This is a genomic window from Paenibacillus sp. FSL R5-0766, assembly GCF_037971845.1.
Taxonomy (GTDB): Bacteria; Bacillota; Bacilli; order Paenibacillales; family Paenibacillaceae; genus Paenibacillus.
The window spans coordinates 4,440,348-4,671,033 of the sequence record NZ_CP150227.1 but is presented as its reverse complement, the minus strand read 5'-3'; the positions used below and the strand labels follow the sequence as shown (position 1 = coordinate 4,671,033).

208 protein-coding genes, 1 pseudogene and 1 riboswitch (2 of these 210 only partly in view) are annotated in these 230,686 nt (G+C 46.0%); of the genes and pseudogenes, 178 read left to right on the top strand and 31 right to left on the bottom strand.

Annotated elements, in window-relative coordinates:
* The 8 genes from MKY66_RS20190 to MKY66_RS20155 all read left to right on the top strand — a co-directional run.
* Positions 1-508: the final stretch of a M20 family metallopeptidase gene (locus tag MKY66_RS20190; protein ID WP_076211400.1), read on the top strand. 662 nt of this gene lie to the left of the window's left edge; the window shows 508 of its 1,170 coding nt (coding positions 663-1,170); the start codon falls outside the window, past its left edge; it ends in the stop codon at positions 506-508.
* A 193-nt stretch (positions 509-701) separates the two neighbouring features.
* Positions 702-2,396: a DNA repair helicase XPB gene (locus MKY66_RS20185; RefSeq protein WP_083657082.1), complete on the top strand. Its 1,695-nt coding sequence runs from the start codon at positions 702-704 to the stop codon at positions 2,394-2,396.
* Between the two features lie 35 nt (positions 2,397-2,431).
* Positions 2,432-4,150: a helicase-associated domain-containing protein gene (locus MKY66_RS20180; RefSeq protein ID WP_076211399.1), complete on the top strand. Its 1,719-nt coding sequence runs from the start codon at positions 2,432-2,434 to the stop codon at positions 4,148-4,150.
* A 152-nt stretch (positions 4,151-4,302) separates the two neighbouring features.
* Positions 4,303-4,740: a YlbF family regulator gene (locus MKY66_RS20175; RefSeq protein WP_036614642.1), complete on the top strand. Its 438-nt coding sequence runs from the start codon at positions 4,303-4,305 to the stop codon at positions 4,738-4,740.
* 30 nt (positions 4,741-4,770) lie between these two features.
* Positions 4,771-5,034, top strand: a complete 264-nt coding sequence (locus MKY66_RS20170) for a YlbG family protein (protein WP_026080981.1) — start codon at positions 4,771-4,773, stop codon at positions 5,032-5,034.
* A 165-nt stretch (positions 5,035-5,199) separates the two neighbouring features.
* Positions 5,200-5,637 (top strand): hypothetical protein, encoded by a 438-nt coding sequence (locus MKY66_RS20165; protein WP_017687436.1) that lies wholly within the window; start codon positions 5,200-5,202, stop codon positions 5,635-5,637.
* A gap of 132 nt (positions 5,638-5,769) precedes the next feature.
* A complete protein-coding gene (locus MKY66_RS20160) occupies positions 5,770-6,693 on the top strand; it encodes a selenium metabolism-associated LysR family transcriptional regulator (RefSeq protein WP_076211396.1) in 924 nt (307 codons plus the stop codon).
* Positions 6,694-6,753: 60 nt separating this feature from the next.
* Complete coding sequence (locus MKY66_RS20155; RefSeq protein ID WP_076211395.1) at positions 6,754-7,623, top strand: PHP domain-containing protein; 870 nt, start codon at positions 6,754-6,756, stop codon at positions 7,621-7,623.
* Between the two features lie 143 nt (positions 7,624-7,766).
* On the opposite strand, the gene MKY66_RS20150 is transcribed toward MKY66_RS20155, so the two are convergent.
* Together MKY66_RS20150 and MKY66_RS20145 are read right to left on the bottom strand one after the other, a co-directional pair.
* Positions 7,767-8,213 carry a GNAT family N-acetyltransferase gene (locus tag MKY66_RS20150; protein ID WP_076211393.1) on the bottom strand — a complete coding sequence of 149 codons (447 nt, stop codon included), beginning with the start codon at positions 8,211-8,213 and terminating at the stop codon, positions 7,767-7,769.
* Between the two features lie 206 nt (positions 8,214-8,419).
* Positions 8,420-10,192, bottom strand: a complete 1,773-nt coding sequence (locus tag MKY66_RS20145) for an NFACT RNA binding domain-containing protein (protein WP_076211391.1) — start codon at positions 10,190-10,192, stop codon at positions 8,420-8,422.
* A 355-nt stretch (positions 10,193-10,547) separates the two neighbouring features.
* Here MKY66_RS20145 and MKY66_RS20140 point away from each other — a divergent pair, with 355 nt between their 5' ends.
* The 19 genes from MKY66_RS20140 to spoVM all read left to right on the top strand — a co-directional run bounded on the left by MKY66_RS20140 (position 10,548) and on the right by spoVM (position 32,105).
* Complete coding sequence (locus MKY66_RS20140) at positions 10,548-13,406, top strand: calcium-translocating P-type ATPase, SERCA-type (RefSeq protein ID WP_076211390.1); 2,859 nt, start codon at positions 10,548-10,550, stop codon at positions 13,404-13,406.
* A 183-nt stretch (positions 13,407-13,589) separates the two neighbouring features.
* Entirely contained in the window at positions 13,590-14,423 is an 834-nt protein-coding gene (gene dapF / locus MKY66_RS20135) for a diaminopimelate epimerase (RefSeq protein ID WP_036614947.1), read from the top strand.
* A 214-nt stretch (positions 14,424-14,637) separates the two neighbouring features.
* Positions 14,638-16,527 carry a bifunctional homocysteine S-methyltransferase/methylenetetrahydrofolate reductase gene (locus MKY66_RS20130; RefSeq protein WP_076211388.1) on the top strand — a complete coding sequence of 630 codons (1,890 nt, stop codon included), beginning with the start codon at positions 14,638-14,640 and terminating at the stop codon, positions 16,525-16,527.
* 19 nt (positions 16,528-16,546) lie between these two features.
* Entirely contained in the window at positions 16,547-17,446 is a 900-nt protein-coding gene (locus MKY66_RS20125; RefSeq protein WP_076211386.1) for a YicC/YloC family endoribonuclease, read from the top strand.
* Between the two features lie 51 nt (positions 17,447-17,497).
* On the top strand, positions 17,498-17,758 hold the full coding sequence (locus MKY66_RS20120; protein WP_006209218.1) for a DUF370 domain-containing protein: 261 nt from the start codon (positions 17,498-17,500) through the stop codon (positions 17,756-17,758).
* 13 nt (positions 17,759-17,771) lie between these two features.
* Positions 17,772-18,344 carry a guanylate kinase gene (gene gmk, locus MKY66_RS20115; protein ID WP_017687445.1) on the top strand — a complete coding sequence of 191 codons (573 nt, stop codon included), beginning with the start codon at positions 17,772-17,774 and terminating at the stop codon, positions 18,342-18,344.
* Positions 18,345-18,501: 157 nt separating this feature from the next.
* On the top strand, positions 18,502-18,714 hold the full coding sequence (gene rpoZ, locus MKY66_RS20110; RefSeq protein ID WP_036614619.1) for a DNA-directed RNA polymerase subunit omega: 213 nt from the start codon (positions 18,502-18,504) through the stop codon (positions 18,712-18,714).
* Positions 18,715-18,852: 138 nt separating this feature from the next.
* Positions 18,853-20,088 carry a bifunctional phosphopantothenoylcysteine decarboxylase/phosphopantothenate--cysteine ligase CoaBC gene (gene coaBC, locus MKY66_RS20105; protein ID WP_076211384.1) on the top strand — a complete coding sequence of 412 codons (1,236 nt, stop codon included), beginning with the start codon at positions 18,853-18,855 and terminating at the stop codon, positions 20,086-20,088.
* 3 nt (positions 20,089-20,091) lie between these two features.
* Positions 20,092-22,641, top strand: a complete 2,550-nt coding sequence (priA, locus tag MKY66_RS20100; protein WP_076211382.1) for a primosomal protein N' — start codon at positions 20,092-20,094, stop codon at positions 22,639-22,641.
* A 115-nt stretch (positions 22,642-22,756) separates the two neighbouring features.
* A complete protein-coding gene (gene def, locus MKY66_RS20095) occupies positions 22,757-23,245 on the top strand; it encodes a peptide deformylase (RefSeq protein ID WP_017687449.1) in 489 nt (162 codons plus the stop codon).
* A 12-nt stretch (positions 23,246-23,257) separates the two neighbouring features.
* Complete coding sequence (fmt, locus tag MKY66_RS20090; protein ID WP_076211380.1) at positions 23,258-24,211, top strand: methionyl-tRNA formyltransferase; 954 nt, start codon at positions 23,258-23,260, stop codon at positions 24,209-24,211.
* Complete coding sequence (gene rsmB, locus MKY66_RS20085; RefSeq protein ID WP_076211378.1) at positions 24,208-25,686, top strand: 16S rRNA (cytosine(967)-C(5))-methyltransferase RsmB; 1,479 nt, start codon at positions 24,208-24,210, stop codon at positions 25,684-25,686. Before fmt ends, rsmB begins: the two co-directional genes overlap by 4 nt.
* Positions 25,687-25,939: 253 nt before the next feature.
* Complete coding sequence (rlmN, locus tag MKY66_RS20080; RefSeq protein ID WP_017687452.1) at positions 25,940-26,980, top strand: 23S rRNA (adenine(2503)-C(2))-methyltransferase RlmN; 1,041 nt, start codon at positions 25,940-25,942, stop codon at positions 26,978-26,980.
* A 7-nt stretch (positions 26,981-26,987) separates the two neighbouring features.
* On the top strand, positions 26,988-27,764 hold the full coding sequence (locus tag MKY66_RS20075) for a Stp1/IreP family PP2C-type Ser/Thr phosphatase (RefSeq protein WP_076211376.1): 777 nt from the start codon (positions 26,988-26,990) through the stop codon (positions 27,762-27,764).
* Positions 27,761-29,971 (top strand): Stk1 family PASTA domain-containing Ser/Thr kinase, encoded by a 2,211-nt coding sequence (gene pknB / locus MKY66_RS20070; RefSeq protein WP_076211374.1) that lies wholly within the window; start codon positions 27,761-27,763, stop codon positions 29,969-29,971. Before MKY66_RS20075 ends, pknB begins: the two co-directional genes overlap by 4 nt.
* A gap of 61 nt (positions 29,972-30,032) precedes the next feature.
* Complete coding sequence (gene rsgA, locus MKY66_RS20065) at positions 30,033-30,941, top strand: ribosome small subunit-dependent GTPase A (protein WP_017687455.1); 909 nt, start codon at positions 30,033-30,035, stop codon at positions 30,939-30,941.
* A 1-nt stretch (position 30,942) separates the two neighbouring features.
* On the top strand, positions 30,943-31,602 hold the full coding sequence (rpe, locus tag MKY66_RS20060) for a ribulose-phosphate 3-epimerase (protein ID WP_017687456.1): 660 nt from the start codon (positions 30,943-30,945) through the stop codon (positions 31,600-31,602).
* Positions 31,603-31,605: 3 nt separating this feature from the next.
* A complete protein-coding gene (locus tag MKY66_RS20055) occupies positions 31,606-31,857 on the top strand; it encodes a hypothetical protein (protein WP_076211372.1) in 252 nt (83 codons plus the stop codon).
* Between the two features lie 167 nt (positions 31,858-32,024).
* Complete coding sequence (gene spoVM / locus MKY66_RS20050) at positions 32,025-32,105, top strand: stage V sporulation protein SpoVM (protein WP_019424875.1); 81 nt, start codon at positions 32,025-32,027, stop codon at positions 32,103-32,105.
* Between the two features lie 194 nt (positions 32,106-32,299).
* On the opposite strand, the gene rpmB is transcribed toward spoVM, so the two are convergent.
* A complete protein-coding gene (gene rpmB, locus MKY66_RS20045) occupies positions 32,300-32,488 on the bottom strand; it encodes a 50S ribosomal protein L28 (protein WP_017687459.1) in 189 nt (62 codons plus the stop codon).
* A 401-nt stretch (positions 32,489-32,889) separates the two neighbouring features.
* Here rpmB and MKY66_RS20040 point away from each other — a divergent pair, with 401 nt between their 5' ends.
* From MKY66_RS20040 to glsA, 10 genes are all read left to right on the top strand, one after another.
* Complete coding sequence (locus MKY66_RS20040; RefSeq protein ID WP_155985128.1) at positions 32,890-33,063, top strand: hypothetical protein; 174 nt, start codon at positions 32,890-32,892, stop codon at positions 33,061-33,063.
* A 62-nt stretch (positions 33,064-33,125) separates the two neighbouring features.
* Positions 33,126-34,937: a DAK2 domain-containing protein gene (locus tag MKY66_RS20035; protein ID WP_076211369.1), complete on the top strand. Its 1,812-nt coding sequence runs from the start codon at positions 33,126-33,128 to the stop codon at positions 34,935-34,937.
* 28 nt (positions 34,938-34,965) lie between these two features.
* Positions 34,966-35,829, top strand: a complete 864-nt coding sequence (locus tag MKY66_RS20030) for a DegV family protein (protein WP_076211367.1) — start codon at positions 34,966-34,968, stop codon at positions 35,827-35,829.
* Between the two features lie 10 nt (positions 35,830-35,839).
* A complete protein-coding gene (gene recG, locus MKY66_RS20025) occupies positions 35,840-37,885 on the top strand; it encodes an ATP-dependent DNA helicase RecG (protein ID WP_076211366.1) in 2,046 nt (681 codons plus the stop codon).
* 115 nt (positions 37,886-38,000) lie between these two features.
* On the top strand, positions 38,001-38,288 hold the full coding sequence (locus MKY66_RS20020) for a stage VI sporulation protein F (protein ID WP_036614589.1): 288 nt from the start codon (positions 38,001-38,003) through the stop codon (positions 38,286-38,288).
* 940 nt (positions 38,289-39,228) lie between these two features.
* Entirely contained in the window at positions 39,229-40,881 is a 1,653-nt protein-coding gene (locus MKY66_RS20015; RefSeq protein WP_036614944.1) for a sensor histidine kinase, read from the top strand.
* Between the two features lie 10 nt (positions 40,882-40,891).
* Positions 40,892-41,692 carry a LytTR family DNA-binding domain-containing protein gene (locus MKY66_RS20010; RefSeq protein WP_076211362.1) on the top strand — a complete coding sequence of 267 codons (801 nt, stop codon included), beginning with the start codon at positions 40,892-40,894 and terminating at the stop codon, positions 41,690-41,692.
* A 180-nt stretch (positions 41,693-41,872) separates the two neighbouring features.
* Entirely contained in the window at positions 41,873-43,108 is a 1,236-nt protein-coding gene (locus MKY66_RS20005) for an OFA family MFS transporter (RefSeq protein WP_036675050.1), read from the top strand.
* A gap of 258 nt (positions 43,109-43,366) precedes the next feature.
* The gene (locus MKY66_RS20000) at positions 43,367-43,849 is read left to right on the top strand and encodes a GNAT family N-acetyltransferase (RefSeq protein ID WP_076211361.1); all 483 of its coding nucleotides are present in this window, start codon (positions 43,367-43,369) and stop codon (positions 43,847-43,849) included.
* A gap of 60 nt (positions 43,850-43,909) precedes the next feature.
* Positions 43,910-44,851, top strand: coding sequence for a glutaminase A (gene glsA / locus MKY66_RS19995; RefSeq protein WP_076211359.1), 942 nt, complete (start codon positions 43,910-43,912; stop codon positions 44,849-44,851).
* A 215-nt stretch (positions 44,852-45,066) separates the two neighbouring features.
* On the opposite strand, the gene MKY66_RS19990 is transcribed toward glsA, so the two are convergent.
* Positions 45,067-45,408, bottom strand: coding sequence for a YolD-like family protein (locus MKY66_RS19990; RefSeq protein WP_076211356.1), 342 nt, complete (start codon positions 45,406-45,408; stop codon positions 45,067-45,069).
* Entirely contained in the window at positions 45,405-46,649 is a 1,245-nt protein-coding gene (locus tag MKY66_RS19985; RefSeq protein WP_076211355.1) for a DNA polymerase IV, read from the bottom strand. The genes MKY66_RS19990 and MKY66_RS19985 overlap by 4 nt, the downstream gene beginning before the upstream one ends.
* An 856-nt stretch (positions 46,650-47,505) precedes the next feature.
* Here MKY66_RS19985 and MKY66_RS19980 point away from each other — a divergent pair.
* The 6 genes from MKY66_RS19980 to MKY66_RS19955 all read left to right on the top strand — a co-directional run bounded on the left by MKY66_RS19980 (position 47,506) and on the right by MKY66_RS19955 (position 55,881).
* A complete protein-coding gene (locus tag MKY66_RS19980; RefSeq protein WP_076211353.1) occupies positions 47,506-49,731 on the top strand; it encodes a hypothetical protein in 2,226 nt (741 codons plus the stop codon).
* Between the two features lie 26 nt (positions 49,732-49,757).
* Positions 49,758-50,966, top strand: a complete 1,209-nt coding sequence (locus MKY66_RS19975) for a HEAT repeat domain-containing protein (protein WP_076211351.1) — start codon at positions 49,758-49,760, stop codon at positions 50,964-50,966.
* Between the two features lie 22 nt (positions 50,967-50,988).
* Positions 50,989-52,389 carry a glycosyltransferase gene (locus tag MKY66_RS19970; RefSeq protein ID WP_179088526.1) on the top strand — a complete coding sequence of 467 codons (1,401 nt, stop codon included), beginning with the start codon at positions 50,989-50,991 and terminating at the stop codon, positions 52,387-52,389.
* Between the two features lie 237 nt (positions 52,390-52,626).
* Positions 52,627-53,430: a response regulator gene (locus MKY66_RS19965; protein WP_076211349.1), complete on the top strand. Its 804-nt coding sequence runs from the start codon at positions 52,627-52,629 to the stop codon at positions 53,428-53,430.
* A 154-nt stretch (positions 53,431-53,584) separates the two neighbouring features.
* Complete coding sequence (locus MKY66_RS19960) at positions 53,585-54,952, top strand: nucleotide sugar dehydrogenase (RefSeq protein ID WP_076211347.1); 1,368 nt, start codon at positions 53,585-53,587, stop codon at positions 54,950-54,952.
* An 8-nt stretch (positions 54,953-54,960) separates the two neighbouring features.
* Positions 54,961-55,881 carry a hypothetical protein gene (locus MKY66_RS19955; RefSeq protein ID WP_076211344.1) on the top strand — a complete coding sequence of 307 codons (921 nt, stop codon included), beginning with the start codon at positions 54,961-54,963 and terminating at the stop codon, positions 55,879-55,881.
* A gap of 451 nt (positions 55,882-56,332) precedes the next feature.
* Here the strand turns inward: MKY66_RS19955 and MKY66_RS19950 are convergent, their stop codons facing one another.
* The gene (locus MKY66_RS19950; protein ID WP_339805702.1) at positions 56,333-57,193 is read right to left on the bottom strand and encodes an AraC family transcriptional regulator; all 861 of its coding nucleotides are present in this window, start codon (positions 57,191-57,193) and stop codon (positions 56,333-56,335) included.
* A gap of 522 nt (positions 57,194-57,715) precedes the next feature.
* Here MKY66_RS19950 and MKY66_RS19945 point away from each other — a divergent pair.
* From MKY66_RS19945 to MKY66_RS19845, 21 genes are all read left to right on the top strand, one after another.
* On the top strand, positions 57,716-58,897 hold the full coding sequence (locus MKY66_RS19945; RefSeq protein ID WP_076211708.1) for an LLM class flavin-dependent oxidoreductase: 1,182 nt from the start codon (positions 57,716-57,718) through the stop codon (positions 58,895-58,897).
* Positions 58,898-59,111: 214 nt separating this feature from the next.
* Positions 59,112-60,386 carry a sugar ABC transporter substrate-binding protein gene (locus MKY66_RS19940; protein ID WP_076211342.1) on the top strand — a complete coding sequence of 425 codons (1,275 nt, stop codon included), beginning with the start codon at positions 59,112-59,114 and terminating at the stop codon, positions 60,384-60,386.
* A gap of 3 nt (positions 60,387-60,389) precedes the next feature.
* Positions 60,390-61,262 carry a sugar ABC transporter permease gene (locus MKY66_RS19935; protein ID WP_017687487.1) on the top strand — a complete coding sequence of 291 codons (873 nt, stop codon included), beginning with the start codon at positions 60,390-60,392 and terminating at the stop codon, positions 61,260-61,262.
* Between the two features lie 49 nt (positions 61,263-61,311).
* Positions 61,312-62,127 carry a carbohydrate ABC transporter permease gene (locus tag MKY66_RS19930; RefSeq protein ID WP_017687488.1) on the top strand — a complete coding sequence of 272 codons (816 nt, stop codon included), beginning with the start codon at positions 61,312-61,314 and terminating at the stop codon, positions 62,125-62,127.
* A gap of 113 nt (positions 62,128-62,240) precedes the next feature.
* The gene (locus tag MKY66_RS19925) at positions 62,241-63,458 is read left to right on the top strand and encodes an MFS transporter (protein WP_074095747.1); all 1,218 of its coding nucleotides are present in this window, start codon (positions 62,241-62,243) and stop codon (positions 63,456-63,458) included.
* A 278-nt stretch (positions 63,459-63,736) separates the two neighbouring features.
* Complete coding sequence (locus MKY66_RS19920) at positions 63,737-64,624, top strand: cell wall hydrolase (RefSeq protein ID WP_256704241.1); 888 nt, start codon at positions 63,737-63,739, stop codon at positions 64,622-64,624.
* 609 nt (positions 64,625-65,233) lie between these two features.
* Positions 65,234-65,578, top strand: coding sequence for a hypothetical protein (locus tag MKY66_RS19915; RefSeq protein ID WP_339807181.1), 345 nt, complete (start codon positions 65,234-65,236; stop codon positions 65,576-65,578).
* A 63-nt stretch (positions 65,579-65,641) separates the two neighbouring features.
* Positions 65,642-65,977 carry a hypothetical protein gene (locus MKY66_RS19910; protein WP_256704239.1) on the top strand — a complete coding sequence of 112 codons (336 nt, stop codon included), beginning with the start codon at positions 65,642-65,644 and terminating at the stop codon, positions 65,975-65,977.
* 9 nt (positions 65,978-65,986) lie between these two features.
* Positions 65,987-66,292, top strand: coding sequence for a hypothetical protein (locus MKY66_RS19905; protein ID WP_256704238.1), 306 nt, complete (start codon positions 65,987-65,989; stop codon positions 66,290-66,292).
* A gap of 54 nt (positions 66,293-66,346) precedes the next feature.
* Positions 66,347-67,564 (top strand): S-layer homology domain-containing protein, encoded by a 1,218-nt coding sequence (locus MKY66_RS19900; RefSeq protein WP_076211340.1) that lies wholly within the window; start codon positions 66,347-66,349, stop codon positions 67,562-67,564.
* A complete protein-coding gene (locus tag MKY66_RS19895) occupies positions 67,561-70,935 on the top strand; it encodes a DUF5704 domain-containing protein (protein WP_339805694.1) in 3,375 nt (1,124 codons plus the stop codon). The genes MKY66_RS19900 and MKY66_RS19895 overlap by 4 nt, the downstream gene beginning before the upstream one ends.
* A 92-nt stretch (positions 70,936-71,027) precedes the next feature.
* A complete protein-coding gene (locus MKY66_RS19890) occupies positions 71,028-72,194 on the top strand; it encodes a WXG100 family type VII secretion target (protein WP_256704395.1) in 1,167 nt (388 codons plus the stop codon).
* A 22-nt stretch (positions 72,195-72,216) separates the two neighbouring features.
* Positions 72,217-72,624 (top strand): Imm7 family immunity protein, encoded by a 408-nt coding sequence (locus tag MKY66_RS19885; RefSeq protein ID WP_076216989.1) that lies wholly within the window; start codon positions 72,217-72,219, stop codon positions 72,622-72,624.
* Positions 72,625-73,438: 814 nt separating this feature from the next.
* Positions 73,439-74,161, top strand: coding sequence for a restriction endonuclease (locus MKY66_RS19880; protein WP_076216988.1), 723 nt, complete (start codon positions 73,439-73,441; stop codon positions 74,159-74,161).
* 540 nt (positions 74,162-74,701) lie between these two features.
* A complete protein-coding gene (locus MKY66_RS19875; protein ID WP_165789856.1) occupies positions 74,702-74,860 on the top strand; it encodes a hypothetical protein in 159 nt (52 codons plus the stop codon).
* Positions 74,838-75,716: a prohibitin family protein gene (locus MKY66_RS19870; protein WP_083657417.1), complete on the top strand. Its 879-nt coding sequence runs from the start codon at positions 74,838-74,840 to the stop codon at positions 75,714-75,716. The genes MKY66_RS19875 and MKY66_RS19870 overlap by 23 nt, the downstream gene beginning before the upstream one ends.
* Positions 75,717-75,931: 215 nt before the next feature.
* Positions 75,932-76,684, top strand: coding sequence for a peroxide stress protein YaaA (gene yaaA, locus MKY66_RS19865; RefSeq protein WP_076216986.1), 753 nt, complete (start codon positions 75,932-75,934; stop codon positions 76,682-76,684).
* A 362-nt stretch (positions 76,685-77,046) separates the two neighbouring features.
* A complete protein-coding gene (locus MKY66_RS19860; RefSeq protein ID WP_076216985.1) occupies positions 77,047-80,343 on the top strand; it encodes a hypothetical protein in 3,297 nt (1,098 codons plus the stop codon).
* Between the two features lie 31 nt (positions 80,344-80,374).
* A complete protein-coding gene (locus tag MKY66_RS19855; protein ID WP_076216984.1) occupies positions 80,375-85,048 on the top strand; it encodes an RHS repeat-associated core domain-containing protein in 4,674 nt (1,557 codons plus the stop codon).
* A gap of 11 nt (positions 85,049-85,059) precedes the next feature.
* A complete protein-coding gene (locus tag MKY66_RS19850; protein ID WP_076216983.1) occupies positions 85,060-85,290 on the top strand; it encodes a hypothetical protein in 231 nt (76 codons plus the stop codon).
* An 832-nt stretch (positions 85,291-86,122) separates the two neighbouring features.
* On the top strand, positions 86,123-86,305 hold the full coding sequence (locus MKY66_RS19845) for a DUF4279 domain-containing protein (RefSeq protein WP_339805684.1): 183 nt from the start codon (positions 86,123-86,125) through the stop codon (positions 86,303-86,305).
* 200 nt (positions 86,306-86,505) lie between these two features.
* Here MKY66_RS19845 and MKY66_RS19840 read toward each other — a convergent pair whose 3' ends face one another.
* Positions 86,506-86,805 carry a hypothetical protein gene (locus MKY66_RS19840; RefSeq protein ID WP_076216981.1) on the bottom strand — a complete coding sequence of 100 codons (300 nt, stop codon included), beginning with the start codon at positions 86,803-86,805 and terminating at the stop codon, positions 86,506-86,508.
* Between the two features lie 205 nt (positions 86,806-87,010).
* Positions 87,011-87,574, bottom strand: coding sequence for a DUF4879 domain-containing protein (locus tag MKY66_RS19835; RefSeq protein ID WP_076216980.1), 564 nt, complete (start codon positions 87,572-87,574; stop codon positions 87,011-87,013).
* A gap of 647 nt (positions 87,575-88,221) precedes the next feature.
* Here MKY66_RS19835 and MKY66_RS19830 point away from each other — a divergent pair.
* From MKY66_RS19830 to MKY66_RS19815, 4 genes are all read left to right on the top strand, one after another.
* Positions 88,222-89,430 (top strand): WXG100 family type VII secretion target, encoded by a 1,209-nt coding sequence (locus MKY66_RS19830; RefSeq protein WP_076216979.1) that lies wholly within the window; start codon positions 88,222-88,224, stop codon positions 89,428-89,430.
* Between the two features lie 4 nt (positions 89,431-89,434).
* Positions 89,435-89,764 (top strand): hypothetical protein, encoded by a 330-nt coding sequence (locus MKY66_RS19825; RefSeq protein ID WP_076216978.1) that lies wholly within the window; start codon positions 89,435-89,437, stop codon positions 89,762-89,764.
* Positions 89,765-90,345: 581 nt separating this feature from the next.
* Entirely contained in the window at positions 90,346-93,231 is a 2,886-nt protein-coding gene (locus tag MKY66_RS19820) for a TrlF family AAA-like ATPase (RefSeq protein WP_076216977.1), read from the top strand.
* 123 nt (positions 93,232-93,354) lie between these two features.
* On the top strand, positions 93,355-94,215 hold the full coding sequence (locus MKY66_RS19815; protein WP_076216976.1) for a hypothetical protein: 861 nt from the start codon (positions 93,355-93,357) through the stop codon (positions 94,213-94,215).
* A 200-nt stretch (positions 94,216-94,415) separates the two neighbouring features.
* On the opposite strand, the gene MKY66_RS19810 is transcribed toward MKY66_RS19815, so the two are convergent.
* On the bottom strand, positions 94,416-94,634 hold the full coding sequence (locus MKY66_RS19810) for a helix-turn-helix transcriptional regulator (protein WP_076216975.1): 219 nt from the start codon (positions 94,632-94,634) through the stop codon (positions 94,416-94,418).
* Between the two features lie 113 nt (positions 94,635-94,747).
* Between MKY66_RS19810 and MKY66_RS19805 the strand changes: the two genes are divergently transcribed.
* The gene (locus MKY66_RS19805; RefSeq protein WP_076216974.1) at positions 94,748-95,017 is read left to right on the top strand and encodes a DUF6809 family protein; all 270 of its coding nucleotides are present in this window, start codon (positions 94,748-94,750) and stop codon (positions 95,015-95,017) included.
* Between the two features lie 136 nt (positions 95,018-95,153).
* On the opposite strand, the gene MKY66_RS19800 is transcribed toward MKY66_RS19805, so the two are convergent.
* Both MKY66_RS19800 and MKY66_RS19795 read right to left on the bottom strand, forming a co-directional pair.
* Positions 95,154-96,530, bottom strand: a complete 1,377-nt coding sequence (locus tag MKY66_RS19800) for a right-handed parallel beta-helix repeat-containing protein (RefSeq protein WP_076216973.1) — start codon at positions 96,528-96,530, stop codon at positions 95,154-95,156.
* 655 nt (positions 96,531-97,185) lie between these two features.
* A pseudogene (locus MKY66_RS19795) lies at positions 97,186-98,676 on the bottom strand (catalase); the annotation flags it as partial.
* Positions 98,677-98,885: 209 nt separating this feature from the next.
* Between MKY66_RS19795 and MKY66_RS19790 the strand changes: the two are divergent.
* Positions 98,886-100,850 carry an ATP-dependent DNA helicase gene (locus tag MKY66_RS19790; protein WP_256704394.1) on the top strand — a complete coding sequence of 655 codons (1,965 nt, stop codon included), beginning with the start codon at positions 98,886-98,888 and terminating at the stop codon, positions 100,848-100,850.
* Positions 100,851-101,339: 489 nt separating this feature from the next.
* Here the strand turns inward: MKY66_RS19790 and cysK are convergent, their stop codons facing one another.
* The 4 genes from cysK to MKY66_RS19770 all read right to left on the bottom strand — a co-directional run bounded on the left by cysK (position 101,340) and on the right by MKY66_RS19770 (position 104,577).
* A complete protein-coding gene (gene cysK, locus MKY66_RS19785; RefSeq protein WP_076216970.1) occupies positions 101,340-102,296 on the bottom strand; it encodes a cysteine synthase A in 957 nt (318 codons plus the stop codon).
* A 162-nt stretch (positions 102,297-102,458) separates the two neighbouring features.
* Positions 102,459-102,842, bottom strand: coding sequence for a hypothetical protein (locus tag MKY66_RS19780; RefSeq protein WP_076216969.1), 384 nt, complete (start codon positions 102,840-102,842; stop codon positions 102,459-102,461).
* Between the two features lie 467 nt (positions 102,843-103,309).
* Positions 103,310-103,543, bottom strand: a complete 234-nt coding sequence (locus MKY66_RS19775) for a hypothetical protein (protein WP_017687536.1) — start codon at positions 103,541-103,543, stop codon at positions 103,310-103,312.
* Positions 103,540-104,577 (bottom strand): nucleotide-binding protein, encoded by a 1,038-nt coding sequence (locus MKY66_RS19770; protein ID WP_051447360.1) that lies wholly within the window; start codon positions 104,575-104,577, stop codon positions 103,540-103,542. The genes MKY66_RS19775 and MKY66_RS19770 overlap by 4 nt, the downstream gene beginning before the upstream one ends.
* A 949-nt stretch (positions 104,578-105,526) precedes the next feature.
* Between MKY66_RS19770 and MKY66_RS19765 the strand changes: the two genes are divergently transcribed.
* The gene (locus MKY66_RS19765) at positions 105,527-106,261 is read left to right on the top strand and encodes a YitT family protein (RefSeq protein WP_036614465.1); all 735 of its coding nucleotides are present in this window, start codon (positions 105,527-105,529) and stop codon (positions 106,259-106,261) included.
* A gap of 124 nt (positions 106,262-106,385) precedes the next feature.
* Here MKY66_RS19765 and MKY66_RS19760 read toward each other — a convergent pair whose 3' ends face one another.
* Positions 106,386-106,856: a DUF2188 domain-containing protein gene (locus MKY66_RS19760; protein ID WP_076216968.1), complete on the bottom strand. Its 471-nt coding sequence runs from the start codon at positions 106,854-106,856 to the stop codon at positions 106,386-106,388.
* 391 nt (positions 106,857-107,247) lie between these two features.
* Between MKY66_RS19760 and MKY66_RS19755 the strand changes: the two genes are divergently transcribed.
* From MKY66_RS19755 to MKY66_RS19745, 3 genes are all read left to right on the top strand, one after another.
* Complete coding sequence (locus tag MKY66_RS19755) at positions 107,248-108,048, top strand: lipid II flippase Amj family protein (protein WP_076216967.1); 801 nt, start codon at positions 107,248-107,250, stop codon at positions 108,046-108,048.
* Between the two features lie 136 nt (positions 108,049-108,184).
* Positions 108,185-108,793: a TetR/AcrR family transcriptional regulator gene (locus MKY66_RS19750; protein ID WP_076216966.1), complete on the top strand. Its 609-nt coding sequence runs from the start codon at positions 108,185-108,187 to the stop codon at positions 108,791-108,793.
* 81 nt (positions 108,794-108,874) lie between these two features.
* Complete coding sequence (locus MKY66_RS19745) at positions 108,875-110,110, top strand: MFS transporter (protein WP_076216965.1); 1,236 nt, start codon at positions 108,875-108,877, stop codon at positions 110,108-110,110.
* A gap of 103 nt (positions 110,111-110,213) precedes the next feature.
* Here the strand turns inward: MKY66_RS19745 and msrA are convergent, their stop codons facing one another.
* Together msrA and MKY66_RS19735 are read right to left on the bottom strand one after the other, a co-directional pair.
* Entirely contained in the window at positions 110,214-111,176 is a 963-nt protein-coding gene (gene msrA / locus MKY66_RS19740; RefSeq protein ID WP_036614455.1) for a peptide-methionine (S)-S-oxide reductase MsrA, read from the bottom strand.
* A 180-nt stretch (positions 111,177-111,356) separates the two neighbouring features.
* Entirely contained in the window at positions 111,357-111,968 is a 612-nt protein-coding gene (locus tag MKY66_RS19735) for a VTT domain-containing protein (RefSeq protein ID WP_074095721.1), read from the bottom strand.
* Between the two features lie 199 nt (positions 111,969-112,167).
* On the opposite strand from MKY66_RS19735, the gene MKY66_RS19730 reads away from it, so the two are divergent.
* Together MKY66_RS19730 and MKY66_RS19725 are read left to right on the top strand one after the other, a co-directional pair.
* Entirely contained in the window at positions 112,168-113,106 is a 939-nt protein-coding gene (locus tag MKY66_RS19730) for a Gfo/Idh/MocA family oxidoreductase (protein ID WP_076216964.1), read from the top strand.
* 32 nt (positions 113,107-113,138) lie between these two features.
* On the top strand, positions 113,139-113,453 hold the full coding sequence (locus MKY66_RS19725; protein ID WP_036674958.1) for a hypothetical protein: 315 nt from the start codon (positions 113,139-113,141) through the stop codon (positions 113,451-113,453).
* A gap of 25 nt (positions 113,454-113,478) precedes the next feature.
* Here the strand turns inward: MKY66_RS19725 and MKY66_RS19720 are convergent, their stop codons facing one another.
* Positions 113,479-114,297 (bottom strand): AraC family transcriptional regulator, encoded by an 819-nt coding sequence (locus tag MKY66_RS19720; protein ID WP_017687546.1) that lies wholly within the window; start codon positions 114,295-114,297, stop codon positions 113,479-113,481.
* Between the two features lie 190 nt (positions 114,298-114,487).
* On the opposite strand from MKY66_RS19720, the gene MKY66_RS19715 reads away from it, so the two are divergent.
* From MKY66_RS19715 to MKY66_RS19690, 6 genes are all read left to right on the top strand, one after another.
* Positions 114,488-115,600, top strand: coding sequence for a Gfo/Idh/MocA family oxidoreductase (locus MKY66_RS19715; protein ID WP_076216963.1), 1,113 nt, complete (start codon positions 114,488-114,490; stop codon positions 115,598-115,600).
* 201 nt (positions 115,601-115,801) lie between these two features.
* Positions 115,802-116,770: a sugar phosphate isomerase/epimerase gene (locus tag MKY66_RS19710; RefSeq protein ID WP_036674961.1), complete on the top strand. Its 969-nt coding sequence runs from the start codon at positions 115,802-115,804 to the stop codon at positions 116,768-116,770.
* A 24-nt stretch (positions 116,771-116,794) separates the two neighbouring features.
* Positions 116,795-117,523, top strand: a complete 729-nt coding sequence (locus tag MKY66_RS19705; RefSeq protein ID WP_076216962.1) for a ThuA domain-containing protein — start codon at positions 116,795-116,797, stop codon at positions 117,521-117,523.
* Between the two features lie 522 nt (positions 117,524-118,045).
* Positions 118,046-118,342 carry a helix-turn-helix domain-containing protein gene (locus tag MKY66_RS19700; protein WP_074096966.1) on the top strand — a complete coding sequence of 99 codons (297 nt, stop codon included), beginning with the start codon at positions 118,046-118,048 and terminating at the stop codon, positions 118,340-118,342.
* 194 nt (positions 118,343-118,536) lie between these two features.
* Positions 118,537-119,268 (top strand): hypothetical protein, encoded by a 732-nt coding sequence (locus MKY66_RS19695; protein ID WP_076216961.1) that lies wholly within the window; start codon positions 118,537-118,539, stop codon positions 119,266-119,268.
* Between the two features lie 197 nt (positions 119,269-119,465).
* Entirely contained in the window at positions 119,466-120,179 is a 714-nt protein-coding gene (locus MKY66_RS19690) for a hypothetical protein (RefSeq protein WP_017687552.1), read from the top strand.
* Between the two features lie 87 nt (positions 120,180-120,266).
* Here MKY66_RS19690 and MKY66_RS19685 read toward each other — a convergent pair whose 3' ends face one another.
* Positions 120,267-120,983, bottom strand: coding sequence for a Crp/Fnr family transcriptional regulator (locus tag MKY66_RS19685; RefSeq protein ID WP_036614443.1), 717 nt, complete (start codon positions 120,981-120,983; stop codon positions 120,267-120,269).
* 430 nt (positions 120,984-121,413) lie between these two features.
* Between MKY66_RS19685 and adhE the strand changes: the two genes are divergently transcribed.
* The 17 genes from adhE to MKY66_RS19600 all read left to right on the top strand — a co-directional run bounded on the left by adhE (position 121,414) and on the right by MKY66_RS19600 (position 146,741).
* On the top strand, positions 121,414-124,026 hold the full coding sequence (gene adhE / locus MKY66_RS19680) for a bifunctional acetaldehyde-CoA/alcohol dehydrogenase (protein ID WP_076216960.1): 2,613 nt from the start codon (positions 121,414-121,416) through the stop codon (positions 124,024-124,026).
* Between the two features lie 1,092 nt (positions 124,027-125,118).
* Positions 125,119-127,377 (top strand): formate C-acetyltransferase, encoded by a 2,259-nt coding sequence (gene pflB / locus MKY66_RS19675; RefSeq protein WP_076215703.1) that lies wholly within the window; start codon positions 125,119-125,121, stop codon positions 127,375-127,377.
* A gap of 89 nt (positions 127,378-127,466) precedes the next feature.
* On the top strand, positions 127,467-128,219 hold the full coding sequence (gene pflA, locus MKY66_RS19670; RefSeq protein ID WP_076215706.1) for a pyruvate formate-lyase-activating protein: 753 nt from the start codon (positions 127,467-127,469) through the stop codon (positions 128,217-128,219).
* A gap of 188 nt (positions 128,220-128,407) precedes the next feature.
* Complete coding sequence (locus tag MKY66_RS19665; protein WP_076215708.1) at positions 128,408-129,775, top strand: extracellular solute-binding protein; 1,368 nt, start codon at positions 128,408-128,410, stop codon at positions 129,773-129,775.
* Between the two features lie 51 nt (positions 129,776-129,826).
* Positions 129,827-130,711 carry a sugar ABC transporter permease gene (locus MKY66_RS19660; protein WP_076215711.1) on the top strand — a complete coding sequence of 295 codons (885 nt, stop codon included), beginning with the start codon at positions 129,827-129,829 and terminating at the stop codon, positions 130,709-130,711.
* The gene (locus MKY66_RS19655) at positions 130,711-131,541 is read left to right on the top strand and encodes a carbohydrate ABC transporter permease (RefSeq protein WP_036614430.1); all 831 of its coding nucleotides are present in this window, start codon (positions 130,711-130,713) and stop codon (positions 131,539-131,541) included. The genes MKY66_RS19660 and MKY66_RS19655 overlap by 1 nt, the downstream gene beginning before the upstream one ends.
* Positions 131,542-131,573: 32 nt before the next feature.
* Entirely contained in the window at positions 131,574-133,409 is a 1,836-nt protein-coding gene (locus MKY66_RS19650; protein WP_076215713.1) for a sensor histidine kinase, read from the top strand.
* Complete coding sequence (locus MKY66_RS19645; protein WP_076215716.1) at positions 133,406-135,028, top strand: response regulator; 1,623 nt, start codon at positions 133,406-133,408, stop codon at positions 135,026-135,028. The genes MKY66_RS19650 and MKY66_RS19645 overlap by 4 nt, the downstream gene beginning before the upstream one ends.
* Before the next feature lie 28 nt (positions 135,029-135,056).
* The gene (gene nagZ, locus MKY66_RS19640; RefSeq protein WP_076215718.1) at positions 135,057-136,703 is read left to right on the top strand and encodes a beta-N-acetylhexosaminidase; all 1,647 of its coding nucleotides are present in this window, start codon (positions 135,057-135,059) and stop codon (positions 136,701-136,703) included.
* Between the two features lie 275 nt (positions 136,704-136,978).
* Entirely contained in the window at positions 136,979-139,231 is a 2,253-nt protein-coding gene (locus tag MKY66_RS19635; RefSeq protein WP_076215720.1) for a stalk domain-containing protein, read from the top strand.
* Positions 139,232-139,569: 338 nt separating this feature from the next.
* Entirely contained in the window at positions 139,570-140,034 is a 465-nt protein-coding gene (locus MKY66_RS19630) for a Fur family transcriptional regulator (protein WP_076215723.1), read from the top strand.
* A 2-nt stretch (positions 140,035-140,036) separates the two neighbouring features.
* Positions 140,037-140,288 carry a membrane protein insertion efficiency factor YidD gene (yidD, locus tag MKY66_RS19625; RefSeq protein WP_076215726.1) on the top strand — a complete coding sequence of 84 codons (252 nt, stop codon included), beginning with the start codon at positions 140,037-140,039 and terminating at the stop codon, positions 140,286-140,288.
* A 601-nt stretch (positions 140,289-140,889) separates the two neighbouring features.
* Positions 140,890-142,950 (top strand): methionine--tRNA ligase, encoded by a 2,061-nt coding sequence (gene metG, locus MKY66_RS19620; protein ID WP_076215728.1) that lies wholly within the window; start codon positions 140,890-140,892, stop codon positions 142,948-142,950.
* 312 nt (positions 142,951-143,262) lie between these two features.
* Positions 143,263-144,264, top strand: a complete 1,002-nt coding sequence (locus MKY66_RS19615; RefSeq protein WP_076215893.1) for a zinc ABC transporter substrate-binding protein — start codon at positions 143,263-143,265, stop codon at positions 144,262-144,264.
* A 99-nt stretch (positions 144,265-144,363) separates the two neighbouring features.
* A complete protein-coding gene (locus MKY66_RS19610) occupies positions 144,364-145,122 on the top strand; it encodes a metal ABC transporter ATP-binding protein (protein ID WP_036614907.1) in 759 nt (252 codons plus the stop codon).
* Between the two features lie 52 nt (positions 145,123-145,174).
* Positions 145,175-145,978 carry a metal ABC transporter permease gene (locus MKY66_RS19605; RefSeq protein WP_017687569.1) on the top strand — a complete coding sequence of 268 codons (804 nt, stop codon included), beginning with the start codon at positions 145,175-145,177 and terminating at the stop codon, positions 145,976-145,978.
* A 49-nt stretch (positions 145,979-146,027) separates the two neighbouring features.
* Positions 146,028-146,741: a cytochrome c biogenesis protein CcdA gene (locus MKY66_RS19600; RefSeq protein WP_017687570.1), complete on the top strand. Its 714-nt coding sequence runs from the start codon at positions 146,028-146,030 to the stop codon at positions 146,739-146,741.
* Between the two features lie 147 nt (positions 146,742-146,888).
* Here MKY66_RS19600 and splB read toward each other — a convergent pair whose 3' ends face one another.
* Positions 146,889-147,959, bottom strand: coding sequence for a spore photoproduct lyase (splB, locus tag MKY66_RS19595; RefSeq protein ID WP_076215731.1), 1,071 nt, complete (start codon positions 147,957-147,959; stop codon positions 146,889-146,891).
* 192 nt (positions 147,960-148,151) lie between these two features.
* On the opposite strand from splB, the gene mntR reads away from it, so the two are divergent.
* The 3 genes from mntR (at position 148,152) to MKY66_RS19580 (ending at position 151,493) form a co-directional block, all read left to right on the top strand.
* Positions 148,152-148,580 (top strand): transcriptional regulator MntR, encoded by a 429-nt coding sequence (gene mntR, locus MKY66_RS19590; protein ID WP_036614415.1) that lies wholly within the window; start codon positions 148,152-148,154, stop codon positions 148,578-148,580.
* Positions 148,581-148,789: 209 nt separating this feature from the next.
* Entirely contained in the window at positions 148,790-150,400 is a 1,611-nt protein-coding gene (locus MKY66_RS19585; protein ID WP_076215747.1) for a family 10 glycosylhydrolase, read from the top strand.
* A 91-nt stretch (positions 150,401-150,491) separates the two neighbouring features.
* Complete coding sequence (locus MKY66_RS19580; protein WP_076215750.1) at positions 150,492-151,493, top strand: patatin-like phospholipase family protein; 1,002 nt, start codon at positions 150,492-150,494, stop codon at positions 151,491-151,493.
* A 61-nt stretch (positions 151,494-151,554) separates the two neighbouring features.
* Here the strand turns inward: MKY66_RS19580 and MKY66_RS19575 are convergent, their stop codons facing one another.
* Both MKY66_RS19575 and MKY66_RS19570 read right to left on the bottom strand, forming a co-directional pair.
* Positions 151,555-151,887: a hypothetical protein gene (locus MKY66_RS19575; protein WP_036614407.1), complete on the bottom strand. Its 333-nt coding sequence runs from the start codon at positions 151,885-151,887 to the stop codon at positions 151,555-151,557.
* Between the two features lie 5 nt (positions 151,888-151,892).
* Positions 151,893-152,885 carry a DUF1385 domain-containing protein gene (locus tag MKY66_RS19570; RefSeq protein WP_062835280.1) on the bottom strand — a complete coding sequence of 331 codons (993 nt, stop codon included), beginning with the start codon at positions 152,883-152,885 and terminating at the stop codon, positions 151,893-151,895.
* A 213-nt stretch (positions 152,886-153,098) separates the two neighbouring features.
* Between MKY66_RS19570 and MKY66_RS19565 the strand changes: the two genes are divergently transcribed.
* The 5 genes from MKY66_RS19565 (at position 153,099) to MKY66_RS19545 (ending at position 157,625) form a co-directional block, all read left to right on the top strand.
* On the top strand, positions 153,099-153,677 hold the full coding sequence (locus tag MKY66_RS19565) for a YqhR family membrane protein (RefSeq protein WP_076215766.1): 579 nt from the start codon (positions 153,099-153,101) through the stop codon (positions 153,675-153,677).
* A 76-nt stretch (positions 153,678-153,753) separates the two neighbouring features.
* Entirely contained in the window at positions 153,754-154,197 is a 444-nt protein-coding gene (gene aroQ / locus MKY66_RS19560) for a type II 3-dehydroquinate dehydratase (RefSeq protein ID WP_062835278.1), read from the top strand.
* A gap of 39 nt (positions 154,198-154,236) precedes the next feature.
* Entirely contained in the window at positions 154,237-155,310 is a 1,074-nt protein-coding gene (locus MKY66_RS19555; RefSeq protein WP_076215769.1) for a Xaa-Pro peptidase family protein, read from the top strand.
* A gap of 313 nt (positions 155,311-155,623) precedes the next feature.
* Positions 155,624-156,181, top strand: coding sequence for an elongation factor P (gene efp, locus MKY66_RS19550; protein WP_017687580.1), 558 nt, complete (start codon positions 155,624-155,626; stop codon positions 156,179-156,181).
* Positions 156,182-156,371: 190 nt separating this feature from the next.
* Positions 156,372-157,625, top strand: coding sequence for an aspartate kinase (locus MKY66_RS19545; protein ID WP_076215772.1), 1,254 nt, complete (start codon positions 156,372-156,374; stop codon positions 157,623-157,625).
* Positions 157,626-157,710: 85 nt separating this feature from the next.
* Here MKY66_RS19545 and MKY66_RS19540 read toward each other — a convergent pair whose 3' ends face one another.
* Positions 157,711-158,460 carry a 2-phosphosulfolactate phosphatase gene (locus MKY66_RS19540; protein ID WP_076215774.1) on the bottom strand — a complete coding sequence of 250 codons (750 nt, stop codon included), beginning with the start codon at positions 158,458-158,460 and terminating at the stop codon, positions 157,711-157,713.
* A gap of 263 nt (positions 158,461-158,723) precedes the next feature.
* Between MKY66_RS19540 and spoIIIAA the strand changes: the two genes are divergently transcribed.
* The 26 genes from spoIIIAA to MKY66_RS19410 all read left to right on the top strand — a co-directional run bounded on the left by spoIIIAA (position 158,724) and on the right by MKY66_RS19410 (position 182,211).
* Positions 158,724-159,728, top strand: a complete 1,005-nt coding sequence (gene spoIIIAA / locus MKY66_RS19535; protein WP_036674989.1) for a stage III sporulation protein AA — start codon at positions 158,724-158,726, stop codon at positions 159,726-159,728.
* On the top strand, positions 159,721-160,239 hold the full coding sequence (gene spoIIIAB / locus MKY66_RS19530) for a stage III sporulation protein SpoIIIAB (RefSeq protein ID WP_036614389.1): 519 nt from the start codon (positions 159,721-159,723) through the stop codon (positions 160,237-160,239). The genes spoIIIAA and spoIIIAB overlap by 8 nt, the downstream gene beginning before the upstream one ends.
* A gap of 29 nt (positions 160,240-160,268) precedes the next feature.
* Positions 160,269-160,472 (top strand): stage III sporulation protein AC, encoded by a 204-nt coding sequence (gene spoIIIAC / locus MKY66_RS19525; protein WP_017687585.1) that lies wholly within the window; start codon positions 160,269-160,271, stop codon positions 160,470-160,472.
* A 32-nt stretch (positions 160,473-160,504) separates the two neighbouring features.
* Positions 160,505-160,894 (top strand): stage III sporulation protein AD, encoded by a 390-nt coding sequence (gene spoIIIAD / locus MKY66_RS19520; RefSeq protein WP_017687586.1) that lies wholly within the window; start codon positions 160,505-160,507, stop codon positions 160,892-160,894.
* A 20-nt stretch (positions 160,895-160,914) separates the two neighbouring features.
* Positions 160,915-162,105: a stage III sporulation protein AE gene (gene spoIIIAE, locus MKY66_RS19515; RefSeq protein ID WP_076215777.1), complete on the top strand. Its 1,191-nt coding sequence runs from the start codon at positions 160,915-160,917 to the stop codon at positions 162,103-162,105.
* 31 nt (positions 162,106-162,136) lie between these two features.
* The gene (spoIIIAF, locus tag MKY66_RS19510; RefSeq protein ID WP_076215779.1) at positions 162,137-162,967 is read left to right on the top strand and encodes a stage III sporulation protein AF; all 831 of its coding nucleotides are present in this window, start codon (positions 162,137-162,139) and stop codon (positions 162,965-162,967) included.
* Between the two features lie 15 nt (positions 162,968-162,982).
* Positions 162,983-163,621, top strand: a complete 639-nt coding sequence (spoIIIAG, locus tag MKY66_RS19505; protein ID WP_036614381.1) for a stage III sporulation protein AG — start codon at positions 162,983-162,985, stop codon at positions 163,619-163,621.
* A 66-nt stretch (positions 163,622-163,687) separates the two neighbouring features.
* The gene (locus MKY66_RS19500; RefSeq protein ID WP_076215782.1) at positions 163,688-164,518 is read left to right on the top strand and encodes a SpoIIIAH-like family protein; all 831 of its coding nucleotides are present in this window, start codon (positions 163,688-163,690) and stop codon (positions 164,516-164,518) included.
* Positions 164,519-164,657: 139 nt separating this feature from the next.
* A complete protein-coding gene (gene accB, locus MKY66_RS19495) occupies positions 164,658-165,122 on the top strand; it encodes an acetyl-CoA carboxylase biotin carboxyl carrier protein (RefSeq protein ID WP_036614903.1) in 465 nt (154 codons plus the stop codon).
* Between the two features lie 55 nt (positions 165,123-165,177).
* Positions 165,178-166,521 (top strand): acetyl-CoA carboxylase biotin carboxylase subunit, encoded by a 1,344-nt coding sequence (accC, locus tag MKY66_RS19490; RefSeq protein WP_036614375.1) that lies wholly within the window; start codon positions 165,178-165,180, stop codon positions 166,519-166,521.
* A 217-nt stretch (positions 166,522-166,738) separates the two neighbouring features.
* A complete protein-coding gene (locus tag MKY66_RS19485; RefSeq protein WP_017687593.1) occupies positions 166,739-167,149 on the top strand; it encodes an Asp23/Gls24 family envelope stress response protein in 411 nt (136 codons plus the stop codon).
* 146 nt (positions 167,150-167,295) lie between these two features.
* Positions 167,296-167,835 (top strand): alkaline shock response membrane anchor protein AmaP, encoded by a 540-nt coding sequence (gene amaP / locus MKY66_RS19480; protein ID WP_017687594.1) that lies wholly within the window; start codon positions 167,296-167,298, stop codon positions 167,833-167,835.
* Between the two features lie 14 nt (positions 167,836-167,849).
* Complete coding sequence (locus tag MKY66_RS19475; RefSeq protein WP_076215784.1) at positions 167,850-168,083, top strand: DUF2273 domain-containing protein; 234 nt, start codon at positions 167,850-167,852, stop codon at positions 168,081-168,083.
* 222 nt (positions 168,084-168,305) lie between these two features.
* Positions 168,306-168,758, top strand: coding sequence for a transcription antitermination factor NusB (gene nusB / locus MKY66_RS19470; protein WP_076215787.1), 453 nt, complete (start codon positions 168,306-168,308; stop codon positions 168,756-168,758).
* Between the two features lie 117 nt (positions 168,759-168,875).
* Positions 168,876-169,733 (top strand): bifunctional methylenetetrahydrofolate dehydrogenase/methenyltetrahydrofolate cyclohydrolase FolD, encoded by an 858-nt coding sequence (gene folD, locus MKY66_RS19465; protein ID WP_076215789.1) that lies wholly within the window; start codon positions 168,876-168,878, stop codon positions 169,731-169,733.
* Positions 169,734-169,743: 10 nt separating this feature from the next.
* Positions 169,744-171,108, top strand: a complete 1,365-nt coding sequence (gene xseA / locus MKY66_RS19460; protein WP_076215792.1) for an exodeoxyribonuclease VII large subunit — start codon at positions 169,744-169,746, stop codon at positions 171,106-171,108.
* Positions 171,098-171,355, top strand: a complete 258-nt coding sequence (xseB, locus tag MKY66_RS19455) for an exodeoxyribonuclease VII small subunit (RefSeq protein ID WP_017687599.1) — start codon at positions 171,098-171,100, stop codon at positions 171,353-171,355. The genes xseA and xseB overlap by 11 nt, the downstream gene beginning before the upstream one ends.
* Complete coding sequence (locus tag MKY66_RS19450) at positions 171,330-172,253, top strand: polyprenyl synthetase family protein (RefSeq protein ID WP_083657343.1); 924 nt, start codon at positions 171,330-171,332, stop codon at positions 172,251-172,253. Before xseB ends, MKY66_RS19450 begins: the two co-directional genes overlap by 26 nt.
* Before the next feature lie 283 nt (positions 172,254-172,536).
* Positions 172,537-174,444 carry a 1-deoxy-D-xylulose-5-phosphate synthase gene (gene dxs, locus MKY66_RS19445; RefSeq protein ID WP_076215797.1) on the top strand — a complete coding sequence of 636 codons (1,908 nt, stop codon included), beginning with the start codon at positions 172,537-172,539 and terminating at the stop codon, positions 174,442-174,444.
* A gap of 22 nt (positions 174,445-174,466) precedes the next feature.
* On the top strand, positions 174,467-175,312 hold the full coding sequence (locus tag MKY66_RS19440; RefSeq protein ID WP_076215800.1) for a TlyA family RNA methyltransferase: 846 nt from the start codon (positions 174,467-174,469) through the stop codon (positions 175,310-175,312).
* Between the two features lie 84 nt (positions 175,313-175,396).
* Entirely contained in the window at positions 175,397-175,882 is a 486-nt protein-coding gene (locus MKY66_RS19435) for a hypothetical protein (RefSeq protein ID WP_076215803.1), read from the top strand.
* Between the two features lie 84 nt (positions 175,883-175,966).
* Positions 175,967-176,416: a transcriptional regulator ArgR gene (gene argR, locus MKY66_RS19430; RefSeq protein ID WP_017687604.1), complete on the top strand. Its 450-nt coding sequence runs from the start codon at positions 175,967-175,969 to the stop codon at positions 176,414-176,416.
* Between the two features lie 240 nt (positions 176,417-176,656).
* Positions 176,657-178,375 carry a DNA repair protein RecN gene (gene recN, locus MKY66_RS19425; RefSeq protein ID WP_076215806.1) on the top strand — a complete coding sequence of 573 codons (1,719 nt, stop codon included), beginning with the start codon at positions 176,657-176,659 and terminating at the stop codon, positions 178,373-178,375.
* A gap of 120 nt (positions 178,376-178,495) precedes the next feature.
* Positions 178,496-179,824, top strand: coding sequence for a SpoIVB peptidase (gene spoIVB, locus MKY66_RS19420; RefSeq protein ID WP_076215808.1), 1,329 nt, complete (start codon positions 178,496-178,498; stop codon positions 179,822-179,824).
* 187 nt (positions 179,825-180,011) lie between these two features.
* Positions 180,012-180,830, top strand: coding sequence for a sporulation transcription factor Spo0A (spo0A, locus tag MKY66_RS19415; protein WP_237175719.1), 819 nt, complete (start codon positions 180,012-180,014; stop codon positions 180,828-180,830).
* 424 nt (positions 180,831-181,254) lie between these two features.
* Positions 181,255-182,211, top strand: a complete 957-nt coding sequence (locus MKY66_RS19410; RefSeq protein WP_076215811.1) for a GGDEF domain-containing protein — start codon at positions 181,255-181,257, stop codon at positions 182,209-182,211.
* A gap of 184 nt (positions 182,212-182,395) precedes the next feature.
* On the opposite strand, the gene MKY66_RS19405 is transcribed toward MKY66_RS19410, so the two are convergent.
* Positions 182,396-183,208: a FlxA-like family protein gene (locus MKY66_RS19405; RefSeq protein WP_076215814.1), complete on the bottom strand. Its 813-nt coding sequence runs from the start codon at positions 183,206-183,208 to the stop codon at positions 182,396-182,398.
* Positions 183,209-183,335: 127 nt separating this feature from the next.
* On the opposite strand from MKY66_RS19405, the gene MKY66_RS19400 reads away from it, so the two are divergent.
* The 5 genes from MKY66_RS19400 to MKY66_RS19380 all read left to right on the top strand — a co-directional run bounded on the left by MKY66_RS19400 (position 183,336) and on the right by MKY66_RS19380 (position 188,989).
* Positions 183,336-183,593 carry a hypothetical protein gene (locus MKY66_RS19400; protein WP_076215817.1) on the top strand — a complete coding sequence of 86 codons (258 nt, stop codon included), beginning with the start codon at positions 183,336-183,338 and terminating at the stop codon, positions 183,591-183,593.
* Positions 183,594-183,765: 172 nt separating this feature from the next.
* Complete coding sequence (locus MKY66_RS19395; protein ID WP_076215820.1) at positions 183,766-185,739, top strand: AraC family transcriptional regulator; 1,974 nt, start codon at positions 183,766-183,768, stop codon at positions 185,737-185,739.
* 159 nt (positions 185,740-185,898) lie between these two features.
* A complete protein-coding gene (locus tag MKY66_RS19390) occupies positions 185,899-186,936 on the top strand; it encodes an NAD(P)/FAD-dependent oxidoreductase (protein WP_017687612.1) in 1,038 nt (345 codons plus the stop codon).
* A gap of 394 nt (positions 186,937-187,330) precedes the next feature.
* Positions 187,331-187,981, top strand: a complete 651-nt coding sequence (locus MKY66_RS19385) for a hypothetical protein (RefSeq protein ID WP_036672336.1) — start codon at positions 187,331-187,333, stop codon at positions 187,979-187,981.
* Positions 187,982-188,512: 531 nt separating this feature from the next.
* On the top strand, positions 188,513-188,989 hold the full coding sequence (locus MKY66_RS19380) for a hypothetical protein (protein ID WP_017687614.1): 477 nt from the start codon (positions 188,513-188,515) through the stop codon (positions 188,987-188,989).
* A gap of 117 nt (positions 188,990-189,106) precedes the next feature.
* On the opposite strand, the gene MKY66_RS19375 is transcribed toward MKY66_RS19380, so the two are convergent.
* Positions 189,107-189,706, bottom strand: coding sequence for a thymidine kinase (locus MKY66_RS19375; protein WP_062835251.1), 600 nt, complete (start codon positions 189,704-189,706; stop codon positions 189,107-189,109).
* A gap of 176 nt (positions 189,707-189,882) precedes the next feature.
* Between MKY66_RS19375 and MKY66_RS19370 the strand changes: the two genes are divergently transcribed.
* On the top strand, positions 189,883-190,095 hold the full coding sequence (locus MKY66_RS19370) for a hypothetical protein (protein WP_076215823.1): 213 nt from the start codon (positions 189,883-189,885) through the stop codon (positions 190,093-190,095).
* A gap of 8 nt (positions 190,096-190,103) precedes the next feature.
* On the opposite strand, the gene MKY66_RS19365 is transcribed toward MKY66_RS19370, so the two are convergent.
* The gene (locus MKY66_RS19365; RefSeq protein ID WP_036607883.1) at positions 190,104-190,451 is read right to left on the bottom strand and encodes a potassium channel family protein; all 348 of its coding nucleotides are present in this window, start codon (positions 190,449-190,451) and stop codon (positions 190,104-190,106) included.
* Positions 190,452-190,514: 63 nt separating this feature from the next.
* Positions 190,515-190,826, bottom strand: a complete 312-nt coding sequence (locus tag MKY66_RS19360) for a DUF2627 domain-containing protein (RefSeq protein WP_036607881.1) — start codon at positions 190,824-190,826, stop codon at positions 190,515-190,517.
* Positions 190,827-191,055: 229 nt separating this feature from the next.
* On the opposite strand from MKY66_RS19360, the gene lpdA reads away from it, so the two are divergent.
* The 5 genes from lpdA (at position 191,056) to lipB (ending at position 196,949) form a co-directional block, all read left to right on the top strand.
* Entirely contained in the window at positions 191,056-192,480 is a 1,425-nt protein-coding gene (gene lpdA, locus MKY66_RS19355) for a dihydrolipoyl dehydrogenase (RefSeq protein ID WP_076215825.1), read from the top strand.
* Between the two features lie 139 nt (positions 192,481-192,619).
* The gene (locus tag MKY66_RS19350; RefSeq protein WP_036607878.1) at positions 192,620-193,648 is read left to right on the top strand and encodes a thiamine pyrophosphate-dependent dehydrogenase E1 component subunit alpha; all 1,029 of its coding nucleotides are present in this window, start codon (positions 192,620-192,622) and stop codon (positions 193,646-193,648) included.
* 2 nt (positions 193,649-193,650) lie between these two features.
* Positions 193,651-194,637 carry an alpha-ketoacid dehydrogenase subunit beta gene (locus MKY66_RS19345; RefSeq protein ID WP_017687621.1) on the top strand — a complete coding sequence of 329 codons (987 nt, stop codon included), beginning with the start codon at positions 193,651-193,653 and terminating at the stop codon, positions 194,635-194,637.
* A 47-nt stretch (positions 194,638-194,684) separates the two neighbouring features.
* A complete protein-coding gene (locus MKY66_RS19340) occupies positions 194,685-196,130 on the top strand; it encodes a dihydrolipoamide acetyltransferase family protein (protein ID WP_076215828.1) in 1,446 nt (481 codons plus the stop codon).
* A gap of 111 nt (positions 196,131-196,241) precedes the next feature.
* Positions 196,242-196,949, top strand: a complete 708-nt coding sequence (gene lipB, locus MKY66_RS19335; protein ID WP_036607873.1) for a lipoyl(octanoyl) transferase LipB — start codon at positions 196,242-196,244, stop codon at positions 196,947-196,949.
* A 26-nt stretch (positions 196,950-196,975) separates the two neighbouring features.
* On the opposite strand, the gene prli42 is transcribed toward lipB, so the two are convergent.
* Entirely contained in the window at positions 196,976-197,077 is a 102-nt protein-coding gene (gene prli42 / locus MKY66_RS19330) for a stressosome-associated protein Prli42 (RefSeq protein WP_017687624.1), read from the bottom strand.
* A 306-nt stretch (positions 197,078-197,383) separates the two neighbouring features.
* Between prli42 and MKY66_RS19325 the strand changes: the two genes are divergently transcribed.
* Positions 197,384-198,517 (top strand): M20/M25/M40 family metallo-hydrolase, encoded by a 1,134-nt coding sequence (locus tag MKY66_RS19325; protein WP_047843589.1) that lies wholly within the window; start codon positions 197,384-197,386, stop codon positions 198,515-198,517.
* A 161-nt stretch (positions 198,518-198,678) separates the two neighbouring features.
* Here the strand turns inward: MKY66_RS19325 and mciZ are convergent, their stop codons facing one another.
* Entirely contained in the window at positions 198,679-198,813 is a 135-nt protein-coding gene (gene mciZ / locus MKY66_RS19320) for a Z-ring formation inhibitor MciZ (RefSeq protein ID WP_091028853.1), read from the bottom strand.
* A gap of 347 nt (positions 198,814-199,160) precedes the next feature.
* Here mciZ and MKY66_RS19315 point away from each other — a divergent pair, with 347 nt between their 5' ends.
* The 11 genes from MKY66_RS19315 to sigF all read left to right on the top strand — a co-directional run bounded on the left by MKY66_RS19315 (position 199,161) and on the right by sigF (position 208,003).
* Entirely contained in the window at positions 199,161-199,754 is a 594-nt protein-coding gene (locus tag MKY66_RS19315; RefSeq protein ID WP_076215831.1) for an NUDIX hydrolase, read from the top strand.
* A 2-nt stretch (positions 199,755-199,756) separates the two neighbouring features.
* Positions 199,757-200,977, top strand: coding sequence for an endonuclease Q family protein (locus tag MKY66_RS19310; RefSeq protein ID WP_076215833.1), 1,221 nt, complete (start codon positions 199,757-199,759; stop codon positions 200,975-200,977).
* 353 nt (positions 200,978-201,330) lie between these two features.
* Entirely contained in the window at positions 201,331-201,960 is a 630-nt protein-coding gene (gene spoIIM / locus MKY66_RS19305; RefSeq protein ID WP_017687629.1) for a stage II sporulation protein M, read from the top strand.
* A gap of 107 nt (positions 201,961-202,067) precedes the next feature.
* Positions 202,068-202,535, top strand: coding sequence for a Fur family transcriptional regulator (locus MKY66_RS19300; protein ID WP_036607866.1), 468 nt, complete (start codon positions 202,068-202,070; stop codon positions 202,533-202,535).
* Positions 202,536-202,693: 158 nt separating this feature from the next.
* Positions 202,694-202,936 (top strand): DUF4227 family protein, encoded by a 243-nt coding sequence (locus MKY66_RS19295; protein WP_076215836.1) that lies wholly within the window; start codon positions 202,694-202,696, stop codon positions 202,934-202,936.
* A 75-nt stretch (positions 202,937-203,011) separates the two neighbouring features.
* Positions 203,012-203,902, top strand: coding sequence for a tyrosine recombinase (locus MKY66_RS19290; RefSeq protein ID WP_076215839.1), 891 nt, complete (start codon positions 203,012-203,014; stop codon positions 203,900-203,902).
* Positions 203,903-204,031: 129 nt separating this feature from the next.
* Positions 204,032-204,856, top strand: a complete 825-nt coding sequence (locus MKY66_RS19285) for a purine-nucleoside phosphorylase (protein WP_036607861.1) — start codon at positions 204,032-204,034, stop codon at positions 204,854-204,856.
* A gap of 250 nt (positions 204,857-205,106) precedes the next feature.
* The gene (locus MKY66_RS19280; protein WP_076215841.1) at positions 205,107-206,282 is read left to right on the top strand and encodes a D-alanyl-D-alanine carboxypeptidase family protein; all 1,176 of its coding nucleotides are present in this window, start codon (positions 205,107-205,109) and stop codon (positions 206,280-206,282) included.
* Positions 206,283-206,427: 145 nt separating this feature from the next.
* Entirely contained in the window at positions 206,428-206,781 is a 354-nt protein-coding gene (gene spoIIAA, locus MKY66_RS19275) for an anti-sigma F factor antagonist (RefSeq protein WP_017687636.1), read from the top strand.
* Positions 206,778-207,233 (top strand): anti-sigma F factor, encoded by a 456-nt coding sequence (gene spoIIAB, locus MKY66_RS19270; protein WP_036672324.1) that lies wholly within the window; start codon positions 206,778-206,780, stop codon positions 207,231-207,233. Before spoIIAA ends, spoIIAB begins: the two co-directional genes overlap by 4 nt.
* 14 nt (positions 207,234-207,247) lie before the next feature.
* Complete coding sequence (sigF, locus tag MKY66_RS19265) at positions 207,248-208,003, top strand: RNA polymerase sporulation sigma factor SigF (protein ID WP_036607856.1); 756 nt, start codon at positions 207,248-207,250, stop codon at positions 208,001-208,003.
* Between the two features lie 88 nt (positions 208,004-208,091).
* On the opposite strand, the gene MKY66_RS19260 is transcribed toward sigF, so the two are convergent.
* Entirely contained in the window at positions 208,092-209,021 is a 930-nt protein-coding gene (locus MKY66_RS19260) for an EamA family transporter (protein WP_076215844.1), read from the bottom strand.
* A gap of 108 nt (positions 209,022-209,129) precedes the next feature.
* Between MKY66_RS19260 and MKY66_RS19255 the strand changes: the two genes are divergently transcribed.
* From MKY66_RS19255 to MKY66_RS19150, 22 genes are all read left to right on the top strand, one after another.
* Complete coding sequence (locus MKY66_RS19255) at positions 209,130-210,038, top strand: AraC family transcriptional regulator (RefSeq protein ID WP_076215846.1); 909 nt, start codon at positions 209,130-209,132, stop codon at positions 210,036-210,038.
* Positions 210,039-210,602: 564 nt separating this feature from the next.
* Positions 210,603-211,259 (top strand): stage V sporulation protein AA, encoded by a 657-nt coding sequence (locus MKY66_RS19250; protein ID WP_076215849.1) that lies wholly within the window; start codon positions 210,603-210,605, stop codon positions 211,257-211,259.
* Positions 211,240-211,668, top strand: a complete 429-nt coding sequence (locus MKY66_RS19245; RefSeq protein ID WP_076215852.1) for a stage V sporulation protein AB — start codon at positions 211,240-211,242, stop codon at positions 211,666-211,668. Before MKY66_RS19250 ends, MKY66_RS19245 begins: the two co-directional genes overlap by 20 nt.
* A gap of 24 nt (positions 211,669-211,692) precedes the next feature.
* Positions 211,693-213,360 (top strand): spore germination protein, encoded by a 1,668-nt coding sequence (locus MKY66_RS19240; RefSeq protein ID WP_076215854.1) that lies wholly within the window; start codon positions 211,693-211,695, stop codon positions 213,358-213,360.
* Between the two features lie 103 nt (positions 213,361-213,463).
* A complete protein-coding gene (lysA, locus tag MKY66_RS19235; protein WP_076215857.1) occupies positions 213,464-214,795 on the top strand; it encodes a diaminopimelate decarboxylase in 1,332 nt (443 codons plus the stop codon).
* Between the two features lie 207 nt (positions 214,796-215,002).
* Positions 215,003-215,434 (top strand): peptidylprolyl isomerase, encoded by a 432-nt coding sequence (locus MKY66_RS19230; RefSeq protein ID WP_017687646.1) that lies wholly within the window; start codon positions 215,003-215,005, stop codon positions 215,432-215,434.
* A 111-nt stretch (positions 215,435-215,545) separates the two neighbouring features.
* Positions 215,546-216,853, top strand: coding sequence for a hypothetical protein (locus tag MKY66_RS19225; protein WP_256704327.1), 1,308 nt, complete (start codon positions 215,546-215,548; stop codon positions 216,851-216,853).
* Between the two features lie 169 nt (positions 216,854-217,022).
* Positions 217,023-217,191: riboswitch (FMN riboswitch) on the top strand.
* 323 nt (positions 217,192-217,514) lie between these two features.
* Positions 217,515-218,618 (top strand): bifunctional diaminohydroxyphosphoribosylaminopyrimidine deaminase/5-amino-6-(5-phosphoribosylamino)uracil reductase RibD, encoded by a 1,104-nt coding sequence (gene ribD / locus MKY66_RS19220; protein WP_036607842.1) that lies wholly within the window; start codon positions 217,515-217,517, stop codon positions 218,616-218,618.
* Between the two features lie 61 nt (positions 218,619-218,679).
* The gene (gene ribE / locus MKY66_RS19215) at positions 218,680-219,348 is read left to right on the top strand and encodes a riboflavin synthase (protein WP_076215862.1); all 669 of its coding nucleotides are present in this window, start codon (positions 218,680-218,682) and stop codon (positions 219,346-219,348) included.
* Between the two features lie 32 nt (positions 219,349-219,380).
* Positions 219,381-220,613: a bifunctional 3,4-dihydroxy-2-butanone-4-phosphate synthase/GTP cyclohydrolase II gene (locus MKY66_RS19210; protein ID WP_076215865.1), complete on the top strand. Its 1,233-nt coding sequence runs from the start codon at positions 219,381-219,383 to the stop codon at positions 220,611-220,613.
* A 102-nt stretch (positions 220,614-220,715) separates the two neighbouring features.
* On the top strand, positions 220,716-221,183 hold the full coding sequence (ribE, locus tag MKY66_RS19205; RefSeq protein WP_076215868.1) for a 6,7-dimethyl-8-ribityllumazine synthase: 468 nt from the start codon (positions 220,716-220,718) through the stop codon (positions 221,181-221,183).
* A gap of 104 nt (positions 221,184-221,287) precedes the next feature.
* Positions 221,288-222,088 carry a segregation/condensation protein A gene (locus MKY66_RS19200; RefSeq protein ID WP_036672308.1) on the top strand — a complete coding sequence of 267 codons (801 nt, stop codon included), beginning with the start codon at positions 221,288-221,290 and terminating at the stop codon, positions 222,086-222,088.
* Complete coding sequence (scpB, locus tag MKY66_RS19195; RefSeq protein WP_076215870.1) at positions 222,057-222,713, top strand: SMC-Scp complex subunit ScpB; 657 nt, start codon at positions 222,057-222,059, stop codon at positions 222,711-222,713. Before MKY66_RS19200 ends, scpB begins: the two co-directional genes overlap by 32 nt.
* Before the next feature lie 379 nt (positions 222,714-223,092).
* Positions 223,093-223,824, top strand: coding sequence for a DUF2953 domain-containing protein (locus MKY66_RS19190; RefSeq protein ID WP_076215873.1), 732 nt, complete (start codon positions 223,093-223,095; stop codon positions 223,822-223,824).
* 147 nt (positions 223,825-223,971) lie between these two features.
* The gene (gene ytfJ / locus MKY66_RS19185; protein ID WP_076215875.1) at positions 223,972-224,454 is read left to right on the top strand and encodes a GerW family sporulation protein; all 483 of its coding nucleotides are present in this window, start codon (positions 223,972-223,974) and stop codon (positions 224,452-224,454) included.
* Positions 224,455-224,585: 131 nt separating this feature from the next.
* Positions 224,586-225,773: a D-alanyl-D-alanine carboxypeptidase family protein gene (locus MKY66_RS19180; RefSeq protein ID WP_076215878.1), complete on the top strand. Its 1,188-nt coding sequence runs from the start codon at positions 224,586-224,588 to the stop codon at positions 225,771-225,773.
* A 31-nt stretch (positions 225,774-225,804) separates the two neighbouring features.
* Positions 225,805-226,431, top strand: a complete 627-nt coding sequence (locus MKY66_RS19175; protein WP_036607746.1) for a nucleoside recognition domain-containing protein — start codon at positions 225,805-225,807, stop codon at positions 226,429-226,431.
* 6 nt (positions 226,432-226,437) lie between these two features.
* Positions 226,438-226,971 carry a spore maturation protein gene (locus MKY66_RS19170; RefSeq protein ID WP_076215881.1) on the top strand — a complete coding sequence of 178 codons (534 nt, stop codon included), beginning with the start codon at positions 226,438-226,440 and terminating at the stop codon, positions 226,969-226,971.
* A gap of 63 nt (positions 226,972-227,034) precedes the next feature.
* The gene (locus MKY66_RS19165) at positions 227,035-227,853 is read left to right on the top strand and encodes a serine protease (protein ID WP_076215883.1); all 819 of its coding nucleotides are present in this window, start codon (positions 227,035-227,037) and stop codon (positions 227,851-227,853) included.
* Positions 227,854-228,050: 197 nt separating this feature from the next.
* Positions 228,051-228,800, top strand: a complete 750-nt coding sequence (locus MKY66_RS19160) for a pseudouridine synthase (protein ID WP_036607741.1) — start codon at positions 228,051-228,053, stop codon at positions 228,798-228,800.
* A 134-nt stretch (positions 228,801-228,934) separates the two neighbouring features.
* A complete protein-coding gene (locus MKY66_RS19155) occupies positions 228,935-229,462 on the top strand; it encodes a redoxin family protein (protein ID WP_076215886.1) in 528 nt (175 codons plus the stop codon).
* A gap of 14 nt (positions 229,463-229,476) precedes the next feature.
* Positions 229,477-230,686, top strand: the 5' portion of a protein-coding gene (locus tag MKY66_RS19150; protein ID WP_076215888.1) for a cytochrome c biogenesis protein ResB. The gene runs 464 nt beyond the window's last position; 1,210 of the gene's 1,674 nt are visible here — the first part of the coding sequence; its start codon is at positions 229,477-229,479; the stop codon falls past the right edge of the window.

Below are 230,686 nucleotides of genomic sequence, written 5' to 3'. Positions count from 1 at the left end.
CAGTCGTTCGGTTGATCCATTGCAACCCGCGGTGCTGACCATTGGTACAATGCAGGCGGGCTCGGCTCAGAATGTAATTGCAGAGCAATGCAAAATGAGCGGTACGGTAAGAACGTTTGATGAAGAGACCCGAAATGGAATGAAAGAGCGCGTGCTTACCATGGTAGCCCAGACAGGGGCAGCATATGGAGCAGAGACGCAAGTGAAATATATTATGGGATATCCGCCTGTGGTGAACAATGAACAGGAGACAGCACGTTTCTTCAGAGAAGCTACAGAATTATTTGGGGCAGAACGAGTGCAAGCATCCCCAATGCTGATGCCAGCGGAAGATTTTGCGTATTATCTGCAGAAGGTTCCAGGGTGCTTTATGTTTGTTGGAGCAGGTAACCCGGATAAAAATGCGATCTATCCACATCATCATCCGATGTTTGATTTTGATGAAGACGCGATGCAGACGGCCGTGAGATTATTTATCGCCATGGCTAAAGGTTACACAGCCGAATGACTTTAGATTCAGTTGGGCATCCTGTTCATACGAAGGTATGGGCAGGATGTTTTTTTGTGGATTTTTATAGAGATTGGACAAAAAGTCCACTTTTCGGTACTGAAAACCAGACTTTTTGAACTTGCACTTAATGTGGTTCATTTTCGGAAGCTACCGGAACTGGACTTTTTTTGTGATAGGAGGAAGGCTCCAAATGGAAGGAACAGAACATATGGTAAGGACAGATGCTTGTATCGTTCAGCGAGATTTTACAGTTTTGCTGGAAGTTGGCCACCCCGGATTCGAAAGAGCAAGAGAGCAGCTTGGGATGTATTCAGAACTGGTTAAGACACCGGCAGCGTTTCATACCTACCGAATCACTCCGCTATCGCTCTGGAATGCGGCTGCGCTGGGATGGAATGCCGATCAGGTCATCGCAAGTCTGGAGCTGATATCTCGCTGGAACGTGCCTGCTGCACTCATACAGGATGTTCGGAGAATCATGGATCAGTATGGCAAATTAAAGCTGCATTCCGAAGCAGATCACACCAGAATGCGTCTTTACAGTGAGGATGAGCGGTTGCTGGATGAATTAAGTGGATTGAAAACGATAGCTGCCTTTCGCATGGAACGCAAGGACGCTCATGAACTTCTGCTCCCAGGAGAACAGCGCGGGTTATTAAAAAGGGAATTAACAAGGTTAGGTTACCCCGTACTTGATTACGTGGGGTATCGGGAGGGAACCAAGCTTTCATTTGATTGGCGGTCTAATGATCCAGGGGACCACTCTGAGCGATTTGCGCTGCGTTCTTACCAGAGAGAGGCTGTGGATGCATTCGAAGGCAGTGAGGGCATGGGAGGAAGTGGTCTACTCGTACTTCCTTGCGGGGCAGGCAAAACGGTCATTGGCATGGCCGTGCTGGAGCGGCTTCAATGTGAATGCCTTATTTTGACGTCCAATACAACGTCTGTGCGACAGTGGATTCAGGAAATTCAAGACAAAACCACGATTACCAGCGAACAGATTGGTGAGTATTCAGGTCAGAAAAAACAGGTGAAACCTGTGACTGTAGCTACATATCAGATTCTTACACACCGGAAATCAAAGGATGCTGATTTTACCCACATCAAACTGCTCAGTGAGCGGCAATGGGGGCTGATCATATATGATGAAGTACATTTGCTGCCAGCACCAGTATTTCGTGCAACTGCGGATATTCAAGCTACGCGAAGACTGGGATTAACGGCTACATTGGTTCGAGAGGATGGCTGTGAACAGGATGTTTTCTCGCTGATTGGTCCGAAGCTCTATGATATGCCGTGGAAACAACTGGAGCAGCAAGGGTGGATTGCTGATGTGCAATGCCAGGAGATACGTATCCCATTTTCCCCGGAACTAAGATCGAATTATCTGCAAGCCGAGGTTAAACATCAATTTCGATTGGCTGCCGAGAATCCGGCGAAGGTAAGTGTAGTCAAGCGTTTGCTGGAACGTCATCGGGATTTGCCTGCGCTAGTGATTGGACAATATCTGGATCAACTTGAGTTGATTGCCCGGGAAATTGAAGCACCTTTGATCTCGGGAACCATGTCACAGCAAGAGCGAATCAAGTGGTTTGCTGCATTTCGACGTGGAGAGATTAAAACGATTGTGGTATCCAAGGTAGCTAATTTTGCTGTGGATTTGCCTGATGCTGCTGTTGCGCTCGAGATATCCGGGAGTTTCGGGTCAAGGCAGGAAGAGGCACAGCGTTTGGGGAGAATTCTGAGACCGAAAGCTGGAGAAAACAAAGCCTATTTCTATGCGCTGGTATCAGAGGATAGTAAGGAACAGGAGTTTGCATTAAACCGTCAGATGTTCTTGGTGGAGCAGGGATATGAATATGCCATCGTTCATGAGAACGAATAGTCCATTTATACTCGCGCAAACAGGAGGGATTGGATATGTCTTTATTTGAACCAATAGATGAGCCGGTGGAACTGAACCTTGATTCATGGTCAAAGCTGTCTTTGGTGGAACAAAAAGTGCTTGGTGCAATTTTTCACAAACATGCCGGTCAGCCTTTTTCCTCCCTCCTGCCGCGAGAACAGTGGGCCATCGAAGGACTAAGTGTCGCAGAAGCCAATTCTTCATTCGCCAGCCTTAGGCAGCAAAAATGGATTGAATCTGTATATAAGAGTTGGGGGGAGCGATTATTCTATATTCCTGCTTCGCTGATGGAGACATTGACGATTGCTTACGCACAAAGAGTGGGCATAACCGTTGAACAGATGGCACAGCATGCTCAAGTACTACAGGAGGGAAAGCCGGATATTGCTGCAGAGCTGCTTCATCTGATCGCGTGGATCGAAAGAGAAGGACTTCCTTTGACAGGGAAGGGCACTATACATAAGAAAAGTGTTCAAAAATTAAGTGTGATCACGGTATTATCTTCGACAGACTTTGAAGGTCTGGGTATCCGATATGAACATTCGGATTTGTATCCGACCCACGTAGCGATCCTTCTCGATCTACTGCTCAGTCTGAATCTGGCTCAGAAGTCAGATGGACGAATTCAGATTGTAGATCATCGATTACAAACATGGTTGAAGCTCTCGTGGAGACAGATGCATCGGGAAATATATCAAGCGTGTATGGAAAGATACGGAGAAGCTGAACCCGCGTTGCAGCATTTCCGTTATCAATTGGCATTGTTTGCTTCAGAAAAAAACATATGGTGCCATATAGAGAATTCGGAATTGAAACCACGGGTTAGGGGCTGGCTCTGCGCACTAGCTGGCTGGGGTTATGGTGACATCGGAGAAGATCAGTCGGGAGCGCTGGCATTCCGTTGGCTGATCGAACCGCATAGCCTGTTATATCGAGAACAAGAGATGGTAAGTGAGGCGGAGCCGTGTGGATTTTACATGCAGCCTGATTTCGAAGTGTTGGTAGCGCCGGAAGCAGGGCCTGATGTAATCTGGATGCTGGAGCAATACGCAGAACGGGTGACGCGTGATCGAATGTCCATCTACCGTTTGACAAGAGAACGATTCATTTCGGCCATAGCCAGAGGGTATGCATTACATGAAGTGATAGAGTTTCTGGATCAATATGCGCTGACAGGCATACCAGATAATGTACGTATTGCGTTAGCAGATTGGGGCAAGGAGACGGATGTTGCACCATTGACTGTAGATAGAAGTATGGAGGTAATGGAGGAAAGTACAGGCTCCGCAGATGATCCGAAGTTATTAGAAAAAGATATGTTGAGCGGTGTATATTCTTCTTTCTACACACCCGATAATCAAGGTCTGGTTGATGTCCCTGCATCTCTGCATGGGTTGGAGCGTGATCATTCTGTCATTGAGAAGAAGTTCTCTCTGTTGGGATTTGAGGAGATACCGGAGACCTGGTACAAGGAGTGGCGTCGATATCATAGTTCAACCGCCCGACAGATTGCTGCCAAAGCCATTGAATGGCAGACCAAGCTGGGGATACAACAGGAAAATCGTACGCAATACCTCATTCCACATCAGGTAGAGGGTCATGAACAATGGACTTTAAGCGGTTGGTGCATGCTGGATTCAAGTGAAAATACATCAGAGACGGAATGGCGTACATTCTCCCCGTCAGAGTGGGATACAATGCGTCTTATCCTGCCAGATGATGTCATAACCTGACTATTTCACGTGAATATCAAGTTGAAAGGCGAATTTTCGAGTTCCCCCTATTTCTAATTGCAGGAAAAACTCTTCTTAACTATTCATGGATATGCTATGATGAGGTAGTCTACGTTAAGTAGAACTTTATATATAGATAGGATGAATATTTCATGAGCGTAGCGGAAATGAACACGGTCGATATGGCCCAAGTGTTAACGGGCGCATATGAACTGGGCGACATGATTAACCAATCTGCCGAAGTATCGGATTATTTATATTGGAAGCAGCAAGTCGAGACTACCCCTGAGATTCAGATGGGGATTCGGAAGCTGAATGCCAAGAAGGAATTGTTTGAAGAAACACAGCGTTTCGGTCATTTTCACCCGGATTATCATGCAGCAAAAGACCAGGTGAAGGCTCTGGAACAGGAGTTGGAAAATTTCGAGGCGGTAATCCGCTTCAAACAGGCAGAGAAGTCCCTGGATGATATGTTATTCCAGATGTCAGAGACCATTGCATTTGCAGTGTCAACGACCATTAAGGTACCGAGCAATGACCCGAATCCGAAGGGCGGCTGCGGTAGTGGCGGCAAGTGTGGTTGCAGTTAAGTAATCATTATAGAAGGGCGGGGAACGATGATGTTTGCGGAAAGGACAGGATTCATTATTTGGGTCAGTGATTTGAAAGCTGCCCGTAATCTCGAAAAATATGGCACCGTGCATTATATCTCCCGCCGTATGCATTATGTAGTCATGTATGTTAATGCAGAACGGGCAGATGATACGATGAAAAATGTGAAGCGACTTTCCTATGTGCGCAAGATCGAACGCTCGTATCGTAATGAGATCAAAACCGAGTATGCCAGCAAAACGATGGACAAAACGAGCTTTTACGGAATATAGAAGAGAAACTGGAGGGACCCTTTGGGGTCGCTCTTTTCTTGAATTATACACAAATTGGCTATTGTGAAAAAAAGTTAAACTTACGCCTTGAGGTTGCGGGACTAATGTTGTAATATATTTGGTAATAAATAGATAGAAAGTCCTATCTGGTGGAGAGTGATTCCCATGCGTGATAAGGTGATGCAACGTTGGAGCACCTACGAGCCGTTTTTCGTGGCTCTTGGAGACAAGAAAGTGGCCGACATCGTCATTACCCATCATGCCAAGATGCGGTATGCAGACCGTATTGAGCCTGCACGTAGTGATGATGACCATATTGCGGCGTGGTTATGGGAGTGTCTGAAGCAGGACCGTATAACACCATACTACCGTAATGAACAGGACGTCTACCTGATTGATGAGGATCTGGTGGTGGTCGCCGAATTTTCCGAACTTGAAGGAGAATATGATATTGCGGGCAACCCGCTGCACAAAATGATTGTAGTTACGTTTCTGGGACGTATGTCGGAGACCATTGAATTAAGGGACCTGAAGTCATATTACTCATGGTTAAGACATTCAAGAAGAATGACGTTGGTCAAAAATAGCCGTAAGCATAAGTAAGCCTGAGTAGATTCAATATGTTGAAATCATAGATTCAAGGATTATCGCATGCAGACAAGCTGCATGCTTTTTTTGTTGCCAAGCGGGAAATCGGCTACAATGTAGAGAGTGTAATCGAAGAGGGGCGAAGATATGAATTTTCACCAATTGCATATTTTTTATACGGTAGCAGAGAAGGGGAGTTTCTCGGCTGCTGCACAAGCATTACATATGACTCAACCGGCAGTAACGATGCAGATTCAATCATTGGAGGACTATTTTGGGACCAAGTTACTGCATCGTTCCACCAAAAAAATAGAATTATCCGAGGCTGGCCGGACGTTATTACCTCATGCGAAACGGAGTGTAGAGCTGGTCAGACAGACGGACGAAGCGATGTCGGCGTTTACCCAGATGTTACAGGGCAGACTCCAGCTGGGAGCCAGCTTAACGATCGGGGAATATGTGCTTCCACGCATGCTCGGACCATTTGCACTTCAATATCCGGATATTTCAATTGTCATGAAAGTGATGAATACAACGCAAATTATGGATGATATATTGAAGCACCAGCTTAATTTTGGTCTGATTGAAGCGCCAGTGCACCACCCGGACATGATTGTGGAGCCTGTCATGCAGGACGAGCTGAAACTGATTGTACCTGCCGGGCATGATTTGGCTAAGCGTAGCAAAGTGAACATTGAGGATGTAATGAATTATCCTTTTGTGTTGCGTGAGAAGGGCTCGGGTACTCGTCAGGTGATGGAAGACCAATTGCAAAAGAAAAAGATTGATCCACAGGATATGAATGTTGTGATGGAACTTGGCAGTACAGGAGCGGTAAAATCGGCCGTAGAGGCAGGGGTAGGCATTACGATGTTATCTCCTTCTTCGGTGCAGCATGAACTGGCTCTGGGACTTGTTCATATTGTGGATATCCGCGGACTCGAATTCAAAAGGCAGTTCTATGCCATCCATCTAAAATCGTCCTTGTTGCCCCTTTCAGCAGTCGCTTTTCTGAATTATCTGCGTCAGCAGGAGCAGCCTGAGTCGGTACATAAGACGGGGAAGGCATGATAGTTGGAAACTTCAATGATAGATAAGATTAATCAATTTTACACAAAGGAGCTGTTGTTCATGGATCAGCGCCAAGGACGCTGTGATCTTCATACGCATAGTCAGGCTTCAGATGGAATGCAGCCACCTGCTGATAATGTGAAGCTTGCCAAACAAAAAGGGCTATCTGCGGTTGCCCTAACAGACCATGATACAGTAGCCGGTGTAGCGGAAGCACAGCAAGCGGGGAAAGAGTACGATATTGATGTTGTTGCCGGAGTGGAGATTAGCACTCGGGCTGGTGGGAAAGATATTCATGTGCTCGGGTATTATGTGAATACAGAGGATGAGCAATTCCTGCAACGGTTGCGGGGATTACGAGAAGCGCGAGATGAGCGCAATCATCTGATTATCGCCAAGCTCCAAGAACTCGGGCTTGATATAAGCTGGCAGGAGGTACTGGATGAGCTGGGACGACCGTTAGAGCCGGATGAGAGTATTGGCAGACCTCATATGGCCGATGTGCTGGTGAAAAAAGGCTACGCTGTTGACATGCGGGATGCATTCGATCAGTATCTTGCTGAAGGCAAGCCAGGCTTCGTATCTGTACCCCGCGTTGCACCAGAGGATGCGTGCGAGTGGATCAGAGCCGCAGGTGGAGCCGCTGTGATTGCCCATCCGGGTCTTTATAATAATGATGAATTGGTGCGACGTATCATCGAAGACTCTCGTCCAGATGGCATTGAGGTGTTTCATTCGGACCATGGCCCGGAAGAGGAACGCAGGTATGGTGAGCTGGCCAAGGAATACGAACTCATTGAAACAGGTGGATCTGATTATCATGGCAAACGGCAAGGTGTTGTTTTCCACGGGGATCTTGGTAGCAAGACCGTAACGGTTGATGTGTTGGAAAGGCTGAAGGCAGCTGCTTCACAGCAAAGGGGAGAGTAAGCGAGACGTTGCAACGCTCTATCTGACTATAATAAATTCTGTATTACTGGCTACATTTTAAGATCGAAGGAGTAAAGGACATGCAAGCATGATAGGGCTGAACCTTCATGTTTGCATGTCCCTTTTTTTGTTCTGAAAATAGTCTATGTAATGGAATAATTTACCCAAGCGCCACGTGTAGCCCCGAGACGTTCGAATAATTGCTGTGCTCGCTCATTGGTCACTGCTGTGATCCAAGACATATATGCACATCCATGGTCACGCGTATATTGTTGACAGTGTGCAAATAATTTAGCTTCTGCTTCGCCCTCTCTGAATATTTCCGTAACAAATAGGTCATTCATGATGGCGACACGCTCTGCTTTCATCGTGCTGTATGTAAAGAACAGGGTGGAAAATCCGATAAGCTTCCCGTCCTCTTCTGCCACAAATTGAGCACCGATCTGCTGATTAAGCAGGTTGTTGATCAGAAGCTGGATGGATTGATCACCAGGCCAGGGGTTGTTGTAGAATCCCACCACATAGTCATGCATTAATGCCATCAGTGGTTTCAAATCATCAGGTTGCGTTTCTCTGATAAGTATGGTCATGGTACACTTCCTTAAAAGTAATTTATATTTCTTAGGGTTGAATTATTATACACATAAATGAATTAATATTCAATAAAAGCGAAAAATAGGTTGAGCTTCAACTATCATTCAAACAAGTAATGCAACCATAAAAATCCCCTGAACCGTTAATGGTCAGGGGATTTTTCTATTGTTACTGTTACATCGCACCTTATGAGCTAAGCATACTATCCATTTTTAATCGTGGATGGCAGACTTTTGATCAATTCATCATTTGGCGTGACAAACAAGGTCTTCTGATGATCATAGATCACAAAACCAGGCTTCGCACCACTTGGTTTGCGTACATGACGGATAAATGTGTAATCCACAGGCACACTGCTGGATTCCTTGGCTTGGCTGAAATAGGCAGCAAGCTGTGCTGCTTCTTCCAATGTAGCTTCACCAAAGTCCGTACTGCGAATAACGACATGTGAACCTGGAATGTCTTTGGTATGCAGCCAGGTGTCGTTGGAAGAAGCGAGACGGTTGGTCACGTACTCATTTTGCAGGTTGTTTTTGCCCACAAGAATATCAATCCCCTCGGAGGAGGTGAACTGGTGTACGGTTGGACGGTCACTTTTCTTCTTCTTTTTACCCTTTTTATTCCGGTCACGAAGGTATCCTTGCTGTACAAGCTCATCCCGTATTTCCTCAATATCGTTCATCGATGCAATGGAGAGCTGCTGTAACAGGTTATCGAGGTAGTCAATCTCGTCTTTGGTTTTGCCAAGCTGCTCATGAATGACAGCCAGACTGTTCTTGTATTTGTTATACCGCTTGAAATAACGTTGTGCGTTGTCAGATGGTGTAAGCAGTGGATCAAGCTGAATGGTAATGTTGGCTTGGTCTTCATCGTAGAAGTTCACAAGCTCCACGCTCTTGTCCCCTTTGTGAACCTGATGCAGGGAGGCAAACAGCAACTCGCCCCATAGTCTGAACTTGTCCGCATCGTCTGCTTCCAGCAGGTCCTTGTTCAGGTTGTCCAGCTTTTTGATGTTTTTGCTTCGCTCATTCTGCAGAAAACGGAGCAGATCACTTACTCTCTGTTTTACCGTGTCCCGTTCAGCCTTGTCTCCGTAATAATCTTCCATGCACTTGCTCATCGTGTCATAGATTTTCTCCAGATCCTGAATGCTCTGAAGATGAACGGCCGAGAAAATCATTTTGCCTTTGGCGTTTGTTCCGGTTACAGGCGTGTAGATATGATCTCTGACAGGCCCCATCACGGCTTCAAAAGCGTTCCAGATTTCACCAGCCTCAACTAGGCTCTCACCCTCCACCACAGCCTGAGTGCTCACGGTGCCTTCAGCAGCAATCCCACGGGCGGCAATCTCTCCCGCAATTAACGGGCTAAGACCGCTAAAGGAGTTCACAAGCCAGCGTGATGCATCTTCTTCAGCGGCATGATAGCTGTCCTCGAATGCTGTACGACTCACTTCGAGCGGATTACTTTTATGTTGCTCGGGTGGGGCAGTATACGCGAATCCAGGCATGATTACCCGGTAGCTACTGATGGAAGGAGTCACATGATGAATGCCATCCAGAATCGTTCCTGTAACAGGATCAAGCAAAATAATATTACTGTGACGCCCCATCAATTCAATGATGATCCGTTTAACCGAAACATCCCCCAGTTCGTCGCGCTGGCGCACATTGATGTGGATAATACGCTCCATGCCAATCTGATGGATCTCCTCAATGATTGCACCTTCACAGTGCTTGCGGAGCAACATGCAGAACATGGGTGCTTCCGTAGGGTTAAGGAATGTTTTTTCCGTATAATGCACACGGGGATAGGTTGGGCTTGCCGAAACAAGCAATTTACTATTTCCGCGCTGAGCACGCAGGGTGAGAACTACGTCATGGCCATTCGGCTGATGGATTTTGCTGATACGTCCACCAATGCAGCCTTGCAGTTCATGAACAATGGCCCGTGTTACAATGCCGTCCAATGCCATTTTTTCCACTTCCTCTCTCTATCGAGCATCTGCATTTATCATGCCAAATGCTTCATCTATATAACTGAAACGTGCAACCAGGTATGTAAAAAAAACAAGGACTGGCTACAGATTCTTCGTTGCTTGCCTGTTGAACGCTGGAATTGGTACTGCGCAGAACATCGCAGACTTTTATTTTAGCCTATTCTGTCCATCAGGGAAAGGATTCACCTTCCGGGTGCTAATCACAGACCTGTCCGAATACATATAGAGCAGGTAGTTTGTCCGGCATAGTGTACAGCCTGTCGACCAGCGCGCCGGTGAGTCATGAGCTTATTTTGCAGATGAAATACAGACTGGGAGGGAAACTTGAAGCATGGAACATACCAAGTGGCATCAACTTAGTGATGAAGAGCTTCGTAACACTCTTGGCGTCAGCCCGCAGGAAGGATTGACGGATGAAGCTGTAGCAGAGAAGAGGAAAGTGGTCGGTTCGAATGAGCTGAGCGAGGGGAAACGCATATCTCCAATTACATTGCTCTTGAATCAGTTCAAGGATTTTATGGTGCTGGTGTTGATGGGAGCAACGTTGGTATCCGGATTACTGGGTGAGTATCTGGATGCGGTAACGATTGTGGCTATTATCGTACTGAATGCAATTCTGGGGTTTGTACAGGAATTCCGGGCTGAACGATCTCTTCGTGCATTAAAACAGTTGTCTGCACCTCTTGCCAAAGTGCTTCGTTCAGGCCAGGAAGTACACCTTGCCGCCAAACAACTTGTCCCCGGGGATATTATTATGGTGGAGAGTGGGGACCGCATACCCGCTGATGTGCGCTGGCTGCAAACGAACAGTCTGGATGTCGAGGAGTCGGCACTTACCGGGGAATCGGTTCCTGTAAGCAAACATTGCCTTCCGATTGCGGACGAGGACGTTCCGCTGGGTGATCAGAAGAATATTGGTTTTATGGGTACCATGGTTACTCGTGGCACAGCCAAAGGTGTGGTTATCCGTACGGGGATGGAGACCGAGATGGGCAAAATCGCCGATCTGATCCAAAATACGGAGGAGCAAGAAACACCTTTACAGCACAGGCTGGAGCAATTGGGCAAAATTCTGATTTTTGTCGCATTGGGATTAACCATTATGGTTGTCGTCGCAGGGATATTGCACGGACAACCAGCCGTTGGCATGTTTCTGGCTGGGGTCAGCCTCGCGGTGGCTGCCATACCAGAGGGTCTGCCGGCCATTGTAACCATTGCACTCGCACTAGGCGTACAGCGTATGATCAAACGTAAAGCCATTGTACGCAAACTGCCTTCCGTCGAAACTCTTGGCTGTGCATCTGTAATCTGTTCGGATAAGACTGGTACGCTCACCCAGAACAAGATGACGGTAACGGATGTGTGGCTGGAGGGACGTAACATCAAGGTTACCGGGGATGGTTACGCACCTGAAGGGCAGATGCTGGAGAACGGTCGTATGGTGGAACTGAAGAGTGACCAGTCCCTGCGCAGAATGCTTCAGATTAGTGCGCTTTGCAACAATGCGAGTATTGTGGAAAGTGTTGCAAGCGAGGTGGGGAGCAAGAAAAAGGGTAAGGATACCAAAAAAGACGGCAAGAAAAACACGAAAAAAGGTGACCTCAAAGAAGAAACCGTTCAACGAGATAATGTATTCTGGGAGCTGAAAGGTGATCCGACGGAAGGGGCACTCGTCACACTGGCCTCCAAAATGGGGCTTACTCCATCCGGACTCAAAGAGTTGTATGCCCGCCAGCAGGAATTCCCGTTTGATTCGGAGCGAAAACGCATGTCGGTCCTCGTTCATCATCAGGGAGGCCGAATGATCTACACCAAAGGTGCACCGGATGTGTTGATCGGACACTGCAGTTATATTTTGTGGGAAGGCAAGGTCGTACCTTTCACTGGAACGCTGCGACAGAAAGTGATGGCAGCTAACGAGAGCATGGCCGGAGCGGCACTGCGTGTCCTCGGAATGGCCTATCGTGAAGTGCGGCCGGAAGAAAAAGTGGCTGACGAACACGCCGCCGAGAGTCAGCTTGTCTTCGTAGGACTTGCAGGTATGATAGATCCACCGCGTCGTGAAGTGCGAGATGCAATTGCAACATGCCGCAAAGCAGGCATTCGTACCGTCATGATCACAGGTGATCATGGAACAACGGCAGAAGCCATTGCGCATCAGTTGGGGATTCTTCCACGCGGAGGCGCATCGTTAAGTGGTCAGCAACTGGCAGGCATGACAGACGAGCAACTGGATAAACAGGTAGAGGGCATATATGTGTTCTCAAGAGTGTCTCCTGAACACAAGCTTCGTATCGTGAAATCGTTACAACGCAAAGGGCATGTCGTCGCGATGACGGGTGATGGAGTCAATGATGCTCCAGCCATTAAAGCGGCTGACATCGGGATTGCGATGGGCATCACAGGCACAGATGTGACGAAGGAAGCTTCGGCGCTCATTCTGAGTGATGATAACTTCTCAACGATCGTGGCTGCGATTGAAGAAGGCCGTAATATTTATGAGAACATTCGCAAGTTTATCCGTTATTTGCTGGCATCAAACGTGGGCGAAATATTGACAATGTTCTTTGCAATGATGATGGGCTTGCCGCTACCACTCGTACCTATCCAGATTCTGTGGGTTAACCTGGTGACGGATGGTTTGCCTGCAATGGCGCTCGGGGTAGACCAGCCGGAGAAAGATTTGATGGAACACAAACCCCGTGGAGCCAAGGAAAACATTTTTGCCCGCAGACTGGGTTGGAAAATCGTCAGCCGGGGTGTGTTGATTGGATTGTGCACACTCGGAGCGTTCTGGCTTACCTTACAGGCTGCACCGGAGAATCCGGGTCAACTCATCAAGGCACAGTCTGTAGCTTTTGCTACACTCGTTTTGGCGCAACTTATCCATGTTTTTGATTGCCGTAGTTCACGGTCCATCTTCCACCGGAATCCTTTACAGAACAAATATCTGGTTCTTGCGGTTATTTCATCGGTTGTACTGATGCTGGTTGTCATGTACGTTGAACCATTGCAGCCGATCTTCAAAACCGTACCTCTGGGATTGCGTGAATGGGCGCTCTGTATCGTTGCTGCAGGCATTCCAACGTTCCTTATGGGCGCAGGCAGCGTGTGGGGTGGTCGTCGTAACCGCCGCCGTATGGGTGGTTCTGGCCGCTTCGTACCGAAAAGTACAAAGTTTTCAGCATAAAATCAATACCTTTTACTGACCCATTTCGTTATGCTATCCTCAAAATGATTCAAAGCGGAAGCTTTGGCATTTTTGCAGGATAGCTTTTTTGTGTAAATGTTGAATATGAATTTCTATGGTAATCCTGTAGAAGAGCAAGAATATAGCTTTGGCAGCAGACTGCCAAAAGGAGTGGGCAAGATTATGGAATTTACGAAAATGCATGGACTTGGTAACGATTTTATCGTTGTATTTGGTGAAAAGGAGCTTCCGGCAGATGCGGCAGAACTGGCTGTGAAATGGTGCAACCGTTTCTTTGGCATCGGTGCGGATGGTCTGGTTTATATACTGCCTTCGGAGAAAGCGGACTTTCAGATGCGTATCATGAATTCGGACGGTTCGGAAGCAGAGCAGTGCGGTAATGCCATTCGCTGTGTATCCAAATACGTATACGATCATGGTCACGTGAACCAGGAGCAGATCACCATTGAAACGATTGGTGCAGGGGTACAACCTGTGAGTCTCAACATTCGTGATGGTAAAGTGGAAACGGTACGTGTCGACATGGGTGAGCCGATCTTGAATGGTCTTCAAGTGCCTACAACGGTGGATGCCAACCCGGTGGTTGATCACTACATTGAAGCGAATGGACATGCGTTCAAATTCACTGCCGTATCCATGGGTAACCCACATGCGGTTATCTATGTAGATGACGCTGTGAATTTTGACCTCACGACTTGGGGACCCCTTCTTGAAGTGCATCCGATGTTTCCAAAAAAAATCAATGTGGAATTCGCCACAGTTCGTGACCGTGGATATGTGGACATGCGTGTATGGGAACGCGGAGCGGGTCCAACACTTGCTTGTGGAACCGGAGCTTGTGCGACACTGGTATCCTCTGTCCTGAACGGACATACAGATCGTACAGCTGTCATCAGCCTCAAGGGTGGGGATCTCCACATTGAGTGGAATGAAGCTGACAATCATGTGTACATGACTGGACCTGCTGAAGTTGTTTTTAAAGGAATCACTTCATAAAAAGTGAAAGGTTTAACCAAAGGGGCCTGTGGGCCTCTTTTTTTGTCAAAAAGGATAGGTCGTGTCTCCTGTACAGAGACATATTGGGGGCTGTATGGCAAGAAAGTCCATATGAGCTGGATACTCATTAAAAACCTGTGTTTTTCTTCGTTTTTTAGCGTTTTTTGTGTTACATTAGTATGTAAATGATCACAGCTAGGCGGGGGGAAATGGGATGAAGGCGGATTTGCGCAAAGTTATGCAGGAACGGGTTCTCGTTGGAGATGGGGCCATGGGAACATTTCTGTACCAAATGGGGTTCCCGGTGGGGATTTCATATGAAGAATTAAACTTGATTTCACCTGAAGTAGTGGCGGATGTACATCGCCGTTATCGGGATGCAGGTACAGAAATATTTGAAACAAATACGTATTCTGCCAATTACGACAAGTTGTCCAAGTTCGGTCTGGAGTCCAAGGTGGAGGACGTGAACCGTGCCGGCGTACGCATTGCCAAAGAGGTAGCTGGGGATACCGGTTATGTGCTTGGTGCAGTTGGTTCCATTCGAGGTGGCAAGCGGACAAACGTGTCAACGAGTGAACTGAAACGCTTTTATCAACAACAGATCTTTGCACTGCTTGATGAAGGCGTGGATGGCATTTTGCTTGAAACCTTCTATGATATCGAGGAAATGGATATTGCCCTTTTGCAAGCGCGCAAGCTGAGTGATCTGCCCGTGATTGGACAGTTCGCGGTAGAGGATGTAGGGCATACACTGGACGGATATACAATGCCTGAAGCCTTCCGGATCATGCGGGAGCAGGGGGCGGACGTCATTGGTTTTAACTGTCGCTCAGGTCCAAACGGAATTATGCGTGCCATGGAAACCGTCTCGGGACGAATTGGTATTCCAATGTCCGTCTACCCGAACGCGGGTGCCGCAGATTATGTGGATGGTCAGTTCCGTTATGGTGCGACTCCGGAGTACTTTGGTCAGACGGCAGTGCAATTTGCCGAACTGGGTGCTCGTATTATCGGCGGTTGCTGTGGTACGACACCTGATCATATTACCGCTATGAAGGAGGCGCTTGCTGACTATGTGCCTTCGCCCATTCTGGAGCCTGATCCGTCAGAGTCCAAACCGCGTATTGTGTTGCATGAACATGTGGATGAGCGTTCCGGACGTGGCGGACAGCCTACGATTGTTGATCTGGTCAAGCATCGTCACACCGTTATCGTTGAACTTGACCCGCCGCGTGACTTGGACATTGCCAAGTTCATGAAAGGTGCCGAGACATTAAAAGCAGCAGGAGCTGATGCCCTGACACTGGCGGATAATTCACTCGCGGTTACACGCATGAGCAACATGGCGCTGGGTCACCTCGTTCAGGATCGCACGGGCCTTCGTCCACTGGTGCATATTGCCTGCCGTGACCGGAATCTGATTGGAACGCAGTCCCACATGATGGGGTTTGATGCTCTGGGCATTAATCATGTATTGGCTGTAACAGGAGATCCTGCAAGATTTGGTGATCTGCCGGGTTCAAGCTCGGTATACGATCTGACTTCTTTTGAAATCATACGCATGATCAAACAGTTGAACGATGGAGTGGCTTTCTCAGGTAAACCGCTGAAGCAAAAAGCGGGTTTTGTCATCGGAGCAGCATTTAATCCCAATGTGAAATATTTGGAGAAAGCTGTACAACGTCTGGAGAAGAAAATTGCCTCTGGCGCTGATTACATCATGACACAACCGATCTATGATCCTGAGTTGATTGTAGCAATGCACGAAGCGACCAAACATCTGGATGTGCCCATTTTTGTAGGTGTAATGCCGCTAGCGAGTGGACGGAATGCAGAGTATCTGCACAACGAGGTTCCCGGAATTCAGCTTTCAGATGAAGTGCGTTCCCGCATGGCAGGTCTGGAAGGCGAAGAAGGCCGTGCAATGGGGGTAAAAATTGCCAAAGAACTGCTGGATGTAGCAACAGCACATTTCAAAGGCATCTATCTCATGACACCGTTTATGTTCTACGGGATGACGGCCGAACTGACTCAATACGTATGGGAGAAGTCGGAGCATCAATGTCCTACTTGTTTCAACCCTAATAATCAATTACAATAGTAAAACGGATGTGATGCCGATGTCATTCAGTATGACCGGATACGGTCAATCCGCCTTTCATTTTGGCGGCTATAAGGTACAATTAGAGATCAAATCTGTTAATCATCGTTATTGCGAAGTGATGATGCGTCTGCCAAGAGAGTGGACGTATTATGAAGACGGTTTGAGGAAAATCGTACAGAGTCGTTTGAAACGTGGGCGGATTGATGTTTATGTAATGAAAGAAAAAGAGGAAGACCAGGCTCTTCCCGCTGTTCTGAATGAACAGACGGTCAGGGCCTATCTGCAGGCTGCAGAGCAACTGGAGACCCAATATGGAATGCAGGGCAAACCAAGTATTGTGGATATGCTTGGTCTGCCGGACGTCATGGTTCATTCGGATGGGACAAGTTCCATTCCCGAAGAGCAGAAGGACGAATGGGAGCGAGTTCTGCAGGAAGGATTGAAAGAGGCTCTGTCCAGCCTTGAACAGATGCGCGCTCGCGAGGGTCTTCATCTGGCCAGTGATCTGGAACGGCGGATTACCCGTCTGGAGTCACTGCATACCGAGATGCTTGATCTTGCACCGACTGTGGTAAGTGATTACCGCAACAAGCTAAGACAGAGGCTTACGGAAATGCAGGAAGAAGGCTCTTTCCCTTTTGATGAGCATAAATTGGGTATGGAAATTGCAATGTTTGCCGATCGTTCTAACATAGAAGAGGAGCTTACGCGTCTACAGAGTCACTTTGGACAGAGCAGGGAACTGCTGAAGAGTGATGAACCCGTAGGTCGTAAGTTGGACTTTCTAATTCAAGAGATGAATCGGGAAGTCAATACGATTGGATCAAAAGCCAACCATTTGGCTCTGGTGAATCGTGTTGTCGAGATGAAGGCAGAGCTGGAGAAGATTCGCGAGCAAGCGGCGAATATCGAATGAACAGCCATATTTCGGCAAAAGAGTCGCATGTATAGGGGGAAGAACCTGATTATGGCAATCAAACTCATTAACATTGGATTCGGTAACATCGTATCGGCGAACCGGATTATATCCATCGTGAGTCCGGAATCGGCGCCGATCAAGAGAATTATACAAGAGGCAAGAGATCGTCACATGCTGATTGATGCAACGTACGGAAGACGTACTCGTGCCGTAATTATTACGGATAGCGATCATGTCATTTTGTCTGCAGTTCAGCCTGAGACGGTCGCCCATCGTCTTTCTTCGAAAGATGATGATAACGACGAATAAAATGGAGTGTAATATGTCTAAGGGATTACTGGTAGTGTTGTCCGGCCCATCTGGGGTCGGGAAGGGTACTGTATGCAGCGCTTTGCGCAAACGGGTGCCGGAATTGATCTATTCCGTATCGGCAACAACCCGTCAGCCTCGTCTGGGTGAAGAACATGGTGTGAACTATTTCTTCAGAAGTCATGAAGAGTTCCAGAACATGATTGCTGAAGATCAATTGTTGGAACATGCGGAGTATGTTGGTAATTATTACGGAACACCGCGTGATTTTGTAGAGAAAACGATTAACGAAGGCCGCGACATCATTCTGGAGATTGAGGTTCAAGGCGCGTTAAAAGTGAAAGAGAAATTCCCGGAAGGGATCTTTGTTTTCCTGCTTCCTCCTTCATTGGACGAGCTGAAAGATCGCATTCAGGGCCGTGGTACCGAAAGCCAAGCGACCATTGATCACCGGATGTCCGTGGCGGTTGATGAGATCAGTCTGCTGGAGCAGTATGATTACGCTGTTGTTAATGATGAAATTGATTTGGCGTGCAAGAGAATAGAAAGCATCATAATCGCCGAACATTGTAAGATCAATAAATAATCCCTTTTGCCGCTGCAGAATGCGATATAAGTGGGGCAGTTGTCATATCATATACTGAAGCACTCCTTCTCGGAATGCCCGGGTGTGAAGACATGCCACATCAGTTCTGTCAGGCGGCAACTTGCGATTATACTAATGCGAAGAGGTGTTTGTTAATATGCTGTATCCTTCTATTGATGAAATGATGAACAAAGTCGACAGCAAGTATTCCCTTGTTGTTGCTGCTTCCCGCCGGGCTAGACAGCTACGTGAAGGTGAAAAAACGGATTTAAGAGGTGCGAGATCCCATAAACAAGTTGGCGTTGCACTGGAAGAAATCTATGGAGACCTGCTCGTTGTCATCAAAGGACAGGACGAAGAAGAAGAGTAAGCCGCCTGCGGCTGCTCTTCAACTGCATACGGCGCAAGCCGGATTAATTGACAACCGCGAGGTTGTTATTTTTTTACGAATAAGCATATTTTAACGGAATCTTCTTTAGACGTCGTATAAATATCGGGGGAAATAAACATGTTGAACGGTAAAAAAATCGTGCTTGGTGTGACTGGCGGCATAGCGGCTTATAAAGCGGCAACATTATGCAGCAGACTGGTGCAAAAGGGAGCGGATGTACATGTGATTATGACAGCTTCCGCTACACAGTTTATTACCGAATTAACGCTGCAAACGTTGACCCGAAACACCGTATATACCGATACATTTGATGAGCGTGAACCGGCAGTCGTATCTCATATTCATCTGGCCGATCTGGCTGATCTTGTTCTGGTTGCTCCGGCAACAGCCAATGTAATTGCCAAGATGGCGCATGGCATGGCAGATGATATGCTCTCAACAACTCTTCTTGCCACGACAGCCCCTGTCATGATTGCTCCAGCGATGAATGTACATATGTATGATCATCCAGCTGTAAAGCATAATATGAACCTGCTTGTTGAACGGGGCGCCATGATGATTGAACCGGGTGAAGGTCTGCTTGCGTGTGGATATGTGGGCAAGGGACGTCTGGAAGAACCGGAGAGCATTGTGGATGTGGTGGAACGTTTCTTTGAACAGCGCGAATCTGCAGATATTAGTCGGCAGGGACAAGCTTCGTTGTTACAAGGCAAGAAGGTTGTTGTTACGGCTGGCGGTACGATTGAGCGCATTGACCCAGTACGATATATTACGAACGATTCATCTGGCAAAATGGGATTTGCCATAGCCGCAGCTGCGCGTGATCTGGGGGCTGATGTGAAATTGGTTATGGGCAATACCCAAGCCAAGCCACCGGAGAACGTTGAGTTGATTCCTGTACAGTCTGCACAGGATATGTATGAAGCGGTAACACGCGAGTGGGACGATGCTGATATCGTGGTTAAGGCGGCGGCAGTTGCCGATTATCGTCCAAAGGAAGTTTATACCGAGAAGATCAAGAAGAAAGGCGACACGCTGTCGCTCGAACTTATTAAAAATATAGATATTCTTGAAACACTGGGCAAACAGAAAACCCATCAGTTTTTGATTGGTTTTGCTGCGGAGACTCAGTCAGTTGAGATGTATGCACGTGAGAAATTGGAACGGAAAAACTGTGATCTGATCGTAGCCAATGATGTAACCCGCACGGGTGCAGGATTTGGAACAGACACCAACGCGGTACATATCTATGACCGGGAAGGTTTGGTGGAGGAGCTTCCAGTGTTGGCCAAGGACGATGTGGCTCAGCGGTTGCTCCGGATTGCGGCGGAGCGCATTGCCGGGAGGAATTAGGATATGGAGATTGCCAAGGTCATAGTCGATGTTCCCGTGAAGGAAACAGACCGGCCGTTTGATTACCTGGTACCTGAATCGATGAGGGAATGGATCGAGATTGGCAGCCGGGTGGGTGTACCTTTTGGTCATCGGACGGTGCAGGGATTCGTGATTGATCTTGTGCCGCGTACCGGAGAGGAATCATTCAAGCTTAAGCAGATTCAGGAGTTGCTGGACATTGTTCCCCCGTTGTCAAAGGATTTGGTTGAGTTGGCCGAATGGATGAGTGGACGTTACGCCAGTAACCGGATTTTGTCATTGCAGGTCATGGTGCCGACGGCATTGAAAGGGAAAGCAGAGCGATACATCTCGCTGGGAGATGCACTTGATGGACAGATGGCGGGTGCACAACCGGATGATGAGGTGTTATTTGTTTGGGGAGAAGAGTCTACGACCGAGAAAGTACAGCAGGATATCATCCGTTTTGTCAAAAGTCGGGGTCAGGTACCGCTGCAACAACTGAGTAGAAAATATCCCAATCATGCTGCACTAATTAAGAAATTATTGCTTGGTGGCGTGCTGCTGGAAAGTCAGGCCATCAAGGACAAGTTAAATAAAAAAACGATGAAATCCGTTGATCTGGCTGTAGATATTGCTGCTGCTCAGGAAGCACTTGCTTCATTCCCGGCGAAAGCACAGCGGCAGAAGGAGATTCTGGCTTTTTTGCTGGAAATGAAAGAACTGCTACCCATGCCGATGAAAGAAGTGTTATCTACACTACAGGTATCGGCCGCGACGATTAAAGGGCTTGAGGAAAAGGGATTAATCGCAACCGAGGACGTTGAGGTCTTTCGTGACCCTTATCAGGGCAGGACGTTCAAAGCGACTGAACCGCTGGTTCTGACCGATGAGCAAAAACTTGTCTACGACAATATCAATGGCCGATTGCAGGAACAACGCCACGGGGTGTTTTTGCTACATGGTGTTACGGGAAGTGGCAAGACGGAAGTCTATCTTCAAACCATTCAACAGTGCATCGAACAGGATCGGCAGGCTATCGTACTGGTGCCCGAGATTGCACTCACACCACAGATGGTAGAACGTTTTAAAGGGCGATTTGGGGACCAAGTTGCTGTTATGCACAGTCGTCTGTCTGGCGGTGAACGTTATGATGAATGGCGCAAGATTCGTGAGGGTCAGGTAAAGGTTGCAATTGGGGCACGTTCAGCTGTATTTGCTCCATTCAGTCGGCTTGGGTTGATCATTATGGATGAAGAACACGAGACTTCCTACAAACAGGAGGAAACTCCGAAATATCATGCTCGTGATGTAGCGGTAAAAAGAGCACAGCAGCACCAGGCGGTGGTTGTTCTGGGTTCAGCGACACCTTCGCTGGAAAGTTATTATGCAGCACGCTCGCAAAGTAATGATGATTTTGCACCACTCTTGCTGGAGATGCCAACGCGGGCACTGGGTAACAAGCTGCCTGAAGTGCGGATCGTTGATATGCGTGAAGAGTTGAAGGATGGCAACCGCTCCATGTTCAGCAGGGCTTTGCACAAAGGGTTGGAGGAGCGCTTGGAACGTGGTGAACAGACGGTGCTTCTGCTGAATCGCCGTGGATATTCGACCTTTGTTATGTGCCGAAGTTGTGGATATGTGGCAGGTTGTCCCGAATGTGATATTTCATTAACGTATCATCAGCGCTCGAATAATCTCCGTTGTCATTACTGCGGATATGCGGAAGCGGCTCCTGAAGTGTGTCCGGATTGTGGAAGTGAGCATATTCGATACTTTGGTACAGGTACACAACGGGTCGAGGAAGAACTTGCAAAGCTCTTTCCAGGTATTCGGGTTATACGGATGGATGTGGATACAACAACGGAAAAAGGGGCTCACGAGAAGCTGCTGAAACAGTTTCGTGAGAAAAAGGCGGATGTATTGCTGGGCACCCAGATGGTTGCGAAGGGACTTGATTTCCCGGATGTGACCCTGGTTGGCGTGATAACAGCGGACTCAGCGTTGAATTTACCTGATTTCCGTGCTGCGGAAAAAACGTTTCAGTTATTAACACAGGTAGCTGGCCGAGCGGGTCGGCACCAATTGCCTGGTGAGGTGTTTGTTCAGTCCTATACGCCGGAACACTACTCCATTGGCCATGCGAGTCAGCATGACTATGTGTCTTTTGTACGTGAGGAATTGCTGCACCGTCGCAATTTGCAATATCCGCCTTACTGTCGCCTGATTCTGGTGACCTTTTCGCATGAGCAACTTCCGGTACTGATTCGTCTTGCCGAGAACTACACGCGAATACTGAAAGAGAAGGCTAATGCGGCCGGATGGCTCGGCAGTCTGGATCGATTCAGCAATGATGCCTTTGATGTGCTGGGGCCGGTAGCGTCTCCGATTCCTCGGATCAAGAATAGATACAGATTCCAATGTATGATAAAATGGCGGGGGGATGTAGACGCCATAGGACTTGCTCTGGCTACGGCCCGGCGCATGGACGATGATGTTCAGGCGCAAAAATTGCTCATTAGTCTGGATGTAGACCCGCAAATGTTAATGTAAGCATTTTGCAGCAATGCGGATGTAAACAAGCGGTATAAACATAGATTAAATTGAATACCCCAAAATACAGATATCGTCCTGAAATTATGATGAGGATTAGGAAGGTGCTTACAACATGTCTATTCGCATTATCGTGCAAGAACCAGATGAGGTGCTCCACAAGAGAGCCAAAGAAGTAACCAAAATTACACCAAATGTACAAAAATTGCTGGATGATATGGCTGATACCATGTACGATGCAGAAGGTGTAGGTCTTGCTGCGCCACAGGTTGGTATTCTGAAACGTCTGATTGTTATCGACGCAGGTGATGAGCAAGGGCTGATCAAGATGATTAACCCGGAGATCATTGCAAGTGAGGGAGAACAATTTGGACCGGAAGGTTGTCTGAGTATCCCTGGAATTAATGGTGACGTTCGCCGTTTCGAGACCGTTACGGTTAAAGGTCTGGATCGTGAAGGCAAAGAGCTGATTATTACGGGTAGTGGCTTGCTGTCCCGTGCATTCCAGCATGAGATTGATCATCTGGATGGCGTACTCTTTACGGATGTCGCCGAGAAAGTGTACGAAATTGCAGCCGATCAAACGGGACCGCGTCGTAATTAAGGAGTGATCGATTTGAATATTGTTTTTATGGGAACACCTGAATTTGCAGTTCCTTCTCTCGATATGCTGATGGCAGAGGGATACAATGTGGTGGGTGTGGTGACTCAGCCTGATAAACCACAGGGACGCAAAAAAGTACTTACGCCAACACCGGTTAAAGCCGCGGCAGAACGCCACGGTCTGCCGGTGTTTCAACCTGTTAAATTGCGTGATCCGGAAGCCGTAGCCCGCTTGGCTGAATGGAAGCCGGATCTGATCGTGACCGCGGCCTTTGGACAGATTCTGCCCAAAGCTGTGCTGGATATGCCAGTTCGCGGTTGTGTGAACGTGCACGGCTCTCTTTTGCCGAAATATCGCGGAGGAGCCCCGATCCAACGTTCCATTATTAATGGGGAATCCGTGACAGGAGTCACATTGATGTATATGGCTGAAGGCCTGGATACCGGAGATATGATCTCTCGTGTGGAACTGCCAATTACGGATGAAGATACATCAGGATCGATGTTTGATAAATTAAGTGAGGCTGGTTCCAAACTGCTTCAGGCAGAAATGCCACGATTGATTGCAGGCGAGACAACGGCGGTCCCTCAAGATGATGCCGAGGCTTCGTATGCTCGCAATCTGACTCGGGATGACGAGAAAATGGACTGGAGTCGTACTTCACGCGAACTGTTCAATCAGATTCGTGGTCTTGTGCCGTTCTCCGGTGCATTTACGATGTGGGATGATCAGGTCTTCAAAGTCTGGGCTGCGGCTAACCCCAATCAGGTGGACCTGGAAACTTCTTCGGATGCTGGACAAGCAGAACCGGGAACGGTGCTGCAATTGAACAAGGCAGGGATTGAAGTCCGCACAGGCAATGGGTCTCTCTGGTTGACTGAAGTGCAGCCAGCAGGCAAAAAAGTGATGCAGGCCGCTGACTTTGCTCGCGGTGGTACACTGAAACCTGGAACGGTGCTGCGATGAGCGGTAACATACCAGGTCGTTCGTCAGGAAAAGGCCAGAAACCTACTGGAAATTCATCCGGGCGTGAAGGAAACCGTCGTCCGAATTCGGGTAAATCGGGTGGTGCATCTCGCTCCCAGAAACCCAAAACATCTGCTCGTGCATTGGCAGTCAAGGTTCTGAGTGCTGTTGAGCAAGATGGAGCATACAGTAATCTGGAGTTGAACCGCCGTCTGAAAGAGGCGGATTTAAGCCCCGCAGATGCTGGACTAGCTACCGAATTGGTGTATGGAACAATCGCCAGATTGAATACACTTGATTATTTTCTGGAACGTTACGTCGCCAAAGGAGTATCCAAACTGCAACCATGGGTTCGTAGCCTGCTGCGAATCAGCGTATATCAGATGATATATCTGGATCGTATTCCGGAGCATGCCGTGGTGAGCGAAGCGGTTAATCTGGCGAAGAAACTGGGCCATCAGGGAATCTCGGGCATGGTGAATGGTGTACTTCGCAATATGATCCGTAATCGGGATGAACTTCGTATTCCAGAACATCTGCCTGTTGCCGAACGTATTTCACTGGAGCATTCCCACCCGTTATGGATGGTTGAACGCTGGATTGCCCAGTACGGCGAGGAGACGGCAGAAGTGATATGTCGTGCGAATAATGAGCCGCCAGCGGTGAGTGTCCGGGTCAACACCACAATGACCACACGGGAGAAACTGATGCATGAGATGACCAGCACAGGTGCAGTCGTTGAAGCTTCTCGCCTGAGTTCCGATGGTATTCTTGTACGTAGTGGCGGAAATATGGCTCTAACGTCCTGGTATCGGGACGGGTTGTTCTCTGTACAGGACGAAAGTTCCATGCTTGTCGCTGAAGCAGTTGCACCAGAAGTAGACCAACTTGTATTAGATTGCTGCGCAGCTCCAGGTGGTAAAACAGCTCACATGGCGGAGAAAATGCAGGATCGCGGTCGTATTGTCGCGAATGATGTACATCCTCACAAGCGCCAGCTGATCCTGGATCAGGCGGAGCGTCTCGGTCTGAGTTGCATCGATGCTGTAACTGGAGATGCGCTAGATCTGAACGAGCGGTATCCGGAAGCGTCGTTTGACCGCATTTTGCTGGATGCACCATGTTCAGGTCTGGGTGTTATTCGCCGCAAACCAGACGTGAAATGGACCAAAACCGTAAAAGATATCGAAGATATCGCAGGCTTGCAACGTGAATTGCTTGATCAGGTTGCGCCGTTGTTAAAACCAGGTGGTATTCTGGTGTATAGCACGTGTACCATTGAGCCTGCTGAGAATGAGGATATGGTTGCAGACTTCTTGAGTCGACATCCGGAATATAGTCCAGCAGGAGCATCTGTCTGGTCCGAATCGGAGACAGCAAACTTGAAGGTTGTGAACGGTGGCATTCAGATTTTGCCACAATACGCTCACAGCGACGGATTTTTCATCGCACGGTTGACAAAAACAGCGGAATAACAGTTTAATAGAGCACGGAAGCATGACCGCCGAGGGGAACTTCGGCGGATTTCTTTGTGATGGGACTTCGATATAATTGTCAGAGAAAAGTGATGACAGGGTGCGATGGTGGCATTGAGGTGTTATAATGCATGAAGTACAGATATCAAGGGTATACATGGATGTAACGTGGTCTTTGTGATAGAATAGGACGAATGGAACGAAAAGAAGGAAGCCAACGAAAAGAAAAGAAGGAATAGGTGTTGACAACAAAATGAAACCTTTTATATATGATTATTCTCTGGAACAACTGCAGCAATGGGCTGTGGAGAATGGGGAGCCGGCGTTTCGCGGTGGCCAAATCTTTGACTGGATTTATGTAAAACGCGTGAATGATTTCAGTGAAATGACCAATCTGTCCAAGCCATTGCGTGAAAAGCTGACAGAGCAATTTGAATTCGTAACGCTTAAGGAAATTACCAAGTTTGAATCCAAAGATGGAACTGTTAAATTCCTCTTTGGTCTTCATGATGATCATGCCATTGAGACAGTAATCATGAAGCATAACTACGGGAACAGCATCTGTGTAACCACACAGGTTGGTTGTCGTATTGGTTGTACGTTCTGTGCATCCACATTGGGTGGTCTCAAGCGTAACCTTACGGCTGGGGAGATTGTTGCACAGGTTGTGCAGGCTCAGAAAATTCTGGATGAACGCAACGAGCGTGTCAGCAGCATCGTGATCATGGGTTCGGGTGAACCTTTCGAAAACTATGAAGCTACGATGACTTTCCTGCGCATTATGATTCATGAAAAAGGGCTGAACATCGGTCAGCGTCACATCACGGTATCCACGAGCGGAATCGTTCCGAACATCTACAAGTTTGCAGATGAAGATACACAGATTAACCTCGCCATTTCGATCCATGCACCTAATGATGCACTGCGTTCGAAATTGATGCCGGTTAACCGTCGTTTTCCTTTTGAAGACGTGATGGAGTCCCTTCGTTATTATCTGGCCAAAACAGGTCGGAGAATTACGTTCGAGTATGCACTTATTGGTGGGGTAAACGACCAGCCAGAGCATGCAGCAGAACTGGCAAGTGTGCTTAAGAACATGTTGTGTCACGTGAATCTGATTCCGGTTAACCATGTACCTGAACGCAAATACGTAAGAACATCGAGAAGCGACATTTTCAATTTTCAGAAGATTCTCTCGGAACAGGGTGTTAATGTAACCATTCGTCGTGAACAGGGACATGATATTGCTGCCGCTTGCGGTCAGCTTCGTGCAAAGCATATGGAGTTGAGGTGAGAACGTTTTGATCAAAACAGTTCATGTGAGCCATATCGGACGAGTGCGTTCGGTGAATGAAGATTCAGCCTGGATTCGTAATCTCGATACAGGATATATTCTGGGTATTGTTGCCGATGGCATGGGTGGACATCTTGCAGGGGATACGGCAAGCCGCTTGGCAGTAGAGACGTTGGTGAAAGATCTGGGAACACTGGAACCAGGTCTGTCACATGCGTCTCTGTCTGCGGCTCTCAGCGATGCTATTTTGCATGCCAACGAAGTTATCTTCCGCACGGCATCAACAGATGACAAGTATCACAACATGGGAACAACGGTGGTTGCGGCATTATTGAACGATGCGGAAGGTGTTATTGGACACATCGGTGATAGCAGAGCCTACAAAATTGCGAACAAAGCTGTGATCCAGCTAACCGAGGACCATACACTGGTGAATGAATTGTTCAAAAATGGTCAGATTAGCAAAGAAGATGTGTCCCATCATCCGCGTCGCAACGTACTGACTCGTGCACTTGGAACAGATGCCGAGGTGAAGGTAGATCTGGATACCGTCAAGCTGGAGGAAGGCGAAGTCCTTCTCCTGTGCAGTGATGGTCTCAGTAACCTGGTCAGCAATGAGCAGATTATTCAGGTTGCCGGCAATCTGGAACTGGCATTGGAAGATCGTGCAGACCGACTGCTTCAGTTGGCTTTACTTGCTGGGGGAGACGACAACATCACGGTTGCTTTGTTCGAGTTGCAGAGGGAAGGTTCCGTGGATACGGAAACGGGGTGTGAGTCATGATTGGGCACCAGCTAGGCGGACGCTATGAAGTGATTGAGCGTGTCGGTGGTGGCGGCATGGCTCTTGTGTACAAAGCCCAGGATCTTCTGTTGAACCGGAATGTAGCGATCAAAGTTCTTAGACAACAGTTTGTGCATGACGAAGAGTTTATTCGCCGTTTCCGCAGGGAAGCACAGTCGGCAGCATCGCTGTCTCATCCGAATGTAGTCAGCATTTATGACGTGGGGCAGGAAGATGACGTTCATTATATTGTAATGGAGTATGTGGAAGGCAAAAACCTGAATGAAATTATTAAAGAACGCGCCCCTCTGCAGGTGGACGAATCGGTGCGAATCGCTTCCCAGATTGCAGATGCTCTTGATCATGCACATCATAATCAAATCATTCATCGGGATATCAAACCCCACAATATATTAATTGGCCGGAATGGCCGTGTGAAAGTAACGGATTTCGGGATTGCCCGTGCGGTTACATCTACAACGATTACGCAGACCGGTTCCGTAGTTGGTTCTGTACATTACTTCTCACCAGAGCATGCCAAAGGCATCGTTACTGGTGAAAAATCGGACTTATATTCTCTTGGGATCGTACTTTACCAAATGCTTACCGGGCAACTTCCGTTTCTGGGTGAAAGTCCAATCAGTGTGGCATTGAAGCATTTGCAGGAAGAGTTCGATGAACCACGCAAATTCAATCCATTGATTCCGCAAAGTGTGGAAAATGTCATCTTAAAATCCATGCGTAAAAATCCGCAGGAACGTTATCAGTCGGCCAAAGAAATGCAGACCGATCTGGAAACTTGCCTGATGCCGGAGAGACGTAATGAAACGAAGATTGATTTTCCGGATGAGGATGATATAGACCAGACTCGCGTAATGCCAGCGATCAAGCCTGAACCGCGTGGAGTTACATCGACGGGTGCGGTGCCAGTGATGGAGTCTGACGAAGAAACTGGCAAGGGTAAGGCCAAATCCAAGAGCTGGAAGAAGCCAGCACTACTCATCTCATTAACCGTTCTTATTCTAATCGCCATGGTGGGAGTTGTATGGTATGTCAAGGGTATGCTGGTTGTACCTGAAGTAACCGTGCCTAACGTGATCACCCAGACAGAAGAAAAAGCTCGGGAAATGCTTGAGGAGAAAGGACTCGTCGTCAGTGATGAGGTCATCCGTCTGTACCAGGAAGGTGTCGAACCCGGTATCGTCTATGAACAGAGCAGAAAAGAAGGCGATGTTGTCAAAGAAGGTTCCGAGGTCCAGATCAGTGTTGGGGCAGAAAAAGAACTGGTGAAAATGATTGATGTCAAACAAGACCCTTATGATGAGGCTGTCAAGAAGTTGACTGCGCTTGGCATTAAGGAAGATCAGATTCAGCGGAAAGATGACTTCTCCAATGATGTGGCTTCAGGTTCTGTTATTTCCCAGACGCCGGGTGTGAATGAGGAATTCGATCCTGTGACAGTTCAGATTGAGTTAACCGTAAGTAAAGGCACTGAAACGGTCAAAATGCCTGATCTGAAAAATCTTACCCGCAGTGAAGCTGAAGAAAAGCTTAAATCTGCTGGACTGGAACTTGCTCAGGTGCAGGAAGAACCAAGCTATACGATAGAAAAGGGCAAAGTGACGCAGCAATGGCCTGTGGAAGCGGGCACAGAGGTGAGTCCTGGCGATAAGATTACGATCTTTATCAGCACAGGGTATCCACCTGAAGCGCTGCAATATCCTTTTGATATCAATGTATCACCCAAAGAAGAGGGCAAAAACAGTAAAATCCGTATCACATATGAAGATGCACGTGGCAAAAATCAGGAATGGGGAACTCGCACTGTTAATTCAACCCAAATGTTGACCATTCCACTTGTACTCGCTCCAAATGAAAATGGGGCTGTGTCCGTCTATCGTGATGGACAGTTCCTGGATACGTATCTTGTCTCCTACAGTGAAGCCAAAAACGGAACAGTAAACGTACCTTCCATTGACCCGGAACAAAGCACTGAGACGCCGCCAGAAAATGAGCCTGATCCAGGTGAAGGTAGCGTTGATGAGGGAAGTGTTGATTCCAATCAGGAAGGTGAACCTGAGTCCACACCGGCAGACGGTGAGGGTGAGAGCGTAGATGAGGACACTTCTGCCATGAATAATGGTAAGGGGCACGGCAAGGAAAAAGAGAAGAAAAAGGAAGTCATTAACGCATCAAGCCGTCCATAAGGGCGGCTTATGCTGGCGTCTGGAGTAAATGTACCACCATCTAAAGGAGGGCGACGGAGCTATGCCAGAAGGTATCATCGTTAAAGCGCTAAGCGGTTACTATTATGTCATGCCAGTGGAAGACAACGGGGTTCCTTCGGTTGAAGGTTCCGCCGTTCAATGTCGAGCCAGAGGTATCTTCAGAAAACGGGGAACGTCACCGCTTGTAGGTGACCGCGTCAGCTACATGTTGACAGAGAACGGAGAAGGAACGGTAGATGAAATCCGGAAGCGTGAGACAGAGCTCATCCGTCCTCCTGTAGCCAATGTAAGTTTGGCTGTTCTTGTGTTCTCTGTGAAGGAACCGGATATGAACCTGAACCTGTTGGACAAGTTCCTTGTTCACATCGAGCAGGCGGGGCTGGATGCACTCATTGTGTTGACCAAACTGGATTTGGCTGATCCAGCCAAAGACACTGTTGCTGAAGTGAAAGCATTGTATGAACAGGTGGGTTATGAAGTGATCTCCACAAGTTCACGTACCGGTGAAGGCAGTGAATTGCTCAGAGACCGTCTGGCTGGTAAGATCAGCGTATTCTCTGGACAATCCGGTGTAGGCAAGTCGTCCATGTTAAACGCATTGATGCCGGGCCTGACGCTGGAGACAAATGCGATCAGCATGCGTCTGGGACGAGGGAAACACACCACCAGGCACGTGGAGCTTATTCCGTTGGATAATGGTGGATTTGTTGCGGATACACCAGGATTCAGCCAACTGGACTTTCTGGAGATCGGTGTGGAGGAACTCTCCACTTGTTTCCGGGAATTCGCCCAGTTTGCAGATCAGTGCAAATTCCGAGGTTGTACCCATACACATGAACCAGGCTGTCGTGTGCTTGCGGCCAAGGAGGAAGGTCTGATCTCCGAAAGCCGATATCAGCACTATGTCCTGTTCCTGACCGAAATGAAAGATAAGAAGCGGAGGTATTAACATGATTAAAATTGCCCCATCGATATTATCAGCTGATTTTGCCCGCCTTGGTGCGGAAGTTGCAGAAGCCCAAGCTGCAGGAGGAGACTGGATTCATGTTGACGTTATGGACGGTCATTTCGTCCCTAATATTACACTTGGACCTGCTATTGTGAAGGCAATTGCTCCACATACAAGCTTGCCGCTCGATGTGCATTTGATGATTGAGAATCCGGAGCGTTATGTTGAGGAATTTGCCAAAGCGGGTGCTGCGGTAATCACTGTTCATGCTGAGGCTTGTGTGCATTTGCACCGCGTTATTCATCTCATTAAGGAGCAAGGAGTGAAGGCAGGAGTTGCCCTTAATCCTGGAACGCCAGCGTCTGCCATTCTCGAAGTTCTGGATGATGTGGACATGGTTCTTGTTATGACGGTCAATCCTGGCTTTGGCGGACAGGCATTTATCTCGGGTACCATGAACAAAATCAAGCAGATTCGTACCTGGTTGAACGAAAAGGGACGCCATGATGTACATATCGAAGTAGATGGCGGGATAGCAGCCGATACAGCTCCACTTGTAGTGGAAGCTGGAGCAGATGTGCTCGTTGCCGGGAGTGCCGTATTTGGACGCGAGGATCGCGCTGCAGCGATTACTGAAATTCGCCGTAGCTACGGAGGCTGATCTATGACCCTCAAGGAGACACTGTGGACGATGGCTGCGAGTCTCGTGACGGGACTTGTGCTTGCTTTGTTTGCGGTTATTCAATCCCCGTTTAATGCTATTACGTCATTAATCGGGGTAGGCGTTGTTATTATGTATTTCCGCAAATTTGATCGTACCGGACATCGGGTTACTTTTGTCATATTCAGCATACTGTATTATGTACTGAGTGTTTTCATGATCGCTGTCTATCAATATATTCCTTCCCAAACGTAAATGAACTGATCTTCGGGCTTGTCATTGTGGAATAGGGATCGAAGGTTCCGCATAAATATGGTTACATGAGCAGGTTTCTCATGTAGCCTTTTTTGTCGTGTTTGAGGTAAAGAAGGCCTGAAGCATAGGATACGGCGGACGCATGAGCATGATGGGGAGGGTGAATTATGAAATTTTACACATTCAAACTGCCGAAGTTTTTGGGAGGGTTTGTAAAGGCGATACTTAATACGTTTCAAAAGAACTGATCCGATTGATAAGGTAACAGGGAATACCGCCGCTTTGGCTCAGGCTTATCTGGAATTCGTACCTGCGAAGCGCCATGCGGCGGCCATTCACATGTTAATGAGCGTATTCAAGAATCCCTTTTTTGAATACCAAAAAAGCACCTGCAAGGAACAAGGTGCTTTTTGCTTACCCGATTTATAGTAGCTTTGCGTGATTATACGCGAGTCACTTTACCGGCTTTCAGTGCACGGGTGCTTACGTATACACGTTTTGGTTTGCCGTCAACGAGAATGCGGACCTTCTGAACGTTTACGCCCCAAGTACGACGGTTACGGTTGTTAGCGTGGGATACGTGGTTACCGGTGCCCGGTTTCTTACCTGTCACATAACATTTGCGAGACATAGATTACACCTCCTATCCTAAAATAACCAGTTGCCTTCAGAAACGAAAAGTCATTCCATAAGGGCTAAATTGTTCTTCCTGATCATAAAGATCAGGTTTCAGTAGCTAATGGCGTTGTTTAAGCCGGCATAAACCGGATCATTTCCATTACTTAACCTGCATAAAACAATACTTGAATATAATATCATAATTAAAAAAGCTTCGTCAACTGATCCAAAAACTTTATTTATTTCTCTTGTCTAATATAGTACAATGTTGAGTAGTCCATAATACAGTGGTGAACAGGCTGTTGCCGCGAGGAAGTCGGAGAATAAACCGTACTTAGAGGTCGGTGGTCTGCTTTTTGGCAACGCTGTGAGCTGCGGCATTCCATCATTGGCACCAGTCTCCATGCGGCATTCATGCCGGCTCTTGATACCGGTGCATATCCGTATGCCCCGAAGTTAGGGGTGCAGAGAGTGCAGGATATTGGTAGCCCGGCCGCCCAGACCGTTAATCCGGCTGACATGTTGTATTGTATGCCTGTGCCGGACAAGGTATGGACGAAGAATAACGCAGTCCGCGTTAGCGCATGAACAGACCAGACACATCTTGGTGCAAGGTGTTCGTGTATCAAGCTAGGAAGGGGAATTCTCACTTGAGTATACGTTCTTTAAATGGAACAGATTTCACCGCAATGGTACTTGCCGGAGCGGAACAACTTGGACAGCATGCAGAGCACGTCAATTCCCTGAATGTTTTCCCTGTGCCGGATGGTGACACGGGAACGAACATGAATTTGACAATGAGTGCAGGAGTCGCAGAGATTAAAAGAAAAAGTTCTGCCTCCATCGGCGAAGCTGCCGGTATTCTATCGAAAGGCCTGCTTATGGGCGCACGGGGGAATTCAGGAGTTATTCTGTCGCAATTGTTCCGTGGTTTTAGTCGTTCAGCTGCTCCCTATGAGGAACTGAATACGCTCCAATTTGCAGCAGCCCTGCAGAACGGTGTTGACGCAGCTTACAAAGCAGTCGTAAAGCCCGTTGAAGGGACCATTCTTACCGTAGCCAAGGAAGCGGCGAAACATGCCAACTACTACGCAAGACGGACGAATGATATTACTGAATTAATGAATGAAGTTTTGTTAAAAGCAAAAGAAGCACTGGCAATGACTCCGGAATTACTGCCTGTACTGAAACAGGTTGGTGTTGTGGATTCAGGTGGTCAGGGGCTTGTATATATCTACGAGGGCTTTATGGAAGTATTGCTGCAAAGTGACGGAGGGAGTCGTACTTCACTGAACAAAGAAGTAACCCCATCCGTGGCAGCATCTGCTTTGAAACCGGCTGCACCGACAGAAGTGGATATCAAGAAGCCTGCACAGCAGCAGGTGATTGCACCGGAGATGCCATTGTCCGCTCAGGCGAGATTGGAAACGGAAGATATTGAATTCCTGTATGACATGGAATTCTTCATTAATCGTGAGCTTGGAGAGAACGCAGGAGTGGCATTTGATGACGAAGCCTTCCGGAAAGCGTTGTCAGTTAATGGGGATTCGATCATTATCATTGCCGATGATGAAGTCATCAAAGTTCATGTCCATTCCAAGACACCGGGCGATGTATTAAACCTGGCGCTACAATATGGTGAGATTACACAGATTCATATTCTCAATATGCGTGAACAGCACCGGGATCTGCTGACAGCAGGCATGGACAGTGCTCCATCACCTGAATTGTTTGCAGAGATTCCACCTGAGGCAGCACGCAGTATGGAAGAGGCTGTGCTTCCTGCAGATGAGATGGCACCGTACGGTTTTATTGCGGTATCCTCCGGTGACGGTATTGCAGAGATTTTCCAAAGTCTTGGCGTCGATGTTGTTCTGTCCGGTGGACAGACGATGAATCCAAGTACTGAGGATTTTGTGAAAGCCGTTCGTTCCATTGCTGCGGAGCGGGTATTTATACTCCCGAACAATTCTAACATTGTACTGGCTGCAGAGCAGGCACGTGAACTGCTTGAAGATGAGCGCCGAATTACGGTTATTCCAAGCAAGACCATTCCACAGGGAATGGCTGCTGCTTTTGCTTTCCAGGAAGATGAGTCTGCGGAAACAAACCGTGACCAAATGCTTGAGGCCATTAGCCGGGTGCAATCCGGTCAAGTGACTCATGCGGTTCGTGATACGCAATATGATGAATTGGATATCAAGGCGGGGCACTATATCGGTATTCATAACTCCAAAATTGTAGCGACGGATGAAACCATGCTTCAAGCATGTGAAGGTCTGCTCAAACAGATGATGGAGAGTGGAGATGAAGTGGTGACGATCCTTGAAGGGGACGAAGCTGACCCTGAGGTTACTGCTGCCCTCGCTGCATGGCTTGAAGTACAGTATCCTGATGCTGAGGTAGAGGTACATCTTGGAGGACAGCCTGTATATTATTATTTGTTCTCCGTAGAGTCCTAATAACACTCTAGCGAAGAGGAGGAGAGTCATGAGCCACAAGGTTGCGATAGTAACAGACAGTACGGCAGATATTCCCGAAGAACTCATTCGCCAATACGGGATTCATATTGTTCCGCTGCGTGTACTGTTCGGGGAAGAAACATATGCAGATGGTATTGATCTGACTTCTGAACAGTTCTACGAAAAGTTGAAGAAGGTATCTGTGTTGCCTACAACTTCACAACCATCTCCAACTGACTTCATGAATGTGTACCAAGCATTGCTTGATGAGAACCCGGAACGCCCGATTGTATCGATCCACCTGTCATCCGGCATGAGTGGTACCTACCAATCGGCCATGCTTGGCAAGTCTTTGCTGGAGCGTGAGGGTGACATCACCGTGCTGGATTCGAAGTCAGCATCGTATGGATACGGTCTAATGGTAGTACAGGCTGCTGAACTTGCCGAACAGGGCAAGTCAGCAGTCGAAATCACTACTGCCATTGAAGGGATGCAACAATCTCGCAAATTGTTCTTTCTCGTGGATACCCTTGAGTATCTGCAAAAAGGCGGTCGGATTGGCAAAGCTTCAGCCATCTTGGGAACGTTGCTTAACATTAAGCCGATCCTGTCTATTGATGAAGAAGGCGTTATCTACGCAGTTGAGAAAGTCAGAGGTCATAAAAAAGCAATGGCACGCATTATTGAGCTGTTCCAGAAGGATCTTGCAGGCAAACGGGTTAACCTGGCGGTAGGTCATACCGCTGACCCGGGATCAGCGATCGCTTGTGCAGAGCAGCTGCGGGGTCATTTTACACTGAATGAAGTGATCTATACCAATATTGGAGCCGTAATAGGCAGTCATGTTGGACCTGGTGTCATTGCGATCTTTATGTGGCCTGTTCCGGAATGAGGGATTAGACATGAAATTGGAAGAAATATCAGTTAAGCAAATTAACGGCGTGAGTGCTCTCAAAGAGGGAGAGCTTCACGCCTTTGGCATCTCTACTGTTAAAGACTTGCTTGAGTACTATCCGTTCCGTTACGAGGATTATCGTCTGCGTTCCCTTAGTGAAGTGAAGGATGGGGACAAGATTACGGTCCAGGGACAGGTGATGGGTATTCCTGTATTACAACGATACGGTAAAAAGTCCCGTCTGACCTGTAAGATCATGACGGAAGAGTGGATGATTACAGCCACCTGGTTCAATCGCCATTTCCTCAAAGAGCAGCTTACGCCCAATCGGGAGATTGTGATTACGGGAAAATGGGAACAAAAACGTATGCAGATGACGGTCACTGACTCGGAGTTCCCCGATAAAGGCGATGGGCGTTCAGGTACATTGCAACCTGTATACTCGGTAACCGGCAAACTGACGCAACAATGGATGCGGAAAACGATCAATCAGGGATTAATCCAATTCGGAGATATGATTCCCGAGATTCTGCCTCAGTCCTTGTTGAAGAAATACAGCTTGATGCCTCGTAAACAGGCGATTGCTGGAATCCATCGTCCACAGGACAACCGGGAAGGTCAACAGGCCAGACAGCGGATGGTGTATGAAGAGCTGTTTCTGTTCCAGTTGAAAATGCAGGCGTATCGCGCGCTCAACCGGAATCGCATGGATGGTGTAGTGCATACCACGGACAATACGACGATTCGTGAGTTTGTTCGCAGTTTACCTTTTGAATTAACAGATGCTCAGAAAAAGGTGGAGCTTGAAATTCTGCATGATATGCGTTCGCCCTATGCAATGAATCGGTTATTGCAGGGTGATGTGGGATCGGGTAAAACGGTTATTGCGGCAATTGCGCTATACACGACTGTTCGATCTGGGTTCCAAGGGGCTCTGATGGTGCCTACAGAGATTCTGGCGGAGCAGCATATGCGGTCACTGCAAAAGCTGTTTGAACCGTTTGGGGTAACCGTAGGGCTGTTAACGGGCAGTGTAAATGGGCGTAAACGTAAAGATCTGATTGCCTCGTTGCAAATGGGCATGATTGATATCGTGGTGGGTACACACGCCCTGATTCAGGAAGATGTTTTCTTCCGTGATCTGGGTCTTGTGGTGACGGACGAGCAGCATCGCTTCGGTGTGAATCAGCGCAGCGTTTTACGACGCAAAGGATATAATCCAGATGTGTTGACGATGACGGCTACGCCAATTCCACGGACACTTGCGATTACGGCTTTTGGGGATATTGAGGTATCCACGATCTCAGAGCGTCCGAAAGGACGGATTCCAATCTCTACGTATTGGGTCAAACACGATATGATGGAGCGGGTGCTCGGGTTTATCTCCAGAGAAGTGGATCAGGGCCGTCAGGCCTATCTGATCTGTCCACTCATTGAAGAGTCGGAGAAGCTGGATGTGCAGAATGCCATAGATCTGCATGTGCAGATGCAGCAGAACTTTCCGAAATATCGTGTAGGTCTGTTGCATGGCCGGATGACGGCTGCGGAGAAAGAAGAGATGATGCGTGACTTCTACAGCAATGATATTCAGCTGCTCGTCTCGACTACCGTTGTGGAGGTTGGGGTCGATGTGCCGAATGCAACGTTAATGGTCATTATGGATGCGGATCGTTTCGGTCTATCCCAGCTGCATCAGCTTCGTGGTCGTGTTGGTCGTGGGGCCCATGCGTCCTATTGTGTACTCATTGCTGATCCCAAGACCGAGGTTGGACAAGAACGTATGAAGGTCATGACGGAAACGGAGGATGGATTCGAGGTATCCCGGCGTGACCTGGATCTCCGGGGTCCGGGTGATTTCTTTGGTACCAAACAGAGCGGATTACCCGAGTTCCGTCTCGCCGATATGGTTGCCGATTTTGCTGTGCTCGAACAGGCCAGAGATGACGTGACCCACTTAATTGAGGATGCGACCTTCTGGACCTCTATGGACTATGCACCTCTGCGTGATTTCCTACAGCAACAGCAAGTATTCAAGGGTGATCTGATTGACTAGAGCTTGCCATAATAACGGGTTTTTCGTATTACCTTTGTAAAAAAAGACAAGTGTACAAGCCCTCCCGACATATGAATAAGAAGTGAGTTCATTCTTATGGGAGGTGCTATACGTTTTGGGTTATCAACAATATGGAATTAGTCCGCAGCTGGTGGAGCGGATCAAATTAAAGATGAAAAATCCCGCTGTCAAAGAGCGTATCAAAAAGTTGATTGATGGCGTAACCAAGTCTGATTTGCAAGATAAGGCCAAGGTCAGAAGGTTGGTCAAGTCTTCCGCTGTCATTATGAATGAGAATTTCTCTCCGGCGCAGGAGGAGCAGTTTGTTGCTTTTGTGCTCGCGCAGAAGATTGATCCGAACAATACGTTTCATTTGATTAAGCTGTGGGGGATGTTTAGGTAGGGATTCGATGTCATGTTGGGTGAGGTAAAGAGCGTGGTTTACATGGGGCACTACGATGACAGAATAACCTTCCGATCGCTGTTATCCCCGGATTTTTTTGATTCCCTTTTCTAAAGGGTAAAATCCGGGGCTAAAGGCGCACGCTTCGCTTCTTTAGGTTATTTCTGTCCTCTCCGTTGTTGTGTAAACGAAAGTACTTTAGAAAGACCAAATTACATCCAAGTTGGTGTGGTAATGAAAAGAGGGGTGTTCCATTAAGTCATGCAGATGACATGATGGAACACCCCCTTTTTTTGTAGTGAAGAGCAGCAGGGATGAAGATCGTTTTAGTGGGGCTTTAAATGGTGTTTATGTATTTTCATCCGCTGCACTTTTACTTTTATCTTGGAAAGAGCTGATGAATATTAAGGTTATGATTAGAACTACAATTATAGTGCTGTTATAAGGATCTTCTTTTAGGATATAGTCCTGTACAATTAAAGTCAGGATCGAAATAAATAAAATAATTTGCAGGACAAGTCTTGTTGAGCGATGAGGGTTATTGGATCGTCTGGAGACAGCATATAGGGTAAGCCATATTAGGCTAAAAAGCAGAAGTAAACCCAGGAGTAGAATGGCAAGCATGCACGAACACCTTTCTGTGATTAATTTCATTAATAATTGGAATAACATGACAACTGATTATAACATAGGTTTTTCTGGAATCGCAGATTTTCATAGAAGTTAAGGGATGAACTATTGTGTGCTTGGTGCAGTCTTGTTGATGCATTTTCACAAGATGGACTTTGCTTTCCTCTGGGGGGAGCGGTAAACTGTTGCATACGAGTATAAGAGCCTTATGGTTTAATGTCCTGGATGTTCTTTCAAAAAGGCGTGGCTGTGTCGGTATGCATGTTATTTTCAGATAGATGTGGAGGAAGTAAGATTGGAGATGTTTACGATGCTGCTGGGTTTATTTGAACGGGCGGCGCTGTTGATTATATTTTTATTCTTTCTGTCGAGGGTGCCAAGGTTTAGGCAAATTCTGCAAAAGGGGAAATTAAGGTGGCAGGAGTCTATTGCGGTTACCTTGTTATTCTGTGCTTTTGCCATTTTCGGGACATATACGGGCATTAATGTTGAAGGTTCACTGGTGAATGTACGGATCATCGCCGTGTTATCGGGTGGTATTTTGTTCGGAGCGCCTGTGGGTATTATTACGGGGATTGTCTCCGGGGTGCATCGGTATTTGATTGATATGGATGGAGTCACAGCTATACCGTGTCTAATTACAAGTATCCTGGCAGGTCTGGTCTCTGGATATATACATAAGTACACGCCCAAGCCCAAGCGATGGATCATCGGTATTGGTGCTGGAATGATCTGTGAAGCGCTGACGATGTTATTAATCCTGTTATTTTCCTATCCCGATCCACTGGGTGCCGACATTGTTTCGAAGATTGCGCTGCCTATGATTCTGGGTGAAGTCAACATTGGGCTGATTGTGCTCTTGGTGCAGAGTGTTGAAGGGGAAAAGGAAATGATTGCAGCTCGTCAGGCGAAGCTGGCGCTTGAGATTGCAAATAAAACATTGCCGTATTTCCGTTCGATTGATGAGGATTCTCTGCGCAAAATCTGCCGGATTATCCAGGAGGATATTCAGGCCGATGCGGTTGCAATTACGGATACCCGGAATGTACTGGCTTATGTAGGATTTGGCGAGGAACGATATCATATCGGTAATGAAATTATAAGTGAGATGACCAAGAAAACGATATCCAGCGGTGAGATTACGATTAGTAATGATGTGATTGATGAAAAAACACCCGATATCCACTCGCTGTTAATCATTCCGCTCAAAGAACGAGGAGACATTACAGGTGCGCTCAAAATTTATTATCGCAAAGCGTATAAAATTACGTATCCTTTGCAAACGATGGCTGTAGGTCTGTCGCAGATCATTTCCACTCAGATGGAGGTATCACGGGTAGAAGAGATCAAGGCTGCTGCGAACAAAGCAGAGCTCCGTGCCTTACAGACGACCATTCATCCTCATTTTCTATTTAATGCGCTAAATGCGATTGCATCGTCCATCCGAACCAAACCAGATCGTGCGCGGGAGCTGATTGTGAACCTATCCGGGTATATGCGCTACAATCTGGAGCTGTCGGATGAGTTAATTGATATTCATAAGGAACTGGAGCAGGTCCGTAATTATGTAGAGATTGAGAAAGCTCGCTTTGGTAGTCGGCTTAACGTGATTTATGACATTGATGAGGTCGCGGTGCATATTCCGAGTCTTGTTATCCAGCCGCTCGTCGAAAATGCAATTATTCATGGCATTCTCAAGGTGAAAGGACCCGGGACTGTTCGAATTCGGGTACAGGATTATCCGGAGTTTGTACGAATCAGTGTCAGTGATACAGGAGCAGGCATCAGTGCAGATATTATTGAACGTGTCTACCATGACCGTATGCCTGGTAACCAGATCGGGCTATATAATGTGCATCGCCGGGTCAAACTTATTTACGGACAAGGTGTAACCATTACTAGGCTGGAACAAGGAACCGATATTTTATTTGATGTGCCCAAAGGAGATGTCGTAACAAGGTGATGATGGATCAATGAGAGCTCTTATTGTGGAAGACGAGATTCTGGCAAGTGAGGAATTGAATTATTTAATCCAGGAACATAGTCAGATTGAAGTGGTGGATCGCCTTGAAGATGGGCTGGATGTACTGAAGTTTTTGCAGGAACAAGAAGTAGATGTTATTTTTCTCGATATCAATATTCCCTCGCTGGACGGTATGATGCTGGCCCATCATATTGGAAAGTTTGCAACGAAACCCTACATTGTATTTACGACGGCGTATAAGGAACATGCAGCGGAAGCCTTTGAGTTGGAGGCGTTTGATTATATTCTGAAGCCGTATGACGAGAAACGAATTGCTGCAATGCTCCATAAGCTGGAGATGGCTTTCAAGCGTGATCATACGCCGGTGGAGCAACATGTTGAGGATGGACCAGCTCCTATGGTGGACGGATCTGCTGCACAGGGAGATCTGTTACGAGAACGAGATACGAATTCCCATACGGACAGAAGAATTAATCTGCTGCGGAATGATAATATTATTGTTACGGATACGGCAGACATCTACTATGCGGAAGCACAAGAGAAAGTGACAAAGGTATATACCAAAAATGGTGAGTTCACCATGCCAGTGAGTATATCGGATTTCCACAGCCGACTGCCACAGGACACCTTCTTTCGCTGCCACCGTTCGTACGTCGTAAATCTGTCGCAAATCCGTGAAATTGTACCTTGGTTCAACAATACTTATCTGCTCCGTCTACGCGATTTGGAAGCTGAAGTGCCCGTGAGTCGTGGGAAGGTCAAAGAATTCAGGCAACTCATGCGCATCTAGAAGCATTTCATTCCGCATCTGATGCAACTCATGCTCAAAACGGTGTGATGAATCCCCTTTCATGTATGATTAGCTTGTGAACGCATTCATGTATATGACATCGGCAAAGGGGAGATCACGATGAAAGCAACAATTTCATCCGTTTCATCAACACCTGAATCAACATCTGCACCTACCAAAATGAATCGCTGGCTTATTGTTTTGGGGACCATCATTGTACAAATGGGTCTTGGAACCATCTATACTTGGAGTTTATTTAATCAACCGTTGTCTGATCGTTTCGGATGGGACGTCAGCTCGGTCGCGATAACTTTTTCAATTACCAGTTTTGCTTTGGCATTTGCCACATTGTTTGCAGGCCGGTTGCAGGAACGTTGGGGTCTTCAGCGCCTGATCCGTGTAGCCGGGGTTGTGCTTGGGCTGGGTCTTATTCTGAGTTCTCAAGTCACCTCGTTAACACTGCTGTACATTTTGGCTGGATTTGTCGTTGGTTTTGCAGATGGTACGGCGTACATTACGTCGCTGTCTAATCTGATCAAATGGTTCCCGGAGCGTAAAGGTCTGATCTCGGGGATCTCGGTCGGAGCCTTTGGTACTGGTAGTTTATTGTTTAAATATGTGAACACGGCATTGATTGGTGCCGTTGGTCCTGCTCAGGCATTTATGTACTGGGGTATTATCGTTCTGGTTCTGGTCGTTGCGGGATCATTCCTGATCCGTGAAGCGGTTGTTCGTGAACAGGCTCCGGCAAGCAAGGAAGGATCCAAACAAGTCGTGGCACGTCATGATTACACGGTGAAAGAGATGCTGCGTACAAAAGAAGCGTACATGCTGTTTGTTATTTTCTTCACGGCGTGTATGAGCGGTTTGTATCTGATCGGTATTGTCAAAGATATCGGTGTACAGCTTGCAGGTCTTGATGTAGCTACCGCTGCGAATGCAGTGGCCATGGTTGCAATCTTTAACACGGCAGGACGTATTATTCTTGGTGCGCTGTCGGATAAAGTAGGACGAATGAAGGTCATCGCTGGTGCGCTGCTGGTTACTGCCGTAGCTGTCATGACACTCAGTCTGGTTCCACTGACCTTCGGGATTTTCTTCGCCTGTGTGGCGGCCGTTGCATTCTGCTTCGGTGGTAACATTACGGTATTCCCGGCGATTGTGGCCGATTACTTCGGACTGAAAAATCAGAGCAAAAACTATGGTGTGATCTATCAGGGATTTGGATTTGGTGCCTTGGCAGGATCATTCATCAGCGCCCTGCTGGGCGGATTCCATCTAACATTCATCGTGATTGCTGTACTCTGTGCTGTCTCGCTGTTGCTCGCACTGATCATCACCCCTCCAGGTGAAGGTCGTCGTGCACGTCAACGTGAAAAACAGATGAATCTTAACCCTTCATCACGGGCAAGCTAACAACATGCACGGGAAGTACGGAACAGAGAATATTTCTTCATCTTAAAAAGCAAATTAAAACAAAGTAAGCAAAGCGGTCTCCAGTTGAGGCCGCTTTTTGGTATCTACAGTTGTCAGATTGCTGACTTGTTGGCCTATCGGATCATCTGGCTGCCTGCAAGCGTGGTGCCTTGTGTGCATTCCATCCTTCGCATCTGTTATACTCTAGGTGAATTCAACAAGACCAAGATAAGTTATGTACCCCAGAGGAGGCATATCATGAAGTTCATTAAATACACACAACCTGATTTTGATGATTATTATGCGTTGGTTTCCAATATGGAAGTAATGAAACAGATTACAGAACGTGCAATACCGGAGCAAGAGGCGAGAACGCAATTCGAGTCCATGCTGGAGTTTAATGAGCGTTCCACTTGCGGACATTACCGGGTATTCAGTGAAGATGGGGCCGGTGTAGCGTATGCCAAATTGATTCCGGATCAGGAGGACCCGACCAAGGCTGAGATAGGTTACATGATCTTGCCTGAACATTGGGGCAAAGGTCAAGGCACATCCATAGCGTCACGGTTGATTATTCAGGCACAAGCCGCAGGGATGGGATCACTCTATGCAGTTATCGATCCGGGTAACGCTGCTTCCCGCCGGATCTTGACCAGACAGAACTTTGTATCTACCTGGACAGGCGATTACGATGGTCTTCCCGGCGAAATTTTGGAGTTGAATCTTCAAATGAAGCGGTAAAGGAACTGTTCTGAGGGTAATCAGATGCTTTCTTATATAGAGATGTGGAGGAGATGACATATGAGCAATTCAACCATGGAACGTCTGAATGCATTGCTGCCGGAGTGGCTGGAGACCAGTCGTCTGCACACCGGGCAGGGTAAGGTGGCTTCTTATATCCCAGAGCTTGTGAAAGCCTCTCAGGATGAGCTTGGTATACATATCATGGACGCCGAAGGGAACTATGTGTCGGCAGGGGATTGCGGTGTCCCATTTACGATGCAAAGTATCTCCAAAGTATTTACCCTTATTCTGGCCTTAATGGACCATGGTGAAGAAGCAGTCTTCTTTAATGTAGGAAAAGAACCCACAGGCGACGATTACGATTCGATGATCAAGCTTGAACTAGTTGAACCCGGAATCCCGTTCAATCCATTAATCAATGCGGGTGCGATTACGGTGTCCTCGCTTGTTGGAGGAGACTGTAAGGAGGAGAAGTCACGGCGCATTCTGGAGTTTTTCCGCAAACTGGCACACAATGATCAGCTGGGCTATAACGAAGAGGTGTTTCAGTCCGAATCGGAGAGTGGTCATATGAATCGTTCACTTGGCTACTTTTTGAAGCACAACGGGGTCATTAAGGATGACGTTGAAGACGTGCTTGCCGTGTATTTCCGTCATTGCTCCATTGAAGTGACGTGTGCAGATTTGTCTCGAATGTCACTCGTTCTGGCCTACAATGGAACAGATCCAATTACGGGAGAAGAACTCATCCCTCGTCGCTATGTTCAGATTGCCAAAACCTTCATGACCACCTGTGGTATGTATAATGCATCAGGCGAATTTGCCATCGAGGTTGGATTGCCCGCCAAAAGTGGAGTATCCGGTGGAATTCTGACCCTTGTACCGGGACAATTCGGCATAGGTCTTGTTGGCCCGGCTCTGAATCGCAAAGGCAACAGTATTGCCGGCGTGCATCTGCTCGAGCGTCTGTCCAAGGAATTCGACTGGAGTTTTTTCTAAAAGTTTTTCAGAAAAAAGAAGCTTTACCCTTATATGTAGCCGATGAATCACGTATCTGATATTTTGCTTCTTTAGAACGAAGTGAATGGTCTGGATATGTCTCGTCGGCTGCTTTTGGTATTCACCTGGAAGTGTAGGAAGACAGTCCTGCATGACAACGGCTATGCTGCATCTATCATGGAATATCCACAACATCGGGGTGGGTATATCTCCCTTCAGTCATCGGCTAGGGCCACATCTGTAATGAGGTTCATCTGAATATCCCGGGACCCATCTTCCATCAGTAGTCTGAGGGTCCGGGCAGGGCGGTCCAACCGAAGCACCTGCCCCGTGTAACGGATATCGTCATGTTCGTGAAACAACGTAATAGTGACCTTATCTCCAAGCATCATCGAGTTGCTAAGCAAACGGGACATTTCTTCCGCGGCCTGGGCATCCAGGGATGGGCGGGTACGAGGAGCAAGTTGTTCCTGATGAAGAATGTAGGCTTCCCGGTGCTCGGGAAGCATCATGCGTGAGGATTCGAAGATACCGTTTTGCTGCAATTTTTTACTCATTTATAATGACCTCCAATTTTATGAGAACGTTCATGGGCTTGGGCGGACGAGCAGAGGGAGGATGCCCGCATGATGGCGGTTTCTCCGTACCTGCGCTTGATATCATCCGTGGCACGTTCCAATTCTCTTTTACGTTCGCGGTCATCAAACCAGGACAGCTGTACTTCGGAATCGGGTACAAGTCCGGTCAGTGACACGCTGATACGGCGGATGGGTAATCCGTCCCAATGGCGCAGGAACAGAGCTGCGGCCGCATCATATACTTCATCCGTAATGTTGGTGGGTTCATTCACCTTCATCTGGCGGGAGAAACCGGTTGGCCGATCATAATCCTGTCCGCGACATCCAACCGAGACCACATGGCCCATGAGCGATTTGTCCCGGGAACGTCGGCTGACGAGTTCCGCCAGTTCAAGCAGTACCACTTTGATATCTTCCCAGGAGTCATAGTCCCGGGGTAGCGTCATCTGATGTCCGATCCCCTGCTGCTGATGAGCATATGTCCCGGGTTTGACCGGAGAATCGTCGATACCACGGGCAATACGCCACAGTACCTCGCCATTCACCCCCCAACGTTCTCTTAGTCGGGACAGTGGGGTCTGGGCCAGATCACCGATCGTATGGACGCCCATCTTGTAGAGATGCTGCGCCATGCGGGAACCAACCATGAACATGTCTCGCACAGGCTTCTTCCAGATGGTTGAAGGCAGATCTTTGCGAGGCAGCGTGCAGATGCCCCCGGGAACTTTCTTGGCGTACAGGTCACAGGCCATCTTGCTAACGACCTTGGTATCACTGATACCGATTCGAATATACACACCCGTCTCATCCATCACTCTCGATTGAATGCTGCGGGCAATCGTCTCAGGACTGCCGAACAGATCCAGGCTTCCGGTGACATCGAGAAACTGTTCGTCAATACTATAGGGTTCCACCAGATCGGTGTAAGACTGAAGGATACGCGTAATATGAAGGGACACCCGAATGTACTCGGCCATCCGGGGGCGAACAACAACAACATCCGGACATTTGGCGAGCGCTTCGCCCAGTCGTTCTGCTGTCGTAATTCCATAGGACTTGGCGAGTGGACAGGCCGCAAGAATAATACCCGAACGGCGCGCCGGATCTCCCGCAACAACGAGAGGGAGGTCCTTGTATTCGGGATGTGCAGACTTCTCCACACTGGCATAGAATGACTGGCAGTCTGCCAGCATGATGACACGTCTGTCTTGGCGGGGCATAAGACTTCTCTCCTTATCCGTGATGCTAAGCTCTTCTGTTAAGCATCCATTATCTTCATTTGAACATCGATAATTAACAGTTTATTTACAGTATGGAACAAGTGTTCTTGTTTTATAAGCATATCTGACAATCCAAAATGCGGCAACCGGAATTATTTTGCAAATTGGACACAATTATGGATTAGCTATATTAGAGGCAGAAATTAGGAAATAAGATGTGCTTTTTTACATTTAATGTGAGAGATCTGTGACCTCTGGGTGATGACCGGGCGTTCATTTAGGTTTTTGTAAAAGGGTTATAAATGGGCACAGTCCTATAGAGGGGGACTGACGTCCTTTTTTGGTTTTCTGCATTTTTCAGAAAACCTTGATGTGACGCGGAATATCGCTGATGCGTTATCGGACTATAGTATCAATTTTGTAATCTTTATGGTTAATACTGTAAAAAGGTCCGCAACTTTAACATATGACTCGCGTTTAATGGGGTATGTGTTCAAACGGAAAACGATGCCTGTAACCGCGTTGCACATAACAATAAAGGTTCCAGAAGTGCAAGATCAGCAGGCATCTAATCCATGCAATTCGAGCAAATATTAGTGTTTGGGAATCAGAGGTATCCCAGAGGCTTCCGAGTGGTAGTTGATGGACCTTTTTATGAATCATGGGCAGAATGTTCCATTTCATGTTTGCTTCCATCAGCCTAGTTACAAATGCAGAGTCTTAGCGCTATAGTGAGAACTACACCGCTGACATCTCTACCAAGCGGACATCCGAAGCAGAATGATTCCTATGCTTCATGTTGGACCATTCGGTGTTGAAGCAGGATGCATAATAGAGAGGTGAGCAATCTAAAGACATGAGCAGACAAAGACGAAGACGCTGGTTATTAACGGTGTTGACAGGAGCAGTGGTGGTGACTGGCGGGATATTTGCCGGGTGGCACTATATGCAACCCAAGCTCGTTACGTACACAGCGGAGAACGGCACGGAGATGAAATTCAAGACCGATGGAGACCGGTTCATGGAATACGGGCCGGATGGAACGTGGAGGGAGATGTTCGTCAAAGGTGTCAACCTGGGCGCAACTTCACCGGGGCATTACCCGGGAGAATTCCCGCTGACCAAAGAGGATTACTTGCGGTGGTTCCAGCAGATCGAGGATCTGGGAGCCAATGTAATTCGGGTATACACGGTTCACGAACCGATTTTCTACTCCGCATTGGTCGAATATAACCGCGGCCGGGAGCAACCGTTATATTTTATACAGGGCATATGGTCACCTGAAGAAGAGCTGATTGAGAAACAGGATGCCTATGCGACCCATATTGAGCAGACGTTCAAGCAGGAGATTGAAAAGGCCGTATCTGCTGTCTATGGCGATGCGGACATTCCTGCCAAGCAGGGAGAGTCCAGCGGCAAATACAAAACGAATGCAGGAAAATACCTGATGGCTTGGCATGTGGGGACGGAATGGGACCCGGCGATGGTAGACAATACAAACGCAAAACATGCGGACGTGCCGCAGTACAAGGGAGTTCATTTCTCGGCGAGTCCAGAAGCGTCACCGTTCGAGAACTGGCTCGCAGAGCTGCTGGATCATACGGCGGTCCTGGAGAAGAAGTATGGATGGGAACATCCGATGACCTTCACCAACTGGGTAACCACCGATGTGCTGGATCATCCCGGCGAGCCGCTGTATGAAGAGGATCTCGTCAGTGTGGATGCCCGACATATTCAGCCGGAGGCGTGGCAGGGAGGTTATTTTGCAGCCTACCATGTGTACCCGTATTACCCGGATCTGTTCCATATTGATAAAACACTCCAAACCATTAAGGATGAGAACGGTGAGTACAACACGTACAGAAGTTATCTGCGCAAGCTGAAAGCCGAGTTTTCCGATATGCCTGTAATGATTACAGAGTATGGCGTACCCTCTTCTCTTGGTATTTCCCATCTGGGTATGGGAGGCCGGAATCAGGGTGGACATAACGAAGTAGAGCAGGGAGATATTGACGCGTCACTGACGCAGGATATCTATGATGAAGGATACTCGGGAGCAATTGTGTTCATGTGGCAGGATGAATGGTTCAAAAAAACATGGAACACGATGCCACTGGAAATCCCGGCTGATCGCCGTGCATATTGGCTGAACGTGCTGACAAACGAGAAAATGTTTGGTCTGCTTGCCATGGACCCTGGTAAACAGGAACAGTTGACCATCGACGGATCACTGGATGACTGGGATGATCTGAAGGATGAAGAGGTCACGACCTGGCAGGGCCAAGTGGACGGCATTCAGGAAATGAAGATGACCCATGATGAAGCCTATCTGTATATTGGGCTGACCTTGGATCAACCGTTTGACCCGGCTAAGACAGTGCTGCGAATTGGGACCGATACACTTGCCGGAGGCAGTCAGCCTGACAAGTTACTCCCGGGCCGAACACTCAGTGATGGTCTTGAGACGGTGATTACACTGGGGCAGGATGAAGAATCACAGGTGGAGATTGCCAAGGATTATGACTTTAATCAGCGTCTATATGGCAAGGAAGGATACGACATGCTGCCAGATCAGCAGTCAGACTCCGCAGATCCGTTCCACCCATGGAATCTGGCAGTCAGCCTGAGAATGACACCGCCAGATACCCGATCTGCCCATCCATTCATGAATGAAAAGGTCGGAACATTGAAACGGGGAACGACGGCTCCCGGTCAGCCCGATACGGATTCATTAACGGCATGGCAGTATAACGGCAATCAGGTGGAGATGCGAATTCCCTGGATGCTGCTCGGGTTCGGTGATCCGAGTTCGCTGCAAGCGATCGATTATGGACCGCTCAAGAATGGACGTGAATTCTCCACAGTTGCTGTGGAAGGCGTTACCCTCATTCCGTGGTTAACGGACCGCGCCACGAAGAAAGTATCTTGGCCTGGGGGTGAACAGACGACCCTGGACCTGAAGACATTGCCGGTATATAGCTGGCAGCCTTGGGAGCAGGTGCAGTATAGTGAACGCCTGAAGCTAAGCTACGAAAAAATGAAGAAGAGTTATGAAAAAATTCCTAGTTTTCAGATCGAATAAATGAGTATAAAGGAGGACCTTTTCACATGTTTCCAAGTTTGGCTTTGGCCTATCTGTTTTTGTACATCTGTATCGCACTTGTTGTTGTAGGCGTCATCGTATTGTTTGCCATGAAAATGTCCCACAATGGCAAACGACGCAAGACGGCGTTTTATGAAGTGAAGCAGCGTGATTACTTCACCTATCTGCAAACAGCCTTGACCGAGAATAGTCCGCTCAAATTGCCACCAGGCAAACTGGCTCCGCTGGAACGCAGAGTCATTCAGGACAGGCTGATTGAATGGATCGACCAGTTCAAGGGTGAGTATCGCGACAAATTAATCGCACTGTGCCGTGAAGCAGGATTCGTAGAGCATGATCTGAAGGAACTGGGCCGTCTGCGTTACGGTCGCCAGATTGATGCGGCTTATCGCTTGGGTGGCATGCGTTGTCCCGAAGCCGTTCCGGGCTTGATGGAATTGCTGAAGGATGAGAAACCGGGCCCGATGGCCATTATGATTGGTCGTTCCATCTCCAGATGTACGACTCGGCAAGGTGAACTGAAAGACATGCTCGCATTGCTGTTAACCAAAGGTAAGTCCATTCACCATCTGGCAGCAGATATTCTGCTCGAAACGAGTCTGGATACGAGCAGAATTCTAATCGAATTGCTGGAAGACCGGAATCCTGATTTTGTCAAAGTCGGACTGGTTGCCATGTGGGGGCAGGCTGTACCTGAAGTGATGCCTGCACTCGACAGACTGGTAGGCGCAGAACATCAGGATGTACGTGCCGAAGCAGTGAAGCTGTATCTTAGCGCAAGTCCGGCGCTCCGGGATGAGACGATTCTGAAGCTGATCCAGGACCCCGATCCGGAAGTTCGCGCCGAAGTGGTACAAGCGCTTGGTTCCAAGCATGCATCTGGCAGTATTCCATTACTGCGCAAAGCGCTGCGGGATGAAGACTGGAGAGTTCGATATAACAGTGCGGAGAGTCTGAGCAAGCTCGGTGAACCGGGATTCGAAGCGCTGTGTCAGGCTGCGGTGCAAGGTACAGTTGCTGAACGCGAGATTGCGATGCAGCAGATTGAGAGTACCATGCAGCATACGAGAACCGATGACAGAGCTGTAGAGCAGATGATTGCACATAACAAAAAAAGACTGCTGTACGATCGCTATTTTGGCCCTGTCCGAGAGAACAGAACCAGCAAGAAGCGCACAGGTGTTGCTACGGTAGGAGGGGATTACACTGCTTAGGGATCTGCTATTAATCTACGGAATGGTCGCAATCTACTATGTTGTTTTTGTAAATACGCTCTACTTTTCCATTCTGGCCTTATCGTTCCGTAACATCTGGACGATCTTCCGGCGGTCGCATTATTCCAAATACAATACATTGTCAGGCTCGGAATTGGTACCTTCGGTTTCTCTGCTGGTACCGGCATACAACGAGGAACTGACGATTATTGAAAATGTGAACTGTCTGATGACGCTGAATTATCCAACGTATGAAGTCATTGTTGTGAATGATGGTTCCAGTGATGCCACACTGAATATCCTGTTGAAAGAATATCGTCTGAAGCCAGTACCCAATACGAAGATTCGGGGCAAGATCGCCTGTCAGAAAATTCGTGGGATCTACCATAACCCGGAGTTCCCGGATCTGTATGTCATTGACAAGGAAAATGGCGGTAAGGCCGATTCCCTCAATGCCGGGATCAACCTGTCTCATTATCCGCTAATCTCATCCATCGATGCTGATTCGTTGCTGGAGAAGGATGCCCTGATCCGCATGGCACGCATGTATATGGAGAATCCGGAAGAGACGGTAGCCATCGGTGGAGATGTACGGATCGCCAATGGCTGCAAAATTGAAAATGGGGCAGTGCAAGATGTATCACTGCCACGCAAAATCTGGCCCATGTTCCAGTCGATCGAATATCTCAAAGCCTTCCTGGGCGGACGGATTGGCTGGAGTCACATGAACGGTCTGATCATTGTCTCCGGTGCCTTCGGTATGTTCCGTAAGGACGCTGTTATCGCCGTAGGTGGATACCGGGATGGTTATCCTGGGGAAGACATGAACATCATCATCAAACTTCACCGTTACATGCTGGAAAACAAATTGAAGTATCGCATTGCCTTCTGCCCTGAGGCCGTGTGCTGGACGCAGGCACCGGATTCCTACCGGATCTTGTCCAGTCAGCGCAAGCGCTGGGGCCGTGGGAATCTGAAGAACATGATCGAGAATCGCGGCATGTTGTTCAATCCAAAATATAAGGTTATGGGTATGGTGACCATGCCATATAACGTCCTTTTTGAAGCGCTGAACCCGTATTTTCGGATTACCGGACTTCTGGCTCTCGCTGGATATGTGCTTCTGGATATGACCCAGTGGCCGATCCTGGTTCTGTTTGGACTGCTGAACTTCGTGAGTGGTTACCTGCTGAGTGTGGGCGCACTTGTCCTGGAGGAGATTGCTTTCAAACGTTACAACAAACTCTCCGATCTGGTCAAAATGCTGGTCTACTCCGCGCTGAAATTCGTGGGTTACCATCAGCTCGGCGTACTGTGGAGATTGCAGGGACATGTGCAGTTCATGCAAAACAACAACTCATGGGGTACCATGACACGCCAAAGCTGGTCCGAGGATGAGAAGAAAACAAGCGAAGCCGCTTAAGTAAAGAATAATCAAAACAATTATATGTCCAACTAGACATTTACACGATAACGGAGAGGGCAGAAAAAGCCTGAAGAAGCGAAGCGTTCGCCTTTATTCCCGGATTTCCCCTTGTATAAAGGAATCAAAAAATCTGGGGATAACAGTGATCGAAAGGTTGTTCTGTCATCGGAGTGTCAGTGTAAATAACATTTTTGGGACTTATATAGATAATCGAGGAGAAGGGTGGAAAAGAACATGCCAAATACGGCGACATTGCAGCGTGAGGCTGCCGTTAATGTGTACCGAAGTGTAGAACAGGGATTGAAGGAAACGGGTGCCGAAACATGTGGCTTAATGTTCATCCATTGTGCAGGAAACTCTCAACCTGAGCAGCAGGTCAGGACACATCTGGAGCAAACGAGCGGGACAGCTTTCCAGGTGTGGAAGGATGGGGCCACTCAGGCGATTGCCGTCCTGCTGCCAGGGTTGTCACTGGATGAAGTTCATTATGAAGGACTTCGGATCAAGCATGAGTTGCAAGAGACTGTACCCGGTGCCGATCCACAGATTACACTGGCCAGTTTCCCGGAAGGGGAGCGCCCTTCGAAGGCAACCATTCAGCATATGGCTGAGTCCTCGAAGCTTATAGATTCGTCGGAGATTCATATCTACACGCTGGACAATACGGCGGACGAGCCGGAACGAATTTTGATTGTGGATAACGATCCTACGGTACGCGAATTCCTGCAGTTGCGGTTGAAGATGCAGGGATACGAAACCTATGAAGCCGTCGATGGACTGGCTGCACTGGAGTTGATCGAGAAGGTTACACCAGACCTGGTGCTCACGGAGCTGAATCTGTATGGCATCGACGGTCTGCCGTTCATCCATCATATTCAGAATCTGGAGATGGAGCAGCCACCCAAAATTGTCGTGTTGACCGAACAGCGTGTCGAGCAGACGATTAGTCAATGTTTCCGCAGCGGAGTCGATGATTACATGACCAAACCGTTCTCGCCTGTAGAACTGGATGCCCGAATCAGACGCTGCCTGCATTAGAAGACGGCTTGAATAAGCTGATTGTGTGAAGTGCAAAGTAAGAGCTTTTTTTACACTATGAATCAGATAGATTAGAGCAACATTTAGAGCACAGACACTCATCTATTTATATGGATTTTAAGCACCACCAAATACACTGCCCGGAGGGAATATCATGGAGAATCAACAATTCCACACATTACTGAATGCGATTGAAAATAAAGAAGCTGTACTCGGCGTTGTCGGGCTCGGTTACGTAGGACTTCCACTTGCCGTGGAAATGGTCAATCAAGGTTTCACGGTAATCGGAATTGATCTGGATGCGTCCAAAGTAGAAAGTATCTATCAAGGAGATTCCTATATTCACGATATTTCGTCTGATGAGTTGAAAAAAGTAATGCAAAGCGGTCGTTTTCAGCCAACGACAGATTACAGCATGCTGCGCGTGATCGACGCACTCAGTATCTGCGTACCGACACCGCTTAGTGAGAATCAGGACCCGGATACGTCTTACATCGAGACGGTTGTGGATCAGATCAAACTGCATATGAAACCAGGCATGTTGATTACCTTGGAGAGCACCACTTATCCAGGTACAACCGAAGAACTGATCCAGCAGCAGCTGGACAAGATCGGACAAGAAGCAGGTAAAGACTATTTCCTCTGCTTCTCGCCTGAACGTGTAGACCCGTCCAACGGACGTTTCACAACATTTAATACGCCGAAAGTAATCGGAGGCACGACCGAAGCTTGCTTGAAGCTCGGAACAGCACTGTATGGCAAATATGTAGAAACGGTAGTACCGGTATCTTCGCCGAAAGTAGCTGAAATGTCCAAACTGCTGGAGAACACATTCCGCAGCGTGAACATTGCCTTTGTGAATGAAATGGCGATGATGTGCGATCGTATGGGTATCGATATCTGGGAAGTTATTGACGCGGCGGCGACGAAACCATTTGGTTTTATGCCATTCTATCCAGGCCCAGGCATCGGTGGACACTGCATTCCGCTGGATCCGATGTACCTGTCATGGAAAGCCAAAGGCTTCCGTTTCTATAGCAAATTCATTGAGCTGGCGCAATCCACCAATGACAACATGCCATATTATGTATTGAACAAAACGTCAACGATTCTGAACGAATACGCTAAATCCGTACGTAAATCAAATATTCTGCTCCTCGGCATGTCGTACAAGCCTAATATTGCCGACCTGCGTGAATCACCAGGACTGGAAGTATATGAACTGTTCAAGGAAAGTGGAGCTAACGTTAGCTACTACGATCCACACGCGGATTCCTTCCAAGACAAGCATGGGGAGACAGTATACAGCGAAGTGTTCAATCTGGAACAGTTCAAGAAGTACGATTGCATCGTGCTGATCACCAACCACAGCGATTTGCCTTACTTTGATATTGCCGAGATGGGTGTCCCGATTCTGGATACACGTAATGCGTTCCGTTCGTACACACATCCGCATATCTACAAGATTGGTCACTCGGTACAGCATCCTGTGCTTGAACCAAGTGAAGCGTTGCTCGTCTGAGGAAATATATGAGGCAACGGGGCAAACTGGTGGGTATGGCGAAATGGGCTATTCTGGCTGTGGTATTGTGCCTGCTGCTTCTATCTTGGATGTTCAAATGGTTCTCGGCAGAGGAACACAAAGCGACCTGGCTGTGGGACGCGTCCATTATTGCAGAACAAACGCCTGAGATTATTGCCTTTTCCAAAGAACAGGGCGTAGATACCATCTTCCTGCAAATCCAGGATGAGCTGCCTGACGCAACATACCGTAAATTCATTGCGGCTGCCCGACAGGCTGAGATTGAAGTGCATGGACTTAACGGTCATGCAGACTGGGCCTATGAGGAGAAGCGGGATGAAGGACTTGCTTTTATCGAGCGAGTAAGAGCATACAATGCAGCTTCGGCCAAGAATGAACGCTTCGAAGGCATTCAACTGGATGTGGAGCCGTATCAGTTGAAGCGCTGGGAGAACGAGGAGAGCAGCGTCATTGCAGAGTGGCAGAACAACATGAAGGCCTGGACAAAAGCCGGCGAGGATGCCGGACTGTACATGAGCGCTGCCATTCCGTTCTGGCTTGATGCCCGTCAGTCGGCTGAAGGAGGTACATTCAGTCGCTGGGTGATCTCCCACTTTGATGCGGTGGCCATTATGGCTTACCGGGATAGTGGGCAGCAGATGTATGATCTGTCCAAGGAAGAACTGGACGAAGCGGATGATCTCGGCAAGAAAGTCTGGGTCGGAGCGGAACTCGCGGATACACACGAGGGGGATCACCTGACCTTTTTCCGTAAACCGGTTAGCAACATGAATGAAGAGATGGCAAAGGTGTTTGATCTCGGTACCTCTCATTCTTCATTTGCAGGTGTAGCTGTGCATCATTATGAAGCATGGTATGCGAAGGAGAACGGTATTCCGCTTGCGCGCAAGGATGAAAAGAAGGAATAGCGTTAGGTCAGTGTTAACAAGTTGCTGGTTCCTGGTACATGCGTCAAGACTATTGTATAGAAAGAAGGCAAGTCCCGAGTAGATGGGGCTTGCCTTTTTTGGTGGTGGATCTATATAAATTGAACTAAAGAAAATTTACACTTGCCACTCCGATGACAGAACAACCTTCTGATCGCTGTTATCCCCAGATTTTTTATATTTGGCTTTACAAAGGAGAAAATCTGGTGATAAAGGCGAACGCTCCGCTTCTTCAGGTTATTTCTGTCCTCTCCGTTCCCGTGTAAATGTTTAGTTCAATTTATATAGTAATGGGTTTTGCAGCACTATGATGTGCAGGATATGAAACTCAGGAGTCTATTGGCAATTTGGTAGACGCGGTATCGTACAAACCGTACACAAGGCGTGGTGCATGAGGCATGGATTATAGGCTAGGGAGCAAAAGGTCGCTCCCTCATTCTTTCGTGCTCTCCGCTGTGCGATAGCGATTGGGCGGCAGACCAACTTGCTTTTTGAACGCTTTGGAGAAGGAGAACAAGTCCGGGTAACCTACGGAATGAGCGACTTCAGTTAAGCTTAGCGGCGTCTGCACCAGCAGGCGTTTGGCCTGATTCATTTTCAATTGTTGGATATATTGCACAGGGGACAGACCATAGGCTTTGCGGAACTGTTTGGCAAAATGGGTTCGATCCACACCCGCATGAGCGGGCACACCTTCCACGGAGATGCCGCCTGCAAAATGAATGTCCATGTATTCCTTGCCTTTCTGGAGCCAAGGTGTGGCTGAATCCGGTTGCAATCCTTTGGTTGCGGGGGACCGGGCAATTCGGTCGAAGAGGTTTAGAAATCGGGTGAGTCGTCCCAGATCACTCGCCCGGTCCTGCGGTTTGCGAACATCCTCCATGAACGAGCGCATGGCATTTGCAGTCTCCGGTGTCAGTACACCTGAACGGTGCGGTGAGTCGGGTGTAAGTCCAATTCGAGACAGTAGCTCGGCTGCATGTGCACCATCAAAGGCAATAAATATTTTCTGCAACGTGTCTTCTGGGTCCGTCCAGTACTCATGGGTAACATGCGGAAATAGACAGAACGCATCCCTGGCTCGAAGGGCGTGACGCTGTCCGTTCTGTATGAATGTACCTTCCCCCTCCAGCACAAACAGTAAATAATGATAAGGCGTAGTGCGCGGACCAATATGATAGTTGGTCTTGGCTATATTTCGTCCGATGCGAATCGGCCAGGCGCCACCAGCTTTCTCGAATTCAGATGGAGTGAAGAAAATAAGTTCCAAAAACTCATGGTGGTCCTCCTTCATGCTCTCGGTCATCAGGAACACCTCTTTATTGTATAAGTATCGTTCGTACGATCTAAAAGTTTCGCTTATAACCTATTATACAGGTGGGTTTTATATATATTCAAGATCAGGAAGACCTAAATCTGAGAAAAGACCACAAAATGACAAAACAAAATTGCCGCGAAATGACATTGCTCACAGACAAATCAATTGATATGATGTCCATACCTATTAAACCAAGTTAATTAATCGGCATTTGGATATGTGTTTTGAAAATGAATTAGAAATTAGGCACACTTTAAAAATCAATTTCAACCAGTGCAAACGTAGTGGAGGGGACGAAATCGATTCTGAAGAAACGTAGTGTTCACCTTTATCTCCGGATTTCCCCTTAGAAAAGGGGATCAAAAAATCTGGAGATAACAGTGATCGTAAGAACGATTCGTAACCGGAACGGCCAAGTTGCAGAACAGTGATCTTTTTTTAACATGAGACTTTATTTATTCATAGAAGGGATTGACTTTTGTGAGCGAACAGGAAGAAATGAAGTTTGGATGGTTTTTGCCTACAGCAGGGGATGGTAAGTATGTAGGGGTTGCCCCGGAGCGGGAGCCGAGTCTGGATTATCTGGTTGATGTGGCACAGACAGCGGAGAAGGCAGGATTCGAATTTGTACTGATTCCGACAGGGGGAGCCTGTCTGGACGCGTGGGTTGTCGGCTCGGCAGTAATGAGTCACACAAAGACATTGCGTCCCCTTGTGGCCATTCGCCCGGGTTTGGTTACACCCGTACTCGCTGCACGCATGGGAGCGGCACTGGATCAGCTCTCTGGTGGTCGGGCCATGATCAATGTGGTGACAGGCAGTTCTGTTCGAGATCTGGAGGAACTCGGCGATCCACTGGCACATGCGCATGATGAACGGTATGTACGGGCGAGCGAGTATATGGAAGTGATGAAGCGTTCATGGACCCAATCGACGGGACTGAATCTGACGGAGTTTGCCGGAAGTGGTTCAAACTCTGGTGCAGATGCACCCAGTGATCCCAATCCTGAATTCGGCCAGTATTACAATTTCAAAGGACCGGTAGGCATGCCGGAGACGGTGCAAGATCCGCATCCACCATTTTATCTGGGAGGAAGTTCACCGATTGCGAAGAAGGTCGCTGTTGAACATGCGGATACGTTCCTGATGTGGGGCGAGCCCCATGACTGGATTCAGGAGCAGATCGAAGAGATTGAGGTCATCCGACAGCAGGTGAAAGAGGAGACCGGACAAGATCGTCAGCTCCGTTACGGCATGCGTGCTCAGGTACTCATTCGGGATACCGAAGAAGAAGCATGGGCAGCGGCTTGGGAGATTATTAGCAAAGTACCACCAGAAGCGATTGAGAAAGCCAAAGCCGCTTTTGCCGAGACGGATGCAACCAACCAACGCAGACAGAACGAGCTACGGGAACTGTCCGAGAAGCAGCAGTTTGTCGTAGGTCCAAACTTGTGGACAGGCTTGTCCGTTGTGCGATCCGGCGGTGCGATCCTCATTGTAGGTACAGCTGAACAGGTCGCTGAACGCTTGATGGAATATGGAGATCTGGGCGTTACGACTTTCATTCTGTCCGGTTACCCGCATCTGGAAGAGGCCGAAATCTTCGGACGTACCGTGATGCCGATCATTCGCGAGAAATGGAAAACAAGACAGAAGCAGCATCAAGTTACTACTAACTAAGTAAGTTTAACTAATCTTTTTATACGAAAACGGAGAGGACAGAAATAACGTGAAGAAGCGAAGTGTTCGCCTTTATCCCCAGATTTTTCCTTTTATAAAAAGGAATCAAATAAATCTGGGGATAACAGCGATCGGAAGGTTATTCTGTCATCGGAGTGGTCAGTATAAACATTCTTTAGTTAAAGTATCAAGCATCCTCAGGAGGTCGTCTTTCATGAAAAAAAATAAAAAATTGATCCTGCCGCTTGTCAGTATGCTGGTGATGTCCATCCTGCTGTCAGCTTGCGGCGGCGGGGATAACGCGTCATCTGGAGAGAACGGCTCCTCGGGTTCAGGTAAAGTTACGATCAGCTTCATGCACTGGCGTGGAGAAGATTCCGAAGCACTCAACAAGACTATTGACGCATTTGAAAAAGAAAACCCGAACATCAACGTGGAGATGCAGACACTGCCCTCCGATCAATATCAGTCCACCGTACAATCCAAAATCAGTGACGGTTCGGTAGGGGATGTATTTGCTTCCTTCCCGGGTGCACAGTTCGAAGCTTTCACCAAAGCTGGCTTGTTCACGGATCTGACCGGATCATCGTTTCTGTCGGCCTACAATTCAAAGCTGATTGAATCAGGACAGCACGATGGCAAGCAATATGCAATCCCGTATCAACTCGTATATAACGATCCCATCTATAATGTAAAACTGTTTGAACAATACGGCTTGACGCCGCCGACCGATTGGGAAGGCTTCCTGGCCCTTTGCCAGAAGCTGAAAGACAATGGCATCATTCCGATTGCCTTTGCCGGAGCGGACATTGGTCCAGGACAATTCATGAATACAATGGTGATGAACAATGCACCGAGTGACGACATTTTTACCAAAGTGGAAGCTGGCGAAGCCAAACTGACGGATGAGTTTTGGGTGAAAACGTTGACTCAAATCAAGGAACTGAACGATAAAGGTTACTTCCAGCAAGATGCACTGGGTACGAAGGACCCTGCGGCGGGCGCACTGTTTATTCAAGAAAAAGCAGCGATGCTGGCAAGTGGGTCGTATCAATTGGCTCAGAACAAGCAGCAGAATCCTAATCTGGAGCAAAAACTGCTTGCACCGATTACGGTAAGTGCCGATCAAGCGAAGTATGAAGGGGTGCATACGACTACGTTCATGCTCGCGGTGAACAGCAAGTCGAAACATCCGGAAGAAGCGAAGAAGTTCCTCGAATTCCTTAGCAATCCCGATGTAGCGAGTGACTATGCCAACCAAACGGGACAGAATGTAACGGTGAATGATGTGAAGTACGATACGCCTGAGCTTCAGGTAGCCGGAGAATGGGCAACCCAAAAGACCGTGTTCCAGCCACGGTTCACCATCCTGAACGGAGATAATCAAAAAGCAGTAACCAACTCCATCCAGGCTGTACTGAGCGGCACTTCTCCAGAAGAAGCAGCACAGCAGGCACAAGCGATCATTGATCAGCATATCGGGAAATAAACGATGAAAAACCGTCTTCAGCTATCCCTGTTTCTGATCCCCGGGTTGCTGCTGTACGTTGGATTGTTCGTATTTCCTACATTGACGGGGCTGTTCTATTCCTTTACGGACTGGGATGGGGTATCCCCGTCGTATGCATTTGTAGGGCTGGATAATTACAAGGACAGTCTCAGCAGCATCGTATTCCGCAAAGCCTTTGGCAACAACGTGGAGTTCATGTTAACGGTTGTTATTGCACAAACCTTTATTTCACTTGTCCTGGCTCTACTCTTGGTACGTAATACCAAGACACGCATCGTGCTTCGGGCATTGTATTTCCTGCCTGCGATTCTGTCCTCCGTATCGGTTGGACTGATCTGGGCATTCATGTATGATCCATCCATTGGATTGATCAACTATGGACTGAATGAGGCCGGGATGAGCAGCATCGCTCGCAACTGGATTGGTGATCCCAAGATCGCTATCTATTCCATCGCTGCGGTACAAGTCTGGGCCCATGCTGGGCAGATGATGATTGTATTCATCGCGGGTCTGCAAGGTATTCCGGCAGAACTGTATGAAGCGGCTCGTATGGACGGCGGCAGCAAATGGCAGGTATTCCGTACCGTGACTTGGCCGCTGCTGGCACCTTCGGCAACGATTGTTGTGGCCTATACGACCATTCAGTCGTTCAAGGCATTTGACCTCATTTTTACAATGACGGACGGAGGCCCGAACTACGCAACTGAAATTTTGACAACATATATCTATCATACCGCCTTTGGCAGCTATTCATTTGGTCTGGCTTCTGCCGGTTCCATGATCTTCCTGGTGTTGCTCGCGCTCTTGACGCTGTTGCAGTTCAAGGCACTGCGTGCCGACCGGGTAAGCTATTAAGGTTGATGCTGGAGCATTCATCCTGCAACCGAGGCAGAAGGGAGTCCACATGTTTTTAAAATGGTTCAATCGCCTGATCTTATTGGTGTACGCGCTGCTGATTCTGGTGCCGCTGTACTTTGTGTTTGTATCCTCGTTCAAAACAAGCAGCAACTTCTTCACCAGTCCGTTCAGCTGGCCGGACCCGTTTACGTGGGATAACATCACTGGCATGTTCCGCAATCAGCCGATGTGGCAATATTTCGGAAACAGTCTGGTCGTGACGCTTGGTACTGTTGCAATTGAGTTGTTGCTGAGTAGCATGATTGCTTACGCCATTGTCCGCTGGGGCGGTAGTGTAGGTAAAATCGTGTTTGCTCTGTTCGTAGCAGGTCTGATCGTTCCATCCCAAGTGAGTATGCTGCCGATCTATTCTCTCACGCGTACACTCGGGTGGTCGGACAGTCTCACGGGATTGATTGTCGTATCCGCGGCTATGCTGATGCCTGTCTCAGTATTTATGCTGACAGGTTTCATGCGAATGCTCAATTCGGAGATTCTGGAAGCGGGCAGTATGGATGGAGCAAGCGAGTGGAGACTCTATACGCGGATTGCACTGCCACTGGCTGCACCTTCGCTGGCGGCAACGGCTACGTTCCTGCTCGTCATGGTTTGGAATGACTTGCTTATTCCGATGTTAATGCTCAGCAGTAAGTCCAAGCTAACGTTACCACTCGCGCTTATGCAGTTCCGCGGGGAATACGTGACGAACTATCCGATGATGCTTACGGGTGTGCTGGTAACGGCCATTCCGATGATCGTGTTGTTCCTTTTGCTCCAGCGTTACTTTGTTGCAGGTCTGACAGCGGGTTCACTCAAGGGGTAAGGTATCGCAGAAATCGGAAGGAAAAGCTTATTTTGCATTGATTTCTGGAGCATTCTGCATAATAATGATTTAGTGTCAGGATGACTACATAGAGATCAAGGGAGCTATAAGTGATGAGCAAACTGGAAGTGTTGCGGAATCCCAAGCAGCGCAAGCTGCTGTTCAGTGCCGGCATGAGCTGGCTGTTTGATGCGATGGAAGTTGGTATGATCTCCTTTATCGTGGCTGCACTCGCCAAGGAATGGAGTCTCAGTCCCGGACAAGTCGGCGTGCTTACGAGTATTAACTCCATCGGTATGGCATTAGGTGCTTTGCTTGCAGGTGCACTTGCGGACCGTTTTGGACGGAAGGCCATTCTGATGTGGACCTTGTTAATCTTTACGATTGCAAGTGGTCTATCTGCATTAGCGACTGGATTCGCCGTATTGTGTGCATTGCGTCTGGTTGCAGGTATTGGACTCGGCGGAGAGTTGCCCGTGGCATCCACATTGGTATCGGAGTCGATGCCTACAGCGGAACGAGGACGTGCCGTTGTATTATTGGAAAGTTTCTGGGCAGGAGGCTGGATTGTATCGGCGCTCATTGCCAACTTTGTCATTCCGGAGTACGGATGGAGAATTGCCTTTGCCATTGGTGCGCTTCCGGCGTTCTATGCACTGTATCTGCGTCGTGCCATTCAGGACCCGCCGCGGTACAAGAATCATACCAAACTTCATAAAATCACGTTCCGCGAGAAAGTGGCTACCGTCTGGTCAGCACCACATCGCCGTACAACGTTGATGCTCTGGATTTTGTGGTTTACCGTCATTTTCTCTTATTATGGAATGTTCCTGTGGCTGCCTTCGGTTGTAATGGCAAAAGGATTTACGTTGGTCAAAAGCTTCCAATACGTGCTGATCATGACGATTGCACAGTTGCCAGGTTACTTCACCGCGGCGTACTTCATTGAACGTTACGGTCGCAAGTTCGTACTTGTTGTGTACCTTACCTTGACCGCATTCAGTGCGATTGCGTTCGGACTGGCAACAACGGAAGCGACGATCTTGGCCGCAGGAATCTGTCTATCCTTCTTCAATCTGGGAGCTTGGGGTGGTCTGTACGCCTACAGCCCGGAATTGTATCCGACTTCCGTTCGTTCGACAGGTGTTGGACTTGCCACATCGGTTGGCCGAATCGGTGGTGTACTTGCCCCATTAATGGTCGGTATGCTGGTTCAACGTGAAGTTGCGATCAGCCTGATTTTCACGATTTTCTTCGTGACAATCCTCATTGGCGCAGCGGCTGTACTGTTCTGGGGCCGGGAAACAAAGGGTCAGGAACTGGCCGAGTAATTGTCAATAAATACAACGCAACTTTTGTACGGGTCTGCCTGCCTACGGAAATAACGGGTTGGACAAGCGGTATATGGTTGATACAAGAAGGGGCATGACCATGGTGTGACCATGGGCTCATGCCTCTTTTTGTTATGTTCAGCGTCGGTTTTTCACTGCGTCATCAGTCCGATAGACTTCATTTTTTCTATATCCTATAATGACACTCGGGATGTCCAACCGTGAGGATTCAGTAGAAAGATGTGGGATCTGGATTCAGAAAAGTGGAGGTTAATGGAATGATGAAGAACAATATTGGAATGGATCAAGCGAATGAAATGAATGAAAAGAATATGATAATTGAATTAGATAGCGTGAGTGAGATGAAAGAGATGAAGGTGGTAAGCCATATGAACAGTAATGAACGGACTACAGTTGATAGCACAAATGAGGGGCTGGATCTATTAACGTTTGCTGACAACATGGAGCCTATCACTGTCAGTCGGAAAGTCACTCATGGGAAGGGGAACACGGCTGGCAAAAGAGCAGGGCGGGTCAGCTTGCTTCTCGGTGCCTGCGCATTGACTCTGGGATTGACCGTGGCAGCTCCTTCTGCGGGAGCACAGAAGTTGGAACAGGGCGTTCGTAGCGAACATGTGCTGCAATTGCAGGAGCAATTAAGCGATCTGGGCTACTTCGATGCTGGAATGACTGGATATTACGGTACCATCACCAAAGGTGCTGTCCGCAAGTTCCAGCAGGCGCAGGGACTGAGTGCAGATGGAGTTGCAGGTCCGGCGACACTGAACAGGCTGAATAAAAAGGCTAAAGCCGAAGGTGAGACGTTACGCCAGTTGGCGAAGCTGATCCATGGTGAAGCGCGCGGAGAATCTTTTGAAGGGCAAGTCGCTGTAGGAGCGGTTGTGTTGAATCGGGTACATTCGAGTGAATTCCCGTCGTCTATTTCGAAGGTTATTTTCCAGAAAGGGCAATTCACGGCTATAGACGATGGCCAGTTTAATACCAAGCCAACCCAGACCTCTTACAGAGCTGCTCGCAAAGCTTTGAATGGCGCTGATCCGACGAACGGAGCGCTCTATTATTACAATCCGAAGATTGCCACGTCGGTGTGGAGTAAGAGCAGGCCGACGCTGCTGACCATCGGGCAGCATGATTTTACGAGATAGGATAAGTTGGTGGAGAATTAAATTCGTAGACAGTAATTGGATACCATAGTATAACCCCGGTGGGTACTGCGAGGTGCAGTCTTCATCGGGGTTAATTTAAATTTGTATAACTTATAAACTATAACTAGAGTTTTACCCTAAATCGAAAGTTAATGATGGTGCTAATAAGTCTAGATCTGTTGTTGTAGCCAAATCCCATGCTTGATCCGAAGGATTCAGCAATCATACCTTATATCTACCTCTTTTGAGAGTTTAGTGGTAAAATATTCTTACTATTTCCAAATATGATTGTTTTCTTTGAACCTATTAGACTAGATGAAATGGCTCTTGTAGTGAATAGTAACGTACATAATTAGGAAGAAAAGTAATTTTTTAAATGAAGAAATTGTTATTAATTCTACTAAGCAGGAGTATCTATTGTAGGTTCCAAGTATGTAACGTGTCCGAGGTGGTAGTCTACAGCAAAGACCATAAAGTAATATACAGTCTAGAATTAGTCTAACGCACTGGAGGGAACTACATTCAAATTAGAAGTTCTAGTAATATTCATGTTTCACCCAGGAAAGCAGGAGCGAATTGAAAGTGAGGAAAATTATGTACCGTATGGTTATGATCATCTTGGCTGCTATGTTGGTACTAATATTAGGGGGCTGTGCAGGTGTGAATGAGAAAAAAATAAAGGATCAAGAAATTATAAATCGGTCGGAAGCGATAGCAATTGAATATTTGAAAAATAACTATAAATTAGATGTAACGATAACACAAAAAAAAATTCTACCTAAAATGGCGATGAGTCGTGTCACTATCTATGGATATGTAACAGGACATGAAGATCAAACTTTTAGTGTTTATAAAAACTATGAAACAAATAAACAAGAATCTTTCGGATATAGTAAACAACTAAAGAAGGCTCTTAATGAAAAAGGATATAATATTCAATATTATAGAATGTGATGAACATAGTTCGCTTACTCCCGAGATGAGAAGGAAAGCAGAGGAGGGGCATTTGATGGACAAGTGACTAACTTTATACATCCTGGAGATGGCATTGCAAGTGGTTTTTTTGGAGGTTATGAGCGGCATGTGGGGGCCACGTTTCTTATTGATTCTAACTATGCAGATGGAAATGAAAACTATGGCATTAACGTTTGGGCCAAGGTAGTGGATACGTTTTTTGAGGATGGTCCTAAATATCACGATATGAAGCACTATAGCTTCGATCAAGATGGATATATTGATAATCCTCTTTATGATGAAGTTACTGGAGAACGAGTAAATTTCTCTCCGCGAAAGCCTTCGGAGCATAATATACTTGATCACGCGCTCGAAGCATGGGACACATTGACCAAATGATTCAAATCGGTGGCCAACGTGGTTGGTGGATACTCCGCAGGGACCATAGAGCTAACTCCTGAGGAATTGCAAGAGACTGCGGACAAATGGAGACGACAAGCTCAGGATATGAGTCGTACCTTTGAACGGATTCAACGGAACTTTTTTGAGTATACCGAGAGCAGCCATAGTCAGCGACTTGTACCTATCGTGTGGGATCTTCAAATGAGTATTAAGCAGCTGGATGAATGGCACATGGAGCATACGTCGGAACTGGTGGACTACATTAATCAGAAGGCAGAAGATTTTATACAAGCAGATTCCGGAGCACAGTGAAAATTTACATAGTAGTAAAAGAGCCTAACCAAACTAAATCTAACTAATCGGAGAGTGGAAAATTTGAAAAAAATAATGTTACCCATGATGAGCGCTGTAGTAGTCGTATCGACATTGATTCCTTTCCAGGCTTCTGCCGCAACAACAACCTTCAGAGATGTACAAGCTAATCACTGGGCAAAGTCTGCTATTGAATCTGCAGTTTCCAAGGGATACTTCAAAGGATACGGTAATGGATTGTTCAAGCCCAATGCTTCGGTAACAAGAGCAGAATTTGCATCCCTAATTTCACGAGTAGCCAAAGACATGACACTTCCGGAAGATGCCCAGACTGATTCATTCAAGGATCTGAATGGACACTGGAGTAAGGCTGAGGTGGATCGGGCAGTTACTTTGGGGTTCATTAATACCAAAGACTATCCAAACGGATTTAAACCAAGTACTCCGATTACTCGCGAGGAAATGGCCAAATGGTTGAGTTCCGGATTGGTTGCTTCCAGTGCTGAGTATAAAACAGCATTTGCTGAAACGAAAGGAACGTTACTTCCAGTCAAAGAGTCGTTTAAACCAGGAATTGCTCAAGATAAAATTCCTTATCTCGCTGTTGCAATGGGAACCAACTTGATGAACGGTTTTCCAGACGGATCGTTTGGAATGGACAAAACAACAACACGAGCGGAATCTTCTGCTATTTTGTTGCGACTCGAAAATGTACTGAAAAAAGAAGCAACAAGCTTTGATGATTTGAATGAATTACGTATGGTAGGTACGGAAAAATCCAACATTGAGTTAGTTTCTAATTTAACAACGGGAAACACGTCCATTGCGGATATCTCAGGTAAGAGAAAAACGTTCAGGAACGGATCTGGCAGCCTTGTGTTTCATCGTTTAATTGGGGTGAGTATTAGCGATTGGAACAAGAAAAAAAGTATCTATGCACCTTTATTCGTAGATGACTTAGATAAATCATTTTACAAAAACAGAAATGTATTCCCTGTGTTCTCGGAGCTAACTATCTATCCAAAAGCTAAAGATTTTAGCATCTCACATTATTCGAATGGTGTGATCGACATGACTGGTGGTTCGCGTATTGATAATGGTTTAGACGCTAAATTTGGTTATCAAATTCTACCGAATTTAGAAAGTGCTAAATTTTTCGCGAAATATAAAAATGGTATTAAGTTGTGGGTGGTCAACTACATCAGTCTTGATAATCCGAATAATCAATTCAATATGGATGATGGATCGTTTGCAGTCATTAAAAAGAAATGAGTGAAAAACGTATGAGAAAGATTCCGGCTATTATTTCATTTCTACTAGCTTTAGTAATAATGCTTGGTATATTCCCGATGCTGGCTGATGCTAATTTCAGTAATGGCTATCCAGATAAAGACATCGAAGTTACGCCATCGGGACTAGCAAAAGGAAAACAGACGATTAAAGTTAAAGTTACAGGAACAGCAACGCCACGTCCGAAAACGGTCTGGACTCAGGGAGATTATGACATATGGCAAGCCACACGTAATGAGGGTGATAGAGTTGAAACCCAAACATTTAGTAGTGGCGATAATGCCTTGCCGATGGAAAAAGCCGTGAAGGATAAAATAAATACTACCAACTATGTTCCAGCTTCTTTGCAAGATGAGGCGGGAAATAGATTTCAGAAAGTATTCGTTAAATCAGTTGGAATTGATGACATCAGTTATGTGGATGTTGCATCCTACACGCCAGTTGGTGCTAAACCTGATTTCGAGAAAGGAAAATTGTTCGCCATCATTGAAACGAAAACTGGATATCCAAACAAAGTTACTGAAAAACGACAATATGGCATACGTCAAGACGGAGATAAGAAGTTCCAAGCAGATTATGAAACGCCTTTAAAAATTGACTATTCCGGTTACGTAAACGAAACAAAAGAGATCCGAGTACGAGAAGACATGCAGCTGCAAGTTGACGATGTAAAATCATTGGTTGCAGAGATCCGAACTAAGGCATACAACCAAGAAGAATTCGGTAACTGGGTGAATGTCTCCAAACGTGCTGAACAAATCGAATGGAGTTCTAACCAAAAAGAAGTAGTTTACGTAGAGAAACTAACAGGGCAAATTGTTGCTAAAAACGTCGGAACGGCAATCATAACGGCAAAATGGAAAAATTTAGAAAATGGACCGTATCACATTTATGAAAATGTAACGATTACGGTTGGCGATACGCCGCCACCCGAAATTCCGGAAACGCCAGATGCGGCATGTGCAGAGTCGCCTGTCGGAGAAATGACAGGGGAGAGAATGGACCCTAATGCAAGCGCAGTTATTAAGGCCGATCAACGTGGAAGTGAGCCATTTGACGTACTGCGAGGTATCCCTACCTCTGAAAGTTTGTATGGCAATGTATTTGGTCTAAGTTACCTATTCCAAAATAAGTTTGTGAATATGCAAGGCACTTGTACATATATCGTAGTTGTTGAAAAAACGTATAACAAAACGTGGACAGACGAAAAGAAAATTTCGGATGGTAAAGGTGGTACGACAACGGTATCAACTCCAAGATCTAGAGATGTAAAAGTACCCTACACCTATACTGTGAAACGGGATTTCGAGTATTGGAAAATTGACACTTTGCTTGTATATGAGATAACCGATGCGATCCTGAAAAACTATGCTCTACCACAGATTGAACTATATCCTGCTGATTATCGTAGTCCCATCTATGCGGCGGCTACGAACGGTACCTTTTACGCACCCAATACACCGGCTGTGTTAACAGCGCCTTCACAGCCAGTGCCGGGAGGGACCACTGAACCTCCAACACCAACAGATGATCTCTCATCAATTGCGGAAGATGCTGTGCCAAAGGTCCAAGTTAAGAATGACTATTTGAAGTTTAATGGGGCTGTTGTCATGGACAACGCAAAAGTAGAAGAAACGGGGCCAACGCCAGGTCAGATCGCAGAACCCCAAATGATTGGCAAAGATGTTCTGTACAGTCCTGACAATGAAATATCCAAAACCTTGTTAAATAAGAAGGATACGCCTAGCATAGGCGAAATCCGTTATGAATTAATGAGTGGAAATGTTAATGAGGGTAATGAGGAAGAAACCTTTGAAATTCCGGGGATCAACACAGTCACTGTTCATACGCCAGTCGTGAACTATTCTCTTGTTTCAGACGATCAACCTTATAATCAGAAAACGATACCGAATATGGATCGATCTGCCCTTATTTTGGAGCGGCCGTTCACAGTCCGTATCCCCACGAGCGGACAGCATTTGGATGTCAACTCTTATCCGGGATATGGGGATCGGGATTATGCCAAATATTATCGAATCAAACAGGTGCGGTTTCCGTTTGACGTGTACAGTGCCGACCGGACACAGTTTTACCCGCGGAGTACATGGATCGATATTCCGGTGGACGTGCTCGATACCACCTTTTATCTGCCTGTGTGGGTAGATGAGGGAGATTACCAGGTGGAGTTCCGTAATATTGCAGAGAATGCACCTGCCGAATTTGAATCGATGTCTAGGAGCAATGCCCAACCCGATGCCAACACAGATCTAACCTATCATCTGGCCAGCGACGAAGTATCTGTGGAGGTCATTGGGAGGTTATACGACTTTGAAATCACGGACATTGCAGACTACAACTGGGAGCTTGTTTTCCGGCGATTTAAGGGCAGCATTGCCCCAACCTGGATCAGTTATTGGACGGGAACGCAGGGCATCGACGGTGACAAGCGGGGGAACAAACCGCAATTCACCGTACCGATTCGCCCAGGCAGTCATCCGCTGCAAGGGTATCAGAATGTGGCTGTGAAGACGGGATATCACTTTAAGTTTGATTTCAAAACCAAGGGCAATATGTTCGGGCCCAGAGACGGCATTCGCCTGACTCCGACCTTTGATTTTGTCAGCAAAAATGGGAAAACACGCGTACCGGTAGATCTGTATTACTCGACGAACCAGCGAAGTTTTATTCGTATTGGTTCAGCAGAGGATCAAGTCAAGCGGTTTGTCATTCTCAATGATCGGTTACGTCAAGTACCTTCGGAACAGCTACGAGATACGGCGACCTACAAATATAATCGCTATGGCGAAATTCATCCAGGGATGATGAGTGAACGTACGTATCAGGAGTACTACCGGGATAAATTTACGAAAATGAAAACCCCTGTAGGCGGATACAGTCTATTGCTGATGCCGGAGCAATTACGTACGTTTATCGGACCCAAAACGAATATTCCGACGAACGCAAGTGCGGATGTACTTCGTGCAAATGCTGCCATTCAGCAGTGGTATGGAGAGTATAGTCTACCCGCCGAGCCTTACGTGGTTCAAGCAGGAACCAATCTGGCCGAGTATGGGCGTACCCATGGTGGTTTGGATGCAAAGTCACCGATCTTCCTGAAAAATGGTTATATCGTGGTCAACTTTAATTTAGAGTCGATCCAGGAAGGGAACCTAGGGGCTCCGCATCTGCAATATATCCATGCACCGCTGATGAACCAATGGTTGCTGGAAGGATTTCAGCGTCAAGTCGAAGATAGCTACGGCAACTCGTTCACTTTAAGGGACGGAGATGTGGTGTTCTACCATGCCGATCGTTCCAGCCGAGATGATTTCAGTGCACAGGTGCCACATTAATAAAACAAGCACGAAATATGCTGAACGTTTAGAACACAATAGGTTGAGATAAGGAAGACATAGAGTCCGGCAATGGACAGATGGAGAACGCGATGAGTAGAATACAAGTAACCCCGGAGCGTTTGTTTGAAGCCTCACGAGAGGTTGAACGGACTCGCGCGCGAATGGGAGATACACGCGAGGAACTGGTTCGATTGATCCGCTGGATGGAATCAATGTGGTCCGGGATGGTGCGAGAACGGTTTTTAGAACGATTTGAAGAAACCCAGCCCCGCATGATCGAAACGCTGGAGCATTTGACCCACATCGCGAAGGAACTTCGAGACATTGGTGTCCGTTTTCAACAGGCAGATGAGATGAGCGGGGCAGCAGTGGCAGGTACCGTAGCTACGATGTCGATTGGCGTGAAAGCAACGAATAGTCCTAGCAATAAAGGATATCGAATGGTGTATAATTCTCAGTGGCATATGTGGCTACCGGTTAATGAGAAGGGCGTGACAGATCAGGCAGCCCTTCAGGCGTTTGAAAAGGATAAGGGTAATTTAGATATTAGTACCTTGAATCAAGGCCCTGGTCCTGTCGAACCAATAGATCAGGATTTGATCCAATTACAGATTGAAGCACTGGAGTTGCGGGTTAACCCGTTTACGGGAGAGCCTGTCACGGACTCTTACGCCAAGATGATGATCGCATCTCTGAAATGGAGCCAAATCGTAGGCGGGATCGGGCTGGTCGTTGGAAGTGCGAAAGGCAGCAAAGGTCCATATAAAGGTCGCGGAACCAGTACAGCATTGGACAAAGTGAAGCAAACGATTCGGGAAGCGAAGGTGAAGAGAGATAAGTCAACAAACAGTGGTGTTGCTGGAGTCGCTCATGACAATTCTAAACTAATTAAAGGTAAAGGTGTCTACACTCAGTATTCAGGTGGGCTAAAACAGGCGAGCAAAGAAGATGCAGGTGCGGATTTGCTTGCAAAAAAACTTGGTGGACAGTCTCGAATGATTTTTAATAATGACCCCAAAGGCCGAGAGTTTGATACCGTGTCTGACATGTATATTGGTCAGACTAAGACTTCGATGAATAGTCTGAGTTCTCAATTTAGGGAACAGGCAAAGGCAACTATTGAGGCTGCTATTGAAACGGGGAGAAAAGCATACTTTCATTTTGAGAGAGCACCTGCTGATAAAGTAATTAGGCAATTAAGAGAATATGAGAAAAGATACGAGGTTGAGATTATCATCGATATCTCGCCATTTTAAAGAAAATTTGAGAGGTGAAATTATGTATCAATATCATGGTTGGGCTGTCATTTTAGAAAATACTGGTGATGGTGAGACAAGTAATGAAAGAGTAAACATTGTTTTTGAAACGGTTAAAAATTATATCGAAAGTTTAAAGCCGAGTGTAGATGTGTTAGATGTGAAAGCGATAAACGGACAATATCATCTTTGGATGACAGGACTATGGAATCGCGAGCCTTCACTAAAGTTTACTCCTGTAGAAATAATGAAGAATGTAGGGAGTATCGCGCCTGGTTCTTATGGGATGCTCTATGTATTTAATGATGAGCATCCTGAATATTTTAATGAATTCAGTGTATACGTTCTTTCGAGAGGGCGCTTGGAACAGAAGTACGATCCATTCTTATCTCCATTAATACCAGTGGTAGCTGATGATTCTGAATTTTAAAATTAAGATAGGGTAGGAAGTTATTTCTTTATATTTGATGAATTGTCAAACAAGTTCGACAGTTCCTCTGTGAAAGATTCGTGAGAGATCTTCAAACCCGAGCATTTTTGTTGAATCCACGTTGCCAGGATGAATACGGATCAGCAAAATAAAAGTACAGGCCATGGGTGGTTTCTAGATTGGCATAGCAAGCAAAAGCAAACTCCATGCCTCGGTCAGCTATAACCGTGAGGAATGTCCCTCTGGGGTAATGTGAGATAGACACCAAGAGCTATCTCCATGGAAAATGGGGTACGATTTGGCAGGGAATAATAGTGTATAAACTCGTTTTTATTTTCATTGAGTGTGGCTACGCAGCCTTTACTTTTCCCACGACCTGATACGATGGTATCCAGTTCCGAATATCCAAATGTTTCACGGGAGCGTACTTCTTATGGACGATCCGAAATGGTTCTGGCAATCTTAGATTTACCGTGAGTTCTGTTGGTTTCTGACGCCTTCCCTTGTGCGGAAGGACCTTTAATGTGACGTGAACGGGACGTCCTGTATAGATCCAGCGATAGATGGTTTTAAGGAGAATACAGGCAGACTATCAGCACGGTAACGTTCGGTGATTCGTTCTGGAGACCACGATACCCTCAGTTTTTTCTAGTGAAGCAGCCAAAGTATCTGGAAATTTATCGGAGAAGCATTAGACATTTATCAAAATATGATTTTGGTAAGATTTTTGCGGGAATCTGAAGATGGATTATAAATTGAATATTTATCTATTTCCTTTTTTAAGAATGTATAAAGTAGGTTTGGAGGAAGAGATATGGCAAGAAGAAAAAGTAAGGCGAAACAGGAAGAAGAACTTTTTCAGGGACTAGCTGGCTTGGCTATGTTGGGAGGCACTGCGGGTACATATTCATTAACAAATTCATGGAAAGTTTCAATATGTGTTGGAGTTCTTGGAGTTATAGGTGTGATTTCATTAATGGTTAGTCTTCAACGTAAACGAATGAAGCGTTTAAAGAGGTCGGGAATCGCAGAGATTGATCAAATGGATGGATTCCAATTCGAACAGTATCTTGGGCATCTTTTTCGTTCTCAAGGCTATAAGGCCGAGGTTACGAAAGCAATTGGTGATTTTGGAGCTGACTTAATCTTAGTCAAAGAGGGAAAGCGAATTGCAGTTCAAGCGAAACGCTACAGTAAAAATGTAGGGATCAAGGCGGTCCAAGAAGCACAGTCCTCTATTGCGCATTATGGAACAGATGAAGCATGGGTTGTTTCTAATAGTGAGTACACTTCAGCTGCGTATGAACTTGCAAAGTCCAACAAAGTGAGATTAATAAACAGAGAGGTTTTAATTGAGATGGTGCTAGCCATGAAAGATCGGGGAGTTGTTACTATAGAGGCTTTCTCTGAAATACCTATAAACCAAAACACTTGTCCAGAATGTGGGAACAATCTTGTTAAACGTTCCGGTTCAAGAGGGGATTTTTTTGGATGCAATAGTTTCCCTAAATGTCGTCACACTGCACCAATGAAATGACTATAGGGAGCGAGATTTTACAATAGAGAAACACATTGAAGTATAGTGAATAACTTCAACATTATGTTTATTTTTGAAGTTAAACTAAAAATACATCCAATAATGTGGGCGTCCTGGATGCTATTTTTGGCTTTTCTCATTTTAAGATTTGCAAGCTGGAATGTATTCCTTGTTGAGCGATGAAGTTGAGCTAGATTACTTCTGGATCGTGAAAGTTTTTTCAGAAGAGAAGTCGGCAGAGAGTACTTATGTATTTATATATTCAAGAGGGACAGTAGCCTGCTGTAAAATGGTTTGTAAATTTTGGTTCGTATAGGGCACACACTCGTAAAATGCCATCAACCATTTGATGGCTCTTTTTTTTTGTAAGACTAAGGTTGTCTTAATCGGAATATGTATGTACCTACAGAGGTCTATATGAAGTGACGTTGAATATCCTTGAAACCGAATACGAATTTACAAAGTATATATAAAAGAGGATATAATTAGTTAACATTTATAAATTTGTACTCGGTTACATCCATAGAGGGGAGGACGGATATGCCATTTATTGGGGGAATCATTTTAATTTTTATCCTAGCATTTATTCTATGGTCATTAATGTTCCCGCTATTCAATAAAATAGGTAGTAGAATTTTGAAGAAATACAATAAATTCAAACAAGAGGAGAATGGTGATGAAAAATTCAAAGACGTTTAGGGTAGGGGCAATTGCGGTTGCATTAGTTATTATAGTGGGAGTGCTAATGGTGACCTTCTTTTTAACACGAATTCCTAATGGATATGTTGGGGTCGTATATTCACCAAATGGAGGCGTAAAAGATAGTACACTGAGTCAAGGGTGGAAACTCGTTGGAGCGTTTGATAAAGTGACAAAATATCCCATCCGAATTCAAACGGTGGAATACAGAGATATTCAGATCGCTACCTCTGACGGGAAAAACATCACAATCGATTTTGCTTACAACTACCAAGTAGAACCAAGTAAAGTATCTTCGATCTTTAATACATTTGGGCCAATTAGCATTCAAGAAATTGAGGATACATATCTCAAAACACGTTTCCGTGATGCAGCTCGTAAAGGTATTTCCAAGTTTACAGTCATTGATGTTTATGGTGAAAAATCATCCGAAGCAGGCGTAGACGTCGAACAACGTTTTTCTGATGATGTTAAAGAGTTAGGCTTTATTGTATCAAACGTTACCGTAGGTGTTCCTCAGCCTGATGCTAAGACTCAGGAAGCAATCGATAAGCGTGTTGAAGCTTCTCAAGAACTGGAACGTAAAACGACTGAACTGGAGATCGCCAAGAAAGAAGCAGATCGTAAGCGTGTGGAAGCACAGGGTAATGCAGACAAACTATTGATCGAAGCAGAAGGTCAAGCTAAAGCAAATAAAGAGCTTCAGCAATCATTAACAAGTCAACTCGTTGAATATGAAACCATCAAGAAATGGGATGGAGCCCTTCCATATGTAAGTGGGTCAAATACGCCAATGATTCAATTGCCGACTACAAAAACAGAGCAAAATAGCAGCACGGGGAGCGTATCTCCCTAATAGCGGTTTGAAATGCGAGCCTTGCTTTCTCACCAATTGAATGTGTTGAATTCGAATGAACAAGCCGGTCCAATCGTGGGCTGACTTGTTCATTTTTGAGTCTTTTCAAAGGTACCATGAGGGATTTAGTTAAGCCTTGGCATTGGATTCGCCTGTTTAATCCTGTACAATGGATAACGACAAAAACAACGGTAGATTAAGGATGGATCAGCACGATGAGAATTATTATATCACCAGCTAAAAAGATGAAGATTGATACCGATCTTATGGCTATCGCGCAGATGCCGCAGTTTATAAACGAGTCAGAACAGCTATTGAGTCTGCTTCAAGAGTTATCTTATGACGAACTCAAAGCGATGTGGAAGTGTAACGATGCAATCGCCGAACAGAACGTGGAGCGGATTCGGAATATGAATATAAAAGCAAATCTTACGCCAGCAATATATGCCTATGAGGGCATTCAGTATCAATATATGGCTCCGGGTGTTTTTCAAAATGAGGAATTAGAGTATCTTCAGCAGCATTTACGCATATTATCCGGTTTTTATGGCATGTTACGGCCTTTGGATGGCGTTACACCTTATCGGTTGGAGATGCAGGGCAAGTTGCAAGGTCCAGGCTTCAAATCGCTCTATCAATTCTGGGGCAGCAAACTCTCTGATCAGCTTCAATCAGAAAGCGACTGTATTCTGAATCTGGCTTCCAAAGAGTATAGCAAAAATATTTTACCTTTTCTGAGTGAGGAAACCCGGTTCATTACTTGTGTATTCGGACAAATGGTCAATGGGAAGCTTGTTGAAAAGGCAACCTGGGCTAAAATGGCCAGAGGTGAAATGGTACGTTATATGGCAGAGCACAAGATTACAGATGTGAGGGATGTAAGAAACTTTGATCGGTTGAACTTCGCTTTTTCAGAAGAACGATCCGACGAGAGTACGTATGTATTCATACAAGCAGAGGGAAAGTAGCCTGCTGTGCACTGATCATGTACCAGAATGATACTATTTGATTCACTTAAAAGTCGCCAATTGGCGGCTTTTTTTATTCTTCAGATAATAACTCTAAGTCCTAATCTAAATAGGAAAGATTAACTCAGTTGAAATAGCATTTGAACTGCATCTAATCTATTATTCTATTTTGTATCAGGATAATGAAAGGTTGTGTTTTAAATGGTTATCTGAGATATAAAAGGAAAAAAGTCCCTGAATTTAGGGACTAATTTACTATGTCCTAAAATAAGGAAAATGACGATAATGATTTATTAGGCTCCATTTATACATCTGTTGAGGGAGGAAATGGAGAAAAAACATAAAGGAGGAATATAAATTCCATGAGTTTAAGAAAAGGTTTTATTGTTTTTCTGATGGCTTTATTGTTGTTTGGAACCATGTATCCGACCAGCGGTTATGCGCTTTCGGATCAATCGGATGCCATAATAACAACTGAAAGTAACGCGGAGAAAGTTGATGTTTCTATGGAGGAGTCAGCTTTAACAGACAACGAATATCTGGAAGATATTGATCCGGATTTCTATGAAGAACCGGAAGGTGTAGACGAATTTATCGAAGAACCAGAAGATGAACCGACGGTTACTGATGATACATACGGGGAGAACTCTTTCTCTCCTCAAGCAATGGCCATGGCAGACGAAACGTTGTCCATGAGTCCTGGAGATTCCTATACGTTCACGAATAACGGAAGTGCCACAAGATCGTTAAGTACCAATGCGGCGACTTCAAGAAGCAGTGCATACGATTACGTTATTTATAGACCAGATGGCAGCATCATGGGCGAAAACATGGACTCTACTAGTAGTTTATCAGTAGGTTCAGGTTATACAGCTGTAATCACCTCGACGGGTCAGAATCCGTTTACAGTGACAATCCGTTCAGAATTTTCTTATAGTGTATCAGCTAACCCAGCCATGCTTAGGGTTACGTTATCCAAAGGAGAGAGCTATCGATACTTTAATGAAGGGACACAGTCAAGAGTTCTAAGTGCCGATACTTCCACAGCTCAGGACAGGAAGATAGATTACGCTTCATACAAAGAAGATGGTAGTCTTGTAGCTTCCAATTTCGAAACGACTGGGAAACCTTCACTTGCGGGAGGGAACGAAATCATTATTACTGGAGCGGGCTCACAGCCTGTTAGTGTTGGTTTTCCCTATGAAGTCTATACCGGTGAATGGAGCGATGAGCCAGCCTATACGCGTACAACGCTATATCAGGGAGATAGCTACCAGTTCACTAATATCAGTTCCAAATCCGATGCACTCCAAACGGATGGAACGACCAAAGATAAGCATGATTACGTTGTTTATCTTCCGGATGGAACGGAAAGTTCTACAGGGACGAATACGACCACTAAACCTACTGTAGCAGCAGGAAGAACCGCCGTTGTAACTTTGGTTACAGCAACGCCTGTAACATATGGTGTGCCCTATCGGACATTTGATGTCCAAAAAGCCGGTGGCGATGCAATTACTCGAATTACTGTATATCCTGGAGAATCTATGATTTTCAGTAATAATGGTTCGTTGGCCAATCCGATAAAAAACAATGCAAGCAGTACTAATGGAGCCGTTTTTGATTACGTCCTGTATACAGCAGAGAACGTCGTTCATTCGGATGGTTTTAACAAAAATACCAATCCGATCATTCGCTCACAAGGGTATGCGATTGTGACGGTAGCTGGGCAAGTCCCTATTGAGTTTAGTTACACGGATGATTTCTCGGTTGAAGAAAGCATGGAACCTGCATACCATCGTGTAACACTGAAACAGGGAGAAAGCGTGACATTTTGGAATAACAGCACCGATCGGGAATATCTAGACAGTGATGCTTCTACTAGTCAAGGGAGGATTTTTGATTACGTCACCTATTATCCAGATGGTACAGAACGGAGTACAAGAAAAGCAACAACGGTTGAACCTGTTGTTTTTTATGGAAATAAAGCAGTGGTCACGGGTGTATCCGCTCAACCTGTAACCATAGGGGCGATTTACACCATTTTTGATGTAGAGGATCGACCAAATGAAGCACTAACTAAGATTACGGTATCACCGGGGCAATCGGTCAAATTCCATAATGGAGGCTCACTCAGCAACCCAATACGGAGTAACGCCAAAAAATTAGGTGCACTGTTTGATATTGTGGTGTATAAGGCAGACGGCAGAGCACATAGTGACAAATTCAATAGCAATGTAAGTCTCGCTACCATTCCTTCTGGTGGTGAAGCCGTCGTTACCGTAGGGGGAAGTACACCTGTAACATTTGAATACACGGATGATTTCTCTGTAGTGGATAGCCAGGAACCAGCTTATCTGCGCGTAACGTTGAACAAAGGCGAGAGCTATGCCTTTACCAACATAAGCTCAGATGCGAAAAGGGTCCGAAATGATGCTTCCAGCAGTGAGGGGCGGGTGTATGATTACACGATTTACAACGTAGATGGAACAGTGTCAAGCAGTAGAACAGCAACAGCGATCGAGGCGTATGTCTTGGGTGGTAAAAAAGTTGTTGTTACCAACATCTCGGATCAACCTATAACGTATGGTGGGATTTACCGCGTTTTCCGTGGACAAGATGATCAAGTCCCTTCACCAGAATCGGAAATCACTGTTAACCAAGGGCAGAGCGCAGTATTTACAAATCCGGGTTTGGAACCTGCTCAAATTGAACGAATCGCAGGAGTAAATTCCGTTGTGGATTATACAGTCTACGATAAATCTAATAAAGCATTGTATTTCGTGGAAGGCATGAGTCATGCAACATGGGATATTCCAGCAGGTGCAACGCTTGTTGTTACCGTAGTATCTACGGAACCTGTAACGATTCAATATCATTCTCCTGTGACAGCCAGCTCAAGTCAGGAGCCTGCACTTATCAAGCGGAATTTGACGCCAAATAACATGCTCTTGTTCTCGAATACCTCACCTTATGAGGCTATACTCGTTGGTTCTCCTTCTGAAGGAGGAACCTATGATTACGTTATTCGAAATCAGAATCAAGCTGTTGTTAAGGAAGGCAAGAACGCTACAGGAGGACAATTTGTACCTGGAAAGTCTGACATTCAGGTGCATAATGTGTCACCCCAATCGCTGAGATTTGTAGGTCCTTACCGTAACTTTACGGTCAAGGAAGTGGAAGTGGAGTTTCTGACTTTGTATGAAAACACAGAGACGGCGCTTCCGACAGTTCAGCAAGGGAATGTATACTACCGTTTTAGTCCGTATAGCTCTGACAAGTATCGGATTGCGATAAAGGAATCAGGTGATTTTTCTATTGAGCCTCAGATCGAATTGTATTCAGATAAGGAATTGAGCATTCCGGTAGCTGCTTCAATAGAGCAAGAACAGGTATATGGTGAGCAATATACCGTTCTTGAATTTGAGCTTGAAGGTGGACAGAATTATTATATCAAGCTAAGTGAAAAAGAAGGAAAACCGATTCAGGGAGCCATAAAAGCAGCATGGATGAACATTCGCAATGACAATAGCTATGAGTACGGCTATGGCAATCAATTGCTTAAAGTCGTTCTATTTACAGGAGATCAAATTGTGTTTGAGTATGATCGCAACGGTAATTTAACGAAACGAACGAAAAAGATTTTCCCATTTAATTAATGATTGTCTAAATCTAGGTTGAGGTGATGGAGTGTTTAAGAAAATAACGATTATTTGGTTATGCGTCATATTGGTTCTTAGTGGGTTCGGTTCCTTTGGATATGGAGGACAAGCAGCAGCGGCGGCAGAAGGTAGGGATTCCCTCCCTTCCGCTACCTACATTACAATCCATAGTTTAAAAGAGCAATTTGGTATTAAAGAAGATTGGATTGAGAAAAAACTAGATCAAGGTTACTCGCTGTACCAATTGTATAAAGCTTTACAGACAGATCGCACAGGCGGCGAGGCTGCTGAAAAATGGCTAGAAGCACAAGAAATAAGCGAACCGATTCAAATGGAGGGGCTACGCCCTTCCGGATCATCACAGCAAAATAACTTCTCGATTAATGCTCTTAATGAGGATGCTCCAGGTACAGGAACAACCGTGGACGAAACTGGACTTAACCATGTAGATATCCGAGATGACGCATCGCTTTATATGACGTCTTATGGAGCAGAATCCATCTCAACTGCTACAGGGGAAATGATGATTCAGAGTACTGACCTTTCTCTACCTGGTCTCATTCCGTTTGATCTGACACGCGTCTATGACAGCGCTAGAGCGAGTGGACAGCTGGGCGTTGAATATGACGAAACGACACAGACGTATTCTAATATAGTTACGCCACGCAAGGAAGAACTCTCTGCTGGATTGGGGCAAGGATGGCGTTGGGACATTCCTTTCATGGAAAAGCGTGGCGATAATCAGTATATTCTGATTCCAGGCGTGGGCTATTACCGCTTAAACGCGAATCTGGAACTGGAGGGTTACGTATGGAATGACTTAAGCGTTAAGCGAGATGCGACCGTGACTGTTAATGGCGTATCTAGCAGTTATCGTCTATCCATCCGAAACGGCTACGATTATCTATTTAATGAAGTCGGAGAGCTGTTGCAAATTACAGATGGCTACCGCAATACCGTGGATTTTCACTATACGACATTGAACGGAAACCAAGCCATTGCAAGAATTGAAAACAGTGAAGGTCAGGCGCTGACATTTGCTTATGACAACCTGAAGGTTACTGTACAGCTTGCCGGAACGGATCGGAAAGCAACGTACACGCAACGCGAGGACGAAGGCATTCGCATTTTGCGAGAATTCACGGATGCTCTCGATCGGACAACGACGTATACGTATTATTATCCGGAATCCAAATTCAACTTTTTACCTGAGTTGCAAAGCAACCAAAATACTCAAGGTGTGATGCATACAGCGTTGCTATCGCGCATTACAAGCCCTTCATCAGCTATAACGGATTATGCATATATTCCGGCGCTGAAGCAGATTGGCGAAGCTTCCTCCCATTTCGTATTCAAAGTAAGAGAGCGCAAGAGCCAGTTTAGTACAACGGAAGGCGAAGGCGTTCTGGACAAGGTTAACTTTGAATATTCTGGAGAAGACCTGGAAGCATACGGTCAATCCGCCTCATGGACAACGAAATTGAAAGCAGAGAACACTGTAGATACTCGGACGTTCTCTAAAACGTTTAGCGATGCAGCGCATCCAGATTTGGTTCAAGCAGATAAGCACACGTTAACTGGAGATGATGTGACTTATTCCACGGAGTTACAGTACGATAACCAAACGAAGCGAAACCTTCCGACTCAAATGACGGAGTGGGTTAGTGAGGGTGGACGTGCAGGCGAAAAGCTGATAACGACTATCGCTTATGATGCCAACGGCATGGTGACGTCCGAGAAACAAAGCACAGGACAGGAATCCACCTTTGCTTACGAAACTGGCAAAGCTCCATACAACTGGATCAAACCTATTCGTTCGACCAGCAAGATTAATAGTACCTTGGACAGATACACCGAAACAGCATATAACAGCCAAGGTTCCGTTTTGAAAAGCACAACTAAAAATGGATACGGTGGGCAGTTGCTCACTGAATTGGAATTAAAGCTAGATGATAAGGGAAGAGTCATCAACACCACTGCTAAAGGCGGTTATCTGGCTAAAGACAGCGTGGCAACGCTGAGTTATAATGCGAACGCAGGGCATTTAGTCCAATCAAAAACTATCACGGTAACTGATGTGGCTGGCAGAGCAGAGTCCTATGTGGATTCCTATGAGTATAACAGCGCCGGCGAATTGAAAAAAACAATAGATGCTTCAGGAGAAGAAGAAACGTATCAGTATGACCAGACAGGACGAATCCTTCAGGTCACACATGCCGATGGCACGAAAACAACTACCTCATATGACGATATGAATAATGTCATCGCCAATACGACGCCAGATAATATGGTTACCAAAGAACGATACAATCCGTTAGGTCTTTTGGCTGAAGAACAGACGGCTGTGGCTACTTATAAGTATGCATACGATCGTGAGGGCAATGTCACGGCTGTAGAAGACGCGGAAGGTAATGTTACAAGATACGGAATGGATGCATTTGGGCGAACACTTAGAACACAGTATCCAGATGAGACTATAGCAACGAAAGTCTATAATGCTGCGGATCGGACGGTTATCTATGAAGACGCGGCTGGTAACAAGACACGAGAGAAGCAAGATTTATTAGGTCGTGTGACCGTAGTGGAAGAGTATCGGAATGGCACATACGTTCCGTTACAACAAAACGAGTACGATCTCGATGGAAACGTAACTGCATCCACTGATGGTAATAATCAACGAACGACTTATACGTATGATGCCGCAGGGCGAATTGCAACTGCGACAACAGCCAAACAAGAAACAAGTCGCTATTTCTACAGTCATCAAGGCCAAGTGACTCAGGTCGTTTCAGCGAATGGTCAGACAATTACCAAACAGTATGATGAATTAGGAAGACTGATCAAGCAGACACCACCAATTCTTGATGGCTCTGCAACCAGCTACTACTATGATAAAAGAAGTAATCTGATCAAAAAGCAGGATCGACTTGGAAAAGTAACAGAATATACGTACAATAGTGACGACATGCTCACAAGCATGAAAGCACAGGATACGAGCGTGTCTTATACGTATGATCATGTTGGACGCAGAACATCGATGACCGATGATCATGGCAAGACCACTTACAGTTATCAAGTATCAGATGGTATGTTGAACGGATTAACGTTTCCAGATGGAACACAACTGAATTATGAAAATAATACCCAGCAACGTCTAGGGTATACCCTGACAGATAACAAAGGACAAGCATTGCGCGTTCATGGTGAAGTAGATGCTATGAAGCGAGTAACTTCCATGGATATTACCTCTGGAACAACACCTGTAGATCGTATGACATTCAGTTATGCACCAAACAGCATGTTGGAAAAATTGTCATTTGGTAAAGGTCTTAGTACAAGTTATCAGTTCAGCGGATATGATTTATCAGGAGTTACGGTCTCGCAAGGAACGTCCGCAGTTCAACAGTTTAGTTATGAATACGACGGCAACAAAAATATCACGTCCCGTACACAGAACGGGGAAACCGATCAATATACGTATGATGAACTGAGCCGAATTCAGACAGAAACGGGTACGCAAAAGGAAACATACACATACGAGCGCAATGGTAACCGATATAGTACCGGAAGCGGTAAGGTGTACGGCTTAAAGGATGCTCAATATACGTATGACAGCCAGAATCGTTTGATCAAGGCAACAGGTGAAGGCAAAACGGTAACCTACAGCTATAATGGGGATGGATTGCTGTACGAACGTGCGGAAGGCGAGCAACAGACTCGTTATTATTACGATGAGCAAGCCAAACTGATGGCAGAGGCTGTTGTAAATTCTGGAAAAGCAGAACTGACTTACGCCTATATCTATGACTTGTATGGACAACTATGGGCTCGACAAGACAAGAAAACTGGTAAACTGGAATACTACCAGTTGAACGGACATGGAGATGTCGTAGGCCTCGTTGACGATACAGGCAAGGTTCTGAACAGTTATACTTATGATATCTGGGGTGGGCCGTTAACAACGGAAGCAACTGTACCGAATATACTTCGCTATGCAGGGGAGTATTGGGATGATACGGTTGGGCTGCAATATCTGCGAGCACGCTGGTATGATCCAGGCATGGCACGTTTTATTGGTGAGGATACGTATGAAGGGGAAATGACGAATCCACTGAGTCAGAATCTATATACTTATGTAGAAAATAATCCTTTAAAGTATAGTGACCCAGGTGGAAATTTTAAAATAAGAAGTGCCGATTTTCTTGCTCTAAAATCTTTCGGCATAACTGTAGGCGACTACGTGCAAGGAGAAAAAATTGGAAAATATGACTATGACAGAGCTAAAGACAGGAAAGCCTTAACCGCAGCAGAAAGATACGTAGTTGATATATTAAGACATATGGGGAAAGATGTATACTTAAACCCTGCGAAGGTAGATTCAAAACAGTATGACTTCAAAATTAACGGATACCATAAGGTTGAATTAAAAACTGCCAATCCCGAACAAGGGGAATTTAATTTGACCAGTGCTATGAGTGCGATAACATATGGAATTGAAAAACAAGGAGCTTATGTGGCTATATATGATTTAACATACTATAATGTTGAATATGATTTAGAGGATATAATGAATCTAAGCACCAAACTTGCAGAAAGGTATAAAGGAACAACTATTATGTATGCAATTCAAGTTTGGGCAGATGAAGGAATTTACTATTTTGATTGGAAAGCTGGAAACAAAAATTTAATAATTAAGATGTAGGGGGATAGATTGTGGAAAAACAAGAGATATTTATGAAGGGGTATCTAAATAGAGGAATCAAGATAACTTTTCTTGACAACTTAAATGTAATTGGTATCTACATTAATTATTATTACCTTAATAATGTTATAGTGATTGTACCTGAAGAGGCTCACGATGATACACGATTACTGATTCCGTTGAGTGCAATAAAAACGATAGAGCCTTGGGACCTTGAACACGATTTACTTAAGGATATTTGATGAAATAGATCTTTTGCATTAAATGGCTGGAAAAACTATAGACCACATGTAGTTAAACATCACAAGAGTATTTGATTCAGTAACAACAATTAGTTTGATGATGCCTTTTTTAGTTTTAATGATTAAGCCAGTCCATTAGTGGGCTGGCTCATTTGTCTTAAGTCTTTTGAAAGGCACTACAACGGGGCGAGTGTACCTGGGGATTGAATTCACCTACCAACTAGGATAATTCAGTAAAGTAACGGCTAAAGAGATTTTTAATTCTCTGGTTCAATTCCTTGAATATACATCAACTTTTTATGTGAGAGAAGATCAAGTGAATTCCATACACTATAATTTCCTTTCTTCAAGAGATGCTAGCAAAGCATTTATATTTCATGTTGTTTTCTACTAGATTACTAGTAAAAGTCCACTTGATTAAAGGATCTTAACAGTAAATGAGAGTACAAGGTGTGTTATGTTTAAAAGTGTAATAACCAAAGTGTTTTTTGATATGTTTCCTGAATTTGAAGTAGCATATCAAGAACACATTTCAGATTATGATGAAGAGTTAGCACATGTTTTTTTGGCGACAATGTACCATTTTAGCAAGAATTGGTGATGATCTAAATATATATAGAAGCACAAAAATATATGGGTGAACGGAACAAAAAACTTTCGGATGAAATTGAATCGTTTATCGGGAGAAAAAACCATTACCAAATAAACCATAATTGTGTAAGGAGACACTCATTTCTTTTATTTGAAAAGTTAATTATTAGATATATTTCGAGTGTTTTCTGACAAATGAATATGAACGAGTTGTGAGATCTTAATGGACAAAACGAATATCATGGCTGAATTTAATATTATAGGAGATCATTTTGAGCCGAAGTTAATCACAGAACAGATTGGAATCGAGCCATCAGGAACCTATATAAAAGGAGAAGAGATTGATGATAGAGATTTGTATCGAAAAGAAGCCTGTTGGTTCTTGGATACGGACTATCAGGAATTTTTTGATATCAATCAGTAATTGAACCAGATCCTCATTTTTTGAAGCCACATATTAAAAAGTTGAAAACGTGGTAGTGGCAGGCTGCAACTTCTAGCTTGTTCGTGGCAGGATACTCGGCGATGCTCTTTGCAATGTTGCTCTTAGGATCACGTCACAACGGAGAAAAGACGCAGGGGATGTATATCCCTGCGCCTAATCAAGAATCAAATCCGTTTACATCAATCCAGATAAGATAGAAAAGACTCTAAAAAATGCTTTTCTAACTCAAGCTGGGCAGAGCTTTTAGCACTTGTTAACGAATGATTAGCTCGTTCCAAAGCCGCACGAATTAGGGACTTGGCGGAATCTTTGTCTTCAAACACATGGTCCATGCGAATGCGGGCTTCCTTAGCCCCATAACGAAGCATCAGGTTGTATTCCATCTCCATATGTCGCGCCAACAAGGACGAACCTGCAATTTTACCATCAGCATCGGTCAAGGGATTGAAGCCACTGTTTTTTCCTCTGCTTTGTTCCACGCATCTTGGACTTCTTGATATGCATTCTTCAAGGTCGCCTGAGAAAATGTACTAACATAATTGTTAGCAGAAGAGTGAACTGTCACATCCAATTTAGGTGCGATTTGATTCGCATCCGAAGCGAGCCTTTGGGCTTACTTCCCGTATTCCTCATGATAGAACCAGGATAGCCAATTCCTCCAATATTCATATTACATCCTTCCTGTTAACGAACATTAATCCAAGCGGTCCACTGTGTTGGAATATTAATGGAATAGACCGTACCTACAAATTGTCCACCTGTACTAGGCGCTTCATAAACCCAAGAATGGGCAAAAGCATCTACGACACGGTCACCGTCCAGATCAATAGCTTCAGACCAGTTGTTAGTCATTGTATTGCCGGCGAGTGTGCCGTAGTGACTGCTGTCATAACCGATCTGGAAAGTAATACACTGAATCCAAGCCCCACCATGATCATTGGTCGTGGAGAGCGGGTTGTTATTGAAGCCGTAAATTTCTTGACCGCCATTAGGAGATACGACACCGTATACATTAATGTGAGATACTTTCGGAGCAGGTGCAAACAGAACTGGACCACCCGCATTATCTGCCTTCTGCGATTCAAATTCAGCCTTAGCCGCTTTCACAGCTTCACGGAATTCTTTGGAATTAATAATTTCTTCCTTTGTCATAGGTTTGGCTTGAGTCACATCACCGTCTGCATAGGCAGCTACATTAAATGAAAGCACTAGAACAAGAATAAGAGCTAAACTAATCAATTTTCTCATAGCAATAAATTCCACCTTTCTTGTTATGGGGATTCTTTTACAAAAACATGCGGTTACGACAAATAGACCTGCTTGCAGCTTAAAGCCTCTTGCCCTCCTCTCTTTTAAAGATGGTTCTTCCCCTTTTTTCTTTACTAAAAAAGAAATTAAGGAGGTAGAACTCTACAGGCTAGAAAACTCTATGAAGTAGGAATGTATATGTAAAATGAATGCCTGCCAATGATTATGTGTTGCAGACAAAATGTAAAACTCATTTATACGCATTGATATCTTAGCTATGATAGGCTCTGATACTTATCTTGAAAATATAAGATTTCAAAATAAATATTTAAATTGTAATATATTCCATTTATACAAACATATAGTACACCTAATCATCCGTACGAGTCAAGTTTCTTCATTAATACTATGATTTGTTAAAGTTTTCTGCTTGTCGTAGTAAAATGCCACAGTATCCTGTAGTCGTAAAAGGAAAACCCTCTGGAACATGTATACACCTACATAGAGATCGTATGGGGCTGAGGGACGGATATAAATCATTCTGAGCGTGGATTCATGCAGTGAAATCAGGAGGTTAGCCGGATGTAATTGCCATTAAACTTCTGCTAACATAGTTGTATCATATCTTAGATGAGCGGTGAAAATGGATGAATACCATTAAAGTTACCCCTGAACAGTTACATCACGTATCGAATCAAGTGGATCAGGCGAGACAACAATTGGAGCATATACGGGAGGATCTCACAAGACAGATCATGTTCCTTCAGCAGATGTGGCTAGGTGTGACGCAGGAGCGTTTTTATGATGAGTTTGCACGGTCACGTCCTGTATTGCAGAAGGCGCTAGAAAGTATGGTAAACACCTCTATGGAACTGAAGGATATCGCCACGCGATTTGAGAATGTCGATGCTGAAAAAGTGAGTCTTGGCAGTGCTGTTAGTGCTCTAGTTGCGGGAGTAATGATGAAGACCTCAAGATATTATGCCGGTTCGGATGATAAGGGCTACCGGATGGCACAAGTCAATATGTTTGGGAAGCTGATGTGGATGCCTGTGAATGAGAATGGTGTTACGGATCAGGCAGCCTTGCAGGCATATAAGAAGGATCAGGGGCATTTGGATTTTAATCGGATGCAAGCTACGGATGCTGAAGCGCCAGGGGAAGATATTTATGCGATGCAGATCAAAGCCTTTGAAAATGGAATTCATCCCTTCACAGGCGAGCCTGTATCCGATAAATATGCTCAGATGATGTTGACTTCTCTGAAGTTCAGCCAGCTATTTATGGCATTTCAGATGGTTCGTGGGAGTATGCCGGGTGGCAAAGGGCCGTTTCGCGTACCTTCTTCTCATCCAGCTGTGGCGAAGATTAAAAAGAATTTGGAATCGGCTGAAGCGAGGAAAGGTAGTAAGATTAAGGGGACGGGTGATGTTTCAGGGGTTAAGAGTGCAAAAGAGGTTGAGATTATTAATAAAAGGGGAGAATCTCTTGGTGAATTTGATGAAATTGACTTGAAAAAAGGCGTCTTCTATGAAGATAAGTCTGCTCAAGGTCTTAATAAAGTTAATCCTAAAACAGGACTACCTGCACAAACACCGCAAGAATTCGCGGACAAACAAATACTTACCAAAACGCGAAATCGGATTTTTGCTCTAGAGAACGCCACATCGACAAGAACAACTGTGAATGGGTCTCAGGAAATACCGGCACTTCAAGAAATAAAAGGCATTAAAGAGTTTGTTTTTAGACTAGACGGTGATACACCTAAATTGAGGCAAGCTGTTAACAAAAGCATTAATAAACTAAAAGAAGAGTTTCCTGACTACAAATTTAGTGTTACTTTTGGAGGTGAATAAGTGCATGTCAATCAGTGCTGTAATATATGAACCGCAAAATGATTTTGAACAGAGTTTCTTTGTTCCCATTGCTACAGAATCGTTTTTTAAAGAATGTTGGCAACCTGCGATTGAAGCACTAGGGTTACAATGGACAGACCTTTTTTCATCAGGTGTTGATGTAGAGGAGGAAGATGTACCGTCAATTATTGAGGAACTAACTCAAATCAAAGATTGGGCGGTAAAAAACTTAACTGAGGAAAAAAGGGATAAAATGTTCGAAAGAATAACAATTCTTCAAAATAAATTGCCACTAGCATTTCAGCGCAAAGATGCTGTTGTTTTTATAGGATAGATCGGTTATTCGTCATTGTTACAGTTTGATGGGATTACCCGATGCAGAGTGAATCCATCATTCAATCAATAACATAAGATCTGTATAAAGACTTCATCAATTGAGTTGTATGCTGGAAAAGGCTTTGGGTTCATCCCTAATTAATGCTACTCTTTCGCATTGAACAGGTCGATTATGGTGAGATACCACTATGATTGATCTGTTTTTTGTTACCTTGTTTCTCCTGTGGTTTTTAAGAAATCTCAACTATTTAAACTGCTGCAATGATAAATACAGTGCAAGGACTAGGATGCAACTTTATTTCAGAACACCACGATCACTAAAATTATCAGTACTTAATTGAACATGTTTCAGCGGGAACGTCATGTGTTAAAAGCTAGCCACTGGGCCTCTATTTAAGCCTCAGTATTCAATAGAAAAAAGTAAAATAGTAATTTTGAATGTTAAGATAGATGGAAAAAAATGTTTAGAGGTGCTGATAATTGGTTTATTTCCAATTTTAGTTAAAGTATGAGGCTTATATTTTTATAACTTTTTCCCTCGTTTTAATGGTATTATAATCCTAAAAAGGAGGGGTAATATTGAACGATTTACGTGGATCAAAATGGAGAAAATGGGATTTACATTTCCATACACCATCTTCATTTGATTATCAAAACAAGTCAATTACTAATTTAGAGATAATAGAGGGTCTCGAAAAAAAAGAGGTTAGAGCAGTAGCCATAACAGATCATCATGTCATGGATGTAGAAAGAATAGAGGAGCTTCAGAGATTAGGTAAAGAAAAAGGGATTACTGTATTTCCCGGAATTGAGTTAAGATCTGAACTCGGTGGAAGTGAATCTATACATTTTATTGGTATTTTTCCAGAAGATTCTGATGTTAGAGAAATATCAGTGAAATTACAAGGGAAGCTTGAAATCACTTCCTCTGATATTAGAAGGAAAGGTGACGATTTTGTTTATTCTGATTTCAAAGAATCTTCCGAATTAATACATGAACTTGGTGGAATTGTAACAGTACATGCTGGTAAGAAAACAAATGGTATTGAAAGCATTCGCAACAACCAAAAATATAAACAGGCTATAAAGAAAGACTTGGTAGAAGGCGGATATATAGATGTATTCGAGGTTGGGCAGCTGGATGACGTGGACGATTATCAAAACATTGTATTCCCACACTTGGGAAGGAACTTTCCTTTGATTATTTGTTCAGACAATCATCTAATTAAGGAATATCACACAAAAGCAAATCTTTGGATTAAATCTGATCTTACTTATAAAGGGCTAAAACAAGCAATTACTGACTCAAACGATAGAATAAAATTAGGAATAAAGCCTGAGCAAATAGTTAATTATGAAACAAAAAAAACCAAAATAATAGACTCACTTATTATAAATAAAACCAATCATAAAATGACAGATTCATGGTTTGATGAATGTAATTTAAAGTTTAACTCAGGACTTGTTTCTATTATAGGAAATAAAGGAAATGGAAAGAGTGCATTAGTGGATATACTCGGATTATTAGGAGGAAGTTCACATAATACCTTTGAATTCTTAAATGAGAAAAAATTCAGAAATTCAAAAAACAATATCTCACAGCATTTTGAAGCGACATTAAAATGGGCAAGTGAAGATACATTTACAAAAAGTCTGTCTGAAAATGTGTCTAACACTGAAGTTGAAAAAGTCAAATATATCCCCCAGCAATATTTAGAGAAACTATGCAATGAAATGAATATCGCTAGTGGCAACAGTTTTGATGATGAAATAAAAAAGGTTATTTTTTCTCATATTAGTATCGAGAATAGACTTGGCTGTGAAACTTTTGACTTATTGTTGGCTCTAAAGACTAAAGAACTGTCTGAGGAAATGAATATTTATAGAATGCAAGTTAGTGAAACTAATTCATTAATATGTGAAATAGAATTAAAATTAACAAATACTTATAGAGAACAGCTGACTGAGCAACTAAGAGTAAAACAATTAGAATATGATCAACATATAAAAACAAAGCCAGAAGTAGTAGAAAAACCACTTAGTGGTGATCAAGTAGATAGTGGCTATGCGCAATTGGCTGAAGAAGTAGCTTTACTGAATGCTCAAAAGTCGCAGCTTCAAGATGAAAAATATATGAAAGTAGAAAAAAGGAAATTTTTTGTCAAGAAACAAGAAGCAGTCAAAAGTTCATTGGGGAAAATTGATAATTTCGTTTTACAGTTTGACAAACTAATAAAAGATTTAAGTGAAAATTTAGAATTGTTAGAAGTGAATCAAGAACAAATAATTACTTTGAAAATTGATAAATCTTTACTTTTATTTAATCAAGAACAGATTAATGATGAACTTATCAAACTAACTGAGTATTTGGATGAAAACTCTGTTGAATCATATAATTACCTATATGAAGGTCTAAATGAAAAACTAAAACAACTTGAAGAGAAATTGGATAGGCCCAATAAACTCTATCAATCTTACTTGACGCAAATGGAACAATGGGGAAGAGTAGAAAAGGAATTAATGGGGGATGCGTTAACACCGAATTCACTTGCATACATACGCAACCAACTGATTGAACTTGATTCTCTGTTACCAGCCGAACTGATTAAGTTAAAAGATTTGAGAAAACAGCTTTCTAATCAAATATTTGATTTAATACAGAAGTTAATATCTACGTATAAGGATCTTTATAATCCTGTTCAAATTGCGATAAGTACCCATCCTTTGATCAGGGAAAAATACCAGCTGAACTTCGAAGTCTCAATAGTGCTAAACACATTTGTGGAAGAATTTTTTAAAATGGTTGGGAATTCTAGAGGCTCATTTTATGGAACAGAAGATGGAAATAGAAGACTAAAAGATATTATTGATAAGTACGAATTTTTAAACTTTGATTCCATTGTTTCTTTTATTGAAGAAATTATTCTAAACTTAGAAACAGATCAGAGATATTCATCTAAATCTGATATACCTATTGAGTCACAGCTTCGAAAAGGTGTGACCAAAGAGCAAATATATAGTTTTTTGTTTAATCTAAATTATTTATCACCAATCTATGCTTTAAAACTTGGAGATAAGGAAATTGATAAGCTGTCACCCGGGGAAAAGGGTGCGTTATTGTTAATGTTTTATCTCTTAGTTGATCTGGATGACCGCCCTTTAATAATAGACCAACCTGAGGAAAATCTAGACAATCAATCGGTTTTTGAACTGCTGGTTCCTTGCATTAAAGAAGCGAAAAATAGAAGGCAAATATTTATTGTTACTCATAACCCCAATTTAGCAGTTGTGTGTGATGCGGAACAAATTATTTATAGTTCAATTGATAAGAAAAATGGAAATAGAGTTAACTATCTTACAGGGGCAATCGAAAATATCGAGGTCAATAATAAAATTGTTGATATTCTTGAAGGGACATGGCCAGCTTTCGATAACAGAACAAATAAATATATTATGTTGGTGTAAATTGAAAATAAATTAGTACCCCTTTCGAGGAAAGAAAATTCGGAAGGGGTACTTTGAATTAGTGATAATGAATTAAATGATGGAATCGTCAAAATATAAAATAACCTTTAGAAGGGTGAGGAAATGTCAGAGATTATTTATAGAACGAAAGAATATTTTAGATTAATTCAAATTGGGAAATGTATATCAAAACATAATAGGAAGCAAATTATGACATCCTCTATGAGGTCATATTTTTCTGAGGTTATATACGAAAAATCTTTGTTAAATGCTAATAGTATCATTAATTTAATACCCAATTCTAATCAAGATAATTATGAAGAAGCTCAAAAATACTTAGATATTAGTTCTGTAGCAAGTTTATCTAGAAATTTAATTGAAATTCATAATGTATTCAATTACATGTGCGAACGAGGTATTTCAAGTGATGAATTTGAATTCAGATTTTATCTATTTTCCTATCATCAACATTTATCATCAGAGAAAATAATTGCTACACTTGGTATTCCGAAATCTACAGGTTATTTAGCGGGTTATGGTCTTTCTTACAGTCAAAATATGCTCCTAAATAATAGTATCTATATATCACTCAGTGATGGTTTAAAAAAGGAGATACAAAAAGGGAAAAAACCATTCTTCTTTGATAGAGTACGAAAAAGACACTCTCCCATCAGTAAAGAGATTGAATCTGGAATTTTTAATTTATTATCAAATAGTGTTCATTCACTTCCTATTGGGTTATTTAATAATTCTTCTTATCCTGGAGATTCACATCTAGATAGAAGTAATCTAGCATTTATTGCGTTAGAAACCTCAATATTATATTTCTCGTCAGTTGCCTTAAGATATATAAAACTAAGAAATAAGCTATCCAAAATTCTAACTTCAGAAGATGTGTTTTTCATTAAAGAAATGACCCAAAACGATAATTTGATGAGTTGGATAAAGCAAAGAGCTGATTTGGAGGATCAGCATAAAATTTAAATGTTGCTAGGTTAATTTATTTCTTAAACATCAAGATATATGGTCAAGAATTTCAATGAGTTCAGAGGGATTTTTATATTTCTACCTATAGATTATCTTATTTATATTTAGTGACTTTCTCCTTCTAATGGGCACCTTATACTGAATGATTTGACTTTTGAATAAAGTTTATTGGTAAAAAATTGGTGCAGAAATGGCTATCAATTTATAGGATAAGGTTTTTTTACATCTGTCCGATTTAAAAGATAATCTGTGCTGGTTTGATGATAATCAGCAAGCTTTATCAATATAGCTGTTGGAATATCCAACTCACCACGTTCATAGTTGCTATATACACGTTGGCTACAGCCAAGATAGGTGGCCATTTGTGTTTGGGATAAGTCTTTGTCTTCACGCAAATTGCGTATACGAGCATACATGTTCATCACCTCACCAACATCATACTTTAGCGTGTTATCCGCTATTGATTTTTAGCGGAAAATCCGCTAAAGTATAGTGAGAATAGTTGGTAAAAAGACTAGGTGGGGATAACATGTCAAACCTGATCGAGGATTTGTTTCACGGGAACCTGCGGTTGGACGAGTCGATTCATCCTGAGCAGGTCGAATATCAAGAGATCAATCGCCAAATATCGGACCTGATGCAGGACTACAAAACACAGCTTACGGGGAACGAATACGATGCTCTGGAACAACTGATAGACTTGATCGGACAATCCACATCCATGTATGTGGAAGCAGCGTTTGAGCAAGGTTTTCGCACAGGCGGCAGACTGATGATTGAGGTTTTAGCCAAACCGTGAGTATCTACCTACTTCATAAGTTAGCCGCAGACAGAACAAAGTAATCAAAAATCCCCTTCTCCATTACCGCCAATCAGGCTGGCATGGGGGAGGGGATTCTGCTTTTAAATTATTCCTTTATCTCAATAACTACTACCTACCGTGCCCCAATATTCTTACCCGCTGGCGTACCCGAGCCGATCAGATCACTACCACCTGCAAGCTTCAGGAAATTGCTTAGGACAGGCGTGCCATCCGCGCTACGCGTTACCGAAGGCACGAGGGAGACAAAGTCGGCTGCGCTGGCGAGCAGGCCTTTGGCATTCTCGCTTTTTTTGTTTTTCCACCAGACGTTGGTGCTGCTGACGTCGGTTCCGCTCGTTTTGTCGCTGGCGCCACCTTGGAAGGATAGGTTGTTGGTGAAGATATGGGTGCCTTTATCGAAGGCAAAGTTGCTTTGCCCGTTGTTCCAGGAGGTGTTATTTTTCATCTGAATCGAACCGGGATTGCTGTTATATGTGAAGCCGTGCTTTTTGTTATTAAACGCAATGCTGTTCTCGACGATATGATTCACCGCAATCTTCTCGCCGCCGAGCTTGAAGCCGTTGCCATCGCTGTTGGAGGTGGAGGTGCCGTCTGATGTTGCACCGTTAGCATAGGCGATGCTGTTACGGATCGTGACCGCGCCGATGGCACCTGTGTCCGTTTTGCTATACAGATCCCAGCCATCGTCCACGTTATAGGCCGCAATACAACCGTCGAAGACGTTGCCCGGGCCTACGGTCAGTTTGGCCGCAAAACCGTCTGCATCCTCGCCGTCATCGGGGTCATAGTTGTTGTGGGAGTAAGAACGAATCACTTCATTATATGCAGGCCATTCACTCTTGGCGGCTGTGGAAGCATAACGTCCCATTTGAATACCCGTATCCCGGTTGTGATGAGCTTCGATCTGCTCCAGACGGTTGTAACTGCCTCCGATGAAGATGCCGTTGTCGCCCGCACCCTTCACCTCAAGCCCTTTGACGAACCAGTAGTCTCCGAACATTTGCAGTCCACGATTGGTGGAAGCGAAGGCTTGAGCGGAGAAATCAAAGACCGGTTTTTCCGATCCATACGCCACCAGGTTTTTACGTTGGCTCGATGTGCCGCTGTTGCCACGTTCAATGGTAATGGTCTGGGAGAAGTTATAGGTACCGCCGCGTAGATAGATCGTTTTGCCTGGTGCGATCTGGGTCAATGCGTTAGCCAGTGACGTTGGACTGTTCAGTGTTCCCGGATTGCTGGCTGAGCCGCCAGGAGACACATACAGATCACCCGCAGCAAGTGCGATATTCGAAGTCGCCACCGATTCAGAGGGATTTTGCAAGCTGCTCTCGATCAGCTCTTCAGCACCAACCGATCCACCACCAATCAATAATAGAGGGAACGCGGCACTCAGACAGATATGGGCCATTTTGGATTTGAGGGAGCGTTCCTTCAGAGAACGTGCAGATCGTGCAGATACATGAGTGGATGTGGATGGGAATAATTTCATTACGTAAGCCTCCTTGGTTAATTGGGAATAGAATGAAGAGCATGTGGTAGCTGTGTACCAGACCGTTACCTATGAGATAGATCATGCCGGCTGGTTAGATGTAATCTCTAGGACACAGCTTTATGGTAAATGTTGTAAGCGTTATCATCAATAATCATCTGATCAGATGGAGGTACATGCAGGTAGGTCAGGCCTGCAAGCTTCCAATGCCTGTAATATCACGTGAATTATGTAATCTTTCCATTGGGTGATAGCTCTCATTTAACGAAGAATCATCTGAAATGAACGTAGAGAAGTACGCTTTTCCATCCTCAGAGTACCAGTTTTACTTATGATCCACTCCTATGAACTTCATTCAACCTAAAATAAATAGCAGCCTACATCCTGAAGTGGAGATTACACTCAAGCTAGTCATGAAAAAGCCCTGATAGCAGCTGCAACGAGCAACTTGACGATCAGGGCTATGTTTAATCCAGAACGTAATCTGCTTACTCAAAATACTCGGATGTACTAACAGTGTCAGACTTATCAGTCTAAATGCTGTCCAGCTACTTTAATATCCGTCCGTCTCGCGACTGCGTTTCTCTGCTTGCTCGACACTTGGTTCATGTTTCGGTTGGACCGTTACGCTATCATCGGTTGGAACAGAGGCCAACCCTTCAGAGACGCGCCGACCGTAATCCGCATCCGCTTGGGTGAAGTAAGAGATCATTCGATCCCGGATATCCGGTTTGCATTGTGCCAACGCGCCGACCATGTTGCTGATCAGCTCATCTCGCTCCCAATCCTCGAACGCCCGGTACGTATCACCCGCTTGTCCAAAGTCATTGGTGCGCTCAATCTTCTCGCGGACAAGTCGGCCCTCCACCAGTGGTTCATGCTCCTTGCCACGAGGGGGTGCTTCCTTTAAGCCACCAAGCGAAGAAGGTTCGTAGTTCACATGCGGATTCTGACCCGGTGCACGATCCACCTGATACTGCATCTGCCCGCCGCTCTGATTCGTGGCTACCCGATTTTTCGGTGCATTCACAGGCAGTTGCAGATAGTTCGCACCCACCCGGTGACGCTGGGTATCCGAATAGGAGAAGGTCCGTCCTTGCAGCAGTTTGTCATCTGAGAAATCCAACCCGTCTACCAATACACCTGTGCCAAACGCTGCTTGCTCCACTTCATTGAAATAATCTTCGGGATTACGATTCAACGTCATTTTGCCCACAGGTAGAAAAGGGAACTGATCTTGCGGCCATAGCTTGGTTGGGTCCAGCGGGTCGAAGTCCAACTCTGGATGCTCGCCGTCCTCCATTACTTGAACGCACAGCTCCCATTCGGGATACTCTCCTTGTTCAATGGCGTGATACAGATCCAACGTCGCATGGTTGAAATTCTGTCCCTGAATCTCGCTCGCGTCTTTTTGCAGCAGGTTGCGTATCCCTTGATTGAGCGGTTCCCAGTGGTATTTGATGAGCACGCCCGTGCCTTCCTGATTGACCCATTTATATGTATTAACACCCGACCCTTGCATTTGCCGATAATTCGCTGGAATGCCCCATGGAGAGAAGAGGAATGTCACCATATGGGTAGCTTCAGGGCTCAGCGAGACAAAATCGAAAAACCGCTCCATATCCTGTGCATTGGTCAACGGGTCTGGCTTAAAGGCATGTACCATATCCGGGAATTTGAGCGGGTCGCGAATGAAAAAGATTTTCAGATTGTTACCCACCAGATCCCAGTTGCCATCTTCAGTATAGAATTTTACAGCAAACCCGCGCGGATCCCGAAGGGTCTCCGGTGAGTGCCCACCGTGAATAACGGTAGAGAAGCGAACGAATACCGGCGTTTGCTTGCCTTTTTCCTGAAACAGACGTGCACGAGTGTACTTCGATACCGGTTCATCACCGGCCGTTCCATACGCTTCAAATATGCCATGAGCGCCAGCGCCGCGGGCATGGACCACACGTTCCGGAATACGTTCACGGTCGAAGTGTGTAATTTTTTCGAGAAAATGATAGTTCTCCAGCGTAGTCGGTCCGCGGCTGCCAACGGTTCGTACATTCTGATTGTCCGTAATGGGATGCCCTTGTCGATCCGTTAATGTCTCAGCTGATTTGTCTGAGGAATGCTCTGGTTGTGAAGACTGATGATTCATGGAGTGGAGCACCGCCTTTCCTTAAAGTGGATTCCTGTATATATTTTCCCTGAAAGTTGGTTCTATACATTCAACCTTGCAAATAACCTAACAAAAAAAGCTTGTCACCGGCCTCGCCGCGTGAGATAATTAACTTTTGCCCAGCGGCCTTTTTGGAACGGAAAATTGAAATTGGACCGCTTTGTCTAAGAATGGAGGCTGACCTAGGATTGTCTACACAACGTTATCCTTTTGCATATGATCCGGCTGAACCTTTTGTATCCCGTCTGGGAGAATGGGTTGCCGATGTTTTTTACGATATTTTGCCAGAGTTCGGCTTCGAGGTACGGGATGAACAGATTTTTATGGCGTACCAGCTCGAACGGGCCTATGGAGATAAAAAGACCATTATGGCTGAGGCCGGTGTCGGAACAGGCAAGACGTTAGTCTATCTGCTCTACGCGGTCTGTTATGCACGTTATACGGGCAAACCAGCAGTGATCGCCTGTGCTGATGAGTCTTTGATTGAACAGCTTGTGAAGCCCGGTGGAGATATTGCGAAGCTGGCTGCACATCTGGACTTGGAAGTGGATGCACGTCTGGGTAAGTCACCGGACCAGTATGTCTGTCTGAACAAATTGAGTGCGGTGCGATTCGCGGATGAAGATGCACCTGTTATTGAAGAGGTACATGAGAGTCTGCCGGATTTTGTGAATACGCCGGGTACACTTCAGGCTTTCCATCCGTACGGTGACCGGAAACAGTACCCACATCTGAATGATCGTCAGTGGAACAAAATCAACTGGGACCCGTTCCAGGATTGTTTTGTTTGTCCAAAAAGACAACGCTGCGGCCTGACGCTGTCGCGTGACCATTACCGTCGTTCCAAAGACATCATCATCTGTTCCCATGATTATTACATGGAGCATGTGTGGACCTATGATGCGCGCAAACGCGAGGGACAATTGCCTCTGCTACCCGATCACAGCTCGGTTGTATTTGATGAAGGACATTTGCTGGAAGAAGCAGCCCTGAACGCACTAAGCTACAAGCTGAAACACCGCATCTTCGAGGAACTCGTCACTCGCCTGTTAGAAGGAGAGATTCGTGAATCCCTCGCGGAGTGTGTGGATGAAGCGATTGAGAGCAGTGAGCGACTGTTTGCGTTGCTGGATACGTATACGGTCGCGATCCCTGGTTCGGAACGGAAAGAAGTTCGGGTAGAGCCGCCACTGCTGCGTGAGATTGAACGTCTGACGAGTGTGCTGGATGCAATCGGCGAAGAATTGGTATTTGAGAGCGGATTGTTCTCGCTGGATGGTTACCAGATGCGTGTCGTGGAAGAACATCTCGATATGATTCAGTCTGCGCTTGCCTTGTTCCGCAAGGAAGATGGTTACATCTGTTGGGCGGAAGAGAGCGAGGATGAGACGACCTTATCGATCATGCCGCGCACTGTGAAGGAAATGCTGAACGAGCGTGTGTTCAACACAGGTATTCCAATCGTGTTCTCCTCCGCCACGTTATCTGTGGACAGTTCATTCCGTTATGTGGCGGACAGCCTGGGCATTGATGATTTTGTATCATTCTCGGTGGCTTCCCCGTATGATTATGCGGACAAAATGAAGATGAAAATTACCGATGAAGCTGTACCGGGTCACCCGGAGAACGAAAATCGCTTGCGTGATGCGGTGTCGTTACTACAGGAGAGTGGAGGGCGTGCGCTGATTCTGTTCCGTACGATGGAAGAATTACGCGCGTTCAAACAGGACATCGTTCATGTACCTGAAGCAGAAGGTTTGCGCTTTATGTATGAGGGCGACCGGGAGATCAGTGATCTGATCGCGGCGTTCCAGCAGGATGAGGAGAGTGTGCTGTGCTCCGTTAATCTGTGGGAAGGACTGGACGTTCCGGGTCCGTCATTATCCAATGTCATGATCTGGTCGCTTCCGTATCCACCACAGGACCCTGTCTTCAATGCAAAACGTAGTGCGTCAGCAGCACCATACGAAGAGATCGATCTTCCGTATATGCTCTTGCGTGTGAAGCAAGGTCTTGGACGTCTGATTCGGACAAGCACGGATTCCGGTTCTGCGGTCATTCTCGATGAATCGCTGTATACCAAAAAGGAAGCCAAAGACCGCATTGCGGCCCTGCTTCCTGAAGGTGTGGAATGGACAACCCTGACACACTAACCAGCTTACGTTAAATGTTCTTGCTTTATTTTTGATAATAAGGTTTCTTGCCAAAATAAGTTCTTGTTCTCTGCGGATTCACCATCCGTAAGTGAGCAAGGGCTTTTTTTGTTTTGATGGTTCCTCTAATGTAATTCGCTTCCCTTTTTTTCGAGGGATTTTCCCTCGCTCCTCGCTACCAATTGCTTCAACATTCTAACGAACCTACCGCACCTTATTAGAGTGATCATTAAGTGATGTAAATTCTAACGAATCTCAGTAACGTTATCCCGCCGAAAATGGCTTTTAAGCCTGTAAATCGACCGAATTTGGAGAAATAACGTCGCTGTGATTCGTTACACGTCAGACCTGCGTAAATAGGAGCGAATAGCGTGTGTCAGATTCATTAGAACCAATGACCAATGAGCGCTAATAAGGGAGGGCCTCTGTCATGCTCATGACTTTTGGGACATGGAAGCCCCTTTTTGATGTGTGCAGATTTATGCTGTGTTAAAAAATACCCATGCTCAGATACCGTTCCCCGGTATCCGGCGCAATGCAGAGCACCCGGTGCCCCGGCCCCAGTTCCTTCGCGATGCGAAGGGAGGCCCACACCGAAGCCCCAGAGGAAGGGCCGAGCAACAGCCCTTCCCGGGCAGCAAGCTGCCGCATCGTATCCAGTGCGTCCTCATCGGACACCTGGATGATTGCATCCCATACGTCGGTATTCAGGATGTCCGGAATGAACCCCGGACTTGTACCGACGAGCTTGTGTGGTCCGGGCTCGCCACCGGACAACACCGGAGAACCTTTGGGCTCCACCGCATAGATGCGGATATCGGGTAACTGCTTGCGCAGTTCTTCTCCCGTCCCGGTAATGGTTCCGCCGGTTCCCGCCGTAGCGATGAAGGCGTCCAACCTGCCTTCCATCTGCTGCATAATCTCGGGAGCTGTCGTAATCCGGTGAATATCCGGGTTTGCCTGATTTTCGAACTGCTGCGGAATGAAACTTCCCGGAATATCTGCTTGAAGTTCTTTCGCTTTGCGAATTGCGCCAGGCATCCGCTCTGCAGCAGGGGTGAGCACCACATCTGCGCCGTAGGCTTTCAGAATGTTGATGCGCTCCTTAGACATATTGTCCGGCATGATCAGAATGGCTTTATATCCTTTGGCGGCGGCATTCATGGCAAGACCAATCCCGGTATTGCCGCTCGTCGGTTCAATAATGGTAGCACCAGGGAGCAAGTGTCCCGCACGTTCAGCCTGAACGATCAGGTTATAGGCGGCACGGTCTTTGACGCTGCCACTCGGGTTGAAGTATTCCAGTTTCACGTATACATCAGCGGAGTCGCTGCCTGTGAGTCGGTTCAGTTTAACGGCAGGTGTCTGGCCGATCAGTTCTGTTACATCTGCGGCAATGCCTGTATGTGCGGGTGTTTGTTTAATCGAATGTGTATTCAAATCCATGAAGTACAACTCCTTGATTGATAAGACGTTGAGAGTATATCCGGTTGAAATCTTTTCATGCCTTATTGGAATGGTTGGATATCTCTATTCCATCTTAATGAACGTAACCTTCCGTGGTCAACTTGTTTTGCTGGGGATGGGTTCAATAGTGTCAAAGTTATATCAAGTCTGCGCCAAGTCCATCTCCAGATGCCGACTGAGTTCTTTTTTGACTTCATTGCGTGCGAATGTCCACAGCATATAGAACCGTTGCCAATACCCCCTGCACATATACAGAGTTTCGATACCCTCGGCTTCCCGTTTCTCTTCCAGTACTTTGACACCGCGGGTTCTCATCTGTTTACGAAGGGCCAACATCTCCTTGAGCACATTGTTCTGAATGCGGGTCAGCGACAGGATGTAGACTTCGGGCATCTTCAGCAACAGCGTATCCAGTGTGCGAATATCTCGTTCAAGTACATCCAGCAAAAGCGTTCGCACAACCAGACCTTTAATCAGACGATGGTCTTCATCCGCAGGGGATGGGGCGGAAGTTGAGGATGTCATATGTTCACTTCCTTAACCTTTAATTGGAATTTTATATTTACAGAACATGTGTTCTTATATTATAATCAATATATGTAATGGAGATACACAATACAACCGAGAAATATTGGAAGCACACATTACCGCATTTTCCTAAAGGTACAGATATTGAATGAAGCTAAGGATTTAGGGACAAGCCTGCTCCAAAATAAGGTATAATTTATGGGTTTTGCAGGAAACCTAAGGCCATAAACCAATTAAGCCTTATGCAATGCAGTCTGCTACAGAAGTAATTACAAGCAATGAATTACTGCAATGAATTGCAATCATGATTCAAGGATGCTTTGCCTTAACACGATGGCACCAGGTCAACGAGTAGAAGCAGCTTTATTTTAGCGAAAATGAGCAACAAAAAAGCCCCTGCCTTGGGCGGCGGGGCCTATGGAATACTGCCGATTCAGCGGCAGGTTTGATGATGTGTTCAGAAATTAAGCAAGATATTGAGGCTTTTCGTAGAACGCCTCTTTTTCAAGGATGACCTTATAAGGTCTTTCCTTGCCCTTCAGGGAGGGCCCAATGGTAGTTAGCGGTACGGCCGGCTTGTGGAAACGATCTTCTTCCTTGGGTTCCGGAACCGGTCGTGATGATTCGGGCGCAGAACTGAGGCGTACCTTTTTTTCGCTGCCCCAGCGCTTGCTTATTTTTTTCGTTTCCGGTTTCATTCCGGTTCGCCTCCTAACAAATCGTTGATGGCGTTGAACAGTTGACGATTCTGTAGGTCAATCTGCTGAAATACCGCCTCATCCGCTTCAATATGTCCAATAATGTGAACGGTGATTACATACCTCTTGGCTACAGGATAGCATAGCAGATACTCTTTCTCAAGGTAATCATCATACAGGTTAATCTTGATTTTATTCTCCCGGTAAGAATCAATCACCAGGATGCGCTTGGGATCATCCGGTTGTTTGTCGTCATTAGCGGACAAGTCATACTTTCTCCCCGGTTCTCCAACATTACCACATAATTGCTCAATATAACCACTGTCATCTGTACGGTATATGGCTGTGCCACGTACAGCGAATGGAGGATGAGAGACAAAGGCAGTACGCAAGGCATCGCTCATTCGCTCCAGCATCTTGGCATCTGCTTTGCGGGTACGCAGCAATTCCCTAAAGAACCGCAGCAACTTAAGCAGTTGTAACCTCGCTTCTCCCTCAGTGCGTTTATGCTTCTCAATGATGTTCTCCAATTCTGGGTCACTCCAGCGTCCTTGTTCCTCAATACTGTCTGCGATTTTGGAACATGCCACGGACACGGCTGGTGCCCACTTTCCGTCAGAACGGATTTCATACACGAGTGGATTTAACCCCAGCAGATCTGTGGGCATACGCAATCCTTCGACCTTGGTTGTGTCCTTGATGTCTGTAATATCCTCAGGAAGAATGAAAAAAATACGTTTTCGTCCCAGACGACCCATAAACAGACCCATTTCCAGCATTGTATTATCCCGGACCGACGCGTAGTACTTCCCGCGAATTTTGGATATATCATCCGGATGAAAAATAAAAATGGCAAAGTCAGTCGTACGGACCTCTACTTCCAGATCGTCCATGGTATAGCTGCTTGGATTAAAAACCCCGGAATACCAAGGGGTAACTTCGGCTGAAAAACGTAAGTTTTCGTGTACTGCGGCTGCAATCGGCTTCGCTTCCAGCGAGCAGCCAATAAAGACTCTTGGCTTTAACGTTTTCATCAATCCGCCTCGCTTAAACGGTAGTGGGATTCAATTGTTATATTATACCATAAACAGCAGAGTAAGTCTGGAAACGTCTGAACTGGACAAAGAATAAGCCGATTACGTTTGCTATAGTGTATGTGTGAAAGGAAAATGATTCCTTTAAAAAGCGCAAGAAAATAAAAAAAGGCCCCAATTTGTCACAGTTGGGTGACTGACAGTTATTTTTGGAAGCTTTGGTCATAGAATAAAGGAGCAGGTTGCACCATTAGCAAGCATTGCTTATCCTGGTGTTGCCGTATGACTGCTGGAGCAGTCCAAAGGCTGCTTTATGCCTGTTTTTGAGGGGTCTACTGTTTAGACCCGGTCACGTTGGTGTTATATAATAGAAGAACAAGCAAGTTAGCTTTGGTGTTTAAACTGAATGAACTTGCAACTGCTGTAAGTTGGATTTACAATTTACACAGGAACGAAGAGTGCAGAACCCATCTGTAGAAGCGAAGCGTTCGTCTGAAAGCTTTTTGAATGAAAGCAGATTCGGAAGCATAAGCGATCACCGGATTTTCCCCAGAGGGAAAATGGAATTCCAAAAATCCGGGGATAACCGCGATCAAAAGAGGGTACTGTAATCCAAGTGTAAGTGTACAATTAAATGTTCAAGCTTATGCATTGTAGTTATTTTTCAGTTTAACTGAGCACAGCTAACCACAACAGAACAGAAAGGATCAGGATACCATGAGTTCCCGAAGGACAATCTCCCCAAGGACGATCTGGAAACGTTACGATCTCTCATACACATAGCGCCCCTTGTAGAGTACACCAACCGGTTCAAAAAAACGGCTGACTCTGCGAAAGAGGGGATTGGAATGAATATTCGAAGGACGTACACGATGATTTCTTCCAGGCTTACCTTTTGCAGGGTACGGTCGGTCTAAAAAACCAACCTACAAACTGCGAGGGAACCTGAATGAAGAGAACATCGTTAACCTTACAACACGTTAAAACAGAGGCGATCAAATTCGCCATTATGCTACTCGGTACATTTATTTTAGCTTTTGCTTATTATCACATTAACTTTCAGAATCATTTATCGGAGGGCGGATTTGTTGGTCTGGCCCTGCTCGGAAAATACGCAACAGGCTTATCACCTGCTATCGGTATGTTGTTACTGGACATTCCGGTCATGATCCTGGCTTGGTTCCTTAAAGGCTGGAAATTCATGATTCAGGCATTGCTTGGCGTCGGTGCATTTTCTCTATTCTATGACGGCTTTGAACGATACTCCACACTGGTATTGTCGTTTAACGGAAATCTGTGGATTCCGGCAGTTCTATCCGGTATATTGACAGGGGTAGGCGCTGGGATCGTGCTTCGATTCGGTGGAGCGACAGGTGGAGACGATATTCTCGCCGTGCTGGTTAGCCGCTGGAAGGGATGGAAGCTGGGAACAGTTTTCTTTGTCAGCGATGCTTTTGTATTGGGATTGTCGCTTTTCTTTCTTCCGGTAAAAGAAACTTTATATACGATTCTGGCCGTATGGATTGCCAGCAAAGTCATCACGTACGTCGTTAGTGTTCCGGCTCGCGGAACCGTGGTTACAACTTCGGCTGTGAAATTGCCGATGCCATCGGCTGCAGCCAAGGCAGTTAACGCTGCTGCTATTTCACAACGGACTACGGTGGCTAGAGGGGTATCCAATTAACCATACGTTTCAGAACAACCATAACCTGTATTCATCATATTCAGGTCTTGATAGTTAAAGTTCATACAAAATCCCTTTTGCTGCTTTTCAGCAGCAAAAGGGATTTTGTTGTTTTCCGATTCATTCAAGACTTGATCGAAGAAGCAATCTGACCATCCTGATTATGGATAATCGCTCGAATATTTTGTTTGCTACTCAGTTCTTTGGCCTTATCTACAGCTTCTGCCTTAGTATCAAATGTGGACAGATAGGTAGACTTTCCTTCTTCTTTGATCGCCCAACCGGAGTCGGTAGGCACGACATGGATGTTGTCATGACTTTTGGACGAAGAAACGGGCTCGGAATGACGACGATCCGTGGAAGACGACTTTTTAGGGTTGGAATTATCGGAAGAAGATGTGGAGTCCGATTTCGAACTTTCCGGTGCGGGATGATTTTCATCCCATTCTTCCGCCTTAGCTGTCGCTATGGCAATCGAGCGTCCTTCCTCATACCCGTCATCGAGCAGAGCATTGGCAATCTCAATTGCTTTATGTCTAACACGTGGTTCCAGGTTCTTCATGGATACCGGATAATCCTGTTTGTTCCAAGGCATATGAACCCCTCCTGTACAATAATGGATTAATTGTATATTACCCTGTGAGGAGAGGGATAAACGATGAACATCCGAGGTCGTAAGTGCATTTACCGATGATCTATATAAATTGAAATAAACATTTACACGAAACGGAGAGGACAGAAAAAAACTGAAGAAACGAAGTGTTCGCCTTTATCCCCGGATTTACCCCTTTCTAAAAGGAATCAAAAAATCTGGGGATAACAGCGATCGGAAGGTTGTTCTGTCATCGGAGTGTCCCAGTGTAAACATTCTTTAGTTCAACTTATATAAAAGGATCTCGTTCCTATACTTTTGCAAGTCAGAGGAGTATAATGCTGTCCATGAAAGAAATAAGTTCAATAACAGGAATATAAAGGAGTACATACATATGTTTAGTCTTAGTCTGGCAATCCCTATGCTGTTCACCATGCTGATTCATGCCGCAGACAGCTTATCATACGCGCTACGCCTTGGTGGTTTACGCACTCGCAGAATTGCGCTAGCCATTTCTTTGGCGGGTATCTTGCTGCTGGTTTCTAGAACCTCGAATATGGCCCAAGGTCCGATGGTAGGTAATCTGGTGGATACCGCAACACGTGGAGCCAATCCACACTTTGCAGCGCAGCTGCACTGGTTAATGGGTGCGGCAACAATAGGAACGGCATTAGCCATATTGTGTTTTCCAACCATGGTGAAGCTCTCATCGAGAATGGTTGTACATTTTGAAGCAGCCGGCTCTATCCCTGCGATGGTTCGCGGTATGCTGAAGCGAAGCAAGATTAGAAATGCAACGTATTACATCACCCCGCCATCCTGGAAGATGGCCAAACGATTGGTACAACATGGGATGCCAAGACGGTTAATGTTGCTGAATGTAGCGGTAACCGCAATCTACACCACGGGTGTCCTGTCCAGCTTGTACGCAGCATATCTTTACCCAGGGCAGGCTGTAGCTGCATCCCAATCAACCGGGCTAATTAACGGAATAGCGACTATTTTGTTAACCATCCTGATTGATCCGCGGATTTCCCTGCTCAGTGACCGATCATTACGTGGTGAGATCCGTTTGGATCGCATGAATCAGATTTATGGTTGCATGCTCGTATCCCGTTTATTCGGTACACTGTTGGCACAGTTGTTATTAATTCCATTTGCGTATTGGATCGGTTGGATCGTAAGTATGATGTGACGACTTCTTTCCTGAATTGTAGCCAGGCACTCTCTTGTACATCTTTTGAAACAGCAAATGAGAGGGTGCCTGTGCAAAATGAATTGACGGAGTATTTGTGCTGTGATACTATTAGACCGAATAGTCGGTTTAATTTATGGAGGTTTTTCCAATCGAAGTTAAACGAAGAAAAGATGTTGCCCAGATAAAAAAAGACATTGCACGTAATACCAAAGAACTGTTTGCCCAAAAGGGATATAGTGCAACTTCCATGGAAGACATATGTACGATTAACAATCGGAGTAAAGGCAGCATCTATTATCATTTCAAAAGCAAAGAAGAGTTATTCATGTATCTAATCAAGCTTAACAATGAAGATTGGATGGATGCTTGGCTGGACAAAGAATCCGGGTATAAGACTGCCATAGACAAACTGTACGGACTTGCTGACCATTACGTGGATGATTTGGCTAACCCGCTGAATCACGCCATTAACGAGTTTGTCTCGGGTCAGGTCGTCAGCCAGGAGATGCTTGATGAGATGCTTTCCCTGATCCGTATTCCGTATGCGACATATGAGTCCATTATTACTAAAGGGATGGAAGATGGGGAGTTAAAACCGGATGACCCACAGGATGTAATGCACATTATCTACGGTCTGTTTAGCGGATTGACTACACTCTATTATGAGAAGGACCTGACGGATATTCGTCGTATTTACCACAAAGGGATGGCCAGTCTGCTAGCAGGCATTCAACAACGTTAACCATGAAAAGCTGATGTAACGTCAGTTTTTCTTTTTAAATATTAATAAACCGGACAGTCGGTTTAAAAGAGGAGATGGAGAATGAATACATTGTTCAGAAATAAAGCTTTTTTAATCGTGACAGGGTCTGATCTGCTGCAAAATCTGGCGATATGGATCCGGAATATGGCAATCCTCTATTATGTAATGGATCGAACTCAAGGAAGTCCAATAGCTGTCTCGCTGATTACCGTACTTGAATATGCCCCGATTTTTGTTTTCTCCATCATTGGCGGTGCACTTGCTGATCGCTGGAATCCCAAACGTACGATGATACTGGGGGATATTCTGAGTGCGTTATCTATTGTCATGATTATTGGCGTCTTATCTTCCGGGTATTGGCAGATTCTATACGTAGCCACGTTTGTATCCTCTGTCGTTAGCCAGTTTTCTCAACCATCCTCTCTCAAGATTGTGAGGCGAAATGTAAAGGGAGAACATTTGCAGTCTGCAATTGCTATTACACAGAGTGGTCAATCGTTGTTTTTAATTCTCGGACCAATCGTCGGAACGTTTATATACACTGCAATGGGCATTCAGGCATCCATGTACGCATTACTCATTCTGTTCCTCATCTCTGCGCTTCTACTCACATTTCTGCCTAAAGACGCCACCCAGCGGGAAACAAATACCTCATTATTAGCGGATATCAGAGAGGGCTGGCAATATGTTGCTCGATCTCAATCGTTAAAAATGCTTAGTCTGGTATTCATCTGTATAGGGCTTTCTGCGGGTCTCATCAGCCCACTTGGAATATTTCTGATCACCGAACGTCTGGGACTTGAAGCAACGTCATTACAGTTTCTCTCTGGAGCGTCCGGATTAGGTTTATTGATTGGAGGAGGGATTGCGGCTGCTGTAAGTGCCAAGCTGAACCAGACTCTAACTCTGATCGTAGGTGTGCTGTGTCTGGCTGTAGCCACGATGGGAGAAGTGTTATCCAGTTGGTTCTGGCTGACCCTTTTGATCAGCTTCTTGAGCTCCATCAGTTTGGCATTTATCAACGTTATCATCTCCACGTACCTGGTCACCCGGATAGATGAGCACTTGATCGGGAGAGTGAATGGCACCATCACACCTTTATTCATAGGAAGCATGCTTCTTGGATCTTCCATGGCAGGTGTACTGATGAACAGCACATCCATTTTTATCGTCTACGCAATTTCGGTTACCGTGATGATCATGGGTATTGTTCCAGCGATGCGTATTCAATTTCGTAATGATCAGACGGCTCCTGCCAATCAATTGAATTCGGAAATCTCTTCGAGCCAAACCTAATCAATGCATTCTTGTGCAACAATAGTTCGTCTATTAAAACAAGAACGTACAACAAAAAAGCAGCGGGATCATCCCACTGCTCTTTTTGTATTTGTATTATAACTTATTGGAAAAGGACGGCGTACTCACCGTATCCTTCTTTTTGCAAGTCTTCTTTGGGTACAAAACGAAGTGCCGCAGAGTTGATGCAATAACGCATTCCACCTGCTTCGGCAGGACCATCGTTGAACAGGTGACCCAGATGGGAATCGCCCTCACGACTTCTCACTTCGGTACGAATCATGAAATGGCTGAGATCGGTTTTTTCCTTCACGTTGTGGTCACGCAATGGACGTGTGAAGCTCGGCCAGCCGCAGCCGGAGTCGTATTTGTCGGTAGAGCTGAACAATGGCTCGCCAGATACGATGTCCACATAGATACCATCACCGTGGTGATCCCAGAATTCGTTATGGAATGCAGGCTCGGTCGCGCTGTTCTGCGTAACTTCATATTGAAGCGGCGTCAAACGCTCTTTCAGCCCGTCTTTATCCACGTTACCGGTCCAGTTGCGTTCGATGAAATCTACACGTCCAGAACCTTTGCTGTAGCGTTTGTAATGGGCAGGGTTCTTCCGGTGATAATTTTGGTGATGTTCTTCCGCTTCATAGAACGGTTTGGCTGGCAAAATCGGAGTGAAGATTGGTTTATCAAAACGTCCGCTTTGTCCCAGCTCCGCTTTGGAAGCTTCCGCAATCTGGCGCTGTTCTTCGCTGTGATAGAAGATGGCCGTCTGATAGGAAGATCCACGGTCATGGAATTGCCCGCCTGTATCCGTAGGATCAATCTGCTGCCAGAACAGTTCAACCAGTTTCTTATAAGGGAAGATGGCAGGGTCAAACGTAATTTGTACAGCCTCTACATGTCCTGTTGTCTCCGAGCAGACCTCTTCATATGTTGGATTCTCGGTATGTCCTCCTGTATAACCCGATACGATCTTATGAATACCGGGCAGTTCTTCAAAGGGGGATACCATACACCAGAAGCATCCGCCTGCAAAAGTTGCTAACTCACTTGAATGTTGTTCCATGCTATAGTCACTCCATTTCTGATGAAGATTTAGCGCTCGTGTTCGAGCTCCAGCAATCTACCATTTTATTAAACTTGTTACACAAGCATTAGGCTTGCTCTTCTATTATATCCTGAATTGGCAAGCCAACCAAGCCGGAATGAAAACAAGCTGAATCTGAACGGTTTGCGAATTCTGAATTCAAGCTTTGTTGCGTGATCGAAAGCGAAATAAGAGCAATACAATGGCCATGAACACCAGATATCCGGCAAGGATCGCCAGGCTCAGCCAGATTGAGGTTTCAGCCTGTGCGCCTGCATAGGCAAATACAAAAATCGCTGGCATTTTCCCAATGGCCGTGGCAACCATGAAGACCCAGAATGGCGTGTACGTTATACCTGCGTAGATATTAACGGCCATCTGAGGCACGATCGGCAACAGTCGCATTGACATGACACCCATGAACGGATGTGCTTCCATCCATGTGGTAAAACGGTTCAGACCCCGAATACGTTCGAGGTACGATCTCGCCTGATGTCTGAAGATGGTTCTTGCTCCGCCATACACGAGCATGGCTGCAAGTGTTGTGCCAAGCCAGCATATCCAGGCTGCCGTGGTGGTACCGTAACTGTAACCAAAGGCGATAATAACAAACTTATAAGGAATTACTGGCACAAGAGCAAACAATGTTGCCATGGCGAGTAACAGCGGAATGGACTGATGGAGATCGGTCCAGGCCAGCAGTTCATATCTGTAAATAAACGTGACTCCTGCAAGTAAAACATATAACAGAAGCCATAACCATTTTCGCAAAATCCCAAACGCTCCTTTCAGATCAGGCAGGTCTAGTCGTGTCCCGATCTGTACTGCTGTTCCTCATAAGTTTACCACGTTCGCCCATTGTCTGAACAATTCGTGCGAAGTGTGCTGCAATCACTGGCAAGTTGCTGTCCGAAGGGTTACACTATAGGACGTGGAAATATAGAACCGAACTGAAGGTGGAATGATCATCATGGAAACAACCCAACGTAAACGAGTTGCAATTATCGGCCTCGGCGATATTGCACGTAAAGTATATTTGCCGCTGTTAACAGCTCATCCGAACGTGGAGATTGTAGGCATAATGAACCGATCTCCGGAGCCGGTCAAAGCCGTTCAGGAGGCGTATCGATTAGAACGGGGAACAACGGATCTGAAAGAACTGTTGTCCTGGGATCTGGATGCGGTGTTTGTACATACAGCAACGGAAGCGCACTTTGACATTGTCATGCAATGTCTGGAACAGGGATTAGCCGTGTACGTAGACAAGCCGTTGTCCTATACGCTTCGGGAGTCGGAAGAGATGACTGCTTTTGCCGAAGCACAAGGGCTGCTACTCGCAGTAGGCTTCAACCGCAGATTCGCACCGATGTACCAAAAAGCGAAAGAATGGATGCAGGGTGGAAAAGGTTTTGAATCCTTGACAGTGACCAAACATCGTACAGGCATTCAGGATCGTCCTGCGGCAGAAACCATCTATGATGATCTCATCCATATGCTGGATCTGATGTTGTGGTACTCGGATCATAATGTGGAGTTGCTTCATCAATGGATTCGGAAGAATGATCTGGACAGACTGCTGCATGCAACCGGAACGGCCAAGCTGGGCAGAACACCCTACGGTCGATTCGATATGGTGCGTGAAGCTGGGGCAGATCTGGAGAAGATCGAATTGCATGGTGGTGGACGATCTGTTGAAGTGGTGAACATGGACACGATCAGCTGCATGGAACAGGGGAGTCTGGAAACCAAAGAAACGTTCGGGAGCTGGGACACCGTGTTAACACGCAGAGGTTTTAGCGGAGCAGTTGATAATTTCCTGGCTTGTCTGGACTCACCTGATGATTGCCTGATCAGTGCAAGTCATGTAATGGACAGTCATGAACTGGCGGAACAATTGATTCGGAAATAATTGCAGAATACACATACGGAGGAATACAAGTCATGGATGAATATGAAAAGGAACGTAATAAACAGATCGAGGAAGCTGTTGTAGAAACCTATAAACAGGAAGAAGAGATGATGATCCTCGTATTTGCCCAGTGGTGTGTCAATAATGGTTTGGACCCGGAAGAGATGTACCGGCAAGCCTACCCGGATCAGCAGAGCAACGAGCGTTTGCAGCAGGTGCAGAAGCTGATTGTATCCAAGGAGGAAGCCGGTGAGATCCCGGATGATACGGTACTTGGCGTGTTGTCCATGTTTGGCAATGAAGATCTGGCGATGGTTGTATCCGAGGCCATAGCCGCGCGCAAATAAGTTCAACTTACGTATACTAATATGATTACATCTGTTCCCGGTGAATGACGCGAAATTCCTTCGGCGACATGCCGAACCGGGAACGGAATACCCGATGAAAATAGGTATAGTTGTTAAAGCCGGAAGACTCAGACACTTGCTCCAGGGTCATTGGACTGAAAATAATCCGTTCCCTGGCCATATTCAGCCGTACGTCAAGCGTGTATTGCATGATGCTTTTGCCAAACGCTTCTTTGAAGAGATGAACACCCCGTGAGACACTGATGCCAATATGTGTTGCCACATCATCGAGCTTGAATAAAGAGGAAGCGTTTTCTTCAATGTAGTTTTTGATCTCATAAGCCACATAATTGGTGTTGGTTATCGTTGGATGCTCCGCGAGCAGACGATCCACTTCGAGACATAAAATTCGCATATAATAACTTGAAATTTCCGGATAAGGATTGGAGATGCGGCGCTGCTCCAGTACGAGCTGTCGAAACAGGACCAAGAGGCTTTCCGTCAGTTCGACTTTGATCCGGGTCGGCCGTTTGTGACGCTTCCACCACTCATCCACCCAGGAACCATTGAAGAAGATGTGATAGTCACCACTCTCCACCAGTCGTTCTCCCATCGGATTGGTTTCATTGTCTATTCTCAGCTCATAGGGCTCGTCAGGATCAAAAAGAAGCAGATCGCCCGCATCTACCAGGGACATGTCCCCGTCTATGCGTGCACGGCAACGTCCGTCTGTTTGCAGTCTTAACAGGTAGTTCTTCACGCCTTCAGGCTGCACCATAGCGTAGGGTTTACGATGAAATGAAAAGCCTGCTGTAAGAACTTGGCAGGATTGATCTGTCGGCATGGGCATACTCCTTGCAATTTGAAAATTATGACCAGATAGTTCATGTTTCAATCATATTATTCATTTTAATTGAAGCTGAAACGGAATACCATAGTATTAGATTCAAGGAACAGGAAACATCCAACAAAACATATGTATCTCAACCATTCAAACGCAGATTTTCACCATGCGTAAGGAGATGAACGTCACAGTGGAGAAAATGAAAGCAGGCATCATCGGGTGTGGTAACATCAGCGCCATCTACTTGGAAAATCTCAAAAACAACCCGGTCATTGAAGTCGTGGCTGTTGCGGATTTGATTCGTGAACGCGCTCAGGAACGGGCAGATGAATTTAATATCGCAAACGTTTACAATGTAGATGAGTTGCTGCAAAATAACGAAATTGAACTTGTGTTGAACCTTACGGTTCCTGGCAGTCATGCCATGACCGATCTGGCTGCACTCGAAGCAGGCAAACATGTGTATGCCGAGAAGCCGCTCGCAATTTCTCTTGAGGATGGCCGCAAAGTTGTTGAGCTGGCTGAGGAGAAGGGATTGTATGTTGGTTCTGCACCGGATACCTTCCTTGGTTCAGGCATACAGACAGCTCGTAAAGCCATTGAGGATGGGCTGATTGGCAAGCCGGTTGCAGCGACTTCATTCTTCATGGGTGGAGGACCAGAAGCTTGGCATCCTAATCCAGAGTTCTTTTATGTCGCAGGTGGCGGACCGATGTTTGATATGGGACCTTACTACCTGACCGCTCTGATTACGTTGCTGGGACCGATACGCAGAATCAGTGCCTCGGCAGGCATACAGATTGCAGATCGCAAGATTGGCTCCGGACCGAAGGAAGGTACAGCACTGCAAGTAGAGACGCCTACTCACTTAGCAGGAACCATTGATTTTGCAGAAGGTGCCATTGCAACCATGATCACCAGTTTCGATATTCGCGGAGCTTCGGATCTGCCACGTATTGAAATCTATGGTACAGAAGGTACGCTTAGTGTACCGGACCCCAATTATTTTAACGGGGAAGTGAAGGTTCGCAGATACGGTCAAGACACTTGGGAGACGGTCAAACCAGTCTTCGAAAGTGGACAAAACGAACGAGGCATCGGCGTAACGGAAATGGTTGAATCCATTCGTGCCGGACGGGAACACAAAGCCAGTGGCAAGCTTGCTTATCACGTACTGGAAGCCATGCATTCATTCCAGCGTTCTTCACTTGAAGGCAAGCACATACATCTGGAGAGCAGCTATGATTCTTTTGCAGTAACTCACACAGTTCAAACTGAGGTTGAAACCGTGGAATCCCACTAGTCTGAGTAAAAAGTGTTCCAAGCTTGATGCTCTTACGAGTGATGCAGAATAACCAGTATTCTTACGTTCAATTTCAGGATAGAAACACTCTCGATTTTCCACACTAATCAAACAGGCATGTGATCTGAACGGTAATTGTATACAGTTCAATATTCATGAATTCAGCAATCATACGATATCTAATCCAGGGAGGAATCGCACTTGAAACTCGGCGTATTTTTGGTACTATTCGGAGGACGTAAATTGGAGGATGCTCTTGATTATGTAGCATCCAAGGGATTAAAAGCAGTGGAGATCGGAACAGGCGGACATCCAGGCAATGCACATTGTAAGCCAGATGAGTTGTTAAGCAATCCTACAGCATTGAAAAACTTCAAAAATGCAGTGGAATCACGCGGTTTGACGATCAGTGCACTGAGCTGTCACGGTAACCCGCTACATCCGCAAAAGGATATTGCCAAAGGATTCCACGATGATTTTGTTAAAACGGTAGAACTGGCTGAGAAGCTGGAAGTACCTGTAGTGAATACATTCTCCGGTTGTCCGGGAGACCATGAGGATGCCAAATATCCGAACTGGCCTGTTGCACCATGGCCAAATGACTTCCAGGAGATCCTGAAGTGGCAGTGGGAGAACAAAGTGATCCCTTACTGGACAGAGTGGGGTAAATTTGCAGCAGATCGTAACGTAAAAGTTGGATTGGAGCTGCACGGTGGATTCTCCGTTCATACTCCAGCAACGTTGCTGAGACTGCGTGAAGCAGCAGGTGAAGTGATCGGAGCCAATCTGGACCCAAGTCACATGTGGTGGCAAGGTATTGATCCGGTTCAGGCAATTCACATCTTGGGGCGTGAAGGAGCCATCCATCACTTCCATGCCAAAGATACAACGATTGATCCGGTAAACGTGAACAAACACGGTGTAACGGATATGCAGGACTATACCAATATGCTGGATCGGGCTTGGCAGTTCCGCTCGGTTGGTTATGGACATGATAACAAGACATGGGCAGACATTATGAGTGCCTTGCGTCTGGTCGGATATGATTATGTAGTAAGTATTGAACACGAAGACGGTCTGATGTCGGTTGAAGAAGGATTCTCTAAAGCCGTGCAAAATCTCCAGCAAGTATTGATCGAAGAACCGCTGGGCGATATGTGGTGGGTTTAGAGTTACACTAGGGGGAAATTGAATATGATCAACGTCACCATTTGGAATGAATTTGTCCATGAGAAAATTCACGATGAAGTAAGGGAAGTCTACCCGGATGGTCTGCATCGAGCACTGGCTGACGGACTTGGCGGCGAAGGCTTTGCTATTCGTACAGCTACACTGGATCAGCCTGAACACGGATTAAGTGATGAAGTGCTGAATTCCACAGATGTGCTCATATGGTGGGGACATATGGCACATGATCGCGTAAGCGATGAGATCTCACAGAAGGTCGCGCAGCGAGTGCTGAACGGCATGGGAATGATTGTGCTCCATTCAGGTCATTTCTCCAAACCATTCAAAGCGCTGATGGGAACAAGCTGCGATCTGAAATGGCGTGTAGCTGACGAGCAGGAAATTGTATGGTGTGTTAACCCATCTCATCCGATTGCGGATGGCATCAAAGGCAAGATTGTATTGGAAAAAGAAGAGATGTACGGTGAATTCTTCGATATTCCAGTGCCGGATGAACTGGTATTTGTGAGCAACTTCCAGGGTGGGGAAGTATTCCGGAGCGGATGTACGTTCCGGCGTGGTGAAGGTAAAATCTTCTATTTCCGACCAGGTCATGAGACATATCCGACCTATTACAAGCCGGAAATATTAAGAGTGATCAGCAACGCTGTGAAATGGGCATATCCTACCCGCAGCTTTAAGCCGGAATATGGCAAGAGTGAACCTGTAAGATCATTTGGTGGCGTGCTGGTTTAATTCATAATTTGCTTCGTGAAAGATATATATCAGTTCAACTAACATTTACACATTAACGGAGAGGGCAGAAATAACTTGAAGAAGCGGAGCGTGCGCCTTTATCCCCGGATTTTTCCCTTTAGAAAGAAATCAAAAAAATCTGGGGATAACAGCGATCGGAAAGTTGTTCTGACATCGGAGTGCTAGTGTAAATATTCTTTAGTTGAACTGATATAGATAACGTAAACGCAAGCATATACCCAGGAACCCTTCTCCAAGTCATTGATGACTGTGGCAGTTGGGTTCTTTTTGGGTAAGATAGTACTATGGGGAAGTTATACGATATTTCCCATGGTTACGACGCATCGTGTAATGTATACTGGGATGTATGATCCATTTTGGATGTTATGCTTCTAAAATTTAAACTTTTTAGTTGCAGGCGTTTTCTTTGAAGCTTAAATATGTTATTATGAAATATACTAACAAAATGTAAGTTGAGTGATCTCTAAAGAGGTGATTAATGTGGAAGGTCAAGACTTGCGGATGTGTCCGCGTTTTGAGACGGCGTTTTCTTTTTTGGGCAAGCGCTGGAATGGTTTAATTATTCAAACGTTGATGAGTGGTTCGAAGCGATTCAAGGATATCTCCAATCTGATCCCATCCATGAGTGATAAGATGTTATCCGAACGGATGAAAGATCTGGAGAGTGAAGGTATTCTGGTTCGTCACGTCTATCCCGAGACGCCAGTTCGTATTGAATATGAACTGACGGATAAAGGTAGAGCGCTCCAGCCTGTCATGAATCAAATTCAAGACTGGGCTGAGCAGTGGGTTGACTAACGCATAAGCAATATCATCCACTTTTGTTACATGAATGACATAGACTCCTGATTTCCGTGGAAATCAGGGGTTTTTGTCTTAAGGATTAGGTGGATCGGCGTTTTTCTCCTGGGCTATGCACATGTTGTCATGAGTTGTAGTATAATCTATAGAAAATGGCCACAGACGGCCGGAGCGAAGGAGGCCCACTTGTCATGAGAGAAGAAAGCTTATCCCGTGAAGTACGCTACGGCAAAGAAGATATTGCAGAACTTGAGAGCGCATCCATTCAGGTCCATCTAATTTATAAAAAAGCTGCGGAGTTGTTTAAGCGCACAGCATATTCCCGTTCAGTTAAAGATGATTTTGCCGAAGTGAATACGCATTCTGTGAACAGCGATGGTCCGAGATTAGCTCCGGCGGTGCTGCAAAAATGGATTCAAACGTCCAGGGGCTGGAAGTGTATCGGATGTGAGCTGGGACAACCTGATTCAACGATGTCTCAGATGGAAGAAACTATCCATGGTAAGCAATGGGTTCTGGATGTGGGAGAAGGTCGGTTGGTTCAGGCAGAAATGCTGATTCAGGCGGTTGTCTGGTCTCAATATGAGAAGATTCGAATGTTTGCACCATGGCTTGGTGATGAACCCTTTTACAGCGTTCAGGAACTGGATGTCATTGCCCGTTATATTGTGCCTACCTATTTCTCGGAACGCCCTTTGCATGAGCAAGGCAAGGTATTCAAGGTACATCAACAATATGGTCAGATTCCGTTGTATCAGGAGTATGTAGACGCACCTTCATGCTGCGTGCAGGTGGACGGTGGATTGCTTGAAGGGCGATTGCTGACAGGGGTATACGTATCTGAGGAGCAGTTCTTTGGGCTTAATCCATATCTGAAAGATGGCGATGGAGGACGGACATACATGCAGGCTTGTGTCCAATGATAACGTAACCAATGATAACGTGAAAATAATTTAGATTGGAGAGCCTGTGTGCAGGCTCTCTTTCTTGTACAAGCCTTATTTGAAGGCGGTACCCTATAAAAGTAACGGCTTTGACACTTTTTTTTGCTTAAGGTTGTGCCATAATAGAGGTTATGGACAACAGGGTGAATGATTTTACGCAGGGTGGTGTTACCTACATGATGAAAAAAATCCCCGGTTACATAGGTGTATGTTTGCTCCTACTGGCGATCTTGGCTGGTTGTAGTGAGACACAGCCTTCTGAGCAGCCAATTGTCAAAGAGACAGAAACAGCGAATACAATCACAGTGGCTGTAGATGGCAGTACGTTTTTGCCTGATGCAACAAAGTCCATTAAGCGAGATTTTAGTGAGGGTTTGACACTCAAAAAAGCATTACTTAATAGCGGACTGGTTGATTTTACGGCAGATGGCAAACGGATTCAATCCGTCGGTGAAGTTTCTCTGGATTCTTCGCTTAGCTGGGCTGTCAAATTAAATGGCAAGGATATTGAGCAGGAAGATTGGGACATGGAACTTCATGCCAAAGATGAAGTGATCATTTACGTGAAAGCCGCTGACAGTGGGGGGGATGGCGTTGCATATCAGACAACGTTACTCAAGGTTAGCGGTGGAAACATTATGCCAACCCTTAATCGTCAATATGCCGGCGTCTACGTTCAAGAGTGCACAGTTCGCGATGTGTTGAAGTCCAGCGGCATTGTAAGAATGTCGGAGAATAACAAATTTGTCGTTTCGGTCGAGAATGTCACGCCTCGTATGAATGAGCGGTGGGTCATTATGGTGAATGACAAAGAATTAATGGAAAATGGTCTCGACATGAAATTGAATCCACGTGATGCGGTAAAGCTTGAATTGACCAATGCATCCTAAGTATACCAAGAAGCCCAATCTCTTTTTAGAGAACTGGGCTTTTTTTCATTAAATATATAAGCAATATCCGATTAGCACAGTCAAATATTAAATACGACAGATCTCGTTCGGGCAAAGTTCACAGTGACAGATCCCTTGCAGCATCTTCAGATCTTTGATAACAATCATGCCATTGTCATATTCAATCCCATCTTTCTTACGCAGGTCGCTTAACATGCGGTTTACACTTTCACGAGTGGCTCCAATCATATTGGACAGGTCCGTGTGGGTAATTTTTTTGTGAATAATGACATGCTCTCCATGAGGCTCACCATACGAATTCGACAACCGAATGAGGGTGGAGCAGAGTGCACCCGGTTTGCCATATAACATGAGATCCCGGAACTTGGTCTGTGTCAACCGGTGGTGGATGCCCATCCATTTCATAAAATCGATCGCAAAGTCACAATGCTGGCAGATTAACATTTCCAGGTCTTTATGCTCCAGTACACCAATCTCACTGTCCTCCAGCACTTCCGCTGAGAAGCTGTGTTTAGAGCCAAAGAAGGGATCAGCCTGCCCAATCATATCACCGGATTGATACATGTACATGATCAGTTCCTTGCCTTCATCCGTGGATTTGGTGATCTGGGCACGACCTCGTTTCATATAATAAAGTTTGTCAGAGATGTCGCCTTCCCAGTACAGATGTGTACCTTCCGGATAGGTTCTATCTTTCATGGTAACCAGCAGATGGTTGAAATTCGCTTCCGAGAAACAGTTGGTATTACCGCGCTTTTCCAGTACAGTTGTTAGTTCTCTCATTAGTCTATCTCCCCTTTATGTCCATCGGACGACCTTCTGTAGTGAGCAGTAGCCTCCGAGGTTCGCCGCAAACCGTTGCCGTCCTGATCAGGGTCATCTCGGCCGGGAGGAAGGACGGTACAAATTGCGGTGGTTCAATTTTTAAGTTCAGTATATACCTAATCTTACCGTTTGAGGGGGAAGGAAAGGGGGCAAAAATGACGAAATTTCAAACATTGTGATTAAATTCACTTTTGATGGAGAGGATGAATTTTATAGCCCTCTATTTTAAATAGGAAGTGAAAATGGTCGTGTGAAGGACACTACAAAACTTAAATTAAATTTGTTATACTTTGTGAAAAAAATCACATATTTAACCTTTTACCCATGGTACGATGTGAATGTAAAGAAGAGAGACAAACCAAAACGAACCTTTAGGAGGATGAGGGAGATGGCTGTAAAGAACGAAGTCGCCCCAGCAAAAGAACCGACAGCAGGTCAGTATATTCAAACGTTAATCGACAAAGCGAATAAAGCACACGCCGCATTCATGAAGATGGACCAGAAGCAGATTGACCGGATTGTGCAAGCAATGGCGCTTGCGGGTCTAGATAAACACATGATGCTCGCCAAGATGGCCGTAGAAGAAACAGGCCGCGGAGTATATGAGGATAAAATCACCAAGAATATATTTGCTACAGAATATGTGTATCATAGCATTAAATATGACAAAACGGTAGGTGTAATTGAAGATAATGAGTACGAAAGCTTCCAGAAAATTGCGGAGCCGGTTGGGATCATCATGGGGATCACCCCAGTAACGAACCCAACATCAACAACGATGTTTAAAGCACTGATCTCCATCAAGACGCGTAACCCAATCATCTTTGGTTTCCACCCATCTGCACAGAATTGTAGCCGGGAAGCTGCTAGAATCTTGCGTGATGCAGCGGTGAAGCATGGTGCACCAGCAGATTGTATTCAATGGATTGATGATCCTTCCATGGATCGTACAAACGAACTGATGAATCACAATGATGTGGCTCTCATTCTGGCAACAGGCGGATCAGGCATGGTACGTGCAGCGTACAGCTGTGGTAAACCTGCACTGGGCGTAGGACCGGGTAACGTACCTTGCTTTATCGAGAAAAGCGCGGATATCAATCAGGCAGTAACGGATTTGATTCTGTCCAAGTCTTTCGACAACGGCATGATCTGTGCTTCTGAACAAGCGGTGATCATTGAAGAACCGATCTTTGATCAAGTGAAGAAAAAAATGATTGCAAATGGCTGTTACTTTGTTAACAAAGATGAAGCAGCAAAATTGACAGCAGGTGCGATTAATGCAGAGAAATGTGCGGTGAACCCGGCGATTGTTGGTCAATCTGCGGTAAGCATTGCGAAATTGTGCGGTATTGAAGTTCCAGCAGGCACCAAAATTCTCGTGGCCGAGATTGAAGGGGTAGGTACCAAATTCCCATTGTCGGCTGAGAAATTAAGCCCGGTACTGGCTTGTTACAAAGTTAAAACGGCAGCAGAGGGCATTGAACGTGCGGCAGAAGTGGTTGCTTTTGGCGGCATGGGTCACTCCTCGGTTATCCACTCCACAAATGAAGAAGTGATCGGCAAATTCGCAGATCGTCTGCAAACTGGACGGATTATTGTGAACTCACCATCCACACACGGTGCCATCGGGGATATCTACAACACAAACATGCCGTCATTGACACTGGGATGCGGATCATACGGACGTAACTCGACTTCTTCCAACGTAACCGCTGTGAACTTAATCAATGTGAAAAGGGTGGCTCGCCGTACCGTGAATATGCAATGGTTCAAAGTGCCGAACAAAGTCTACTTCGAAAAAGGGGCAACACAGTATCTTGCCAAAATGCCTGACATCACACGTGTGGCGATTATTACGGATGCCATGATGGTGAAACTTGGATATGTTGAAAAGGTAGAACACTATCTGCGTCAACGCCAAATGCCAGTAGCGATCGAAGTGTTCTCCGATGTAGAACCAGATCCATCCACAACAACGGTAGATCGCGGAACCGAAATGATGCGCCGCTTCCAACCAGACTGCATTATCGCACTTGGTGGTGGATCACCGATGGATGCTGCCAAAGCCATGTGGTTATTCTATGAATATCCGGACACGGACTTCAACGATCTGAAACAAAAATTCATGGATATCCGCAAACGGATTTACAAATATCCACGTCTCGGCGTAAAAGCGAAATTTGTAGCGATCCCAACCACATCGGGTACAGGTTCTGAAGTGACATCGTTCGCGGTTATCACAGATAAAAATCAAGGTAACATCAAATATCCATTGGCCGACTATGAGCTGACACCAGACGTAGCGATTGTCGATCCGGAGTTTGTATACTCCCTGCCTAGAACAGCCGTTGCAGATACAGGTATGGACGTACTGACGCATGCGATTGAAGCTTATGTATCTGTTATGGCAAATGATTACACGGATGGACTTGCGATCAAAGCAATCCAACTGGTATTCCAATACCTGGAGCAATCTGCGCTGCAAGGCGATAAACTGGCACGTGAAAAAATGCATAATGCTTCCACGATTGCAGGTATGGCGTTTGCCAACGCATTCCTGGGCATTAACCACAGCTTGGCGCACAAATGGGGCGGTCAGTATCACACCGCACACGGACGCACCAATGCAATCCTGATGCCACACGTTATTCGTTACAACGCGAAAAAACCGACCAAATTTGCATCGTTCCCGAAATATTCGCACTTTGTAGCGGATGAGCGGTATGCCGAAATCGCCCGCATCTTGGGATTGCCTGCTCGTACGACAGAAGAAGGCGTAACCAGTCTCATCAATGCCATTCGCAAACTGAACAAAACATTAGGCATTGAAGAATCGTTCCAGGAAATCGGATTTGATGCCAAAGACTTTGAAGCACATGTCGATTATCTGGCTGACCGTGCCTTCGAAGATCAATGCACAACCGCCAATCCGAAGTTGCCGCTGGTAACTGAACTGGCTGATGTATACCGCAACGCTTTCTACGGAAAGTTTGAATAACAAATTTAGAACGAAGCGTGCCTTACGGCAAGAAGATCAGGGTTCCCCAAGAGGGGAGCCCCGATTGCCGTCTTTCACACATAATGAGAGGGCAGAAAAACAGAAGAGTGAAGCACCTGTTTTTCAAGGTTTATTTTAAGATTTGGTTTGCTCCGAGCATAGAGGAGCAAAAGGGCTCTAAAGAGGTTACACGGAATCCGTGACGTGGCTGTTTGAGCCAGATGTTCACACAATAACGGAGTGGGCAGAAAAACAGAAGAGCGAGCATCTGTTTTTCAGGATATATTTTAAGATTTGGTTTGCTCCGGGCATAGAGGAGCAAAAGGGCTCTAAAGAGGTTACACGGAATCCGTGATGTGGCCGTTTGAGCCAGATGTTCGACAATAAAGAAAAGGGCAGAAAAACAGAAGAGCGAGCATCTGTTTTTCAGGATATATTTTAAGATTTGGTTTGCTCCGAGCATAGAGGAGCAAAAGGGCTCTAAAGAGGTTACACGGAATCCGTGACGTGGCTGTTTGAGCCAGATGTTCACACAATAACGGAGTGGGCAGAAAAACAGAAGAGCGAAGCGTCTGTTTTTCAGGATTTATTCTAGGATTTGATTTGCTCCGAGCATGGAGGAGCAAAATGTTCTAAAGAGGTGGCACGGAATTCGTGATGTGGCCGTTTGAACCAGATGTTCACACAATAACGGAGAGGGCAGAAAAAACTGAAGAAGCGGAGCGTTCGCCTTTATCCCCGGATTTTCCCCTTTGAAAAATAAAATTGAAAAAATCCGGGGATAACAGCGATCGGAAGTTGTTCTGCCCGCGCAGTGGCTAAGTGTGAATTTACCGGGTTCAATGGGACACAGCGCAGGTGGAGTGAGTTAGTTCACTGGCTTTGTGACAAAAATCACAGATGATGAAAGCCCCAAGTCGTATACTGAAAATGTAAGAAAAACATTCATCCCGCGGTTCCGGTTCCCAAGTAGAGAGAACATGTTCCGGTTTATGTGAAACAATTCACATTAATCGCGGCTCTGGGCACACAATGCTACGAATGAAGCAAGATGTTATGTGTCCAGAAATCCAAATTAGTGGAGGGATTAAGATGTCGGTGATTGAAAAAGATGTCAAACAACAAACAGGCTGGAGAAACTTTACCAAAGGAACATGGACCAAATCCGTAGATGTGAATGATTTTCTGGCACACAACTTGTCTCCGTATTACGGCGACGAAGCATTTCTCGCAGGTGCAACCCAGAATACCAAAGAATTGTGGGATATCGTATCTGATCTGACCAAAAAAGAACGGGATAACGGCGGTGTCCTTGACGTTGACGTGAACACACCAGGTACTATTATTTCTCACCAACCGGGTTATCTGGATCAATCCAAAGAGCAGATTGTCGGCGTTCAGACCGATGCTCCGTTCAAACGTTCCATTCAACCAACAGGCGGAATCCGCATGATGATTGACGCATGTGAGGCATATGGCTTTGAAATGCCACAGGGCGTCATTGATATATTTACAAACATTCGCAAAACACATAACCAAGGTGTATTCGATGCTTATACTTCCGACATGCGTGCAGCGCGTAAAGCAGGGATTATTACAGGTCTGCCAGATGCTTACGGCCGTGGCCGGATCATCGGTGACTATCGTCGTGTAGCTTTGTACGGGGTAGACTTCCTGATTCGTAACAAAAAAGGCGAACTGAATGCACTCGAAGTTGATGTTATTGATGAAGATGTCATTCGTCTGCGGGAAGAATTGTCTGAACAGATTCGTGCATTGCAAGAATTGAAACAATTGGGCGATATGCACGGGTTCGATATTTCCTTGCCAGCGACAACAGCAAAAGAAGCGTTCCAATGGTTGTACTTCGGTTATCTCGCTGCGATCAAAGAACAAAACGGTGCTGCGATGTCACTCGGACGTGTATCTTCTTTCCTGGATATCTACATTGAACGTGACCTGCAAGAAGGCATTCTGTCCGAAGAACAGGCTCAGGAATTGGTTGACCATTTCGTAATGAAACTGCGGATTGTCAAATTCCTGCGTACACCGGATTACAACGAACTGTTCAGTGGAGATCCAACATGGGTGACGGAGTCCATCGGTGGTATGTCTGTGAATGGCGAAACACGCGTAACCAAAAACAGCTTCCGTTTCCTGCATACACTGTACAACCTGGGTCCTGCACCAGAACCGAACTTGACTGTTCTCTGGTCCACGAAACTTCCAGAAGCTTTCAAAGATTATTGCAGTAAAGTATCCATCGAAACCAGCTCAATCCAGTATGAAAATGATGATCTGATGCGTCCGATCTACGGTGACGATTACGGTATTGCATGCTGTGTGTCGGCTATGAAGATCGGGAAACAAATGCAATTCTTCGGCGCTCGTGCCAACCTGGCGAAAGCTCTCCTGTATGCGATCAACGGTGGTCGTGATGAGAAATCCGGGGCACAGGTCGGACCTGAGTATCCTGCCATTACAAGCGAAGTGTTGGATTACAATGAGGTTATGAAACGTTTCAAACCAATGATGGAGTGGTTGGCGAAGCTGTACATGAACACCCTCAACGTCATTCACTACATGCACGATAAATACAGCTATGAACGTATCGAGATGGCATTGCATGACCGTGACATTGTACGTACGATGGCTTGTGGTATCGCTGGTCTGTCGGTTACAGCAGATTCACTGAGTGCAATCAAATATGCCAAAGTAAAACCAATTCGTAACGAACAAGGCATCGCTGTTGATTTCGAAATCGAAGGAGACTTCCCTTGTTACGGTAACAATGAAGACAGCGTAGACAGCATTGCTGTTGAACTGGTCGAGAACTTCATGGGCATGATTCGCAAGCACAAAGCTTACCGTAACGCAGTGCCAACACAATCCGTTCTGACGATCACTTCCAACGTGGTATACGGTAAGAAAACAGGGACTACACCGGATGGTCGTAAAGCAGGTGAACCATTTGCTCCAGGCGCAAACCCAATGCATGGTCGTGACAAAAAAGGTGCACTGGCATCCCTTGGCTCTGTAGCCAAATTGCCTTATGAACACAGTCTTGATGGTATTTCCAATACCTTCTCCATCGTGCCAAAAGCATTGGGTAAAGAGGAGACTACACGTAAATCCAATCTGACTGCGATGATGGATGGTTACTTCGGTCAAAACGCTCATCACCTGAACGTTAACGTATTTGATCGTCAGCAATTGATTGATGCGATGGATCACCCGGAAAACTATCCGCAACTGACTGTACGGGTATCCGGATATGCGGTTAACTTCATTAAACTGACTCGTGAACAACAGTTGGATGTCATCAACCGTACGTTCCATGGCTCGATGTAAGTAATTTGCAAGTAGAAGACCGCTAGAGCAAGGCATTCCAAATCATATTAAACGCACAGCGGATGCGGATACAGAAAGGAAGAGGCAGCATGGTTAACGGACATATTCATTCACTCGAAACTTTCGGGACGGTTGACGGCCCAGGCATCCGCTTTGTGCTTTTTATGCAAGGATGTCTACTCAAATGTCAGTATTGCCACAACCCTGATACATGGGCGCTGGATGGTGGAAAAGAAATGACGCTAGAGGAGGTATTGGCTGAAATTGAGCCTTATCTATCCTACTACCGCAGCTCTGGAGGCGGACTCACGATATCTGGCGGAGAACCAACGTTACAGGCCCACTTTGTAGCCGAAATCTTCAAGGAAGTGAAGCGGCGCTGGGGATTGCATACGACACTGGATAGCAACGGGTTTAACGAACCGGAACGGATTCACGATCTCCTGGATCACACAGACCTGGTTCTTCTGGACCTCAAACATATTGATGACGAGAAACATATCAAGTTGACAGGCAAATCCAACGAGAGAACGTTGAAAACGGCCAAGTGGTTATCGGAGCAAGGTCGGAAAATGTGGATTCGGCACGTGTATGTGCCTGGCATTCATAACGAGGAAGAGGATTTGCTTAACCTCGGACGGTTTATTGGAACATTAAACGGCGTTGAGAAATTCGAAATTCTTCCATACCATCAGATGGGGATCTACAAATGGGAGGCGCTCGGTAAAGTATATCCACTGGATGGAGTTCCTTCACCAAGTGAAGAAGAAGTGGAGCGGGCGTATCGCCTGATCGAACAAGGTCGCCAGGAAACAGCGGGCGTGGCTTGTTCAGGTAAGTGATCTAACCTTTATATAGTAAAAACAATCAACCAAGCAGTCCTTGCGAACATGTTTCGCAGGGGCTGTTTTTGTCCAGTGAAGGATTTTATCCCTCCATTGATGAATTGTCATCCTTACGATGTAAGCTCCGGCTTTTTATAATCAGAGTGTAAAGGCAAAAGCTCAATATCTTGAGGAGGGTCAACCAGATGAAAAAAAGAATGACATTACTGCTTTCATTATTGCTTATCACTTCATGGACTTTGGCGGGATGTGCAAGCTCAAGTAACGAGCCGCAGCAAGGCGCAGGCAATACACCTGTGGAGGAAACAAGTAAGGAACCGGTTGAGATGCTTCTCCGCCACACGCAGGTGGGAGCCGACAAACAGAAAAGACTGGCCATTCTGCAGGATGTTGTGGACAAAGTGGAGGGAGAGGTACCCAATCTGACCTTTACGCTGGATGGCGTCGAATCCGATGTGAATCGTAAGGAAAAGCTTCGCGGAGAGATGGCGGCAGGTAACCCGCCGGATATATTTGAACTGTTCGGTAGCCCGGATTCCAAAGTTTATGCCAAGGAAGGTATGCTGCTTGATCTGACCCCAATCCTGCAAGAGCTGGGCATTCAGGACCAGTTTACATCCCTTGAACCGTTTACGTATGAAGGCAAAGTATATGGACTGCCGATTGGCGGTTCGGGCGAAGGTTTTTTCTATAATAAAGAGTACTTTGAACAAAAAGGATGGAAAGCCCCAACCACCATGGCTGAACTGGACAATATACTGGCCGAGATTAAGGCTGATGGCAAAGTGCCGCTTGCTTCCGCATCCAAGGCGGGCTGGGTACCTCTTATGTTAACCAACCACCTGTGGTCCCGGTATGCCGGACCGGAGATTACCGCAAAGTTTGCAACAGGTGAAGCGAAGTGGACCGATCCGGGTGTTGTGCAAGGTTTTGCCAAACATAAGGAATGGGTGGATAAGGGTTATTTCAAAAAAGGTGAGCTGGGCTTCGAGTATGCCGAATATACCACGCAATTTACGAGCGGAGAAGCGGTGTTGATGTATGACGGAACGTGGAAATCATCTGTATTCAAAGAAGGCCAGAGTGGTGAATCGCTCATTGGCAAGGTTGGATTCTTCAATATGCCTCCGGTAGAGAACGGAGCAGGTGATCAGACGTCTTTGATGCGGGATGTGAACAATGGATACGGATTCTCGGCAGCAGTGGCGGATGACCCGCAGAAGCTGGAAGCAGTGAAAGCTTTTATCAAAAATTTCTACAATGAAGATATGCAGGTCCGTGGTCTTGTGGAAGACGGTGTGTTGCCTGCGATGAAGCTGGACGAGAAAGTGCTGACCGACAGCATTACCGATGATCTGATGAAAGAAATTGTGGCTGTGCTTAATGCGTCCAAGACGTCGTTCCCGGCATTTGATGCACTCGTTCAGGCCGATGTGACGACAGAGATCAGCAATCTGCAAATCCAGAAGTTGATTGGTGGGCAGACGACGCCAGAGAAAATGGCAGAAGAGCTGCAAAAGGTGCAGGAGGAAGCAAACGCTTCCGTAGAATAAATCAATCCAAGTTGAAACTGCGATCGTTGAAGTGACTGAAGGAGGCTGACCATGAATACTTCACTCCGCAGCCCGTTAATCTATACGCTGTTTGTAATGCCAGCCCTAATTCTGTTTGTGATGTTCTTTCTATACCCTATTGGTAGCTCCCTGTATTACAGTCTGACGAGTTGGAATGGGGTATCGGCTGAGCCACGTTTTGTGGGTTTATCCAATTATGTGAAGGCACTGACAGATGAACGTTTTTGGATTTCCACAAGGAATAACGGCTTTTTCATCGGATTTTCGGTACTGATTCAGGTACCCCTGATCGTCCTGTTTTCACTTCTGATTGCCAATGTGAAAAGGCTAAAGGGCCTGTATAAAACAGCTGTTTTTTTACCATCCATCATGTCGACAGCCGTTATCGGTATTTTATGGGGATTCATCTATGAACCCAATATCGGTCTATTAAACAAAATGCTTCATGTGCTGGGTATCGATCCAATCTACTGGTTATCGGATAACCGATTTGCCATGTTGTCCATCTTGGTGACCAATGCCTGGCAGTGGAGTGGATTTTACATTGTCATGGTGCTGGCGGCCATACTGGCGATTCCCCGTGATCTGGATGAAGCGGCCGCAATCGATGGGGCAACGGCGGTACAACGTGCAATGCGAATTACGTTGCCGCTGATCCGGCCGATCATTTCAGTGGTGATCATGTTGTCCATCGCAGGTGCCATGAAAGCAGCCGACATCGTGATTGTCATGACCAAAGGTGGGCCCGCCGGGTCCACCGAGGTTCTGGCGACATACATGATCAAATATGCGATTACCAACTTCAAATATGGCTATGGCAATACCATTGCAGTGCTGATCTTTGCTCTGACGCTTGTGCTCACTGCGGTGTATCAACTGCTGGTGGCGAGGCGGAGCGAGAAGGTGGAATATTGATGCCGAAAAGCATAAAAAGTAGTATACCTCATGTGTTGTTAATGTTGTATTTGATCGCGATTTTGTTTCCCTTTTTATTTGTAATTTTTTCTTCATTTAAGCAGGATAACAATGAAATCGCCCTGAATCCATTCGGTTTACCTACAACATGGGAGTTTAACAATTACGTGGAGGCTTGGGTGAATGCCAAGATTGGCACGTATTTCTGGAACAGCCTGTACATTTCGGTTTTATCATCGGCGTGTACGATTGTGCTCGGGGCCATGTTTGCTTTTGCCGTAACCCGGATGAGACATCGTAGATGGAGCCTGTTTCTGTACAGTCTGATTCTGGCGGGTATGCTTATTCCAAACAATGCACTTATGCTGCCAATTTATCTGCTTGTTCGCAAAATGGGCATATTGGATACGCATCTGGCATTGATCGTGCCCTATGTGGCCAATGCGATCCCGTTTACCATTATTATACTGGCGGCTTTTATGCGTTCTCTGCCTGGAGAAATTGAGGAAGCGGCGGTCATGGACGGCTTGAGGGCACCGGGTATCTTTGCTAAAATAGTGATACCTCTTACGGTTCCGGCTATTGTTACCGTTTTTATCGTTAATTTCCTCGGCAACTGGAACGAATTTTTACTCGCCAACTATTTCTTATCCACCGATAAATTGCGTACGCTGCCAGTGGGCATGGTCCAGTTTCGGGATCAATATCAGATGAACTATGCCCAGATGTCGGCAGGTATTGTATACAGTGTTGTACCCGTACTTGTGATCTACGCCATACTGCAGGAGAAAATTATTGAAGGAGTAACTGCGGGTGGTGTCAAAGGTTAATACCATGAACCAGTGAATAGGGAGAACGGGATATGAACTTGCGAATGAAGCTGGCCTTGGCATTTCTGCTGCTGATTATTGTACCGATGTGTGCACTGGGCATTGGCATGTTTTTGGTCACATCACATACGATTGAGAAAAAATACAATCAACAGGCCGAATATGCGCTTCAGGCCATCAGTTACAATATCGAAAATGTATTTCAGCAGATTAACAATGTGACCGACAACGGGATAGCCACATCGGTTTTCCAAATGGCATTGAACGCCAAAGATCCGACCAAGCAGGATCTGGGGACCGGTAATCAGTTATCCCTAAATGCCAGCCAGCGCAATTTCCGTTCCCTTCTATATAATTATCCGTTCATTAGTTATGCCTTTTTATATGATTTGCGTTCGTCCGAGAACAACCAGATTGTCTCCATTTTCACCAAAGAGAACTTTCAAGCCCTTCCTTTTCAGCAATTCAAAGTGCACCCCTTATTCAACGAAATTCAGCAACTTAATGGCGTGCCTAAATGGCTCGCACCTCTGGAATATCCCGAATTAACCGGGGTAGAACCTGTCTTCACCCAGATCAGACTGGTCAAAGAACTCAGTTATTTTCAAAATATCGGCGTGCTTGTTGTTCAGATCAAAAAAGGAGAGATCGACCGGATCTTCCGTCACCTGCAAATCAGCGATTCGGCACAGGATACATCATTCCTGTTAATTAATGAAGAAGGACTGATCGTTTATGATCCTGCAGGGATTTACAACGGTGAGAACATGGAAAACCTTGGTGCTGAATCCGGAAGGTACGGTCCCGGTTTTAGCAGTGTCAGAACGGTCTTTGACGGCAAGGAGAGCATCCTTTCGCAATATCATCTGAAGAACTATAACTGGAGTCTCGTCAGTGTGACTTCATGGGAAGCCTTATCTGCGGAAACCAATGCCTTTGCCGGTTGGTCTGTCATCATTATTCTGTTATGCCTGCTCGCAGCAATGATCTTTAATCTTTTTTTCATGAATCGCATTACGGGTAACATTGCTGTACTTGTACGGTTTATGCGTCGTGTGGATGATGGTGACTTTAACGCGAGGGTGGAAGGAAAAGGATTCGATGAAATGCAACTGCTTGCGCAAGGGTTCAATGAACTATTGGATCGGATCGGGGGATTATTCCGTCGTGTTCGGGCAGAGCAAGAGCAGAAGGCCCAAGCGGAACTACGTGTATTACAGGCCCAGATCAAACCTCATTTTCTGTTTAACACATTGGAATCCATTAATGGGTTAGCACTGCGAGGGGAGGGCCGCAAAGTAAGCGAGATGGTGACCAGACTTGGCAATATGCTTCGTATCAGCATTCAGGATCAGGAGGAGATTCCGCTGGGTGAGGAAATCAGACATTTGCAAAGTTATCTGGAGATTCAACAGTACAGGTTCAGTGATTTGTTCACCTATGAGATTGACATTCCACCCCATCTATACAGCTCAATTCTGCTTAAACTTACCCTCCAGCCTCTGGTGGAAAATAGCATTCAACATGGGTTTGAGGGGATCACCTATCCAGGTATACTACGGATAAGCGCATATGCAGAACGGGATTATCTGGTGTTATGTGTTGAGGATAATGGGATCGGTATTCCCCAGGAAATGCTCGCACGATTTGAGTATATGGCAGAAGATCCGCCGGAAGATATGCTCGCGGAAGGGGCGGAATCATTATCGTCCATAACGGAACGCAGGGGATTGGGATTACGAAGTGTGGCAGATCGAATTCGTATTCAATACGGGGCCGGGTATGGCATATTTATATGTTCAGCACCGGGGTATGGCACAGTTATTCGATGCATCATTCCATTATATGAGCAGGAGGAAGCCGGATGAATCTGACTGCAATGCTGGTTGACGATGAGCTGCCGATTTTGGAAAATCTGAACTACATTTTACCCTGGGAAGAGATGGGGATTGAAATCACAGGTACAGCGAGAAGTGGTGTAGAAGCGCTGGGGAAAGTAACAGAAAGTCATCCAGACATTCTCTTGTGTGATATTCGGATGCCGTCTATGGATGGATTGGAACTTATTCGTTTGCTGCGAGAGCAGGGTGAAACGTGTGAAATTATTTTGCTGACCGGCTATCAGCAGTTTGAATATGCTCGAACCGCTATCAAGTATAACGTACATGAATACATATGTAAGCCAATTGATTATTTGAATCTGGAACATAAACTGCGTGAGCTTGCCGGGCAGATCCAGAAGAGACGTCTGGAAAACGAATCGCAACGTTGTCGCAGCCAAGAGATGGAAAGCTGGATCAGACACAAACAGTTGATTGACCTTTTGCGAGGAGAAGCACCATTGAAGATTGCCTATCCTGCCTCTGTTCCCGAATTCATAACAACTTCTGAACCGTATACGTTGCTGCTGGTGGATGCGGTCGGTTATTTTCGCCATTCGATCGGCTGGTCCGAGCTTCAGCATCAACGATGGCATGAGACCGTAAGTTCCACACTTAGGGAAGTAGCAGAGAGAATTGAAGGGGACTGTCAGATTCTTTCGACCCGCAAAGGGGAGTGGTGCATCCTGCTGGAGGCATCGGGGGAGTGGAAACGTCGCTCAGAGGAACTGGCCCATCAACTGTGTCTCGAATTAAATGAGATATTATCCATGGATTCAAATGTGAAGGTTAGGGTTGTTCAGGATGCTGTACCCGTGAACCTGGAAAGTCACATTCTGGAGCGATATCGGCATTGTCAAAAAATACTGATGTCCCATTCGGAAAGTGAAGACGGGGTGCTAAAGGCGAGTTGTCCCGAAAACACATCATCGTATGATCATACGGCCTCCAAAGGGGCTAACTCATGGGTTACAAGAGAAGATCTGGAGCTTGTTACTCGGTGGATTCGGCAAGGGAACAAGCAGGGGTTGCGTGATGTATTGGAGCGGCTTAAACAGCGTTCAGGACAATCCTTCAACAGGATAGATGAAACCAATCTTCGGTTTATGCTTGTACACATGCTTCGGGAACTGCGTGAAGTACAGGCCCTCGCTGAAGAGCACGAAGTGAATTACTGGAATGCACTGCAAGGGGCTGTATCCATGAGGGAACTCCTTGAACTTGCAGAGGTTGTTACCCATGCCTGTCAGGGCAAACAAACGCAGCCACGTCCTTCTGTATCGGAACTGATCCTGTCTGCATGTGAGTATATGGATGCACGGCTGCAACAGGACTTGGGAATAGATGAAGTCTCAGATTGGCTCGGAATCAGCCCGGGTTACTTTTGCCAGCTATTTAAAACCCAAATGGGTGTTACTTTTGTGGAATATATGACGCAGAAACGGATGGAAAGTGCCGCTTTATTGTTGAGTACAACCGAATGGAGTATTACAGCGATTGGGGAAGCAACAGGGTTCAAGGAGCGCCGTTACTTCTCCAAGGTGTTTCATAAACACTTTCACATGAAACCCTCCGAGTACAGGCAGAGTAAACAATTGGGTTTGTAGTACCAAGGGAAACGGGAGGGAAGGTCAAATGAAACCCTTGAATGATCTGACATTGGAGCAAAAGGTAGGACAATTGTTGATGTGTGGATTTCACAGTCAGCACGCAGATGAACAGATTACTCGCTTAATCCGTGACTATCACGTCGGCGGCGTCATTTATTTCCGGCGCAATGTCGAAAGTGTAGATCAATTGACACGGCTGTCCGCCGAACTGCAAGATATGGCTGCTGAAGCGGGGGCCCTACCACTCATGATTTCGGTGGACCAGGAAGGTGGCATGGTTGCACGGATTGACAAAGAGGGAATGACCCAAGTACCGGGTAATATGGCACTTGGTGCGACAGGCAATCCGGAATATACACTGGAGTGTGCTCAAATTCTGGGTCGTGAGTTAAAAAGCATCGGTATTGATATGAACCTTGCACCAGTGGTCGACGTGAATAACAACCCGCTTAACCCGGTTATCGGTGTGCGTTCGTATGGTGAACATGCTGAAAGTGTGGCCACTCATGGCGTAGCAGCCATCACCGGATATCAATTACAGGGCATAGCTGCTACTGCCAAACATTTTCCGGGACACGGAGATACCGCTGTAGATTCTCATCTTGGTATGGTTACAGTACCTCATGATCGAAACAGACTGGAACAGATGGAGTTGTTACCGTTCCGCCGGGCGATTGAGGCCGGGGTTGATGCTATTATGACAGCTCATGTGATGTTCCCTTCGATTGAGCCCGAGCCCATTCCGGCTACGTTGTCACATAAGGTGTTAACGGGTCTGCTACGTGAGGAAATGGGTTTTGAAGGCATTATTATTACAGACTGTCTTGAAATGCATGCGATATCCAAGCCATATGGTGTAGCTGAAGCTGCGATTCGTGCTGTGGAAGCAGGAGCAGATCTGATTCTGGTGAGTCATACCTTGCAAGATCAGGTGGCTGCGCTGGAAGCCATTGTGGAAGCAGTTCGAACGGGGCGAATATCGGAAGAGGTTATTCATCAGGCGGTGGAACGCATTATGACATGGAAAAAAAAGCGCTGCGGGCAGCAGAATGATCATCTTGTTTCGCCGAAAGCGAGTGAAACGGTCGAAGCAACCGATGTCGAACCTGTTAATTGCACTGAATCCACTGAAACCACCGATTCCAGTGTGCCCAACGAATTGACGTTGTTCAAGATTGCTTCAAGCAGTATTACCATCGTTCATAATGATGGGCTGCTGCCGTTGGACCCAGAGAAGGACGTATATGTCATCTGGCCTGAGGTTGTGCAACGGACAGAGGTGGATGAACCATGGTCCCATACAGAATCGCTGGGTATGGCATTATCGCAGCTGCGAGGCAGAGTTCGTGAGCACAAAATTACAACGCAGCCCACGTATGATGAAGCAGATCGGATATTGGCTGATGTGTCGGATCGTGAACAAGTTATCGTATGTACGTACACATCGGGAGGTCATCTTCCGAAAGGGCAACAGTATTTGGTTGAAAAGCTTAGTAAGAATCATTCCCTGATTGTAATTGCTTTGCGCAATCCATATGATCTGCTGGAGATTTCGAGGCCGGGAAGTTATGTGTGTACGTATGAGAATACACCCGCAGTTGTTCGGGTACTGTCCCAGGTGTTAACCGGAGGACTGCAGCCAACAGGAAGTCTGCCTGTCCGTTTGCGCTAGACCTATTCAATCCTTACATCTCTCTGTGATATGGTGCTGATTGACCATCTCCCGGAGAGATTTTTTTGTTGAAATTTTATATTGGTTAATTTTGGGATATAAATGCCAAAAAGATAATTGATAGATAACTATTTTCATAGTATTTTCCTTCTATTAAAAGTTTACAATTCTCCTCTTAACTTTTTAGCAACTTTTCCCGGTTCCAAGCGTCTAATAATATGACTTTTTGAGGGGGATATTTATAAAATGGGAGCAGAAGGAGCCAAAGACAAAGAATGAATTTGAAGAAGAAATTGTCCATACTTACCGCTTTTGCTGTGTTTCAGGCGTTTGCAGTGATTCCTGCCAATGCACAATCAGCAGATCAGAGCGATACTACATCAGTGAATACAGCCAAAGTTAAATCCGTGGAGGTTGTGAAGAAAGAACAAACCATCGCGGAATCCGAAGTGAAATCCGGAACAAACACGCCAACATCAAATAATGAAACAACTGAAGAAGTGAACCCTGAGACAGATGTTCCTACAGGAACAGACGCGACTCCTGTTGAGCCGGTAATTGAACCTACGGACGAAGAAGGTACAGCTGAGGAAACACCAGCACCTGCACCAGTAGAAGTGGAGCAACCATCTACAGGCGGTTCATCTGTTGCTGGAGGCGGGGGTGGAGACCTCACTCTTTATATGAACAGTAATAAAATGATGCAAGATGGCAAAACGTATCTTGCTGGACAGCCAATGGCTGTTAAAAATGGTGTATCCTATGTAGCGATCCGTGCTCTCGTTGATCGGGTTGGCTATGATGTTAAATATGATAACACAACCAAAGAAACGATCATTATTAGTGGTGAAGATGAGTTGCGTTTCAAAACAAACAGCAAGATCTATACCGTTAATGGTGTGTCCAGAACGATGAAGGGCGCGGCTTATCAACAAAAAAATACGTTCATGGTGCCGTTGACTTCAATTACACAGGCTCTGGACATTACGTATAAAGTAAATCAATCTGCCAAAACGGTTGTATTGAATCTGAGTACCAAACCGGTGGCAAGCTTCACGGTACAAAAAGAGGTCTTTGCCGGAGACCAGGTAACCTACACAACCAGATCCAGCTCTCCCAAGGGACTCAGCATTGTAGATGAGCGTTGGACAGGTCGTCAGGATTCATTCGACCAACCAGGTGTATACACAGTAACCTATGCGGTCCAGGATTCAAGTGGTCAATGGAGCGATCCGTATTCGGTTACGATTAAGGTTGAAAGACCGAATCTGCCACCTGTCGCAATGTTTACGACAGATAAAGAAGAATACAAAATGGGTGAGAAAATCACTTATATTGATCAAAGTACAGATGATGAGAACGCAATTGTAAAAACAGAATGGGATAACAATGCACTTGCATTCTTTGTTCCAGGACCGAAGACCGTAACGATTACAGTTACCGATAAACATGGTGCTAGCGATAGCTATACCAAGATGATCAATATTACGGGCGAAACGCTTTATAGTTTGACTGATTTCAATCAATTGTTCACACCAGTTGGTGAGAAGTTCACTTTTGACGGTGGTGGAGTACCGGCATTGGAGAAAGTACCTTTCACTTATTATGATGAACCAAGTCTGCTGATCCGCAGTAACAGCCCGGAAACCGTGAATACGGAAGGCATTGTGTACAAGGAATCTTCCTTCGGACAGACACGCTTCATGATTCACCATGTGAACAACACGGGCAAAAACGTGAAAATGTATGTTGTAGCGACAAACAACAATGCATACACGGCGTCCATTGAACAGCAAAACATGGGTTTTGCAGGACCGTCTCCTTTTGCAACGGTAGCTGGAAAGCTGTCGATTGACCGTTGGTTCCAATCCATGCAGAATGGTACCGGACAAAAGAAAGTGTACATCCAGCCAGGAGAAAGCAAGTTGATTCTCAATGATCTGAGCGTTCTTCCGATGAAACAGGGACAAGTCATTTCCTTGTATTCCGATGTATTCAGTGATTATGAACTGGATTACAACATTATCATGATCGAAGAAAACAAGGACCCGATGGAAGTGTTGTCGAGCCTGCCGGTTCTAGATCGTGATGGTGTTCACAACCGCGGAACGTACCCGAATGCAACACGAATCATTACGTATGATCAGGAAATAGGATCGAAGCCTGCACGTCTTCCACTTGGAGACAATGCAAGTGATCCAAACCTCGTGGGAACGGACCCTATGGCTTTCACAGAAGCTTCCAACGCAGGTAACTTCGGTGTATTATACAAAATTACATTGAATAATGTTGCTCCGCGCACGTTGATTTCATTCAACCCTCGTGGAGGCAGATACTCAGGTGTGGCACTCGTGAACGGACAGGTCGTTCAGATTTCCACAGGTAAATCTGTAACTGCACCTAATGAGCAAAGCGTAATGTATCGCACAGGTTCGTACGGCGAGAGTGTAACTATTCTCTTCTCGGCGGCACCAGGAAGTAACTTGCCTGTTAACCTGCTGTTCACGCCGCTTCCGGCTGAAAAGTAATAACATGAACATGCACGGACGGTTTGGAGTGAAAGCTTATATCATATATACCCGTTCACCCCAAAAGTCGCCCGAACGATTGATCATCTGAACCGTCAGGAAGGGACTCCATCAAAATGTACTGTCATTAGCTCAAGCTGGACTAATGACAATGCATGTGCATGGAGTCCTTTTTATGTGATGTTGGAATGATATAACCCGGTGTCTTCGTTGACTCTAATCGTAATTTGATGCATTATTAGAGGTATACAAGAAAGCAAAAGTTTTCGCTTTTGCCGAATAAACTGTCGCTCTATGAATGATGCAAAATGCTCGTATGACAGGAGGTGCTTTAGATCATGTTGTCGACAGAACAGATTATTTCAACCATGTCCTCACAGGGGCTTCGCATTACTGATCAGCGGAAAACACTGGCCCGGTTATTTGCCGAGTCTCCAGGGTATCTTACACCCAAGGACGTCTATGAATATATGGGTAAGACTTACAGCGGACTGAGTTTTGACACAGTATATCGTAATTTGCGGGTGATGCAGGAATTAGGTGTACTGGAACAGGTCATCTTCGAAGATGGCGTTAAATTCAGAGCACATTGTAGTGAAGATCATCATCACCATCATATGATCTGCCTGAAGTGTCAGAAGACATATCCCATTGTTTTTTGCCCGATGCAGCTTGCGGATGCGCCTGAGCAATTTCAGGTTGTAGATCACAAGTTCGAGGTATTTGGTTATTGCAAGGACTGTGCTGATCATGCTCCTGCCAAAGCGGCGTCTGGACATCAACACGCTCACGGGAAGCACTGACCATGAAGTTATCTCGTAGAATTGCTCAGGCACCCATTCGGGTGTACCGCAACTATATCTCTCCATTAACACCGCCAACATGTCGGTTCTATCCGAGCTGTTCGGCTTACGCCATGGAGGCGATTGAAGTGCACGGTGCGCTCAAAGGTTCGTTGTTATCAGCGAAACGTATTGCCAAATGTCACCCGTTTCATCCAGGCGGTGTAGATCTGGTGCCACCAAAGGCGGAGAAATCCATGATGGTATCAGAGTAACGATGTAGGTTGAAGTATTCAGGTGGCCTGGAAGCAGGCCGGGATTGAACTTGAGGATGCTGTCCACTTGACAAAGGGGTCCGCATTTCAGTATATTTTTCCTATATATGCGAGTTCAAAAAGTCTAGTTTTCAGTACCAAGAAGATGGGATGAAGTTAGAAATGGAGTAGCGGAGCGTAGGAAACCTACGTGAGCAACGGACATTTCGGCTGAATTTCAACTTCGATGCTGATGATGCCGGTAGGCATGATTCGTAATCAAAAGTGTACTTTTTGAACAACTTCTATATGATTTCCAGTGAAGGGATAAGTACAGACACACCCCCAGTGCAGAGAGCCGGATGAGCTGAGAACCGGTCTGGGAGGAGGATGGAACATGGTCCCGGAGGAACCTCTTTCGAGCGTGCAGACAGTGATTTCAGAGCTGCTGTCGTAAGGCTGAGGCGTGATCCAGCGTTAATGGGCGGTCGAAGGACCGACAGAGCCTGTGTTTTGCGAAAAACATGGGGAATTTGGGTGGTAACACGTGAGAGCAACTCTCGTCCCATAGGGGCGGGAGTTTTTTGTGTTCTTTTTTAGTTGTTTTGGACGAAGGGATCACATGAAGCAGGAACATTTGAAGGAGGAGAAGTCATTCATGGCTGACCAAAAAACATTTTATCTGACAACCCCGATTTATTATCCGAGTGACAAATTGCATATTGGGCATGCGTATACAACGGTGGCGGGAGATGCGATGGTTCGTTACAAGCGTCTACGCGGTTACAATGCTCATTATCTGACAGGAACCGACGAACATGGCCAGAAGATTGAGCGCAAGGCACAAGAGAAAGGACAGACACCGCAAGCTTTTATCGACGATATCGTTGTGGGGATCAAGGAACTGTGGAACAAGTTGGACATTTCCAATGACGACTTTATTCGTACAACCGAAGAGCGTCACAAAACCGTCGTTCAGGATATCTTTGACCGTTTGCTGAAACAGGGAGATATCTACAAAGGTGAGTACGAAGGCTGGTACAGCATTCCGGATGAGACGTATTACACGGAGACTCAACTGGTGGATGTAGAGAAGAATGAGAAGGGTGAGATTATCTCGGCTAAGAGCCCGGATAGTGGACACCCGGTTGAATTGGTCAAAGAAGAATCCTACTTCTTCCGTATGAGCAAATATGCAGATCGTTTGTTGAAATATTATGAAGAGAACCCGGGCTTTATTCAGCCGGAATCCCGTAAGAACGAGATGATCAACAACTTCATCAAGCCAGGCCTTGAAGATTTGGCCGTATCGCGGACTACATTTGAATGGGGCGTCAAAGTTAAAGGCGATCCAAAACACGTCGTTTACGTGTGGATTGATGCGTTGTCCAACTATATTACAGCACTGGGCTACGGTTCATCCGATGCATCCCTGTATAACAAGTTCTGGCCTGCAGATGTTCATCTGGTAGGGAAAGAAATTGTTCGTTTCCATACGATCTACTGGCCAATTATGTTGATGGCGCTGGACTTGCCTTTGCCGAAGAAAGTGTTTGCACATGGCTGGTTGTTGATGAAGGATGGCAAAATGTCCAAATCAAAAGGTAATGTCGTTGATCCAGTGACTCTGATTGACCGTTACGGTCTCGATGCACTGCGGTATTACCTGCTGCGTGAAGTACCGTTTGGTTCCGATGGTACATTTACACCGGAGAGCTTCGTAGAACGTGTCAACTCCGACCTCGCGAACGATCTGGGTAACCTGTTGAACCGTACCGTTGCCATGGTAGACAAATATTTTGAAGGCAAAGCCCCTACGTTTGCATCGAATGTAACGGAATTTGATGCTTCGCTGGAAGAAGCAGGCCATGCTACAGTGGAAAAAGTGGAACAGGCGATGGAAAACCTGCAGTTTTCCGTAGCACTGACAGCGATCAGCCAGTTTGTCAGTCGCACCAACAAATATATTGATGAGACGCAGCCATGGGCGCTGGCTCGTGATGAGGCGAAACGCGATGAATTGGCATCCGTTATGGCTCACCTGATCGAAAGCTTGCGAATTGCTTCCATTCTGTTGCAACCGTTCCTGACACGTGCTCCTCATAAAATCTGGGCACAGCTCGGCATTCAGGAAGGTGAACTTACCGCTTGGGATACAGCCAAGCAATGGGGTCTGGTTCCAACTGGAAACGCATTGCAAAAAGGTGATCCAATCTTCCCGCGTTTGGATTCCGAACAAGAAATTGCTTATATCTCCGAAGCAATGACTGGTGGCCAAAAAGCAGCACAGCCTGAAACAAGTCAAGCAGATGCTGGAGCTTCAGCAGCTGTTGAACCGGTAACTGCCCCTGAAGGTACCGAAGAGATCGGGATTGACGATTTTGCCAAAGTTGAACTGCGTGTCGCGCAAGTCATTGCCTGCGAACCGGTCAAAAAAGCGGATAAGTTGCTGAAATTGCAGCTCGATCTGGGTTATGAGCAGCGTCAGGTCGTATCTGGGATTGCGAAGTTCTATTCACCAGAAGAGATGGTTGGACGCAAAGTCATCTGTGTGACCAACCTCAAACCGGTGAAACTTCGTGGTGAACTGTCTCAGGGCATGATCCTTGCAGCATCGCATGGCGACCAACTAACACTGGCAACAGTACCGGACAACATGCCTAATGGCGCACAAGTGAAATAAGAATTGAGTTATGAAATTGTTTCAAATTCTGTCATAAAAATGACACAAGGTGGCCCGATGTAATTCGGGCCCCTTTTTTTGTTGATATAAATCGCATCTTAAGGGAAGAGAACAAGCATATACTGTTATGAACTCCGTACTTCAGGAAAGAATGAATAGGACGGGATAGCTTGACAAGTAGGTTCAGGTTACCTATAATTCTTTCAGTAATGTTTACGATTAAGAGATGCGGAGTGAATCATAATGACATTTTATAAAGAGCAACATCAAGCTCAGGATAACCGGATAGGGAAGACGAGCAAAAGAGGCAACATGAAGTTACTGTGGACGGGTTTGCTTATTCTCACTTTGCTGGTATTGTCAGCTTGTGGGCAGGATAGTTCCAATAGTGCGAAGATTGTGGAAGGCAAGGTAAACGTTGTGACGACATTTTATCCTGTATATGCTTTTACGACTGCAATCGGTGGTGAGGATGCCAATGTTATTAACCTGCTGCCAACCGGAGTAGAGCCACATGACTGGACTCCGAAGAGTCAGGATATTGTTAATACGTCCAAGGCACAGCTGTTTCTCTATAATGGAGCTGGACTGGAAGGATGGGTGCCGAATTTCCTGAAGTCGTTGAATAGCGATACACAGGTGAAGTCTGTTGCCGTCAGCGAAGGTGTTAAGCTGTTAACCGCTGAAGGTGATGATGGGCACGGTCACGGCGAAGAGCACGAAGACGAGCATGCAGATGAACATACAGATGAACATACAGATGGGGCTACCAGTGAAGATGTCGCTGATCATCATATTGATCCACATACGTGGGTTAGTCCGAAATCGGCCATGATCATGGCTGAAAACATCAAAAATAGTCTGGTCGAGGCAGATCCTAATCACAAAACAGGTTACGAACAACGTTATGAAGAGCTTCGTACGAAGCTTGAGACGCTGGATCAGCGTTTTACAGATGAATTGGCTAACGTACCAAACAACGAGATTGTTGTCTCGCACCAAGCGTTTGGCTACCTTGCACGTGATTATGGATTAACTCAGCATGCCATTATGGGACTTTCCCCGGATGCTGAACCGACAGGACAGGATATTGTGAAGCTTGCGAAATTGGTTAAAGATGAAGGCATTAAATACATTTTCTTCGAAGAGCTGGTATCTGACAAATTGGCGAAAACATTGGCAAGTGAAGCAGGAGTGGAGACCATGGTCCTTAATCCGGTTGAGGGATTGACCAAGGAGCAGGCAACAAACGGGGATGATTATTTCACCCTCATGGAGAAAAATTTGCAAAATCTGCTGATCGCATTAAAATAAGATAGAATGAAGAATTCAGATCGAAGAGTCTTTACCGTTCACGGTGAAGGCTCTTAGGACGCTATGGGATTCTTATATATAATGAAGGGCGGCTTTGCCATGCAGCAAATCATGCCACTATGTCATGATCCAATTATAGAGATCGAGAAACTATCATTTTCCTACGGGGACCAGCGAGTGATTGAGAATCTCGATTTTATGGCCCAGGAACGGGACTTTGTCGGGATTATCGGTTCCAATGGGGCGGGTAAAACGACATTGCTGCGCATGCTGGTAGGACTTCTTCCTCCTGCGCAGGGAGATATCAAACTATTCGGACAGTCGATCCGCAGGTTCAAGGACTGGGACCGAATCGGGTATGTGCCTCAAAAGAATGCATTTAACCCGTTGTTCCCTGCGACCGTTCGTGAAGTGGTCATGTCAGGCTTGTATAATAACAAAAACATGTTCCGTCGTATGTCTCGCAAATGTCAGCAACAGTGCACGGATGCGATGCAGGTCATGCGGATCGAGGATCTGGCGAACAAACGTATTGGTCAATTGTCCGGCGGACAACAGCAGCGTGTATTTTTGGCACGAGCGCTTATCAATCACCCGGATCTGTTGATTCTGGATGAACCTACCGTAGGTATTGATGCTGAATCACAGGCCAGTTTCTTTGAACTGATTACGCATATGCATGAACATCACCGAATGACTTTTCTAATGGTGTCTCATGATATGGATCGGATGGAGAGTTATCTGGGTTCTGAAGCTGTTGTAACGAATGGAAAAATTAATTTTCATGTCCGTCATTCGCATGAGGTACAGGATTGTGCTGAGACCAATCTGCAACATACCACTGCACAGGTACGCTAGCCGTATTTATGGCCCATTAGATTAGAGTAAGGCCGAAGGAGTCGTGTTTGTTTTGGAAATATTAATGAGTGATTTTTTTCAGCGTGCCCTGGCGGGTGGGTTGTTAATTGGCATTACCGCTCCGTTAATCGGACTGTTCCTGGTCTTACGGCGGTTATCCATGATCGGAGACACCTTGTCTCATGTGACCATTGCCGGTGTTGCACTTGGATTCCTGATTGAAGTGTATCCCATTGCAGTGGGCCTGATATTTGCCGTGCTTGCTTCATTTGCGATAGAGAAATTGCGCAAAGCGTACAAGAGTTATGCCGAATTATCGATTGCCATTATCATGTCCGGTGGCGTGGCTCTTGCTTCCTTGTTCTTTACACTGGGCAAAGGATATAATGCAGATGTCATGAGTTATTTATTCGGCAGTATATATACATTAGACGCTACGGATCTGAAGCTTGTAGGTGTGGTTACGCTGATCGTGGTGATTGTAGTGGCATTGTTACATAAGGAATTTTTCCTGCTCAGCTTTGAGGAAGATGCGGCAGCGGTTACAGGGTTGCCTGTGAGAATTCTGAACATGTTAATCACGGTGATGACAGCACTTGTCATAAGCACGGCGATCAAGATTGTCGGTGCGCTTCTGGTGTCAGCACTATTGACCATTCCGGTAGCGGTCAGCCTGTTGATGGCTCGAAGTTTCAAATCCGCCATTATTTTATCCGTGGTTATCGGCGAAATTGCCGTAGTCCTTGGACTGGTTGTAGCAGGTATCTGGAACCTCGCACCTGGAGCAACGATTGTATTATTGCTGATCATGATGCTGATTCTGACGATGATTGGAAAAAAAGGGTTCCGAGCCTGACGACTGAACGAGCAAGCACGTGAGCCCGGGGAAGGGAGACATCCGCTTCATGCCTGATGTTAATGTATGGATGGCTTTTGTAGCAGGCTTGGTCTCATTTATATCACCTTGTTGTCTTCCGTTGTATCCATCATACCTCTCCTACATTACAGGTATGACGGTGCAACAACTGAAGGATGACCGCAATCAGCGCGAAGTCCGCTTTAAGACGATGACGCATACGCTGGCGTTTATTTTAGGTTTCTCGGCAGTATTTTATTCTCTTGGCCTGGGTGCTGGACTGTTTGGCCAATTTTTCAATGATAACCGAGAACTGATTCGGCAATTGTCTGCGATTTTGATTATGCTTATGGGGTTGTTTTTGCTTGGTGTGTTCAAGCCACAGTTTCTGATGAAGGAACGTAAGCTGGATATGAAATGGAAACCTGCAGGCTATCTGGGCTCGTTTATATTTGGCATCGGTTTCTCAGCAGGCTGGTCGCCGTGTATTGGTCCCATTCTGGCAACAATCATTGCGATGGCTGCAAGTGAGCCCACAACCTGGCTGGCGCTGATTACAGGTTATACGGCAGGGTTTGCAATCCCGTTTTTCATTTTGGCCTTTTTCATCGGTTCAACACGCTGGATCTTACGGTATTCCAATGTCATGATGAAAGTTGGGGGAGCATTAATGTTGTTCCTTGGGGTATTGCTTTTTACAGATCAGATGACGAAGATTACCATCTGGTTGCAGCAGATTACACCAGACTGGATGATTATTTAAACGGATGAACTGAATTCGAATTTAAAAATGCATGACAAAGCAGGCTACATGTTAACCAGAGTCACTCTGGGTCATGTAACCTGCTTTTTAATCGTTTGTTAGGCATGCTTTTAACTGCATATGATTTTGGGCAATCCTGTTGTTCGTTTAGGTGAAGTAATCAATATTGGCTAGTGGAAAATGTTCAAAGATTCGTTCCGTAATGAATTCGCGAAGCGCATCTTGCTGGTCATCCTTATACACATACTTGTACTGACCCCAGCGGCCCCATTTCATCTTGCGTTTCTCGATATCCATCTCCAGCTTGGTTTTGGGATATCGCTTTTCAATGGTCGCTTTGGCCGTTTTGGTAAAACGGTGCTGGATCATCTCAAAGGTAAGATCCTTGGTTGCTTCCTCTGGAAGTGTATCTGCCAGTTTCTGCAACAGCTCCGAGTATCCTTCTTCCCAGCCTTCATACCACATAATCGGAGCGATAATGAATCCCAGGGGATAACCGGCGTGTGCAATTTTGCCAGCAGCTTCAATGCGTTCCTCAAATCTGGAGGTAGCCGGTTCAAAGTTTTTGATGACATAATCCGAATTGACACTAAACCGGATACGGGTGTGGCCGTTATGTTTAAGGTTCAGCAACGGATCAACGTGATGATATTTGGTTACAAATCGCAAGCGCCCGTATTTTTCATCCGCCATAAAACGAATCAGGTCACTTAGGTTCTCCGTGATATGCTCGAGTCCTACGGGATCAGACGTACAGGCGGCTTCAAATCGTGTGATTTCAGGCGAGCGTTCTTCGATGTATCCTTTTGCAGCCTGAATGATCTCCTCGGTATTAACATAGACACGGACATAAGGTTTCGCACCAAGTGTAGTTTGAAGATAACAATAATGGCAGTGCCCCATACAGCCTGTAGAGATGGGAATGGCATATTCCGCTGAAGGTTTCGACTGGTCGAACTTAAGTGTTTTGCGTACACCAACGACCAGAGTACGCTTTGCCATCCGATATTTTTCTTGTTCGGTTTCACCCGGCAAGTTTGTGATACGGTTATGGGATGTGGTCATTTGATAAGGTATGTTTTTGGATGTCACCCACTCCATAATCCGTTTGCCTTTATCATATTCCAACGCACCGGGTTCAAAATACACCAAATCGGGAATAAAGGGTTTAGTGCCTTTTGCTTTACGAACGGGCGGTGAGGCTACACTTGTACTCACGAAATCACTCCTTTCGATGCGGAACTTTGCTTAGTTTGCCTCGTTTGGGGAGAAGTCACGCCTGCCAATTACTTGTGAAACAGCGCGCTCCGAACTGTGCAGGACTTGCCAATGCGTATTGATAACATGTATCATTATAAGATAGGGACCAGGCACGAATAGGGGCCGGTCAGAGAGAAAAGAGGGAAGCAGATGCCAACGCCCAGTATGGAAGATTATTTGGAGCGTATATACAAATTAATTGATGAAAAGGGCTATGCTCGTGTGTCTGATATAGCTGAAGGACTGGAAGTACATCCTTCATCGGTGACGAAGATGATCCAAAAGCTGGACAAAGACGAGTACCTGATCTATGAAAAGTACCGCGGACTGGTGCTTACGCCAAAAGGCAAAAAGATGGGCAAACGTTTGATGGAGCGCCATCATCTGCTTGAACAATTTTTGACAACGATTGGTGTTCAGGAACAAAATATCTACAATGATGTTGAAGGCATTGAACATCATCTGAGCTGGGACTCCATTACATGCATCGAGTCCTTGGTTGAATACTTCCGTCAGGACGAGAGTCGGTTGCGTGACCTCAAAAATCTTCAGGATGTCATGAGTAATACAGAATCTTAAGTTTCAGCAGTGGAATACACATGGTGATATACAATGAATCGTATCCTGTGATCAAAGGATGCTTCTTGCCGTTTCAATGGCAGGAAGCATTTTTTTTTGTGCAATCACACCATAATTTGGTGATTTTCGCAACTAAACGATTGGTAGGAGCGTCTATTAAACTAGTAGAATTTACCGCAAATTTATAATGATTTTGGAGGACTGCACTAATGAACGTTCGTAAAGGATTGATGCTGCTGCTCATTTTTGTACTTGGATTACAGACAGCAGGTATGACGGCACAAGCGGCCGGGCAGAAGGAAATCGCTATTTTTCTAGACGGCAACCGTTTGGAATCGGATGTATCACCCTACATCTTGCCCAAAGTAAATGTAACGATGGTGCCTCTGCGTGTTATTAGCGAAGGACTGGGTGCGTCTGTTTTATGGTCTCAAGCTACTCGTACCGTGACCATTCAGAAATCCGATTCGGTCATCTCTATGACGAGCGGACGCCAGCAGGCGACGGTGGATAACGCTGTAGTTGGTCTGGATGCATCGGTCGAATTGAAACAGGGTCGGGTCATGGTACCCATTCGATTCGTCAGTGAGAACCTGGGCATTCGAGTGAACTGGAATCAGGCTGCCCAGACCATTGATCTGTACACAGGAGACGAATCAGTCCCAACTCCTGAACCAACCCCGGTAACCCCAGCGGAGCCAGGAGGTACGGGCACTGTGCCAGCTTCTGAAGAGATGCGGGGAGCCTGGATTTCCACTGTGAATGGAGACTGGCCTACATCTGGTGCCAAGGGAAATGTAGAGAAGCAAAAACAGGAGTATACAAAACAGCTAGATACGTTGCAAGGTATGGGCATTAATGCCGTATTTGTCCAAGTGAGAGCCAATGGGGATGCCATCTATCCTTCAGGTCTGGTACCTTGGAACAGCGTATTGACAGGAACACAAGGTAAAGATCCAGGTTATGATCCCCTCGCGTTTATGGTTGAGGAAGCACACAAACGGGGTCTGGAGTTCCACGCCTGGTTTAATCCGTTTAGAGCAACGAACTCAGCAAGTACATCAAACTTGGCTGCAAACCACATCTCGAAGCTTCATCCCGACTGGATTGTGAATGCATCCGGCAAATTGTACATTAACCCGGGCATCCCGGAAGCCAGACAGCATATTATCGATACGATCATGGAAGTGGTCAATCAGTATGATATTGATGGCGTACATCTGGATGATTATTTCTATCCGTCCAATGTGACTTTTAATGATGATGCAGCCTTCAAAACCTATAACACATTGAATACCAAAGACCGTGCTGAATGGCGTCGGGACAATATCAATCAGTTCGTTAAGCAGCTCGGGCAGAGTATTCACAGCGTGAAAGCTAACGTTGAATATGGAATTAGTCCATTTGGTGTATGGCGTAACAAATCCGTTGATCTGACAGGTTCTGATACCAAAGCAGGAGTAACCGCGTATGACAGCATGAATGCAGATGTGCGGACATGGATTAACCAAGAGTGGATCGACTATGTCGCTCCGCAGGTGTATTGGAGTATGACATTAAACGTAGCCCGATATGACAAAGTCGTGGACTGGTGGGCGAATGAAGTGGCTAACACAAATGTAAAATTGTATATCGGTCACTCTCCTTATAAGTTAGGTACGCCGGAAATTGGTTGGCAGACTTCACAGGAGATCATCGATCAGCTGAACTACAACAAGAAGTATGGTTCGGTCAAAGGGGATATTTTCTTTAGTTCACAATACTTGACGAAGAACCCTCTCGGCCTAATTGCCAAATTAAAAGCTTATTATGGTCTCTAAAACATTTTAACAATACAGTGATAAGACAAACCCTTGTTCTCATAGAGTGGCAGTAGAAACGTGGCTGCCTGGAGAACGGGGGTTTTTTGTTATGTTAATTAACGCGGTGTTTGAAGGTGGAGGCGTCAAAGGGATCTCGCTTGCAGGTGCTGTGCAGGGTGCTCAAGACTGCGGCATTCAGTTTAATCGAGTGGCAGGCACATCATCCGGTTCCATTGTTGCTGCTCTGCTAGCGGCCGGTTACAGGGCCGAGGAGATGAAAGTCATTATTGAGAATACGCCGTTTGCTTCATTGCTGCGTCGTTCCCCCATATTTAATACCCGATGGATCGGACCCGCCGCGAGGCTGTTCTTGAAGAAAGGTTTGTATTCGGGAGAAGCGCTGGAATCATGGATTCGCAAGATGCTGGAGCAGAAAGGGATTCGCACATTCGCTGACTTGCCACAAGGCAAGTTGCTTATTACCGCATCCGATATATCCAATGGGACCATTCTGGTGTTGCCAGACGATATTCGGCGGTTTGGCATTGACCCTGCGAAGCTGGATGTTGCAAAGGCGGTACGTATGAGTTGCAGTATCCCGTATTTTTTCGATCCGGTAGTCATACGCAAATCGCCAGTATTCTCCAAAGGCCTTCCTTTTCAAGATCAGTTCGTTTATGTCGTGGATGGCGGATTGCTTAGCAATTTTCCGTTGTGGCTCTTCGATGGTGATCGCTCGGAACGAGGAGGAGACGTTATTCCGGTTGTCGGATTCAAAATGGTGGGGAAGACGGAAGTAGAACCCGCCCGGATTAAAGGACCGCTAAGCATGCTTCAGGCCCTTGTAGAGACGATGCTCACAGCACATGATGAACGCTACATCGAACAGATTAACCGGTTTCGTACAGTGAAGATACCAACGCTTGGGATTAAACCAACGCAATTTCATTTATCGTTACAGGACAGCACAGCCTTATATCGATCAGGCGCTACCGCAGGGAGCGAATTTTTCAACGGATGGAATATGAAAATGTATGGTGAACAGCTGGACAAACAAAGAAAAGAATTGCGTAAGAAACAGGCAGAAGCTCCACCTCTGATTCCTGTATAAACGTGAAAAAAGCAATTCTCCGCAAGTTGGGAGAACTGCTTTTTTGGTTGTTCAGTAGCTTTTAGTGAAATTTCGGTATATCTTCATCACTTTTCCCTTTTTGTCCTTGAATCACTTGGAAAGGATAATCCTTACGTTTCTTTGAAGAGCCGCTGCTCTTTCTGGCACTGGACTGTGCATTAACTTTTGCCATGGTTCGTGCCGATGGTTTAATCTTCGGTGATTTGGTTTTGCTTGCCCAGCGACGAGGCGGATATTTGTACAGCAGGAATACGGCTCCGAACACGACCAGAGGAATAATGATCCTGGATGGACTAGCGTTCCCCAGCCAAGTCAAGACTCCAACAGCAGCTAGTGCGATGAACGTCCAAAATAAGATTGCCTGCTTGTTCATATCATTCACCCTTTCACAGGATCGAGTGTTGCAACAGGTACTTCTGAGGTAGCAGAGACATTGGCAAGCTTGGCATCCAACTCACGCATACGGTTAAACGAAGCAATGGATACTTCTACCTGTTCGTTGGTCGGTTCTTTTGTTGTCAGCAATTGCAGCCACAATCCCGGGTATCCGAGATAACGCAGTACAGGAATATCACGTACCGAATTCGTGAGCTTTAACAGTTCAAAAGAAATGCCTAGCACAACTGGCAATAACAATAGACGCTGACCCATCCGTTCCCAGAGGTTATCGTACGTGAAAAGGGAGTATAGAAACACTCCAATGATAACAGTCAACATAATGAAACTGCTTCCGCAGCGGTAGTGCAGTCGGCTGTACTTTTGCACGTTCTCCGGTGTCAGTTCTTCACCAGCTTCATGTGCGCTGATTACTTTGTGTTCCGCTCCATGATACTGGAAGAGACGTTTAATCATCGGCGTCTGTGAGATTAACCACAGATAGGCGAGTAACAGGATCAGCTTAATGCCGCCTTCCAGTAAATTATGCAAAAACTGATTGTCGAATGCATTTTTGAATAGAAAATTCTCGATAACAACAGGAAGCAAAGTGAGCACAACTTTACCAAAAAGGAATGAAAGGATGGCTACGGCGGTCACACCAATAATCATGCTAAGGCTCCAGCCCGAACCTTCTTTCTCTTTTTGCTTGGCTTTCTCTTCCGGTTCCAGTTCATCATCAGCATAAGCGTCAGCAGAATAATTAAGATGTCTGCTACCTTTAACACTTGAATCTATAATGCTGACAATTCCGCGTAATAAAGGAATCCGCCGCAATTTCGTGACCCAGGACTTGTCTTGCTTGGGAACTTCCAGATACGTAATTTCGCCGTCTTTTCTACGAACAGCTGTAACGTTGACATGTTTCCCACCGAACATTACGCCTTCAATGACAGCTTGCCCCCCATAGCTGACAGGCTTGGATTGTTGAGGCAAATTATTCACCTTCCTATTCTGTTCTAGGCCTTCGCGATCAAAGGCAGTTTAATAACCCTATTGTATCGAATTTTAAGCGCAATTTCTAGTTTGTGAGTCAAACCTTGAAGGATGTTGTTAAGATTGTCCTGTTTTGAACATACTACCTCGTAGAATCGGAGCGGAAATTCGAGGCATAATGCGGGATTATCAACTGAATGAAGGAGAATATTGATGACAGAGCGTACGCATGAAGATACATCGCGAGATGAAGGCCAACGTTCGAAAGAACGGCAGCAAAAAGACAGAGGCAGGCGCCCTACCCAGAGGCAAGGTCAAGCTCACTACTACACGAAGCCATTTCCCTTTGCGTTAGAGCTTGGCTTCTTTGCCGGTTTTATCTGGGGCGGGCTGCATTGGCTATTCTATCTGCTGCATTTTACGATTGTACCTGTCGGATTTCTGGCCGAGCCTTTTTTCAAACATGAATATATATATACCGCAGCTGGACATTTGACAGGCTGGTTGTTTTTTATCGTTTTTTCCATCTTGGCTTCCTTGCTCTACACGTTCACGATTAGAAAATTAAAAGGGCCGGTACCCGGCATGGTGTATGGAATTGTCTGGTGGCTGATTCTCTTTATACTGGTAGGACCGAAACTCGGGATGATGAAGCCTTTGAACGGTTTAACGTGGGATTCAATCATCACGGAACTCTGTTTCTTTTTGTTATGGGGGCTGTTCATTGGTTACACGGTAGCCATGGAGTACACGGACGAACGCAAACGTGAGCCGGAGCAAGCGGGGGCATAGCGCAAAAAAGCTTCTCAATCCGGCAATGGCTGTGTTAAAATAGCAGATGGTTATTTGCAGAGAGGGTGGAGAAGCGATGAAACGAATTATTGTGATCAATGGTCCGAACCTGAACATGCTTGGTGTACGTGAACCGGGCATCTATGGAACGCTTAGTCTGAAGGATATTGAAGACAAAATTCGCAGACAGGCTGATGAACTTGGCGTCTCCATCGCTTTTTATCAATCGAACCATGAAGGAGACATCATTGACCGCATTCATGCAGCGATGGGTGAGGCAGACGGAATCATACTGAATGCCGGAGCATTTACCCATTATAGCTATGCTATACGTGATGCAATCAATGCTGTAAAAGTCCCTACGGTGGAAGTACATCTATCCAACATTCATGCACGCGAAGCGTTCAGACATCATTCAGTGATTGCAGCGGAAACAATCGGGCAGATTGCCGGATTTGGCGAAGTAAGCTATGAACTGGGATTGCTGGCTCTTGTGCGTCATCTGGACAAACAAACCTGAGCCGGGAACCCGGGAATGTGAGAGAAAGAAGGGTTACCGATGGAAAACAAACGAGTAAATAAGTTGCGTGAAGCCATGCGTGAGCATGAACTCACTGCAATGCTGATTACAAACCCGATTAACCGTCGTTATATGACGGGTTTTACAGGCTCGGCGGGATATGTGCTGATTACGGAACAGGATGCATATCTGCTGACTGATTTCCGTTATATGTCACAAGCGCCTCAACAAGCCAAAGGATTCACCGTTGTGGAGCATGGAGCCAAGCCGATGGATACAGTGCGTGAACTACTGGCATCCGCGAATATCAAAGAAGTGGGCTTCGAGCAGGATAGTGTTACATTTGGCACGCATTCCGCTTATGCTGAAGCACTTCAATCTATCGAACTGAAAGCTGTATCCGGGATCGTGGAACAACTTCGTATGTTCAAGGATGAAGATGAGATCGCGGTCATGCAGAGAGCAGCAGATCTGGCGGATGCCACGTTCAGCCACGTTTTGCAGTTTGCAAAACAAGGTATGACGGAGCGTGAAGTGGATCTGGAGATGGAGTTTTTCATGCGCAAACATGGAGCAACGTCCTCTTCGTTTGACACCATTGTAGCTTCGGGTGAACGTTCTGCTATGCCTCACGGTGTAGCGAGCAGCAAGGTCATCGGACAGAATGAGTTAATTACATTTGACTTTGGTGCACTTTTGGACGGATACTGTTCAGATCTGACACGTACCATTGCAACAGGTACACCTGTACCTGAACTGCGCAAAATTTATGACATTGTACTGGAAGCTCAGTTACATACGCTGGAGAACCTGAAACCGGGCATGACCGGACGGGAAGCAGATGCATTGGCTCGTGATATCATTGCAGGTCACGGATATGGAGATCAATTCGGACACAGCACAGGCCACGGTCTGGGTATGGAAGTTCACGAAGCTCCTCGCTTGTCCAAGCTTAGCGACGATGTATTGAAACCGGGTATGGTTGTTACCGTTGAACCGGGTATATATATTGACGGGCTTGGCGGCGTGCGTATCGAGGATGACGTAGTGATTACCGAGACGGGTATTCATATTCTCACGAAGTCGGACAAGAAGTTCACCGTAATCGGCTAAATTACAGCCACAGGGATATAAGACGATTTTTAATATAAAGGTACAGGTTATTGCTGATTGTTATGGACCATTGCAAAAGTAGTGAAGGGAGCGGAATCGATTCTGAAGAAGCGAAGCTCTCGCCTTTGTCTCCTCATTTTAAACCTTATTAAAATCTAATCGGGAAAATGAGGAGACAACAGCGATCGGAGGAACGATCCGAACCCGTAACGGTCACATCGCACATGGTCATCAATTCAGAATAAACCCACCTTTTACATTAACTCATCGTCTTATATCACCTACTTTTTAACCATATCAGGAGGGATTTTTTGTGATTTCAGTAAACGATTTTAAAACAGGCTTGACCGTGCAAGTAGATAACGATATCTATACCGTTCTTGATTTCCAACACGTTAAACCAGGTAAAGGTGCTGCCTTTGTACGTTCCAAATTGAAAAACCTGCGTAATGGTAACACCGTTGAAAAAACATTCCGTGCAGGCGAAACGATTGGTCGTGCCATCATCGAAAACCGTGGCGTATCCTACCTGTATGCAAGCGGTACAGAGCACACGTTCATGGATAACGAAACCTATGATCAGTTCACATTGACTAGTGATCAACTGGAATGGGAATTGAACTTCCTGAAAGAAAACATGGTCGTTAAGATCGTTAGCTACCAAGGTGAAATCCTCGGAATTGACTTGCCAACAAGCGTTGAGTTGAAAGTCATCGAGACTGAGCCAAGTGTTAAAGGTAACACTGCACAAGGCGCTACCAAAAATGCAAAAGTGGAAACAGGCTTGAACGTACAGGTTCCTTTGTTCATTAACGAAGGTGACGTTCTCCTGATTGACACACGTGAAGGTAAATACTCTTCCCGTGCGTAACTTTCACAGCTTGTAAGCTAAAAAAGGTTATTAACAACCCTTTGCCATTCCTTTGGCAGAGGGTTTTTTCGAAAAAAGATTAGCCTATCAGGCGCTTTCGTAATATACTGGGTTAAAGTCATTTCTCGTAGAGAATAATGACGATGGACATTAATTATGCATACTGCACAAGGTAGGGAGTGGATTTGCGTTGTCATTGTACGTCATGAAATTTGGGGGCAGCTCGGTCGGAGATACAGAACGCATGAAGCGTGTAGCCGGACGTGTTGTAGAAAAAGCTGATGAAGGACATCGGTGTGTAGTCGTGGTTTCGGCCATGGGGGATACAACAGATGATTTGATTGATCAGGCAAAACAACTGAATAGTGATCTTCCTGCTCGTGAGATGGATATGCTCTTAACGACAGGAGAACAGATTTCGATTTCTTTGTTATCGATGGCTATTCAAGCGCTTGGACGTAAGGCAGTATCGTTCACGGGCTGGCAAGCGGGATTCCGCACAGAGCCGGTTCACGGAAAAGCACGTATTCATGATATTCAACCTGACCGTGTGAATGCAGCACTTGCCGAGGGCAACATTGTTATTGTTGCAGGCTTCCAGGGCATGACGGAAGACGGCGAGATCACAACGCTGGGTCGTGGTGGTTCGGATACAACTGCTGTAGCGCTGGCGGCAGCAATTAAGGCTGATGCGTGTGAGATCTATACGGATGTAGACGGTATATATTCTACGGACCCGCGGATCGTTAAGGTTGCGCGCAAGCTGAAGGAAATATCGTATGACGAAATGCTGGAGCTCGCTAATTTGGGAGCAGCGGTGTTGCATCCGCGTGCAGTAGAGTACGCGAAGCATTCCGGTGTACCTTTAATTGTAAGATCCAGCTTTAACCATAATGAAGGAACGGTTGTGAAGGAGGAAGCAGCAATGGAACAAGGCGTAGTGGTTAGTGGTATTGCCTATGACAAAAACGTGGCTCGCATCAGTATTCTGGGTGTGCCGGATGTACCAGGAGTTCTGGCCGAAGTATTTGGTGCGCTTGCATCCAATCAGCTGGATGTGGACATTATCGTTCAGAGCGGTGTGATGGATGGCAAAGCAGACTTCTCATTCTCTGTGGCGCTGTCTGATCGTGAGAACGCATTACGTGTCATTGAAGGCCTTCACAGCCGTTTGCCTTACCGTGAAGTCACATCAGAGGAGAACCTCGTTAAAATCTCCATTGTTGGCGCAGGCATGGTCAGTCATCCTGGTGTAGCTGCGAAGATGTTCAAAGTTATTTCCGCTGAAGGCGTGAGTATCAAGATGGTGAGCACTTCCGAGATCAAAGTATCTTGTGTTATTGACGGAGATAAGCTGCATGACGTCATTAAGGCATTGCATACAGCATATGATCTCGACACTGCCGAGCAAGCCGTTGTCGGTGGACCTCAAGATCGCAGATAAGTATTTTCTGTGTATGTAAATTAGCAAAGGTGTACTGTTGCCAATAGGCAGCAGTACACCTTTTTTGTTGTTCTCATATTAATTCTCACATCAACTTGAACATCTTTCCGCCGCGTATACCTCTATAAGGTTGCATGAGGTTCCCCTCCCCCATCTCGGGAACACAATCCAGCAAGTTTAATTGAGAACAATATGAAATGTCATGAACTCTGCCTAACTTTTCAAGCCTCCGCCCGCTAACAGATCCCTGCACCAACTCCGGGATGCTCTCCTGACATTGGGATACCGCCTGATGAAGCACTATGCCGAGATCGTTAAGTTGGAGGGGAGAACAGGATTGACGGTGCAGTTCGTCGATGATACATCCAGCACACAAGGCGTCCTCCAGAGCAAATTCATCCTGATTCCCCGCACATAACAGCAATACATCTCGTTGAAGTTGGCAGAGCACTGCTGCGACAGCCCTGACATTGAGAAATGATCCAGCTAGTACATGTTTCGCCCTGGAAGCTTTAATCAAGGCGCGGGTTCCATCGGTTGTGGTCAGTATGATCGTTTTATCTACAATGTCCTCAGTCATATATTCATAGGGGGAGTTACCCGCCTCGAATCCGGTGATTTTTTTGTCAAAACGCTCCCCGCCTCGAATGCAATCTTTCACTTCCATTTGTTTGGCTTGTGGAACGGTCTCTACGGCAATCACAGCCGAAGCGTCATACGCCAGAGCCGTAACAATTGTACTGGTCGTACACAATACATCAATGACAACTGCACTTCGCCCTGCAATATCAATAGTACGTACTTCATTCACATTGCCAACGACATCAACTCGCACTCCCCACAACTCCTTTCTGTATCTGGGGATCGGTAGTTCTGTTTTGAACCGAAATGGAACTTACCTATCTGCAATTACTATATGCATGCACATCTAGACGGGTGCCTAGAACAGAAGGTGCATCTATGGTTTCAACTCTCAACCGTATTCTGAAGAATTGATAGATTTCAGCGTCATAAATTAAATGTACAGGCATAAACTTGAGATATGAACAAGCGCCAGAAGTGTGAACCAAATGATCTCAAGGTTGGAGGAGCCTACTCATGAAGGTGAACTGGAGGGAACTTTTTCCGGAACCGATCCGAACCATTCTTGGAAGAATGCCACCCGCTCTATTGGAACAAGTGGAGGAAGTACGTATTCGTGAAGGCAGACCCCTGGAGATTAATGCAGGCAACACATACCACTTCCTGACACCTCAAGGTTGTCCGACCGGGAATCCTGAAGAAGCGTATGTTCCTCAGAAAGAAGTGACGCACAGGTTGCTGGACCTGATCAGTAACCATTCACTTTATACATTGGAAGAGGAACTGCGTAAAGGGTTCATCACCATACCTGGGGGACATCGAATCGGGCTTGCTGGACGAACGGTGCTAAGCGGTGGGCGTGTCGAATACCTGCGTGACATTAACGGGTTTAACGTTCGGGTAGCCCGTGAGGTACATGGAGTGGCTGATCGTATTCTTCCTTATCTTCTCGATATGAAGAGCGGACAGGTCCTGCACACGTTGATCCTATCACCACCACAACAAGGGAAAACGACGTTGCTGCGAGATCTGGCGAGACAAATTAGCAGTGGTACAAAGCTTACAGGGGGAACTGAACTGGTTCAGGGAATACGTCCGCGTCTGAAAGTGGGCATTGTGGATGAAAGGTCCGAAATCGCTGGTAGCTACAAAGGGGTACCTGGATTCGACGTAGGTCCCCGAACAGATGTGATGGACGGTTGTCCGAAGGCTGAGGGCATGATGATGATGCTTCGCTCCATGTCGCCCGATGTCCTGATTGTGGACGAGATCGGTCGTCCGGAGGATGCCGAAGCGGTGATGGAAGCCCTGCATGCAGGAGTCTCAGTGATTGCGACTGCGCATGGCCGTGACCTATCGGAGCTGTCGGCCAGACCCGCCCTCAGAACCTTAATTACGGAGCAGATGTTTCAACGTTATGTCCAGCTGCAACGGACGAGCCGGGGCATGACCTTTCGGCTGGCTGATGGCAAAATGCGTGGGTTGCAGCAGACCGGGGCAGGAGGTGAAGCCTTTGGTTAACATGTTTGGTGCGGTAATTATTCTGTTAGCCAGCACCCTCGCCGGATTTTACAAGGCCAGACAGTATGCATTAAGACCGAGACAGTTGCGAGAACTCATTGCAGCCCTCCAGCGACTAATGACGGAGATTAACTATGGGCTCACTCCACTTCCCGATGCCATGGGCAAGATGGGAGCACAGACTAAAGAACCTGTAAAGACGCTGTTTCTTCATGCAGCTACACAGATGGAACCTCCTCATGGACTCACTGCCCGGGAAAGTCTGCAGTCAGGCGTGGATCTGGCGTGGGGAAGATCGGCCATGAAGGCTGACGAGAAGGAAGTGATGCTGCAATTAAGCTTCAGCCTTGGCACAAGTGACCGTCAGGATCAGACCAAACATATATCGTTAGCCATTCAACAACTAATGCATGAGGAATCCCGCGCCCAGGCCGATCAAATGAAATATGAACGAATGAGCCGAAGCCTCGGGATGCTTGTCGGAGCGTTAATCGTCATTCTGATCTTCTGAAATAGCCGGGATAGTGAGGTGCCAAGGTCATGAATCTAGAAGTGAACGCAATCTTTCAAATTGCGGGTATCGGAATCATCATTGCCATGATTCACACGGTACTGAAACAAATGGGAAAGGAAGATATGGCTCACTGGGTGACCGTAATCGGATTTGTCGTTGTATTGTTCATGGTGGTCCGTATGCTGGACAGCCTGCTACAAGAGATCAAATCGATATTTCTTTTTCAATGAAAAACGGTCATGAAGCCGGATGGTGGTGACCTGTGGAAATTATCCAAGTTGTAGGTTTGGCGCTCATCGCAACAGTGCTCATTCTGGTCATTAAGGAACAGAAACCGATGTTTGCCTTTCTGATTGCTGCCGCGACCGGCATTGTCATCTTCATGTTGTTGATTGGCAAAATCGGTGCAGTCATCGAAGTGTTGAAGCGGCTTGCCGAGAATTCAGGCATGGAAAGTATTTATCTGAAAACGGTGCTGAAAATTATTGGCATAGCGTACATCGCTGAATTTGGCGCACAGATTGTCAGGGATGCAGGTCAGGAGAGCATTGCGTCCAAGATCGAACTGGCTGGTAAGGTACTGATCCTTGTACTTGCTATACCGATCATCAGCATTATTATCGAAACCGTCATGAAGCTGATGCCGGTGTAGAAAGGGCGTGCGGACTCCATATGAAATCAATGCATCTTAAGCCGCAGTGGCGCCTTACGGTTGTGCTGATGCTCTGTTTTCTGTTTGGTATCCTGGGACAGGTTACTGCAACCTCGCCTTCCGGTGAGTGGATGGAACAGCAGGCCGATCAGCTTCCCAAGGATCAGGTGGAGAAATACTGGGATCAACTGATGCAACAATACGGTGGTTTCTTCCCGGAGGGGAAGACCCCTTCCTTCATGGATATGTTAATCCCCGGCAATGAAGGATTCAGCCTGAAATCGGTGTTTGTGGCGATAGGAACCTTCATGCTGCATGAAATTTTATATAATGGCAAACTTCTGGTCACGATTGTGATGTTAAGTGTACTCAGCATGATTCTGGAGACACTTCAGACCGCATTTGAGAAAAATAATATTAGCAAAATCGCCTATTCCATCTGTTATATGGTCATCATCATTATTGCAATCAACAGCTTCAGTGTGGCGATCGGATACGCCAAGGATGCCATAACCGGCATGATCAACTTCATGATGGCCATGGTTCCGTTGTTATTCACACTGCTTGCGTCCATGGGTAATGTCATCACCGTCTCGGTGACACATCCACTCATCATTTTCATGATTCATCTGGTGAGTACGTTGATTCACTTGCTGGTATTCCCATTACTCTTCTTCTCAGCTGTTCTGCATCTCGTCAGTTCATTGTCTGACAAGTACAAGCTGACACAGCTGGCAGACCTCCTGCGCAATATTAGTGTGGCACTGCTGGGTATCCTGCTGACGATGTTTTTGGGTGTAATCTCGGTTCAGGGAGCATCGGGATCGGTAGCGGATGGAGTCAGCCTGAAGGCCGCCAAATACATCGCAGGCAACTTTGTACCTGTCGTGGGCAGAACATTTGCGGATGCGACGGATACGGTAATTACAGCTTCTTTACTTGTCAAAAATGCAATTGGACTCACCGGAGTGATCATCATTTTGTTTCTATGTGCCTTTCCGGCACTCAAAATCCTGGCTCTTGCCTTGATATATAACGTGACTGGTGCCATTATGCAACCGCTAGGAGACACCCCGATTGTAGGATGCCTCCAGGCCATCGGTAAGAGCATGATCTACGTATTTGCGGCGCTCGCAGCCGTCGGGCTGATGTTTTTCCTGGCCATTACCATCTTGTTGACCGCGGGTAATATGACTGTCATGATGCGCTGAATGTATGTTGGCAAGAAAGGGGATGGAAAGGATGGGGTGGCTGAGCAACTGGCTCCAGGAATTGATTATGATCGTTCTGCTGGCGACTTTTGTGGATATGCTGTTGCCCAATAGATCCATGGAACGTTATGTCAAGCTTGTGCTGAGCCTTCTCATCCTGCTGACCCTTTTATCACCCATAACCAAGCTCCTCAAAAGTGATCCGGTTGGCGAACTGAAACGGGCAATGTCGGCAATGGATGCTCCAGCGGATGGAAATGCAACGCTCGAACAGATATTAGCTCAGGGCAAGCGGCTGCAATCCAATGAACAGGAACAATCCTTACAATGGACAGCGAAAGAACTGGCTAATGTCATGAAAGGCCAGATTGAAGAAACAACAGGAGCGAAGGTTCGGTCCGTAGAGGTGCAACTGGCAATGAGTAAATATGAAACGGAAATGGAAGCAGCCTCGTCAGTCGAACTGCCTGTAATCCAGCGTGTGTTGGTTGAGATGGCAGGAGAGAAGGCAGGAGGAGAAGTGAATTCAACGCAGCAAGAAGTTGCTGCAAATACACAACCTATATTTGGAACAGACACAGAATCCGAGAAGGATGAAACACATCAAATACAGCAGCCCATCCAGATCGGTCAGATTGAAGTGCCTGATGTACAGATTGATGTGAGTAAAAGTCAACATAATGGAAATGAAGCGTCTTCCGAGCCTGTTATACGTGATCAGGCAGATGAGTCCAAGCAGCAAGGTGAGACATCCACAAGGTCCGAACATGCGGTGCAGATTATTACATTGTTGACTGAAAAGTGGGATATTGATGCGAACAACGTTCAAGTGACAGAACCAAAAAGTGCTGAAGTGCTCTGAGAAGGAGGGTGTCCGATGAAACAATGGTTCAAAAAGATGGAAACCTGGATGGGTGGCGGAGAGGGTGGGGCAAGGCGAAGTCAAACCTTCCGCTGGCTGATTATCCTGGGTTTGATCGGGGTGGGAATCATGCTGTTCAATTCCTTCGTCAATGTCAAAAAAATTGATTCCGAAAATATCGGTCGGGAACCACCGGACCCGGCAACATCCATGGCATCCATACAGAGTGATCCGTCAGAACAGAATCCTTTTCAGGCGATCGAAATTGCATTTGAAGACAAAATTAAAGGTGTGCTGGAAAACATTGTTGGTGTGGGAACGGTTGATGTGATGGTTACCGTGGATTCCACAGAAGAATTGGTCGTTCAGCGGAACGTGAAGGATTCTCAGCAACTTACCGAAGAAACGGATGCTAGCGGGGGCAAACGACATATGACCCAATATACCCGTGATGGCGAGATTATTACGTACGAAATAGCAGGGGATCAGACACCTATAGTGACCAAAAAGCTCAAACCGCAGATCCGTGGGGTGCTTGTGGTTGCGAGGGGTGCAGAGAACAAGGTTGTGAAGGACCTCATAACCGATGCTGTGGAAAAAGGACTGAATGTGGCAGCCTACCGGATCTCGGTTGTACCGCGCAAACAAGACTAATCTGATGTGTTGAATCACAAGATTCAATTCTCATAAGATTGAAGCCAATTTGAGGAGGAAGTTCTAATGAATAACAAACGTCAAACGGTATGGCTCGTTTCCATGCTGAGTCTGATGGTCATTTTGTCCGCGTATTATCTGTTCACTGAGGATTCCGGTCCAGTCAACGCGCCGGTGGCTGACAGTCAGCAAGTGGATGGAATCAAGCAGGGGGAAGCCAAGGAGACGGCAGGCATTCTTGATCCTACAGAAGGTTTGGTTGTAAATGAAGTGGTGAATAGCGGCGAAGTTGAAAGTGATCCAAGTGCGGCTGGCGCTGTGGAAGAACCGGCGGCTACGGAAGGTGAAGAAGCTGGAAATACAGAGAAAACCCCTGCTGTCGAACCAGGCGAGAATAAGGGTGAGGCAGGCAAAGAAACCAACAAAGAGACCGACAAAGGCGCAACAACTACACCGGAGACAGACGGTCAGGCAGACGGCACTGCAACCAAGACAGATGAGGAAGTCCTCAAGGAAATGGAAGAGCAGAATACGACAGCATCTGCGAGCAGCCAGTTCCAGAACTACCAGTGGCAACGTGAGGAAAGCAACAATCGTAAGTATGAGGAACTGATGACCGTGGCAGGTGATCTGAGCAAAACGCCAGAGGAGAATGCCAAAGCAACGGAGCAACTCCGTACACTGGAAGAAAAAGAAGCTAAAATCACTGGCATTGAGGAGACGCTCTCTCAACAGTACGCTAATGCGATCGTTCAAGAAGATGCCGACAAGTATAAAGTTGTGGTCCTCAGTGACAAACTGGATGTAAAACAGGCGGTATCCATTGTGGATCTGGTCATGAAAGAATTGGCGGTTTCACAGAACAAAATCAGCGTGCAATACGTCACAGAACAGTAATCCAAATCATGGAAATGCAGTCCCGGGAGCCGGTTGTACTCTCGGGCTCTTTCCATTTTTAATGATTATGATATAATACATAAAGCCATATGACCGTCCTAGTGAGACTGGCATGATGCCGAAGGAGTGAATAATGGAAATGTTTAAATTGAGTGAAATCAAAGAACTGATTAAACTGGTAGATGAAAGTTCCGTTCAAGAGTTGGAAATTGAAAATGAAGGATCACGGTTATCAATCCGCAAACCGGGCAAAACGGAGTATGTTCAAGCAGCTGCTGTACAACCGCAAATGATTGCTGCTCCGCAAGTACAGCCGGCAGCAGTGGTAAGTGAAGCTGCACCGCAGGTCGATACTACAAGTCATTTACATAAAATTGTATCTCCGATGGTAGGTACTTTTTACAGAGCTTCCTCGCCGGAAGCGGGTCCTTTTGTGAGCGCTGGTGATAAAGTTGTTGAGAAAACAACGGTATGTATCATCGAAGCTATGAAGCTGATGAACGAGCTTGATGCGGACATCAAGGGAGAAATCGTTGAAGTGCTGGTTGAGAACGGACAGCTGGTCGAGTATGGGCAGCCCCTTTTCCTGGTGAAACCGGAATAACCGTTATAGCTGGTTAACAGCTAACCGCATGAGCTTCGAAGGAGGACAAAACGAAATGAAATTTCAAAAAATACTGATTGCGAACCGTGGAGAGATTGCGGTACGTATTATTCGTGCCTGCCGTGAAATCGGCATCTCAACGGTAGCCGTCTATTCGGAAGCGGACAAGGATTCTCTGCATGTTCGTCTTGCAGATGAGGCTTATTGTATCGGACCGACACTGTCTAAGGACAGTTACCTCAACTTCACAAACCTGATGAGTGTAGCTACGCTGACGGAATGTGATGCAATCCACCCTGGATACGGTTTTTTGGCGGAGAATGCTGATTTTGCGGAAATTTGTGAGTCTTGCAACATTACATTCATCGGGCCTTCACCCGAAGCCATTACCAAAATGGGAGACAAGGCTGTTGCCAAACAAACGATGAAAGATGCAGGAGTACCTGTTATTCCAGGATCAGATGGCCTTGTTGAAAATATGGATGAAGCCATCATGATTGCTAGAGATATCGGATATCCTATCATTATCAAAGCTACTGCTGGTGGCGGAGGTAAGGGAATTCGTATTGCCGAAGATGAAGAAACGCTGATTAAGCAGATTACCGCTGCTCAGCAGGAAGCACAAAAGGCATTTGGCAATGCAGGAGTATATCTGGAGAAATTCCTGACAGGTATGAAACACGTGGAAATTCAGATCATTGCTGATAAACACGGAAATGCAGCACATTTGGGAGAGCGTGATTGCTCGGTTCAGCGTCGTCGCCAGAAATTGGTAGAAGAAGCTCCGTGTCCGATTCTCTCCGAAGATGTGCGTACACTGATGGGCGAAGCTGCGGTACGGGCTGCCCTTGCTGTGGATTACTCGGGAGCGGGTACATTGGAGTTCCTGCTCAGCCCGAATGGCGAGTTCTATTTCATGGAGATGAATACGCGTATTCAGGTAGAGCACCCGGTGACTGAGATGGTTACTGGCGTGGATCTGATCCGTGAGATGATCTCGGTAGCTGAAGGCAACCCACTCTCATTCCGTCAGGAAGACGTGGTTATCAATGGCTGGTCCATTGAATGTCGTATCAATGCAGAAGATCCGGACCGTAACTTCATGCCATCCCCAGGCAAAATCGGATTCTACCTTGCACCGGGAGGACCTGGCGTTCGTGTAGATAGTGCTGCTTATCCGGGTTATACCATTTCACCTTTCTATGACTCCATGATCGCAAAATTGATTGTGTGGGGAGCGAATCGTGAAGAGGCGATTGCCAAGATGAAACGTGCGCTTGGGGAATTTGCGATTGAAGGCATATCCACAACCATTCCTTTCCATCAGAAATTGCTGGAGCACCCAACGTTCATTCGTGGTGACTTTGATATCAAATTTCTTGAGGAAAACGAGATTTAAAAGGTATATTGGGCTTGTTTGTCATAATGTAGCCCAAATGATATAGTATGAATAATAAGAGCGCATGTCTCCTGCAAAGGATAAGCCCGCACCTCGCGGATGTTTGCAGGAGTTCCGGTAAAGCCGGACCGGAAGGGTTCTGAAGGTCGATTGACCTGATTCCAGCGCCCTGACGGATGGCCGCAAACTTATCTCGCGAAAGGTGTGTTGAACAGTTATGAGTACACTACCGACTGAATTTGAACGAACGGATATCGGTGAAATCCAGATCGCACCTGAAGTTATTGAAGTGATTGCTGGATTGGCAACCCTTGAAGTGAAAGGTGTCGCAGGCATGAGTGGCGGATTCGCTGGCGGATTTGCTGAATTGCTGGGTCGCAAAAACCTTTCCAAAGGCGTTAAAGTTGAAGTGGGCCAACGTGAAGCGGCAGTTGATGTTTCCGTAATTATCGAGTACGGATACCGTCTGCCACAAGTAGCTACGGAGATTCAACAGAACGTGAAACGTTCCATCGAGAACATGACAGGATTGAATGTGAATGAAGTGAATGTGCACATTCATGACGTTCAGTTCAAGAGCACCGAGAAAGTGGAAGAGATCGACCTGAACAGTCAGCGCGTAAAATAAAAGAAGACAGATTCCCCCGGCATCATCTGCCGGGGGTTATCCCGTCTTGGACAGGTCTTCATTATAGCGAAAGCTAGATGAGGATCTGATTTTTTGCTAGTGAACTGGTTAAGTAATGTTAGTGAGCAAGGGAGGCTGTGCAGTTCGTGGCTAAAATACTGGATCGGCTTCTGTTGTTTATATACAGCATAAGCGTTGGAGCAATATCGGCAGCCGTCATTCTTCTGATTAGCGGTGTGCTGCCTTACGAATTGAATTACCAGCAGGAACAAAACGTTATTGTTGCATCGGTTATTGCAGCAGCGATTTTGTTTATCCTGAGTTTGCGATTTTTCTACATCTCGGTTCGGCGTGAGCGTGCATCGTTGCCGTCTGTAGATCAACGTACTGAGTTTGGTGATGTACAGATTTCGATGGAGACGATTGAGAATCTCTGTTTGAAGGCAACTTCTCGTTTCCGGGGAGTACGTGATGTCAAGGCACGCATACGTGTGGTTGAGTCAGGACTGGAGATTATGATCCGTGCGGTAGTGGATGGTGAGACACCTATTCCTGCGCTGACTTCTGATCTGCAAAAGGCGATACATGATCATGTACAAGAGATTACGGGCATCCCGGTTTCTTTTGTCACGGTGTATATCGCTAATGTAACCCAGTCGCCTAACTACAAGAGTCGAGTGGAATGAGGTGAGTTTCACTGATGCTGTGGAAAGAGATTTGGGATAGTCACAGAGGCCGAATTACCGGAATCATCGGCGGCATCTTTTTTGGATTTCTTTATGTATGGATCGGTTTTTGGGATATGTTGTTCTTTGCACTCTTGGTGTTCATCGGTTATACGTTAGGCAGACGAAGCGATTCGAAGCTGGGTTCGGCCATTCCCTGGAGGGAGTGGGGACAATGGCTTGGCGATCGCTGGCGTCCGTTTAAGTGACCTACCTGAACCCTGCAATATGTTTCTTCCGAAAATAGAGCTGTAGTTTAGGTTGCCCGTTTTTTGGAGGAAACGTATTGCAGGTTTTTTTGTGAAAAGGGATAACAATAACAATACCGTGTAAGCCATTGATCTAACCGTTACAGGATTTGATGAGATGGATGCATGGATTATAAAATAAGCATGATGACGCTCCAGACGGAGCGCTGCAGGAGGCAGGACATGAAAAGACGTTTGGCAAGGGAAATTGCAGTACAAAGTCTGTATCAGATGGAAATGAATGAGGTAGGTGCAGCAGAAGCTGTAAACATGTTGATCAATGAAGCTGCTGAAGATAATGAAACCGAAGTAGTTATTCGCGATGCAGATGTAATGCGTACTTATGTTACTGAGATTGTACAAGGAGCCTGGAACAATAAGGAAGCAATTGACGGTCTTCTTGTGGATTATTTGAAAGGTTGGCAGATCAGCCGTCTGTCACGTGTAGATCGCCAGATTCTACGACTATCTACGTATGAAATGGTGTTCCGTGATGACATTCCGGCAAAAGTATCCGTCAATGAAGCGATTGAACTGTCCAAATATTTTGGTACAGAAGAATCCGGTAAGTTCGTCAATGGCGTACTTGGACGCATAATTCAGGAAGTTGACACCATTAAAGCAAAATTATCTTAAGTTATGATTAATTATAGTGTGTGTTCAAAAAGACCGGTTTTCAGTATCCTTCGTAATCAAAAGCGGGCTTTTTGAACAACCTCTAAATTTATATTCACATAAGGGAGAGAGAGTACAATGACAGCATCTATTATTAACGGTAAAGAAGTATCCCAAGAGATCCGCGCAAGCATGACAACAGAAGTAAAACAGCTTAGCGAACAGGGGGTAGTACCTGGTCTGGCTGTTGTGCTCGTCGGGGAAGATCCGGCATCCCAAGTCTATGTGCGTAATAAAGAAAAAGCATGTCACGACCTCGGTTTCTACTCCGAAGTGCATCGCTTGGATGCAGATACGTCCCAAGAAGATCTGCTTGCGCTGGTGGACAAGCTGAACAATCAACAATCCATTAACGGAATTTTGGTTCAACTACCACTACCGAAGCATATCGAAGAGAAAGCGGTCATTGACGCGATTGCCGTGGATAAAGACGTAGACGGGTTCCATCCAGTCAATGTTGGTAATCTTGTTATAGGAGACGATAGTCTGCTTCCATGTACCCCAGCGGGTGTAATTGAACTGATCAAACGTACTGGTTTGGAAATGTCTGGTAAACATGCAGTAGTCATCGGCAGAAGCAACATCGTTGGCAAACCAGTATCCCTGTTGCTCCAACGTGAGAATGCAACGGTAACGATGTGTCATTCCCGTACAGCCAACATGAAAGAAATTACACGTCAGGCGGATATTTTGGTTGTAGCCATCGGTCGTGCAAACTTTGTGGATGCTGATTTTGTCAAACCGGGTGCTGTGGTTATTGATGTCGGCATGAACCGTTTGGAGAACGGCAAACTGGCAGGAGACGTTGATTTCGAAAGCGTGAAACAAGTTTCTGGTCCAATTACACCCGTTCCTGGTGGTGTTGGTCCGATGACAATCACAATGCTGATGCAAAATACATTGATCGCTGCCAAACGCGCTCACGGATTGGCCTAGGGTTTTGTCTGTGGCAGATCAGAAGATATACTCCATCAAAGACCTGAACCGATACATCCGAATGAAACTGGAATCGGATCAGGTCCTGTCGGACGTCTGGCTGCGCGGGGAGATTTCGAATTTCACGCATCACTCCAGCGGCCATATGTATTTTACATTGAAGGACAAGGACAGCCGAATTAAGTCAATTATGTTTGCGTCCCATAACCAGCGATTACCCTTTGTACCGAAGGAGGGTGCAAGGGTTATTGCCCGTGGTAATGTCTCGGTATATGAACGGGATGGGCAGTATCAATTCTACGCTACCCATATGCAGCCGGACGGAATTGGAAGTCTGTATCTGGCTTACGAACAGCTGAAGAAAAAGCTCGAGGGTGAAGGGTTATTTTCACCTTCGCGAAAAAGACAGATCCCTCGTTATCCACAGACCATCGGGGTTGTAACTTCACCGACGGGAGCGGCGGTGCGAGACATCATGATCACACTTCAGCGTAGATACCCTTCTGCCAAAGTTGTTTTGTATCCTGTTCTGGTACAAGGCAAAGGTGCAGCACCTTCCATTGTCAAAGCAATTGCCAACTTGAACCGGATGGGAGAAGCCGATGTACTTATCGTTGGACGCGGAGGCGGTTCACTGGAGGAGTTGTGGGCCTTTAATGAGGAGATTGTGGCAAGAGCAATAGTCGCTTCGGATATTCCTGTCATTTCTGCGGTTGGGCACGAAACGGACTTCACTATTGCTGATTTTGCAGCCGATTTGCGTGCGGCTACACCTACAGCAGCTGCTGAATTAGCTGTACCTAATCGAGCTGAGTTGCTTGATCAGATCGGACAACGTCAGCGCCAGTTACAGCATAGCTTGCGTCAGCGTGCTGTACATAATCGCGAACGGCTCGCAAGATTACAGCGTTCGCCAGTGCTGGTTCATCCAAGACGTACCTTGATGCAGCATACGGAGCGACTGGATATGATGCACCAACGGCTTTTGAGAACAGTGGATACGCGTATGAAATGGACAGGAGAGAAGCAGGAGCGTCTGCGGGCAGCACTGCAACGATTCAATCCTCGTGAGCAGGTCAATGCAGCACGCCGTGAGAATGCGGCAGCACGCAGACAACTTGAACTTGCGATCAGGTCTATAACCAGATCGAAGCAGCAACAGTGGAAATCATCTGTGCGGCATCTGGATGCGCTTAGCCCACTTAAAGTCATGTCACGGGGATACAGCCTTGTCTATGACGAGCAAGAACAGCGATTGATCAAGTCAACGAAGGATGTACAGCCTGGAGATTCAATTAAGATTAAATTAACAGACGGACAGCTGGACTGTCAGGTTTGGGGAATGAAGGAGGACGACAATACCCATGGCGAATGAACCGGAATTGAATTTTGAAGAGGCAATGGCGGCATTGGAAGACATCGTAGGTCAGCTGGAACATGGTGATGTTCCGTTGGAACAGGCCATCGATCTGTTTCAGCGCGGGATGAAACTTTCGCAACTTTGCGGTTTGAAGTTGGAACAAGTGGAACGCAAGATCGAAATGATCGTAGAAGAAGATGGAGAGCTTCGCAAGAAACCTTTCGGAACTGCTGACGATGAGAGCGGTGAAGTCCATGAGTAATCGTCCTTCGTTTCAAGCATACCTCGAAGAGGTCATAGCTGAGGTGACAGAAGCGTTGAAACATACGCTTCCCGATCACTGGGATGTACCCCAATCGCTGACGGATGCGATGCAGTACTCACTCATGGCCGGAGGCAAACGCCTTCGTCCTCTTCTGGTCGTTGCTGCGGCGGAAGCCTTCGGTGCACAGCGTACAGCTGCAATGCCGGTAGCCTGCGCCGTGGAGATGGTTCATACGTATTCACTGATCCACGATGACCTGCCTGCTATGGATAATGATGATTACCGTAGAGGAAAATTAACGAATCACAAGGTATATGGTGAGGCAACCGCCATATTGGCAGGGGATGCGCTCTTAACCCATGCTTTTTATAGCATTGTTCAAGCTGGACGCCGTAGTGCTGTGGCGGCAGATGCGTTGCTGTCCATCGTAGAGGACATGTCCGAACTTGCTGGAGCAAGAGGCATGGTCGGCGGTCAAGTTGCGGATATGGAAGGCGAGCAGGGCATGACTGATCTTGCACAGCTCCAATATATTCATTTGCACAAAACGGGTGACCTGATTGTTTTCTCCCTCATTGCAGGAGCACGAATCGGTGGAGCAACGGAAGGACAATTGGAAGCACTGCGTGTGTTTGGACGTGATCTGGGGCTGGCGTTCCAGATTCAGGATGATATTCTCGATCTGACGGGCGACGAGCAGAAGATGGGCAAGAAAACACAGAGCGATGTGAATCAGCAGAAGGTAACGTATCCTTATTTTATTGGCATGGAGGCTTCTGCAGAGGAAGTGAAATCCCTTACCCAATCTGCAAAAGATGCACTTGAAAGAGCCGAGTTACCTGATGCATCCAGATTGCTGGAAATTGCAGATTATCTGATGAGTCGAGACCATTAGATTTTGAAAGAGCGGTCTGTTTCAAAACCTGTATAACCGTGTAATGAATGTAATGTCCTTTTTCCGAGTGGATGGAAAAAGTCTGTCCCGAATGGATGCGGGAATACATATGGAGAAGAATTTTAAATAACTTGCTGGCGAGAATGCTCGTTATCGGGAGTATAGTGCAGTAAATTATGATTCTTGTTCTTTTATGTTATAATGATTTAATGTCATTTGATTCATAATGTATATATCGATTTACAACAATAACTAAACAATCTAGGAAAGCGGGGAGATTCTCGTGCTGCTTCCACAAATTAAACAACCCAGTGATCTAAAGTCGATGTCTCAGGATGATCTTGCCCTTTTGTCGGCAGAGATCCGGCAGTTTCTGATTGAGAAACTGTCTGTTACAGGTGGGCATCTCGCACCCAACTTAGGCGTGGTTGAGCTCACGGTAGCCCTGCATTACTGCTATAACAGTCCAGCAGACAAAATGATTTTTGATGTAGGGCATCAGGCTTATGTGCATAAAGTCCTGACAGGGCGTATGGATCGTTTTGATACATTGCGTCAACATAACGGCCTGTGCGGATTTGTTAAACGCAACGAAAGCGAACATGATGTATGGGAAGCTGGACACAGCAGTACTTCATTGTCCGCTGCGATGGGGATGGCCCTTGCACGTGATCTGAAGGGTGAGAACAATCAAGTCATCGCGATGATAGGTGATGGAGCGCTTACAGGCGGTATGGCTTTTGAGGCCCTTAATCATATCGGTCATGAGCAGAGAAAACTGATGGTTATTCTGAATGATAATGAAATGTCCATTGCTCCAAACGTTGGGGCCATGCATAAATATTTGAGCAAGATTCGTTCGGATCGTCATTATCTGAAAGCGAAAGATGATGTCGAGGGGATGCTTAAAAAAATTCCTGCTATTGGGGACCGTTTGGCCAAATCGGCAAGCTGGATCAAAGATAGTGTCAAATATATGATGGTACCAGGTGTTCTTTTCGAAGAACTGGGCTTCACGTATTTGGGACCGATTGATGGGCACGATATTCCCAAATTGATTGAAACCTTCAAACAGGCAGATAACGTTGATGGTCCTGTGCTCGTTCACGTGCTTACGACCAAAGGCAAAGGTTATCAGCCAGCAGAAGCCGATTCGCACAAGTGGCACGGGATTTCTCCGTACAAAATTGAATCCGGTCAAGTGCTGAAGGCAGTCGGAAAACCGATGTACACGGAAGTATTCGGTCAAACGTTAATTGATCTTGCGAAGCAGGATAAGCGGGTCGTAGCGGTAACGCCAGCAATGCCTACAGGATCAGGTCTCATTCCTTTTAGTAAGGAATTTCCTGACCGCATGATTGACGTAGGGATCGCAGAACAGCATGCGGCAACCATGTGTGCTGCACTGGCTATGGAAGGCTTGAAGCCGGTCTTTGCCGTGTATTCTACGTTTATGCAACGTGCATATGATCAGATTGTACATGATATTTGCCGTCATAACGCTAACGTGATGTTTGCCATTGACCGTGCGGGGTTTGTTGGTCCGGATGGGGAAACACATCAAGGGGTATACGATGTGGCATTTATGCGCCATATTCCAAATATCGTTCTGATGATGCCAAAAGACGAAAATGAATTGCGCCACATGATGAAAACGGCGCTTGATTATAATGAAGGTCCAATTGCTTACCGTTATCCACGAAACAATGTGGTTGGTGTACCTTTGGATGATGTACTTGTTCCGATTCCGATTGGATCATGGGAGCAACTACGTCCTTCGGAAGGATATGCTGTCATCGCTTCAGGCTCAATGGTGCAGCTTGCAGAAGAAGCAGCGGAGATGGTGAAGCGGGAAGGTATCACAGCAGGCGTAATCAACGCTCGCTTCCTCAAACCTCTGGATGAGCAAATGCTGCATGATCTAGCTGTTCGAGGCACTAAATTGATTGTACTTGAAGAAGCATCCCAAGCAGGCAGCATGGGAAGTGCGGTTCTGGAATTCTACGCAGAACAGGGACTGCATGATGTACATGTGCAACTGATGGGGATTCCGGATCGCTTCATCGAGCATGGCAGTATTAAGGAACAACGTGAGGAAGTGGGTCTTACCGTTGAAAATGTATGTGCTGAACTGCGCAAGATGGCTGTTCAATCATCTTACGGCATACCCAAAACACGTTTTCCTTCGTAAATTTACATGATAGGAGACAGACATGTCACTCCCGAAAGAACGAATTGATGTTCTGCTGGTTGAGCAGGGCTATTATGAAAGTCGTGAGAAGGCAAAAGCTGCAATCATGGCTGGACTGGTATATGCCAATAATGAGCCAATCGAAAAGGCGGGCATGAAAATTCCAAGGGAAGCCGAGCTGAAAGTTAAAGGCTCGGTACATCCCTATGTCGGCAGAGGCGGATTGAAGCTCGAAAAAGCGATCCGTCATTTCGGCCTTGATATGAATGGACTTGTCATGCTCGACATTGGTTCATCCACCGGTGGATTTACGGATTGTGCACTTCAGCATGGCGCGTCTCACGTCTATGCTATTGATGTGGGATATAATCAGCTCGATTGGTCTTTGCGTAATGATGAGCGGGTTACTGTTATGGAACGAACTAATTTTCGCTATGTGACTCCTGAAGATCTGGCGGGACCCGTGCCGAACTTTGCGAGCATTGATGTGTCGTTCATTTCACTGCGAATCATATTGCCGCCCCTTTTGGCTCTTTTGAAACAACCTGCAGATATCGTTGCATTGATTAAACCTCAATTTGAGGCAGGACGTGAAAAAGTAGGCAAGTCCGGTGTGGTACGTGATACGAAGGTACACAAGGATGTATTGCAGACGATGCTTCATTTTGCCAGTCAACTTGGTTTGCATCTGCAGAGTTTAACTTTTTCACCGATAACCGGTGGAGAAGGTAATATCGAATTTCTCGCACATTGGCGTCTGGAAGCACCAGAGGCAACACAACCAGAGATCGATCCAGCTTCACTTGACGCATTTGCAGAGCAAGTTGCGAAGGAAGCAGCTCATACATTTACGGGAAACTCATCATAAGATGGGTTTCTTTTCGCTGGAAAGGTGATTGATGTAAAGGGAAATCGTTACTGAACCTCGAATATGTCTTCGAGGTGAGCGATAATGGATGGTCAATATGACACAATCGTTATAGGTGTACTTGCTGTCTGTTTGATCTTGTGGTTGTTCTTTGGCTTGCGTAATTGGGTGAATCGACCGATGCCGGTAAGCTTGTCTGGAATGCAACTGAACGTGAAGATTCAGGATTCCCCGGCATTGGACTTGCTTGAAGCACAGGGTTACGAAGTCATTGGTGGCAAAATGAAAGTTCCTCTGGCTTTTGAGGCCAATGAATCCGTTTATTACAGCAGATTATTCATTGATTATGTTGCAGAACGTGAGGATCTCAGATACCTGGTGAAAACGTCTCGTCGCAGACAGCCAATTGAAATGACCGGCCCTGCGCTAAGGGATCGCTTCCTCAATTATCTGTTGTTATATCCTGGTTGTGAAGGATTGCTGTATGTTGACGTGGAGGATTCCGATATTAAGTTAATCAGGCTCATGGACTATCAGGAAGATGTGTATGATGGGGATGATCTGGACTAATATAAAAGAATGAACATTGCAGGGCAAAGTCTGCGGCGAATTACAAATGCTGCTTTATTGCAATACATCTAACTGGAGGCATATATGAAGGGACAAAGGCACATCAAGATTCGTGAAATCATTAGTCAAAATGAAATTGAGACCCAGGATGATCTGGTTGAAGCACTACGCAAATCAGGTTTTCAGGTGACTCAGGCGACGGTATCCCGAGATATCAAGGAACTTCTGTTAATCAAGATTCCGATGGATGACGGAAGATACAAGTACTCTTTACCGACAGATCAACGATATAATCCGATTCAAAAGTTGAAGCGTGCACTTGTTGACAACTTCTTGCACATTGATCACACAAACAATCTGGTTGTGATGAAATGTTTGCCAGGAACAGCCAACTCCATTGCAGCTTTACTTGATAATATTGAGTGGAATGAAGTCATGGGGACGATCTGTGGAGATGATACCATTCTGATTATCTGCCGGACTGAAGGTAACAGTGTGACCGTTATTGAGCGGATCATGGGTTATATTGCTTAAAGTGCGTGTTCAAAAAGATCGGTTTTCAGTACCGAGAAGATGGGATGAAGCTAGAAATGGAGTAGCGGAGCGTAGAGAAAACTACGTGAGCAACGGACATTTCGGCTAAATTCCATATTCGATGCTGATGATGCCACCAGGCATCCTTCGTAATCAAAAGCGGACTTTTTGAACAACCTCTTAAAATCAATGGTTCAAAAACATAATTTCTGAGTTAGTCATCCGGAGGTGTTTTTGCAGATGTTAGTTACGTTATCGATTCGTAATCTGGCTGTGGTGGAAGAAGTGGATGTTGTATTCCACCCGGGATTCCATGTACTTTCAGGGGAAACGGGTGCAGGTAAGTCGATTATTATAGATGCACTTGGCTTAATTGCTGGTGGACGAAGTTCAGCGGATCTGATCCGGTACGGTTGTGATAAGGCAGAGATGGAAGCCTTGTTCGAGATGGAGCAGAGTCACCCGGTATGGCAGACATTAGAGAAGCTGGGTATCCATTGTGAGCCTGAAGAGCATCTGGTCATTCGACGTGAACTGAACACCCAGGGGAAGAGTACGTCCCGCATTAATGGACAATTGGTCAATCTGACCATGCTGCGGGAAGTAGGCGAGAAGCTGATCAATATTCATGGACAACATGAACATCAGAGTTTGCTTCGTGCAGAGAGCCATCTGGGGCTTCTCGATACTTATGGCTCCGAAGTCATCGGACCTGTCAAAGCGACGTATCAAGAGCGTTACAGCAAGTTTATCACGGCGGAAAAGGAACTGCGTGCGCTTCAGGAGTCCAGTCAGCGGGCATATCAACTCTTGGACATGTATCGCTTTCAGCTTGAGGAGATCGCAGCGGCAAGCCTTACACGAGGCGAGGATGAATTACTCGGGGAAGAACGGGTCAAACTATCCCATAGTGAGAAAATGATGGACAGTGTTGCTGGTGCATATGATCTGCTCAGTGGTCAACGCGGACTTGAAGCAGTGAGCATTGCTCTTTCAAGAATTGAAGACATTTCTGGATATGATAACAAAGGACTGCAACCAATCGTAGAACAGCTACAATCCGCATTTTATCAATTGGAAGATGCGACATTTCAGTTAAGGGATTACCGGGAGAAGATTGAATTTAATCCGGCAAGGCTGGAAGAAGTGGAGCAAAGGCTGAATCTGATTTCTGGCCTCAGACGGAAATACGGGGACAGTGTTGAAGTTATTCTGAGTTATTATGAGCAGATTAGCCATGAAACCGACCAATTGGAGAACAAGGACGAACGGCTGGAGAAATTGCGAGCTGAACGTGACAAAATGCTTAACCTTGTGATGGAGTCTGCTGAAGAACTCAGCAAGGTTCGCAAACAATGCGCCGAGGAACTTGCTGCACAGGTGGAAAGCGAGCTCAAGGATCTGCAAATGGAGCGGACTACACTGCGTGTTCAGATTACTCCTTTCGAAGATCCTAAGGGCATTGAATGGAATGGACGTCGTATTCGTCTGAATCGTCAGGGCGCGGACAATGCGGAATTCCTGATTTCACCGAACCCGGGCGAGCCATTACGACCACTTGGCAAGATTGCTTCAGGTGGTGAGTTGTCGAGAATGATGCTGGCGATGAAGAGTATCTTTGCGCGACATGACCGGATACCTGTGTTGATTTTTGATGAAGTTGATACCGGAGTTAGCGGTAGAGCAGCTCAATCCATTGCGGAAAAACTGTTCCGCTTGTCTTCGACTTGTCAGGTTTTCTCAATAACGCACTTACCACAAGTGGCTTGTATGGCAGATCATCAGTATCTCATTGAGAAACATGTCTACGATGGACGGACGATGACGCAGGTGGAATCGCTGTCAGACGAAGGCAGAGTGAAGGAATTGGCACGTATGTTGGGCGGTGTGGAAATTACAGAAAAAACACTGCATCACGCACAGGAAATGCTGAATTTGGCGGAAGCCAAAAAAGGGTGAAACGGACGGCTGGCGTAATGATTGACAGTAATAAAAGCCTGGGGGCGAGGTTATCTTAAAGGTACGCAATTGGCGACCACCTTTCGTCAAGCGAAAGAAGCAAAGGGAGTGTGACAGCCATTGAATTCCCCCCTCAGGAAGAAATTGCTAGGTCTTTTATTTGCCTTCTTTCTTTGTGTGATTAGCCAGGCCATTCAGCCTGTGCAAAGTTATGCTTCACTGCCGGATGAATTGCAGGTGTTTGCTGGCAGGCAAGCGGATGTCCGGCTCGCTGTACCTGCTGCTTCAAGCGCCGTTGTAGATCGTCCTGATATCGTTGGTTTGGATGATCAGGCAGCGATGCATGTTACCAGGCAACAACCTTTGCATCTTCACCCCCAACAGACGGGACATGCCAAATTAACGTTGAAGTTGTGGGGTAAAATTCCGGTCAAAACAGTCCATGTGAATGTGATACCGGATTTGCGTGTTGTACCCGGGGGTCAAACGATTGGCGTCAAAGTTAAATCGGCAGGCATTCTGGTGGTAGGTCATCATCTGGTACATTCTGGGCAGGATGAGCGTGTATCGCCAGGAGAAACGGCTGGCATTAAGCTCGGAGATCTGATTACTCATATGGATGGTAAACGTCTTGATGGCGTGGCAGGTGTCTCTGAAGCCGTTGAACTTGCAGGTAAAAGTAAAAAGGGTATTGATGTTGTGTTAAAACGTGGTAAGGAAACGGTGAAGACACGATTAACTCCGGCGTATGACTCCGAGGATCAAGCGTGGAGGCTTGGATTGTATATTCGTGATTCTGCAGCCGGTGTTGGCACACTTACCTTCTATGCTCCAGATCAGGGCGTATACGGCGCACTGGGCCATGTGATTACAGATATGAACACACAAACATCTATTGTTGTGGGTAGTGGTCAGATTGTTCAGTCCAATGTGACGTCCATTTCTAAAAGTGAGACCGGTGATCCGGGTGAAAAACGTGCTCATTTCCTCAAGGAAAGCAAAATTTTGGGCAATATTGAACGTAATACGGCTTTTGGCATCTTTGGTAAAATGTCCGGAAATCCTGAGCACAGTTTGTATTCGAAAGGCATTCCCGTCGCTTTTTCTCATGAAGTAAAGGAAGGACCGGCCGAAATACTTACCGTGGTTGACGGTCAACAGGTTGAACGCTTCTCCATTGACATTGTTCACGTGGCAGATCAAACCGAACCAGCAACAAAAGGTCTGGTACTTCGAATCACGGACCCGAAACTGCTGGATAAGACCGGAGGTATTGTTCAAGGGATGAGTGGCAGCCCCATTGTACAAAACGGTAAGTTGATTGGTGCAGTTACTCATGTATTCGTGAATGATCCGAAATCGGGTTACGGTTGCTTCATTGAATGGATGTTACAAGATGCTGGCGTTATGATGAAAAAGGAAAACGATAAGAACCTCAAGGCTGGCTAAACAGCCCTGAGGTTCTTTTTTGTCGAAAGCAAACATAATATATCGGATAATGAAATAAATTATTTATTATATAGGAACAAGAAAAAAAAATAAAGAAAAATAATTTTCGACAGGAGGAATTTAACTCGCTGTGTCGAAAATTAAACGTGTAAGGAAATGTACGAAACGATGTTTAATTTAAAGGAGGATACCGTTTTGCAAAAAAATTGAGGTATTGCTGGCCGATGATAATCGTGAATTTACGAATTTGCTTGCCGAATATATATCTGAGCAGGAAGATATGGAAGTAACCGGTATTGCATACAATGGAGAAGAAGTACTGCAATTGCTGGAGCAAACTCGGGATGTGCCGGATGTATTGATTCTGGATATTATCATGCCTCACCTGGACGGACTGGGTGTGCTTGAGCGCTTGCGCGACCTGAACCTGTCTCCACAGCCTAAAGTCATCATGCTTACGGCATTCGGACAAGAGAATATCACACAGCGTGCCGTGCAACTCGGAGCTTCTTATTATATTCTTAAGCCGTTTGACATGGAAGTGCTTGCGAATCGTGTGCGTCAACTGGTGGGAACACAGACGGCGATGTCCACAAGCAGCGGATCATCCATGTTCATGAAATCATCCAATGTTGTGCCAATGGGCAAACACAAAAATCTGGATGCAAATATTACGTCCATCATACATGAAATCGGCGTTCCTGCGCATATTAAGGGATATCAGTATTTGCGCGAAGCGATTACGATGGTGTATAACAATATCGAAATTTTGGGAGCCATCACCAAAACACTGTATCCGGCGATTGCCGAAAAATTCAAAACCACGCCATCCCGCGTCGAACGTGCCATCCGTCATGCCATTGAAGTGGCATGGACTCGCGGTAACATCGACAGCATCAGCCACTTGTTTGGTTACACGATCAACATCAGCAAGTCGAAGCCGACAAATTCGGAATTCATCGCGATGGTTGCTGACAAGCTGAGAATTGAGCATAAGGTAAGCTGAAAGGGTCAGGAGTAGTGAGTAGGCAAGTAATAGTTTGATTTCATTATATGTTCTAGCCAAATGAATTTTGGCGGCCTATATCTGAACTCGTTCATTTCATGCCGATAAACTTCTGTAATATATGCCAACGAATACCGTCAATTATTGGATTCAAGATATCCAATAATTGACGGTATTTTTGCATAACGAAATAACACAGAACATGATGATGAAATTTAATTTTGCATGATTGTTTCTGAATTTAGAGTTTCTGCATTAAACAAAGCTCCCTATAGCAAAATTCAGAAAAGGAAACAATTCATAAACTTTTACCCTCAGTTAACGCTTTTTCAAGTAGAAAGTGGTACGATGTGACCATTGACAAAGACCTACATATATATTTAAAAAGTTGGATTAGATGCTACGAACAGAGGAGTAGAATAGTATGTTTACGCAAATAGGCCAGATTGCTGAACCAATTCCTGTAGTACAATCTGATACAAGATGTGATATCGTCTATCATCTTTTCAAGTCCAATCCTAGTCTGGAAGGTATAGCTGTTATGGGGGAGAAGGGAGTGTCATTAATGATGCGGCCCCGATTCTTTCAGCAGATTGGCACCCAGTATGGCTATAATCTGTATATGGGACGTCCTGTAGAACTGGTGATGAACACGCAGGCATTGGTCGTGGATTATTCGGAACAGATTACAGATGTCAGTGTTCTAGCCATGGACCGAGATGAAGGAGAAATATATGATCTTGTGTTGGTCACGTCAGGGGAAAGTTTCTTTGGAGCTGTGAGTATTCGACGTTTGCTACTTGCTGTTGCTGATGTACGGGCTGAAATGGCGATTTTTATGAACCCGCTGACTGGTCTTCCAGGTAATCATATCATCGATGAAAGGCTGTCTCAGGCTCTTCAGATGGACCATTTTAGCGTACTGTACGTTGATCTCGATCAATTCAAATCCTACAATGATAGCTACGGATTCAAAATGGGGGATCAGCTTATTCAGGCGACAGCTAACTTGCTTCGCAAGTTATTTGTTCCCCCTGAAGCTTTTCTTGGACATATCGGTGGTGATGATTTTATTACGATCCTGAATCACCATGATTACAAATATATTAGTGAGGAAGTCATCTCAGGTTTTGAGGAAATGAAAAAGACGTTTTACAACGAACATGATTGGCATCATCAATATGTTCTGGGGGAAGGACGCTCCGGGCTGAATCGGCCCATTCCTCTCGTGTCGGTATCCATCGCCGTTGTAACCAATAGCAAGCGAAAATATGAAAACATAGATCAGATAATTGATGAGGCCACACGCATCAAAAAAGGTTGTAAAGCGATTGCTGGCAGTATCATCTGTGCAAATGATACCGCTGGTACTCCGTGCTAGAGATAAGAAATACTCATAGTAGCTACAGCTACAAACGTTAAAGATACAAGAAAAACCGCTATTTATCAGGAGTTATTCACCTGTAATAGCGGTTTATCTATTATGTGATTCGAGTCGAGTGCTGTGTTGCGAAAACACTTCAACCTCATTATGTATACATATAAGTATTTTTAGCAAAGGGTACTCAGATTCGAATATCAACGGATGGATATGAAGCAGCAGGAGATCCAGAGGCCGGAGTTTGCGGACCGTTTCCGGATTCCTGATCTGTGGTTCCGTCGTCGGATGGGTGCTCCTTACTTCCCGTTTTCTTTTCGTCATTAATTTCCTGATCTTCTTCTCCAGATGTTGCAGAGATAGGAGTTTGTGCTGCCTCTTTAGGTGCGGGCTGATGGATCTCTTTCACCAGATCCCCAATCTTTTGATTGACCTTGTTGAGCTGAGAATTGATGTCCTGAACAACCTCTCGTTTTGCCTGAAAGACGGTGCGCTCTGAGTTTTCCAACATCATTGATTTGCCGGGATCGAGATCATTTGTAGGAGGATTAATCTCCAGGACAAGTCGGTCGAAGCGGCTTTCTCCTTCCGTGGTCTGAATGGAGCCCTGCATGCGATCCCGCAAACCGACCAACTTACCCAATTGATCATAAGTCTGACTATGCTTGATCAGGTGATCGAGTGAAGGGGCTTGTGCCTCGTCGGTTGGTTTGGGTTGTTGCTGTTGAGTTTTTTCGGGCTGTCTTAATTTGTTCTTTTCTTGCAATTCTTCAGCTTTAATTTGGGCAATCTGGCTGTCGATCTGGGATATGGAGCTTGTTAAGGATTTAATTCGCTGAGCTTTGGTTTTAGTATCCAACTCGTCATTGGTTTTTACACCTTGCATTTCTTCATTGAGCCGGATCTTCTGCTGCATGAGTCCCTGAATTTCTTTATCCCGATTGGAGACTTGATTCCCGGGGGTGAAACTGCTTTTGGTTGCAGATGAGATTGAATTCATATCCTCTGTTCTCCTTCTACTCTTTATCATGGTTCTATTTACATATATCGGATGTTAAGAGAAGTAATTGAAGATCAATTGCTTCGTTAGAATGGATTCATTTATGTAGGCCTATTTCGGTGAAGCGTTGAATAAAGAAAAAGAATCTGAGACATGGTTAGCCGATTATGACCCCAGAATTGCAGATGCCAAGAAACGGGTCAGTATGGTTATCGTTCCAGAAGCAGAAGTGTCGGTCATGCAGTTCTATGATAATCTGACGCTGAAAGATTTGAACTCCAAACTGGTCTGGAGTTCACTGGATGCCGTTAAGATCAGACGGAGGAATTGGCCGCGTGGTTTAAAAAGGCCTCTGAACAACAATAAAGTAACGAGTACTGTATGATAAGAAGAAATGCAATTCCAGCCTAAAATTACAGTTGATAATGAAAATTATTATCATTTATAATGAAGGTATATTAGTGAACCTCTGCTACGCATATGTTATCAAATGTGTGGCAGAATGATGACCTTGTAAGGCCTTTGTTCCGGGTGAGGCTGGGATTGGAGAGTATTCGATGCAATTAGATGAACAAATGAAATACTGGAATCTTGCCGCTGTTAAGGTTCTGGATATACGCCGGATCGTTATGGAGGCAGGGGAACAACTGAGTTCCTATATACTTCCGGCAAATGGTTTTATATATACGATACGTGGATCGGCTGTGCTTCAGTTGGATGGACAAACATATAAGGCAGAGCGATTTCATATGCTTCATGGGGCGAAAGGATCTTCACTGGATATCCAAACCAACGAAGATTTTGAATATATTCTGCTCTATTACAGAGCATTCCTTGCCTTTCCTAGTTATCGTAAAAAGTGGTTATTGGCACAGCCGGAAGTTGCGCCGTTCTCTTTGCAATATGGATTTGCACCGAGCAGTCCGCTGGGGTTGTTACGTTACCTTGATGAGCTTGAGGGTGCATGGATTCAATCTGGGAGTCTGGATATGCTTCATACAAAAAGTTTATTTTACCAATTCATTCATGAAATGATGGTTCAGTTGGCAGAGCAGGAGATCAAAACAGAGCTTGCTGACCCGGTGAAACAAACACTTCGTTATATACAGAACCATTATAGGGAACAGGTCACGCTTGATTTCCTAGCTGAACAATTCAACTACAGCTCCCGTCATTTATCCATGCAATTCAAACGACAGACGGGTCACAGTCCCATTGATTATTTAATTCAGACTCGAATCGCCAAGGCTCGAAATCTGCTTGTACGATCTGATGCAACGCTGAGTGAAATTGCAGCAGAAGTGGGTTATTCGGATGTGTACTATTTTAGTCGTATCTTCAAAAAACATGTAGGAATCTCGCCGATTCTATATCAACGGAAGATGAGAGCAGAGGGGCGAACAGAGGATCGTCCATTCCGAATCTCTGAATCGTCCATTGGCCTGAATTGGAAGTCGGGATATATTGATTATGAGAATCATTATCAATATATAGACGGAGGGTCTACACCAATGAAAAGAAGAAAAACCAGTTCCAGTATGATTATGGTTGCATTATTGAGCATAACGATGCTGCTCGCAGCCTGTTCTTCAGGTACAGCTACAACAACAACTGCTGGCGAAGGAACAGGTGCCAGTTCCAATAACAGCAGTACGGCCGTGTCATCAGATACAGGAAGCCAAACGAACAAAGACAATGAAACACGCACAGTCTCAACGGTTAAGGGGGATGTGGTTGTTCCAGCAAATCCTAAACGGGTTGTTGTACTATATCTGCAGGGAGACGTCGTTGCGCTTGGAATTAAGCCAATTGCTACATCTGAAGTATTCAACGGGGCTGCCTACAAGAGTGAGCTTGAAGGTGTAAATTCACTAGGCACCTGGTTCGAACCGAATCCTGAAGCTGTCATTGACCTTGATCCGGATCTGATCATTGTTCCTTCAGAAGAGACGTATACGTTGTTAAAGGATATCGCACCTACGGTATATATTCCATACGAGAAAATGACAACAGAAGAAAGACTCCAGAGTATAGCGAGTATTTTTGGCAAAGAACAGGAAGCTGAGACATTAATCAATAATCTTAATAGCAAAGTCGAAGAGAGTAAGCAAACACTAGCAGATGCAGGCATATTGGACAAAACGGTTTCCATTGTGGAGGGCGGTTTGAAAGGTATGGTCGTTGTAGAGAGCAAGCAATATGGCCGAGGATCTCAGGCACTATATGAATACTTGGGGATGAAAGCACCTGAAGTGGTACAAAAGAAAATTGATGTAGTTTCGGAAGCGGGAGGCTCTAATCTATCCATGGAAGTACTGCCTGAATATATCGGGGACTACGTGTTTCGTTCGGTGTATGAAGGGGCAGATAACCTTACGGATGATCCAATATGGAGTAGCATCCCGGCTGTTAAAGAAGGTCGCCTAATTGAAATTGATTTTGATTTCTTCTACTATTCGGATATCTATTCAATCAATAAACAAATTGATTTTGTCGTTGAAAAGCTGTTGGCGGCTCCAAGAGTCCAATAGTAAAGAGCAGATGTGTTCGTAGAATTTTTGTACAAGAAATGTTTGTTTTTTAGCCATTGTAATTTGATAAGATTACCATTACACTAGGAATTAAGTGATAATGATAATCGATATCAAATACTCGATGTTCTGGATCGAATTAACGGAGGTATTTTTAATATGAATCAGCAGTTGGAACTTTATGATGTAACCATTATCGGCGGTGGCCCTGCGGGTATGTACTCTGCCTTTTATAGCGGCATGCGAGATATGAAGACCAAGTTGATTGAGGCACGTGACAGATTGGGAGGTCGCATGCTCTTTTATCCGGAGAAAATGATCTGGGATGTCGGGGGTGTGACGCCAATTCTGTGTGAAGATCTGATCAAACAATTGGAAGAACAGGCACGAACTTTCGAGCCAACCCTCGTATTTGAACAACAGATCGAAGGATTCGAGCGTCAACCTGATGGCACAATTCTGTTAACTTCTGCAACAGGTGAACAACATTGGACACGTACCGTCATTATGGCAATCGGATATGGTATATATAAAATGGCCAAGCTGGAGCTTGAAGGTGCAGACCGTTACGAGGTAAGCAATCTGCACTATACCGTGCAGGAATTGGAGCCTTTCCGCGGTAAACGTGTGCTGATCTCAGGTGGAGGCGACTCTGCTGTGGATTGGGCGAATGAACTGGAAGCACTGGCAGAGCAAGTTACGGTTGTGCATCGTCGTGACCGCTTTGGCGGGTTGGAGCGTAATGTACTGCGTATGAGAGAATCCTCTGTAGATGTGCGTACACCTTATGCGGTAGAGACACTGCATAGTATGAGTGGTGATGTGATTGAACAGGTAACCATCTCACACGTGGATACAGGTGAAACTGAACTGCTTGAAGTCGATGCTGTCATTGTAAACCACGGCATGAAGAGTGACTTTGGTCCAATCCGGGATTGGGGACTTGATCTTGGCGAATGGCATGTCACTACAACGGAGAGATTACAAACCAATATTCCTGGCGTATTTGCCGCAGGTGATTTTGTAGATTATGGTAGCAAACTGTATCTGATTGCTGGAACATTCACTGATGCAGCCTTAGCGGTGAACAGTGCGAAGCTTTATATGGACCCTGAAGCGGAAAAAGTGGCTTATGTTTCTTCCCATAACAGCCGCTTTAAGGAGAAAAATAAAGCCCTTGGTGTTGTAGAAGAATAAAGGTCTGCGATTGGTTATATTAAGATGACTTCGGGTTCATTCCGAAGTCATCTTTTTTGCATAAAATGGGTAATAAGAAGGCATAATGGCACAAGATAGAACACGCTTAGAATTGAACATGAACTACCAAATGTCTATAATAAGGCTGATAAACTGTAGAATGACACTATATAAGTTGAAATAATCATTTACCGTTAACGGAGAGGACAGAAAAAATCTGAAAAAGCGAAGCGGTCGCCTTTATCACCGGATTTTCCCTTAAGAAAAAGGGAATCGAAAAAAATCTGGGGATAACAGCGATTGGAAGATTGTTCTGTCATCGTAGTTTCAGTGTAAATAAACTTTATTTCAACTTATATAGATACAATAACTAGATCAGAGTGGAGTGCAGCGTATGAAAAAGGGATCACAGCCACAACGAGGTTTCACCTTCATCCAGCGGTGGTTCAAACGATCTGATAAAAAAAAGATCAAATGGTCTGAAATGTATCTCGCACTGGCTGGTGCACTTCATCGCTTGTTGGTTGAAGGGCGGCGTGAACGTTCAGCAGCCAAACGGCTGCATCAGGACTTGCCTATTAACGTGTTGGGCGAAATGAAGCTAGAGCCAGGGGATATTGTGTACACGCCAAGCTCGGAATCGACTTATTACGCCGGGCATATGGGCATTATTGGTCTCGACGGCAAGGTGTATCATGTGCACCCTTATGGGCCTGTATTTGCTGATTCATTAGAGTGGTATCTCACGCGATTTTATGAAGGAGATCGTTTCATTGTATTCCGTTCCAGACTGAATGAGGCAGGCATGAAAGCAGCCGGGTGGGTACATGACCATTACAAGCAGGTCAAATTCTACCGTTTGCAGACCAATCTGCGCAGTATTGAGCGCAATTACTGCTCTAAGTTTATATATCAGGCCTATCAGTTCACATCGGGACTGGATCTGTGGAGCCGCAAATTTACCCGAATGAATCAGGGTTATATCTATCCATTTCGAATTGAGCGCTCATCAGAGCTGGACGTTCTGGGAACTTTTTATAAATAAGGCTGGAACCGACTAAAATACTGTTCTTCCAAAAAAAGGAGAGCAGGTTCTGTCGGTTTTTTTTATATGTGTAGAGATTAAAAACAGGAAAAACGCTCAAAACGTCGAATAGATTATGAGATAGGCACGCACAACTTGGAATCGTATACATAAAAAAGGCGAGATGATTTTTAGCCCAGAGAAAAAAATGACTACGAAGTAGACGAACAAGAAAGAGTGAAGCGAGATGAAATGGCCGGGCTTCTTACAACGATTCCGACCGAACAAAAACGTGGTTAAGCTATCGGACTATATCCCAAAAAAGGAAAGGAGGCACTACTGTTCCATATGCAAGAAAAACGTTAAATCGGTCGTGCATTATGCGGCGCCACAGGGAAATGTTTCAGGTGTATGCAGTTCTTGTAAGTCTTTGGCGGATGAACGTGGAATGTTTCCCATTTAATAAGAAGAGATGCGCTCAGGAAATAAGAATTTTTTGATTTATGCGCGTTTTTGTAGTACATTAGCAAATGTATTCGAAGGAGGATTCTAATGTACTCAGGTAGACAAGACGATACTTTATACATCATGACCTACACCTTAAACAGCGGTATCAAGGGTACGGTTCCACTGTCTAATAAGCAGATTATTGAGTGGCTGGATTGCTACAGAAATGAGAAGCGCTTCGTGACCGAAATTGGCAAGGAGTTTTTTGGATTGAATGCAGGATTGGTAGCAGACTTCAAGGTTCAAAACCATTTATCGGATTATCAGCAGACCATTATGCCTACACAGCAGCAGGATAACCTGGAACGCTTGTCCAGTGCTTATAAATCAACCGAGTTATTAATGAAGATTGATTGTAAATGTGGCACGGCTTATGTGACGGAATCCCCATACAAGCGCACAAAATGGTACTGTACAAAGTGTAAAGAGATTGTATTTTTGGATGCCAAAAAAGGAATGGTGGAAACGTCGCGTGGTGACGCTTACTACATGACCAACAAATATTTTGTTTCCCGTGACTAGCGGGAAGTGACTCTGGAAGCATCGCTGCGAAGCGGTGCTTTTTTGTGCGAATGTTTGCTCTATAACAAAAAAAGCCCCAAAGGGCCTTTTTGGAAGATATCAAAAATCTTTTAGCAATTATGATGAGCATTCAACTTTGTGAGGAGGAATGAAGCAGCAACGACAGCGTGGCTCGTAAGCTTCTGAATCGCCAATCATGACAACCGGACCCAAGGTAACAGGCTCCCCATTGACGATACGTTGCGTAAAGGCTGCATCCGGGCTGCCACATACCGCACAGAAAGCCGAGAGTTTCTCAATGTCGTCTGCCATGGCAAGCAAACCACCGACATATCCGAATTCCTTACCACGGTAATCCATATTAAGTCCGTCCACAATGACATGTTTGCCACAATACGCTAACTCCGAGACAAGTTCCATAATGGCACTGCTGAAAAATTGTACTTCATCAAATGCAACAACATCAGCATCTATGGTTTGGTTCAAGATCATTTCTACGGATTCCGGGGTTAATTGCCGGGGAATGGAATGGGCAGGGAGTCGATAACCAATTCGGCTTACGATCTCGTCCTGGGCAAACCGATCATCCTCGGCTGGTTTGTAGGCCACAACCTTTTTACGGCCAAATTGTATTAATTTCTGACAACGGCGAATGAGTTCACCGGATTTTTCACTGAACATGGGTCCAGTAATTACGGTAATACGTCCTGTTTGCACGGTGCTGCTACTCCTCTCACATACGGGATTCAACAAAAAAAGCGACCTTTACAGAGTACCACAAAATCTTTGGAAAGAGCCAGAACTAATCTGCGCAGCTTTGTGTTACTATATGGATTGTTAAGGTATTGGTTACGGCAGCTAGTTAACAGGAGTTGTGAAAAGAGGTGTTTAGTATGAGTGAAGCATTATCATCACTGCAAGCGCAATATGAAAGCCTGAAAGAACAGGGGTCTCTAGATGAAGCGGCGCAGGGATTATTTGCAGAACTGTTCGCAGAAGCGGAAAGACTGCAGACAAGTAACCTTACCTTGCGTAGAACGATCTTGAAGTCTTCTTCCAAAGAATCACGTATGTCTACCAAACTGCGGGATGCCTTATACGAATGACCCGGAGATTACTCCGGGTCCTCTTCTGTCTTTAATTTGCGAGGGAATAGAATACCTGCTGTAATTCTGGCAATCATGGCAAAGGTGAGACCAATGCCTGCAAACATGTAGATCACGGTAAAGGCTTTGCTGAATCCGGTGGTTGGCACAAATTCAGGATGTCCCACCGTAGTCAGGGTAACCGCACAGAAGTATAATGCATCGATCCAGTGCAGGCCTTCAACACGAGTGTAAAACAAAGTGCCTGACAGCAACGTTGCTGCCGTTAAGGCGAACAAAGCCAGAAACTTGGGGTCTTTGAACGCATGGAAAATGCCTTTGAGCAATCGTTGTAACGTGATTAGAAATGATACCATGATGATCCATCCTGTCTATGTAAAGTAAGCGGTGTGTTGTAGAAACACACAAAAAGCCCGGGCTCAAGGAGTCCTTCCGGGCGTCTCTGCTTTTTCGGGTACACTTTTGGACCGGAAACGGGGACCTACATAATTACGCTTGCGGTCACGGAACAGGATCCAGCCTCCCAGAAAACTCATACCTGCGGCAAAAAGGACAAGTCCACCGCCAAAGGAGAGCCATTGGAACCCTGGTGAAATCAGTTCGTTCCCGTGCTCGGCATAATATAGGAACAGGGCATCTTTCATCATCAGAAAACCCTTCATTGCCATTAACCCGGGGATGACCAGAACAACAATTGCCAAGAATCGCGCAAAGACCAATCTTGTATTCATGAGCATTATACCCTTTCTGCCAAAGTCGACATTAAATAAAGGTTACGCTTACAGATCATACCTGATTCCATCATAGCTTGGAATGCATAGGCTGTCCATGTGTGATTGCTTCAAACTTTGAGTTGACCGCTCAAGGAGAGTACAATGGCATATAGAGGTATAAGCTAAACCATGATTTAAGCCATCATAAATTATATTGAAATTTGATTCATAGAGGAGAGCATGAGAGATGCCAATTACATGTGATGTTGCAATTCTTGGAGGAGGGACCGGTGGATATGTAGCCGCGATCCGGGCTGCACAGCTGGGAAAACAGGTCGTTATCATTGAGAAAGACAAGCTTGGCGGTACCTGTCTGCATCGTGGCTGTATTCCGAGTAAGGCTTTGCTGAAAAGTGCGGAAGTATACGCCGAGATCCAGGAGAGCGAGACGTATGGTATCGAGACAGCTGGAGCTACACTTGTATTTCCCAAAGTACAGGCGCGCAAGGATGCAATTGTCGAACAGCTCCATCAGGGCGTTCAGTATTTGATGAAAAAAAATAAAATCCAGGTTGTACACGCGAAAGGTCGCGTCATCGGACCATCCATCTTCTCACCGCAGAGCGGAGCAGTCGCTGTAGAGTTCGAAGATGGCGAGATGGATACGGTTGTACCAACCAATCTCATCATTGCCACTGGTTCGCGTCCACGCGCGCTGCCGGGCCTGGAACCGGACGGCAAGTTTATTATGAGCAGTGACGAAGCCCTGCGTATGGATGAACTTCCTGCATCACTCATCATTGTCGGTGGGGGTGTGATTGGACTGGAGTGGGCATCCATGCTGAATGACTTTGGCGTAGACATCACAGTAGTAGAAGCAGCTGCTCACGTGTTGCCTGCCGAGGATGAAGATATTGCCAAAGAAATGCAGCGATTGCTCAGCAAACGAGGTGTTCGTTTCCTGACAGGTGCCACCGTTCTAACGGAAACATATAACACGGATCAAGAGGGCATCCAGATTGATGTGCAGCTTGGTGAAGATAAGCAGGAAACGCTGAGAGCGGAGAAAATGCTTGTGTCGGTTGGACGTCAAGCTAATGTCGAAAATATCGGACTCGAAAATACAGATATCAAACTGGAGCGTGGATTCATCGCTGTGAACAAACAGTTACAGACCGGTGAAGGTCACATCTACGCCATTGGTGACTGCATCGGCGGTTTGCAGCTTGCACATGCCGCAAGTCATGAAGGTATTCTCGCTGTCGATCATCTGGTGGGCGAAACGGTACATGCCGTAGAATCCCACCGCATCCCACGCTGTGTGTACACACGTCCGGAAGCAGCAAGCATCGGATTCACCGAGCGTGAAGCCAAAGAACGTGGCTATGATATTAAAACAGGCAAGTTTCCATTTTCGGCTATTGGCAAATCGCTTATTCACGGAAGTCGGGATGGATTCGTGAAGGTGATCGCAGATGCCAAGACGAATGATATATTGGGGGTACATATGATTGGCACCCATGTGACGGAATTAATCGCTGAGGCTTCTCTGGCACAGATGCTGGATGCCACACCTTGGGAAGTCGGACAAACCATTCATCCGCACCCTTCTCTGTCGGAAATTATGGGTGAAGCCATGTTGGCGGTCGATGGAAAGGCCATTGGAATGTAAGCCAAACAAACTTATGAGAAAGGTCCTTTCCTTTTTTGGGTAAAAGGGATTATAATAAGGTTAAGCCAAGTCTTAGTACCAGGTTATAAGATCGGGTAGTAAGAGTGGCACAGGCTCTGATTAAAAGGAGGTACCTCATATGAGTTCACAAGGTACTGCAGACGCGGTCCATCGGCATCAACAGCTGGGACTTAGCGATGGTGAAGTATTGGATATGTACAAATACATGCTGCTCGCGCGCAAGTTTGACGAGCGTTGCTTGCTCTTGCAACGGGCTGGCAAAATTAACTTTCACGTATCCGGTGTAGGACAGGAAGCTGCGCAAGTAGGCGCTGCTTTTGGTCTGGATCGGGATCACGATTATTATTTACCTTATTACCGCGATTACGGCTTTGTACTGGCGGTAGGTATGACTCCGCGTGAGTTGATGCTGTCTGCTTTTGCGAAGGCGGAAGATCCGAATAGTGGCGGTCGGCAAATGCCGGGTCACTTCGGCCACAAAAAGCTGCGGATTGTGACGGGTTCCAGCCCGGTTACAACACAGGTTCCGCACGCTGTTGGATTTGCGCTGGCTGCCAAAATGAAAAAGCAGGAATTTGTTTCTTTTGTTACGTTTGGCGAAGGATCAAGCAATCAGGGTGACTTCCATGAGGGAGCCAACTTTGCAGGTGTGCATAAATTGCCTGTCATTATTATGTGTGAGAACAATCAATATGCAATTTCGGTACCGATTCACAAACAGCTGAGCGGCAAAATATCCGATCGAGCACAAGGATACGGGTTCCCTGGACTGCGTGTAGATGGTAACGATGCATTAGAAGTATATGCTGCAGTGAAGGAAGCGCGTCGCCGTGCTATAGCCGGGGAAGGCCCGACACTGATTGAAGCGATGATGTATCGGTTGTCACCTCATTCCACCTCCGATAATGATCTGGCTTACCGGACCAAAGAGGAAGTTGAGGAGAACTGGAAGAAAGATGGCGTTCCTCGCATGAAGAACTACTTGATCGATTGCGGCATCTGGGACGAAGCCCGTGATGCGGATCTGGCTTCCCAGCTTGCGATGGAAATGAAAGAAGCAACTGAATATGCAGACAACGCGCCATATCCTAAACCTGAGGACACTCTGACGCACGTTTATGCGGACAGCGAAGAAGGGGGACGGTAAGGATGGCAGTGATGGAATATATTGATGCAATCCGTCTCGCGATGAAAGAAGAGATGGAACGGGATGAGAATGTTTTTATCCTTGGTGAAGACGTAGGTCTCAAAGGTGGTGTGTTTACCACAACTAAAGGGCTGCAAGATCAGTTTGGCGAAATGCGAGTGATGGACACACCTTTGTCTGAATCCGCTATTGCAGGTGTTGCCATTGGTGCAGCGATGTATGGCATGAAGCCAATTGCCGAAATGCAATATTCGGACTTCATGTTGCCGGCAACCAACCAGATCATTAGTGAAGCGGCGAAGATTCGCTATCGTTCCAACAATGACTGGAGCTGTCCGATTGTTATCCGCGCGCCGATTGGTGGCGGGATCTTCGGTGGGTTATATCACTCCCAATGTCCGGAATCGATTTTCTTTGGTACACCTGGTCTGAAAATTATAGCTCCCTACTCGGCATACGATGCCAAGGGACTGCTTAAGGCCGCTATTCGTGACCCGGACCCGGTACTTTTTTTTGAAAATAAAAAATGCTACAAACTTATCAAGGAAGATGTGCCTGAAGATGATTACATCGTTCCAATTGGTAAGGCCAATGTACTTCGTGAGGGTGCGGATATTACGGTGATCGGTTACAGCCAGCCGCTGCATTTTGTTATGCAGGCTGCTGAGGAGCTGGAGCGTGAAGAAGGCATTACAGCACACGTTCTGGATCTGCGCACATTGCAGCCGTTGGATCGTGAAGCGATTATTGCTTCCGCTCGTCTGACAGGTAAAGTGCTGATTGTACACGAAGATAACAAAACCGGTGGTGTAGGTGCCGAAGTTGCCGCGATTATTAGTGAGGAATGTCTATTTGAACTGGATGCACCGATTCAGCGTCTCTGCGGACCTGACGTGCCGGCCATGCCAATTAGCCCAACATTGGAGAAATTCTACATGCTGAGCAAAGACAAAGCCAAAGCAGCAATGCGTACACTTGCCGAGTTTTAATTTTGTTTTTTGGATCGTTTAAAAGTAAAGTTTGGAGTGATAATCAAATGGCTGAACGTATGAAATGGATCGAGGTCATTATGCCGCAGTTGGCGGAATCGCTGGTCTCGGCTACCATAGGCAAATGGTTGAAAAAACCGGGCGACCGTGTGGAACAGTACGAGCCGATCTGTGAAGTAATCACTGATAAAGTTAATGCCGAGATTCCATCCACTGTGGATGGAATTATGGGTGACCTTTTGGTGGAAGAGGGAACAACGATTGCTGTTGGTGAAGCAATCTGCCGCATGCAGGTCGCAGCTTCTGACGAAGAAGCGGCTGAGCAAGTAACACAAGTATCGCAGCAACAGGAGCAAGTGCAGCAACATGCGAGCCCCACTCCTCTTGCCGCGTCAAATACAGCAGGACATGATCCGAACCAGCCGATGCGTAATCGGTATTCCCCAGCAGTGCAATCCTTGGCAGCAGAGCATGGCTTGAACTTGCAAAGCATCCAAGGCACCGGTGCCGGTGGTCGTATTACCCGCAAAGATGTGCTGACATTTGTTGCACAGGGAGGTAACGCGGTTGGATCGTCTGCACCAGCATCATCTCCTGTAGCACAGCATACACCTTCTAGTATGCCGTCTGCTTCTCCATTCAGCGGAGTGAATCGTGGAAATGGAGAAATGGGTTTGACCGCTGGAGAAGCGATCTCAGCGTCCGATGCAGGTGTTCCTGTGAGACATTCAGGCATTCATCTAACCGAAAGTCCGAAAATTCCACAGATCGAAGTGGAAGGTGGCGGCCAGGGAAGATCGGAGTATTTCATCGATGTTACCCCTGTGCGTAATGCCATTGCCCGGAATATGCGTCAAAGCGTATCGGAAATCCCGCATGCATGGACAATGATCGAAGTGGATGTAACCAATCTTGTGATGCTGCGCAATAAACTCAAGGATGAATTCAAGCGTAAGGAAGGCATCAATCTGACATATCTGTCCTTCATGATGAAGGGAGTCGTTAACGCGATTAAAGACTACCCAATCATGAACTCGGTATGGGCAGTGGACAAAATTATCGTCAAACGGGACATCAACTTGTCCATGGCGGTAGGAACCGAAGATTCTGTACTGACACCCGTAATCAAACATGCCGATCAGCGTAATATCGCAGGTCTGGCCCGTGAAGTGGATGAACTGGCTCGCAAAACACGTGAAGGTACGTTGAAGCTGGACCATATGCAAGGGGGTACGTTCACGGTGAACAACACAGGTTCATTTGGTTCGATCCTGTCCCAGCCAATCATTAACTATCCGCAGGCAGCGATTCTTACATTCGAGTCGATTGTCAAGAAACCAGTGGTTATTAATGATATGATCGCTGTTCGCTCGATGGCTAACTTGTGTCTGTCGCTGGATCACCGAATTCTGGATGGTGTAATCAGCGGACGGTTCTTGCAACGTGTCAAAGAAAACCTTGAAGGATACACCATGGAGAGCAAGGTGTATTAAGTAAATAGTTGTTGGGAAAGTGTATGTGCCGGAGGCCGTGCACTTTTCCTGCTGTCTACGGACAAGTGCTCAATAGTACATTGAACCTGAAGCAGAAGGGTGTGGGGAATCATGAGCAAGCCGCTGGATGTTGCATACATACCGATGCTTGATTATGAAGAGGCTTGGAACCGCCAGAAAGCGATTGTGCAGCGATTGGACGAGGGCGAGGGAGCGGAGCAGATGCTTCTTTTACAGCATCCCCCAACGTATACGATCGGCTCACAGAATCATCCGGAGCATCTACTTCTCAGTCCGGAAGAGTTGCGAGAGCAAGGGATTTCCTTGTTTCAAATTGACCGTGGCGGTGATATTACTTATCATGGCCCGGGCCAGTTGGTAGGTTACCCGTTATTGATTCTTGGTCGGGATGAAGACCTGGATCTGCACGGCTATTTACGGAAACTTGAGCAGGTACTTATGGATTATCTCGCAGACCAGGGCATTGAAGCCGGACGCAAAGAGGGTTACACAGGTGTGTGGATTGGCGATATGAAGATCGCTGCAATTGGAATCAAGTTTAATCGTTGCAAACACCGCCGAGGTTTTGTAACCAGTCACGGGTTTGCTTTTAACATCAGCTCAGGCATTCAACATGCAGGTTTTCAGGGGATTGTTCCTTGTGGGATAGAGCAGTATGGCGTTACCTCACTGGAGGATATAACGGGTAAGTCCTATGCAGTGGAGCAGGTAGCGCAGGAAATTGTTCCGTACTTTAATCGTATTTTTCCATATCAGATTAATTGGGTCACGGAAAAAGAAGCCCTTCAACGTCTGTAAACAGATCGTCGAAAGGCTTTGGGTTGCTATCCGAACAACAACGGTTCGAGAGCTATGAAAAGGGTGGACCCGATCATGGCGATCAGCATGAGATAGATGATGATTTTGAACCATTTCTTTTTTTGCATGATGAGAGAACTCCTTTCAACATAAAGTGTGTGTTCAAAAAGACTGGTTTTCAGTACCAAGAAGATGGGATGAAGCTAGAAATGGAGTAGCGGAGCGTAGGGAAAACTACGTGAGCAACCACAATGTTTCCAAAGGAAACATACTTCGTAAGCCTCCCGCTTATTTCGATTGAATTCCATATTCGATGCTGATGATGCCGCCAGGCATCCTTCGTAATCAAAAGCAGACTTTTTGAACAACCTCATTAAAGTAAACAAGCCATAGTAATTGTATTGTACCGTATCCACGAGAGGGAGGAAAGTCCTATGATTAAACAACAACGTGTTATCGATCAGTTCATGGAACTGGTGCAGATTGATAGTGAAACGAAAAATGAACAGAACATCTCGAAGGTGTTAAAAGAGCAGTTTACAGATCTTGGGCTTCATGTCTATGAGGATGATACCATGGAGCAAACCGGACATGGCGCCGGAAACCTCGTCATTACCTGGGAAGCCGAAGGAACTGAAGGGGTTGCACCGATCTTTTTCACATGTCATATGGACACCGTGACGCCGGGACAGGGAATCAAGCCTGAACTGGGTGAAGATGGCTGGATTCGCAGTGATGGAACAACGATCCTGGGAGCAGATGACAAAGCAGGGATTGCGGCATTGTTTGAAGCGATTCGTGTGATCCAGGAAAACAAGATTCCACATGGTAAAATTCAATTTGTCATTACGGTCGGCGAAGAGTCTGGACTGGTGGGTGCACGTGCCATGAATCCGAAGGATATCGATGCCGAGTTCGGTTATGCGCTGGATTCTAATGGAGCTGTAGGTACGATCTGTGTTGCTGCACCAGCCAGAGCTGAAATTCAAATGAGCATCTATGGTAAGTCCGCCCATGCGGGCGTGAACCCGGAAGACGGGATCAGCGCCATTCAGGTTGCAGCCAAAGCGATTGCAGCCATGACACTGGGCAGAATTGATGATGAGACGACAGCGAACATCGGTAAATTCCAAGGTGGATCAGCACTCAACGTGGTATGTGACTTTGTACAGCTTGAAGCGGAAGCTCGCAGTATTGTGCAGGAGAAAGTTGAATTGCAGGTTGCACAGATGCGTGACGCGTTGGAAACGACATGTCGCAAATACGGTGCAACAGCTGAATTCAGAAGTGAGATCCTCTACCCTGCATTTGGTTTCCATGATGAACACGAAGTTGTACAGCTTGCACAGCGTGCCATCCGCAGTATTGGGCTGGAGACAAGTACGTTTGCTTCCGGTGGTGGCAGTGATGCCAATATCTTTAACGGATTCGACCTTCCGACAGTGAATCTAGCGGTAGGGTATGAGGATATCCATACAACCAAAGAACGTATTCGTGCCGAAGACATTGTGAAGTTATCCCAAGTAGTCGTGGCTATTATTCAGGAAACGGCAGCTGACAAGAAATAATATAGAGCACATGTTACCTCACATGTTGTTAGACAAAAGTCCGAACCCGGTCTATCTGTATCGGATTCGGACTTTTTGTGAATTCATGTTATATTTCAAGGGAGAAGAATCGTTAATTTAGGGTCAATTTGAATCAATGGATGAATGGATCGATGACCGATTCATTTGCGTCCAGCGAGCAGATCGACTAACTTGGCATCCGGGCCCCACTCGCGCAACCATTGCTTGAGTATGAGCTGCACTTGCCGGGCTTGTCCTACCACGTGTACGGATTGAGGCGTCATATAACTGTTCATCGAAAGTCCCCCTGATTCGTTTATATTTGCTGTGAGAATTCTATACGCTCACCATATGCCCAAAATCAGAAAATTATACATTCACCAAATATATAAATTGAGCTAATCCTTTACACAAGAACGGAGAGGACAGAAATAACCAAGAGAAGCGGTGCGTTCGCCTAAAAGCTTTCTGAAAGAAAGCTGCATCGTAAGCATAAGCTATCACCAAATTTTATCTATTAGTAAAGAAATCAAAAAAATCTGGGGATAACAGCGATCGAAGGGTTGTTCTGTCATTGGAGTGGTTAGTGTAAATATTTTTAGTCCATTTATATATAATCCTACGATATGGAGTTGAAGAACCAATGAAACCAAACCAATCTGCCCAATCCATCCACGCAACGCAACCTGCCAATCCAAAACTGGATGAAGTGACCGTATCCACTAAGCCAATCTTCGAGGGCAAAGTGATTTCACTTCAAGTCGATACCGTTAAACTACCGAATGGCCAGACGGCTACACGTGAGATAATCCGGCATCCTGGAGCGGTAGCTGTACTCGCTCTGAATGGGGATCGCATGCTTGTTGTGGATCAGTATCGTCAGGCAATGGGACGCACCGAAGTGGAGATTCCTGCGGGAAAACTGGACCCGGGAGAAGAGCCGGAAGTTGCCGCAGCACGTGAATTGCGAGAAGAGACGGGATATGTAGCCAAGTCGCTGCGTCATTTGCGTTCGTTCTACACGTCACCGGGGTTCGCAGATGAGATCATTCATCTATACATCGCTGAAGAGTTGGAAGCAGGGGACATGGCACTGGACGAAGATGAATTCCTTGAAGTTGCCGAAATAACTCTGGAGGAAGCCTACGCTCTCATGGATGAGAATCGGATTAGTGATGCCAAAACGATGATGGCTGTATACGCGTGGGACCTCTACAGAACGACAGGACGGTTCTAGGCATGCAAGACGAACTGGAAACGTCCACGACGTGGGAGCCCTGTTATACAGACCTGCATATTCACATCGGACGAACCTCTCGCGGTGAGGCTGTTAAAATCAGCGGCAGTCGTGATCTGACATTTGAGAATATTGCCCGGGAAGCATCGGATCGCAAAGGAATTCATTTGCTTGGTGTTATTGATTGTCATTCTCCGGTTGTACAGATGGATATCGAGCAATTGCTGGAGAGTGGTACCATGTCCGAGATTGATGGCGGAGGTATTGCCTACCAGGACACCACCATTTTGTTGGGTACAGAGATTGAGCTGCGCGAGCCTGGAATGCGTGAGTTCCATATGCTGGCGTATTTCCGTGATCTGAAAACGATGAAGTCCTTCACGGACTGGATGAAACGTTATATGAAAAATGTGAATCTCAGTTCTCAGCGGGTGTACGTGCCCGCTCTAGAGATGCAAGCCGAGATTAAGGCACGTGGCGGGCTTATTGTGCCTGCACATGTATTTACACCGCATAAAGGCATCTATGGCAGTACTGCGCCCCGTATGGGCGATGTACTGGATACCCGTCTCGTGGATGCTGTCGAGCTGGGCTTAAGCTCTGATTCATCCATGGCCAGTTATATTCGGGAGTTGGACCATGTACCGTTTCTAACCAATTCGGATGCTCATTCGCTCGGTAAGATTGGACGGGAGTATAATGAACTGCAAGTGGCTGCACCTTCTTTTGATGAGTTCCGTATGGCACTCCAAGGAGAAGCCGGCAGGAAAATTGCGGCCAATTATGGACTTAATCCAAGGTTGGGCAAATATCATCGTACCTACTGTGCAGCATGTGGCAGCATTATGGATGAGCAAGCCATGTCAGCAGAGCGTTGTCCGCACTGTGGCAGTCTGAAGCTGGTGCAGGGGGTGCTGGATCGCATCCTGGCGATCTCTGATCGAGAGAGTCCTCATGTTCCTGCAAACAGACCAGCCTATCATTATCAGGTACCACTGGAGTTCATCCCCGGACTTGGCAAAGCCAAACTTCGCCAGCTACTGGACCATTTTGGTACAGAAATGAACGTACTTCATCGCACGCGTGAGGAAGAACTTGCTGCGGTTGTTGGACCTGTGCTGGCAGGCTTGATTGTGGCTGCACGGAACGGACAACTGGAGCTGTCCTCCGGAGGTGGCGGTACGTACGGAAAGGTTGCTGTTCAGGTGAAATCTTCAGATTAGATAAATTGAACTAAACATTTACACAAAACGGAGGTGACAGAAAGAACCTGAAGAAGCGGAGCTAAAAGCTTTCTGAAAGAAAGCTGCATCGGAAGCATATGCTTCGCCTTTATCCCCGGATTTCCCCTTTAAAAAGGAATGAAAAAAATCTGGGGATAACAGCGATCGAAAGGTTGTTCTGTCATCGTAGTGACCCGTGTAAATACTCCTAGGTGCAACTGATAAAGCTTCACTTCACGTAGAGCCAATCTGGACAAGAAGTCATACAGGTGCATTCCGGTTCATAAGAATGACTATGAGGATGTAAATGAGAATCCTTGCAGCATGATACCGGAAAGGGGACTCGTACCTGTATGCGCTCTTCCTACTTTACATTTAAAGGTCAGACTTCGTTATATGTATTCGTGGCTGTCTTGTTTCTGGTCGGCGTGATTTTTGGCGCGCTCATGGTCAACGCATTGTCTCTTGAGCAACGTCAGGATCTGGAGGGTTATCTCGGCAATTTCTTCATGACCGTGCAGCACAGTGCACAAGTGACTGAGACCGGGGCATATTGGGACATTGCCATGCTCCATCTGAAATGGGTGGGTCTGATCTTTATTCTGGGTTTATCCGTCGTTGGACTGCCCGGTATACTGGTTCTGGATTTTCTGAAAGGTGTGCTCATTGGATTCACGGTAGGGTACCTTGTTGGGCAGTATTCTTGGAAAGGGCTTCTGTTTGCATTGGTGTCCGTGGCACCGCATAATCTATTTGTCATTCCGATCCTCCTGATCTGCAGTGTGGCGGCGATGACGTTCTCGTTATACATCATTCGCAATCGTGTTTTGATGCAGCGAACACCTGGTCGACAAAGGCCTTTTGCTTCATATATAGTTTTAACTTTGGTTATGGCTGCATTGCTGCTCGGCGTGGCGTCTTTTGAAACATGGGTTACACCTGCGATGATGCGTTGGGTCACGCCAATGTTACTACCGGCCTAACGTGCACCGTATAGTGTAAAATGTTGACTTTAATTACGCACTCCCCCTATAATGAAAAGAGTGGGTTAAGTTGCAGTGTGCAGTGATTTCCTAGGGGGAGGGAGAAAATGGAAGCACGGATTGATAAAATTAAGCAGCAACTACAGTCCCAAGGATATAAATTAACGCCCCAGCGGGAAGCCACCTTAAGAGTACTTCTTGAGAATGAAGAAGATCATCTGAGCGCAGAAGATGTATTCATGCTCGTTAAAGAAAAGGCTCCCGAAATCGGTCTGGCAACCGTGTACCGTACCCTCGAACTGCTGAGTGAGCTGCATGTTGTAGAGAAAATCAACTTCGGCGACGGTGTAGCGCGTTATGATCTGCGCGGAGATACATCCAAGCATCACCATCATCACTTAATCTGTGTTCAATGCGGAAGTATGGATGAAATACGTGAAGACTGGCTTGGACCGCTTGAAGAGCGTTTGGAGCGGGAATTCAACTTTTCGGTAGTAGATCACCGACTGGACTTTCATGGAATTTGTTATCGTTGCAAAGCTAAAAATGAACAGAAACCCAAAGATGAAGAATAACATAGCATATCTTCAAGCTCTCACCGGCGGTTTTGACGGGAGAGCTTTTTTGGCACCGGACATGATCTGGAGTTTCGCCCGAATGGCATAAACCTGTGTTTATGGACATATCCTGATTCAAGGACAATACCGGATTCGAATCAGGAGGGGACACGCCCATGATTATATCAGTGCGGAGAGGGCTCCGTTTTATTCGATTTATCATAGTTTTTGCCGCATTAGTTTATCTGTTCTATCATGTTCTGGATCTGTTTAATGGCTGGATCTCACCTGTGGATCAGTATCAGATGCCAACTGGCAATGCAATCAAAGTATTTCAGGAAACGGATTGGCCGGGTAATGGAGAAGGACGTCCTACGATGGCAGAGCGTCTCCGTTTGTTCTATTGGTACGGGGAGTAGCTTCGAACAGCCAGGGATGCAAATACGGGAGCAGTCTGCCAGAGCGGCAGATCTGTCAGTTGAGGAGCGTTGTACATGAAACAGACGATACACGCCTATGCCTTATACTTGGAAGATGATAAAGGGATGTCGAGCAGCACGCTTGAATCGTATCTCCGAGACGTGGACAAGTTCATTGAATTTGCTGATAAGGAATATGGCATACGCGAAGCCGATCAGGTCAGACGCACACATGTCGTCCTGTTTGCAGGTCAGCTCAAACAGGCAGGACGTGCCAATGCAACCATTGCCCGCAGCATCGTATCTCTGCGCTCCTACTTTCATTTTTTGATGCGGCGGGGTGATATCATACAGGACCCTACGTTTGATGTGGAAGCTCCCAAGGCGGACAAGACGCCACCACAGGTGTTAAGTATCCAAGAGATCGAACAACTGCTGACAGCGCCTGATATTCGTTCACCGCAGGGTGTGAGAGATCGAGCGATGCTTGAACTATTATATGCTACAGGTATTCGGGTATCGGAACTGATTGCCCTTGACATTCGGGATGTACAGGCAGGCATGCGCTTTATACGATGCGGTGGGGCGGGCAAGGAACGCATCCTTCCCATCGGTGCACCAGCAGCTCATTGGGCAAGTGTGTATGTGGAGGAATTCCGCAATAAGTTGCTCAAAACCGATTCGGACGAGCAGGCACTATTCGTGAATGTATCTGGTAGGCGTTTAACCCGGCAGGGCTTCTGGAAGCTGCTCAAAAAAGCGGCGGTGGACGCAGGAATCTCGGAAGAAATTACGCCGCATACGCTGCGTCATTCGTTTGCAGCACACCTGATTGCCAATGGGGCGGATACACGTGCGGTTCAAGACATGCTGGGTCACGTGGAGCAGCCCGGACAACAATATGGCAATCATGGTCGCAAAACCATGAAAGAAATCTATGAAACCCATCATCCAAGGGCAAGATAGATTTTGACGCATGGCATTCACAAATAAATGCGGAACATTGGGCCGATTTAGGATAAAATAAATTGAATACATCCAAACGCCGTTATACATAAGACGGATCGTTTCAACTCAAGGAGGAACATACATCGCATGACAGCATTAAACCAACAAATGATTTCGGAAGCAGCATCTTATATTCAAAGCAAAAGCTCCATCAAGCCGGAAGTCGGTTTGATTTTGGGTTCAGGTCTTGGCGTACTGGCAGAACTGATTGAAGATGGCGTAAGTATTGCTTATCAGGATATTCCCCATTTTCCAGTGTCCACAGTAGAAGGACATGAAGGTGAACTATTGGTCGGAACCATTAAAGGTCGTCCAGTTGTGATGATGAAAGGCCGCTTCCACATGTACGAAGGATATGGTCCGGAATTGACAGCTTTCCCGGTACGGGTTATGAAAGAACTGGGTGTAAGCAGCCTGCTTGTAACCAATGCTGCGGGCGGCGTGAATACGTCGTATGAAGCTGGAGACTTGATGCTGATCTCTGATCACTTGAATCTCACAGGCAAAAATCCACTGATCGGACCAAATGACGCTGCACTGGGCGTGCGTTTCCCTGATCTGTCCGAAGCATATAGCCGCCGTTTGCGTGCGCTGGCGAAGGATACGGCCGCATCACAAGGTTTTAACGTACGTGAAGGGGTATACGCAGGTATGCTCGGTCCGAACTATGAGACACCGGCAGAGATCAGAATGCTGCGTACACTGGGCGCAGACGCAGTGGGCATGTCCACTGTATCTGAAGTGATTGTGGCACGCCACGCGGGCCTGGAAGTACTCGGTATTTCCTGTATCAGCAACATGGCTGCCGGAATTCTGGACCAGCCGTTGTCACATGATGAGGTTATGGAGACGACGGAACGTGTGCGTGAGTCGTTCCTGGCGCTGGTAGTGGCAGTTATTCCACAAATGTAAGCAAGATTTGAGTAGAGAAGGTTACCTCTTTGGATGAGAAATCATCGGGGGGGTAACCTTTTTTTGTTGTGTTGAACGTACGCTTACTCATTCGTTGAGTGCAGTGCGTTTTTTTGGCTTTGACCACATTTTCAATAAAAGTTCGGGAAATCATGCTTTACATGGAATAATTTACTGGAAACGGGCCGACAATGATTAGCAGTACATGCATGGAACATGCAGTAAGCAAGTCATTTGAGGAGGTAACCTTGTGAAGAAAAGAATAATGGCATCGTTCATGACCCTTTGTATCCTGCTGTCCCTTTTGGCATCAACGGCATTAGCTGAAGAAACACCGAAGGCAGCGGGAGGAACTGATCTGGCCCCGTCGGCGCGCTCTGCGATCTTAATGGATGCAGACACGGGAACGGTCATTTATGAGAAAAACAGTCATGATCAGCTGCCTCCAGCGAGCATTACAAAGATTATGACCATGCTGCTTACAATCGAAGCGATCGACTCGGGTAAGCTGAAGCTGACCGACAAAGTAAGAACGAGCGAATACGCAGCTTCCATGGGCGGTTCGCAGATCTTTCTGGAGCCTGGGGAAGAAATGACGGTCGACGATATGTTAAAAGGGATCGCGATGGCTTCGGGCAATGATGCCTCGGTAGCGATGGCTGAGAAGATCGCTGGCTCGGAAGAAGCCTTTGTGCAGCTGATGAATGAGCGTGCGAAGGAGCTTGGCATGAAGGATACTCATTTTGCCAACTGTAACGGTCTGCCGGTCGATAATCATTATTCTTCCGCCCATGACATTGCCGTCATGAGCCGTGAGCTGTTGAAGCATTCCGGGATTACGAAGTACACCGGTGCATATCAGGATTACCTTCGCAAAGATACGGAAAAGCCATTCTGGCTGGTGAACACAAACAAGCTGGTTCGTTTTTATCAAGGGGCAGACGGTTTGAAAACAGGTTACACATCCGAAGCGAAATTCTGCTTGTCCGCAACAGCGTCCAAAGATGGACTGCGTGTCGTTTCCGTGGTACTTGGTGAACCAAATACCAAAACACGGAACAGCGAAGTATCTTCGATGTTTGACTATGCCTTTACTCAATATACGATGAAGGCTCTCTACAAGGCAGGGGATCTGCTGGGTAGTCTGAAGATCGAAAAAGGTGAAGTTGCCGAATTACCTCTGAATGCCACGCAAAATTATAGTGTGCTGATGCGCAAAGGAGCCAAATCCAATGACATCCGGCATGAATTGCTGGTTGCTAAAGAATTGAAAGCTCCGATCAAGGCTGGGCAAAGTATAGGTAAACTGGTGGTTTACCAGGGTAACGACGTCATAAAGGAGTTCGACATTCAGGCTCCGCAGGATGTGAATAAGGCGGGCTGGTGGAAGCTGTTCAAGCGGACGACGTCCAACCTGTTTGACTAAAACGGCGATTTCTGCGAGTTGCACGCATCCTTCGAACATATTTTGTAGTTAAATAGGGGTTTTCTTCTAGTTTTGTCGGGGGGCAGGAAAAGCCTTCGGAAGCGTAGAAATCCTTGTTCTAAGACAGGGAGGAGAGTGAGCAAACGTGAACTTGCATGTGGAAATGGAACACCATCGCGGGATTCTGATTGTACGATTATCCGGGGAGCTGGATCACCATACAGCTGACATGGTACGGATGCAAATGGATGAAGCCATCCAGCGGAGACAAAGCGAGCATCTGGTACTCAGCCTGAAAGATCTGCAATTTATGGACAGTTCAGGTCTGGGTGTCATTTTGGGAAGATACAAGCTCATTAAGAATAAAGGTGGCAAGATGGTGGTCTGTGACGTCAATTCGCCAGTGTACCGTTTGTTGGAAATGTCGGGTCTGTTCAAGATTATGCCGATATACGAAAATGAGGGAACTGCTCTCTCAGGTCTGGAGGTCGTCTCATGAATGAAGGAACAGGGACAAATTTCATGAATCTGCAATTCGCGGCCAAGTCAGAGAATGAGTCGTTTGCACGGGTTACCGTTGCTGCGTTTATCTCCCAGCTTGATCCAACGATGGACGAGCTCAGTGACCTGAAGACGGTCATTTCGGAAGCCGTGACCAACAGCATCATCCACGGATACAACAATAACTCCGAGGGTGTTGTGTCCATCCAGGCCGAGATTCGGGAAGACATGATTACAATCATCGTGGAAGACCGCGGTGAAGGAATCGAAGATCTTGAACTGGCCAAGCAGCCGCTATATACGTCCAAACCCGAACTTGAGCGGTCGGGCATGGGCTTCACCATTATGGAAAACTTTATGGATGAATTCGAAGTCAGCAGTGAGCCCGGCAGAGGCACCTCCATCAAGATGAAAAAAAGGATTGAATCCAAGAAAGCATTGTATAATTAGGGGTTGGTGTTCTTATGGATGCTGAAGTGAAACCATCTTCACAGACCTATTTGGACGATGCCGAGGTCAAACGGCTGATTGCGCTCAGTCAGTCGGGTGACCATGTTTCACGGGATACGCTGGTGAACTGCAACATCAGACTCGTCTGGTCCGTCGTACAGCGTTTTATGAACAGGGGATATGATCCGGAAGATCTGTTCCAGATTGGTTGTATCGGTCTGCTCAAGTCAGTAGACAAATTCGATCTCAGTTATGACGTGAAGTTCTCAACCTACGCGGTACCGATGATCATCGGAGAAATCCAGCGATTCCTGCGGGATGACGGTACCCTGAAGGTCAGTCGTTCACTGAAAGAGATGGCGAATAAAGTCCGCAAAAAAAGGGACGAACTGTCCAAACATCTGGATCGTTTACCAACGATTAAGGAAGTTGCCGCAGAGCTGGGGGTAACCCCGGAGGAAGTTGTATTTGCCCAGGAAGCAAACAAACCACCGACCTCCATCCATGAGACGGTATTTGAGAATGACGGTGATCCCATTACGTTAATGGATCAGATTGCCGACGAGTCTCAGGAACGTTGGTTTGACAAGCTGGCTCTGAACGAAGCCATCGGTGGTCTCAGCGAGCGGGAGCGGTTAATCGTGTATCTTCGGTATTACCGGGATCAGACGCAGTCCGAGGTTGCCAGCAGGCTGGGAATATCTCAGGTTCAGGTATCACGTCTGGAGAAAAAAATACTGCAATCCATCCGCGACCAGATCGCGCAGTGATCTTGTGGAGTGCAAACAACAGTATTGGCGTTTATACACCAATATACGACAACTAACAACCTTCTATCGCGCATTATGGCGAGGGAGGTTATTTGTTGTTAATACGGCGAGATCTCGAACGATTGGACTGCATGACCAGCATCATGCCAAGAATACATGCCATACCAATCCATTGATAGAAGCCAAAGGGTTCATGGAGCCATATGACGGTTGTTCCAACAGCAGCAAGGGGCTCCGCGCTCCCGAGCAGGCTAGTTTCCTTGGGTGTAAGACTTTTGAGACTCGCAATATAAAACCAAAAAGCAATCATGGTTCCAAAAAGGATCGTAAATATCAAATATCCGTAGGTTTCGAGCGTGATGTTAGCAAAATTCATTTTCCAGGGCGGGTGAATAAAACTCATTCCCAGACCACCGATGATCATTGCCCAGCCGACCACAACAAGTGAATCGAACTTTTTAATCAGTTGCACGGCATACAGCGTATAAAATGCAGCTGAAACCCCGGATAACAGCCCCCATATCACTGCGAGCGAGGAGACAGATAACCGCGTAAGTGAGCCATTCGTCAGCAGGAGAAAACACCCACCGAGAGCCAGAACGGCGCATGCAAGGTCATTGCGTGTGAGGACAGACTGCTTCCGGAGTGCGATGTAAATCATGATCATGACAGGGGACAGGTACTGCAGGAGTGTAGCCACCGCTGAATTGCCGTGTTTAATGGATGCCATGTACGTATACTGGACGGCAAGCATGCCCACCAATCCGAAAATGATCAACTGTCCAGCCGTTTTTTTATTTCTCCACACATCAAAAATCTGAAATCGCCCATTAGTAAACGATTGAATAACCAGTAATAGTAACCCAGCAATCAACAATCTTACAGTGACATACCAATTGACCTCAATTCCATCCAGTTGAAACAGTTTTTGAGATACCGTACCCCCAATGCCCCAGCAGATGGCTCCCGTCAGAACGAGTACGATGCCTGAAATTTTGGATTTTACAGAAGTTGTCATTCTTGTTCGCCTCACCTTAAATATAAGAATAGTGTTATATTAAGGAGAAATGCGGTACATTTATATCAATATTACACTTAAAAATATAACTATATTGAGATGAGGGCCATGCAGAAGATCGAATTTATCATTGATCAACATTTGAAAGAAATGACGCAACACCGTACCGATACCTTATCTATAGCCTGTTATGAGACAACCATTGTTCAAAATGTTCACGGACATATTCCTCTCCACTGGCATGATGAATTGCAGTTTGTTGCCGTTCTTCAGGGTACGGCGTTGTTCCATATCAACGATCAAAAGATGATTTTGTCCAAAGGTGACGGGGTTTTTATCAACAGTGGAATAATGCATATGGCCGAAGATCACGGGGTGAGCGAGAACTGCATTTATTTATGTCTGAATTTGTCCCCACATGTTATCATGCCTTCGGATTTGTATATAAAGTACGTACATCCATATGTAACAGCAACTAATTTGCCTTTTTTGTATATCGAAAGAGCTAACGCTTGGGGAGAACAGATCTTGGATGCTGTTGCACGGATTAGAAAGGAGCTAGTGCACCAAGTTCCTTTTTACGAAGTGAATATTGCTTCGGCGGTGCTTAATATGTGGAAACTGCTGATTATGAACGGATATTCTCTTGAACATGATCCATCAGAGATGAGCAGAAACAACCGAATGAAAGACATGTTGCAATGGATTAATCTCAATTATGCCGATCCAATTAAGCTTGAAGATATTGCAAAGGCTGGACAGTTAAGTCGGTCGGAGACGTGCCGTTATTTCAAGCAAATCCTGAAAACCACACCCATGCAATACGTGATCGAGTACCGCATCCAAAGAAGCATTGAACTATTGCAATCCTCCAAGCGTAGCATCACCGAGATTGCCTATGAGGTTGGTTTTAACAGCACGAGTTATTACATTAACCAATTCCGGAAAACAATGAATTCAACCCCTTTACGATTTAGAAGGGAATTGAACAAAAGAAAAAAAGAACATAATTCTTGAGTTCTTGTACATGATCCGTGAACCTAACTACCAATACCGAAGAGTCGCCCATACGGCGACTTTTTTGATATGTAAAATAATGCTTCACACTTAGTTACGCCTCAAATCGGTCAAAAGGAGAGCGAATAAAATAACCCCAAAAAGCCCATCTTTCAATTCCCTTCCTGCCTACTCCTCAGCATATTTATTTCAAACGTTTGGAAGCGGGAGGACGAAGGGTAGCGGAGGGATGGAATCGGTCAAAAGGAGCGAAGCGTGAGGGCTCACCTAAGGATACATAAGCAACGCAGGCGGCAGATTAGACCTGAAGAAGCGAAGCGTTCGCCTTTGTCTCCAAATTTCTAACACTTAGAAATCAATCAAAAGAATTTGGAGACAACAGCGATCAGAAGGTTGGTCTGCCGTCGGAGTGTCTGCGTGTATCCTCCCCCGAGTATCAGCGACCAATGACCGATCCATCCCGCAGCGCCAACTCACCCTTCCACCTTTTTTCCAACCCGTTTGTAATAAATTTGCACATTCTTCAAATACTAACCTAAATTACGCAGTAAAGGAGTGCTATGGATGTCCCAGACACCCACTCCAATGGTCTATATTCGTCTGCGCAGCCGTATTCGCATCCAGAGGGGCAGAGCAGTCAAGCTTGGAGACATTGCACATGTACTGACCTCTTCTGAAGACCAGGAGGGCAGGCTACTGGAGCTTGAACTGCTGCGCCCTGGACCGGAGGATGGCAATCTGATCCTCATTGATATATTGCAGATTATTCCCCGAATTCGGCACATCTTGCCGGAGGTAACTGTGGAACTGATGGGATCAGGTCATACGTTGGTTGAAGTCATTGCGGGAAATGGTCAACCTTCCAAGTCCCTGTTCATTCTGGTTTGGCTGCTGCTGTTCTTTGGATCAGCCTTAACCATCATGAATTTTCATGCCGATGTGAACATGCAGGAAGTACAGATTCGAATTGTGGAGATGCTTACTGGGCATCGGGACGAACATCCCTATCTGTTCCAAGTGGCATATTCCATTGGCATTGGATTCGGAATGGCCGTATTTTTTAATCATTTGTTCAAGAAAAAGTGGAATGAGGAACCTACCCCGCTAGAAGTGGAGATGTTCCTATACCAGCAAAATGTAGATAAATATGTGGTGATTGAAGAGAGCGAACGGATGCACGAGCAGGAACGCAGGGAGATGAATGCGGATGAGCGTTCTTAATGGAGCAATCAGCATTGTATTGGGTATTGCAGGGGGAATTGCCGTAGGGAGCGGCGTAATTGCGCTCATTCTGGTGCTCGATATGATCCCAAGGTTGGCTCAACTTACGCAATCGTATGACAAGACTCACTGGTACGAAGGGGCGCTAATAGGTGGTTCACTGCTTGGGACGGTAGCAGACTTCTGGCACTGGAAAATGCATGGGGTGCTGCTGCTCAGCCCGATTGTTGGTATGTTCTGTGGCGTGTTCATCGGACTGCTGGCCGCGGCGCTCACTGAGGTACTCAATGTACTGCCCGTACTAGCCAAACGATTGGGCATGAAACCTTATTTGTTTGGATTACTGCTCGCCATGATTTTGGGCAAAATGACAGGTTCCCTGTTTGATTTTTTTATATATCAGCGGTAACTCGTGGCCATAGGAGGATGGAAGATGGATGAACGAACGGAGCACACAGGCCAGGAAAATAGTGAAGGTATAACAGAAGAGATGTTACACAAGTCTGCTTATGAGATTCAGAAGGAAGAAGAGGAGAAAGCGTACAATAAGAAAAAACAAAATGAGATGTCCGACAGCATTGAGGAATCCGTACAATATTGGCAGGAAAATGATGATATCTCCCCACGCATGAGTGAGAACAAATATACGCTGCAACAGGTACTGGGGCTTGGAGAATCGTTCGATGTTAATATGAGGGAAATGGTCCTGGGTGGCAAGCATGTTGGATTGCTGATGATTACCGGTTTTGCCAAGGATGAGATTTTGCTTGAAGTATTGAAAAGACTGACCTACCTCACACCGGATGACGTCTCAGGACATGCTCTCAAATCCTATTTTGAATGTTACATTCCCCATATTCAGGTGGAAAAAGTCGAGAAGATGAGTGCGGTCATTAACAAGGTTCTTACCGGGATGAGTGCAATGTTCGTTGAAGGGGACCGCTCGGTTTTAATTATGGATACCCGGAGTTATCCGGTACGTTCACCCGAAGAACCTTCATTGGAAAGGGTAGTCCGAGGTTCCAGAGACGGCTTTACCGAAACACTCCTGACCAACGTAACCTTGGTGCGGCGCAGAATACGCGACCCAGGACTGAAATTTGAGATTATGCAGGTGGGGCGGAGAACACAAACCGATGTCTGCGTGGTGTACATTGACGATATTGTGGATAAAGTGCAGGTGGATTCAGTTCGTGAAAAAATTCAGCGAGTGGATATCGATGGTATTCCCGCAGCCGACAAGCAGCTGGAGGAAGCGATTATCAACAAGGGATGGAATCCGTTCCCACTCGTTCGATATTCCGAGCGACCAGATGTTACAGCTTCCCATTTACTGGAAGGACGAGTTGTCATTTTCGTAGACACTTCCCCCAGTGTGATGATTCTGCCTACGACCTTCTTCGACCTGTGTGAGCATGCGGAGGAAAACAGACAGACGGCATTGATGGGAACGTATTTACGATGGGTGCGTTTTGCAGGGATTCTCATCTCGCTGTTTTTGCTACCGTTATGGCTTCTCATGGTAATTGATCCTTCGATTAAACCGATGGGACTTGACTTCATTGGTCCACAGGAAAATGTAAAGCTGCCGATTATTCTGCAATTTCTCCTGATTGAACTTGGCGTCGATTTATTACGGATGGCGGCGGTTCATACGCCTACACCTCTGGCATCGGCGATGGGCTTAATCGCGGCCATTTTAGTCGGGGATATCGCCGTGAAAACAGGATATTTTGTCAATGAGGTTGTACTGTATATGGCTATCGCAGCCATCGGAATGTTTGCCACACCGAGTTACGAGCTTGGACTTGCCAACAGGCTAGTCAGGTTGGTTCTGTTAATTGCTGTTGCGATATTCAAGGTTCCGGGATTGGTCGTGGGCAGTACATTGCTCATACTGGCACTTACCGTTCACCGGTCGTACAATTCTTCGTATCTCTGGCCTTTTATACCGTTTAATGCAAAGGCCCTGGGTAATTTTTTATTCCGGCTTCCGTTGCTGGAAAATAAAAAACGTCCATCATTCAATAAAACCCGTGACAACACCAAAATGTCCGATGATCCGGACGGGGAACTGCGAAAAAGTAAAAAACACAAATGATCTTCCGAAAAATCCATTCATCTCGCTGCCTAATTTGATATACTGGTGTAAAATCATTGGAATATCAATTGTTCCAGTATATAAAAAGTGAGGAATGCAGATTATGTATTTACATGGTACAAGTAAAATAAATGTGCAAGGACATCTGGAGATTGGCGGAGTTGATGCAACAGATCTGAAAGAACAATTTGGAACTCCCCTGTACGTTGTGGACGAGCAATTGGTTCGCGAGCGTTGCAGAGAATATATGGAAGCATTCCGTGCTTCCGGATTGGGCTTCCAGGTTGCTTACGCAAGTAAAGCATTCTGTGTAATGGCGATGTGTGCCCTTGCAGCAGAAGAAGGACTTTCCCTGGATGTCGTATCTGACGGTGAACTGTTTACTGCACTGCAAGCAGGATTCCCGGCTGAGCGCATTCACTTCCACGGTAACAACAAAACGCTGGAAGAGATCGAAATGGCTCTTGATGCGGAGATTGGATGTTTTGTTGTTGATAACTTCAATGAATTGCATCTGTTGCAGGCTGTAGCAGCGGACAAAAATCGTAAAGTAAACATTTTGCTTCGTGTGACGCCTGGTGTTGAGGCACATACGCATGAATATATTTCCACAGGTCAAACGGATTCGAAATTTGGATTCGATATCGGCAATGGTACAGCATTTGAAGCGATTGACTTGGCTTCCAAGCAGACTAACCTGGTATTGCTCGGTGTGCATTCCCACATCGGTTCCCAGATCTTCGAAGTTGAAGGCTTCCAGATGGCTGTTCAACGTGTTGCTGAATTTGCAGCAAGTGTATATGAGCGTCTTAATGTTGCTTTCAAAGTGGTTAACCTGGGTGGTGGATTCGGAATCCGTTATATCGATGGAGATACGCCGCTTGAAGTTGCGCAATATGTGAAGGCTATTACAGACGCTGTTAAAAATCATTTTGCTCAAATCGGCTATGCCGTACCTGAGATCTGGGTTGAGCCAGGCCGCAGCATCGTGGGTGAAGCGGGAACAACGCTGTATACCGTTGGAACAAGCAAAGACATTCCAGGCGTGCGTAAATACGTTGCCGTGGATGGTGGTATGACCGATAACCCACGTCCTGCTTTGTATGAATCCAAGTACGAAGCCGTGCTTGCAAATCGTGCAAATGAGGCTGCTCAGGAAACGGTATCTGTTGCAGGTAAATGCTGCGAGAGTGGCGATATGCTGATCTGGGATCTGGACCTGCCAAAAGTGGAAAGCGGCGATCTGCTCGCTGTAGCTTGCACAGGCGCGTATAACTACTCCATGGCGAGCAACTACAACCGGATTCGTCGTCCAGCCGTTGTATTTGTCAAAGACGGTCAAGGAGATGTCGTGGTACGCCGTGAGACGTATCAAGATATCATCCAGAATGACCTGGTACCTGCACGTATTGGCAAACAGCCAGTAACTCGCTAATTCGTTTAAAAGTTGAAGCAGATGAAAAGGGACCTTCCTTTTTCGTCTGCTTTTTGCGTATTTGAGCTAAATCATGAAAAAAGTTGCCGTTTTTTTTGCGATCCAGACATTTTCGGTGTACACTAAGAAAAGTGCTGTAATGCTTGGCCCAGGGTCATGCGTTCTGGCACCATTAACGATGGTCAATACGAAAGGAGTCATTTACATATGGCGAAACAAGCGAAAATTAAATTGGCAAACGGCGGAGAAGTTCTGATCGATCTGTTCGATCAAGAAGCTCCAAACACAGTAGCAAACTTTGAGAAACTGGCTAATTCCGGTTTCTACAATGGTCTTACATTCCACCGCGTTATCCCGGGCTTTGTAGCTCAAGGCGGATGCCCTAACGGTTCCGGTGCAGGTGGCCCAGGTTACACAATCAATTGTGAAATTAACCCGAACAAACATGAGCGCGGAACACTTGCTATGGCACATGCTGGCCGTAACACAGGTGGAAGCCAGTTCTACATCTGCTACCAACCTCAACCACATTTGGATGGACAACATACTGTATTTGGTAAAGTAACTAAAGGTATGGAGTTCGTGGACGCTTTAGAAGGTAAAGACAAAATGGAAACTGTTGAAGTTGTAGAAGCTTAATACCTTCACCTTAACTGGATCCAAACATGAAGTGCTTCTTTTATAGAAGCACTTTTTTTATTTTTACATACTTCAAATCGATAATTAGAAAGGATGAATAAAACCTTGGATATGGTTACTCAGCTAAGCTTGTTAAAACAAATTTATAGTGAGCGCACGTTGTGGGATGAAGAACTGCAGGCATCCCGGCATGTCGTTCCGGATAGTCTATCCGTAAAGGATCGAGAAGCGCTTGAGGCAGCCGGGCATTCACCGAATCGATTTGTACGTCCGCAACACGATGAAACGATTACTGAGCTGAAAAAAGTTGCGAATCAATGGACGATCAATGATGCAGCGCAGGCCTTTGTATCCTCTTTGTGGTCAGCACCCATGATCTGGCGCTCGTTGCTTACAGGCAAGCTTATTGCGAGCAGTATGCCAAGTCATGAACATACGCCATATCCATCTTCGAACACTTGTAAGATCTGCGGATTAAGTGTAGATCAAGCAACCGACACAACGCTGCAATGGTATTGGCGGATGACCAATGGAACCCCGTTGGACGGTGATCCTTTTGGAAGCGTGTTGGCACTTCGAGAACTGGCTGCCGCGCAGGAGATTCCAATACCCAATGATTACGACCGCTGGACATTCCGTGCGGTGTTAACGGTGCTGCGCGAATTACCTCCCAAAACACGTTACAGCAAGGCAGCAGTAGCGCTCAAGAAGGAACGTCTTTTACCTACACAGAAGGAATATGCCTACCGTGATTTGCTTGAGACGTTAGCTCTGATTGGCATACTGGATACGCCGGAGCATCCTGGAATGATTACGGAATTCACCTCTTACATGCAACGTGACGCACGCCCCAATGTGCGGGTTGAAGTGCAGGCCCCTCTGGCGTGGTGGGATTCATCTGTCGGAATTAATGAGAACAACCTGAACAAGATATTTCATGAGTTTGATCTGAATAATATATCTCTTGCGAATAAGCCTGGTGAGAGTCCAGCTGTAAAGGACACAATCTTAGGGGCATTGGAGAAGAAGAGAAGTGTTCGTGGAAAAGTGCCAAAGGCATCTCCTGATGCAGGTACCGGGGAGGTACAGTCTGGCGATGTGTATGCTGTTAGGGTCCGGGAAGGTGTTTGGGTGACAGTATATTGTCATGAAGTCAGAGACAAGCGTGTCATCGTTGAATATCTGGATGGTGTCTTTCCAGAGATGCCGGGAAAAGCAGATTTGCATGGGACGTTTCGACCAAGAGCGAATGGACGTTGGAAATGCTCGGCTATTGCGATTGATTCCACAAGTTGGGTCAGAAGGGTCGCACGAGAGTTCCCGCTTCCGACTTCGCCCCTGCAAGAACCTGACCGCACTCCATTCCATAATGCCAAAGAATTAAAGCATATGGCGAGCTGGTGTTTTCCTGATATGTAGAATGATACGATGGATGTGAAAATGTGCCTCCAAGCAAAAACCGTACCTCCTTAAGAGGAAGCGGTTTTTTGTTGTTTCTTAGCTTATTAAAAGTTAGTATGTGACAAAAAGGAACAAAAAACAATTGATTTTTTGGCATTAAAGTGCTAACATCCAATTAATAACGAAAGCAATCCTTCAGGGCAGGGTGCAATTCCCTACCGGCGGTGATGCAGGAAGTGTAAGGACCTATGTGTCCAGCACTTGATGCAAAGTCCGTGACCTGTCTGCCATTGGCAGATGGCTGATCTGGTGTAATTCCAGAACCGACAGTATAGTCTGGATGGGAGAAGGAGAGGTGCAGACCTAACAGGTTTGCATTCAGCAGGAGTATTGCTGCACGGTCACGATGTGTGATGTCTTGCACTGTGCAGGGAAGATCCGGTTACGCCGGACAGTTCCATACATATGCCGCACTATAAAAGCTCTTTACCTGTAATTGATGTTCATTAAGGTATGTGTCTATTTTCACTTGCCCGAAATGAAGTTTTGGGCAAAGTGTTGGCGTGCTGTATACATTTCACTCCTGCTGTTGACATTTGTCTCTCATCATCCCCATCGAACTGATTGTTCGACGGGGATTTTTTAATAAACAAGACTTTAAACCGCGGGGTGAACGGATTTGGAAATGATCAATGATGAATTTTATATGGCACTGGCATTGGATATGGCGGAACGAGCACAGGGACAGACGGGGATCAATCCGGTCGTTGGATGTGTAGTTGTGAAAGAAGGTCGTATTGTAGGCCTGGGGAGCCATCTGAAACGTGGAACCGGTCATGCAGAGGTGCATGCACTTAACATGGCAGGCAGTGATGCAGAAGGAAGTACGGTATACGTTACACTTGAGCCTTGTAGTCATTATGGCAAGACGCCACCTTGTAGTGAACGCCTGATTCATGAAAAGGTGAAACGTGTTGTGGTATGTTGTGAAGATCCAAATCCGCAAGTATCTGGCAGGGGCATAAGCATGCTTCGTCAACAAGGCATTGAAGTTGAAGTTGGCGTACTGCGTGAGCGTGGAAGACGCATGAATGAAAAATTCATTAAATTTATTACAACGGGTCTACCTTTTGTGACGTTGAAGACAGCTACAACTTTGGATGGGAAAATTGCTACTCGCAGCGGAGACAGCAAGTGGATCTCCAACGAGCCTGCTCGTGAGATTGTGCATGCCCTTCGTCATCGTCACCAGGGAATTATGGTTGGCGTCGACACAGTGATTGCCGATAATCCGGAACTTACAACCCGTTTGCAAGTCGAAGGCATTAGTCCAGTGCGCATTGTGGTGGATTCCAAGTTACGTCTTCCCGTAGGTGCCAAAATGGTTAAGGATGGTCTTGCTCCAACATGGGTGCTGACAACAGACGAAGCCAGTCCTGAAGCTGCTGAACGTTTGGAAGCCTACGGCGTCGAAATTATTCGCTGTGGTCCTGGACCACGTGTGGATCTGTTAAACGGACTTAGCAAGTTGGGTGAGCGTGACATTGGTTCAATTTTGCTTGAAGGTGGAGGCACCTTGAATGGAGCCATGCTGGAGGCAAGGTTGGTCGATCGACTGCTCATGTTTATCGCTCCGAAGATTGTAGGCGGTTATGATACACCTGGAAGCTTCCGCTTCGAGGGTGTGGAACGTATGAATCAGGCGATCCAATTGAATCAGTTGGAGATCGAACAAGTTGGAGATAATATCAGCATTGGCGGTATTCCGGTGTGGCCTGAATAAATAAATGGATTTTAAAGTAGAAAGTTAAGTTTTTTATAACTTGAAAAAGGGAGGCGGCAGCATGTTTACCGGTTTGGTGGAAGAAGTCGGTCAGATCCGGCGTATTGGTCGGAAAGGCGAAGCGATGGTCCTGAATATCGGAGCTTCCGCCATCATGGATGATCTGAAGATTGGTGATAGTGTAGCAGTGAACGGCGTGTGCTTAACTGCGACAACGCTCGAAGGTGGAGGTTTTACCGCCGATGTAATGCCTGAAACCTATCGCCATACCAATCTCAGTCAGCTGCAATCTGGCAGTAAAGTTAATCTGGAGCGGGCCATGCAATCAGGCGGTCGTTTTGGCGGACATATCGTACAGGGTCATGTCGATGGTACTGGAGTGATTGGCAGTATAACACGTGATCAGAATGCAATTGTGTTTGAGGTCAAGCCTGATGATCACCAGTTGTTCAAATATCTGATCCCCAAAGGATCGGTTACACTGGATGGCATTAGCTTGACCGTTGTCCAAACGTCGGATACCGCATTCACGGTTTCCATTATCCCGCATACCATTGGTGAAACTGTACTAAATGTGAAAAAGACAGGGGATACCATTAATATCGAATGCGATATTTTGGGCAAATATGTGGATCATCTGCTCCAGTATGGGAGAGGACATCGGGAGACGGGTGCTGGCAAGCCGCGCAGTATCAGTGAAGATTTTCTCGCCAATCACGGATTTGCATAAATAGAGAACAGAAATTAACTGGAGGTGGAGCAATGTCAGAACAATCCATTCTGGACACAATAGAAGAAGCCATATATGATCTCATGCGGGGTAAACCCGTCATTGTTGTGGATGATGAAGATCGGGAGAATGAAGGCGATTTTATCGCTTTGGCCGAAAAGGCGACACCTGAAGTCATTAATTTCATGATTACTGAAGGTAGAGGTCTGGTCTGTGTTCCGATTACACAACAACGTGCGGACGAACTTAATCTGAAACCGATGGTTCAACAAAATACGGATTTCCATGGAACAGCCTTCACCGTCTCTGTGGATCACAAAGATACGACAACAGGTATCTCGGCACATGAACGCTCTATTACTGTGAAAGGTCTGATCGATCCTGAGGCGAAAGCTGGGGACTTCCGTAAGCCTGGTCACATGTTCCCGTTGATTGCAAAAGACGGCGGTGTACTTCGGCGTGCCGGACATACGGAAGCTGCAGTAGATCTCGCTATCATGTGTGGTTCCTACCCTGCTGGCGTTATCTGTGAAGTGATTAAGGAAGATGGCACAATGGCCAGACTTCCGGATTTGCAGGAGATTGCCCGTAAACATGATCTGAAGCTGATCAGTATTCAGGACATGATTCGTTACCGTAACGAAAAAGAGCAGCTGGTTCAACGTGAAGTGGCTGTACGCATGCCAACGGACTTTGGTGAGTTTCAAGCGGTGGCTTATACAAATGCTGTGGACAATAAGGAACATGTGGCTTTGGTTAAAGGAGAAATTGATGGTTCGAAACCTGTGCTTGTACGTGTGCACTCTGAATGTTTGACAGGTGATGTATTCCATTCGCATCGTTGTGACTGTGGTCCGCAGTTTGATGCGGCACTCAAACAGATTCATGAGGAAGGCAATGGCGTACTGTTATATATGAGACAGGAAGGTCGGGGGATTGGCCTGATCAACAAGCTCAAAGCCTATAAGCTGCAAGAGGAAGGTATGGATACTGTTGATGCAAACCTGAGTTTGGGTTTTGCTGCTGACTTGCGTGATTATGGTATAGGCGCTCAAATTCTAAAAGACCTTGGAGTTCGTCAGATCAGACTGCTTACTAACAACCCTCGTAAAATTAAAGGGCTTGAAGGATATGGACTTGAAGTTGTAGAGCGTGTCGCGATCCAGATGGAGGAGAATGAGGACAATACGGTGTATCTTCATACCAAGCAAGCTAAGCTGGGACATATGCTCAAGTTTGATGATATCGAGCAGAACGAAGAGTAAATATATTTTAGATGAATAACGTTCACCATGTAATTTATGGAAGAGATTAATTAGGAATTTCCGTTACTTACATTACATTATACCGTTAGGGAGATGACATAAATGGCACAATTTTTTGAAGGACATTTAGTATCAGAAGGATTAAGATATGGAGTTGTTGTTGGACGTTTCAACGAATTCATCACGAGCAAATTGCTTAGTGCAGCGCTCGATGCATTCAAACGTCACGGCGTGAAAGATGAGGAAGTGGATGTAGCCTGGGTTCCAGGTGCGTTCGAAATCCCTTTAATAGCGCAGAAAATGGCGGAGAGTGGCAAGTATGATGCGGTGATTACACTGGGAACTGTCATTCGTGGATCAACTACACATTACGATTATGTGTGCAACGAGATGGCTAAAGGGGTAGCGGCAATCAACCTGAAAACAGGCGTGCCTACAATCTTTGGACTGGTTACAACAGAAAATATTGAACAAGCGATTGAACGTGCCGGAACCAAGGCGGGTAACAAAGGTTGGGATGCGGCTACGGCGGCAATTGAGATGGCAAACTTGACGAAACAGCTAAAATAGTGCTTATTTAATAGTAGTGCCCTGCTTTGCGCAGACGAACACGGGAAACCGGATTCGGACGGCTTAGCAGGGTTTTGTATTTTTCTGGCGGGAGGATTCGTCTAGTGACGGTAGTTACATACAAACTGGAGACTTTTGAAGGGCCTTTGGATCTGCTGCTTCATTTGATTGATAAGGCTGAAATTCATATCCAGGATATTCCCATCAGCGATATTACCGATCAATACATGGCGTACCTGCATTCGATGCAGGAACTGGAACTGGATATTACGAGTGAATTTCTGGTCATGGCAGCAACATTGCTGTCGATCAAGAGCAAACTTTTACTGCCCAAACCACCGGTCATTGAGGATTTCGAGGATTATGATTATATGGAAGAAGAAGATTATGATCCACGTGCAGAGCTGATTGCACGTCTGATAGAATATCGCAAGTACAAGGGAATTGCGCGTCATCTTCATGAACGGGAGTGGGAACGCAGCCTTATATTTTCCAAAGAGCCCGAGGATCTGCGCCCCTATATGCCCGTAGAAGCCCAATCGAACCCGGTTGAGGGTTTACACACCTCTGACCTGATTGCAGCCTTTCAGAAGGCGCTACGCAAGGCTGAGAAGCGTACAACTGTAACCCGAATCAAACGGGATGAGATTTCGGTTAAGGACCGGATACGGGATGTCATCGGCGCTTTGGAAAGTATGGGGCCGGGAGGCAGACTGTTATTCTCCAAGTTGATGGACGAGCATATCTATCGCCATGAGATTGTTGTCACTTTTCTGGCGGTGCTGGAACTGATGAAGATGAAGCAGATTGTCTGTTATCAGGAACGGATGTTTGAGGATATCGTTATGGAGTGGAGAGGGGAAACAAAGAATCATGGATTTTCCGAAATTGAAATCGATTATTGAAGGCCTGCTGTTTTTGTCCGGAGAAGAAGGTCTGAGTATCAAACAAATCGCCGAGATCGTCGACCAACGAGTGGAGCTTGTAACGGACGCGATTGAGGAGATGATTCATGAATTTTCACAGCAGGGACGAGGTGTACAGATTCTCAAGATCGCGGGTGTAGTTCAGTTGGGCACCTTGCCTGAGCATGCTGTATATTTTGAGAAACTGGCGTACTCTCCAGCACGAACGTCCTTATCCCAAGCGGCTCTGGAGACGCTGGCTATTGTAGCGTACCGGCAGCCCATTACACGGGTAGAGATTGAGGAAATCCGCGGTGTAAAATCGGAGCGGGCCATTCATACGCTTGTGAATAAGGATTTGATTATTGAAGTGGGACGAGCCGAAGCGATCGGACGACCAATTCTGTACGGAACGACAAAGTCATTCCTGGATTATTTCGGATTGGCTTCAATTAAAGACCTACCGGAACCAGGCTTGTTCGAAGATTCGGAGAACTTGGAGGAAGAGACACAACTGTTATTCAACAAATTGGATTTGCAACAACTGGAACCGGAAAGTGCTGATCCGGCGGATGATCTAAGTCATATCGACAGCGAAGTTGATAATACGGATTCTTCACTCTAATTTGCAAGCTCATACTAACCGACACCCATCAGTGGAGTCGGTTTTTTTGCGCATTATTTTTAGATAAATTGAACTAAACATTGTACACATAACGGAGAGGACAGAAATAATCTGAAGAAACGGAGTGTTCGCCTTTATCCCCTGATTTACCCTTTAGAGAAGGGAATCAAAAAAATCTGGGGATAACAGCGATCGGAAGGTTATTCTGTCATCGGAGTGACCAGTGTAACTAATCTTTAGTCCAATTTGTGTAAATAAAAGGTTACGGACCGGTTCCAAACAAATATGAAATGGGATTTTTAGGTCAGGCGTGAATTTTTTCCTATTCAAAGTGCCATACTAGACGAGAAAAAGAATTGAGGGCTTGGAGGTAAGGCCTGTGTGGATTTGGCTTGGAGGAATCGGTTTGTTGTTCGCATTGCTGATTGCCGCAGTCCTCATCTCAAATGTTCATGTACATTTTACATTCAGTAAACATAAAAGTGATGATTACGCCAATATTAATGTTCGTCTTCTTTATGGAATCGTGCGGATTAACTATGAGATACCGAGTATCGTTTTTCGCAATATGAAGGAAGGTTTTCTGGTCAAGACCGAACAATCCATGAATCATTCGAGAGGCGAGGCCCAGGGAAGTGAGCGGGTCAACAAACGCAAAGTCAAGAAGTGGGCTAAAGATGTGAAAATTATGCTTAGGGCAACGGACGCGCTCAAGCTGTGGCTTAAGCAAACACTCACACGCGTACATATGACCCAACTGTCCTGGGCTACCCACATCGGCGTTGGTGATGCAGCATATACAGCGGTGCTGACGGGCTGGGTGTGGAGTATCAAGTCCATTATTATTGGTTTTCTCACCTATCAGATCCGCTTTGATGAAAGACCCGTGCTTCAGGTTATGCCGGTATGGTCCGATGAAATGGAATTTAGAACGGAGCTCGATTTCAGAGCGAAAATTCGGATTACAGCCGTTCTGTTCGCTGGAGTTACACTACTCACCCGTGTGCTTAAAGTCGAAGGCGGATGGCGGATGTGGTTCAAACTTCTTCAGGAACAGCGCCGCAGGCATAAGGAGAAGCAAAAGAAGAAACTTAGTGGGACAACGCTGTAAAAACCCATTATAACCAATCTGTTTTGGAAATATGAGGTTGGGGTTCGGTGAGTGTTCTTAAAATGCTTATTTACATAAGTCCCTTCAAGTTTGGGGATGATATGGTTAGATCAAACCTAGCTTACATTGAAACTGGAGGGAATTTAAATGTCAGATCATCCAATTCAAGGCTTAATGGAAACCGCAATGGAAAATATCAAGGCCATGGTGGATGTCAATACAATTGTTGGCGATGCAGTCGAAACACCAGATGGTACCGTTATTTTGCCAATCAGTAAGGTGGGATTCGGATTTGCTGCCGGTGGTAGTGATTTTCACGTTAATGGAGAAAGTAGTGGCAAAAGTGGTGCTACGGGTACCTCTGCTGAACATGCGAGTTCAGCTAAAGTTGCTTCTCCGTTTGGTGGCGGTAGTGGCGGCGGTGTATCCATACGTCCTATTGCGTTCCTGGTGGTAGGTAAACAGGGGGTACACATTGTACCACTCGATAACTCCACACATCTGTTTGAGAAACTCATTGACTCCACCCCTTATGTTTTGGACCGAATTCAAGGCATGTTCCAACGGAATACAACACCAACGAATGCTACAGATGTACCGGTTACACCAGATCCATCAACGTATAGCTGAATCATTTCGTCATGATCCCTCCCGCATCCAAGCGGTGAGGGATTTTTGCTGTTTTTGCCTGATGGGACATACTCCAAGTTGTCCGGACATAAGATAGTACAAGATTCCAAGTGACCCGGAGGAATGAATTGATGCGAAAAATAACGAAAGTCATTGCATGCATGCTTATCCCTGTCTTCTTGCTGTCTTCATTTGGGGTTACTCAAGCCCAGGCAACAATTCAAGGTCCGTCTACACATGCGCAAAGCGCTGCTCTCATTGATGTGACATCAGGCCGGATCTTATACAGCAAAGATGGGGATAAGGAACTGCGAATTGCCAGCTTGACCAAAATCATGACGGCGATTGTAGCGATTGAACACAGCAAGTTGGATGAGAAAGTGAAAGTGTCTCCCACGGCATTTGCCAAAGAAGGATCGTCTCTCTATCTGAAGTTAGGTGAAGAGATGACACTCGAGAACATGTTGTACGGGCTAATGCTCCGTTCAGGTAATGACGCGGCCTCTGCAATAGCGGAACATGTAGGTGGTTCGGAAGAAGGTTTTGTTCTGTTAATGAACAAAAAGGCAGAGCAAATCGGTCTGACACATTCCCACTTTATGAACCCTCATGGACTGGATGCAGAAGGTCATTATTCTACAGCCAATGACTTGGCCAGATTAACGGCATATGCGTTGCACAATCCGGTGTTCAAACGAATCGTAGCCACGGAGGACAAATCCGCACCGAACCCCAATGAAAGCTGGGAATACTCTTGGCACAATAAAAATAAAATGCTGCGGATGTATGAAGGTGCGGATGGAGTGAAAACCGGCTACACAAAAAAAGCTTTCAGATGTTTGGTCAGTTCCGCTACACGTAATGGACAGCAGCTCGCCGCGGTAACGCTGAACGACGGAAACGATTGGAATGATCATGCTCGGATGCTTGATTTCGGGTTTGAATACTTCCCGTTGGTAGAGGTCGCCAAGCAAGAACAGCCTGTGCAAAATACGGATGTCGTTACGGGCCGGGGATTCTGGTACCCACTGGCTAAGAGTGAACAAGGCTCATTGACCAAGAAACTGATACTACACGAAAATCGAGGACAGTCGGAAACGGAAGGCAAGGAACAATCGACAGACACTTCGTTCGGATTGGCAGGTCGCATTGATATGCAGCTTGATGGCATACTTGTTGGCTCAATTCCAGTGTATCGCAAAGGCAGTTATATTCCTCCTGAACCGAAGACAGAAGATGCAACGCTGGGTGGAATCGGTGATGTCTCTTCCTGGGCAGTTGCATGGCGTGCCGTGTTAAGCCACCTGTTGTCTCCTTAGCTAAATCGCCATTGAAGGGAGGATATAATCCATGATTAATCTAATTTGGCTGCTCATGATTTTAATCGGATTTGTTTTTGCAGCCGTCAACGGTAATATCGAAGTGGTCACGCAAGCCGCTTTTGATGGGGCGGCAACGGGAGTCACGGTCTGTTTTGGACTGATTAGTGTGCTTGTGTTCTGGATGGGCATGATGAAAATGGCTGAAGATGCGGGTCTCCTGGCTCGGATTGCCAAGCTGCTCGGTCCGGTTGTTGGCTTCCTGTTCCCCGATGTGCCCAAAAATCATCCGGCGATGGGTTATATTCTCTCCAATATGAGTGCCAATCTGCTGGGGCTAGGAAATGCAGCTACTCCGATGGGAATCAAAGCCATGCAACAGCTGCAGGAGCTTAATCCGGACAAACAAACCGCTTCTCCTGCGATGTGCACCTTACTGGCTCTGAATACGGCTAGTATTACCATTATTCCGACAACGCTGATCGCCATCCGCTTAAACTATCATTCCGCCAATGCTACAGAGATTGTGGGAACAACATTGATGGCTACCATTATCGCTACACTTGCTGCTATAATCGCCGATCGCTGGTATCGGAACAGGGCATTACACAAACCGCCGCGCATACAGAAAAGTGGCAATCCCGGCATGAAAGGATGAGCACCTTTGTTAACCTTCATCAACTGGATTTCCGTCTGGGCCATCCCGGTTATTATCGCGTTTGTTCCATTATATGCGTTTACCAAAAAGGTCCCGGTTTACGAATCCTTTGTTGATGGGGCCAAGGATGGTTTCTCCACTGCAATCAGTATTATTCCGCATCTCGTGGGCATGATGGTCGCAATCAGCGTATTTCGTGCCTCGGGTGCACTGGATTTTGTGATTAGTCTGTTCGCTCCACTGGTGTCCTGGATGGGTGTTCCAGGGGAAGTGTTGCCACTCGGAATACTGCGTCCTTTAACGGGGACAGGCTCTCTGGCGTTTACAACCGATCTGATCAAAACTTATGGCCCTGACTCCATGATTGGACGTATGGCATCTACGATTCAGGGGAGTACAGACACCACGTTATATGTGCTGACTGTTTATTTTGGGGCTGTAGGCATACGGAACGGTCGATATGCACTCAAAGTAGGGTTGTTTTCCGATGTCGTTGGTTTTATTGCTGCCCTCGCCATTTGTTTGCTCGTTTTTGGTTAAAAGATATCTCCTTTCCTTCCGATATATTAGATATGCTAGAATAATAGCGGAGGAGAGTGAGACATGCAGAAGAGTTGGAAACGAATGCTCCGTGTTGGAATGACAGGCGTGCTTGCTATTGCAATGCTCGCAGGGTCTACGGGGCTGGCGGCAGCTCAATCCGTTCAGACAATACATTTTACAGGTTACTTTGACAAACAGCTGCGTGCACAAATGGCAGTTACGGCAGATTCTTTTCCAGTCGTGAATGTACGTTTGGTCAAGCAGGATGAACCCGATATGGTATATTATGATGTTGGTACCTCTATTTTGATTTCAAAGGATGAAGTGCTCACGAATTACCATGTCGTTCAGAGTTTTGCTGAACTGTCTGATGGTGATGAAGGTACACTGACTGTTGCAAGCCCGGGTTCCCTTAGTAAGCCTGTAAAGGCAAAGATTATTAAGGCAGATCCGGTCACAGACATGGCACTGCTGAAGCTGGACAAGGAAATAGATGCCCAACCGGTCACATTTGCAAATGCAAGGGATAACCAGGTTGTCTATACGATTGGATTCCCCAAAAATCCTGCTGGTGATCTTGTCATCCTGGATGAAGATTTTCCTTCAACCTACAATACGATAGCCAAAAGCAGAGTGTTCAGTTCCCAAGCTTTGGACGTTCCAGGTAAAAAGGGAATCGGCAGTATTGTGAAATCCATGGCACAAGGTAATTCAGGTGGCCCTGTTATGGATCAGAACAACCGGGTCATTGGTATGATGACATTTGTGTACGGTGGACGTACCTATTATATTACTTCCAAAACATTGCAGACTTTCATTAATGAGAGCACTAAACCTGCCAAAAAACAGGTTGCAGTTGCCGGCAAAGTTTCCAATTAAATGATTTGAGAAAAAGGTCTATCTTTACGCCATCTGTGTTCAACAGCTCGTGTAAAGGCAGGCTTTTTTTTGCGTCAATCTCAAAGGAGAAGGTAGCCTAAAATGCATATTCGTGTCGCCAGTTTACAAAATCCTTGGATTATCCTTGTGATTTCCCTGCGTGATGGGTATCATTAGTGTGAGGTGACATGACAAACATGGAAAGATTACAAAAAATTATCGCACAGGCAGGCATTGCATCCCGCCGCAAGAGCGAGGAACTAATCCTGTCCGGCAAAGTAGAAGTTAACGGGGAGGTCGTAACCGAACTGGGTACAAAAGCGAACCCCGAAGAGGATATGATTACGGTTAATGGAAAACCGATCCGCAGTGAGAAAAAAGTGTACTTGATGTTAAACAAGCCAAAAGGTGTAATCACAAGTGCATCTGACCCGGAAGGTCGGAAAATTGTGTCCGACTACCTGAAAGGTGTCAAGGAACGTGTATATCCTGTGGGTCGTCTGGATTATGACACAGAGGGCTTATTGATCCTTACCAATGATGGTGAGTTTGCACATTTGCTGACGCATCCGAAGCATCACGTACCCAAAACGTATCATGCAACGGTTAAAGGTGTGCCGCATGGTACAGCTCTGGAGAAATTAAAGACAGGCATTATGCTGGATGACGGCATGACTGCTCCTGCAGAGGTAGAGTACAAAGATGTGGATACAGCGGCCAATGAGTCGGTTATTTCCATTACGATCTATGAAGGACGTAACCGTCAGGTTAGACGTATGTTCGAAGCAATCAACCATCCGGTAACCCGTCTGAAACGGATTTCGTTTGGTGGTATTTTGCTACAAAACCTGAAACGTGGTCTGACTCGTCATCTGACCAAAGAAGAAGTTAACAACCTAATTACCCTCGCACAATCAGAACCAGCCAAAAAAATGAAAAAAAGGTAATGTGAGGACACATAATTTTCATAAAACCGCCGCAGTTTTGTGACGAAATTCGCTATAATTGTTCATAGGATGTTCACAGTTGTCTTAGACCAATAAGATGCGAATGCTACAGTCACTTAAAAGGGGAGCAGCACATGGGGAAATCAAGAAGAACGGTGCAAATCGTCATTTTGTTATTGATCCTGGTGTTGGGCGGATATGCGATTACCACATCGGTATCCGGCTCGAATGGCAAGCCAAAGGAAGGGGACAAGTCTCCTTCTTTTGAACTGCTGGGCCTGGATGGTCAAGTTCATATGTCTGATGAGTACAAAGGAAAAGCGATGGTGATCAATTTCTGGGGCACATGGTGTGAACCTTGTGTTAAAGAAATGCCTGCACTTCAGGCGCAAGCTGACAAATGGAAGGAACAGGGAGTGCAATTTGTCGGGATTAATGTTGGAGAAGACCAGATGACCGTGGATAATTTTGTTCGGCAGGTTGGGGTTACGTTTCCAATCATGCTTGATCGGGAGAAAAACTCGGTTCGTGATTTTGGGATCTCTCCGATGCCAACGACATTCTTTGTATCCGACACGGGCAAAATCTCTACCATTCATATCGGTCAACTTGATTTGGACACACTTGACGCTCAAATTTCGCAACTGGCGAAGCAGCCCTGACAGGAGGTCTATTCGTGTTCCAAAATACCAAATGTGAGTGCGGACACCAGAATCCGGTAGGCACTGTACTATGTGAAGCATGTGGGAAACCGCTGCTGGAGTCTGAAGCTAAATCGGATGAAGTGTTGGAAATGCGTTATGATGGCATGGCGCGCCGTTCACAGCGTAGTAATCCCAACATCATTGACCGCATATGGAACTTTTTTTCTTCCGTTAAAATTGCTGTCTATATGATTGTTTTTACGCTTGTAGGTTCTATGCTTGGTACAATCTATCCGCAAGAAAGTACATTCTTGAATATTGATCCTTCCGTGTATTACAAAGAAACATACGGTCAGTTGGGTCATATCTATTATCTGTTGGGTTTATCCCATACATACGAATCCTGGTGGTTTATTCTACTGCTGGTGCTGATTGGGGCATCATTGGTGATATGCAGTCTGGATCGCGTCCTGCCGCTCTACAAAGCATTGAATAAACAGAGAATACGTAAGCATACGCAATTTTTGACAAGACAGCGTCTGGTGTACCAAGGTACCATCGAAGAGGCACCAGAAGACTGGATTAAGAAAGCGGTTACGCCGCTGAAAAAGAAAGGATACCGCGTGCACACCCAGGGGGATGCATTACTCGCAGAGAAACAGCGATTCAGTCGATGGGGCCCATATGTCATCCATATTGGACTCATTATATTTCTGCTGGCGGTGCTCGCACGAGGGCTTCCAGGTCTGAATCTGGACGAGCATGTCGCTTTTCCTGAAGGTGAGATCAAAAAGATCCCGAATACGTCGATGTATCTGCAAAATGAACAGTTTAATGTTGAATTCTACAGTGAGGAAGAAGTACCTGAGCAATTCCGTAACCTGAATAAGACCGTTCCAAAATTGTTCGAAACAAAAGTTGTTTTGTATGAATGTACAGCAGATTGTTCAGATCTCTCGAAGAAACCTCAGTTAGCTGAGGTAGCCAGACATGATGTACGCGTGAATCATCCATTGAATTATAACGGTCTGAAAGCATATCAGTTTGATTATGATCTAACACCCACCATTCGGTCCGTAACGCCTGATCTGGTCAATACAAAGACGGGTGAAGTATATGGGCCAATTAAGATCGATATGGTAGATACCCAAAGAACATTTGAAGCTGGTCCTTATAAGCTCACGGTAAAAGAAAAGTTTATGGACTTTGGATTGGATGAGAATGGTCAGCCCAAATCAAAAT

Excerpts from the sequence above, each read along its gene's own strand:
- MKY66_RS20185 (WP_083657082.1), top strand. The coding sequence starts at position 702 with ATGGAAGGAACAGAACATATGGTAAGGACAGATGCTTGTATCGTTCAG.
- MKY66_RS20180 (WP_076211399.1), top strand. The coding sequence starts at position 2,432 with ATGTCTTTATTTGAACCAATAGATGAGCCGGTGGAACTGAACCTTGAT.
- MKY66_RS20175 (WP_036614642.1), top strand. The coding sequence starts at position 4,303 with ATGAGCGTAGCGGAAATGAACACGGTCGATATGGCCCAAGTGTTAACG.
- MKY66_RS20170 (WP_026080981.1), top strand. The coding sequence starts at position 4,771 with ATGTTTGCGGAAAGGACAGGATTCATTATTTGGGTCAGTGATTTGAAA.
- MKY66_RS20165 (WP_017687436.1), top strand. The coding sequence starts at position 5,200 with ATGCGTGATAAGGTGATGCAACGTTGGAGCACCTACGAGCCGTTTTTC.
- MKY66_RS20160 (WP_076211396.1), top strand. The coding sequence starts at position 5,770 with ATGAATTTTCACCAATTGCATATTTTTTATACGGTAGCAGAGAAGGGG.
- MKY66_RS20155 (WP_076211395.1), top strand. The coding sequence starts at position 6,754 with ATGGATCAGCGCCAAGGACGCTGTGATCTTCATACGCATAGTCAGGCT.
- MKY66_RS20150 (WP_076211393.1), bottom strand. The coding sequence starts at position 8,213 with ATGACCATACTTATCAGAGAAACGCAACCTGATGATTTGAAACCACTG.
- MKY66_RS20145 (WP_076211391.1), bottom strand. The coding sequence starts at position 10,192 with ATGGCATTGGACGGCATTGTAACACGGGCCATTGTTCATGAACTGCAA.
- MKY66_RS20140 (WP_076211390.1), top strand. The coding sequence starts at position 10,548 with ATGGAACATACCAAGTGGCATCAACTTAGTGATGAAGAGCTTCGTAAC.
- dapF (WP_036614947.1), top strand. The coding sequence starts at position 13,590 with ATGGAATTTACGAAAATGCATGGACTTGGTAACGATTTTATCGTTGTA.
- MKY66_RS20130 (WP_076211388.1), top strand. The coding sequence starts at position 14,638 with ATGAAGGCGGATTTGCGCAAAGTTATGCAGGAACGGGTTCTCGTTGGA.
- MKY66_RS20125 (WP_076211386.1), top strand. The coding sequence starts at position 16,547 with ATGTCATTCAGTATGACCGGATACGGTCAATCCGCCTTTCATTTTGGC.
- MKY66_RS20120 (WP_006209218.1), top strand. The coding sequence starts at position 17,498 with ATGGCAATCAAACTCATTAACATTGGATTCGGTAACATCGTATCGGCG.
- gmk (WP_017687445.1), top strand. The coding sequence starts at position 17,772 with ATGTCTAAGGGATTACTGGTAGTGTTGTCCGGCCCATCTGGGGTCGGG.
- rpoZ (WP_036614619.1), top strand. The coding sequence starts at position 18,502 with ATGCTGTATCCTTCTATTGATGAAATGATGAACAAAGTCGACAGCAAG.
- coaBC (WP_076211384.1), top strand. The coding sequence starts at position 18,853 with ATGTTGAACGGTAAAAAAATCGTGCTTGGTGTGACTGGCGGCATAGCG.
- priA (WP_076211382.1), top strand. The coding sequence starts at position 20,092 with ATGGAGATTGCCAAGGTCATAGTCGATGTTCCCGTGAAGGAAACAGAC.
- def (WP_017687449.1), top strand. The coding sequence starts at position 22,757 with ATGTCTATTCGCATTATCGTGCAAGAACCAGATGAGGTGCTCCACAAG.
- rsmB (WP_076211378.1), top strand. The coding sequence starts at position 24,208 with ATGAGCGGTAACATACCAGGTCGTTCGTCAGGAAAAGGCCAGAAACCT.
- rlmN (WP_017687452.1), top strand. The coding sequence starts at position 25,940 with ATGAAACCTTTTATATATGATTATTCTCTGGAACAACTGCAGCAATGG.
- pknB (WP_076211374.1), top strand. The coding sequence starts at position 27,761 with ATGATTGGGCACCAGCTAGGCGGACGCTATGAAGTGATTGAGCGTGTC.
- rsgA (WP_017687455.1), top strand. The coding sequence starts at position 30,033 with ATGCCAGAAGGTATCATCGTTAAAGCGCTAAGCGGTTACTATTATGTC.
- rpe (WP_017687456.1), top strand. The coding sequence starts at position 30,943 with ATGATTAAAATTGCCCCATCGATATTATCAGCTGATTTTGCCCGCCTT.
- MKY66_RS20055 (WP_076211372.1), top strand. The coding sequence starts at position 31,606 with ATGACCCTCAAGGAGACACTGTGGACGATGGCTGCGAGTCTCGTGACG.
- spoVM (WP_019424875.1), top strand. The coding sequence starts at position 32,025 with ATGAAATTTTACACATTCAAACTGCCGAAGTTTTTGGGAGGGTTTGTA.
- rpmB (WP_017687459.1), bottom strand. The coding sequence starts at position 32,488 with ATGTCTCGCAAATGTTATGTGACAGGTAAGAAACCGGGCACCGGTAAC.
- MKY66_RS20040 (WP_155985128.1), top strand. The coding sequence starts at position 32,890 with ATGCCGGCTCTTGATACCGGTGCATATCCGTATGCCCCGAAGTTAGGG.
- MKY66_RS20030 (WP_076211367.1), top strand. The coding sequence starts at position 34,966 with ATGAGCCACAAGGTTGCGATAGTAACAGACAGTACGGCAGATATTCCC.
- recG (WP_076211366.1), top strand. The coding sequence starts at position 35,840 with ATGAAATTGGAAGAAATATCAGTTAAGCAAATTAACGGCGTGAGTGCT.
- MKY66_RS20015 (WP_036614944.1), top strand. The coding sequence starts at position 39,229 with ATGCTGCTGGGTTTATTTGAACGGGCGGCGCTGTTGATTATATTTTTA.
- MKY66_RS20010 (WP_076211362.1), top strand. The coding sequence starts at position 40,892 with ATGAGAGCTCTTATTGTGGAAGACGAGATTCTGGCAAGTGAGGAATTG.
- MKY66_RS20005 (WP_036675050.1), top strand. The coding sequence starts at position 41,873 with ATGAATCGCTGGCTTATTGTTTTGGGGACCATCATTGTACAAATGGGT.
- MKY66_RS20000 (WP_076211361.1), top strand. The coding sequence starts at position 43,367 with ATGAAGTTCATTAAATACACACAACCTGATTTTGATGATTATTATGCG.
- glsA (WP_076211359.1), top strand. The coding sequence starts at position 43,910 with ATGAGCAATTCAACCATGGAACGTCTGAATGCATTGCTGCCGGAGTGG.
- MKY66_RS19990 (WP_076211356.1), bottom strand. The coding sequence starts at position 45,408 with ATGAGTAAAAAATTGCAGCAAAACGGTATCTTCGAATCCTCACGCATG.
- MKY66_RS19985 (WP_076211355.1), bottom strand. The coding sequence starts at position 46,649 with ATGCCCCGCCAAGACAGACGTGTCATCATGCTGGCAGACTGCCAGTCA.
- MKY66_RS19980 (WP_076211353.1), top strand. The coding sequence starts at position 47,506 with ATGAGCAGACAAAGACGAAGACGCTGGTTATTAACGGTGTTGACAGGA.
- MKY66_RS19975 (WP_076211351.1), top strand. The coding sequence starts at position 49,758 with ATGTTTCCAAGTTTGGCTTTGGCCTATCTGTTTTTGTACATCTGTATC.
- MKY66_RS19970 (WP_179088526.1), top strand. The coding sequence starts at position 50,989 with ATGGTCGCAATCTACTATGTTGTTTTTGTAAATACGCTCTACTTTTCC.
- MKY66_RS19965 (WP_076211349.1), top strand. The coding sequence starts at position 52,627 with ATGCCAAATACGGCGACATTGCAGCGTGAGGCTGCCGTTAATGTGTAC.
- MKY66_RS19960 (WP_076211347.1), top strand. The coding sequence starts at position 53,585 with ATGGAGAATCAACAATTCCACACATTACTGAATGCGATTGAAAATAAA.
- MKY66_RS19955 (WP_076211344.1), top strand. The coding sequence starts at position 54,961 with ATGAGGCAACGGGGCAAACTGGTGGGTATGGCGAAATGGGCTATTCTG.
- MKY66_RS19950 (WP_339805702.1), bottom strand. The coding sequence starts at position 57,193 with ATGAAGGAGGACCACCATGAGTTTTTGGAACTTATTTTCTTCACTCCA.
- MKY66_RS19945 (WP_076211708.1), top strand. The coding sequence starts at position 57,716 with ATGAAGTTTGGATGGTTTTTGCCTACAGCAGGGGATGGTAAGTATGTA.
- MKY66_RS19940 (WP_076211342.1), top strand. The coding sequence starts at position 59,112 with ATGAAAAAAAATAAAAAATTGATCCTGCCGCTTGTCAGTATGCTGGTG.
- MKY66_RS19935 (WP_017687487.1), top strand. The coding sequence starts at position 60,390 with ATGAAAAACCGTCTTCAGCTATCCCTGTTTCTGATCCCCGGGTTGCTG.
- MKY66_RS19930 (WP_017687488.1), top strand. The coding sequence starts at position 61,312 with ATGTTTTTAAAATGGTTCAATCGCCTGATCTTATTGGTGTACGCGCTG.
- MKY66_RS19925 (WP_074095747.1), top strand. The coding sequence starts at position 62,241 with ATGAGCAAACTGGAAGTGTTGCGGAATCCCAAGCAGCGCAAGCTGCTG.
- MKY66_RS19920 (WP_256704241.1), top strand. The coding sequence starts at position 63,737 with ATGATGAAGAACAATATTGGAATGGATCAAGCGAATGAAATGAATGAA.
- MKY66_RS19915 (WP_339807181.1), top strand. The coding sequence starts at position 65,234 with ATGATCATCTTGGCTGCTATGTTGGTACTAATATTAGGGGGCTGTGCA.
- MKY66_RS19895 (WP_339805694.1), top strand. The coding sequence starts at position 67,561 with ATGAGTGAAAAACGTATGAGAAAGATTCCGGCTATTATTTCATTTCTA.
- MKY66_RS19890 (WP_256704395.1), top strand. The coding sequence starts at position 71,028 with ATGAGTAGAATACAAGTAACCCCGGAGCGTTTGTTTGAAGCCTCACGA.
- MKY66_RS19885 (WP_076216989.1), top strand. The coding sequence starts at position 72,217 with ATGTATCAATATCATGGTTGGGCTGTCATTTTAGAAAATACTGGTGAT.
- MKY66_RS19880 (WP_076216988.1), top strand. The coding sequence starts at position 73,439 with ATGGCAAGAAGAAAAAGTAAGGCGAAACAGGAAGAAGAACTTTTTCAG.
- MKY66_RS19875 (WP_165789856.1), top strand. The coding sequence starts at position 74,702 with ATGCCATTTATTGGGGGAATCATTTTAATTTTTATCCTAGCATTTATT.
- MKY66_RS19870 (WP_083657417.1), top strand. The coding sequence starts at position 74,838 with ATGAAAAATTCAAAGACGTTTAGGGTAGGGGCAATTGCGGTTGCATTA.
- yaaA (WP_076216986.1), top strand. The coding sequence starts at position 75,932 with ATGAGAATTATTATATCACCAGCTAAAAAGATGAAGATTGATACCGAT.
- MKY66_RS19860 (WP_076216985.1), top strand. The coding sequence starts at position 77,047 with ATGAGTTTAAGAAAAGGTTTTATTGTTTTTCTGATGGCTTTATTGTTG.
- MKY66_RS19845 (WP_339805684.1), top strand. The coding sequence starts at position 86,123 with ATGGCTGAATTTAATATTATAGGAGATCATTTTGAGCCGAAGTTAATC.
- MKY66_RS19835 (WP_076216980.1), bottom strand. The coding sequence starts at position 87,574 with ATGAGAAAATTGATTAGTTTAGCTCTTATTCTTGTTCTAGTGCTTTCA.
- MKY66_RS19830 (WP_076216979.1), top strand. The coding sequence starts at position 88,222 with ATGAATACCATTAAAGTTACCCCTGAACAGTTACATCACGTATCGAAT.
- MKY66_RS19825 (WP_076216978.1), top strand. The coding sequence starts at position 89,435 with ATGTCAATCAGTGCTGTAATATATGAACCGCAAAATGATTTTGAACAG.
- MKY66_RS19815 (WP_076216976.1), top strand. The coding sequence starts at position 93,355 with ATGTCAGAGATTATTTATAGAACGAAAGAATATTTTAGATTAATTCAA.
- MKY66_RS19810 (WP_076216975.1), bottom strand. The coding sequence starts at position 94,634 with ATGTATGCTCGTATACGCAATTTGCGTGAAGACAAAGACTTATCCCAA.
- MKY66_RS19805 (WP_076216974.1), top strand. The coding sequence starts at position 94,748 with ATGTCAAACCTGATCGAGGATTTGTTTCACGGGAACCTGCGGTTGGAC.
- MKY66_RS19800 (WP_076216973.1), bottom strand. The coding sequence starts at position 96,530 with ATGAAATTATTCCCATCCACATCCACTCATGTATCTGCACGATCTGCA.
- cysK (WP_076216970.1), bottom strand. The coding sequence starts at position 102,296 with ATGGATTTGAATACACATTCGATTAAACAAACACCCGCACATACAGGC.
- MKY66_RS19780 (WP_076216969.1), bottom strand. The coding sequence starts at position 102,842 with ATGACATCCTCAACTTCCGCCCCATCCCCTGCGGATGAAGACCATCGT.
- MKY66_RS19775 (WP_017687536.1), bottom strand. The coding sequence starts at position 103,543 with ATGAAACCGGAAACGAAAAAAATAAGCAAGCGCTGGGGCAGCGAAAAA.
- MKY66_RS19770 (WP_051447360.1), bottom strand. The coding sequence starts at position 104,577 with ATGAAAACGTTAAAGCCAAGAGTCTTTATTGGCTGCTCGCTGGAAGCG.
- MKY66_RS19765 (WP_036614465.1), top strand. The coding sequence starts at position 105,527 with ATGAAGAGAACATCGTTAACCTTACAACACGTTAAAACAGAGGCGATC.
- MKY66_RS19760 (WP_076216968.1), bottom strand. The coding sequence starts at position 106,856 with ATGCCTTGGAACAAACAGGATTATCCGGTATCCATGAAGAACCTGGAA.
- MKY66_RS19755 (WP_076216967.1), top strand. The coding sequence starts at position 107,248 with ATGTTTAGTCTTAGTCTGGCAATCCCTATGCTGTTCACCATGCTGATT.
- MKY66_RS19750 (WP_076216966.1), top strand. The coding sequence starts at position 108,185 with ATGGAGGTTTTTCCAATCGAAGTTAAACGAAGAAAAGATGTTGCCCAG.
- MKY66_RS19745 (WP_076216965.1), top strand. The coding sequence starts at position 108,875 with ATGAATACATTGTTCAGAAATAAAGCTTTTTTAATCGTGACAGGGTCT.
- msrA (WP_036614455.1), bottom strand. The coding sequence starts at position 111,176 with ATGGAACAACATTCAAGTGAGTTAGCAACTTTTGCAGGCGGATGCTTC.
- MKY66_RS19730 (WP_076216964.1), top strand. The coding sequence starts at position 112,168 with ATGGAAACAACCCAACGTAAACGAGTTGCAATTATCGGCCTCGGCGAT.
- MKY66_RS19725 (WP_036674958.1), top strand. The coding sequence starts at position 113,139 with ATGGATGAATATGAAAAGGAACGTAATAAACAGATCGAGGAAGCTGTT.
- MKY66_RS19720 (WP_017687546.1), bottom strand. The coding sequence starts at position 114,297 with ATGCCGACAGATCAATCCTGCCAAGTTCTTACAGCAGGCTTTTCATTT.
- MKY66_RS19705 (WP_076216962.1), top strand. The coding sequence starts at position 116,795 with ATGATCAACGTCACCATTTGGAATGAATTTGTCCATGAGAAAATTCAC.
- MKY66_RS19700 (WP_074096966.1), top strand. The coding sequence starts at position 118,046 with ATGTGTCCGCGTTTTGAGACGGCGTTTTCTTTTTTGGGCAAGCGCTGG.
- MKY66_RS19695 (WP_076216961.1), top strand. The coding sequence starts at position 118,537 with ATGAGAGAAGAAAGCTTATCCCGTGAAGTACGCTACGGCAAAGAAGAT.
- MKY66_RS19690 (WP_017687552.1), top strand. The coding sequence starts at position 119,466 with ATGATGAAAAAAATCCCCGGTTACATAGGTGTATGTTTGCTCCTACTG.
- MKY66_RS19685 (WP_036614443.1), bottom strand. The coding sequence starts at position 120,983 with ATGAGAGAACTAACAACTGTACTGGAAAAGCGCGGTAATACCAACTGT.
- adhE (WP_076216960.1), top strand. The coding sequence starts at position 121,414 with ATGGCTGTAAAGAACGAAGTCGCCCCAGCAAAAGAACCGACAGCAGGT.
- pflB (WP_076215703.1), top strand. The coding sequence starts at position 125,119 with ATGTCGGTGATTGAAAAAGATGTCAAACAACAAACAGGCTGGAGAAAC.
- pflA (WP_076215706.1), top strand. The coding sequence starts at position 127,467 with ATGGTTAACGGACATATTCATTCACTCGAAACTTTCGGGACGGTTGAC.
- MKY66_RS19665 (WP_076215708.1), top strand. The coding sequence starts at position 128,408 with ATGAAAAAAAGAATGACATTACTGCTTTCATTATTGCTTATCACTTCA.
- MKY66_RS19660 (WP_076215711.1), top strand. The coding sequence starts at position 129,827 with ATGAATACTTCACTCCGCAGCCCGTTAATCTATACGCTGTTTGTAATG.
- MKY66_RS19655 (WP_036614430.1), top strand. The coding sequence starts at position 130,711 with ATGCCGAAAAGCATAAAAAGTAGTATACCTCATGTGTTGTTAATGTTG.
- MKY66_RS19650 (WP_076215713.1), top strand. The coding sequence starts at position 131,574 with ATGAACTTGCGAATGAAGCTGGCCTTGGCATTTCTGCTGCTGATTATT.
- MKY66_RS19645 (WP_076215716.1), top strand. The coding sequence starts at position 133,406 with ATGAATCTGACTGCAATGCTGGTTGACGATGAGCTGCCGATTTTGGAA.
- nagZ (WP_076215718.1), top strand. The coding sequence starts at position 135,057 with ATGAAACCCTTGAATGATCTGACATTGGAGCAAAAGGTAGGACAATTG.
- MKY66_RS19635 (WP_076215720.1), top strand. The coding sequence starts at position 136,979 with ATGAATTTGAAGAAGAAATTGTCCATACTTACCGCTTTTGCTGTGTTT.
- MKY66_RS19630 (WP_076215723.1), top strand. The coding sequence starts at position 139,570 with ATGTTGTCGACAGAACAGATTATTTCAACCATGTCCTCACAGGGGCTT.
- yidD (WP_076215726.1), top strand. The coding sequence starts at position 140,037 with ATGAAGTTATCTCGTAGAATTGCTCAGGCACCCATTCGGGTGTACCGC.
- metG (WP_076215728.1), top strand. The coding sequence starts at position 140,890 with ATGAAGCAGGAACATTTGAAGGAGGAGAAGTCATTCATGGCTGACCAA.
- MKY66_RS19615 (WP_076215893.1), top strand. The coding sequence starts at position 143,263 with ATGAAGTTACTGTGGACGGGTTTGCTTATTCTCACTTTGCTGGTATTG.
- MKY66_RS19610 (WP_036614907.1), top strand. The coding sequence starts at position 144,364 with ATGCAGCAAATCATGCCACTATGTCATGATCCAATTATAGAGATCGAG.
- MKY66_RS19600 (WP_017687570.1), top strand. The coding sequence starts at position 146,028 with ATGCCTGATGTTAATGTATGGATGGCTTTTGTAGCAGGCTTGGTCTCA.
- mntR (WP_036614415.1), top strand. The coding sequence starts at position 148,152 with ATGCCAACGCCCAGTATGGAAGATTATTTGGAGCGTATATACAAATTA.
- MKY66_RS19585 (WP_076215747.1), top strand. The coding sequence starts at position 148,790 with ATGAACGTTCGTAAAGGATTGATGCTGCTGCTCATTTTTGTACTTGGA.
- MKY66_RS19580 (WP_076215750.1), top strand. The coding sequence starts at position 150,492 with ATGTTAATTAACGCGGTGTTTGAAGGTGGAGGCGTCAAAGGGATCTCG.
- MKY66_RS19575 (WP_036614407.1), bottom strand. The coding sequence starts at position 151,887 with ATGAACAAGCAGGCAATCTTATTTTGGACGTTCATCGCACTAGCTGCT.
- MKY66_RS19565 (WP_076215766.1), top strand. The coding sequence starts at position 153,099 with ATGACAGAGCGTACGCATGAAGATACATCGCGAGATGAAGGCCAACGT.
- aroQ (WP_062835278.1), top strand. The coding sequence starts at position 153,754 with ATGAAACGAATTATTGTGATCAATGGTCCGAACCTGAACATGCTTGGT.
- MKY66_RS19555 (WP_076215769.1), top strand. The coding sequence starts at position 154,237 with ATGGAAAACAAACGAGTAAATAAGTTGCGTGAAGCCATGCGTGAGCAT.
- spoIIIAA (WP_036674989.1), top strand. The coding sequence starts at position 158,724 with ATGAAGGTGAACTGGAGGGAACTTTTTCCGGAACCGATCCGAACCATT.
- spoIIIAC (WP_017687585.1), top strand. The coding sequence starts at position 160,269 with ATGAATCTAGAAGTGAACGCAATCTTTCAAATTGCGGGTATCGGAATC.
- spoIIIAE (WP_076215777.1), top strand. The coding sequence starts at position 160,915 with ATGAAATCAATGCATCTTAAGCCGCAGTGGCGCCTTACGGTTGTGCTG.
- spoIIIAF (WP_076215779.1), top strand. The coding sequence starts at position 162,137 with ATGGGGTGGCTGAGCAACTGGCTCCAGGAATTGATTATGATCGTTCTG.
- spoIIIAG (WP_036614381.1), top strand. The coding sequence starts at position 162,983 with ATGAAACAATGGTTCAAAAAGATGGAAACCTGGATGGGTGGCGGAGAG.
- MKY66_RS19500 (WP_076215782.1), top strand. The coding sequence starts at position 163,688 with ATGAATAACAAACGTCAAACGGTATGGCTCGTTTCCATGCTGAGTCTG.
- accB (WP_036614903.1), top strand. The coding sequence starts at position 164,658 with ATGTTTAAATTGAGTGAAATCAAAGAACTGATTAAACTGGTAGATGAA.
- accC (WP_036614375.1), top strand. The coding sequence starts at position 165,178 with ATGAAATTTCAAAAAATACTGATTGCGAACCGTGGAGAGATTGCGGTA.
- MKY66_RS19485 (WP_017687593.1), top strand. The coding sequence starts at position 166,739 with ATGAGTACACTACCGACTGAATTTGAACGAACGGATATCGGTGAAATC.
- MKY66_RS19475 (WP_076215784.1), top strand. The coding sequence starts at position 167,850 with ATGCTGTGGAAAGAGATTTGGGATAGTCACAGAGGCCGAATTACCGGA.
- nusB (WP_076215787.1), top strand. The coding sequence starts at position 168,306 with ATGAAAAGACGTTTGGCAAGGGAAATTGCAGTACAAAGTCTGTATCAG.
- folD (WP_076215789.1), top strand. The coding sequence starts at position 168,876 with ATGACAGCATCTATTATTAACGGTAAAGAAGTATCCCAAGAGATCCGC.
- xseB (WP_017687599.1), top strand. The coding sequence starts at position 171,098 with ATGGCGAATGAACCGGAATTGAATTTTGAAGAGGCAATGGCGGCATTG.
- MKY66_RS19450 (WP_083657343.1), top strand. The coding sequence starts at position 171,330 with ATGAGAGCGGTGAAGTCCATGAGTAATCGTCCTTCGTTTCAAGCATAC.
- MKY66_RS19440 (WP_076215800.1), top strand. The coding sequence starts at position 174,467 with ATGTCACTCCCGAAAGAACGAATTGATGTTCTGCTGGTTGAGCAGGGC.
- MKY66_RS19435 (WP_076215803.1), top strand. The coding sequence starts at position 175,397 with ATGGATGGTCAATATGACACAATCGTTATAGGTGTACTTGCTGTCTGT.
- argR (WP_017687604.1), top strand. The coding sequence starts at position 175,967 with ATGAAGGGACAAAGGCACATCAAGATTCGTGAAATCATTAGTCAAAAT.
- recN (WP_076215806.1), top strand. The coding sequence starts at position 176,657 with ATGTTAGTTACGTTATCGATTCGTAATCTGGCTGTGGTGGAAGAAGTG.
- MKY66_RS19410 (WP_076215811.1), top strand. The coding sequence starts at position 181,255 with ATGTTTACGCAAATAGGCCAGATTGCTGAACCAATTCCTGTAGTACAA.
- MKY66_RS19405 (WP_076215814.1), bottom strand. The coding sequence starts at position 183,208 with ATGAATTCAATCTCATCTGCAACCAAAAGCAGTTTCACCCCCGGGAAT.
- MKY66_RS19395 (WP_076215820.1), top strand. The coding sequence starts at position 183,766 with ATGCAATTAGATGAACAAATGAAATACTGGAATCTTGCCGCTGTTAAG.
- MKY66_RS19390 (WP_017687612.1), top strand. The coding sequence starts at position 185,899 with ATGAATCAGCAGTTGGAACTTTATGATGTAACCATTATCGGCGGTGGC.
- MKY66_RS19385 (WP_036672336.1), top strand. The coding sequence starts at position 187,331 with ATGAAAAAGGGATCACAGCCACAACGAGGTTTCACCTTCATCCAGCGG.
- MKY66_RS19380 (WP_017687614.1), top strand. The coding sequence starts at position 188,513 with ATGTACTCAGGTAGACAAGACGATACTTTATACATCATGACCTACACC.
- MKY66_RS19370 (WP_076215823.1), top strand. The coding sequence starts at position 189,883 with ATGAGTGAAGCATTATCATCACTGCAAGCGCAATATGAAAGCCTGAAA.
- MKY66_RS19365 (WP_036607883.1), bottom strand. The coding sequence starts at position 190,451 with ATGGTATCATTTCTAATCACGTTACAACGATTGCTCAAAGGCATTTTC.
- MKY66_RS19360 (WP_036607881.1), bottom strand. The coding sequence starts at position 190,826 with ATGAATACAAGATTGGTCTTTGCGCGATTCTTGGCAATTGTTGTTCTG.
- lpdA (WP_076215825.1), top strand. The coding sequence starts at position 191,056 with ATGCCAATTACATGTGATGTTGCAATTCTTGGAGGAGGGACCGGTGGA.
- MKY66_RS19350 (WP_036607878.1), top strand. The coding sequence starts at position 192,620 with ATGAGTTCACAAGGTACTGCAGACGCGGTCCATCGGCATCAACAGCTG.
- MKY66_RS19345 (WP_017687621.1), top strand. The coding sequence starts at position 193,651 with ATGGCAGTGATGGAATATATTGATGCAATCCGTCTCGCGATGAAAGAA.
- MKY66_RS19340 (WP_076215828.1), top strand. The coding sequence starts at position 194,685 with ATGGCTGAACGTATGAAATGGATCGAGGTCATTATGCCGCAGTTGGCG.
- lipB (WP_036607873.1), top strand. The coding sequence starts at position 196,242 with ATGAGCAAGCCGCTGGATGTTGCATACATACCGATGCTTGATTATGAA.
- prli42 (WP_017687624.1), bottom strand. The coding sequence starts at position 197,077 with ATGCAAAAAAAGAAATGGTTCAAAATCATCATCTATCTCATGCTGATC.
- MKY66_RS19325 (WP_047843589.1), top strand. The coding sequence starts at position 197,384 with ATGATTAAACAACAACGTGTTATCGATCAGTTCATGGAACTGGTGCAG.
- mciZ (WP_091028853.1), bottom strand. The coding sequence starts at position 198,813 with ATGAACAGTTATATGACGCCTCAATCCGTACACGTGGTAGGACAAGCC.
- MKY66_RS19315 (WP_076215831.1), top strand. The coding sequence starts at position 199,161 with ATGAAACCAAACCAATCTGCCCAATCCATCCACGCAACGCAACCTGCC.
- MKY66_RS19310 (WP_076215833.1), top strand. The coding sequence starts at position 199,757 with ATGCAAGACGAACTGGAAACGTCCACGACGTGGGAGCCCTGTTATACA.
- spoIIM (WP_017687629.1), top strand. The coding sequence starts at position 201,331 with ATGCGCTCTTCCTACTTTACATTTAAAGGTCAGACTTCGTTATATGTA.
- MKY66_RS19300 (WP_036607866.1), top strand. The coding sequence starts at position 202,068 with ATGGAAGCACGGATTGATAAAATTAAGCAGCAACTACAGTCCCAAGGA.
- MKY66_RS19295 (WP_076215836.1), top strand. The coding sequence starts at position 202,694 with ATGATTATATCAGTGCGGAGAGGGCTCCGTTTTATTCGATTTATCATA.
- MKY66_RS19290 (WP_076215839.1), top strand. The coding sequence starts at position 203,012 with ATGAAACAGACGATACACGCCTATGCCTTATACTTGGAAGATGATAAA.
- MKY66_RS19285 (WP_036607861.1), top strand. The coding sequence starts at position 204,032 with ATGACAGCATTAAACCAACAAATGATTTCGGAAGCAGCATCTTATATT.
- spoIIAB (WP_036672324.1), top strand. The coding sequence starts at position 206,778 with ATGAATGAAGGAACAGGGACAAATTTCATGAATCTGCAATTCGCGGCC.
- sigF (WP_036607856.1), top strand. The coding sequence starts at position 207,248 with ATGGATGCTGAAGTGAAACCATCTTCACAGACCTATTTGGACGATGCC.
- MKY66_RS19260 (WP_076215844.1), bottom strand. The coding sequence starts at position 209,021 with ATGACAACTTCTGTAAAATCCAAAATTTCAGGCATCGTACTCGTTCTG.
- MKY66_RS19255 (WP_076215846.1), top strand. The coding sequence starts at position 209,130 with ATGCAGAAGATCGAATTTATCATTGATCAACATTTGAAAGAAATGACG.
- MKY66_RS19250 (WP_076215849.1), top strand. The coding sequence starts at position 210,603 with ATGTCCCAGACACCCACTCCAATGGTCTATATTCGTCTGCGCAGCCGT.
- MKY66_RS19245 (WP_076215852.1), top strand. The coding sequence starts at position 211,240 with ATGCGGATGAGCGTTCTTAATGGAGCAATCAGCATTGTATTGGGTATT.
- MKY66_RS19240 (WP_076215854.1), top strand. The coding sequence starts at position 211,693 with ATGGATGAACGAACGGAGCACACAGGCCAGGAAAATAGTGAAGGTATA.
- lysA (WP_076215857.1), top strand. The coding sequence starts at position 213,464 with ATGTATTTACATGGTACAAGTAAAATAAATGTGCAAGGACATCTGGAG.
- MKY66_RS19230 (WP_017687646.1), top strand. The coding sequence starts at position 215,003 with ATGGCGAAACAAGCGAAAATTAAATTGGCAAACGGCGGAGAAGTTCTG.
- MKY66_RS19225 (WP_256704327.1), top strand. The coding sequence starts at position 215,546 with ATGGTTACTCAGCTAAGCTTGTTAAAACAAATTTATAGTGAGCGCACG.
- ribE (WP_076215862.1), top strand. The coding sequence starts at position 218,680 with ATGTTTACCGGTTTGGTGGAAGAAGTCGGTCAGATCCGGCGTATTGGT.
- MKY66_RS19210 (WP_076215865.1), top strand. The coding sequence starts at position 219,381 with ATGTCAGAACAATCCATTCTGGACACAATAGAAGAAGCCATATATGAT.
- ribE (WP_076215868.1), top strand. The coding sequence starts at position 220,716 with ATGGCACAATTTTTTGAAGGACATTTAGTATCAGAAGGATTAAGATAT.
- scpB (WP_076215870.1), top strand. The coding sequence starts at position 222,057 with ATGGATTTTCCGAAATTGAAATCGATTATTGAAGGCCTGCTGTTTTTG.
- ytfJ (WP_076215875.1), top strand. The coding sequence starts at position 223,972 with ATGTCAGATCATCCAATTCAAGGCTTAATGGAAACCGCAATGGAAAAT.
- MKY66_RS19180 (WP_076215878.1), top strand. The coding sequence starts at position 224,586 with ATGCGAAAAATAACGAAAGTCATTGCATGCATGCTTATCCCTGTCTTC.
- MKY66_RS19175 (WP_036607746.1), top strand. The coding sequence starts at position 225,805 with ATGATTAATCTAATTTGGCTGCTCATGATTTTAATCGGATTTGTTTTT.
- MKY66_RS19165 (WP_076215883.1), top strand. The coding sequence starts at position 227,035 with ATGCAGAAGAGTTGGAAACGAATGCTCCGTGTTGGAATGACAGGCGTG.
- MKY66_RS19160 (WP_036607741.1), top strand. The coding sequence starts at position 228,051 with ATGGAAAGATTACAAAAAATTATCGCACAGGCAGGCATTGCATCCCGC.
- MKY66_RS19155 (WP_076215886.1), top strand. The coding sequence starts at position 228,935 with ATGGGGAAATCAAGAAGAACGGTGCAAATCGTCATTTTGTTATTGATC.